The sequence below is a fragment of the Burkholderia sp. MS455 genome (assembly GCF_016899445.1).
In the GTDB taxonomy this organism is placed as follows: domain Bacteria; phylum Pseudomonadota; class Gammaproteobacteria; order Burkholderiales; family Burkholderiaceae; genus Burkholderia; species Burkholderia pyrrocinia_C.
Map to the genome: position 1 here is coordinate 792,688 of NZ_CP041778.1, position 226,732 is coordinate 1,019,419.

Genomic DNA, 226,732 nt, shown 5'->3' on the forward strand with positions numbered 1-226,732 from the left:
CCCATAAAGGAGCGTGTCGGATTCGAAGTTGCTGATAGGCCCGCCGATGGGGACGCCCTTGATTCGCGGATTCACCAGCGCTTGCTTTACCTGCCGCATTAGCTGCGCGGCCTCTTTGCGAGTCTTGGCCCAAACGCTGATTTGAACGCGGGCGTTCTCGATGTCCGGTAGCTCGTTGTCTAGACCCGTGAAGTCCTGCCCGCCGACCACTTGATATGTGATCCACGGAGCCGGAGTTTTTGCGGGGGCAACGTCGGGATAGACTTGACCGGAGGCGAGAGCGGCGAGCGCCTTGTAGACGATCGACTCAACCATCGTTCGCGTTCTCTGTGCAAACGAGGTCCGTGTACTCGCGAGATGCCACGTTAGGCAGGACGGAGGCGATATTGAAGATGACGCCCTGAGCGATGGCGCGGTCGCCGTTTGTCACGTCGTCTCGATAGCGAATGCGGATACTGGCGGAGCCAATGTCTACCGATGTGCCGCCCGTGATGCGCTCTTTCCCGTTCAGTTGGAGGATTGCGCCCCATACAGACGCGTATTCCGTCCAGGCGTTAATCTCTTGCCCGGTATCAGGATCGCGACCGGACGTGCGACGCTGTAGGGACACCTTGTTACGGAGCGTCCCGGCGCGGACGCCGGTTACGATGCGCCGTGTTGGTCTGGTGGGGATGTTCCTCATGCCAAGGTCGGGTCGCGGTCGCGCATGAGGAGCGATTGGACTGCGGGGCCAATCGGATCGTTTGCCCCTTCGCGATCCTCGTAGAGGGCGGCGAGGACCAAGAGGACTGCGGTGCGCACGCGAGGCGGTACGGTGTCGGCTGTGTACGCTGCTGCCTCAACCGTTTTGAGGTAGCCCACGACGATATCGCTTGCCGCTGAGACGAGACCTGTAAGTTCCTCGTCGCTGTCAGTGTCGGTGATCCGCAGTTGTGCTTTTGCTTGCGCGAGTGTGATTAGGTCACTCATCGGCCGTAGCGGCTTCCTCCTCCTCTGGCGGTTGTTCTTCGGGATCGGCGGGTTTCTCGTTCCCCGGAGTTGCAGACCCGTCAGGCGGCTTGCGGCCGGCGAGAGCGGAGAGAGCGTAGTTCTGCTGCTGCATGTACGGCGTATCGCCGCCTTCCTTCGGTGCGAGACCCTGCCGCGCGCGTGCCTCGTTCGGAGCCATGATCCCGGCACCGACCGATTGCGCGTTGGCCGACAGCATTGCGGCTTCGTCCATTCGCATAAGACCGGACGTATCGAACTTGAATCCGACTGTATCGGGGACGCCGAATGCGTCGTCTAGCAGTAGCTCGATAGCCTCAAGATAGGCTTGCAGACAGTCGGAGTAGTACATTGCCTCGTAGATGGCGGAACTATTCGCTGTGCGTGAGCCGGTATCCAAGCCGATCTTATGGCCGGGTACGTGGAAGCACCGGGCGACGTCCTGTGCAGTCCATTGGAGGTGTTCGACGGTTTGCGCGTCGGAGCCGGTCATCGTCATGGGGTTGTACACAAGGCCGTCACCGGCAACCAGCGTGCCGCCTGCGCCCATACCGCTATACTCGTCCATCTGCTTCTTAAGCCGCTGGGCGGTCGGTTCCGAGATTGCGCCCGGAGCGGACAGCACGCCGGAAGGACGAGCCGCATTCGAGAAGAACGCGGCGGAGTTGTTCGTGATGCTGCTAGCAAGAACGGCCGACCCGGCGCACGCCGCAATCGGCGTCATACCTACGAGCGGATGCCACGACGTGATACCCCGATCATGGATGATGTCGCGCGCAGGAACCACGAAGGTCTCCAACGGAGTGACCATAAGCGGGGACATCGTGACCTGATAGAAAATCGAACCATCAGGCGCAACGAGAGGAACAACGTACTTGGGGTTTAGCACGTCCATTGAGACGATGCCGCCCATGTTGTTCCGGTTGAGAAGAACGTAGGTATTGCCGTGCGTCAGCTTGCTTGCGAGCCACGACTTAACGAACTGCTGTCGCGTTTGATAGTGGTTCGGCTTGCGTAGTACAGTCGTGAAGCGCGGCGCGCTGGATTCTAGCCATACGCCGTCCGTCAACTTTACGTACTTGATACGCAACTTCGAAACGTCCGACGAGATGAGGTCCACGCAGGCGAACACGGCTGAGCTAGCCAGCATCCCGTCGCGAGTGCTTAGAGCTTGGTTCTTTTGCCATGCGCCAGGATACGGCTCGCGGATGTACCCATTAGAACCGGGCGCACCGATTGCCGATGCACCAACAGACGCGGCGGGACGCTTCTTGAACTTGAGCGCCTTGGTTACGTCCCAGCCGAACACTCTCATTCAGCGTCCTTGGACTTGGGGCGGCCGGGTTTAGGTGCGAGCTTCACCCAACCGAGCGCAATCAGAAAATCTGCCTCCGGTTTCGGGAGTGATCGCTTTTCGCCTTCTTTGATGGAAGGGTGCAACGGCGCATCCCGGAGGGCCTGCACCGTGACGAATTGGGCCATAGCCCTCCGAGTTGGTAAGCGTTGAACAGGAGGCCCCGAAGACGGCGGGGCATGTTGGATTACGGCGTGACGGTCGAGCCGTAGGTAGCGCCCGTGATGACGTTTGCCGCGAGGTTGCGGCGCTTCTGCCAGTTGATGAATTGGCCGATGCGGACGGCGACCATGTTGTTCTGGAACATCGAGACCGGGGCCGTCGTGGCGTTTTCCGGATCGCTGTCCATGATGATCGACGCCTCACGCGTGATGTCGATCTGCGGGCCTGCATCTTCCGAGAGGTACACCTCGTCCGGAATCAGGAACACGATTTGATCGCCGGGGCAGTTGTTCGACGTGATGACCGGATAGTTTTCCAGCGTGCCGCCGTCCTTGCTGATGTCCGGGAAGTACTTCGCGCCCAGGGCGTTACGCATCGCGCCGATTGCTTGTGCACGTGCCGGCGACATGACCAGAAGCGCGCGCGAGAGGTCGAGGTTCGCTGCGATTGCCGGGGCGGTGAGGGTCTGGATGTCCGCGATAAGGTGCAGCGCCTCGTTGCCGCTCGCCTTCACGCCGGTTACACCGTTGAGCATGCCGGCCGGCGAGACGTTCGCGACGGCTGCGCCGTTACCGATGAACGTACGGTCCAGACCTTGCGCGGTTGCCTTGAGGAGGTCCGCTTGCACCAGCGCTTCGGCGGCCGGATTCGAAAAGCGGATAAGTTCATCGGAGAACGCGGCAATCGCGTAGACCTTGGCCCACGTCAGAAAGATCGCGTTGAACTTTGCCGACGTGACCGGGACCGGCTTGGCTTCGCCCACCCAGCCGACCGTCGTACCGCCGTTCTGTCCAGCGATACGGACATTAAACGGAACCTTGCGGAGATTCAGCCGACCGAGGATCGTTTGCGGATACAGAAGTTCGATGAAGTCGCCCGCGTACGTTTCCGGATAAATCAGGTTGCCGGCCCATTCAGCTACCTGCGTCGAGCCTGCGGATACCGCCGCCTTGACGATGCCGTTAACCACGGCGTCATCCTTGTAATGCTCCTCTGCGAGCATCTTTGCAACTGCGAGGTTGCCATTAGCCTTTGCGAGAACCATCGCCGTACGCGTGAATGCCGAACCCTTCGGCGCGTTGGTCTCGACCGACACCGCAGACTTTGCAGTGACCTTGATTTCGTTCTCTTGCTTCGGAACGGCGACCGCACGCGCGGCGAGCGACTTCTCCGTTTCCTTGAGCGCGTCCAGTTGCTTCTGGTCGGCCTTGAGAGCTTCGTTGATGCCGTCGATTTCTGCGAACTGTTCCGCAGTGAGTGCGACGCCTTCCGTTGCCGACTTAACGACCGTGGTGTCGCGCTTCTCGACCGCTGCCGCCATCTTCTCTTGAAGTGCTTTGATTTGTTGTGCCAGAGTCATACGTAATCCTTAGTAAATGGGGTAATAGAAGGGCTTGAGCGCGGCCCGTGGCGCGGTTTCGATTGCTTGGGTTGTTGCCGCGCTCGTCGGCGGGTCTGCTTGATTGCCTTTGGCGTTACCCTCTGGCGTGATCGGAGCGGTGTCCGGAATTTCTGAAAGGCTCTTGAACGCGGTAATGAGCGCTTCGGGATTGCACGGAATGGCAGTGAGCGATAGCTCGGAGATATCCGCCTTCTTGTAGTGCATGCCCCCGTCGTCCTTGTAGGCGTATTCGGTCGGGCGGAAGCGAATAGAGACGCCCTTGATAAGGCCGCTCTTGACGCTGTGCCATGCCTCATCAGTACGGCGCTTTACCTCACCTTCCTCGTCTACCTTGGGAATCTGCGCGCGGAACGGGAGACCCTTTGCGGTCGGCGTGCCGAATTGAACGGTTCCTACCGGCTGATCAATCTTGTGATTGAGGAGGAGGGGTGTTTCTTTCTGGAACGTGAGGCCCAGAGGCTCTACCACGTCGTTTACTCTGTCCGCTGTCGGCGTTGAGGCAATCCCTTCAAACACACGGGAGTCCTCATTAACTGACTTGATTACGACAGCGGAGAACAGCTTGTTGTCTATTCAGACCTCACAAAACGAAGAATTGATAGGTGCGCTCCGGCTCAACGTCACTTGCTGCGAGAACCGTTGCCCCGAATGCCATACCCATAGCGACGAGGCCGTCGATACGGCCGGTTGCCTTCTGCTTGTCCAACTTCCGGTTTCCCGACGGGTCTCTGTTGACGATTGCGTTGGCTGCACACATCGTGAGAACCGGCGATAAGCCGTGCGCAATGCGACCGTTGACGAGTTCCACCTCAAGCGCGTCGAGCGCCGGAGAAAAGTCCTTGAAACCTTGCCCGTGTGGGACAAGGGGCAACCGGCCGCCTTCCTTAGCGGATGTGTCCGCGTCTATGCCGATGTCGGAGAACTCCTTTTTGAGGAGGTCAATACGCCATCGGTCGTAGGCGATGGAATGCAGGTTCAAGCCGGCGCAGATGTCCGCAATGTCTTGGGCGACGTACTCGTAATCGACGGAGCGGCCGGGCGTGGTGCGAATGAATCCCTCACGCGCCCATACGTCGTACGGTGCGCGGTCTCGCTTGGCTCGGTCCTTGATGCCCTCGGCAGGCGTCCAGAAATACGCGTGCGTCTGCCATATGCCGTCCATGCGGCCGATTAGGACGAGGGAGGTAAGGTCAGTGCGCGCCGAAAGGTCCAAGCCGCCGAATACCTGCGTGTCGGGTTCGAATTCCAACGGCTGCATGCCACACGACTTCCACACATCCCGAGAGATGAACGGGGCGACCGTGGACACGCGCTGGTTGAGAATCAGGTTGCGGAACGTGTTTTCCACGGACGGCATGCGGACGGCCTGCTTTGCCTGTTCCTCTACGTCCTTCTCAGAACGGAACACGCCGAGCGCTGGATTCGCTGCCGCCCATGCCGCGCGGTCCATCAGTTCCGCGTCTTGGTCCGCCGCATAGAGCCGACATACGATGTGCGGGTCGTTGCTCTTTAGCGCGTCATCGATCCAGACCGAGAGCAAATCCGCATCGTTCGCGGCTTGCGTGCTGATCGCGACTAGGAGCGGTTCCGCGTGTGCACCTTGGGAGGTCGTTACCGCGTCGATAAAGTCGTCTTGCGGGCCGCGTATCTGGCCGATCTCATCCAGGATTGCGAGAACTGGGGATAGGCCGTGTGTCGTTTTGGCTTCTGCGGACAGCGCCTTGTATTCGACGTTGAGCGGTAGGCCGACGAGCTTCTTAGCGGACGGGTTGATGCGGACGAGAGGTGCAATCTCCGGCGAAAGCTGGACCATCTTGGCCGCGAGGTTGAACACAAGGGCGGCTTGGTCACGGGACATTGCCCCGGAGACAATTTGACTGTTGAGTTTTGCCTCTGGCCCAATCAGGTGCGCGAGGAGGATACAGGCGATAACCGCGCTCTTGCCGTTCTTCCGGGCAATGCTCAGGTAGGCGCGGCGTGTGCCGTGCGGGTTATCGTAGATCGAGAGAATGAACTCTCGCTGGAACTCCTCAAATCGGATCGGCTGGCCGACGAGTGCGCCCTCCGGAACACGGAGGTAACGCTCGCAGAACGCAATTACGCGCTCGCCGCGTGTCTGGGGGATTGTCTGTTTGAGTGGGCCAGGGCTTACAGGGTCTCGAATCCTCAATGCGTCAGACCGGGGATTAGCCCGTCGTCTGCTTGAGATGCGTTGTGGATGGCTCCGCGTGCTGCTTGCTCTGCGCCGAGCTTCTTTCCGGCGTCTTGGCTGCGGCCTACTGTAGCCTCTGCATGGACGTGCAGGGCGCGGGAAAGGGCGACTGCGCGGCGGGTAAGTGTCTCCAGCAGGTTGTGCTTCGGGTTCACTACCGGTGTACCGCGCGCGTTCTCCAGAACGTCCCCCTCGTCCTCAAGTTCGAGACTGAGGCGGGAGATATCGGCTTGGGTGCGGGCCAGATTTGCCGCAAGGGCTAAGTCGGCGTTGTTCCAGGTCGTAGCCGCTCGGGCTTGCACGATTGCATCCCAGTAAGGCCAATCGCCTTCACGCAAGTGGATGTGGTCCGGGGGCTTGGTTGGGCCGGATGCTACGGCCTGGGTAGCAGCTACAGCGGTTGCAGTGCTATCGGAGCGAGTTCTCAATTTGTTGTGGATGGTGCCTGTAGAATTGCCAGAAGTACTGGGAGACGACAATGAAAATTGCGCGGCCACTGCAAGACCTAGAAGATGCGCGGGCACATCTGGACGATATGCGCGGAGCAAAAACGTTCGCTGCGTTTAAGAGGGCATGGGGCGGTGTTTTATCGGACCTTTCCCGTGCATGGCATTGCACGCAGAGTTGTGTGAAGCCGTACCCAACAGTCAAAGAACATCCAACGTTCTGTGATGCCTTCAAGAAGATTGGAGATGGCGGCGATCCGTTGCTTGAGTACCTGCGCATGGCGCGAAATGCGCGAGAACATGCGGTAGTGGAAATCACGCGGGACGAGCCGGGCCACCTTGCGATCAATCCGCCTAAAGGGGCACAGGGGCTGTATATCCGGCACATGGAGCTAAAGGCAGGCCGAATGGTGTTGGACGCACCGAGAGGGGCAGAGGTGGTATTTCGCGCCGGTCGAGTAATACCCGCAACGTTCACAGCGTTCGGAAAAGAGTATTTCCCGCCTCTGTATCATCTAGGCAAGCCTGTAGACGGGTTTGACGCGATTGCGTTAGCGGAAGCCGGGATAGCCTACTACGATACTGTGATCCGTCAGATTGGGGATTTGCTGGCTGCAGTAGAGGCTGCCTAATATTGGGCTGCGCGTGTACGCGTGCGCGCACAACGGAGAAATCCAGCCCGCACCCGGATATCTGGCGCAATGCTCGCATCTCTGCTGAGAATACGGACCGGATTAGAGCGACTCCGCGTTATCGGCGGAAATTTTTGCAGTTAGCGATATTTCGACACTGACCCGCCGGTGTCGGCGGAAAAGGCTTCCGCAAATCGCCATACCCCCGCCTCCAATGAGAATTACTCTCATCTATCGAGGGTGCTTAAAAATTAGGCAATCTACAGCCCATCTGTTGCTTTGGCTCTTAGGAAAATAAGAGTTTATACGCTATAAGAATCACTGTAGTTATCACTGAGGTAACCACTGTAGCTACACTGAGTAGCCACTGAGGAATCTAGCTGTTCCAATGATGGAAGCTATCCGTAGGCAACCCGTCTACTGAGCTACCGGACTTCAAGACATAACGTCTATCTGTAGCTGTTTTCTTCTTATGGCAGTCTATGCAGAGCAATTGCATATTCGCATCATCATTAGTTCCACCATCTTCTAGAGAGACGATGTGGTCTACTTCTCCAATGCGTACAGCTATACCGCATTCTGGATTCTGACAAGTGTACTTATCTCTAAGTCTAATGCGTCTGCGTTGCTTAACGCCTGCTTCGCCTCTGAGGCGAGAATTATTTGTGATCTTCTGGATAGCTCAATCTCCTCGCTCGCTTCGCTCGCTCGGATAGAACTGCCGTGCGTATTCTATGGATGAACAGGGTTCGCCTTGCACGTACCTGGGGCATCATCGGGCATGCCTACCCATCGGGTGAGGTTCGTCCTCTCCTAAGCTGTGGGGTATTTTATATCGTGAAATGCGGCGTGTAACTCATTGATTCTACTGTGGGTTGCTCAGGTCATGAATTTGCCCGTCGCATCGGCCTTGTTCATGCACAGGCTACCCAAGGCCCATAGCCCGTTAATCGTTGCAATAATTAGGAAGAACTTTGAATAGAACCCTGTTGTAGCGTCAAGAAGAAACGCGACAATAAATAATCCGAGCTTCACTGCGCCTTTAACGTTAAATCCAGCGTAGAAGTCATGGAAGCCAAGTGAGCCAAATAGCAGGCCAAGAATGATATATGTTCCGCGAGATTTGGCTACGGAAACAACTGGAGGCGGAGCGCTCGCACTTTCAGTGTAATTGTTCGAGGCTGCAATAGGATAGCCGCAGGACGGGCATGCACGTGCTTGATCTGATACGGAGGTCTTACACTCCGGGCAATTGATTAGCGCCATGTTAATTCCCCGTTAGTTATGTCAAGGGACGGTACATGGCGCACACCGCATTGTCAAATCGTCCGGCTGTACCAGACAGGCACACCGGCAATCTCTACGCCGGAACCTTCCTCGAGCGACGTCTCAAACGACGGGTAGCGAGGATTGTCCGGCATGACCCGTATGACGTTGTTCGGAAGCACCTGGACGCGCCGGACGACTATCACTTCATTGATGTATAGCGCATACAGACCATCCTTGACGGGACCAAGAGGGTTCAGGTTTACGAGGATGTTGTCGGCCCGATTGAACGTACCCTCCATCACGTCGTCATCCACGCGCAGCACGATCAACTCATCTGGGTTCGCCTGGAGGTACTTCTCCACCCAGTAGCGACGAAATGCCATTGTCACTTGCTCGTTGGTCCCGTTGCGGGGATAGCGCGGGATGTACACGAACTCGTCAGACTCTTTACCGTCGACTTGACCTGCACCACTTTCGGTAGGGGCACCCGGATGAAGTACGTCCTCGCCAAGCAGCCAGCCAATAGGCTTACCGGTTTCATCACGGAACTTGCGCAGCGTCTCAAGGCCCGGAATCTTCTGGCCGCTCACCATGTTGTAAAGCGTCTGTCGCGGAAAGCCGCGTGATTTGCCCCATCCGTACAGGTCGTCCGTGCCGATCGCCTGCCGGAGTCGAGCAAAGAACACTTCGAACTCGGCTACGGAATCTACCGAATTTGGAGCATTCTCCTTAACTTGGTTGGACTCTGCTGATTCGTTGTACATGGTCTGACCCTTGCAAGCTGTTGATTCTACTAAATTATAGTCAAAATCTACTGACAAATAGCTGACGATGCAAAATTACAAGTAGATTGCATGTACAGAAGTCGGTAAAGTTCGTTCCGTGGTCAGCGATGACCTACCGAAATTGGAATAAATTTTAGCAGATTTAGTTGCGTCTGTACAATTTTAGGTAGATTTGTAAGTGCCTGTTTACGACAGGTGCGGCGACACGGTTACGGCCTACCAGCCCGGCGCGTAAGTCCTCTACGGAGGCGAGAACGGGATAAAGAGTCGGAGTCGCGGAGGGAATCCAAGGCACAGCGGTACGCCACGGAACAATGCGACGCCGGGATACAGACAACACACCCGGCACGAACTTCGGTTCGTAGAGCAGGTTCCGGCGAGCCTGTTCCATCAACCGAACAAAACGAGAGCGTATGACCGAACACATTCCGAAGTACGTAGGCCGGGATAACCACACGACGGCGGAGACCAGCCGCGAACCTTACGAGGAGAACCGTAACGAGGGCCGGCCGCATCAGGCGAACCGGTTGAGCAGTATCGAAGAACTGCGTAAAGCAGGGGCAGCATGGAGGAAGAAACTCCTCAACTGATCTACGCAGAGCAGCACACGGAGAGGCCCGCGAGTAGTTAGCGCGGGCTTTTCATTTGCAGACGCACGACTTTCACGAATCAACTTAGGACTACAAGATGACGCAAATCCGCAAACCGCTGGACATGAACCGCACGCACACCGTTGGCCGCTTCCTCAACGAAAATCCGGAAGCAAAGAAGGTGGTTGTTGGCAACCGCCGCAACACGCAGCGGGCGTTCTTCCACATCGGCCCGGACAATCGTATGCCGTTCAACGGCGGTGTTCGTCGCGGTTCGACGCTGGGTCGCGGTGCAGGTTTCGATATCTCCTGCAAGGCACGCGCCGCATGAACCAACGCGCCGCACTCAAGGAAGCACACGTAGCAGGCGCTACGGTCTCGTTTCACGAAGCTTCGGAAACGATCCAGATTGACGGACATCGTTGGGACCGCTGGGCCGCACTGCGGAACTGCCGCGAACCCAAGCCGTTCGTCTCGTATCGAACAAAGTCGTTGCGCGGCACCGTCGCGGGGCGCATTCAAGCGGGCTACTCCGTGGTACATGCGGGGCACTGATGGACGACCTTAAGTTTTTCGGAAGCCTGATTCTAGGCATTGCCGCGATTATGGTCTGCATCGCGGCAGGCATTCAATACAACGCGTATAGCGCGTGCAAGACATACCGGAGCCTTTCCGGCTTGCCTACATCATTCGATTGGTCTACAGGCTGCTTGGTCAAGACGAACGATGGGCGTTGGATTCAGTTGGAAGCGATCACCAGTAACTCAGCCGACGTGACGGTACGAGGACAGTAAGGCACGCGTTTCATTTCACTGTACAGGTTAGGACTACTTTTAACTCAGGGAACGATCCGAATATGAGCAAGCAATTTACGGCAGGTCAGACGGTGGAATGTGTCAGCACGGCAACCTACGGCGGTGTTGTTCAGGGCGAGAAATACACCATTGAAAGCGCGGACGGTGGATGGGTTGTGTTGAAGGAGGTGAAGCATCCGAACACAGTCGGCGGGCGGTTCCTGTCGAGTCGCTTCAAGCCTGTTCAGGAGAAGAAAATCAACGTTGGGGATACGGTCCGCATCAAGGACACCCACCTACTGCGGGACTTCTATGTCCGGAAGGGGATGAATCCCGACTGCCTCGTTGTCGAGCGCTTTGATTACAAGGGAGACCCGATCATGCAAGGCGAAACGGAGACCGAAAACTACGGGTTCCGCATGTTCCACTTCGAGCTGGTCGAGAAGGCCGTCGCAATCAAAGCGGGTGACAAGCTTCGTATTGTCTATGACGGCTTCCATCCGGCCGAGAATTGGGGCAAAGGCGTTGTGGTCGAGTTTGTCGAATCGCTCGGTGGTTCGCCGGCGGCGTATCGCGTAAAGACTCACGACGGCATCGTCGGCATTATCGACGCAGACCGCCTCGAAACGAACGCAGCAGAGCAGCAACAACCCGAACCCGCTCCCGAATTCCGCATCCGTAAGCACGGGACCGCACTCCGTGAAGTTCGCGGCATTCCGTTCGCTTCGCAAGAGGCAGCAGAGCAAGCAGTCTCGCGCTACACGCCGGGTAGCGTCTACGAGATTGTCGAGGTCAAGGTGGTTCGCACCGTGAAGGTGGAGCAAGAAGTGCGCGTGATCGACTACAAGGAGGCCGCGTGATGTTTAAGGTTGGCGACAAAGTACGAAACGTAAGCGAGACCCGCGAGACGTGGAGCGGCGGGGACGGTCCCATCATCGGCGCAACCTACACGGTTGATCGTGTGTCCGGATGCGGCAGCTACATCGGTTTTGCGGAGTTTCGAAGCCGATACCCGAGTCATGCGCGCATGACCACTCGTTACGAGTTGATCGAGCAGGGGGAGAAACCTGGTTTCGACCTCCTCGCCGCGATGACCGGAAAGCCGCTCAAGTTCCGCTCCGGCTGCGATGTCAAGTTCATCGCGTATTCGCCGGAAGCAAAGCCGCATTGCCAACTCGTTCTGTTGAACCCGTCCACGGGGAATGTCGTGACGCGGTACGCGAACGGGAAGGCGAGCGATGAGCCGCACAACGATCCGGGCGATATCCTCGTAAAGGAGGCTGCGTGAAGTCGGCCGAAATTGACGGCGTGGAGTATGTGGCCGAGCCTGAGACGAGCGGGTGCGATGGCTGCGTGGGCGATCGTGACGGGGGCTTGTGTATGGAGCTTCCCTTGGGTTGCGCGGATGAACGCGTAATCTGGGTCCGCAAGGATTGAAATTCGTTTTCTACGCCGTGTGCTTTGCGGCGTTCATGGGCGGGGCAATTACCGGATGTGCGTATGACCTGAGCCGTACTTGGTCGGCGTGCATCGTGACGACTCCCGGTAAGGCTACCTGTCGCTAACCTCAAACTAATAAGGACTACATGGCAAAGACCATTGCGGAACGTATCGCGGAATACCGCAGCAAGGCCGCAGACTACACGGCGAAAGCCGATGCACTGGAAGCACAAGAGAAGGCCGCCGCTCGTCTCGAATCGCTCAAGCAAGGCGACGTGATCAACTTCAACTACGGTCGCGGCGAGTCGCGCGGCGTCTATCACGGTGAAGTGCGCTCCGTGTTCGATACGGACAAGGGGAAGGGAATCAAGGTCATCAAGGGCAGCGGCGCGGATGAGGAAATCGTAACGATCCGTCCGGGCGATATCGTCGGCATCGGTGAGGAAGTTCGGGAGACTCCCGCGCCGGAAGCTGAGGTGAAGCAGGGCACGGGCGAACACGCACCGGTTGATCCGCTGGCAGGTATCGAGTGAACGTCCGCGTACACAAACGAGACTTCACGACAGAGGACTTTACGGGCGTGGAGCGCGTCGCCGAAAGCTGGCGAAGTGACGTTGTATTAGAGGATGCCGCTTACGTCGAGATAGCCCGATTCGACAAAGATGAAATCACCTCAGTAGAAATTCGCGCTTAAGGAGACCACATGCACAAACTTACGGCCGCCCTGTTGGCGGCATTCGAAGCAACTAAGGGCGTCAGCGTCCGAATCGCCACCCGCATCCATGCGGCCCTGATCGCAATTCACGTCGCGAACCTCCGCAAGTTGATCGAACGAGCGGATAAGCGAGTATGGCAATACGAGGACCTCACCCGCTACCACAAGGCGGCGGGCATCGAGGCGGAATCGCGGGCGGACGAAGCGGCACGGGCGGCGGATGCTGTGAAGCGAACGGCGCTCATCGAGGCAATTTCGCACGGAGCAACGCTTTGAAGCTGTTGCCGTGCATTTTCCTCATTCTCCTCGCGTTGAAGCTGGCGGGGATTGGTGTCGTCGCTGCGTGGTCGTGGTGGTGGGTCACGATGCCGCTTTGGATCGGATTCGCGGTTCTCGCTATCGCGATTGTGGCCGGACTCTTCGTCTTGGGCGCCGGAGGCACGTTGAACGCAATTCGGGACGGGCTGAAGAAGAAATAACGTAGGAGGTTGCGTGCTGGAATCGAAAGAATGGTTGCAGCACGCCCAATCCCTTCCCGAGGGAGGCAGTAGAAAGATTCCGCACGATTGCGGCCCCGGCGATTGCCTGCACATCAACCATAAGCGGGACGGCTGGGCCGCCTACTGTCATAGGTGTGCATACAAGGGCTGGGTTCCACGTCCGGCCGAAAGCCTCACGGAAAGGCTTGCCCGCCTGCGTCGAATACAGGCCGCAGAGGAGGCCGTAGCCGCTAGTCCAGCCTTGCCCCTTCCCGCAGAAAAGAACCCGTCAGCGTGGCCGCTAGAGGCCCGTGTGTGGCTCTACAAAGCGGGCATTGCGAACCAGGAAATTGAAGCGCTCGGCTTCTACTGGAATCCACGCATGCAGCGTGTCGTTTTGCCAGTCCGCGACGAGCTGGGTGAGGTCATGTACTGGCAGGCCCGGACGCTCGATAAGACGAATCCCCGAAAGTACCTCAACCCGCACGTTGATAAACGGCGACTCGTCGCACGGTACGGCGACGGGCCGTTGATCGTGCTTACGGAGGATTTGCTTTCCGCGTACAAGGTCGCGACGCGCGGCGGCGTAGTGGGATGGTGTCTGCTGGGGACGAAGATATCCGACTGGATTGCAGCGGAGTTGATCCGTTCGGGTAAGCCGGTCGCGGTATGGCTGGACCCGGATAAGGCAGGGCAGACGAACGCGGCAAAGATTATCAAGCAGCTACGAGCATACGGCATTGCCGCGCGCAACGTAGTTTCGAGTAAAGACCCCAAGCTGTTACAACGGGAGGAAATCGCATGTCTAATAGCGCGGCGCGCTACCAAGTAGTTCCCGAATCCCAGTCCGGACATTGTTGCTTTGTGGCTACCGTTGTCGATACGGCAAAGCCTCTTGATTGGCCCAAAGGAGAGTTCGAGATTGTTTGTGAATGCTTCACAACAGGGCAGGCAGAGAGCATCGCCCAAGCATTGAATGGTATCGCTAACGCTTGAGCATCGAGGTAACACTCCTCCAGCTTCTCAAGTACCGCGAGCGTTACGAGAGGCTGGCGAAAGCAGTACCAACAGCAGCACTGGAAGCAAAGTCTGTCGTCATCCTTGGCGATTACCGGAAGTTCTTCACCGAGTTTCCCGAGCAGCAGCGGATCGAGCTTGAACCGTTCATGTTGTGGTTCGGGACGTTCGCGCACCCGACGCTCACACCGGAGCAACTTGGGCTGTACCGTGCGTTGCTGGGGCGTGTCCTCAACGAGGACTGCGATCCGTCGCTAGAGGCGGGAATCATGGAGCGCTTAGTAGCGGCGGAGACCGCGAACCGCGTTACGTCGCTGATCGAGAAATACAACAACGGCGATGAGCTTGACCTCTATGTGTCGCTCCGTGACGAGATAGAGCGGTTCGAGCAGAACACGAATCGCAAGGTGCGTGTTCCGTGGGTGTCCGATGACATCGATTCGATCCTACTGGATGACAAGGACGATAGAGGGCTGCACTGGCGGCTTGACTGTCTCAATACGGTGATGCGTCCGCTTCGCCCTGGCGACTTCGTAATTCTCGCTGGCCGACCCGATAAGGGTAAGACGACATTCGTGTCGTCAGAGATTACTTACATGGCAAGCCAGTTCGATGACTACTACGGCCCGAATCACGGGCGTTGCGTGCTGTGGCTGAACAACGAGGGACCAGGAAAGCGCATCGTCCAACGTGTCTATCAGAGCGCTTTGAATGCGACGGTCGGCGATCTCATCCGTATGTCGAATAACGGCACGCTCAAGGACAAATACGCGGAGGCGGTGGGAGGGACGGACGTTATTCGTGTCATGGATGTTCACGACTTCTGGAGCTACGAAGTCGAGGACATTTTCCGTCGTTGCCGTCCCGGTTTGATCGTCGGGGACATGCTCGATAACGTCAAGTTTGGAGGGCAGGTATTGAACGGCGGGCAGCGAACGGACCAGCTACTTGAGGCCCAGTACCAGTGGGGGCGGCTGATGGGAGTGAAGTACGACGCGCCATTTATCGCCACGTCTCAAATTTCAGCAGACGGTGATGGCTTGCAGTTTCCGACGCTTCCCATGCTCAAGGACAGCAAGACTGGCAAGCAGGGCGCAGGTGACGCAATTATCACGCTCGGCGCGTCGAACGATCCTTTCTACGCATCGTCGCGCTGGATCGGCATGACGAAAAACAAACTGCGCCGACAAGGCGCTCCCCAATCACCCCAAGCAGAAGTCATGTTCGACGGCGAACGTGGCCGCCTGCTTATGCCTGTGGAGACTGCATGAAGGAAACGAAAATCTACGTGACGATTCAGCATGACGACCATAACGACTACGCGGAGGAGCAAGAAATCATCCGTATCGGGGTAGACAACATCGCGCAGTCGCTAGGCGGCGAAGTGATCGACCTGGAGATTAAGTGAAGTACGGGGTCGTCAAAACGCAGAAGAACGACCACGACGTAAAAGGCGGGCCTGTTCATTGGCTGCGGCGAGGTACGTTTGTACGCGTCACTTCGGAGGGGAAATTCGGTGCGCACTCGGAAACAATGTATCCGGTGTTCGCTGTGCCTGTTACTTCCGACTCCGAGAAACGATACGCGGTTCGATGGCAGTACCTAAACCGCACGGACTTCTATGAGCTTCCGCACTGGCTTGGCCCGTTCCTCGAATGGTTCGCGCCGAAGTTCCAGCGCGTTCGGGAATGGCTCTGTCTCGCTTAGTCGAACTCATCGGCTGTATCTGCCTAGTGATTCAACTGCCTTGGATGGTGGGAGGCACTGGGTTCCTCGTCTGGGAAATGATCCAACAACTAACGGAGTTCGATGACGATTCCAACCGGGTTTAAGCCGAATCTGGCTGCGGCCCTGACGAAGCCGGAACTTATCAAGTTCCCGGTATGGGCCTCGCCCAAGATTGACGGTATCCGCTGCGTGTTCTTCGGCGGTGTGGCATACAGCCGCTCACTCAAGCCGATCCCGAATCCGGTAGTGCAGGAGTATGCGGCAGCATACGCGGACTTTCTGGAGGGACTGGACGGTGAGCTTGTTGTAGGCAATCCGAATGACCCTAACGTGATGCAGCAGACCACTAGCGGCGTCATGAGCAAGAGCGCGGAACCGGACTTTACGTTTTGGGTGTTCGACTGGGTGCCGGTAAACGCGTCGAACGTAGACGGCGGCCCTTGTGAGTACTGGTCGCGCAGCGACGTAGTAGAGGCGCGGCTTATGAAGTGTGCAGTAGCCGGCGCTACGCGTATCCGTGCTGTTCCGCAACACCTCTGCGTTAGCCATGAGGACTTGAACAAATTGGAGGCGCGATTCCTCGCAGACGGCTACGAAGGAATGATGATCCGCGCCCATGACAGTACGTACAAGTGCGGACGCAGCACGGAGCGCGAGGGTGGTCTCGTCAAGGTTAAGCGGTTCGTAGACGGCGAGGCAGTAATCGTCGGCTTCGAGGAGGAAATGCACAATGCAAACGAGGCGACACGCAACGCGGCAGGCCGAACGGAGCGCAGCACGGCACAAGCCGGTTTGGTCGGTAAGGGCACTTTGGGCGCGCTACGCGTCGCTATGCCGGTGGATTCACGCGTCCCCGACTCCCCATCCGTCGTGTTCAGTATTGGGACAGGCTTCACCGCTGCACAGCGGCGGGATTACTGGCAAGACCGGGAGAGTCTTATTGGTCGGCTAGTTAAGTTCAAACACTTCGACCACGGCACGGTAGACGCCCCACGTCATCCCGTTTTCATCGGCTTCCGCCATCCGGAGGACATGGGTTGACACCCGCAATCCTCACGGTGAGCGGGCGCTACTTCGACTTTCTGTCGCCTGATCCGGACAGCATCGTAATTGAGGACATCGCTACGGCGCTGTCACGTATCTGCCGATTCACCGGACATACGAAGCAGTTCTACAGCGTCGCACAGCATAGCGTGCTTGTGTCCTATCTCGTTCCCCAAGAGTTCGCCTTGCAAGGGCTACTGCATGACGCGTCGGAGGCGTACTTGGGCGATGTGTCGAGTCCGCTTAAGCAGCTTCTTCCGGACTACAAGGCGATTGAGCAGCGGGTAGAGCGCGCGATTCTGGAGCGTTTCGGATTGCCGTTTCCGCTGCATCCGTCAATCAAAGAGGCGGACTTGCGCGTGTTGGTCACTGAGCGTCGCGACTTCATGCCGGAGCCTATCGACTGCTACCGCGTGACAGATTCGGTTGCATGGTCGTGGACCAAAGGTATTGCGGCGACGGGTGCGGTACCGCTTCCAACATTCAATCGAGCAATCGTCAAGACTGGTGTACGCGGGTCGGGCGGCATGATCAGGCGGCTAGCGCTTGAGGAGCCGGTGTGCTTTCCATCACCGGGGTGCCGTCCTTGAAGGGAATGCCCTTCAGAAGCGGTTCGATCCTGTCGACGCCGCGGATCTTCCTCCAGGTCTGCTCGGCCGCTTCGATCAGCTTGAACGCCATCGCGAGGAAGGTCGAGCGCGACAGACAGTTGCGCGTGCGGCTCGTGCGGTGGCGCACCGTCGCGAACGTCGATTCAATCGGATTCGTGGTCCGCACGTGCTGCCAGTGTTCGGCCGGGAAGTCGTAGAACGCGAGCAGTGCGTCGCGGTCTTTCGTGAGCTTCTCGACGGCCTTTGGGTACTTGGCCGCGTACGTGTCGACGAACTGGTTGAACGCGGCGATTGCGTCGGCTCTTGTCGCGGCATTCCAGATCTCGGCGAGCGCAACCTTGGCCTTGCCGTGCTGCGATTTGGGCATGACGTTGAGTATGTTGCCGATCTTGTGAAACCAGCAGCGCTGGTGCCGTGTCTGCGGGAACACCTCTTCAAGCGCCGCCCACAGCCCCATCGCGCCATCGCCGACGGCAAGCAGCGGCGGCGCCTGCAGACCTCGTTTCTTCAGATCGAGCAGCAGCTCTTTCCAGGATTCCTTCGATTCGCGATAGCCGTCGTTGAGCGCCACGCGCTCCTTGCTGCCGTCCGGTTTCACGCCGATGATCACCAGCAGGCACTGCCCGTCCGAATCCTCTGCGCGGGCTTGCGTATGGATGCCGTCGGCCCACCAGTAGACCCAGCGCGAGGTGGACAGGTCGCGCTTGTTCCACTTCTCGTACTCTTCTGACCAGGCGGCCTTCAGGCGGCTCACGACGCTCGCTGACAGCCCTTTAGCCTGTTCGCCGAGCAGCTCGGACAGTGCGTCGCCCATGTCGCCGGTTGAGACTCCTCGCAGGTACAGCCACGGCAGCGACGATGACACGCGCGGCGACTTGCGCACATAGGGCGGCACGATCGTCGAATTGAACTTGATGCCGGAGCCCGAACGATCGCGGACCTTCGGCACCTGAACGGGCACCGGACCGACTGCCGTGACGATCTCGCGCTCTGGCAGGTACCCGTTGCGCACGACAGCGCGCCGGCCATCGATCGTCTTCACATTCGAATACTGTTCGAGCATTGCCGCCAGTTCCGCCTCGATTGCCTGCTGGATGATCCGCCGCGCCCCTTGCTGGATCAGATCGTCCAGGCCGGGCGTACCCTTGATGTCTGCTTCTGTTGTTTGACTGCCGCTCGTATCCTGCGTAAGTTTCGCCATGGTGGTGGAGTTCGATTGAGGAAGTGTTACCGTGAGAAGCAACATTCTCCTTCAATCGCCACCGCCTTCTCCTGCCTCAACCCTACGCCGCATACACCACTTTCAACGATAGCTCCATTCAATCCGGCCGTAGCGCGGACAGTATTCCTCGCCCGCTACGAAGAACTAACCAAGGAGGGCTGACATAACGTATTGCGTGTGGGACACGGAGACCACGATTAAAGCCTACATGAAGCGTAAGGCGTCTCCGTTTCACCCTGAAAATTTCGTTGTGGTCTCCGGCTGGAAGCGCAAGGGCGGGGACACCACGGCAGATTACTTCGGGCGGGGAAAGCGCCCGTTCGACTGGTTCACGAAACTCCTCAAGGACACGACGCTACTTGTCGGTCAAAACATCAAGTTCGACTTGCTGCATGCGTTGCGCGAGCCGCAGAACTTGGATGCGTGGATGGAGTTCGTAGCGCGCGGCGGGAACGTCTGGGACTGCCAGCTTGCCGAGTACCTGCTACGCGGCATGGAGCCGACCTCGCACATGCTGTCTATGGACGAGATGGTCGTGTCCTACGGCGGTAACGTCAAGATCGATGAGGTTAAAGCGCTCTGGGAGGCTGGCGTAGATACGCCGGACATCGATAAGGATTTGCTCCTTCGATACCTCTGCGGCGATGAGTCGGGCTTGGGCGATATCGGCAACACGGAAAAGATTTTCCTTGGGCAGCTTGCCAAGGCTCGCAAGACCGGACAAGTTAAGTCGATCCTCCTCAACATGGGGAGCCTGTTGTGTACCGTCGAGATGGAACGCAACGGGATGTACGTAGACAAGGCGCTTGGCCTACGGCTCGCGGCAGAGCTTGAGGAGCGCTTGGCCGCAATCACTGCGGAACTGCGTGCATACCTTCCGGACGATTGCCCTTTTGCATTCAACTGGAGCAACCGTTATCACCTCTCGCCGCTGATCTTCGGCGGTACGGTCAAGTACCAGAAACGCACGGAGACGCTGGACGATGCGGGGAACCTCCAGTATTTCCAGAAGGACGTGGAGTATCTGTATCTAAAGCACAAGTCCCGCGTAGTAGACGGGAAGTCCGAACCGGAAATGATGCCTGTTTCCGACTGGTACGCGTTGGATCATCCGCCCGAACCCATCCGCTTTGCGAGTGGGAAGAACGCCGGGGAGATTAGAACAAAAAAGGTCAAGGTTCCGGACCTGGATCGCGGGCCGAAAACGGCTATACGGGACTTCTTCTACAAGTTCCCAGGGTACACGTCGCCGGATGAGATTTGGGCTAGCAGTACGCCGGGGCTGTACAGCGTGTCGAGCGACGTTATCGAAGCACTGGGGAACCGGGATATCCCTTTCCTCAAGACGCTTGCGAACGTAGCGAAGCTGGGTAAAGACCTTTGCACGTACTACGTGACCACTGACGAAAAGACGGGCGAGCAGAAGGGGATGCTTACTCTCGTCGGCGGTGACAGCATCATCCACCACAAGATCAATCACACCAACACGGTTACGGGGCGGTTCTCCTCGTCTGACCCGAACTTGCAGAACGTGTCCGGCGCAGGAAAGTCGCAAGTTAAGAGTGTGTTTGTATCGCGTTGGCGTGAGGACGGGCAAGTAGTTCAATCCGACTTCACATCGTTGGAAATTTTCATTCAAGCGATCCTCACCGGCTGCAAACAGCTTATCGAGGATTTGCGTGCAGGACTGGACATGCACTGTGTCCGTGTCGCACAGAAGGAAGGCATCGAGTACGAGGACGCGGTACTTAAATGCAAGGGTGATTCATCCCGAGGTATTGCTCCGCTTCCTGAATGGGAGAAGAAGCGAAAGGGGGCTAAGGAATTCAGTTTCCAGCGTGCCTACGGCGCGGGCGCTGCGGGTATCTCGTCGTCTACTGGCCTGCCGCTTGAGGATGTGCAAGCGCTTATCAAGGCGGAGGAGGAGCGCTATCCGGAACTGTCTGCGTACAACGCGGCTAAGACGGAACGTATCAAGCAATCGCGCCGGCCGACCAACAACATCCAGCCGCATCCGGACGTAAAGGGCTTGATGTGCCAGCTTGGCAAGGGCTACAGCGTTACGCCGGACAACAAGGTGTACAGCTACCGCGAGACCCCGGCGCCGGCATGGCTGATCCGTCAAGGTGGGATGCCGCAGTCATTCAGCCCGACTGAGATTGCGAACTACGAGATGCAGGGCGAGGGCGGTGAGTGGGCCAAGGCCGCAATGTGGCTTGCGATCCGTGCGTTCTATGCGCGGAAGAACTTCGACGGCCACGCGCTCCTCGTCAACCAAGTTCACGACGCGCTCTATAAGGACGCGCACAAGTCCGTCTTGTTCGAATCGAGTGCGCTCCTTCATGCCTGCATGCTCGCCGCGTCCGACTTCATCGAGTGGTATTTCGGCTGGACTATCCCGGTCCCCGTTCCGAGTGTCACGGTGCACGGCGACAACATGATGGAGGAGAACGCCTTTGCAGGCGACTTCGAAGAACGCGCGGAGCAATTCCGCGTTGAACTCCGACAGCAGTACATGGGCGGCTACACGCCGTCCTTTATTCACTAACTAGAAAGGACTCTATACATTTGACTTACGACCTCAAAGCGAAAATTGCACAAGCGAAGAAAACCGGCCCGAACATGAACGAGGCACAGGCAGGCGGCGAGTACACGCCTCCGGCTGCGGGTATTGCCCGTGCACGTTTGGTCGGCTATTTCGAGCTTGGCACGCATGAGGAAGAATTCGAAGGCAAGAAGCGCGACCGCGAAAAGGTCGATCTTGTCTTTGAACTGAGCGGCCCGAATCACGAACCGATCAAGGCCGCAGACGGGACGCTGATCCCGATTCGCATCACGGCTCAAGAGACCCTGAGCTTTAGCGAGAAAGCGCATTTCTTCAAGCTGTTTGCGTCGATGAACGCAGCGCACGGCGGCACGGCTACGCACATGGCTGAACTGCTGGGTAAGCCGTTCATCGTGGAGATTTTCCACCGCAAGAGCAAGGACGGGAAGCGCACGTATGCAAATCTGCGCGGGCCGAACGGCTACAACGTCAAGGGCACGACTGTGCAAGACCCGCTGTCGGGTAAGCCGGTCCTGGTCGAAGTCGCAGCAGCGCTCACGGACGTAAAGGCGTTCATCTGGGACGTTGCCGACTTGGAAATGTGGAACTCGATCCACATCGAGGGCAAGTATCCGGAGCGCAAGGACGAAAAGACGGGAGAGGTGGTCAGCCCGGAGCGCTCGAAGAACGTGATCCAAGAAAAGATCATGTCCGCGAAGAACTGGAAGGCGCACCCGCTTGCGGCGGTAGTTGCCGCTGGCGGCCAAGAGCCGGACCTCCCGGATGCGGAAACTCCGGAGCGCGACACGCCGGAGAACGAAGCAGCAGCCGACCCGCTGGCCGCTATCGGTTGAGCCTCCACGCGTATCCCGACCGTGGCACTGGGCGCACCACCCGCATGTTAATGCGGGTGGTGTGCCAGCTTGCAAACGGTAAGCGTGTGTTTGTCGTATGCGGACATCGCGCAGAGCGCGACTACATGTGTCACATCCTCAAAGGGCATGGGTTGCAGGGCGACCGTGTACGGTTCGTCACATTCTGGGAAATCCGGCGCCTGTGCGGACTCCGAGAGAATGCCGCAGTGTTCGTAGACCACCATGCACGAGAGGTCGCGACCATCGAACAGTGGCACGAGTTCTGTGCTGTGGTTCGACCCAGCGTAGTGTATGAATGAGGCTCTACGCGCAAAGATAGCGCGTGCGGCGGCGGAATGTCCTCAATCCGGGGCGGGGATGTTCCCGCCCGTCGAGCTGGGGCGTGTCCTCCACCTGGACGGCGACTATCTAGCCTACTTTGCGGCAGGCGGTGAGGACACACAGCCGGGGATGGCTCGGCGCAACGCGTTCGATCGCATCGAGACAACGCGCCTCCGCACCGGATCGGAATCAGTCGTTGTCCACCTATCCGCGAGCGGCTGCACGAAAGCGCACCGGTTTCTCATCGCGACCGTGAAGCCGTATCAAGGGCAACGCCACAAGCGCAAGCCGCGCAATTGGCAATTCCTCCGGGAAGTCCTTGAGCATTACGAGGGGCCGAACTTCCGCCCGAAAGTCTGGGTAACGCGGGAGGCTGATGACGGAATGGCCCATTGCTCACGCATTGCGGACATTGCTATATCGACGCGAGACAAGGACATGCGAATGCTTCCGGGTCTGCACATCAATTGGATGACCTGGGAGCTAACGAAGGTTCCGCGCGGCGAGTTCGACGTGATCGGCACGGATGGATTGCAGTACGGCCTTAAGTGGTTCTACCTGCAAATGCTCCAGGGCGACACAGCCGACAACATTCCAGGCTTGCCCTTGCTGTTCGGCCAGCAGTGCGGCGAAGCCCGAGCCATTAAGTACCTCGCTGGGGTATCGAGCAAAGAGGACGCCTACGACCGCGTACAGACCGCCTACGCCGACCATTACGGTTCGACATGGGCTGATGCCCTCGTAGAGCAAGCGGGCCTGCTATGGCTGCGTACGGACGCCCAAGCGAGTATCGCGAACGTCGCGGAAGCATTTCCCGACTGCCCCCACATCGAGCGTGCTTTGGAGCGCCTGGAAGCGCGCGTAACACAGGAGTTGAATGACCTTCAGAAAATTGTCCAAGGGTGACTTGGCAGACTACCGCGAGAAGTTGCGGAAAGAACAGGGCAACCGATGCCCGATCACTGGTTGGCATCTTACCGACGACATCGTAGCCGACCACTGCCACAAATCCGGGATGATGCGGGCGGCGCTTCCTCGTTGGGTTAATGCGGTGCTGGGCCGTGTAGAGAACTGGGCGGGCCGCGTTGGCGGCGGCGTTCCGGTTCCGACGTTCCTCCGCAAGTGTGCCGACTACATCGAGCATTACCAGCTTTTCCCGTCGTTCGTGTTCCATCCGTTGCACAAGACGCCGGAGGAGAAGAAGGAAGCCGCAAAGAAGAAAGCAGCGAAGCGGCGCGCGGCGAAGACGGCGGAGGCCCGCAAGTGAGAAAGAAGCCCCGCATCCTGTCATTGGACATTGAAACGTCCCCGATCCTTGGTTACGTGTGGTCCCTGTGGAAACAGAACGTCGGGCTGAACCAGATTCACAGCGAATGGTGCATCTTGTCTTTTTGCGCGAAGTGGCTGGACGATCCGCGAGTGATCTACCACGACACCAGCCGGCAGCGGAACAAGGAGGACGACCGGCGAATTGTCCGCAAGCTGTGGAAACTGCTGGATCAAGCCGATATTGTCGTCGCACAGAACGGCGTGCGATTCGACGTACGCAAGATCAACGCACGGTTCATCTTACTCGGCATGCAGCCTCCGTCGCCGTTCCGCGTTGTCGATACGATGCTGGAGGCCCGGAAGCATTTCGGGTTCACGTCAAATAAGCTGGAATGGCTCACAGCGAAGCTGTGCAAGACACATAAAAAGCAGAAGCACACACAGTTCCCTGGCTTCGAACTTTGGCGCGAATACCTTGCAGGCAACCCAGCAGCCGCCGCCGAAATGCGGGCCTACAACACGGATGACGTGTTGAGTCTTGAGGAGTTGTACCTCGTCCTCCGGCCGTGGATTACAGGACATCCGAACGTAGGCAACTACGACAGCACAGTAGGACGACGGGCCGAAGTGTGATCGGTGCGGGAGTACGAAACGTCCGTCGGAAGGGTCTCCGCTATACCCAAAGTCGGACAGTATCCGCGCTATCACTGCCAAGCATGCGGCGCGTGGAGCCGTGGCCGGCTCACGGTCAATTCGAAGCAGCACAAGGCAAACCTATTGGTTAGCTGATGACCTCACACGTTCCAACGTTCTACCACTGCGGGCGTATTGCAGCGTCGGAGGGATTCGACGTTGGGACGTTCCTTTTTGATCGCGGCACGCTCGCCCGTAGCGAGTGGCTGCGTGGATTCTATGCCTACACCGATGAAGCCCTTACTTATTCACGCAGTCAGAGGAAGCGGCAGAGTTCACGCAAGCCGCGATGAAGAAACGCCCGGAGTGATTGGGGTAGACGGAAATTGACAGACGAGGCCGCCGACTTGGCGGCTTTTCTTTTGGTGATGCAAGAGCGCGGCGCGATTGACCGGGAGCGATTCGGGAAGCGTCTCGCGAAGAAGCTGAGAAAGATGAGGAGGAAGTATCTCAATCGTTGATGGTTTGGCATGGGAGCGGGAGAACCCGCCTGACATTACCCCGAAGAATCCCAACCCTAAGGATTCCATCGGTAGTAGCAAGGTTCCTATGCACCTCTGGCCGGAGACAGCGACTGTGGAGCTAATGTCGGAAGTGGTGTACGGCGGTGTGGAGCGGAATCGGCGGGAGGCGGTGGCGATTGCAGGAGAATGTTGCTTTCCAAGGTAACGAACCCAGCAACCAATCCACCACCATGGCGAAACGTAATCGGGAAGCGAACGACAGTCAAGCAACGGAAACAGAATTCAAGGGGCCCGTCGGCCTGGACGAGTTGATCCAGCAAGGCGCGCGGCAGATTATCCAGCAAGCGATCGAGGCGGAATTGAAGGCATTGCTCGAGCAATATTCGAACGTGAAGACGCTGGACGGCCGGCGGGCGATCGTGCGCAACGGGTACCTGCCAGAGCGCGAGATCGTCACGGCAGTCGGTCCGGTGCACGTTCAGGTGCCGAAGGTCCGCGATCGTTCGGGCTCCGGCATCAAGTTCAATTCGACGATCGTGCCGCCCTATGTGCGCAAGTCGCCGCGCGTGTCATCGTCGCTGCCGTGGCTGTACCTGCGAGGAGTCTCAACCGGCGACATGGGCGACGCACTGTCCGAGCTGCTCGGCGAACAGGCTAAAGGGCTGTCAGCGAGCGTCGTGAGCCGCCTGAAGGCCGCCTGGTCAGAAGAGTACGAGAAGTGGAACAAGCGCGACCTGTCCACCTCGCGCTGGGTCTACTGGTGGGCCGACGGCATCCATACGCAAGCCCGCGCAGAGGATTCGGACGGGCAGTGCCTGCTGGTGATCATCGGCGTGAAACCGGACGGCAGCAAGGAGCGCGTGGCGCTCAACGACGGCTATCGCGAATCGAAGGAATCCTGGAAAGAGCTGCTGCTCGATCTGAAGAAACGAGGTCTGCAGGCGCCGCCGCTGCTTGCCGTCGGCGATGGCGCGATGGGGCTGTGGGCGGCGCTTGAAGAGGTGTTCCCGCAGACACGGCACCAGCGCTGCTGGTTTCACAAGATCGGCAACATACTCAACGTCATGCCCAAATCGCAGCACGGCAAGGCCAAGGTTGCGCTCGCCGAGATCTGGAATGCCGCGACAAGAGCCGACGCAATCGCCGCGTTCAACCAGTTCGTCGACACGTACGCGGCCAAGTACCCAAAGGCCGTCGAGAAGCTCACGAAAGACCGCGACGCACTGCTCGCGTTCTACGACTTCCCGGCCGAACACTGGCAGCACGTGCGGACCACGAATCCGATTGAATCGACGTTCGCGACGGTGCGCCACCGCACGAGCCGCACGCGCAACTGTCTGTCGCGCTCGACCTTCCTCGCGATGGCGTTCAAGCTGATCGAAGCGGCCGAGCAGACCTGGAGGAAGATCCGCGGCGTCGACAGGATCGAACCGCTTCTGAAGGGCATTCCCTTCAAGGACGGCACCCCGGTGATGGAAAGCACACCGGCTCCTCAAGCGCTAGCCGCCTGATCATGCCGCCCGACCCGCGTACACCAGTCTTGACGATTGCTCGATTGAATGTTGGAAGCGGTACCGCACCCGTCGCCGCAATACCTTTGGTCCACGACCATGCAACCGAATCTGTCACGCGGTAGCAGTCGATAGGCTCCGGCATGAAGTCGCGACGCTCAGTGACCAACACGCGCAAGTCCGCCTCTTTGATTGACGGATGCAGCGGAAACGGCAATCCGAAACGCTCCAGAATCGCGCGCTCTACCCGCTGCTCAATCGCCTTGTAGTCCGGAAGAAGCTGCTTAAGCGGACTCGACACATCGCCCAAGTACGCCTCCGACGCGTCATGCAGTAGCCCTTGCAAGGCGAACTCTTGGGGAACGAGATAGGACACAAGCACGCTATGCTGTGCGACGCTGTAGAACTGCTTCGTATGTCCGGTGAATCGGCAGATACGTGACAGCGCCGTAGCGATGTCCTCAATTACGATGCTGTCCGGATCAGGCGACAGAAAGTCGAAGTAGCGCCCGCTCACCGTGAGGATTGCGGGTGTCAACCCATGTCCTCCGGATGGCGGAAGCCGATGAAAACGGGATGACGTGGGGCGTCTACCGTGCCGTGGTCGAAGTGTTTGAACTTAACTAGCCGACCAATAAGACTCTCCCGGTCTTGCCAGTAATCCCGCCGCTGTGCAGCGGTGAAGCCTGTCCCAATACTGAACACGACGGATGGGGAGTCGGGGACGCGTGAATCCACCGGCATAGCGACGCGTAGCGCGCCCAAAGTGCCCTTACCGACCAAACCGGCTTGTGCCGTGCTGCGCTCCGTTCGGCCTGCCGCGTTGCGTGTCGCCTCGTTTGCATTGTGCATTTCCTCCTCGAAGCCGACGATTACTGCCTCGCCGTCTACGAACCGCTTAACCTTGACGAGACCACCCTCGCGCTCCGTGCTGCGTCCGCACTTGTACGTACTGTCATGGGCGCGGATCATCATTCCTTCGTAGCCGTCTGCGAGGAATCGCGCCTCCAATTTGTTCAAGTCCTCATGGCTAACGCAGAGGTGTTGCGGAACAGCACGGATACGCGTAGCGCCGGCTACTGCACACTTCATAAGCCGCGCCTCTACTACGTCGCTGCGCGACCAGTACTCACAAGGGCCGCCGTCTACGTTCGACGCGTTTACCGGCACCCAGTCGAACACCCAAAACGTAAAGTCCGGTTCCGCGCTCTTGCTCATGACGCCGCTAGTGGTCTGCTGCATCACGTTAGGGTCATTCGGATTGCCTACAACAAGCTCACCGTCCAGTCCCTCCAGAAAGTCCGCGTATGCTGCCGCATACTCCTGCACTACCGGATTCGGGATCGGCTTGAGTGAGCGGCTGTATGCCACACCGCCGAAGAACACGCAGCGGATACCGTCAATCTTGGGCGAGGCCCATACCGGGAACTTGATAAGTTCCGGCTTCGTCAGGGCCGCAGCCAGATTCGGCTTAAACCCGGTTGGAATCGTCATCGAACTCCGTTAGTTGTTGGATCATTTCCCAGACGAGGAACCCAGTGCCTCCCACCATCCAAGGCAGTTGAATCACTAGGCAGATACAGCCGATGAGTTCGACTAAGCGAGACAGAGCCATTCCCGAACGCGCTGGAACTTCGGCGCGAACCATTCGAGGAACGGGCCAAGCCAGTGCGGAAGCTCATAGAAGTCCGTGCGGTTTAGGTACTGCCATCGAACCGCGTATCGTTTCTCGGAGTCGGAAGTAACAGGCACAGCGAACACCGGATACATTGTTTCCGAGTGCGCACCGAATTTCCCCTCCGAAGTGACGCGTACAAACGTACCTCGCCGCAGCCAATGAACAGGCCCGCCTTTTACGTCGTGGTCGTTCTTCTGCGTTTTGACGACCCCGTACTTCACTTAATCTCCAGGTCGATCACTTCGCCGCCTAGCGACTGCGCGATGTTGTCTACCCCGATACGGATGATTTCTTGCTCCTCCGCGTAGTCGTTATGGTCGTCATGCTGAATCGTCACGTAGATTTTCGTTTCCTTCATGCAGTCTCCACAGGCATAAGCAGGCGGCCACGTTCGCCGTCGAACATGACTTCTGCTTGGGGTGATTGGGGAGCGCCTTGTCGGCGCAGTTTGTTTTTCGTCATGCCGATCCAGCGCGACGATGCGTAGAAAGGATCGTTCGACGCGCCGAGCGTGATAATTGCGTCACCTGCGCCCTGCTTGCCAGTCTTGCTGTCCTTGAGCATGGGAAGCGTCGGAAACTGCAAGCCATCACCGTCTGCTGAAATTTGAGACGTGGCGATAAATGGCGCGTCGTACTTCACTCCCATCAGCCGCCCCCACTGGTACTGGGCCTCAAGTAGCTGGTCCGTTCGCTGCCCGCCGTTCAATACCTGCCCTCCAAACTTGACGTTATCGAGCATGTCCCCGACGATCAAACCGGGACGGCAACGACGGAAAATGTCCTCGACTTCGTAGCTCCAGAAGTCGTGAACATCCATGACACGAATAACGTCCGTCCCTCCCACCGCCTCCGCGTATTTGTCCTTGAGCGTGCCGTTATTCGACATACGGATGAGATCGCCGACCGTCGCATTCAAAGCGCTCTGATAGACACGTTGGACGATGCGCTTTCCTGGTCCCTCGTTGTTCAGCCACAGCACGCAACGCCCGTGATTCGGGCCGTAGTAGTCATCGAACTGGCTTGCCATGTAAGTAATCTCTGACGACACGAATGTCGTCTTACCCTTATCGGGTCGGCCAGCGAGAATTACGAAGTCGCCAGGGCGAAGCGGACGCATCACCGTATTGAGACAGTCAAGCCGCCAGTGCAGCCCTCTATCGTCCTTGTCATCCAGTAGGATCGAATCGATGTCATCGGACACCCACGGAACACGCACCTTGCGATTCGTGTTCTGCTCGAACCGCTCTATCTCGTCACGGAGCGACACATAGAGGTCAAGCTCATCGCCGTTGTTGTATTTCTCGATCAGCGACGTAACGCGGTTCGCGGTCTCCGCCGCTACTAAGCGCTCCATGATTCCCGCCTCTAGCGACGGATCGCAGTCCTCGTTGAGGACACGCCCCAGCAACGCACGGTACAGCCCAAGTTGCTCCGGTGTGAGCGTCGGGTGCGCGAACGTCCCGAACCACAACATGAACGGTTCAAGCTCGATCCGCTGCTGCTCGGGAAACTCGGTGAAGAACTTCCGGTAATCGCCAAGGATGACGACAGACTTTGCTTCCAGTGCTGCTGTTGGTACTGCTTTCGCCAGCCTCTCGTAACGCTCGCGGTACTTGAGAAGCTGGAGGAGTGTTACCTCGATGCTCAAGCGTTAGCGATACCATTCAATGCTTGGGCGATGCTCTCTGCCTGCCCTGTTGTGAAGCATTCACAAACAATCTCGAACTCTCCTTTGGGCCAATCAAGAGGCTTTGCCGTATCGACAACGGTAGCCACAAAGCAACAATGTCCGGACTGGGATTCGGGAACTACTTGGTAGCGCGCCGCGCTATTAGACATGCGATTTCCTCCCGTTGTAACAGCTTGGGGTCTTTACTCGAAACTACGTTGCGCGCGGCAATGCCGTATGCTCGTAGCTGCTTGATAATCTTTGCCGCGTTCGTCTGCCCTGCCTTATCCGGGTCCAGCCATACCGCGACCGGCTTACCCGAACGGATCAACTCCGCTGCAATCCAGTCGGATATCTTCGTCCCCAGCAGACACCATCCCACTACGCCGCCGCGCGTCGCGACCTTGTACGCGGAAAGCAAATCCTCCGTAAGCACGATCAACGGCCCGTCGCCGTACCGTGCGACGAGTCGCCGTTTATCAACGTGCGGGTTGAGGTACTTTCGGGGATTCGTCTTATCGAGCGTCCGGGCCTGCCAGTACATGACCTCACCCAGCTCGTCGCGGACTGGCAAAACGACACGCTGCATGCGTGGATTCCAGTAGAAGCCGAGCGCTTCAATTTCCTGGTTCGCAATGCCCGCTTTGTAGAGCCACACACGGGCCTCTAGCGGCCACGCTGACGGGTTCTTTTCTGCGGGAAGGGGCAAGGCTGGACTAGCGGCTACGGCCTCCTCTGCGGCCTGTATTCGACGCAGGCGGGCAAGCCTTTCCGTGAGGCTTTCGGCCGGACGTGGAACCCAGCCCTTGTATGCACACCTATGACAGTAGGCGGCCCAGCCGTCCCGCTTATGGTTGATGTGCAGGCAATCGCCGGGGCCGCAATCGTGCGGAATCTTTCTACTGCCTCCCTCGGGAAGGGATTGGGCGTGCTGCAACCATTCTTTCGATTCCAGCACGCAACCTCCTACGTTATTTCTTCTTCAGCCCGTCCCGAATTGCGTTCAACGTGCCTCCGGCGCCCAAGACGAAGAGTCCGGCCACAATCGCGATAGCGAGAACCGCGAATCCGATCCAAAGCGGCATCGTGACCCACCACCACGACCACGCAGCGACGACACCAATCCCCGCCAGCTTCAACGCGAGGAGAATGAGGAAAATGCACGGCAACAGCTTCAAAGCGTTGCTCCGTGCGAAATTGCCTCGATGAGCGCCGTTCGCTTCACAGCATCCGCCGCCCGTGCCGCTTCGTCCGCCCGCGATTCCGCCTCGATGCCCGCCGCCTTGTGGTAGCGGGTGAGGTCCTCGTATTGCCATACTCGCTTATCCGCTCGTTCGATCAACTTGCGGAGGTTCGCGACGTGAATTGCGATCAGGGCCGCATGGATGCGGGTGGCGATTCGGACGCTGACGCCCTTAGTTGCTTCGAATGCCGCCAACAGGGCGGCCGTAAGTTTGTGCATGTGGTCTCCTTAAGCGCGAATTTCTACTGAGGTGATTTCATCTTTGTCGAATCGGGCTATCTCGACGTAAGCGGCATCCTCTAATACAACGTCACTTCGCCAGCTTTCGGCGACGCGCTCCACGCCCGTAAAGTCCTCTGTCGTGAAGTCTCGTTTGTGTACGCGGACGTTCACTCGATACCTGCCAGCGGATCAACCGGTGCGTGTTCGCCCGTGCCCTGCTTCACCTCAGCTTCCGGCGCGGGAGTCTCCCGAACTTCCTCACCGATGCCGACGATATCGCCCGGACGGATCGTTACGATTTCCTCATCCGCGCCGCTGCCCTTGATGACCTTGATTCCCTTCCCCTTGTCCGTATCGAACACGGAGCGCACTTCACCGTGATAGACGCCGCGCGACTCGCCGCGACCGTAGTTGAAGTTGATCACGTCGCCTTGCTTGAGCGATTCGAGACGAGCGGCGGCCTTCTCTTGTGCTTCCAGTGCATCGGCTTTCGCCGTGTAGTCTGCGGCCTTGCTGCGGTATTCCGCGATACGTTCCGCAATGGTCTTTGCCATGTAGTCCTTATTAGTTTGAGGTTAGCGACAGGTAGCCTTACCGGGAGTCGTCACGATGCACGCCGACCAAGTACGGCTCAGGTCATACGCACATCCGGTAATTGCCCCGCCCATGAACGCCGCAAAGCACACGGCGTAGAAAACGAATTTCAATCCTTGCGGACCCAGATTACGCGTTCATCCGCGCAACCCAAGGGAAGCTCCATACACAAGCCCCCGTCACGATCGCCCACGCAGCCATCGCACCCGCTCGTCTCAGGCTCGGCCACATACTCCACGCCGTCAATTTCGGCCGACTTCACGCAGCCTCCTTTACGAGGATATCGCCCGGATCGTTGTGCGGCTCATCGCTCGCCTTCCCGTTCGCGTACCGCGTCACGACATTCCCCGTGGACGGGTTCAACAGAACGAGTTGGCAATGCGGCTTTGCTTCCGGCGAATACGCGATGAACTTGACATCGCAGCCGGAGCGGAACTTGAGCGGCTTTCCGGTCATCGCGGCGAGGAGGTCGAAACCAGGTTTCTCCCCCTGCTCGATCAACTCGTAACGAGTGGTCATGCGCGCATGACTCGGGTATCGGCTTCGAAACTCCGCAAAACCGATGTAGCTGCCGCATCCGGACACACGATCAACCGTGTAGGTTGCGCCGATGATGGGACCGTCCCCGCCGCTCCACGTCTCGCGGGTCTCGCTTACGTTTCGTACTTTGTCGCCAACCTTAAACATCACGCGGCCTCCTTGTAGTCGATCACGCGCACTTCTTGCTCCACCTTCACGGTGCGAACCACCTTGACCTCGACAATCTCGTAGACGCTACCCGGCGTGTAGCGCGAGACTGCTTGCTCTGCTGCCTCTTGCGAAGCGAACGGAATGCCGCGAACTTCACGGAGTGCGGTCCCGTGCTTACGGATGCGGAATTCGGGAGCGGGTTCGGGTTGTTGCTGCTCTGCTGCGTTCGTTTCGAGGCGGTCTGCGTCGATAATGCCGACGATGCCGTCGTGAGTCTTTACGCGATACGCCGCCGGCGAACCACCGAGCGATTCGACAAACTCGACCACAACGCCTTTGCCCCAATTCTCGGCCGGATGGAAGCCGTCATAGACAATACGAAGCTTGTCACCCGCTTTGATTGCGACGGCCTTCTCGACCAGCTCGAAGTGGAACATGCGGAACCCGTAGTTTTCGGTCTCCGTTTCGCCTTGCATGATCGGGTCTCCCTTGTAATCAAAGCGCTCGACAACGAGGCAGTCGGGATTCATCCCCTTCCGGACATAGAAGTCCCGCAGTAGGTGGGTGTCCTTGATGCGGACCGTATCCCCAACGTTGATTTTCTTCTCCTGAACAGGCTTGAAGCGACTCGACAGGAACCGCCCGCCGACTGTGTTCGGATGCTTCACCTCCTTCAACACAACCCATCCACCGTCCGCGCTTTCAATGGTGTATTTCTCGCCCTGAACAACACCGCCGTAGGTTGCCGTGCTGACACATTCCACCGTCTGACCTGCCGTAAATTGCTTGCTCATATTCGGATCGTTCCCTGAGTTAAAAGTAGTCCTAACCTGTACAGTGAAATGAAACGCGTGCCTTACTGTCCTCGTACCGTCACGTCGGCTGAGTTACTGGTGATCGCTTCCAACTGAATCCAACGCCCATCGTTCGTCTTGACCAAGCAGCCTGTAGACCAATCGAATGATGTAGGCAAGCCGGAAAGGCTCCGGTATGTCTTGCACGCGCTATACGCGTTGTATTGAATGCCTGCCGCGATGCAGACCATAATCGCGGCAATGCCTAGAATCAGGCTTCCGAAAAACTTAAGGTCGTCCATCAGTGCCCCGCATGTACCACGGAGTAGCCCGCTTGAATGCGCCCCGCGACGGTGCCGCGCAACGACTTTGTTCGATACGAGACGAACGGCTTGGGTTCGCGGCAGTTCCGCAGTGCGGCCCAGCGGTCCCAACGATGTCCGTCAATCTGGATCGTTTCCGAAGCTTCGTGAAACGAGACCGTAGCGCCTGCTACGTGTGCTTCCTTGAGTGCGGCGCGTTGGTTCATGCGGCGCGTGCCTTGCAGGAGATATCGAAACCTGCACCGCGACCCAGCGTCGAACCGCGACGAACACCGCCGTTGAACGGCATACGATTGTCCGGGCCGATGTGGAAGAACGCCCGCTGCGTGTTGCGGCGGTTGCCAACAACCACCTTCTTTGCTTCCGGATTTTCGTTGAGGAAGCGGCCAACGGTGTGCGTGCGGTTCATGTCCAGCGGTTTGCGGATTTGCGTCATCTTGTAGTCCTAAGTTGATTCGTGAAAGTCGTGCGTCTGCAAATGAAAAGCCCGCGCTAACTACTCGCGGGCCTCTCCGTGTGCTGCTCTGCGTAGATCAGTTGAGGAGTTTCTTCCTCCATGCTGCCCCTGCTTTACGCAGTTCTTCGATACTGCTCAACCGGTTCGCCTGATGCGGCCGGCCCTCGTTACGGTTCTCCTCGTAAGGTTCGCGGCTGGTCTCCGCCGTCGTGTGGTTATCCCGGCCTACGTACTTCGGAATGTGTTCGGTCATACGCTCTCGTTTTGTTCGGTTGATGGAACAGGCTCGCCGGAACCTGCTCTACGAACCGAAGTTCGTGCCGGGTGTGTTGTCTGTATCCCGGCGTCGCATTGTTCCGTGGCGTACCGCTGTGCCTTGGATTCCCTCCGCGACTCCGACTCTTTATCCCGTTCTCGCCTCCGTAGAGGACTTACGCGCCGGGCTGGTAGGCCGTAACCGTGTCGCCGCACCTGTCGTAAACAGGCACTTACAAATCTACCTAAAATTGTACAGACGCAACTAAATCTGCTAAAATTTATTCCAATTTCGGTAGGTCATCGCTGACCACGGAACGAACTTTACCGACTTCTGTACATGCAATCTACTTGTAATTTTGCATCGTCAGCTATTTGTCAGTAGATTTTGACTATAATTTAGTAGAATCAACAGCTTGCAAGGGTCAGACCATGTACAACGAATCAGCAGAGTCCAACCAAGTTAAGGAGAATGCTCCAAATTCGGTAGATTCCGTAGCCGAGTTCGAAGTGTTCTTTGCTCGACTCCGGCAGGCGATCGGCACGGACGACCTGTACGGATGGGGCAAATCACGCGGCTTTCCGCGACAGACGCTTTACAACATGGTGAGCGGCCAGAAGATTCCGGGCCTTGAGACGCTGCGCAAGTTCCGTGATGAAACCGGTAAGCCTATTGGCTGGCTGCTTGGCGAGGACGTACTTCATCCGGGTGCCCCTACCGAAAGTGGTGCAGGTCAAGTCGACGGTAAAGAGTCTGACGAGTTCGTGTACATCCCGCGCTATCCCCCGCAACGGGACCAACGAGCAAGTGACAATGGCATTTCGTCGCTACTGGGTGGAGAAGTACCTCCAGGCGAACCCAGATGAGTTGATCGTGCTGCGCGTGGATGACGACGTGATGGAGGGTACGTTCAATCGGGCCGACAACATCCTCGTAAACCTGAACCCTCTTGGTCCCGTCAAGGATGGTCTGTATGCGCTATACATCAATGAAGTGATAGTCGTCCGGCGCGTCCAGGTGCTTCCGAACAACGTCATACGGGTCATGCCGGACAATCCTCGCTACCCGTCGTTTGAGACGTCGCTCGAGGAAGGTTCCGGCGTAGAGATTGCCGGTGTGCCTGTCTGGTACAGCCGGACGATTTGACAATGCGGTGTGCGCCATGTACCGTCCCTTGACATAACTAAGGGGAATTAACATGGCGCTAATCAATTGCCCGGAGTGTAAGACCTCCGTATCAGATCAAGCACGTGCATGCCCGTCCTGCGGCTTATCCTATTGCAGCCTCGAACAATTACACTGAAAGTGCGAGCGCTCCGCCTCAGTTGTTTCCGTAGCCAAATCTCGCGGAACATATATCATTCTTGGCCTGCTATTTGGCTCACTTGGCTTCCATGACTTCTACGCTGGATTTAACGTTAAAGGCGCAGTGAAGCTCGGATTATTTATTGTCGCGTTTCTTCTTGACGCTACAACAGGGTTCTATTCAAAGTTCTTCCTAATATTGCAACGATTAACGGGCTATGGGCCTTGGGTAGCCTGTGCATGAACAAGGCCGATGCGACGGGCAAATTCATGACCTGAGCAACCCACAGTAGAATCAATGAGTTACACGCCGCATTTCACGATATAAAATACCCCACAGCTTAGGAGAGGACGAACCTCACCCGATGGGTAGGCATGCCCGATGATGCCCAGGTACGTGCAAGGCGAACCCTGTTCATCCATAGAATACGCACGGCAGTTCTATCCGAGCGAGCGAGCGAGCGAGGAGATGAGCTATCCAGAAGATCACAAATAATTCTCGCCTCAGAGGCGAAGCAGGCGTTAAGCAACGCAGACGCATTAGACTTAGAGATAAGTACACTTGTCAGAATCCAGAATGCGGTATAGCTGTACGCATTGGAGAAGTAGACCACATCGTCTCTCTAGAAGATGGTGGAAATGATGATGCGAATATGCAATTTGCATATTCGCATCATCATTAGTTCCACCATCTTCTAGAGAGACGATGTGGTCTACTTCTCCAATGCGTACAGCTATACCGCATTCTGGATTCTGACAAGTGTACTTATCTCTAAGTCTAATGCGTCTGCGTTGCTTAACGCCTGCTTCGCCTCTGAGGCGAGAATTATTTGTGATCTTCTGGATAGCTCAATCTCCTCGCTCGCTTCGCTCGCTCGGATAGAACTGCCGTGCGTATTCTATGGATGAACAGGGTTCGCCTTGCACGTACCTGGGGCATCATCGGGCATGCCTACCCATCGGGTGAGGTTCGTCCTCTCCTAAGCTGTGGGGTATTTTATATCGTGAAATGCGGCGTGTAACTCATTGATTCTACTGTGGGTTGCTCAGGTCATGAATTTGCCCGTCGCATCGGCCTTGTTCATGCACAGGCTACCCAAGGCCCATAGCCCGTTAATCGTTGCAATAATTAGGAAGAACTTTGAATAGAACCCTGTTGTAGCGTCAAGAAGAAACGCGACAATAAATAATCCGAGCTTCACTGCGCCTTTAACGTTAAATCCAGCGTAGAAGTCATGGAAGCCAAGTGAGCCAAATAGCAGGCCAAGAATGATATATGTTCCGCGAGATTTGGCTACGGAAACAACTGGAGGCGGAGCGCTCGCACTTTCAGTGTAATTGTTCGAGGCTGCAATAGGATAGCCGCAGGACGGGCATGCACGTGCTTGATCTGATACGGAGGTCTTACACTCCGGGCAATTGATTAGCGCCATGTTAATTCCCCGTTAGTTATGTCAAGGGACGGTACATGGCGCACACCGCATTGTCAAATCGTCCGGCTGTACCAGACAGGCACACCGGCAATCTCTACGCCGGAACCTTCCTCGAGCGACGTCTCAAACGACGGGTAGCGAGGATTGTCCGGCATGACCCGTATGACGTTGTTCGGAAGCACCTGGACGCGCCGGACGACTATCACTTCATTGATGTATAGCGCATACAGACCATCCTTGACGGGACCAAGAGGGTTCAGGTTTACGAGGATGTTGTCGGCCCGATTGAACGTACCCTCCATCACGTCGTCATCCACGCGCAGCACGATCAACTCATCTGGGTTCGCCTGGAGGTACTTCTCCACCCAGTAGCGACGAAATGCCATTGTCACTTGCTCGTTGGTCCCGTTGCGGGGATAGCGCGGGATGTACACGAACTCGTCAGACTCTTTACCGTCGACTTGACCTGCACCACTTTCGGTAGGGGCACCCGGATGAAGTACGTCCTCGCCAAGCAGCCAGCCAATAGGCTTACCGGTTTCATCACGGAACTTGCGCAGCGTCTCAAGGCCCGGAATCTTCTGGCCGCTCACCATGTTGTAAAGCGTCTGTCGCGGAAAGCCGCGTGATTTGCCCCATCCGTACAGGTCGTCCGTGCCGATCGCCTGCCGGAGTCGAGCAAAGAACACTTCGAACTCGGCTACGGAATCTACCGAATTTGGAGCATTCTCCTTAACTTGGTTGGACTCTGCTGATTCGTTGTACATGGTCTGACCCTTGCAAGCTGTTGATTCTACTAAATTATAGTCAAAATCTACTGACAAATAGCTGACGATGCAAAATTACAAGTAGATTGCATGTACAGAAGTCGGTAAAGTTCGTTCCGTGGTCAGCGATGACCTACCGAAATTGGAATAAATTTTAGCAGATTTAGTTGCGTCTGTACAATTTTAGGTAGATTTGTAAGTGCCTGTTTACGACAGGTGCGGCGACACGGTTACGGCCTACCAGCCCGGCGCGTAAGTCCTCTACGGAGGCGAGAACGGGATAAAGAGTCGGAGTCGCGGAGGGAATCCAAGGCACAGCGGTACGCCACGGAACAATGCGACGCCGGGATACAGACAACACACCCGGCACGAACTTCGGTTCGTAGAGCAGGTTCCGGCGAGCCTGTTCCATCAACCGAACAAAACGAGAGCGTATGACCGAACACATTCCGAAGTACGTAGGCCGGGATAACCACACGACGGCGGAGACCAGCCGCGAACCTTACGAGGAGAACCGTAACGAGGGCCGGCCGCATCAGGCGAACCGGTTGAGCAGTATCGAAGAACTGCGTAAAGCAGGGGCAGCATGGAGGAAGAAACTCCTCAACTGATCTACGCAGAGCAGCACACGGAGAGGCCCGCGAGTAGTTAGCGCGGGCTTTTCATTTGCAGACGCACGACTTTCACGAATCAACTTAGGACTACAAGATGACGCAAATCCGCAAACCGCTGGACATGAACCGCACGCACACCGTTGGCCGCTTCCTCAACGAAAATCCGGAAGCAAAGAAGGTGGTTGTTGGCAACCGCCGCAACACGCAGCGGGCGTTCTTCCACATCGGCCCGGACAATCGTATGCCGTTCAACGGCGGTGTTCGTCGCGGTTCGACGCTGGGTCGCGGTGCAGGTTTCGATATCTCCTGCAAGGCACGCGCCGCATGAACCAACGCGCCGCACTCAAGGAAGCACACGTAGCAGGCGCTACGGTCTCGTTTCACGAAGCTTCGGAAACGATCCAGATTGACGGACATCGTTGGGACCGCTGGGCCGCACTGCGGAACTGCCGCGAACCCAAGCCGTTCGTCTCGTATCGAACAAAGTCGTTGCGCGGCACCGTCGCGGGGCGCATTCAAGCGGGCTACTCCGTGGTACATGCGGGGCACTGATGGACGACCTTAAGTTTTTCGGAAGCCTGATTCTAGGCATTGCCGCGATTATGGTCTGCATCGCGGCAGGCATTCAATACAACGCGTATAGCGCGTGCAAGACATACCGGAGCCTTTCCGGCTTGCCTACATCATTCGATTGGTCTACAGGCTGCTTGGTCAAGACGAACGATGGGCGTTGGATTCAGTTGGAAGCGATCACCAGTAACTCAGCCGACGTGACGGTACGAGGACAGTAAGGCACGCGTTTCATTTCACTGTACAGGTTAGGACTACTTTTAACTCAGGGAACGATCCGAATATGAGCAAGCAATTTACGGCAGGTCAGACGGTGGAATGTGTCAGCACGGCAACCTACGGCGGTGTTGTTCAGGGCGAGAAATACACCATTGAAAGCGCGGACGGTGGATGGGTTGTGTTGAAGGAGGTGAAGCATCCGAACACAGTCGGCGGGCGGTTCCTGTCGAGTCGCTTCAAGCCTGTTCAGGAGAAGAAAATCAACGTTGGGGATACGGTCCGCATCAAGGACACCCACCTACTGCGGGACTTCTATGTCCGGAAGGGGATGAATCCCGACTGCCTCGTTGTCGAGCGCTTTGATTACAAGGGAGACCCGATCATGCAAGGCGAAACGGAGACCGAAAACTACGGGTTCCGCATGTTCCACTTCGAGCTGGTCGAGAAGGCCGTCGCAATCAAAGCGGGTGACAAGCTTCGTATTGTCTATGACGGCTTCCATCCGGCCGAGAATTGGGGCAAAGGCGTTGTGGTCGAGTTTGTCGAATCGCTCGGTGGTTCGCCGGCGGCGTATCGCGTAAAGACTCACGACGGCATCGTCGGCATTATCGACGCAGACCGCCTCGAAACGAACGCAGCAGAGCAGCAACAACCCGAACCCGCTCCCGAATTCCGCATCCGTAAGCACGGGACCGCACTCCGTGAAGTTCGCGGCATTCCGTTCGCTTCGCAAGAGGCAGCAGAGCAAGCAGTCTCGCGCTACACGCCGGGTAGCGTCTACGAGATTGTCGAGGTCAAGGTGGTTCGCACCGTGAAGGTGGAGCAAGAAGTGCGCGTGATCGACTACAAGGAGGCCGCGTGATGTTTAAGGTTGGCGACAAAGTACGAAACGTAAGCGAGACCCGCGAGACGTGGAGCGGCGGGGACGGTCCCATCATCGGCGCAACCTACACGGTTGATCGTGTGTCCGGATGCGGCAGCTACATCGGTTTTGCGGAGTTTCGAAGCCGATACCCGAGTCATGCGCGCATGACCACTCGTTACGAGTTGATCGAGCAGGGGGAGAAACCTGGTTTCGACCTCCTCGCCGCGATGACCGGAAAGCCGCTCAAGTTCCGCTCCGGCTGCGATGTCAAGTTCATCGCGTATTCGCCGGAAGCAAAGCCGCATTGCCAACTCGTTCTGTTGAACCCGTCCACGGGGAATGTCGTGACGCGGTACGCGAACGGGAAGGCGAGCGATGAGCCGCACAACGATCCGGGCGATATCCTCGTAAAGGAGGCTGCGTGAAGTCGGCCGAAATTGACGGCGTGGAGTATGTGGCCGAGCCTGAGACGAGCGGGTGCGATGGCTGCGTGGGCGATCGTGACGGGGGCTTGTGTATGGAGCTTCCCTTGGGTTGCGCGGATGAACGCGTAATCTGGGTCCGCAAGGATTGAAATTCGTTTTCTACGCCGTGTGCTTTGCGGCGTTCATGGGCGGGGCAATTACCGGATGTGCGTATGACCTGAGCCGTACTTGGTCGGCGTGCATCGTGACGACTCCCGGTAAGGCTACCTGTCGCTAACCTCAAACTAATAAGGACTACATGGCAAAGACCATTGCGGAACGTATCGCGGAATACCGCAGCAAGGCCGCAGACTACACGGCGAAAGCCGATGCACTGGAAGCACAAGAGAAGGCCGCCGCTCGTCTCGAATCGCTCAAGCAAGGCGACGTGATCAACTTCAACTACGGTCGCGGCGAGTCGCGCGGCGTCTATCACGGTGAAGTGCGCTCCGTGTTCGATACGGACAAGGGGAAGGGAATCAAGGTCATCAAGGGCAGCGGCGCGGATGAGGAAATCGTAACGATCCGTCCGGGCGATATCGTCGGCATCGGTGAGGAAGTTCGGGAGACTCCCGCGCCGGAAGCTGAGGTGAAGCAGGGCACGGGCGAACACGCACCGGTTGATCCGCTGGCAGGTATCGAGTGAACGTCCGCGTACACAAACGAGACTTCACGACAGAGGACTTTACGGGCGTGGAGCGCGTCGCCGAAAGCTGGCGAAGTGACGTTGTATTAGAGGATGCCGCTTACGTCGAGATAGCCCGATTCGACAAAGATGAAATCACCTCAGTAGAAATTCGCGCTTAAGGAGACCACATGCACAAACTTACGGCCGCCCTGTTGGCGGCATTCGAAGCAACTAAGGGCGTCAGCGTCCGAATCGCCACCCGCATCCATGCGGCCCTGATCGCAATTCACGTCGCGAACCTCCGCAAGTTGATCGAACGAGCGGATAAGCGAGTATGGCAATACGAGGACCTCACCCGCTACCACAAGGCGGCGGGCATCGAGGCGGAATCGCGGGCGGACGAAGCGGCACGGGCGGCGGATGCTGTGAAGCGAACGGCGCTCATCGAGGCAATTTCGCACGGAGCAACGCTTTGAAGCTGTTGCCGTGCATTTTCCTCATTCTCCTCGCGTTGAAGCTGGCGGGGATTGGTGTCGTCGCTGCGTGGTCGTGGTGGTGGGTCACGATGCCGCTTTGGATCGGATTCGCGGTTCTCGCTATCGCGATTGTGGCCGGACTCTTCGTCTTGGGCGCCGGAGGCACGTTGAACGCAATTCGGGACGGGCTGAAGAAGAAATAACGTAGGAGGTTGCGTGCTGGAATCGAAAGAATGGTTGCAGCACGCCCAATCCCTTCCCGAGGGAGGCAGTAGAAAGATTCCGCACGATTGCGGCCCCGGCGATTGCCTGCACATCAACCATAAGCGGGACGGCTGGGCCGCCTACTGTCATAGGTGTGCATACAAGGGCTGGGTTCCACGTCCGGCCGAAAGCCTCACGGAAAGGCTTGCCCGCCTGCGTCGAATACAGGCCGCAGAGGAGGCCGTAGCCGCTAGTCCAGCCTTGCCCCTTCCCGCAGAAAAGAACCCGTCAGCGTGGCCGCTAGAGGCCCGTGTGTGGCTCTACAAAGCGGGCATTGCGAACCAGGAAATTGAAGCGCTCGGCTTCTACTGGAATCCACGCATGCAGCGTGTCGTTTTGCCAGTCCGCGACGAGCTGGGTGAGGTCATGTACTGGCAGGCCCGGACGCTCGATAAGACGAATCCCCGAAAGTACCTCAACCCGCACGTTGATAAACGGCGACTCGTCGCACGGTACGGCGACGGGCCGTTGATCGTGCTTACGGAGGATTTGCTTTCCGCGTACAAGGTCGCGACGCGCGGCGGCGTAGTGGGATGGTGTCTGCTGGGGACGAAGATATCCGACTGGATTGCAGCGGAGTTGATCCGTTCGGGTAAGCCGGTCGCGGTATGGCTGGACCCGGATAAGGCAGGGCAGACGAACGCGGCAAAGATTATCAAGCAGCTACGAGCATACGGCATTGCCGCGCGCAACGTAGTTTCGAGTAAAGACCCCAAGCTGTTACAACGGGAGGAAATCGCATGTCTAATAGCGCGGCGCGCTACCAAGTAGTTCCCGAATCCCAGTCCGGACATTGTTGCTTTGTGGCTACCGTTGTCGATACGGCAAAGCCTCTTGATTGGCCCAAAGGAGAGTTCGAGATTGTTTGTGAATGCTTCACAACAGGGCAGGCAGAGAGCATCGCCCAAGCATTGAATGGTATCGCTAACGCTTGAGCATCGAGGTAACACTCCTCCAGCTTCTCAAGTACCGCGAGCGTTACGAGAGGCTGGCGAAAGCAGTACCAACAGCAGCACTGGAAGCAAAGTCTGTCGTCATCCTTGGCGATTACCGGAAGTTCTTCACCGAGTTTCCCGAGCAGCAGCGGATCGAGCTTGAACCGTTCATGTTGTGGTTCGGGACGTTCGCGCACCCGACGCTCACACCGGAGCAACTTGGGCTGTACCGTGCGTTGCTGGGGCGTGTCCTCAACGAGGACTGCGATCCGTCGCTAGAGGCGGGAATCATGGAGCGCTTAGTAGCGGCGGAGACCGCGAACCGCGTTACGTCGCTGATCGAGAAATACAACAACGGCGATGAGCTTGACCTCTATGTGTCGCTCCGTGACGAGATAGAGCGGTTCGAGCAGAACACGAATCGCAAGGTGCGTGTTCCGTGGGTGTCCGATGACATCGATTCGATCCTACTGGATGACAAGGACGATAGAGGGCTGCACTGGCGGCTTGACTGTCTCAATACGGTGATGCGTCCGCTTCGCCCTGGCGACTTCGTAATTCTCGCTGGCCGACCCGATAAGGGTAAGACGACATTCGTGTCGTCAGAGATTACTTACATGGCAAGCCAGTTCGATGACTACTACGGCCCGAATCACGGGCGTTGCGTGCTGTGGCTGAACAACGAGGGACCAGGAAAGCGCATCGTCCAACGTGTCTATCAGAGCGCTTTGAATGCGACGGTCGGCGATCTCATCCGTATGTCGAATAACGGCACGCTCAAGGACAAATACGCGGAGGCGGTGGGAGGGACGGACGTTATTCGTGTCATGGATGTTCACGACTTCTGGAGCTACGAAGTCGAGGACATTTTCCGTCGTTGCCGTCCCGGTTTGATCGTCGGGGACATGCTCGATAACGTCAAGTTTGGAGGGCAGGTATTGAACGGCGGGCAGCGAACGGACCAGCTACTTGAGGCCCAGTACCAGTGGGGGCGGCTGATGGGAGTGAAGTACGACGCGCCATTTATCGCCACGTCTCAAATTTCAGCAGACGGTGATGGCTTGCAGTTTCCGACGCTTCCCATGCTCAAGGACAGCAAGACTGGCAAGCAGGGCGCAGGTGACGCAATTATCACGCTCGGCGCGTCGAACGATCCTTTCTACGCATCGTCGCGCTGGATCGGCATGACGAAAAACAAACTGCGCCGACAAGGCGCTCCCCAATCACCCCAAGCAGAAGTCATGTTCGACGGCGAACGTGGCCGCCTGCTTATGCCTGTGGAGACTGCATGAAGGAAACGAAAATCTACGTGACGATTCAGCATGACGACCATAACGACTACGCGGAGGAGCAAGAAATCATCCGTATCGGGGTAGACAACATCGCGCAGTCGCTAGGCGGCGAAGTGATCGACCTGGAGATTAAGTGAAGTACGGGGTCGTCAAAACGCAGAAGAACGACCACGACGTAAAAGGCGGGCCTGTTCATTGGCTGCGGCGAGGTACGTTTGTACGCGTCACTTCGGAGGGGAAATTCGGTGCGCACTCGGAAACAATGTATCCGGTGTTCGCTGTGCCTGTTACTTCCGACTCCGAGAAACGATACGCGGTTCGATGGCAGTACCTAAACCGCACGGACTTCTATGAGCTTCCGCACTGGCTTGGCCCGTTCCTCGAATGGTTCGCGCCGAAGTTCCAGCGCGTTCGGGAATGGCTCTGTCTCGCTTAGTCGAACTCATCGGCTGTATCTGCCTAGTGATTCAACTGCCTTGGATGGTGGGAGGCACTGGGTTCCTCGTCTGGGAAATGATCCAACAACTAACGGAGTTCGATGACGATTCCAACCGGGTTTAAGCCGAATCTGGCTGCGGCCCTGACGAAGCCGGAACTTATCAAGTTCCCGGTATGGGCCTCGCCCAAGATTGACGGTATCCGCTGCGTGTTCTTCGGCGGTGTGGCATACAGCCGCTCACTCAAGCCGATCCCGAATCCGGTAGTGCAGGAGTATGCGGCAGCATACGCGGACTTTCTGGAGGGACTGGACGGTGAGCTTGTTGTAGGCAATCCGAATGACCCTAACGTGATGCAGCAGACCACTAGCGGCGTCATGAGCAAGAGCGCGGAACCGGACTTTACGTTTTGGGTGTTCGACTGGGTGCCGGTAAACGCGTCGAACGTAGACGGCGGCCCTTGTGAGTACTGGTCGCGCAGCGACGTAGTAGAGGCGCGGCTTATGAAGTGTGCAGTAGCCGGCGCTACGCGTATCCGTGCTGTTCCGCAACACCTCTGCGTTAGCCATGAGGACTTGAACAAATTGGAGGCGCGATTCCTCGCAGACGGCTACGAAGGAATGATGATCCGCGCCCATGACAGTACGTACAAGTGCGGACGCAGCACGGAGCGCGAGGGTGGTCTCGTCAAGGTTAAGCGGTTCGTAGACGGCGAGGCAGTAATCGTCGGCTTCGAGGAGGAAATGCACAATGCAAACGAGGCGACACGCAACGCGGCAGGCCGAACGGAGCGCAGCACGGCACAAGCCGGTTTGGTCGGTAAGGGCACTTTGGGCGCGCTACGCGTCGCTATGCCGGTGGATTCACGCGTCCCCGACTCCCCATCCGTCGTGTTCAGTATTGGGACAGGCTTCACCGCTGCACAGCGGCGGGATTACTGGCAAGACCGGGAGAGTCTTATTGGTCGGCTAGTTAAGTTCAAACACTTCGACCACGGCACGGTAGACGCCCCACGTCATCCCGTTTTCATCGGCTTCCGCCATCCGGAGGACATGGGTTGACACCCGCAATCCTCACGGTGAGCGGGCGCTACTTCGACTTTCTGTCGCCTGATCCGGACAGCATCGTAATTGAGGACATCGCTACGGCGCTGTCACGTATCTGCCGATTCACCGGACATACGAAGCAGTTCTACAGCGTCGCACAGCATAGCGTGCTTGTGTCCTATCTCGTTCCCCAAGAGTTCGCCTTGCAAGGGCTACTGCATGACGCGTCGGAGGCGTACTTGGGCGATGTGTCGAGTCCGCTTAAGCAGCTTCTTCCGGACTACAAGGCGATTGAGCAGCGGGTAGAGCGCGCGATTCTGGAGCGTTTCGGATTGCCGTTTCCGCTGCATCCGTCAATCAAAGAGGCGGACTTGCGCGTGTTGGTCACTGAGCGTCGCGACTTCATGCCGGAGCCTATCGACTGCTACCGCGTGACAGATTCGGTTGCATGGTCGTGGACCAAAGGTATTGCGGCGACGGGTGCGGTACCGCTTCCAACATTCAATCGAGCAATCGTCAAGACTGGTGTACGCGGGTCGGGCGGCATGATCAGGCGGCTAGCGCTTGAGGAGCCGGTGTGCTTTCCATCACCGGGGTGCCGTCCTTGAAGGGAATGCCCTTCAGAAGCGGTTCGATCCTGTCGACGCCGCGGATCTTCCTCCAGGTCTGCTCGGCCGCTTCGATCAGCTTGAACGCCATCGCGAGGAAGGTCGAGCGCGACAGACAGTTGCGCGTGCGGCTCGTGCGGTGGCGCACCGTCGCGAACGTCGATTCAATCGGATTCGTGGTCCGCACGTGCTGCCAGTGTTCGGCCGGGAAGTCGTAGAACGCGAGCAGTGCGTCGCGGTCTTTCGTGAGCTTCTCGACGGCCTTTGGGTACTTGGCCGCGTACGTGTCGACGAACTGGTTGAACGCGGCGATTGCGTCGGCTCTTGTCGCGGCATTCCAGATCTCGGCGAGCGCAACCTTGGCCTTGCCGTGCTGCGATTTGGGCATGACGTTGAGTATGTTGCCGATCTTGTGAAACCAGCAGCGCTGGTGCCGTGTCTGCGGGAACACCTCTTCAAGCGCCGCCCACAGCCCCATCGCGCCATCGCCGACGGCAAGCAGCGGCGGCGCCTGCAGACCTCGTTTCTTCAGATCGAGCAGCAGCTCTTTCCAGGATTCCTTCGATTCGCGATAGCCGTCGTTGAGCGCCACGCGCTCCTTGCTGCCGTCCGGTTTCACGCCGATGATCACCAGCAGGCACTGCCCGTCCGAATCCTCTGCGCGGGCTTGCGTATGGATGCCGTCGGCCCACCAGTAGACCCAGCGCGAGGTGGACAGGTCGCGCTTGTTCCACTTCTCGTACTCTTCTGACCAGGCGGCCTTCAGGCGGCTCACGACGCTCGCTGACAGCCCTTTAGCCTGTTCGCCGAGCAGCTCGGACAGTGCGTCGCCCATGTCGCCGGTTGAGACTCCTCGCAGGTACAGCCACGGCAGCGACGATGACACGCGCGGCGACTTGCGCACATAGGGCGGCACGATCGTCGAATTGAACTTGATGCCGGAGCCCGAACGATCGCGGACCTTCGGCACCTGAACGGGCACCGGACCGACTGCCGTGACGATCTCGCGCTCTGGCAGGTACCCGTTGCGCACGACAGCGCGCCGGCCATCGATCGTCTTCACATTCGAATACTGTTCGAGCATTGCCGCCAGTTCCGCCTCGATTGCCTGCTGGATGATCCGCCGCGCCCCTTGCTGGATCAGATCGTCCAGGCCGGGCGTACCCTTGATGTCTGCTTCTGTTGTTTGACTGCCGCTCGTATCCTGCGTAAGTTTCGCCATGGTGGTGGAGTTCGATTGAGGAAGTGTTACCGTGAGAAGCAACATTCTCCTTCAATCGCCACCGCCTTCTCCTGCCTCAACCCTACGCCGCATACACCACTTTCAACGATAGCTCCATTCAATCCGGCCGTAGCGCGGACAGTATTCCTCGCCCGCTACGAAGAACTAACCAAGGAGGGCTGACATAACGTATTGCGTGTGGGACACGGAGACCACGATTAAAGCCTACATGAAGCGTAAGGCGTCTCCGTTTCACCCTGAAAATTTCGTTGTGGTCTCCGGCTGGAAGCGCAAGGGCGGGGACACCACGGCAGATTACTTCGGGCGGGGAAAGCGCCCGTTCGACTGGTTCACGAAACTCCTCAAGGACACGACGCTACTTGTCGGTCAAAACATCAAGTTCGACTTGCTGCATGCGTTGCGCGAGCCGCAGAACTTGGATGCGTGGATGGAGTTCGTAGCGCGCGGCGGGAACGTCTGGGACTGCCAGCTTGCCGAGTACCTGCTACGCGGCATGGAGCCGACCTCGCACATGCTGTCTATGGACGAGATGGTCGTGTCCTACGGCGGTAACGTCAAGATCGATGAGGTTAAAGCGCTCTGGGAGGCTGGCGTAGATACGCCGGACATCGATAAGGATTTGCTCCTTCGATACCTCTGCGGCGATGAGTCGGGCTTGGGCGATATCGGCAACACGGAAAAGATTTTCCTTGGGCAGCTTGCCAAGGCTCGCAAGACCGGACAAGTTAAGTCGATCCTCCTCAACATGGGGAGCCTGTTGTGTACCGTCGAGATGGAACGCAACGGGATGTACGTAGACAAGGCGCTTGGCCTACGGCTCGCGGCAGAGCTTGAGGAGCGCTTGGCCGCAATCACTGCGGAACTGCGTGCATACCTTCCGGACGATTGCCCTTTTGCATTCAACTGGAGCAACCGTTATCACCTCTCGCCGCTGATCTTCGGCGGTACGGTCAAGTACCAGAAACGCACGGAGACGCTGGACGATGCGGGGAACCTCCAGTATTTCCAGAAGGACGTGGAGTATCTGTATCTAAAGCACAAGTCCCGCGTAGTAGACGGGAAGTCCGAACCGGAAATGATGCCTGTTTCCGACTGGTACGCGTTGGATCATCCGCCCGAACCCATCCGCTTTGCGAGTGGGAAGAACGCCGGGGAGATTAGAACAAAAAAGGTCAAGGTTCCGGACCTGGATCGCGGGCCGAAAACGGCTATACGGGACTTCTTCTACAAGTTCCCAGGGTACACGTCGCCGGATGAGATTTGGGCTAGCAGTACGCCGGGGCTGTACAGCGTGTCGAGCGACGTTATCGAAGCACTGGGGAACCGGGATATCCCTTTCCTCAAGACGCTTGCGAACGTAGCGAAGCTGGGTAAAGACCTTTGCACGTACTACGTGACCACTGACGAAAAGACGGGCGAGCAGAAGGGGATGCTTACTCTCGTCGGCGGTGACAGCATCATCCACCACAAGATCAATCACACCAACACGGTTACGGGGCGGTTCTCCTCGTCTGACCCGAACTTGCAGAACGTGTCCGGCGCAGGAAAGTCGCAAGTTAAGAGTGTGTTTGTATCGCGTTGGCGTGAGGACGGGCAAGTAGTTCAATCCGACTTCACATCGTTGGAAATTTTCATTCAAGCGATCCTCACCGGCTGCAAACAGCTTATCGAGGATTTGCGTGCAGGACTGGACATGCACTGTGTCCGTGTCGCACAGAAGGAAGGCATCGAGTACGAGGACGCGGTACTTAAATGCAAGGGTGATTCATCCCGAGGTATTGCTCCGCTTCCTGAATGGGAGAAGAAGCGAAAGGGGGCTAAGGAATTCAGTTTCCAGCGTGCCTACGGCGCGGGCGCTGCGGGTATCTCGTCGTCTACTGGCCTGCCGCTTGAGGATGTGCAAGCGCTTATCAAGGCGGAGGAGGAGCGCTATCCGGAACTGTCTGCGTACAACGCGGCTAAGACGGAACGTATCAAGCAATCGCGCCGGCCGACCAACAACATCCAGCCGCATCCGGACGTAAAGGGCTTGATGTGCCAGCTTGGCAAGGGCTACAGCGTTACGCCGGACAACAAGGTGTACAGCTACCGCGAGACCCCGGCGCCGGCATGGCTGATCCGTCAAGGTGGGATGCCGCAGTCATTCAGCCCGACTGAGATTGCGAACTACGAGATGCAGGGCGAGGGCGGTGAGTGGGCCAAGGCCGCAATGTGGCTTGCGATCCGTGCGTTCTATGCGCGGAAGAACTTCGACGGCCACGCGCTCCTCGTCAACCAAGTTCACGACGCGCTCTATAAGGACGCGCACAAGTCCGTCTTGTTCGAATCGAGTGCGCTCCTTCATGCCTGCATGCTCGCCGCGTCCGACTTCATCGAGTGGTATTTCGGCTGGACTATCCCGGTCCCCGTTCCGAGTGTCACGGTGCACGGCGACAACATGATGGAGGAGAACGCCTTTGCAGGCGACTTCGAAGAACGCGCGGAGCAATTCCGCGTTGAACTCCGACAGCAGTACATGGGCGGCTACACGCCGTCCTTTATTCACTAACTAGAAAGGACTCTATACATTTGACTTACGACCTCAAAGCGAAAATTGCACAAGCGAAGAAAACCGGCCCGAACATGAACGAGGCACAGGCAGGCGGCGAGTACACGCCTCCGGCTGCGGGTATTGCCCGTGCACGTTTGGTCGGCTATTTCGAGCTTGGCACGCATGAGGAAGAATTCGAAGGCAAGAAGCGCGACCGCGAAAAGGTCGATCTTGTCTTTGAACTGAGCGGCCCGAATCACGAACCGATCAAGGCCGCAGACGGGACGCTGATCCCGATTCGCATCACGGCTCAAGAGACCCTGAGCTTTAGCGAGAAAGCGCATTTCTTCAAGCTGTTTGCGTCGATGAACGCAGCGCACGGCGGCACGGCTACGCACATGGCTGAACTGCTGGGTAAGCCGTTCATCGTGGAGATTTTCCACCGCAAGAGCAAGGACGGGAAGCGCACGTATGCAAATCTGCGCGGGCCGAACGGCTACAACGTCAAGGGCACGACTGTGCAAGACCCGCTGTCGGGTAAGCCGGTCCTGGTCGAAGTCGCAGCAGCGCTCACGGACGTAAAGGCGTTCATCTGGGACGTTGCCGACTTGGAAATGTGGAACTCGATCCACATCGAGGGCAAGTATCCGGAGCGCAAGGACGAAAAGACGGGAGAGGTGGTCAGCCCGGAGCGCTCGAAGAACGTGATCCAAGAAAAGATCATGTCCGCGAAGAACTGGAAGGCGCACCCGCTTGCGGCGGTAGTTGCCGCTGGCGGCCAAGAGCCGGACCTCCCGGATGCGGAAACTCCGGAGCGCGACACGCCGGAGAACGAAGCAGCAGCCGACCCGCTGGCCGCTATCGGTTGAGCCTCCACGCGTATCCCGACCGTGGCACTGGGCGCACCACCCGCATGTTAATGCGGGTGGTGTGCCAGCTTGCAAACGGTAAGCGTGTGTTTGTCGTATGCGGACATCGCGCAGAGCGCGACTACATGTGTCACATCCTCAAAGGGCATGGGTTGCAGGGCGACCGTGTACGGTTCGTCACATTCTGGGAAATCCGGCGCCTGTGCGGACTCCGAGAGAATGCCGCAGTGTTCGTAGACCACCATGCACGAGAGGTCGCGACCATCGAACAGTGGCACGAGTTCTGTGCTGTGGTTCGACCCAGCGTAGTGTATGAATGAGGCTCTACGCGCAAAGATAGCGCGTGCGGCGGCGGAATGTCCTCAATCCGGGGCGGGGATGTTCCCGCCCGTCGAGCTGGGGCGTGTCCTCCACCTGGACGGCGACTATCTAGCCTACTTTGCGGCAGGCGGTGAGGACACACAGCCGGGGATGGCTCGGCGCAACGCGTTCGATCGCATCGAGACAACGCGCCTCCGCACCGGATCGGAATCAGTCGTTGTCCACCTATCCGCGAGCGGCTGCACGAAAGCGCACCGGTTTCTCATCGCGACCGTGAAGCCGTATCAAGGGCAACGCCACAAGCGCAAGCCGCGCAATTGGCAATTCCTCCGGGAAGTCCTTGAGCATTACGAGGGGCCGAACTTCCGCCCGAAAGTCTGGGTAACGCGGGAGGCTGATGACGGAATGGCCCATTGCTCACGCATTGCGGACATTGCTATATCGACGCGAGACAAGGACATGCGAATGCTTCCGGGTCTGCACATCAATTGGATGACCTGGGAGCTAACGAAGGTTCCGCGCGGCGAGTTCGACGTGATCGGCACGGATGGATTGCAGTACGGCCTTAAGTGGTTCTACCTGCAAATGCTCCAGGGCGACACAGCCGACAACATTCCAGGCTTGCCCTTGCTGTTCGGCCAGCAGTGCGGCGAAGCCCGAGCCATTAAGTACCTCGCTGGGGTATCGAGCAAAGAGGACGCCTACGACCGCGTACAGACCGCCTACGCCGACCATTACGGTTCGACATGGGCTGATGCCCTCGTAGAGCAAGCGGGCCTGCTATGGCTGCGTACGGACGCCCAAGCGAGTATCGCGAACGTCGCGGAAGCATTTCCCGACTGCCCCCACATCGAGCGTGCTTTGGAGCGCCTGGAAGCGCGCGTAACACAGGAGTTGAATGACCTTCAGAAAATTGTCCAAGGGTGACTTGGCAGACTACCGCGAGAAGTTGCGGAAAGAACAGGGCAACCGATGCCCGATCACTGGTTGGCATCTTACCGACGACATCGTAGCCGACCACTGCCACAAATCCGGGATGATGCGGGCGGCGCTTCCTCGTTGGGTTAATGCGGTGCTGGGCCGTGTAGAGAACTGGGCGGGCCGCGTTGGCGGCGGCGTTCCGGTTCCGACGTTCCTCCGCAAGTGTGCCGACTACATCGAGCATTACCAGCTTTTCCCGTCGTTCGTGTTCCATCCGTTGCACAAGACGCCGGAGGAGAAGAAGGAAGCCGCAAAGAAGAAAGCAGCGAAGCGGCGCGCGGCGAAGACGGCGGAGGCCCGCAAGTGAGAAAGAAGCCCCGCATCCTGTCATTGGACATTGAAACGTCCCCGATCCTTGGTTACGTGTGGTCCCTGTGGAAACAGAACGTCGGGCTGAACCAGATTCACAGCGAATGGTGCATCTTGTCTTTTTGCGCGAAGTGGCTGGACGATCCGCGAGTGATCTACCACGACACCAGCCGGCAGCGGAACAAGGAGGACGACCGGCGAATTGTCCGCAAGCTGTGGAAACTGCTGGATCAAGCCGATATTGTCGTCGCACAGAACGGCGTGCGATTCGACGTACGCAAGATCAACGCACGGTTCATCTTACTCGGCATGCAGCCTCCGTCGCCGTTCCGCGTTGTCGATACGATGCTGGAGGCCCGGAAGCATTTCGGGTTCACGTCAAATAAGCTGGAATGGCTCACAGCGAAGCTGTGCAAGACACATAAAAAGCAGAAGCACACACAGTTCCCTGGCTTCGAACTTTGGCGCGAATACCTTGCAGGCAACCCAGCAGCCGCCGCCGAAATGCGGGCCTACAACACGGATGACGTGTTGAGTCTTGAGGAGTTGTACCTCGTCCTCCGGCCGTGGATTACAGGACATCCGAACGTAGGCAACTACGACAGCACAGTAGGCGACGGGCCGAAGTGTGATCGGTGCGGGAGTACGAACGTCCGTCGGAAGGGTCTCCGCTATACCCAAGTCGGACAGTATCCGCGCTATCACTGCCAAGCATGCGGCGCGTGGAGCCGTGGCCGGCTCACGGTCAATTCGAAGCAGCACAAGGCAAACCTATTGGTTAGCTGATGACCTCACACGTTCCAACGTTCTACCACTGCGGGCGTATTGCAGCGTCGGAGGGATTCGACGTTGGGGACGTTCCTTTTGATCGCGGCACGCTCGCCCGTAGCGAGTGGCTGCGTGGATTCTATGCCTACACCGATGAAGCCCTTACTTATTCACGCAGCAGAGGAAGCGGCAGAGTTCACGCAAGCCGCGATGAAGAACGCCCGGAGTGATTGGGGTAGACGGAAATTGACAGACGAGGCCGCCGACTTGGCGGCTTTTCTTTTGGTGATGCAAGAGCGCGGCGCGATTGACCGGGAGCGATTCGGGAAGCGTCTCGCGAAGAAGCTGAGAAAGATGAGGAGGAAGTATCTCAATCGTTGATGGTTTGGCATGGGAGCGGGAGAACCCGCCTGACATTACCCCGAAGAATCCCAACCCTAAGGATTCCATCGGTAGTAGCAAGGTTCCTATGCACCTCTGGCCGGAGACAGCGACTGTGGAGCTAATGTCGGAAGTGGTGTACGGCGGTGTGGAGCGGAATCGGCGGGAGGCGGTGGCGATTGCAGGAGAATGTTGCTTTCCAAGGTAACGAACCCAGCAACCAATCCACCACCATGGCGAAACGTAATCGGGAAGCGAACGACAGTCAAGCAACGGAAACAGAATTCAAGGGGCCCGTCGGCCTGGACGAGTTGATCCAGCAAGGCGCGCGGCAGATTATCCAGCAAGCGATCGAGGCGGAATTGAAGGCATTGCTCGAGCAATATTCGAACGTGAAGACGCTGGACGGCCGGCGGGCGATCGTGCGCAACGGCTATCTGCCTGAGCGAGACGTTGTCACGGCAATCGGACCGGTAACGGTCCAGGTGCCGAAGGTCCGCGATCGCTCGGGCTCGGGGGTAAAGTTCAACTCGGAGATCGTGCCGCCCTACGTGCGCAAGTCGCCGCGTGTGTCGTCGGCGCTGCCGTGGCTGTATCTGCGCGGCGTCTCGACCGGCGACATGAGCGAAGCGCTCAGCGTATTGCTCGGCGACCAGGCGAAAGGCCTGTCGGCAAATACCGTCATTCGTCTCAAAGCGATCTGGGCGGACGAATTCGCGCAATGGAACAATCGGGACTTGTCGGCGGCCCGCTGGGTCTACTGGTGGGCCGACGGCATTCATACTGGGGCGCGCAGCGAGGATTCCGACGGGCAATGTCTGCTGGTGATCATCGGCGTGAAGCCAGACGGCAGCAAGGAACGCGTCGCGCTCGCCGACGGCTACCGCGAGTCGAAGGATTCGTGGGTCGAGCTACTGCTCGATCTGAAGGCTCGCGGTCTACAAGCCGGCCCACTGCTAGCCGTCGGCGACGGCGCGATGGGCTTGTGGGCGGCACTCGAGGAAGTGTTCCCGCAGACGCGGCACCAGCGCTGCTGGTTTCACAAGATCGGCAACGTGCTCAACGCGTTGCCGAAGTCGCAGCAGGGCAAGGCCAAGGCCGCGCTCGCGGAGATCTGGAACGCCGCGACGCGCGCCGATGCGATCGTCGCCTACGATCAGTTCGTCGCGACCTATACGGCCAAATATCCGAAAGCTGTCGAGAAGGTCACGAAGGATCGCGACGAGCTGCTCGCGTTTTACGACTTCCCGGCCGAGCACTGGCAGCATGTGCGCACGACGAATCCGATCGAGTCGACCTTCGCGACGGTCCGCCACCGCACGACCCGCACGCGAAACTGTCTGTCGCGCGCGACCTTCCTCGGCATGGCCTTCAAGCTCATCGAAGCAGCAGAGGAATCATGGCGCCGCATTCGCGGTGTCGACAAAATCGAACAGATCTTGAACGGCGTGCCCTTCAAGGACGGAACACCGGTGACCGAGAGCACACCGGCTCCTGCTCAACCGCTTGCCGCTTGATCATGCTGCTCGACTGTCGTACACCACATTTGACATTAGCTCGCGACTGTGTTAGGTGCGCTGGGTCTGCTTGACGGCGCATTGAAGTACGGGCGCGGCAATTACCGAGCGTCCGAAGTTAGAGCATCGATCTACTACGACGCACTTAAGCGGCACGTTAATGGTTGGTTCTCAGGTCGCCCGTGCGATCCGGATTCCGGTCTACCTGACCTCGCGCATGCACTGGCATGCCTCGCGATCATTGTGGACGCGGAGGCGGCCGGGACGCTCGTTGATGACCGGGACTACAACAGCGGTTATGCGCGGCTCGTCGTAGAGATGACTCCACACGTCAAGCGCCTCCAGGCGCTCCACGCCGACAAAACACCGCGCCACTACACGATTGCGGATGCAGCGTAAGCCCGTCTACTACAAGGACACGCGGGTAGCGCCTAACAGTGACCTATATGCAGCGTTGCAGGAGGCGAAGAACCCGAACGCATCCGCATCGGATCGCAAGGAGGCAGCAGCACGCGCCGAACGTATCTACCAAGACTGCGAGCGCGAGTATCAACGAACGTATAAGGGGAAGGTTTGAGCAAGTACACACGCAATGAACTGCGCTGCATGGCGCGGACGGTGCTGAATGCGAAAGAGAAGGGCGACCGGCGAGCCGACTTGCTGCTTACCGAACTCGCAAACCGTGGTTACAGTCCCGCGAACTCTTTGACCGTTTTTCAGGCTCTGGCGGCTTGAGCGTTCAAGCCTGCATCAACCAAGCGGCCTACAACGCGTTTTACGATCTGGCCGCGTGTGCCCTTGAAACGCACAACCCTGAACGTGCTGCACAGCGAGTCATTGAGGCGCGGGACTATCTCCCACAGGCTGATGTGAATCGGCTTGTGCGGGAGCTTGAAGCGGACTATTACGAGTTCACCTGATTGCGGGTACTCGTAGCCTGTGAATACAGCGGGCGAGTGCGGGAAGCATTCAAGGCTCGCGGGCATTACGCCTTAAGTTGCGATCTTCTGCCGACCGAGACCCCCCCGGAAATCACTACCAAGGTGATGTACGGGATGTTCTCTCTTGCGGATGGGACTTACTGATTGCACATCCGCCGTGCACGTTTCTAACTGTGGCGGGTGTGCGCTGGTTGTATCACCCAGAAGACAAGCATTTGCCGACGGGCGAACGGCGGCCCCATCCGAATTATCCGAATAGACGGCAGGACCAGACGGAAGCTTTGGCGTTTGTCCGACTTCTGATGGATGCCCCGGTTGACAGGATTGCGATTGAGAACCCTGTGAGCGTGATTAGCAGCCACATCAGGAAGCCGGATCAAGTGATCCAGCCGTGGCAATTCGGCCATGGAGAAACCAAGGCGACGTGTCTGTGGTTGAAGAATTTGCCGGTACTGGTCCCGACCAACATTGTCGAGGGTAGGGAGGCGCGTGTGCATTTGATGCCGCCTAGTCCTGATCGTTGGAAAGAGAGAAGCCGGACCTATGAAGGTATTGCAGATGCAATGGCTGCCCAGTGGGGGTAGGTGGTTGCGCTACAAGGACAACGTCAAGGTTACAGGCGACTATCGGGGCATCCTAAGAGAACGAGTGATAGTTGTCCGGATTGCTCAAAATCATGCAGTTGGGCGCAAATCGCCGCGAACAATGTGACGAGGGAACGAATGGGGTGTAGGCACGCAAAGCCTTGTGCAGCAAGACTCGCAAACGTTCACACGGCACCGCTGTTCGTTTTATTCCTTGGGTTCCCGCGACACACCAATAAAAAAATTTCGCCAGCGCTGGCGGGGTTTCGGGCGGTGTCACGGTGAAATTGAACAACTTTCTTGTTGGACGCCGCTTTGAGGCGCGTTACGATTATGTTCAGCAAGGTAATTTGGCCTTGCTAAACAAACGGGGCGAGCTACCGTCGGCCTTGGAACCTGTGTAGCCCGCCCCGCCACTTCAAAGGACCTCTTATGAGACCCGATCCGGCAACGCTGTACGTTGTTCTCGCTGTGACTTATGCGTTGATGGCACTGATTCACAGCCATCCGTAGAGCGCTTTTGTATCCTACATATGTGTTTGTAGGATAACCGCAGTCTAGCACTGTGGTCTAAGGCGTCAATAAAATCTCGCGGTTCTTTCGGGTGCTGAACCCGAGGGTAGCGCTTTGCCTCCGCCTGAAGTTGGGCGGAGGCTTTGTCACGCCTATAAGGAGTTGATGCACTCGATTGCTGAGTACCAGAGCCTTCGCGAAAAGGCCGTAGCAGTATCCCTCACTGAGATTCCCGAGGTTCGCCCGTATGCGCGTCGTCATGCCGAGCGACTACAAGAGCAAGGGCACGCCGGGGAAGTAATCAAACAGCTTTGCCGAGAAGCGCAAAGTAGCCGTCGCACGACGGATGACGCGGGGCTGACGAACCGGGAAGCGCTCTACGCGGGCCTGAATGCCTTCCGTTCCGCGCTGGAGACCGCCAAGCAGACCAAGCGGAAGGTCTCCAAGATCGAACACAAGGGCGGCAAGTACAACCCCCTCAACGCCGTCGATGTGGCCGTCCAGGCGGACGCAACATGGGGCGCGATTTGCGGCATGCTGGGCCGAATGGCAGACCCCGATAGACCACTCAGTGCGCAGACTCTAGCGGGAGCCTTGGCGGGCCGCCTCCGCAATCTGACGGGCGGTGCGCCGGAATATGGCGAACTTGGGTACGAGCGGGCTGCGTTGCTTCTCCTGGATCATTTCTGTGCGGCTACTGGTTGGCTGGAGGAGCGCACCGGCGAAACAAAGATGATGAGCCGCACGCGCAAGCCGAACACGTTCCACCTCACAGCGCGATTCATGGACGAGGTGGCAGGCGATGGCCTCGCGGTGGACTTCGCGGAGCGTCGGCCGATGCTTGTCCCGCCTGTGCCGTGGACGACGTTTGCGACGCATGGTGGATACCTTCACGACCAGATTCCCGCAGTTCGCGGTACGCGCCGCCCGATTGAGTCGGAGGTGATCGTGTCCGCGTTGAACGCATTGCAGGCTACGCGATTCCGGGTGAATCGTCGTGTGCTTGAGGTTGCTGCGACATTCAAGACGAATGCGGAGGACATGCGCGGGGCTGTCATACATGGCCGCTACATCGAGGCGCGGCACGACATTCCGGAATCACTCCGCCGCGCCAAGACAATCCGTAGTGCGCTCACGCTGGCCGCCATGCAGGAGCTAGCCGACGAGGAGGCGTTTTACTTCCCGTGGAATCTCGATTGGCGCGGCCGTATGTATCCCGCAACGAGCATCATTAGCCCGCAAGGTGCGGACCTGTGTAAGGGCTGTTTGGAGTTCGCGGACGGTACGCCCCTTGGCCGCGATGGTGGGAAGTGGCTCGCAATCCACCTGTGCAATCTCGCGGGAGAGGACAAGGTAACGGTAGGCGGGAAGAAGGTCCACAGGACGCCAGAGGAACGTGAGAAATGGACCCGCGACAACACACAGGCGATTCTCTCGTATGCAGGGAACCCGCGAGTCAACACCGGTTGGCATCGCGCGGATAAGCCATGGCAATTCCTCGCGGCGTGCTTCGAGTGGGCGGGATATCAGGAGGAGGGTGACGCGTTTCGCAGTCGCCTTGCGGGCGCGCTTGACGGAAGCTGTAGCGGGGTGCAAATGCTCGCGGGGATGACTCGCGATGTGTCTGCCGGCGCAATGGTGAATCTCGTTCCCGCTCCGCGCGGTGACGACTACTACGGTCGGATGGCGGACGCCTTATCTAAGCGCCTGTGCGGCCTTGTGGATCATGCTGACGCCGCAACGATGGCGCGGCTGCAATTCTGGGCTGAGAAGCCGATCGATCGAGACCTGTTGAAAGCCCCCAGTATGACGAAGGTGTACAGCGCGGGAACGTACACGTTCGGGGAGCAAGTGCAGAACAAGACGGGCGCGCCCGATGCGGAATCGATGTGGTTGGCCGCGCAAATCAACGCATGCTTTTCCGATGTTGCGCCGGGGATGCTCAATGCGATGGCCTACCTTCAATCGGTTTCCGACGTGATGACAGCGGCGGCCCTTCCGTTGGTATGGCGTACGCCTGCGGGACTGCGGGTCGAGCAAGCGCGGCTTGTGCGCAAATCAGTGCGCCTGGAGACACAAATCAGCGGCCCGGAATCGCGCCGTTCGCGCACGTTTTCCGTGGACACGGACGACCTTAGTAAGAACGATCAACGCGCAGGCGTAGCACCCAACTTCGTGCATGGCGTCGATGCCTCGCACATGGCGTTCGTTGTGAATGATCTGTACGGGAAAGGCGTCCGCAATTTCTGGATGATTCACGACTCATTCGGCGCACCGTTCGCCCAATGCGGAGAAGTGTTCCGAAGCACGCGCGCGCAGTTCATCGAGCTTATGTCCCCTGACTTGCTCCGGCGCTGGACAGAGGATGTCACGGCGGCCCTCACAGACGAACAGCGCGAGACGCTTCCGGAGCTTCCGGGTTACGGGGCGCTTAATCTTAACGTGGTCCGAGAATCAATTTACGCGTGGTTCTAGCTTTCATTATGAAAGGCCGTGTAAACTTCTCGCCGGGGCTAACAAACACAAATCAAACAAAGACAATGATTAAACGACTCACTGCTGTAGCTGTTCTTTCCGCATTTCTGGCCGCGTGTGGCGGGGGCGACGACAATGCATCCGCACCGGCAAACACTGGACCTGCAATCAAGCTGACGTACTCTGGATCGCCTCTCGTCGTGTCCGCCAACAAGGCGCGGGCGATGGCTGCTGCGGATACGTCCGCATCGTCTCCTGTAGTGCCGGAGTCGCAAGACACGATTAACCGCCTGCAAGACGCGTTCAAGGCGCGTGGGGCAGACATCGGCGTGTATCCCGGCATCGTCAACGGTTCGAAGTTGCACGATATCGTTGCGAGCGTGAACAATGGGATAGGTCCGACCTCTACCGAACTCGCAGCCGCGAACGTCAACATTTCGACATGGACCCTGGTGAATTTCCAATACGACGACATGGCGGGCTACGTGGACACGCCGGAAAAGCATGCCGCCGCAGAGCAGTTCTACAAGGACATTCGTGTATTCGCTGCGCGTGAGTACATCAAAGGCAATGTGGTGTATTTCGCCCGCCCGATCCTGTCGTGTTTGCCGGACAAGCTGGACGCACAGGGGAACGTCCTCCAGACATCCGCCGCGTCGTTGTGGTCCGCATTGGGGAGCGGCGGCGATAACGTCGGGCATGCAATCGGCGGTATCCGTCCTACGCCGGACCAGATGGGGAGCGACTGCCAAACGCCCGACACGACGGCCCAAGCCTCCTACGTCGATAGCATTGTCGATCCGCTTGTGACCGACTACAAGAATGCTCTGGACACCATCAACAAGTGCAAGCACAACCCCGAGGCGATTCCGGAGAATGAACGCGCGGGGCAGTGCTGGGGCATTACACCCGACAAGAAGTAACTAAACCTCGCGTGATTCGGAGGCTACCTTGACGCTCGCGTTTAGGAGTCTCCGAAGCGCGATGACCTCCAAGACCATCCGCCGCACGTCGGCACCGTCAACCCGCTCAGGGTGCTTCCACCAGCCGCGCAACGTACCTGTGTCCGGAGATACGAACTCCGGTAACGGGTCTGTTCCTACGGGGGCCGACGCGTAGGAGAGCGCTTGCTCGGTAGATTTCGGCTGCAAATGCCTATCCCTCCGCGTCTCATCTAGACGCCGTGTCCCTTCCTTCCCGAACGCGTGCCAGCGTTCAGCCTCCCCATCTGTCATCCAGAATTTGCAGTCGATCACGCCGTAGTACGAGTCAACGTACTCCCAACGGTACTCCCATAGCGGTTCCACGATTCACCTCGAAATACTGTACATACATCCAGTATATTCCGCGATACTATGGTCTGGTCAAGTCCTGGAAACGGGGCGCGATGTAGGCCGAGTGACTGAGGAGGTGGATATGCCGCGACCAATGACAGCCGTGCAAAGGGCGTTCATCGAGATGTGCATTGCGACTGCCAAGTACGAGATCGTCAATCTCATGTCGATCAGCGTCCTATCCTACGACGCCCGTTGCTACAACGACTTGAACAAGGATGTCGTCATGGGGAAATACGGCTTCTGTGAGGATCAGGTCGAGATAGGCCGAAGCTTGTTTCCCGACGCACCGGGCCAGCCCGAAGGCTCCGGATTTGACGAGATTTACCATGACGTTGTGTGTACCGCGCTGGACGAGTGGCTGCGGGGGCCGGTCATCCCGATGGAACAGATTGCATTTCCTCCGGACCCTGATTTCGACGAGGCGGACTCTGGCATCTCGAACGAGTAGAGGACGTGGACAGTGTGTACGAACTACAAGGCACCGGGCGAAGACCCCGGTATCAGCGAGCTTAAGATTGGCATTGGCGACCTGTACCGCCGCGACCCTTGGGACTTGGACGTGTACCCGGACTACGCCGCGCCGATTGCCTGCGCCACCAGAGACGGTATTGAAGTCGTCAAGAGCGTGTTTGGCTTCTGGCCGAAGTTTTTGCAGCCGGATCGCTTGGACGACGCGGGGAAGAAGAAAAAGAAGTTCGACACGGTAAACGCCCGCTCCGAGACGGTTGGGGAATCCCGCTTATATGCGCGGGCGTGGCGGGAGGGACAGCGCTGTTTGATTCCGGCCCAGTGGATTTACGAGCCGTGCTACGAGACCGGCAAGAACGTGTGGCAGCGGATCGGCCTTGCAGGCTGGCAGCCGTATTGTGTCGCGGGTATCTGGAAGCGGTACGAGGACCAGGACGGGCGGTCCCTGATTGGCATGTCCATGTTGACCGTCAATGCGGACGGGCATCCCCTCATGTCCCGCATGCACAAGCCGAACGACGAGAAGCGCTCAGTTGTGATCCTGCGGCCGAACGACTATGACGAGTGGCTACACACGAGGAACATAGAGGCGGCTCGCTCAATGCTACAGTTGTATCCAGCAGATGAGATGGACGCAGCGCCGAAAGGCGAAAAGTGATTGCAGGGTGATCCAAAAGGGGCTAGTATTATGGACATGGGCGACGCACTCGCGTAACCCGACAACCCCTAGAGGACGACTGAATTGGATAAGACCGTGGACATTCTCAAAGTTGAGGCAGAGATTGCCAAACTAATGACGGAATCAGCAAAGCTGACCGCTGAGGCTACTAAGTTGAACGCGGAAACCGTCAAGATGAATGCGGAAGCAGCCAAGCTGCAACGCGAGACGCGGTGGTACCCGGTGATCTGGGCTACGGCCTTCGTCGGAACGGCCCTCGCTCTCGCTAGAATCCTGCCTCACTAACCGACCGGCCCGCGCAAGCGGGCCTTTCTCTATGCGCTATTCCCCACCATCCGCCGCTGACCTCAGAAAACTCAAAGACTCGCTAGACAAGACAAGTGAGGAAATGGCCGAACTGTTCGCGCTTGCTGGCGGGCAACAGTGGCGTAAGTATACGGGCGGAGAGTCCCCGCGAGTGATGGGCGAGGATCGTTTGTTCTACGCGGCAGCCCGCCTTGCGCTTACTGATGAAGAACTACAACGCGTGTACGACAAGATGCGCGCCATCGGCGCGACCTTGGACTAGCCAAGACACGCGCGCATCGCTGCTTCGCGCCGCTTAACGAGTCCGGGGAGTTGCTTCTTTGAGCGATCCCTCGTCGCACACATCCCCGTAACATTCCCTTTGCCTTTCTCGACTGTCGCGCAGGTCCATCGCGGCAGTTCGTGGCATGCCCCCGCACGATCCCCAGCGTTGACTTTCTTGAGGAGCGTACTAGCCGCAAGGTTGGCTGCTCCTGCATTGAATGCGAAGTCCGTATAGGCGATCCGTTCCCCTTCCGACAGAGGCACCTTAACAAGCCTCTGTACGGCTCTATCAGCCTCGCTGATGTCCTTCCCCAGCAAATAGCTACACACGTCGTCCGAGTACGCCTGACCGAGCCTGAGCGGCTTTCCGTCCGGGCCAGTGCGTGCGTGACCATCGCACACTGTCGGAATGCCTACCGGGTCAAGGTAGACTTTGTTCGAATGCCCTTCGAACTGGGCGGTAAAAAGCGCGGCGGCCACAGCGGCGGCACCTGCTACACGGGCAACGACGGCCCTGTTGATTTGTGGCATAGGATTCCTTAGTAAAAAGACAAAAGAAAAACCCGCGCTAACTGCTCGCGGGCCGGAGTGCTTAGGCTGCTACCGCTATTTCGTGATCGGTGGCAGCGTCACGCCGTGAACCTCATACTTCTCCATCGCCTCCACAAGTGGCCGCAGCGGGTAGAACTCGCCGCCGTAGTTGCTAGACGCATCGCCGTCGCTGTGGCCTTGCAGCGCGTCTGCAATCTCCTTCGTGATCCCGTGGTCCCGGCACACATCCTTAAATGTGTGGCGGAAGCTGTGGAACACCATTTTCGGGTCGCTCGGGCTGCAATACTTGCGCAGGTACTCCCGAATCCACCACAGCGACCACACGCCAGATTCCACGCCAAACTTGTCCGCCTTCATCTCGTAGAACACGCGCGGCTTGTCTCTGCGGGAGGCTACGAACTCAATGAATCCCCGCGTTACCATTTCGCGGTGCAGGGGAATTCTGCGAACTGACCCAGCAGTCTTTACGCCTTGTTGACGTTCTTCGTTGTGAGTCAGCCTTAAGACCCAGCAAGATCGCCGCTTCCCATCACCGCCAATGTACGTTTCCTCGTAGACATCTTCGGGGTGAAGTTGGCTGAGTTCTTCGACGCGCGCGCCCGTGTACAGCCCTAGAAGGGGTAGCCAGTACGTAGCAGGGGACGCGCCAACCCCTGACCATGCGGGACGTTCTCCCACATATGCAGGCCCGGAGAAAATCCGGTTCAGCGTTGGAACGTCGAAGGACGGGCGGGCCGACTTACGCGCGCGGCGTATCTTTACGTCTACGCGGACCCCTGCACACGGGTTATCCTCTCGCCACGCGCGGCTAACTGCTACAGAGAACATGGAGCCAAGTTGCGTGATGCACGTTTGCACAACGTTCGTAGAAAAGCCTGCGTCGGTGAGTTTGTCTTTAAACTGGACGATGTGCGCTTTAGTGACTAACGCTGCATCCAGATTACCGACGTACTTGGTAAATCGACCAATCACGCGCAGGTGTGATGCGATAGTTTTGGGGGCTGGGGAGCGCGCTTTCTCCCACTCCGCAAACAGCGCGTCCATGTCGTGACCGGCTTCGCGGGGCTGGGTAGCTGCAACAGCCACGGCGGAGGATGCCCGAGCCTTGCCGATAGCGTTCGACGCTTGGTGTGTAGCGCGGTCGGCTTCTGCTTCGTACTTGGCAAGTTCGGAGTTGCTCAACAGGTGGGTATGTGCGCAGTGTTCGACCACACGCGCGGAGCGGTACATAACCATCCGCTCAAACATGGCTTCCTCATGTTCGAAAAACCACGCGTCGCGGTCCTCCTCTTCCTGTGCCTCAAGCTGTTCTATCGGTAGCCCATCCCAGTATTTCGGGTATGTCCTGTTCTCGATTGCGCGGCGATGGTCAGCAAACATGACTGCGTACGCAAGGTCATGCACGTTGCACAGTTCTGTTGCCTTTGCTCTGCTATCCACGCCTAACGCAAACTTGATTACCTTTTTCCCCATATGTTCGACAAGATCGAGGGGAACCCGACGACGGTAGTAATATCGCGTCCCAACCTTGTGCAAATGTGCGCTCATACGCAACCCCGTGTGTACCGTGCATGTGTACTAGTTATCCCCGCCAGAGCCTTATGTGGCGGGGCTCCATTGTACAACGGGCGTTTTAATTGTGTCCCAAGAAACTTTTGACATCGCCGTGATCGGCGCGGGCGCCGCCGGGATGATGAGCGCCGCGGTCGCCGGGCAGCTCGGCCGCCGCGTCGTGCTGATCGATCACGCACCGCGGCTCGCCGAGAAAATCCGCATCTCGGGCGGCGGCCGCTGCAACTTCACGAACCTGTACGCAGGCCCCGACAACTACCTGTCGGCGAATCCGCATTTCGCGCGTTCGGCGCTGGCGCGCTATACGCCGCGCGACTTCCTCGGGCTGCTCAGGCGCCATCATGTGACCTGGCACGAAAAGCACAAGGGCCAGCTCTTTTGCGACCACGGCAGCGACACGATCATCGACGTGCTGAAGCACGAATGCGACGCAGGCGGCATCGCGTGGCGCCGGCCCGTCATCGTCGACGCGGTGCGCCACGCGCCGGCCGACGGCTTCACGCTCGACACGCAGCAGGCCGGGCCGATCGGTGCGCGCGCACTGATTGTCGCGACGGGCGGCCTGTCGATCCCGAAGATCGGCGCGACCGACTTCGGCTACCGGCTCGCGAAGCAGTTCGGCCACAAGCTCATCGATACGCGGCCCGCGCTCGTGCCGCTCACGTTCGCGCAGCACGACTGGGAGCCGTTCGCGGCGCTCTCCGGCGTGTCGCTCGAAGTGCGCGTATCGACCGGCGACAAGAAGCGCGGCGGCGAATTCGTCGAGGACCTGCTGCTGACCCATCGCGGCCTGTCGGGGCCCGGCATCCTGCAGATCTCGAGCTATTGGCAACCCGGCGACCCGATTCGCGTCGACCTGCTGCCGCAGCGCGACACGGTGGCCGACCTGCTCGACGCGAAGCGCACGTCGAAGCGCCAGATCGGTTCGCTGCTGGCGGACTGGGTGCCGTCGCGCCTCGCGCACGCATGGCTCGACACGCATCGCGTCGCGGCCGACGCACGGCTTGCGGACCTGCCCGACAAGACGCTGCGCCAGATCGGCGACGCGCTCGCCGGCTGGACGCTGACGCCGAACGGCACCGAAGGCTACAAGAAGGCCGAGGTGACGAAGGGCGGGATCGATACGCGGGAGCTGTCGTCGGCGACGATGATGAGCGCGCGCGTGCCGGGGCTGTTCTTCGTCGGCGAGGCCGTGGACGTGACGGGCTGGCTCGGCGGCTACAACTTCCAGTGGGCGTGGGCGTCCGGCACGGCGGCCGGGCAGGCCGCGGCGGAGTATGCGCGCGGCGCCTGACGGGCCGGGCAAGCCCCGTTTTAGCGGGACCAGGCCCCGTGCCTTTGAACAATCGCTCTGCTATACTCGGTAGTCTTTCCCTGCAAACCTTTATTCGTGTCGGATCATGACGATCATTCGCGTTAAAGAGAACGAGCCGTTCGAAGTTGCAATGCGTCGCTTCAAGCGCACGATCGAGAAGAACGGTCTGTTGACCGAACTTCGTGCGCGCGAGTTTTACGAGAAGCCGACCGCGGAGCGCAAGCGCAAGAAGGCTGCTGCGGTGAAGCGTCATTACAAGCGTATCCGCAGCCAGACGCTGCCGAAGAAGCTGTACTGAACGATTGGGCGCCGCGCGGTTCGCTGAGCGGCGCACCGGCGACTCCGTGCGATCGGGTGATCGCGCAGCCGATCAGGCGGCGAGTCGCCGATGCCGGATTCGAGCAACCCGCTTGAGACACTGTCCCAAGCGGGTTTTTGTGTTGACGCCCGTTCGCGGGCGTCGGATTCACGTTTCCATCCCGGGTGAAAGATGAGTTTGAAAGAGCAGATCAGCGAAGACATGAAGGCCGCGATGCGCGCGAAGGAAAGCGAGCGCCTGGCGACGATTCGCCTGCTGATGGCCGCGATCAAGCAGCGCGAGGTCGATGATCGGGTCACGCTCGACGACGCGGGCATCACGGCCGTGATCGACAAGATGATCAAGCAGCGCAAGGATTCGATCAGCCAGTTCCAGGCCGCCGGCCGCGACGACCTCGTCGCGAAGGAGCAGGCCGAGTTGACCGTGCTGGGCGGCTACATGCCCGCGCAACTGTCGGATGCCGAAGTGGCGGCCGAAGTCCAGGCGGCGGTCGCGCAAACCGGCGCAGCCGGCCCGCAGGACATGGGCAAGGTGATGGGCGTGCTGAAGGGCAAGCTCGCCGGCCGTGCCGACATGACGGCCGTTTCCGCGCAGGTCAAGGCCGCGCTCACGAAGTAAAACCCGTTCCCGGCGCGCGCGGCGTTGCGTGCGCCGGGCGTCTCGTATGGTCTTTTTTCGCTCGATCCCACGGTGATTCCGCATTCGTTCCTGCAGGACTTGCTGAACCGCGTCGATATCGTCGACGTGGTGGGGCGGTACGTGCAGCTCAAGAAGGGCGGCGCCAACTTCATGGGGCTGTGCCCGTTCCATAACGAGAAGAGCCCGTCGTTTACCGTCAGCCCGACCAAGCAGTTCTATCACTGCTTCGGCTGCGGCGCGCACGGTACGGCGATCGGCTTTCTGATGGAGCATGCGGGGCTCACGTTCCCGGAAGCCGTGCAGGAGCTCGCGCAGTCCGTCGGGCTGACCGTGCCGCACGAGCCGTCGATGCGCGGCGGCGGAGGAGGCGGAGGAGGCGGGGGCGGCGATTATCCGGCGCCGGTGTCGAAATCCGTCGCGACCGCGCTGTCCGATGCGATGACTGCCGCGTGCGATTACTACCGCAAGCAGTTGCGCGGCGCGACCGTCGCGATCCAGTACCTGAAGAACCGGGGCCTGACCGGCGAGATCGCCGCGCGCTTCGGTCTCGGTTATGCGCCGGACGGCTGGCAGAACCTCGAAACCGCGTTCCCCGACTATCGCGACGAGTCGCTCGTCGAGTCGGGGCTCGTGATCGTCAGCGAGAAAACCGATGCGCAGGGCGTCGCGCGCCGCTACGACCGGTTCCGTGAGCGGATCATGTTCCCGATCCGCAACGTGAAGGGGCAGGTCATCGGCTTCGGCGGCCGCGTGCTCGGCAGCGGCGAGCCGAAATACCTGAACTCGCCCGAAACGCCGCTGTTCAACAAGGGCAGCGAGCTGTACGGGCTGTTCGAGGCGCGGCTCGCGATTCGCGAGCGCAAGTACGTGCTGGTCGTCGAAGGCTACATGGACGTCGTCGCGCTCGCGCAACTGGGTTTTCCGAACGCGGTCGCGACGCTCGGCACCGCGTGCACGCCGATTCACGTGCAGAAGTTGCTGCGTCAGACCGACACGGTCATTTTCAGTTTCGACGGCGACTCGGCCGGGCGGCGTGCGGCCCGGCGCGCGCTCGAGGCGTGCCTGCCGCATGCGGCGGACAACCGCACGATCCGGTTCCTTTTTCTGCCGGCCGAGCATGATCCGGACAGCTATGTGCGCGAGTTCGGCGCGGATGCGTTTTCCGAACAGGTCGAGCGCGCGATGCCGCTGTCGCAATTTCTGCTCAACGAAGCAATTGCCGGCAAGGCGCTCGATCAGCCGGAAGGCCGCGCGAAGGCGCTGTTCGACGCGAAGCCGCTGCTGCAGGCACTGCCCGCGAACGCGTTGCGCGCGCAGATCATGCACATGTTCGCGGACCGCCTCGATATCCCGTTCGAAGAGGTCGCGGGTTTGTCCGACGTCGACGCGCGGATCGCAGCGCCGCCGCGCCAGGCGCCCGCGCGCAGCGAGCGGCGCCGCGTGACGGACAGCGAAAAGCGTGCGTTGCGCACGCTGGTGATGCATCCGCGTATCGCATCGCAGCTCGACGACGAACAGATTGCGACCCTGCGCGCGTTGCCGCGCATCGGCGAGCTGTTCGCCGAAGTCGTCGATCATGCGCGTGCGCTGGGCGACGGCGCGGAGTTCCGGCTGCTGTCGGATGTCCTGAGGACGTCCTCGAACGGGGCGACTTACGAGGAAATCTTCCGCGAAATTCTGGACTATGATGAAAACGTCCGCGATTTGCTGTTACAGAATCCGGAAGACGAGACGGTGCCTGAGCGGCAGCGCGAACAGGAACGGATCGCGGGGGAGGAGTTGCAGGCGGCGGTGCTCAAGATGCGCTATGACGCCTGCTGCGACCGGCTCGATCGGCTGGCGCGGCAATCCACCTTCACACCCGAGGAATTGGCCGAATTGACGGAATTGAACCAGCAGCGAACCGACATGAAGCGTCGGCTCGGGCTGTAGGCGGCCGGGGCGCTTAGAGAGGGTTCCCCAGCGTGCTATAATATAAGGTTTCCAGCGGTTTGTTTTCCAAGCAGAGGCGAGAATCGCGATGGCAAAGACGACAGGCGGAAAGAAAGCAACAGGCAAGGGCTCGACGGAGCCGACCAAGAAGGTCACAGCGGCCAAGTCTGCTTCTTCCACCAGGACAACGTCTTCAGCATCGTCAGCCCCTGCGGGAAAGAAAACCGCGGCCGGCACCGCTCAGGCTGCGCCGGCACCGGCAGCCAGAACACGGGCTGCCGCCAGACCCGACTCCGGGCCGGCCAAGCCGGCAGCGAAGCGGGCAAGTGCGAAAAGCGCAAGGGACACGACTGCCGCCGCGGACGAAACGGCAGTACGTACTACTCATGCACCCACGGTTCAACCGGCTGTCGTCCAGCAGCCGCGAGTCGATATAGCCGGTACGGCGAACTCCATGACCAAAAAGCTGAACGAAGTATCCGTCGATGACGACGCAAATCAGAGCGACGAGCAGCCCGCAGCCGCGGCTGCACCGGGCAAATCCAAGGTGCGCGATCGTCGTGCCAAGGAAAAGGCGCTGCTGAAGGAAGCGTTCGCGACGAGCACGCCGGGCACGGCCGAGGAGCTCGAAGAGCGCCGCGTGAAGCTGCGCGCGCTGATCAAGCTCGGCAAGGAGCGCGGCTTCCTTACGTACGCCGAAATCAACGATCACCTGCCGGACAACTTCACCGAGACCGAAGCCCTCGAAGGCATCATCGGCACGTTCAACGACATGGGCGTGGCGGTCTACGAGCAGGCGCCGGACGCGGAAACGCTGCTCCTGAACGACAACGCGCCGGCCGCGTCGTCGGACGATGAAGTCGAAGAGGAGGCGGAAGTCGCGCTGTCCACCGTCGATTCGGAATTCGGCCGCACGACCGATCCGGTCCGGATGTACATGCGCGAAATGGGCACGGTCGAGCTGCTCACGCGCGAAGGCGAAATCGAGATCGCGAAGCGGATCGAGGACGGCCTGCGCCACATGGTGATGGCGATTTCCGCGTGCCCGACGACGATCGCCGACATCCTCGCGATGGCCGAGCGCGTCGCGAACGAAGAGATCCGCGTCGACGAGCTCGTCGACGGCCTGCTCGATCCGAATGCTTCGGACTCCGCCGATACGGACGGCTTCTCCGCGAAGGAAGCGGAAGCCATCGAGAACGAGGACGAGGAAGCCGAAGAGGAAGAGGAAGAAGAGGAAGAGGAGGAGGATGACGGTGCCGCACAGGCATCGGCCAACGCCGCCCAGCTCGAAGCCCTCAAGCGTGCCTCGCTCGAGAAGTTCTCGCAGATCAGCGAGTGGTTCGACAAGATGCGCCGCGCGTTCGAGAAGGAAGGCTACAAGTCGAAGGCCTACCTGAAGGCGCAGGAAACGATCCAGACCGAACTGATGACGATCCGCTTCACCGCGCGTACCGTCGAACGCCTGTGCGACACGCTGCGTGCTCAGGTGGACGAAGTGCGTCAGGTCGAGCGCCAGATCTTGCACATCGTCGTCGACAAGTGCGGCATGCCGCGTTCGGAATTCATCGCGCGCTTCCCGGGCAACGAAACCGACCTCGACTGGGCCGAGAAGATCATGGCCGAAGGCCATTCGTACAGCGCGGTACTGTCGCGTAACGTTCCGGCGATCCGCGAACAGCAGCAGCGCCTGCTCGACCTGCAGGCGCGCGTCGTGCTGCCGCTGAAGGACCTGAAGGAAACCAACCGCCAGATGGCGGCCGGCGAACTGAAGGCACGCCAGGCGAAGCGCGAAATGACCGAGGCCAACCTGCGTCTCGTGATCTCGATCGCGAAGAAGTACACGAACCGCGGCCTGCAGTTCCTCGACCTGATCCAGGAAGGCAACATCGGCCTGATGAAGGCGGTGGACAAGTTCGAATACCGCCGCGGCTACAAGTTCTCGACCTATGCGACGTGGTGGATCCGTCAGGCCATCACGCGTTCGATCGCGGACCAGGCGCGCACGATCCGTATTCCGGTTCACATGATCGAGACGATCAACAAGATGAACCGCATCTCGCGGCAGATCCTGCAGGAAACCGGTCTCGAGCCGGATCCGGCAACGCTCGCCGAGAAGATGGAAATGCCGGAAGACAAGATCCGCAAGATCATGAAGATCGCGAAGGAGCCGATCTCGATGGAAACGCCGATCGGTGACGACGACGATTCCCATCTCGGCGACTTCATCGAGGACACCAACACGGTCGCGCCGGCGGATGCCGCGCTGCATGCAAGCATGCGGGACGTCGTGAAGGACGTGCTCGATTCGCTGACGCCGCGCGAGGCGAAGGTGCTGCGGATGCGCTTCGGCATCGAGATGAGCACGGACCACACGCTCGAGGAAGTCGGCAAGCAGTTCGACGTCACGCGCGAGCGGATCCGTCAGATCGAGGCCAAGGCGCTGCGCAAGCTGCGTCACCCGAGCCGTTCCGACAAGCTGAAGTCGTTCCTCGAAGGGAACTGATTTCCAGCGTTTCTCCTGCGAACGCCGCCGGCATCTGCGTGATGCCGGTGGCGTTCGTCTCCTTTGTTGTTACAATGCCGGCCCGGCTTCCTTGCCGGGGCTGCGTGTAGCACGCGTCGTATCTCATCAGGGCTTGTAGCTCAGCGGTTAGAGCAGTCGACTCATAATCGATTGGTCGCGGGTTCGAACCCCGCCGGGCCCACCAGATTCGCTTCCACGGTGTTCCATGGATTGCCGCAAACCCGCGATAGCCGCAAGGCTTCGCGGGTTTTTTATTGGTTCAACGCGAAATTCCGGGGAAGGCGACGCGGCTCTTTAGGAAGAAGTACTCATCGTCGCGGTAGTCGAACTCGGTCGCATCGGCGTCGGCGGATGCCGGCCTCACGAGAAACACGCGCATCCCGGCCTTGAACACGTGATGCGAGGGCAGACGCTGATTGACCAGTTCGATGAATTGCGTGGCTGAGATCACGGGCATGAAAGCAGACATGGATCTTCTCCGGTACGAACTGATAAAGCGTTCAGAACGGACAAGCGTGAGCGTCTCAGGGTTTCACGCAGTCAGAGGCCGCGGCATCAAAGCGTACCGCGGGCCGTGGACGATTCGGCATTCAACCAGTAGCCGTGCTTGCCGTAGAACTGATGCAGCACAATCTCGTCGCTTCGATAGACGGGCTGCGAATCGTCGTATTCGGGGCACTGGCGAATCGAGTCGCGGTTGAGCGCGGTTGATACCGTTTCCCTGGCCCAGTCCACCCGGTCGAGCCAGTGCGTCGCGATCAGGACTGCCTTGTTGGTCAACCACCAGTTCCGCGTACTGATTGCGAGATAGCGGATCACCCAGGCTTCATCGTCATAGATGAAGTCGGACACGCGGCCGATGCGTCCGGCCGTGGTTTCGAGCCGATAATCCTTGACCCGGCCGGTGCCGCGCAGATGCGTATCCGTCGGTGTGTCTGCGGGCGCGTCGGCCCCCGCGTCGGCCGGCGTTGCGCGAGTGGGCAGCGGACTTCCAGCCTCGAAATCTTGCGACAGGGCGGCAGAATGGAACGCAGGGTATGCGCCCATGCCCCACAGGTTCGGGCCACCCCAGTAGGGCGGGTAATGGTAGTACCGCAGGTATTCGACCTCGTGTTGACGGGATAGCGGCTTGCGTGTGTCCAGATTCGGGCTGTCTCCTACTTGATGGCGCGTCAGGTCGACATGCAGCGTGCTGGATCGGGAGTCGGTGTGCTTGACGGAGTAGGGCGAGATGAGCACCCGCCTCTCCTGCAGCCAGTCGCCCGTCTTGACGACGAGGTAGCGGATGCACCAGTTGTCGTCGTCGAAGTAGGCTTGAATGACGTGTCCGATGTCGCCGTCCTTCGCGCGGACCGCGCTTCCGTGCAATTCCTTGATGCTTCGTAGCATGATGTTCTCGTCAGATCGATGCGCGGCATGTCGATGATCCGGCTGAACCGCGTGCCGTGCGGTGGCGTCCAGTCGCTCGCCCGTGGATGCCGAGCGATTCGTACCGATCCCGTTCATGCTCGTGGTGCCACAGTCTGATATTTCGTCGTGACGGATTCCGGCATGCTTTCACGATACTGGCAACGGACTGCCGACGCGGTACGAAAGCGTACAAAGCGTGTGCCGGATCGGACATGGGGCTGTCGGATCGACGCGGATCAGGCGGCTATTCGCGCCGCATGTCTGTGCGGTGCCGGACGCTTGGTCTTCATCCGATTACGCGCCGTCCGGGGCGTCGTCCGCACAGGCTTCGGCAACTTGAGCATCGCGCTGCCTGCGGGCGTGGCGCTACCGCGAACACTGCGTCGGCGGCATGTCGCGCATCTTCGGAACACCACCACCGGGAAAACATGGGAGTGTGCCGTCCCGATGGCAATCGAAGTATGCTGTGGCGCGGCACGGTCCGCGCGCGATGCCTGTCGGGCGCCCGGGCAGCCGTCGAGCCCCGAGATCCATCCGGCGGCCGGAATAAACATGCTTCGCCCGGGAGTGGCGACGGTAATCATGATCATGCTGCGTTCGTGGGGTGCGATTCTTTCGTTGCTGGCGCTCGTCGCGTGCGCCAGCCTGCCGCCGCAGGCCGACCGCGCGCCGACGCATGCGTTCGCCGACACGGAAAACACGCGGCTGGGCGTTGCGTTCCGCCAGCAGGCCGGTATGCATCCGGGGCAGGACGCGTTTCATCTGCTGACGGATCCGGTCGATGCGCTGGATGCGCGCGTGCTGCTTGCGGACCGCGCGGACCGGTCGCTGGACCTTCAGTACTACATCTGGCACGACGACCTGACCGGGCACGAACTGGCCGACGCGATCATTCGCGCGGCCGATCGCGGCGTGCGCGTCCGCGCGCTGCTCGACGATCTCGGCACGAACGCGGACGACCGCAAGCTGCTCGAGATCAGCTCGCACCCGAACATCGAGATCCGGCTGTTCAACCCGGTTGCCACGCGTACGTTCAAGAAGATCGGCACGGTGTTCGAGTTCTCGCGCGTCAACCGGCGCATGCACAACAAGGCGATGATCGCGGACAACCAGGCGGCGATCGTCGGCGGCCGCAATATCGGAGACGAATACTTCGGCGCATCGTCGATGCTGGAGTTCGGCGATCTCGATGTCGTCGTCCATGGTCCGGTCGTGAAGGACATCTCGACGGAATTCGATACGTTCTGGAATTCCCCGTATGCGTATCCGATCGACGCGCTGGTCGGGCACGACGCGGTGCCGGGCGGGCTGGACCGCGAGCGCGAACGGTTGCGCGACTACCTGAGGGCGATGGAGGACAATCCTTACGTGCTCGAAGCGAGGCAACGGCTCGACCGGATCGTTCATGGGCAGGGCACGGAACTGTCGTGGGGGCGCGCGACGGTGCTGTACGACGATCCGTCGAAGATCGCGCATTCGCCGAAGGACAGCGACGGGCATCTGATGCCGCAGCTGCGCGCGCTCGCATTGCAGCCCGAACATGACCTGCTGATCGTGTCGCCGTATTTCGTGCCGGGCGAGGCCGTCGTCGATCGGCTGCGCGCGCTCTCGGCGCGCGGCGTGCGCGTGACGGTGCTGACCAATTCGCTCGCGTCGACCGACGTGGCGGCCGTGCATGCCGGCTACCGTCGCTACCGAAGCGATCTCGTGGCGGCCGGCGTGCGGCTTTACGAGCGGAGGCCGTCGGGCGACAAGAGCATTTCGAAGCAGGTCATCATCGGGTCGTCGCGTGCGTCGCTGCATGCGAAGACCTATGTGTTCGACCACAAGAGCATTTTCATCGGGTCGATGAATCTCGATCCGCGCTCGCTGAACCTCAATACGGAGATCGGCGTTTACTGCGAGAGTCCGGCGATTGCGTCGCAGGTCGCAAACGACCTGGAATCTCGACTCGACCGGATCGCGTGGCGCGTCGAGCCGAGGACCGATCCGGCGGGGAAGGGGCAGCTCAAGTGGGTTCAGACCGATTCGGACGGGACGGTCGTCGAACTCGGTCAAGAACCGGAAGTGTCGGCCGCGCGTCGGATGGAAGTCTGGTTTCTCGGGCTGTTTCCGATCGAGTCGCAACTGTGAGCGACGATGCGGCGTGCTGCGCTCAGCACAGCGAGCGGTTGAGTTTTTCGATGACGTCCGCGAACTGCCTCGTCGCTGTTTCGATCGTCGCGTCGCTTAGCCCGGAATATCCGAGCACGAAGCCGTTGTACCGGCGGCCGTCGCCGACACCGTAGCTGCTCAGCGGCTGAAGCAGCAAGCCATGCGCGTCCGCCGCGCGCGCGACTTCGGTATCGTGCAGCGGCAGCGAGAGATCCGCCGACAGATGCATGCCGCCCGGGCTTTCCCGAACGCGCAACGAAGTGCCTAGATGGCGGGCGAGTGCTGCTTCGAGGCTGCTGCGCCGCGCGGCATACAGCGCCCGCATGCGGCGCAGGTGCCGCGCAAAGAGGCCGGTGTCGATGAATTCGGCCATCGCCAGTTGATCGGCCGAATGGCCGCGATGGACGAGTTCGCGCAGCGTCCTGGCGAAGCGGTCGACCAGCACGGGCGGCACCACCATGAAGCCGAGCCGGAGCGCGGGAAACATCGTCTTGCTGAATGTGCCGAGATAGCAGACGGGCGCGTCGGCATCGAGGCCCTGGATCGCCGGGAGCGGCTGGCCGCCATGGCGGAACTCGCTGTCGTAGTCGTCCTCGATGATCCACGCGCCGCATGCGCGCGCATGCTCGACGAGCGCCGCGCGTCGCCGCGGGCTCATCAGCGCGCCGAGCGGGTATTGGTGCGACGGCGTCGTATAGATCAGTCGGGGCGGGTGGGCGCGCCACTGTTCGTCGGTCGGCGCCATGCCTTCGTGGTCGACCTCGATCGGCACGATATTCAGGCCGGTCGAGCGGAATGCCGTCCTGGCGCCGTTATAGCAAGGGTTTTCGAGCCAGCCGAATTCGCCGGGATCGGCCAGCATGCGCGCGCACAACTCGAGGCTGCCCTGCGTGCCGTCGGTGATGAATACCTGGCCAGCTTCGCAGCGCACGCCTCGCGAAACCTGGATGTAGGCGGCTACGGCGCGCCGCAATTCGGGCAGCCCTTCGACCGGGCCATACGCGAGCTGGGCGGGCTTGACGGCTTTCCATGCGCGCTCGATGCAACGGCGCCACTGGGCGACCGGGAATTCGTCGAGCGAAGGAAGGCCGGGGACGAACGGCAGCATGCATTCGGGCTCGGGATGGGCGTTCTCCAGGCCGTACACGCGCTCGGCCAGGCGAACCGGGGCCGGGCTGTCGTCATTCCCGGCGCTCGAACGGCCGCATCCGTCCCACAGCGTGATCGTGCCGTTGCGCGTGGCCGCCACGAAGCCTTCTTCGGCAAGGCGCTCGTACGCATAGACCGCGGAGTTGCGCGCGATTCCCAGCTCCGTCGCGAGCACGCGCGTCGATGCGAGCCGCGTGCCGGGCGGAATGTGCCCGTCCAGCAGCATGTCGCGCAGGCTCCGGTACAGGGCTTCCTGCTGGCTGTGTCTTGTCGTGCCGTCCTGTCTGGAAAGCGACGAGATGAGCAGCGCGAGATCCATAGGCTGGTTCCAGAATTTTTCCTTGGGCTGGTTCTTTTTAAGAATCAATGCACATCGTATTGTTCGCATTCTCGCGGCGCAGCCCCGTGCCGGGCGATTCGCAGCGGATTGCCGGTACGTCGGACGATCGTTGCAACGGCGTATTTTGATCGATTCGGCGCGCGACTGTCGATAAGTCGATCGACCCGTCGTTCGGGCGTGGATGCTGCACGATTCCGATTCGATTCATTTCGCAGTGCATAGATGTTTTCGATCGAATTCCGCGTGTTGCCGAAACGCGGACCGCTCGATGCGCGCCAGGTGGCGCACGAACAGGAAAACCAGACATGAAAGACCATACCCTCATCTCTCCCGCATCCCGTACCACCATACGCCGCCTGCCCGAACTGGCGAATCACGATCGCACGATGCTCCACCGCATCGTGGACGATGCGTACGTCTGTCACATTGCATTCGGCGACGGACACGACACGCACTGCATCCCGACCGCGCACTGGAGAAGGGGCGATGACCTCTATATTCATGGATCCAACGGGAGCCGGATGATCAAGGCGTTGTCTGCGGGCACGCAGGCGTCCGTGGCGATTACGCTGCTGGATGGGCTCGTGCTGGCCAAGTCTGCCTTCAGTCATTCGATGAATTATCGATCGGCGGTGATCTACGGGCAGTTCGGCATGGTGGAGGGTATGGCGGGAAAACTCGCGGCGCTGGATGCCTTCATGGACAAGATCGCCGCGGGCCGCAAGCATGAAGCGCGACCGGGCAATTCGAAGGAACTCAACGCAACCAGCGTGCTGCGGATTTCCCTTGCGGAAGCGGCCGTGAAGGTCAGCGATTCGCTGCCGTCCGACAAGGAGGAAGATCTCGCGCTCGCCGTGTGGGCGGGAATTCTGCCGCTGAAGACGACGCGCGGTACGCCGGTTCATGCCGACGGGAGCGGCAGCGTGCCCGTGCCGGACTACGTCCGGAACTGGGCCGATTGAGTATCGCGGCAAGATCGGGATGTTTCGCAGAAAACCCGCGAGGCTTCGCGGGTTTTTTACGCAGTTGCATGCGCTTCCGGGTGCGCGAAACGGCGCGCACCCGGAACGGCGTCGGTCATCGATCCATCAGCGCGCGAAATCCGACGTGCTCTGGATGAACGCGTTCAGCTTCGAGATGTTCACGCTGCCGAAGCCCGTCGTCGCGTCCCAGCCGGCCTTCGCCTTGTAGCCGTAGGTGCCGCTGCCGTTGTTGCCGGACGTGACGTCGTGCAGCAGCGCTGCGTTGGTCGGGAAGTACTTGTAGATGCTCGACGCGGGGAACCCGAGCGCATTGTTGTTCGCCGACTGCAGCCGCGCCCAGATGCCCGTGAAGATCGGCGCGGCGAGGCTCGTGCCGCCTTCGTTGTTCAGGTAACCCGAGCCCCACAGCGTGTCGGACGTCTGGCCGTTCACCACCAGAATCGCGCCAGTGCGCAGGTCGGCGTCGAAGCCGACGTCCGGCAGCGCGCGCTTGGTCGACCCGGTGAGGCTCGACGATTGCCACGACGGCGCGGCCTCGTACTTGCTGTATCCGCCGCCCGTCGACCACACGGTGCCCGGCTGCCAGCTCGGATCGTTCCAGACGATCTCGCTGTTATACGCATTGGTCGACGTGTTGGTGAACAGCGTCGTGCCGCCCACGGCGATCACATATGGCGACGTCGCCGGTTCGCTCACCGTGTAGGTCGAGCGCGACGGCGTGCCGCTCGCGCATTCGTACGCGCCATGGTCGCCCGCGGATACGGAGAAGGTTTGCCCTTGAGCGACCGCCTGCTTGAAGATGGTGTCGTCGGTCGCCTGCGAGCCGGTGCTGTTTGCGGACGATTCGCACACGCCGAGCGACACGTTGATCACCTTCGCGACGTTGTCCGTCACCACCTTGTTGTACGCGGCCGTGATCGCGGTGAGCGTCATCGACGGCGCCGCGTAGAACACGACCTGCTTCACGCTGCCGCCGGCGGAGCCGACGATCGACTGGCTGTCGAGGTTCCACTCGACGGTGCCGGACGTATCGGTGTACGAACTGCCGGCCGGGCCGGTCTGCACGATGCTGCTGCTGATCGTGCCCAGGCCGTTGTTCGCGGCGAACGTATTGAGGTCGCTCACCGTTTGCGACAGGTCGCCTTCGGAGATGATGCCGACCGTGGTTTGCGAGGCCGTCGGCGTGCCGTCGCCGCCGTAGAGCGACGAGAATTCGGTCGGGTTGTGCGGCACCGCCGACGCGCCGGCCGGGATCGTCAGGTTGCTGGTGTTGCCTTGCGGCTTGCTGCCCGCGCCGGTATGCATCAGCTCGACGTTCTGCAGGCCGAGCACCGCGCCCACGATGCCGCCGATCGCGTTCGGCACTTGTGCGGCGTCGGTATTCGCATAGACGCTGCGGCCGTTGCGCGTGAAGCGCTTGAGCGTCGTGCGGAACGCCGACTTGATGGTCGCCGCGGTGCCGGATGCGGACACCAGCAGCCGGTTCGGTGCGACCACGATGTTCACGAAACCTTCCTTGCGCAGGTGCGCGACGACGGACGCGACCTGCTGGTCGGTCGGCGCATATTGCGCGGCGAACTGCGCGGGCGTGAGGAACTGCCGGTAGTGCGGCGAGCCGGGCGTATGCAGGTCGCGCAGGTACTTGTCGAGTTGCGCCTCGTTGCGCAGGTTCAGCCCGAGCACGATGTCCACCGATTCGCCGGGCGCCATGTCGATGGCCGCGGCTGCTGCTGCGGCCGTGCTCGCGGCAGGCGCGCCGGCCACGCCGGCTTCGCTCTGCTGCACGAGCGGCAGGAACCCTTTGGTGCGCGTTTCCGTCCAGCCGGCTGCCGGCGCGGCGTGGGCGGTCACCATGCCGAACGAAGCGGCCGCGGCGGCGCATGCGAGCTTGACGATGCGAATGTGCTTTTGTTTCTTGTCTGCAACCTGATTCATTTGAATTACCCCTCCGGTTGAACATCGAACGGCACGAACAACAACGGTCGACGGCGATGCGGGTCGTGCATCGCCGCATTCTGTCGCGCTCGCACGGTTGGCGCGGACGCGACAGGGCCTTTCGCCCGATCCGGAAAGGTGGTTTCTCTCCGGGGGCGAAATACGGAAAACGCGGTAGCGGAAGGGCTGCACCGCGATGCGGGGCAGCCGCGCGGACATGGCGCGGGCGGGATTGCTAGAGCAACAGCTTCGGTATCCTGCTCATTTCATTCGATCCTTCGGCCCGCTGCCGGATGGCAGTCGTCCAATGAGATGCATCGGGATATTGCATTGCATGCGCCGGTGCGCGAACGACACGGCCGGCGGCGAGCACTTCGGTGCGGCGGAAGCGAAAAAAACGTAGAGCGGAATCGATTGCGTGGTGAACAATTCGTCCAATTGCTTGAATCGGACGGTATCAAGAACGAAAGCGGAGTGTCAAACTTTTTTTGATTATATGAAACAAAATTAAATCGAATAACGTGCAATGTTTTTGAAAAGATCGGCAGTATTTTGTAATTTTCGAGGTCGCCTTCGCAGGTAATGCCGGAGGCGATTCGCCAATCATTTCCGATTCGTTCTGTAATGGGCCGAGCGTTATCGAGGAAGTGCTCGACATCGTCGCCGGCACGGTCACTGCGCGCCCACGCTGATTTCGTAGTAGTGCGTATGGCGACGCTATCGTGCATGTATCGCTCAGGCGATGCTGCAGACGATCGAACGCGCGATGCCTTCATGTGCTTGACGAACTGCATTTCAAGCATCGATACCGGTCGGCATGGTTACCGGTCATCGCGCGAGACGGCCGCCCGCCGAAGCAGCCGCGCGACAACGATCAACCAGCCGTCAACCCGCGTCCGCCTGCCATCCGAGCCCGAGGCTCTTCTGCAGCGACACGTAATCCTTGATCAGTTCGGCTTGCCCGGCAATCACGTTCTGCTGCGCGGACAGCGCTTCGCGTTGCGTGTCGAGCAGGTCGATCATCGACGCGACGCCCGCGCGATAGCGTTCGTCCATCAGCGATCGGGAATGCACGGCCGACGTTTGCACCTTGGTGAGCGCAACGACGTGTTCGCGCTGGTGCCCATAGCGCTGCAGTGCGGTGTTCGCATCCTGCAACGCGCCGAGCACTGCCTTCTGGTAATTCGCTTCCGCTTCGTCGCGCGACGCTTCGGCCGCGCGCACCGCGCCGCGTGTGCGTCCGAAGTCGAGAATGTTCCATTGCAGGTACGGCGCACCGACCCACGTGAAGTTCTGCTTGCGCAACAGATGGCCGGGGTCCGTCGCACTGAAGCCGAGATCGCCGAGCAGCGTCACCTTCGGGAAATAGTCGGCGACATGCTCGCCGATCTGCGCATGGCTCGACGCGAGCCGACGCTCGGCCGCGCGAATGTCGGGGCGCTGCTTCAGCAGTGCGGCCGGATCGCCGATTGCGACGCTGCCGGGCAGCGTCGGCAGCGGGGTGTCCGGTGTCGACAGCGCGGCGTCGAGCGCGCCCGGCGCGCGGCCCGTCAGGATCGCGAGCCGGTCGAGCGATTCCGTTACCTGCGCGTCGAGCGGGATCAGCGATGCACGCGTGTTCTCGACCAGCGTCGTCAGGCGTTCGATGTCCACATCGGCCGCGACGCCGCGCGCGCGGCGCTGCTGCGTGAGTTCGAGCATCTGCTGCTGCAGTTCGGCCGTGCGCTGCGACAGCGTGAGACGCTGCTGCCGGTCGCGCAGGTCGACGTAGGCGGTCGCGACTTCGGCGGCGATCGACACCTGGGTGTCAGAGAGGTCGGCGTCGACGGCCTCTGCCTGCGCGGATGCGGCTTCGACCGCACGGCGCGTGCCGCCGAACAGGTCGATTTCCCAGGTCGCGTCGAAGCCGGACGAATAGAGCTGCAACGGCCCGGAGCCGCCAAGCGACGGCGATGCGCCGCTTGACTGGTTCGAGCCGTTCGACGGCAGCAGCGAGCCGAGCGCGCTGACGTCCGGTTCGCGCATGCGGATGGCAGCAACGGTGGCCGACGATTTCGGCAATTGGGCCGCGCGCTGTTGCGAGAGCTGCGCACGCGCTGCGCGCAAGCGCGCCTGCGCGGCGTGCAGATCGGGGTTGTACACGAGCGCGGCGGTGATCAGGTCGTCGAGCTGGCGATCGTTCAGCGCGTGCCACCACGCGCTCGGTGCGGGTGCTGAGGTGTCGACGCCGGATGCCGGCGCGCGCACGAAGGTCGGCGCATCCGGCGCGGCGGGCGCGCCGCGGTAGTCGGGGCCGACCGTGCAGCCGGCGAGCAGGCACGCGGCCGCGCACAGCGTGAGTGCAGGGCGGCGGGGCGGGGAGAAGGATTTCATCGCGTAAGACGGTTCAATGGCCGGACGACATCGGCTGCGGGCCGCGTGGCGTTCTCAGCAGCAGCGCGAGCGGCACGCACGCGAGCAGCGCGAGGCCCAGCAGATAAAAGGTTTCGGAATAGGTCATCACGACCGCCTGGATCTGGATCTGCTGCGCAAGCTGTCCGAGCGCACGCATGTTCGAATACGCGAGATCGCCGGTATGAGCGAACCAGTTGGCCGCGTAGGCCGACAACCGGTCCTGCCCGATCAGCGAGTTCGCGCTCACCGATTCGCGGAGCGCGGCCGTATGGAAGGTCGTGCGCCGGTCGATCACGGTGCCGATGATCGCGAGCCCGATCGAGCCGCCGAGATTGCGCGCCATGTTGTAGAGCCCGGCCGCGTCGCCCGAGTCCTCGCGCGCGACGGCCGCCATCGACGCCTGGTTGAGCGGCATCATCGCGAGCATCTGCGCGACGCCGCGGATCAGCTGCGACCATACGAAGTCGTGGCCGACGCTCTGCGCGGTCAGGCCGATGTCGAGCATGCAGCTCAGGCAGAACAGCAGCAGCCCCGAGATCACGAGAACGCGGAAGTCGACCTTGCCGAGCAGGCGCGGCAGGATCGGCATCACGAGAAAGGCCGGCAGCCCCGACAGCAGCATGATCGCGCCGGCCTGCTCCGCGTTGTAGCCGGCGACGATCGCGAGGAACTGCGGCAGCAGGTAGGACACGCCGTACAGTCCGGCGCCGACCGCGGACACGATCACGATCACGCTCGCGTAGCGCGGGTTGCGCATCAGCGACAGCCGCATGATCGGCCGCTTCGCGAAGCGCTGCGACAGCGCGATCAGGATCATTCCGGCGAGCGACACGGCGCTCAGCGTGACGATCATCTGCGATTCGAACCAGCGTTCGCGCTGGCCCTCCTCGAGCACGACGGTGAGCGAGCTCAGCCCGATCGCGAGGCCGGCGATCCCGAGCCAGTCCGCGTTGAAGAACGTAGTCCATTGCGGGCGGTCCGACGGCAGCCCGAACCACAGCAGCGCCATCAGCAGCAGGCACACGGGCAGGTTCAGGAAGAAGCACCAGCTCCAGTTCACGTTCTCCGCGAGCCAGCCGCCGAGCACGGGGCCGAACAGCGGCCCGAGCAGCACGATCAGGCCGAACAACGTCATCCCGACCGGTAGCTGCGACAGCGGCAGCCGCGTGCGGATGATGGTCTGCGCGGTCGGGATCAGCGCGCCGCCGGTGAAGCCCTGGCCGATCCGGCCCGCGATCATCATCGGCAGCGAATGCGACCAGCCGCACATCATCGAGAACGCGATGAAGAGCGCGGAGTTCGTCAGCAGGAAATTGCGCAGCCCGAACACGCGCGTGAGCCACGCGGCAAGCGGGATCATCACGATTTCCGACATCAGGTAGCCGGTCGAGATCCACGTGCCTTCGGTGCCGGTCGCGCCGATTTCGCCCTGGATCTGCGGCAGCGCGGAGTTCGTGATCGAGATGTCGAGCGTCGCCATCAGTGCGCCGAGCGCGCCGGCCGCGACCGCGATCCAGTCGGTCACGCTCGCGCGGCCTTCGTGCGGCGGCGCGGGTGTCGTCGCGGGCATGTCAGCCATGGCGCTTCTCGTCGCGGGCCGAGCGCGTATCGACGTCGACCGTCACCGACAGTCCCGGCAGCAGCATGCGCTGCGCGCGGGCATCCGCGGCGAGGCGGATGCGCACCGGCACGCGCTGGACGATCTTCGTGAAGTTGCCGGTCGCGTTCTCGGGCGGCAGCAGCGCGAACTGCGCGCCGGTGCCGGGCGCGAAGCTGTCGACGACGCCGGACAGCGCGCCGTCCGGCAGCGCGTCGACGTGCAGTGCGACGGGCTGGCCGATGCGCATCCGGCCGATCTGCGTTTCCTTGAAGTTCGCGACGAGATAGATCGCGTCGACCGGCACGACGGTCAGCAGGCGCGTGCCGGGTTGCACATATTGACCGACGCGCACCGTGCGATCGCCGACGCGGCCGTCGAGCGTGCTGCGCACGACCGTGTTGTCGAGGTCGAGCTGCGCCTGCGCGGCGCTGGCCTGCGCGGCCTCGAGCTGCGCGCGTGCCTGCTGGAGTTGCGCGGTGAACGACGCGATCTGCGTGCGTGCGGCTGCGATCGACGCATTGTTCGCGGCGAGCGTCGCGGCTGCCTGGTCGCGCGTGCTCTTCAGGTCGGCGACGCGTTCGTGCGTTTCGGCACCGGTCGCCGCGAGCGGCGCATAGCGCGCGTATTCGTCGCTTGCGTGACGTGCATTGATCTGCGACACCTTCGCCTGCGCATCGGCCTGGTCGAGATTCGCGTGCTGCTGGTTGATGTCGGCTTCGGCGCGCGCGATATCGGCGCGGCGCGCGTCGACGGTCGCGAGCGATTGCGCGAGCGCAACCTGGTACTGGCGGACGTCGAGCCGCACGAGTGGATCGCCGACCTTCACGGCCTGGTTGTCGCGGACGTAGACGTCGGTGACGTAACCGGCGACCTTCGGCGCGGCAGTCATGCTGTCCGCCTGCAAATAAGCGTCGTTGGTGCTTTCGATGAAGCGGCCGACCGTCCACCAGCGGCCGAGCCAGACGGCGGCGCCGAAGGCAGCGAGCACGGCGACGACGAGCAGGATGCGTCGCTTCGATCCGCTGGTTCCGTTGCGCGGCGTTGTTCCGGTTTCCTGACGATTTACTTTCTGTGGCGGATCTTGCAACGTCGACATGCGGGCATCCAATTTATTCCATGTGGAAGAATTATTCCAGTTGCTAAAATTGTGTCAAGTAGAATGTCGGTCGATCGAGTGACGAGGAAGGCATGAACGAAGCGAAGAAGCTGCGCCGCACGTCGGCGGGCGGCTACGCGCGCGGCGACGAGACGCGCCAGCGGATCATCGAGGCGGCGATCGAGCTGTTCGGCGAACGCGGGTTCGCGGGAGCGTCGACGCGCGAGATCGCCGCGATGGCCGGCGTGAACGCGCCGGCGCTCCAGTACTACTTCGAGAACAAGGAAGGCGTTTACCGCGCGTGCGTGGAGACGATCGCCGAGCACGGCTGGGAGGTGTTCGCGCCGGCGGTCGGCCATGCGTGGGCGATGCTCGATGCGAACGCTGACGTCGACGTGCTGATCGACGCGTTCGTCGCGCTGCTGCGCGCGCTGTCGGACCGGATGTTCACGGCGCCGAAGACGATGAACCAGCGGATGTTCTTCGCACGCGAGCAGGGTGGCCAGGAGCCGGCGAGTGCGAGCGAAATCCTGATGAAGCGCATGCGCAAGCCGCTCAACGACGTGAGCGCCGAACTGATCGGCCGCATCTCGGGGCGGCCGGCCGACGATCCCGTCACGCGGTTGCGCGCGCTGAGCCTGTTCGGGCAGATCACGGTATTCCACATCGCGCAGCGTTCGGCGCTTCAACTGCTCGAATGGGAAGCGTTCGACGGCGAGCGTGCGGTGCTGCTGATCGAGACGATCGCCGACCAGACGCGCGTGCTGCTCGAACAATGGCATGCGCAGCGCGACGCGTGTGCCGCTGCTGAAGCCGGTGCGAAGCGCGGGCAGCGTGCTGCGGCGAAACGCACGGCGAAGCCGGGTGCGTCGACGCCCGCGGCGGCAAGCACGCGCGCGTGAAGAAGCCCGCCGCGCGTTGAGCGCGGCGCGCCGTTAGCCGTTGCCGGTCAGCTCGGCTTGCGCTCCGGTTCGCCGGCCGACGGCGGCCGGGCCGCCGTTGCGGCGGCATTGCCGTTGCGGGTGTTGCTGCCGCTTTCGCCTTCGTCCTCGCTTTCGCCGTTGCCTTCCCGCCGCGATCCATCCGCGTACGCGACGAGGCTGCGTTGCGGATTGGCGATCCGGATGCCGCGTTCGCGGAACGTCTCCGCGATCCGCCGGTTGAATTCACGCTGCACGCTCCAGCGCGTCGAGTCCGTGCACTGCATCTGCCCCGCGAGCGCAACGGCCGCGCCGTCGACCTGGTCGATGCCCCAGTAGCTGAAGTCGGACAGGATGCCGTCGTGGTACTGCGGATCGTCGCGCAATGCGGTGCCGATCTCCTTGAGCGTCGCGATCGCGCGATCGATGTCCTCGCCGTACGCGATGCTGACCTTGACGGCCGCGTTGCCGAGCCCGCGATTCGTATTGTTGACGGTCGTCACCGAGCTGAACGGAATCGTGTACAGCGATCCGTCGCCTGCACGCAGCCGCACGGTGCGGATCGACAGGTATTCGACCGTGCCCGACACGCCGGCGAGCGTGACCCAGTCGCCGACCTGCATCGCGTTTTCCATCAGCAGGAAGATCCCGGTGATGAAATCCTGCACGAGCTTCTGCGAGCCGAAGCCGAGCGCGACGCCGAAGATGCTGGCGCCGGCCAGCAGCGGACCGACGTTTACGCCGAGTTCGCTGAGCCCCGTCAGCACGACGACCAGCGCGATCATCACGAACAGCAGCGAGCGCAGCATCGGCAGCAGCGTGCGCAACCGCGCCGCGCGCACGAGATTGCCTTCGCGGGTCCAGCGCTGCAGGCGGCGCTCGATCGCGATGTTCGCGGCTTCCCATACGACGAGCGCGACGATGGCCGCGATCGCGATCGTCACCAGCGCCGACGCGAGCCGGTGGCCGATCGTGCCGGTCTCGAACGCGCTGAAGATCGGCACGCCCCAGATCTGCAGCAACAGCACGACGGTCACGATGCCGAGCGCGCCCGATACGATCCGGCGCAGCAGCGGGTAGTAGCGGTACGCATGCAGATGGACGAGCGTGCGGTCTTCGTCGCGGCGCTGGAACAGCCGCGCGAGCGCGCCGAACACGACGATCGACACGATCCGCATGCCGATCATCGCGGCGATCGAACGGCCGCCGAGCGTGATCAGCACGCGGTAGCCGTTGTGGACGTCGAGCGCCCACACGAACCACAGCGCCATCACGATGAATACCGACACGGGCGCCCAGGCGTCCGCGAGCGCGTTGCCGATTACCGCAAAGGTCGGCCGGTCCGCGCCGGCTGCGCGGATCCGCACGGCGACCGGCCGGCGGCACTGCAGGATCAGCGCCGCGATCATCACGTGCCCGACGAGCGCGACCGCTTTCAGCAGCGCGACGTGACCGGCCTCGCTGAGGCCGATGTTCGCGGCGATCTCGACCGCGGCCGTGCACACGCCGACCACGATCACGATCCGCGCGATCGAGCGTTGCGCGAAGTCGGCCCATGCATCGCTGATGTGCAGCAGCCGCAATTGCCGCGCATCGGGCTGGAAGAACAGCCGGCTGACGATCGTGACGAGCCGGCCGATCACGTAGATGTCGATCAGCGATTCGAGCGCGGATTCGATCGGCGTGCCGGCGTCGCCGGTCATCGACATCGTCAGGCTCGCGACGCCGACGAACACGAGCAGCGGCACCGCGCGCAGCGCGAGGCTGACGAGCGCGCGCGGCATCCGGTGCAGCAGCGTGGTATGGCGCTGCGCGTCGCCGCGGCCTTGCGATGATGTGGGTGCGGTGTCGGGAGCGTGGGCGGCGTCGGGTGGAGCAGATGATTCCGGCGGCGGCGCGTTGTCGTCGTCGGACGTGACGGCATCGGGCGCGGTGCTGCGCGACGAGTCGGCTCGCCGTGCGGCCAGCGCGGCCAGCGCGCGCCGCAGCAGCCGCTTCGCGAACCATTCGAACAGGAACGCGGGCACGAGCACGGCGACGATGAGCCAGATCGCGTGCGCGAGATCGGCGCGCTCGTCGGCGCGCACCAGCTTGTCATGCCACCAGCTTCCGACCGAACCGACATCGAGCAGCGAGCGCAGCGATTCCTTCAGCGCGCTGCCGATTTCGGTGGTCCAGCGCGCCCCCTGGCGGACGAGCATCGACGCGAGCCCGTTCGACGTGAGCGCGGCAGGCGCGGAGGCAGCCGACGCGCCGCTGGCCGCAGCCGCTTCGCTTGCCGTGACCGCGGGCGCGCTCAATGCGCCGACGGCCGCGATCGCACGCAGCGTCGTTTCGACCTGAGCGCGATCGCGCGGGTTTTCGAGCACGTCGAGTGCCTGCCGGGCCTGTTGCGGCGTCAGCGCGGGCGCGGTGCCGGAAGCGGCCGATGCGGCGGCCGGTGCGGGAGCGGCCGCATGCGCGGCCGAGACGGCGGCGGCGAGTAGCCAGCCGAGGAGGAAATGTCGCATGGGTAGGCATGCGGGCGCGCATCGGCGCGCGGCCCGCGGAGCTGAACGATGGACGGAAGTTAACATGATCGCGATCGGAACCGAATAGTTCCATCGACGAATATTTGAATCGCGCATACGCGAGGCGGCGCGGGCGTTTGCGGCTTGTTCGTGCCGGTAGACAGTCCGATATGCGGACACGTCTTTTTTATCGAATCGTAAGCGTCCTGTAACGCGTGCTTGTTGGTGCCCCGGCGTGCAGATGTGAACCGGGAACGGTTTTTGAACGCGAATGGCGCGTCGTTACGCGAGCGTTCGCCCGATCGTGAACAAACGACGATCATCGCGACACGCATGTCGTATGTGATGGCTTCGCATTCCTGACGAATCACGCCGGCCCGTCGTGGAAAACCGGCAGCACATGCTCGGCGAGTTCTTCGATGACCTCGCGCACGGGCCGGTCCGCTCCCGGATTCAGCGTGACGTGATGCGTGCCCGCCGCGCGCATGTCCCGCAGGACGTCGACCAATACGCGGCGCCCGGTGGTATAACCGAGCGACAACGCGGTAGCCGGCGCATCGGGATGCGCGGCGAGGTCGAGCCGCATCGACACGCCGAACGCGCGAAAGGCCGGCGATGCGAGCCGGTCGACCGCCGCGCGCCACATCGAATAACGGGCGCGCTGCGTGTCCGGATCGCGGTGGTACGTCATCCAGCCGATCGAGTGCCGCGCGATCCAGTCGACGCTTTGTCCGCCCGAGCCGACCGCGAGCATCGGCACCGCGTCGTCGCCGCGCGGCAGCAGCGTGAATTCAGGCGCGTCGGGCGGCGCTTCGTCGGGCAGCACGCGCGACGGCAGACCGAGCGCGGCCGCGACGACGTCCCAGTGTGCGCGATAGCGGTCGCGCCGCGTTTCCGCATCGACGCCGAACGCCGCGTATTCAGGCGGCCGGTCGCCGGAGCCGAGCCCGAGAATGAAGCGTCCGCCCGACAGCGTCGCGACCGACAGCGCGCCTTTCGCGATATGCAGCGGATGACGCAGCGGCAGCACGATCGCGCCGCTGGCGAGCGCGATCCGGCGCGTGCGCGACGCCAGTGCACCGAGCAGCACCCACGGGTCGAGGTGGCCGACCGGGTCGGGATAGTCGGCGCTGTTCAGCGGCACGTCGCGAATCCACAGCGCGCGAAAGCCGAGCGTATCGGCAAGCGCCGCGAGTTCGAGCTGTTCGTTGAAGTCGGCGACGATATTGCCGCTGCGAAGCAGCGGCAGCGTGAGGCCGATCGACAATTGCCCGGCCGAAAAGACGCGGCGTGCGACGTCGGCGCGGGCGAGGGCGTGCGTGGTCATGTCGAATCCCTGGAGGCGGTGCAAGGCGAACGCGCGGCGTTCCGTGTCCGAATGCTAGCGTGTTTGCGCCAGGCAGGAGCGGGGCGGCCCGGGCCGAGCACGGCGCTACGCGATCCGCAGCGTCATGCCGCGCGGCGCGAGGCCCAGGCGTGACGCCACGCGTTGCGATGCGCGGTTGTCGCTGTCGGTGCTGTAGAACAGCGTGCGGTAGTCGATATCCAGCCAGTCTTTTGCGTCAGGCATGCGTCGAGGATGGGTTTCCGGTCAGGCGGTGGAGAGCCGTCCGAAGGGCGCGCGTCCTGTCATGCGTGCACCGCCACTGTCGGGCGATTGTAAGGCGACTGCTGGCGGCGCGCAGGAACAACGCCGCGATGCCAGCCCGGGGCCGGTGTGGCAAGCCGGCAGGCAAGGCCGCCCGTCGTCGATCCGGAGGGCGTTTCAGTTTCGAAACGTTCGCGTTCCTCGCCGGTGCACGATCCCCGTCGAAGGCCTCGCATCGGCCCGCGCGGCCTTGCGGCATGAAGCATGGTGCGCTCCTTGCATATCTGTGCGTGCCGTGAGCGCGATCGCAGACGCAGTCGGCCCGGCGATCGCTTCAGTGGGTCGGACGTATCGAATACGGGGACAAGAGAATGAAAAGAGACCGAACCGCAACGTGTCATGTTGCAAATATGAATCGCCGACCTGCCAGGGTATTCGCTTCGCCGTTGATCGCGGCGACGTGAGCGCGCGGCTTTCCGTTCCATCCGGGCAATCGGGTTCGTTCCGAACGACGGCGTGCATGCGTGACGCACGAGGCCGACCGGTGCCGGTCGGCCGTCGGGGATGAACCGCGAATGCATGCGGATGGCCCCGGCCTGGATCCAGGATCGTCATTTCGCGGCGCAACGCGAGTCGTCGTGCGGCGGATGCGTTCGCACGCCGCGCATTGCATCGGCGTGACGGGCCCGGAGAACCGGATTGCACGGGAAAGCCGGTGGCGCAACGATGCGTGCGGCATCGCGGAACACGCGTAGTCCAGGGGAAGCGTTCGCCATTCTCGGCGCGGCGGACGCCACAATATTGTGCTGTCAGTTGATCCACTACCCCGATGGATCAATTGTTGAAGCGCCCATCGCCGAGCGGCTGATGGGCGTCTTTTTTTGTGCGCGGGTTTGTCGTGCGGGCCGCCGGCCGGATCGCGCGACGTTCTGTATCATGTGCTGGCGCGCGGGCCGCTCGTGCGGTTGCACGGCTGGCCGGCGCGCCCGCTCACGCGTTGCCAACATGAACGATCAAGCCTTGCACGACCCCTCATCCGCTTGTGTCGAGCCGACTGCGCTCGACGCGCTGCACACGTTTGTCGAGCGTCATCCGCGCCTGCTCGTGCTGACCGGCGCGGGCATCAGCACCGATTCCGGCATTCCCGGCTATCGCGACCGCAATGGCCAATGGATGCGCTCGCCGCCGATCCAGCTCCACGAATTCCTCGGCTCCGACGCGGCGCGGCGACGCTACTGGGCGCGCAGCATGATCGGCTGGCCCGTCGTCGGCCGTGCGCAGCCGAACCGGTCGCACGACGCGCTGGCGCGGCTCGGCCGCGCAGGCCGGATCGAGCGCCTCGTCACGCAGAATGTCGACGGCCTGCATCAGCGTGCGGGCAGCGACGACGTGATCGAGCTGCACGGCGGGATCAACGGCGTGACGTGCCTCGAATGCGGCGCGCATCATGCGCGCGCGACGATCCAGAACGTGCTCGAAGCCGACAATCCCGACCTGCTGGGCGCGCAGGCCGAGCCGGCCGCCGACGGCGACGCGCACCTCGAATGGGCCGCGCTCGACACGTTCCGCATCCCGGCGTGTCCCGCGTGCGGCGGCCTGCTGAAGCCGGCGGTCGTGTTCTTCGGCGAGAACGTGCCGCGCGAGCGCGTGACGCTGGCCGCGCAGGCGCTCGATGCGGCCGATGCCTTGCTCGTCGTCGGGTCGTCGCTGATGGTGTATTCCGGGTACCGCTTCTGCGTATGGGCGCAGGCACAGCACAAGCCGGTGGCCGCGCTCAATCTCGGCCATACGCGCGCCGATCCGATGCTGACGCTGAAGGTCGAGGCGCAGTGCGCACCGGCGCTCGACGCACTCACCGCGCGGCTGGGCTTCGCGCGCAACGCACCGGAGCACGCATCGTGAGCGGCCCGACATCTACGCCCGATCCGTCCGCGCGGCTGTCGGCGCCGGCGGCCGAACGCAATCGCGGGCCGATCCTCGACGTGTTGCGCCGCGTGCTGCCGGCGGCCGGCAGCGTGCTCGAAATCGCGAGCGGCACGGGGCAGCACGTCGTCCATTTCGCACAGGTACTGCCGGGCCTGCGCTGGCAGCCGAGCGATCCCGACGCGCAGGCGCGGCGCTCGATCGCCGCGTGGATCGCGCATGCGGGCCTCGCGAACGTTGCCGGGCCGCTGGCGTTCGACGTGCGCGATGTGTCGTGGCCGGTCGACGCGCTCGACGCGATCGTCTGCATCAACATGATTCACATCTCGCCGTGGGCCTGTACCGACGCGCTGTTCGCGGGCGCGTCGCGCCTGCTGCGGCCGGGCGGCGTGCTGTTCCTGTACGGCCCGTATCGTCGCGAGGGCCGGCATACGGCGCCGTCGAACGAAGCGTTCGACCTGCAGTTGCGCAGCCGCGACCCGTCGTGGGGCGTGCGCGATCTCGAAACCGTCGTCGCGCTCGGCCTCGATCGCGGGCTCGACTGCATCGAGGTCGTCGAGATGCCGGCGAACAACCTGAGCGTCGTGTTCCGGCGGCTTCCGCACGCGGAACAATGACACGCAAGCGCGCATCGCCGCCGGGTTTCCACTATCCTTTCGCCTGTGCGCGCGGCCCGGGTCGGGTCGCGCCCTGTTTTTTCCGGAGAATTGACTAATGGGCAAACAAGCAATCGGTGTGATCGGGCTCGCGGTGATGGGCCGCAATCTCGCACTCAATATCGAGAGCCGCGGTTACGCGGTGTCGGTGTACAACCGCAGCCGCGAGAAAACCGACGAACTGATCGCCGAATTCCCCGGCCGCAACCTGGTGCCGACCCATACGCTCGAGGAGTTCGTCGCGTCGCTCGAAACGCCGCGCCGGATCCTGATGATGGTGAAGGCGGGTGAGGCGACCGATGCGACGATCGCGTCGCTCAAGCCGCTGCTCGAGAAGGGTGACGTGCTGATCGACGGCGGCAATACGCACTTCACCGACACGATTCGCCGCAACCAGGAACTCGCGCAATCGGGCCTGCATTTCATCGGCACCGGCGTGTCGGGCGGCGAAGAGGGCGCGCTGCGCGGCCCGTCGATCATGCCCGGCGGCCAGCGCGACGCGTACGACCTCGTCGAGCCGATCCTCAAGCAGATCGCCGCGAAGGCGCCGTCGGACGGCGAGCCGTGCGTCGCGTACATGGGCCCGGATGGTGCAGGCCACTACGTGAAGATGGTCCACAACGGCATCGAATACGGCGACATGCAATTGATCGCCGAAAGCTACTCGGTGCTGAAGAACGTCGCGGGCCTGACCAACGACGAGCTCGGCGCGGTGTACACCGAATGGAACCAGGGCGAGCTCGACAGCTACCTGATCGAGATCACGTCGAAGATCTTCGGCAAGAAGGACGAAGAGACCGGCAAGCACCTCGTCGACGTGATCCTCGATCGCGCCGCGCAGAAGGGCACCGGCAAGTGGACGAGCCAGAACGCGCTGGATCTCGGCGTGCCGCTGCCGCTCATCACGGAATCGGTGTTCGCGCGCGTGCTGTCGTCGCTGAAGACCGAGCGCGTCGCGGCCAGCAAGATCCTGTCGGGCCCGGCTGCCGCGCCGTTCGACGGCGATCGCGCCGCGTTCGTCGAAGCGGTGCGCCGTGCGCTGTACCTGAGCAAGGTGATCTCGTACGCGCAGGGCTTCGCGCAGCTGCGCACGGCGTCCGAAGAGTACGGCTGGAACCTTGACCTCGGGACGATCGCGAAGATCTTCCGCGCGGGCTGTATCATCCGCGCGCGCTTCCTGCAGAAGATCACGGATGCTTACGCGAAGGATCCGGCGCTCGCGAACCTGTTGCTCGATCCGTACTTCCAGGACATCGCCGCGAACTACCAGGCATCGCTGCGCGACGTCGTGGTCGCCGCGGTGAAGGCCGGCGTGCCGGTGCCGGCGTTCGCGTCGGCGGTCGCGTACTTCGACAGCTACCGTTCCGAGCGACTGCCGGCGAACCTCGTGCAGGCGCAGCGCGACTTCTTCGGCGCGCACACGTTCGAGCGCACCGACAAGCCGGGCAGCTTCCACGCGAACTGGTCGTAACCGGCCCGCGGACGCATTGTTGCGAAAATCTATTCTTTGAATAGGGTTTTTCTATCCCGGATGCCGACATTGTTGGCTCCGGGGAAACAGTGTTTTCGCTCTTTCATGGTTTTCCCTAGGGGACGTCGGGACTAAACTTTGTTCCATCGCTGCAGACATGGTGTGTGCGGCGGAGCAAAAAAATCCCGGAGGTAATCATGAAATCGCTGATCGCAACGTTCGCTGCAGCTGCTGTCCTCGCCGTTCCCGCCGTCTCGTTCGCCCAACAGAACGCGCCCGTTACCCGTGCGCAGGTGAAGGCCGAACTGGTCCAACTGCAACAGGCCGGCTATAAGCTGGGCAGCGACCGCACGGACTACCCGGCAGGCATCCAGGCAGCTGAAGCTCGTGTGAACCCGCAACAGAACGTCGCCGCCGCCGACACGACCGGCTATGGCGCGCAACCGGCCGCCGCGCAGGAATCCGGCGCTCCGGCCGCAGCAAAGACCGGCTGGCAAGTCAAGCGTATCGCTGACGGCGCACCGGTCTACAAGGGTCGTTAATGGCTCGGCCGCCCCGGCGGCCGGACCTGACCCCATGTAGTACAAACAGCCCGTCGTTCCGCAAAGCGGAACGACGGGCTGTTTTCATTGGTGGCGCGTGCCGCGCCGACGGTCAATGCAGCGGGCGTGTGCCGCGCCCGATCTCCCGAAATAGCGCTTCGGCCGGCTCCAGCACCTGCAGCCACGTTTCGTCGTAGCCGCTCAGCGTGTCGAGCGCATCGCGCAGCCGCTCGATCGCGAGGACCGGCAGCTCGACGCTGTGGCGCGTGGCGCCCGTCAGGTGCGCGACGCTCGCCAGCTGGACGAGCGCATCGGCCGCCTCGGCGACGTCGGTCGCGAACAGCAGGTGCCGGTTGAGCAATTCGACCAGGCCGCTGGAACCGGCGAAATCGTCCGCATTGAGCTGCACGGAAAGAAACGTCGCATTGTTCATTGTCATGCTCCTCGTTGTCGTTGGATTACGCTGCGCATCACCGAGTATAGGCGGCGATCGAAGGGGAGAATGTGACGGAGCCGAGACGGCAGACGGCTGCGACGCGGGCGGAAGGCCGGCGGCTGGGCCGCCGGACGGCCCGCGCGGTGCGGTTCGCGGGCCGCCGGCCCGCATCGGCGAGGCCGCAAGATTGTTGCCGGAACCTGCGCCTGTCGCGGTCCTGACCGCGACAAATGGTATCTTTGCCGGTCGGAGCGACGCGAAAAAGGGGCCGGTGAGCCCGTTCGCGCCGACGTTCCGCTGTGGAAACTGACGGCCGCGAGAGCGGTCGGATACTGGTTGGTCCGGCCGTCCGGCCGGACATCGTGCGTCGCGCGCCGGAGGGCGGTGGGCGGCGCAACGACGCAAATCCGGGAGGACCCTTGAGAAAAACTATTCCCATCCACGATTCGCTGGCGCACTGGCTGCCGCAGGCAGCGCTCGTCGCCGCGGCCGTCGCGCTGTCGGGCTGTACGCTGACGCCGTGGACCGACAACTGGCAGCCGGCGCGTTCGTCGGCGCCGACGTCGGCCGCGACGCCCGGCGTGATCGCAGGCTATTACCGCGTGAACCCGGGCGACACGCTCGCGGGCATCGCGAACGCCTACGGGCAGCGCGTGCAGGACGTGGCGAGCTGGAACCACATGGCGCCTACCGACGCGGTGTCGCCCGGCCAGGTGCTGCGCGTCGCGCCGCCTGCCGCGACGTCATTCGGGCAGCCGCCCGCGGCGGCCGCGCAGCCGGGCTCGCTCGCATGGCCGGCCACGGGTGTCGTCACGGCGCCGTTTGCGACCGGCAAGACGCGCGGCGTCGTGATCGCCGCGTCCGGGCCCGACCGTTCGGTGCGGGCCGCGGCGAACGGGCGGGTGGTCTATGCCGGGTCCGGCGTCAAGGCGTACGGCCCGCTCGTGATCCTGAAGCACGACAACGGGCTCATCACGGCCTACGGTCACAACGGCAAGCTGCTCGTCAACGAAGGCGACGCGGTGCGCCAGGGCCAGCCGGTCGCCGAGATGGGCACCGACGCGAGCGGCCGTTCGACGTTCGAGTTCGAAGTTCGCCAGAACGGCAAGGTCGTCGATCCGATGAACTTCCTGCCGCGCAACGGCGGCTGACGAGCCGCATCGCCGCGTGTGCGCCGGGCGGCGCACACGCTCCCGCCTTCTTTCACCTTCATCCTTCCTTCAGCGTCGCGGTGTCGGACTGTCTCGCGTGATTGCCGAGCCAGCGGATGCCCAATGCGAGCGCCGCTGCGCCGAGCGCGATCAGCGAGCACTGGATCGCGACCGGCAGGTAGCCGTGCGGCCGCGGATCGACGAACGGGTAGGGATACCAGTTCTCCAGCGCGCCGCGCACGAGCGTATAGCCGAGATAGACGACCGGAAAACCGAGCCATGCGAACGCGCTGCGCCGCGCGATCGGCGAGCGCGGCTCCACGTACAGCCAGTCGCACAGCATGACGAGCGGCACGATCCGGTGCAGCACCCAGTTGTTGAACGCCGGCGTGACATGACGCAGCGCATCGAGCCGCGCGAGCAGCAGTTCGTAGACGATCGCGGTGATCAGCACGTACAAAACCGCCGCGCCGCGCATCGATTCGTAGCGGGCCGAGCCGGGGCGCGCGATCCGCCAGAGCCCGGCGGTCAGTATCGCCGACGCATAGAGGCTGCTCAGTTGCGTGAAGTAGCTGAGGAAGTTGCCGAGATGGACCGCGGGCATGCCCCAGTAGCCGGCGATGCTGTGCAACGTCGTGGACACCGCGAGCAACGCGGCAATCAGCCGGTAGGCCGCAACGAAGAACGCCTTGCTCATGATGCGCGCGCAACGTCGACACCAAAGCTTCATCGTGCCACAGCCGTTCCCGCGCGCGATGCGGATTTTCCATATGGCAGCCGCGCGCGGCGCGTGTTGACGATTCGTCGGATATTTGACCGCGCCGCGGGAAATCGGACGCCCGTGCGGCTACAATCGTGGCAGCTCTGCCGGGCGCGGAGCCCGTTGCGGCATGCGCCCCTCCCCGCATACAACACGAGACGACGCATGAAAAACATCCTCGCGAAACAGACGCGCTACAGCTCGCCCGCGATCTTCTTCCACTGGGCCATCTTCCTGCTGGTGGCGCTGGCGTACCTGGCCATCGAGATCCGCGGGCCGAAAGGCAGCGACAGCCGGGTGTTCTGGATGAACGTGCACCTCACCGCAGGCACGTTCGTGCTCGTGCTGTCGGTGCTGCGTGTGCTGTGGCGGGTCGTCAGCCGCGTGCCGGAAGCCATTCCGCAGGCCGCGCTGCTGCGCTGGCTCTCGAAGCTCGCGCATTTTGCGCTCTACGTGTTCATCGTCGCGCAGCCGCTGCTCGGCATCATGATGATCAACCTGGGCGGCAAGCCGGTGTCGCTCGACTGGCTCGGCGTGTCGTTCACGCTGTTCGGCCCCGACAAGGCGTTGCGGCCGACGATCAAGGAAGCGCACGAACTGATCGGCAACGCGTTCTACTTCGTGATCGGCCTGCATGCGCTGGCCACGTTGTACCACCATTTCATCCGGCGCGATAACGTGCTGCGGCGCATGGTGCCCTGAGCGCCGCGCTCCGGACGCGCGCGGCAGGCGGGGGCGCATGGTTGTGTTGACAACCATGCGCCCCCGCTTCGTTTACCGTCGTCCGCGGCTGGCCATCGAGGCGAACATTCTGTAACATCTCGGCTGTTTTTACATTCCGCTTACTCGCCGCCGCGCATGCTGCACCGACATCGTCACCTGACCGCCTGGCTTGGCGTGCTCGCGATCTGGTTCGCGATCGCGGCGCCGCTGGTGTCGCAGTGGCGCATCGCGCAGGCGGCCGCGCCCGACGCAATCGTCTGCAGTGCAGAGCATGGCGCGCATCGGTCGCCCGATGCGGGTCGCATGCACGATCATGCGCTGCATCTCGATGCGTGCGGCTATTGCGGATTCTTCGCGCACAGCCCTGCGATCGGCGCGCCTGCCGCCGCGTCGTTCGCTTCCGTTTCCGTCGTTTCCGTTTCCGCCGCCGCGCCGCCAGCCGTCGCGGCGCGCACCGATCGCTATCCGCGCGCGTATCCACGCGCACCGCCCGAGCGCGCCTGACGCGCTGTCTTCCGTTCTTTCCACCGCCGATATCCGTGCGGCCCGTCGAGGTCGCGTGGAGGGCGTCACTCGGGCTTTCGATCATGACCATTTTCCAGTTGCGTGCGCCGCGGGCGTCACGCAATGCCTGTGCGCGGCGCGTGCCGCGCATGTTGAAACTCACCGTTCCCGTGCTCGCCGTCGGCGCGCTGGCCGCGACCGCCGCCGCGGCCGAAACGGCGCGCGCGGCCGGCGCGCCTGCGGACGATTCGGCAGCGCTGCTGCCGCCCGTCGAGGTCGTCGCGTCGCCGCAGACGACGCCGCTCGTCGTCGTCACGGATCCGAAGGCGCCGCGCCAGCCGCTGCCCGCCAGCGACGGCGCGGATTACCTGAAGACGATCCCCGGCTTCACGTCGATCCGCAGCGGCGGTACGAACGGCGACCCCGTGCTGCGCGGGATGTTCGGTTCGCGGCTGAATATCCTGGCGAACGGGATGCCGACGCTCGGCGCCTGCCCGAACCGGATGGATGCGCCGACGTCGTACATCGCGCCGGAAAGCTATGACAAGGTCACCGTCGTGAAGGGGCCGCAGACCGTGCTGTACGGTCCCGGCGCGTCGGCCGGCACCGTGCTGTTCGAGCGTGTGACGCCGCGTTTCGACAAGCCGGGCATGCGTTTCGAGGGCAGCCTCGTCGGCGGGTCGTTCGGCCGCAACGACCAGAACATCGACCTGACGGCCGGCACGCCGGACGTCTATGGCCGCGTGACCGCGAACCACGCGCATTCGCAGGACTACAAGGACGGCAACGGCAACACGGTGCCGTCGCAGTGGGACAAGTGGAACGCCGATGCGGCGCTCGGCTGGACGCCCGACGACCATACGCGGGTCGAACTGACGGCCGGCACGGGCGACGGCTACGCGAAGTATGCGGGCCGCGGGATGGACGGCGCGCATTTCCGCCGCGAGACGTTCGGCCTGTCGTTCGACAAGCGGCATCTCGGCGACGTGCTCGACCGGATCGAGGCACGCGTGTACTACAACGAAGCCGACCACGTGATGGACAACTACACGTTGCGGCAGCCCGATCCGACCAGCAGCATGCCGATGCGGATGGCGTCGGAGGTGCGGCGCCGCACGGTCGGCGCGCGCGCTGCCGCGACGTTCCGTTTCGGCGACGACTTCAAGCTCGTGACGGGCGTCGACGCGCAATCGAACCGGCTCGATTCGCGCTCGGCGATGGGGCGGCAGAACTACGGCGATCAGCCGTGGGATGCGCAGGCGACGATGTGGAACGCGGGTGCGTTCGGCGAGCTGACGTGGTACGCGAGCGACGTGTCGCGCGTGATCGGCGGCGCGCGCGTCGACTACGCGAGCGCACGCGACAAGCGCGCGACGACGAGCGGGATGATGGCGAGCAAACCCAACCCGACCTTCGACGACGATCGCGCGCGCGTGCTGCCGAGCGGCTTCGTGCGCTACGAGCGCGATCTCGCATCGCTGCCCGTCACGTGGTACGCGGGGATCGGTCATGCGGAGCGCTATCCCGACTACTGGGAGCTGTTCTCCGCGAAGCGCGGGCCGGCCGGTTCGGTCAACGCATTCTCGGCGGTGCAGCCGGAGAAGACCACGCAGCTCGACATCGGCGCGCAATACAAGAGCGACCGGTTCGATGCGTGGGTGTCGGCCTACGCAGGCTACGTGCAGGACTTCATCCTGTTCAACTACGCGGCCGGCATGATGGGCCCGACCACGCGGGCGATCAACGTCAACGCGCAGATCATGGGCGGCGAAGCAGGCGTGTCGTGGCGGCCGGTTGCGCCGCTGCGCGTCGAGACGTCGCTCGCGTATGCGTGGGGGCGCAACGTGGCGAGCGGCGATCCGCTGCCGCAGATGCCGCCGCTCGAGGCGCGCATCGGGCTCGAATACACGCGTGGCGCGTGGTCGGCCGGCGGCCTGTGGCGGATCGTTGCGCCGCAGCATCGTTATGCGCTGAACGAGGGCAACGTGGTCGGCAAGGACTTCGGCCCGAGCGCCGGATTCGGCGTGCTGTCGCTGCATACGCAATACAACGTCAGCAAGACCGTGCAGGTCTCGGTCGGCGTCGACAACGTGCTGAACAAGGCCTACACCGAGCATCTGAACCTCGCCGGCAATGCCGGCTTCGGCTATCCGGCGAACGCGCCGGTGATGGAGCCGGGCCGTACCGCATGGGTACGCGTAAGCGCAAAGCTGTAGCGCATTGCGCGTGTGCGTTGCAGCATGCGCGCGCATGAACGCGGCCCCGCCCGAACAGGTGGGGCGCGTCAACCGATTAGAGAACCGTGTCTAGTCGGGGCGCAAACGTTGGCCAGTCGTGCTTCACTCCGGCATTCGACGATCACGGCGCACGCGAGGGCGCCGCGTGCGTCGATCCGATCTCATTCGTACCGGCAGCACAATAATCAGGAGAACATGCATGGCCAGATCGATGCGTTCCAGGGTGGTGGCAGGGGCAGTGGCATGCGCGATGAGCGTCGCGCCGTTCGCGGGGACGACCGCGGTGATGACGCTCGCGACGACGCACGCGACGATGGCGGCGACCGCGCCCGCCGACGACTACGCGACGACGCGTTATCCGATCATCCTCGTGCACGGGCTCACGGGCACCGACAAGTACGCGGGCGTGCTCGAGTACTGGTACGGCATCCAGGAAGACCTGCAGCAGCATGGCGCGACCGTCTACGTCGCGAACCTGTCGGGCTTCCAGAGCGACGACGGGCCGAACGGGCGCGGCGAACAGTTGCTCGCTTACGTGAAGACGGTGCTCGCCGCGACGGGCGCGACCAAGGTCAATCTCGTCGGTCACAGCCAGGGCGGGCTCACGTCGCGTTATGTCGCGGCCGTCGCGCCCGATCTCGTCGCGTCGGTGACGACGATCGGCACGCCGCATCGCGGCTCCGAGTTCGCCGACTTCGTGCAGAGCGTGCTCGCATACGATCCGACCGGGCTTTCGTCATCGGTGATCGCCGCGTTCGTCAATGTGTTCGGAATCCTGACGAGCAGCAGCCACAACACGAACCAGGACGCGCTCGGGTCGCTGAAGACGCTGACGACCGCACAGGCCGCCACGTACAACCAGAACTATCCGAGCGCGGGCCTTGGCGCACCGGGCAGTTGCCAGACCGGGGCGCCGACGGAAACCGTCGGCGGTAACACGCATCTGCTGTATTCGTGGGCCGGCACGGCGATCCAGCCAACGCTCTCCGTGTTCGGTGTCACGGGCGCGACGGACACGAGCACCGTTCCACTCGTCGACCCGGCGAACGCGCTCGACTTGTCGACGCTCGCGCTGTTCGGCACGGGCACGGTGATGATCAACCGCGGCTCGGGCCAGAACGACGGGCTCGTGTCGAAATGCAGCGCGCTGTACGGCCAGGTGCTGAGCACGAGCTACAAGTGGAACCATATCGACGAGATCAACCAGTTGCTCGGCGTGCGGGGCGCGTATGCGGAAGATCCGGTCGCGGTGATCCGCACGCATGCGAACCGGCTGAAGCTGGCGGGCGTGTAATCGATGACGGCACGCGAAGGGCGCGCGCCGCTGGCGCGGCGCGCCGCGGTCTACGGTGTCGTGGGGCTGGCGGCGATCGCCGGCGTCGCGATGTGGAGCGGGGCGGGATGGCATCGCGGTACGGGTAGCGCCGGCGAGTCGCCCGATGCGGCGGCGGTGGGCGGCGTGGCTGCGGCACCGCCGCAGGCCGCCGTGCCGGCGCGCGCGGGCCTGCCGTCGTCGCTGGCCGGTTCCAGTGCGCCGCGGCTGCTGCTCGATGCGGGCGGCCATCTCGCGAAGGTGCGCGCGGTGCGCGATTTCTTCGACTACTGTCTGACCGCGCAGAGCGACCTCAGCGCAGCCGCGCTCGATGCGTTCGTCGCGCGCGAGATTGCCGCGCAGCTCGACGGCACGGCGGCGCAAGCCGACGCGCTCGACGTGTGGCGCCGGTATCGCGCGTATCTCGACGCGCTCGCGAAACTGCGCGATGCCGGCGCGGTCGACAAGTCCGACCTGGGCGCGCTGCAGCTCGCGCTCGACCAGCGCGCGTCGATCGCGTATCGCACGCTCGGCGACTGGAGCCAGCCGTTCTTCGGCACGGAGCAGTGGCGGCAGCGCTACGATCTCGCACGGCTGAAGATCGCGCAGGATCGCACGCTAACCGATGCACAGAAGGCCGAGCGGCTCGCGGCGCTCGAGCAGCAGATGCCGGCCGACGAACGCATGGCGCAGCAGCGGGTCGACCGGCAGCGGGCCGCGATCGACGAGATCGCGCAGTTGCAGAAGAGCGGGGCGACGCCCGATGCGATGCGCGCGCAACTGACGCAGACGCTAGGGCCCGAGGCCGCCGCGCGGGTCGCGCAGATGCAGCAGGACGACGCATCGTGGCAGAGCCGCTACGCGGACTATGCGGCGCAGCGTGCGCAGATCGAGTCGGCCGGCCTGTCGCCGCCGGATCGCGACGCGCAGATCGCCGCACTGCGGCAGCGCGTGTTCACGAAGCCCGGCGAAGCCGTGCGCGCGGCGTCGCTCGATCGCGGCGCGGGCAGCGCGCAGTAACGCTGGCGCCGTCGCATGTGACCGCCCCTATGCCGCGCGCGTGATGTGCCGCGGCAGATGCTGCTCGATGGTATCCGCGAGCGTGTCGAACGCGGGCCCGATGCTGTCGTGCGGGACGCACGCATAGCCGAGCAGCAGGCCGCGCCGAGCGGTGTCGAGGTTGCTGTAGTAGCTGGTGAGCGGGCGCACGATTACGCCCGCGTCGAACGCGCTCTGCGTGACCGCGCGATCGTCGCACGCGTCGGGCAGGCCGAGCACCAGGTGCAGGCCGGCCTCGTCGCCCATCACGGGCAGCGCGTCGCCGAAGCGCGCGCGGATCGCGTCGATCATCAGTTGCCGGCGCTCGCCGTACAGCGTGCGCATGCGCCTGACGTGCGAAGTCAGGTGACCGTCCATGATGAATTCGGCGAGCACGGCCTGCTGCATCAGCTGGCCCTCGCGGTACAGCTCCGACAGCCCGGTGCGGAAGGTGTCGACCAGATGCTCGGGCACGACCATGTAGCCCATCCGCAGGCCCGGGAACAGCATCTTGCCGAGGCTGCCGACGTAGATCACGCGGCCGCCGTCGTCGAGCCCCTGCAGCGACGCGAGCGGGCGGCTGCCGTAGCGGAATTCGCTGTCGTAGTCGTCCTCGATGATCCAGCAGCGGTGCTGGCGCGCGTATTCGAGCAGCATCCGGCGCCGCGCGAGGCTCATCACCATCCCGAGCGGGTACTGATGCGACGGCGTGACGAGCACGAGCCGCGGCGGATGCTGCATGTCGCCGGCACGCGGCGCGAGCCCTTCCTGGTCGACCGGCACCGGCGCGAGCGTGAGGCCGGCCGCCTGCAATACGCTGCGCACGCCCCAGTAGCACGGTTCCTCGACCCACGCGCGATCGCCGATGTCGGACAGCAGCCGCACCGCGAGATCGATCGACTGATGAATGCCGGTCGTGATGATCACCTGGTCCGGCGAGCATTTGACCGAACGCGCGACGCGCAGGTAATCGGCGAGCGCGCGCCGTAACGGCCGGTAGCCGCCGCCCGGTGCATAGGTCAGCAGTTCGGGGTTCGCCTCCTTCCACAGCCGCGCCTGCAGGCGGCTCCACGTGCGGCTCGGAAACTCCGACACGTCCGGTACGCCCGGCATGAACGCGCCCCACTGGCGCCGCGACACGCCCGCGTGCTCGATCAGTTGCCGGCCGCGCATCGACAGGCTGCCCTGCGCGTCCGGCGGCGGCAGCGTACCGGCCTCGGGCGGTGCGGCGCCCGGCGCGCGAATCGCGGCGGCGTCCGGCCGCGTGTCGGCCACATAGGTGCCGCTGCCGGTCGTCGTCAGCACATAGCCTTCGGCCGTCAGCTGGTCGTACACGTGCAGCACGGTATTGCGCGCGATCGACAGGTCCGCCGCGAGCGTCCGGGAGCTGGGCAGTTTTGTTCCTGGCCCCAATTCCCCGGTCAGGATGGCCTGCTGCATCTGTTGCAGCAACTGCCGGTACATCGGCTCGGACGAGCCGCGGTCGAGGCGGGCGGAGAGCCAGTCGGCAAGGATCACGGTATCCAAAGTGGTCCTACTTGGAATATTGAAATGGTTCCCTAGTATAGAACCGTGCGCACCGTATAGTGGATCGCGTCTCGCAAGAAAACGCCGGGCCGCCCCAAGTTTTCTTGACCCCCTCGGGGGGCCTGCCGCGAAGCGGCAGGTTAGGGGGCATTCATAAACGATTGTCGCGACGCAAGGGGACAGCATGATGAAGTCCGATGATGTGATCGTCAGCTTTCGCGGCGTGCGGAAGACCTATGACGGTGAAACGCTGGTCGTCAAATCGCTCGACCTCGATATCCACCGAGGGGAATTCCTGACGCTGCTCGGGCCGTCGGGCTCGGGCAAGACGACCTGCCTGATGATGCTCGCCGGTTTCGAGTTTCCGACCGGCGGCGAGATCCGCCTCGACGGCGAACTCCTGAACAACGTGCCGCCGCACAAGCGCAACATCGGCATGGTGTTCCAGAACTACGCGCTGTTCCCGCACCTGACGGTCGAGCAGAACGTCGCGTATCCGCTGACCGTGCGCAAGCTGCCGGCCGCCGAGCGCACGGAGCGTGTCGCGCATGCGCTGAAGATGGTGCAGATGGAGCGCTTCGCGAAACGCTACCCGGCGCAGCTGTCGGGCGGCCAGCAGCAGCGTATCGCGCTGGCGCGTGCGCTCGTGTTCGAGCCGAAGCTCGTGCTGATGGACGAGCCGCTCGGCGCGCTCGACAAGCAGCTGCGCGAACACATGCAGTACGAACTGAAGGCGCTGCACGAGAAGCTCGGCGTGACCTTCGTGTACGTGACGCACGACCAGGGCGAGGCGCTGACGATGTCCGATCGTGTGGCCGTGTTCGACAAGGGCATCGTGCAGCAGCTCGACACCGTCGACCGCCTGTACGAATCGCCGTGCAACGAATTCGTCGCGAACTTCATCGGCGACAGCAACCGGCTGCGCGGCACCATTGCGAGCGTCGACGGCGAATTCTGCGAGTTCCGGCTCGACGACGGCACGAAGCTCGTCGGCCGCCATATCGGCGAAGCCGCCGAGGGCGCGTCGGCCGTCGCGTGCATCCGCCCCGAACGCATGAGCCTCGCCGCGCACGGCGCGAACGGGCACGCGAGCGGCGCAGCCGCGAACCGGCTGATCGGCGAGGCGCGCAGCCTCATCTATTTCGGCGATCACGTGCGCATGCGCTGCGCGCTGCCGGGCCAGGACGAATGCTTCGTGAAGGTGCCGCTCGGCACCGGCGCGATCGATGCGTTCTCTCCCGGCGCGCCGGTCTCGCTTGCATTCGCGCCCGAGCACCTGCGCGTGTTCGCATGAACAGGGTTTCCCCGATTTACCGCAGCACGTCGTCAACAACAACTGCCCACTTCCACCACGAGAGGAGAGGAACCATCATGAAACGAGCAAGCTTCACGGCGCGCCGCACCGCGCTGGCACTGGCGCTCGCCGTAGTCGGCGCATCGGCAACGGCCGCCGAACTCACGGTCGTCAACTTCGGCGGCGCGAACGGCGACGCGCAGAAGGTCGCGTTCAACCAGCCGTTCGAGAAGGCAACCGGCAACAAGGTCACCGCCGTCGAATACAACGGCGAGCAGGCGAAGGTGAAGGCGATGGTCGAGGCGAAGCACGTCAACTGGGACGTGGTCGAAGTCGAATCGGGCGACCTGAACCGCGGTTGCGACGAAGGGCTGTACGAGAAGCTCGACTGGTCGAAGATCGCCAAGAAGTCCGACCTGATTCCGGAATCGCCGCAAGCGTGCGGCGTCGGCTTCTTCGTGTGGTCGACGGCGCTGTCGTACAACGCGGACAAGCTGAAGTCGGCACCGACCGGCTGGGCCGATTTCTGGAACGTGAAAAAATTCCCCGGCAAGCGCGGAATGCGCAAGGGCGCGCGCTATAACCTCGAATTCGCGCTGATGGCCGACGGCGTCGCGACGAAGGACGTGTACAAGGTGCTCGGCACGAAGGCCGGCCAGGACCGCGCGTTCAAGAAGCTCGACGAGCTGAAGCCGTATATCCAGTGGTGGGAAGCGGGCGCGCAGCCGCCGCAGTTCCTCGTCGCCGGCGACGTCGTGATGTCGACCGCGTACAACGGCCGCATCGATGCCGCGCAGAAGGAAGGCAAGAACCTGAAGGTTGTGTGGAACGGCAGCATCTACGACCTCGACTACTGGGCGATTCCGAAGGGCTCGCCGAACAAGGCGCTGGCCGAGCAGTACATCGCGTATTCGCTGACGCCGAAGCCGCAGCAGGCGTATGCGCAGCACATCGCGTACGGCCCCGCGAACATCGCCGCGATCAAGTCGCTCGACGCGAAGACGCTCGCGAACCTGCCGAACTCGCCGGCCAACGGCAAGAACGCGGTGCTGGAAGATATCGGCTTCTGGACCGATCACAGCGACGAGCTCGAGCAGCGCTTCGCCGCATGGGCGACGAAGTAACCGTTCAGGCATCCTGATGCAACCAGCCGCGCGGCGCGTCGATCGCGTCGCGCGGCATTCCGCCGGAGCGTGCCCGGCCGGAGAGACCCGTTGAATACGATGACGATCGCGCCTACCTCGTCGGGCGCCGCGCTCAAGCGCGAGCTGAAGGCGGCCGAGGCCCGCAAGCGCACGATGGCGCTGCTGCTGGTCGCGCCGCTCGCGATTTTCCTGCTGCTGATCTTCGTCGTACCGATCGGCACGCTGCTCACGCGCGCGGTGCAGAACCCCGAGATCGCGACCGCGCTGCCGAACACGGTCACCGCGCTGTCGGGCTGGGACCGCAAGGCGCCGCCGGCCGACGCCGCGTATGTCGCGCTCGCGGCCGACATGACGAAGGTGGCCGACAGCGAGGCGATGGGCGCGCTCGCGCGGCGCCTGAACACCGAGATTCCCGGTTATCGCTCGCTCGTCGCGAAGACGGCGCGCGCGATGCCGCTGAAGGGCGACAATGAATCGACGCTCACGCCTGCGCAGACGCGCACGAAACTCGTCGAACTCGATTCGCGCTGGGGCGACACGGCGTACTGGCAGGCCATCGCGAAGAACGGCAGCACGGTTTCGCCGTTCTACCTGCTCGCCGCGCTCGACCACAAACAGGACGGCTTCGGCCACATCGTGCAGGCCGATCCCGACCAGTCGATCTATCTCGCGATCTTCGGCCGCACGTTCGTGATCGGCGTCGCGGTCACGCTGTTCGCGCTGCTGCTCGGCTACCCGCTCGCATACTGGATCTCGACGCTGTCGGAGCGGCGTGCGAACCTCGTGATGATTCTCGTGCTGATTCCGTTCTGGACGTCGGTGCTCGTGCGCGTCGCCGCGTGGATCGTGCTGCTGCAGAGCGAAGGGCTCATCAACACGGCGCTGATCGGCAGCGGGCTGATCTCGCATCCGCTGACGCTGCTGTTCAACCGCGTCGGCGTGTATATCTCGATGACGCACATCCTGCTGCCGTTCATGATCCTGCCGCTGTACAGCGTGATGAAGTCGATCCCGCCGACCTACCAGCGCGCGGCCGTATCGCTCGGCAGCCATCCGTTCGCCGCATTCTGGCGCGTGTACGTGCCGCAGACCTATCCGGGCGTCGGCGCGGGCGCGCTGCTGGTGTTCATCCTCGCGATCGGCTACTACATCACGCCTGCGCTGCTCGGCGGGCCGAACGACCAGATGGTCAGCTACTACGTCGCGTACTTCACGAACGTGACGATCAACTGGGGCATGGCGTGCGCACTTGGCGGGCTGCTGCTCGCGGCGACGCTCGTGCTGTACGCGATCTACGGCCGCTTCACCCGCTCGAACGTGAGCCTCGGCTAAGCGCGCAACAACGGAACGGAAAGGGATTCGACCATGAAACTGCTCGCCAGGCCGCTGTTCGCGCCGCACATGTCGTTCGTCGAGCGCGCGTGGTACGTCGCATTGCGCGTGCTCGTCGTGCTGACGCTGCTGTACCTGATCCTGCCGGTGCTCGCGATCGTGCCGCTGTCGTTTTCGTCGAGCACGTTCCTCGTCTATCCGATCCCGGGCTTCTCGATGCGCTGGTACGAGAACCTGATCGCGTCGGACGAGTGGCGGATGGCCGCGAAGAACAGCTTCATCGTCGCGCCGTCGGCGACCGTCGTCGCGACCGTGCTCGGCACGCTCGCCGCGATCGGTCTCACGAAGGCCGACTTCCGCGGCAAGGCGCTGCTGATGGCCGTGCTGCTGTCGCCGATGATCGTGCCGGTCGTCGTGGTCGGCGTCGGCATGTACCTGTTCTTCGCGCCGCTCGGGCTCGCGAATACCTATACGGGGCTGATCGCCGCGCACGCGGCGCTCGGCGTGCCGTTCGTCGTGACGACGGTCGCCGCGACGCTGCAGGGGTTCAACCACAATCTCGTGCGCGCGAGCCTGTCGCTCGGCGCGAATCCGGTGTCGACGTTTTTCCGCGTGACGCTGCCGGTGATCGCGCCGGGCGTGATGTCGGGTGCGCTGTTCGCGTTCGCGACGTCGTTCGATGAAGTGGTCGTCACGCTGTTCCTCGCGGGCGCGGACCAGACGACGCTGCCGCGCCAGATGTTCACGGGTATCCGCGAGAACATCAGCCCGACGATCGCCGCGCTCGCGACGATCCTGATCATCTTCTCGACGAGCCTGCTGCTCGCGCTCGAATGGTTGCGCGGACGCAATGCGCGGCGCGCGGTGACCTGATCCGATTTGGCGCGACGGCGGCGCACGCACGCCGCGCATCGGCGCATCGGTTTCCGATGCGCGGTGCCGCCGGCACGACGAGGACGGGCACGCGCCCGGAAGGCCAGCCGGCGCGCCGGATCGTCGATCGTTGTGCGCTCAACGATGCCGCGCGTCAAGCACGGCAACGCGCAAGCTTTCGTTTCGCTGACTGACGAGGCGGCCGCCTGCACGTTCGATGCGGCTCTGCAACAATACGGATCGCGGCTGCGCGCGCGCCGGTCTTGCCGTCCGGAACGCACGCCGCCGCGCCGCTCAATCCGCGACGCCGCGCGTCGCCCGTCAGCCGAGCCTCATCTTGTCCGAATTCGCATCCTCCGCCGGCGCCCGGGAGCCGGCCGTCAACTGGCGCGCGATGTCCGCCGTGCTGCTGGCCGTCGCGCTCGCGACGCTCGACACCGCGATCGCGAACACCGCGCTGCCGGCGATCGCCGCCGACCTGCATGCATCGCCGGCCGCGTCCGTGTGGATCATCAATGCGTACCAGCTCGCGATGGTCGCGACGCTGCTGCCGTTCGCGTCGCTCGGCGACATCGTCGGCCACAAGCGCGTGTATATCGCCGGGCTCGCGGTATTCACGCTCGCATCGCTCGGCTGTTCGCTCGCATCGACGCTACCGATGCTGACGGCCGCGCGGATCGTGCAGGGCTTCGGCGCAAGCGCGATCATGAGCGTCAACGTCGCGCTGATCCGCGGCCTGTTTCCCGCGCACCGGCTCGGGCGCGGCGTCGGCTTCAACGCGCTCGTCGTCGGCGTGTCGTTCGCGGTGGGGCCGACGATCGCGTCGCTGATCCTGTCGGTCGCCGCATGGCCGTGGCTGTTCGCGGTGAACGTGCCGCTCGGCGTGTTCGCGCTCGCAGTGGCGATTCCGTCGCTGCCGCAGACGGCGCGCGGCAAGCATGCGTTCGATCCGGTTGCCGCACTGTTCAACGTGATCACGTTCGCGTCGCTGATCTTCGCGCTCGGCGAATTCGCGCAGCGCGGGCCGCTTTCCGTGGTGTTCGCGGCGGCGGCGGTTGCGCTCGCGTTCGGCTGGCTGCTGATCCGCCGCCAGGCAGGGCACCCGGCGCCGATGCTGCCGGTCGACCTGTTTCGCCGACCCGTGTTCACGCTGTCCGCGCTGACCGCCGTGTGCGCGTTCGCCGCGCAGGGGCTCGCGTTCGTGTCGCTGCCGTTCTATTTCGAAACCGTCCTGCATCGCGACGCGGTCGAGACGGGGTTCCTGATGACGCCGTGGTCGGCGATCGTCGCGCTTGCCGCGCCGATCGCGGGCCGCTTGTCGGATCGATACCCGCCCGGCCTGCTCGGTGCGATCGGGCTCGCGCTGCTGAGCGCGGGCATGGTGTCGCTCGCCGCACTGCCGGCGGCGCCGAACGTATTCGACATCGGCTGGCGGATGATGCTGTGCGGCGCGGGCTTCGGCTTCTTCCAGTCGCCGAACCTGAAGGCGCTGATGTCGAGCGCGCCGCCCGAGCGCAGCGGCGGCGCGAGCGGAATCATCGCGACCGCGCGGCTGATCGGGCAGGCGACGGGGGCGGCGCTCGTCGCGCTGTCGTTCGGGATCGCGGGGCGTCACGGGCCGACGCTCGCGCTGATGCTCGGCGCGGGTTTCGCAGGTGCTGCGAGCGTCGCGAGCGGATTGCGGCTGTTTGCACCGTCGCATCGGAGCGGTGTGCCGGCCGCGCCGGAGCCTGTGAACGAGCGTGCGACGGAGTAGGGTGATGCGCGAATTCCGCGCGACCTGAAGGCGACAAGGCCGGCGCGCGGCAAATCACTGCCGCACGCCGGCCTTCACATATCGCTCAGAACCCGCCCGACTTGATCAGCTGGTTGAGGTTCGCGATGTTCAGGCTGCCGAAGCCGGTCGTCAGATCCCAGCCGGTGCCGGCGGTGTAGCCATACCCCTGATAGCCGTTGTTACCCGACACGACGTCATAGCGCACGAGCGACCGGTTCGACGGAATCGCGCGATACAGGTTGCCGGCCGGGAAACCGAGGCCCGTGCCGTTCGCCGCGAGCAGGCGCGCCCAGAAGCCCGTGAAGATCGGCGCGGCGAGACTCGTGCCGCCGATCTGCTGCAACTGGCCGTAGTTGTAGATGTACGCGCCGGTGCTTTGCGCGGCGTCGAACGACACATCCGGCAACTGACGGCTGCTGCCCGACTGCCACGACGGCGCGGGCAGGATCGTGCTGACGCCGCCGCCCGTCGCCCACAGCTTGCCGTTGCCGTCGAGCCCTTCGTTCCACACCGTTTCGTTCGAGAATGCGCCCGCCGACGTCGTGTAGAGCGTCGTGCCGCCGATCGCGAGCACGTGCGGCGACGAAGCCGGCCACGACACCGTGTAGTTCGAGCCGTCCGGATAGCCGCGGTTGTTGCACTCGTACACGCCTTCGTCGCCCGACGACACCGAGAACGTCTGGCCTTGCGCCGCGGCCGTCGTGAAGATCTGCTCTTCGGCGTCGAGCGTGCCGTCCGCGTTCGCGTCGGTTTCGCACCAGCCGAGCGACACGTTGATCACTTTCGCGGTGTTGTCCGACACTGCGCGGTTGAACGCCTGCGTGAGCCCCGTGTTGCCGGCGGCGTTGAGGTCCGCCATGTAGAACACGAGCTTGCCGACCTGGCCGCCGGCCGAGCCGACGATCGACTGGCTGTCGAGATCCCATTCGCCCTGGCCGTCCTGGTCGTCGCTGTAGCTGCCGCTCGTGCCGTTGGTCTTGACGGTCTGCGTCGAGACCGTGCCGTAACCGTTGCTCGACGTGAACTGCTTCAGGTCCTGCAGCGTCTGCGACACGCCGCCGATCGTGATGATGCCGACGGTCACGCCGGCCGCGGTCGGCACGCCGGTCGCGTTGTAGAGGCCCGGGAATTCCTTCGGATAGTGGCCGGTTGCCGTGCCGGCCGCGAGTGCCTGCGGCTTCGCCACGTTGCCGATGCGCAGCATCGGCCGTGCGCGCGCGACGTTCTGCAGCCCGAGCACCGAGCCGACGACGTCGCCGAGCGCGCTCGGTACCTGTGCGGTCGATGCATTCGCGAAGCCCGAGCGGCCCGCGTATTCGAAGTGCACGAGCGACGTGTTGAACGCGGTCTTCACCGTGCCGGCCGTGCCGCGCGCGGACACCAGCAGCCGGTTCGGCGCGACCTCGATGTTCACGAAGCCGCTCTTGCGCAGATAGTCGACGACCGACTTAACCTGCGCGTCGGTTGGCGCGTAGCTGGCGAGGAACTGCTCGTGCGTCAGGTACTGGCGGTAATGCGCGCTGCCGGGCCGGTTCACGTCGCGCGCCAGTTGCTTGAGCTGCGCGGCGTTGCGCAGCTTCAGGCTGACGACGACGTCCGTCGTCTCGCCGGCCGCGAGTTCGAGCGACGGCGCCGCGCTGCGCGCCATCAACTGCGGGCCGGTCAGAAAGGCCTTCGTGTGGGTATCGACCCAGTCCGTCGTCGCATGCGCCGCGCCGGCGGCGAGTACGAGCGGCCACGCGCATGCAAGGCGGCGGGGCGACGGAAGGGGCAGGGCAAACCGGGCGTTCCTTTTCATCGGGAGTCCTTTTTAGGAGAGACGACGTTGCTGGAGCTCACGGCCCTTGTGGGGCCGCGAGCGGTGACGAGCGTAGGGCGTCGGTGCCGTTCAGGTAGCTGCCAGTTTCCATAGCTGTCAGTTCTGACATCGGCGTGCGGAATCGCGCGTAGAGCACGGTGAACGCGACGAGCGGCGGGCGCCGACGAGGGAACCGGTTCGCGACACGACGGCACGACGATGCGCGGCGTTCGCGCGCACGAGTCGTTCGCCGCAGCGCCGGAACGTGCGCGACGACGTCGCGGACCGGCATGCGCATGCGTGCTTCGCGACCGCGTGTGGGCGCATGCCGAGTCGCACTATGTGGTCAAACGATGCGATGCGGGCCGAGCCGCTTCGCGCATGCACAAAAACAGGGCCGGCCGATCCCGAACGTTTCCCGAACTGTGGAACAGCATGTGGCCCAGTCTTGCAGGCGGCTTTCGGATGCGAGGCCGCCGTCGTGAATTAGAGCGAACATTCGAATTCGGACGGGCGAGGCAGGCGTGGTCCGGTGGCACGCGAAGTCTTCGGCAAGCCTGCTTCCCGCGCGATTGCGCCCGACGCGAAGCGCGTCGCATGCGTCAGCTGCGCGCCTCGGCATCCACGAAATTCCTCCTTGACTCTCGCCGTTCAGCAGATATCCTTCAACCCATAACCAACGGGTTATGAATCAGGACATGCAGAACGCTCACGACATGCTTTTCCGTACGCTTGCCGATCCGACGCGCCGCGCGCTGTTCGAGCGGCTGTGCGAGGAGGGCGAGCTGACGGTTGCCGCGCTGACGGCCCATGCGGGCGTCTCGCAGCCGGCCGTGTCGAAGCATCTCGGCGTACTGAAGCAGGCCGGGCTCGTGAATGACCGTCACGAAGGCCGGCAGACGCACTACAGCGCACAGCCGCAAGCGCTGGCCCCGCTGATCGACTGGACGAGCCAGATGGCAGGCTTCTGGCAGAGCCGGTTCGATGCCCTCGAAGATCTGCTCAAGAGGATGGATCAATGAACCAAGCCACTACCGAAACGCGCTCCGTCGTCGTCGAACGGGAGCTGTCCCATCCGCCGGAGAAGATCTGGCGCGCGCTCACGCAACCGCACCTGATCGAGGCGTGGCTGATGCAGAGCGACTTCGAGCCCGTCGCGGGCCGCGCCTTCAGCTTTCGCGCGGACTGGGGCTCGGTCGACTGCACGGTGCTGACGATCGAGCCGCAGCGCGCGCTGTCCTACACGTGGGCCGCTTACGGCCTCGAAAGCGTCGTCACGTGGACGCTCACGCCGACGCCGGCCGGCACGCACCTGCGCATGGAACAGGTCGGCTTCCGCGCGGATCAGGAGCAGGCGTACCGCGGCGCGCAGCACGGCTGGGTGCGGTTCTTCGAGTCGCTGGAACAGGTGCTGGCGCGCCCCGACGAAGGCACGGAGGCTCGCGCATGACTACAACGAACCTTCAACCGTCGGAGCGCATCGACGCGCTGATCGCCGGCATCGCCGACTGGCGCGGCCCGCTCTTCGCCGACCTCCGCCAGACGATCCTCGCGGCCGACGACGGCATCGTCGAGGAATGGAAATGGATGGGCAGCCCCGTGTGGTCGTGCGACGGGATGATCGCGGTCGCGAATGCGCACAAGGGCAAGGTGAAGCTGACGTTCATGCACGGCGCGCATCTGCCCGATCCTGGCGGGCTGTTCAATGATGGCCTCGAAGGCAATGCGCGGCGCGCGATCGATTTCTTCGAAGGCGACCGGATCGACAAGCGGGCGCTGAAGACCCTCGTGCGCGCGGCGATCGAATACAACCGCACGCATCTGAAGAAGAACGCGCGAGGAGCGGGCGCGAAGGCGCGCGGCGACAAGGCGGCGTGACGCGCCGGACGACCGGCAACATCGCGTAACGCGCGATGAACCAAAAAAAGCCCGACACGAGGTCGGGCATCCAAATCGGCCACAACCGCCGCGAGCGGCTGCGGCACCTGCAAAAGCAGGGCGCTTACGCTGCGAGCAGCGAGCGCAGCACGAACGGCAGGATACCGCCGTGCTTGTAGTAGTCGACTTCGATCGGCGTATCGATGCGCAGCAGCACCTGCACGCGCTGCGTTTCGCCGTTCTTGCGGTTGATCACGAGCGTAACGTCCTGCTGCGGCTTGAAGTCGTCGCCGAGGCCTTCGATGTCGTACGTCTCGTCGCCGGTGATGCCGAGCGACTGGACGCTGTCCGAGCCCTTGAACTGCAGCGGCAGCACGCCCATGCCGACCAGGTTCGAGCGGTGGATCCGCTCGAAGCTGCGTGCGATCACGGCCTTCACGCCGAGCAGTTGCGTGCCCTTCGCGGCCCAGTCGCGCGACGAGCCCGTGCCGTACTCTTCGCCCGCGAACACGACGGTCGGCGTATCGGCGGCGATGTACTGCATCGCTGCATCATAGATCGACTGCTGTTCGCCGCTCGGCTGGTGGATCGTCAGGCCGCCTTCGACGCGCGTGCCGTCCGCCTTCACCGGGATCATCAGGTTCTTGATCCGGACGTTCGCGAACGTGCCGCGCATCATCACGTCGTGGTTGCCGCGGCGCGAGCCGTAGCTGTTGAAGTCGGCCTTCTGCACGCCGTTTTCCTTCAGCCACTTGCCTGCCGGCGAGTCTTCCTTGATCGAGCCTGCCGGGCTGATGTGGTCGGTCGTGACCGAGTCGCCGAAGATGCCCAGTGCGCGCGCGCCCTTGACCGACGGGATCGAAGCGGCCGGTTCCATCGAGAAGTCGTTGCCGAAGAACGGCGGCTCGGCGATGTACGTCGACTTCGGCCAGTCGTAGACCTGGCCCGATTCGCCCTCGATCTTGCTCCAGAGGTCGCCCTTCTTGGTCAGCTTCGAGTAGTTGTCCTCGAACTTCTTCGGATCGAGCGCGAACTTGAGCAGCGCGTTGATTTCGTCGCTCGTCGGCCAGATGTCGCCGAGGTAGATGTCGCGGCCGCCCTTGCCCTTGCCGACCGGCTCGGTCATCAGGTCGCGCGTGATGTTGCCGGCGATCGCGTACGCGACGACGAGCGGCGGCGACGCGAGGAAGTTCGCGCGGATGTTCGGATGGATACGCGCTTCGAAGTTACGGTTGCCCGACAGCACGGCTGCCGCGACGATGTCGTTCTTCGTGATCGCTTCGTTCAGTTCCGGCGTCAGGTCGCCCGCGTTGCCGATACAGGTCGTGCAGCCGTAGGCGGCGACTTCGAAGCCGAGCTTCGACAGGTAGGGCAGCAGGCCCGTCTTCGTCAGGTACTCGGTGACGATGCGCGATCCCGGCGCGAGCGACGTCTTGATGTGCGGCGCGACGGTCAGGCCGGCTTCGACGGCCTTCTTCGCGAGCAGGCCGGCGGCCAGCAGCACGCTCGGGTTCGACGTGTTCGTGCACGACGTGATCGCGGCGATCAGCACGTCGCCGTTCTTCACGTCGACGCCGTTGCTCGTCGTGTACTGCGTGTTCAGGTCGTCCGCCTTCTTCGCGAAGCCGTTCTCCGCGACCGGCTTCGAGAACAGGTCGGTGAACGTCGACTTGACGTTGCCGATCTCGATGCGGTCCTGCGGGCGCTTCGGGCCGGCCAGCGACGGTGCGACCGTCGCGAGGTCGAGCGTGACCGTCTTCGTGTAGTCGATGTCGCCGGCCTTCGGGATGCCGAACAGCTTCTGCGCCTTGAAGTAGTTTTCGAACGCGGCGATTTCCGCCTTCGTGCGGCCCGTGCCTTCGAAGTAGTCGATCGTCTTTTCGTCGACCGGGAAGAAGCCCATCGTCGCACCGTATTCCGGCGCCATGTTGCCGATCGTTGCGCGGTCCGGCAGCGACAGCGACTTCGTGCCTTCGCCGAAGAATTCGACGAACTTGCCGACGACCTTCTCCTTGCGCAGCATTTCGGTGATCGTCAGCACGAGGTCGGTGGCCGTCACGCCTTCGCGCAGCTTGCCCTTCAGCTCGACGCCGACGACGTCCGGCGTCAGGAAGTACACCGGCTGGCCGAGCATGCCGGCTTCGGCTTCGATGCCGCCCACGCCCCAGCCGACCACGCCGATGCCATTGATCATCGTCGTGTGGCTGTCCGTGCCGACGAGGGTATCCGGGTAGTACACGGTGTCGCCGCCGTCCGCCTTCTTGTGGACGCCGCGCGCGAGATATTCGAGGTTCACCTGGTGGACGATGCCGACGCCCGGCGGCACGACCTTGAACGTGTCGAAGGCCTGCATGCCCCACTTCATGAACTGGTAGCGCTCGTTGTTGCGCTGGAATTCCAGTTTCATGTTCAGGTCGAGCGCGTCCTTCTGGCGGAAGTAGTCGATCTGGACCGAGTGGTCGACGACGAGATCGACCGGGACCAGCGGCTCGATCTTCTTCGGGTTCTTGCCGGTGCGCTCGGCGACGCCGCGCATGGCCGCGATGTCGGCGAGCAGCGGCACGCCCGTGAAGTCCTGCAGCACGACGCGCGACACCACGAACGGAATCTCGTCGACGCGCTTCGCGGTCGGCTTCCAGTTCGCGAGCTGCTCGATGTGCTCTTCGGTGATTTTCTTGCCGTCGTAGTTACGCAGCACGGACTCGAGCACGATACGGATCGACACCGGCAGGCGCTCGATCTTCGTCTTCAGCTCCTTGCCGAGTTGCGGCAGCGAGTAGAACTTGCCTTTGCCGGAACCGCTGTCGAATTCCTTGAGGGTCTTGTGGAGATTGTGGGCCATGGTGATTTTCCTGGGTTTAAGGCTAGGAAACAACGTGTCCTGTAGATGACGGCTATATCACATACAAGTCGACGTACTCATCGACCGGCATCGCTTCGAGCTTTGCCTGGTCCAGCGACACGTCGAGAATCGCTTGTTGCTGCTTTGCCGGGAAGCGGCGGGCGAGGTTGGTCCGGAACTTCTCGACCAGCAGCGGGATGCCGTCCGCGCGGCGTCGCTTGTGGCCGAGCGGGTATTCGACCGCCACCTCGGCAAGCTTCGATCCGTCCGTGAATTCGATCGTCAGCGCATTCGCGATCGATCGCTTGTCCGGATCGTGGTAATCCTTCGTGAACTGCGGATCCTCGACGCACACGGTTTTCGCGCGCAGCGCGTCGATGCGCGGGTCCGCCGCGGCCGCATCCTCGTAGTCGGCCGCGGTCAGCCGGCCGAACAGCAGCGGCACGGCGACCATGTACTGGATGCAGTGGTCGCGGTCGGCCGGATTGGCGAGCGGGCCCTGCTTGTCGATGATGCGGATCGCGGCCGCATGCGTGCGGATCGTGATCCGGCCGATGTCGTCGATCGTGCGGCCTGCCGCCGCGAGCTGCGCGTGCAGCTGCAGCGCGGCCTCGGCGGCCGTCTGCGCATGGAATTCGGCGGGGAACGCGATCTTGAACAGCACGTTTTCCATCACGTACGTGCCGTACGGGCGCTGGAAGCGAAACGGCTGCCCGTCGAACAGCACGTCGTAGAAGCCCCAGGTCTTTGCGGTGAGCGCCGACGGGTAGCCCATTTCGCCGGTTTTCGCGATCAGCGCGAGGCGCACCGCGCGGGACGTGGCATCGCCGGCCGCCCACGACTTGCGCGAACCCGTGTTCGGTGCGTGGCGGTAGGTACGCAGCGCGTGGCCGTCGACGAACGCGTTGGATACCGCGTTGATCAGCTCGTCGCGCGTGAGCCCGAGCAGCCGGCCGACGACGGCCGTCGACGCGACCTTCACGAGCAGCACGTGGTCGAGCCCGACCGCATTGAACGAATTCTCGAGTGCCAGGCAGCCCTGGATCTCGTGGGCCTGGATCATCGCGACCAGCACGTCGCGCATGAGCAGAGGCTTTCGGCCGGCCGCGACGGCCGTGCGGGAGAGCCAGTCGGCCGTCGCCAGGATCCCGCCGAGATTGTCGGACGGATGACCCCATTCGGCGGCGAGCCAGGTGTCGTTGAAGTCCAGCCAGCGGATCATCGCGCCGATGTCGAACGCGGCCTGGACGGGATCGAGCTGGAAGGACGTGCCGGGCACCTTCGCGCCGTTCGGCACGATCGTGCCGGGCACGACGGGGCCGAGCAGCTTGGTGCAGGCAGGGTAGGACAGCGCCTCGAGTCCGCATCCGAGCGTGTCGATCAGGCAATGACGCGCCGTCTCCAGCGCTAGCGCGCTGTCGATGCCGGTGTCCAGCACGTAGTCGACGATATCGACGAGTACCGTATCCGGAGCAGGGCGGACGTTGGAGACCGGGGCGGACATCGAGGGGCCGAGGAGGAACGCGCTTAGTTCGTTGCCGGCTTCAGCTCGTTCGACTGCGTCGGTGCCGGCGTGCCTTGCGCCATTTCCGGCGTCACGCACTCGTCCGCGAGGCGCTCGCCGCCGTTCGCGTCGGAGAACAGCATCGCCTTGGACGGGATCACGACCAGCTTGAAGCCTGCTGCCGGATCGTAGAACGTGTCGGCGCCCGTCGTCGTGGCTTGACGCGGCAGCTTGTAGTTCTTCTTCGCCCAGTGAACCGTGACGACCTGGTCGCGCTTCATGTCGCCGGCGAGGTCGAACGACAGGCCATCCTTACAGGCCCACTTGACCGCGCCGTCCGGTACCGGATCGACCTTGGCAGCGGCGCGCGCCTGCGCCTTCTTGCTGCGCGGGATGATGCGCTTGGCCGGCGCCGGGCGCTTGGCCGCGGCCTTCTTCGCGGTCGTGGTGGCCGTACCCTGGGCAAACGCGCTCGGAGCCGAGACCAGCATCGTGGCGGACAAGGCGCCGATGGCGGTAGCGATCAGGAGTTTCTTCATGGAGTCAGAACCTTTCGATAATCAGTTGACAAGGGCCGGCAATCGAAGCTGCCGGCCGGTTTGAAACTGCACGCGCCCCGAAAGCGCGCAGCGGCCGCTATTTTCACCTATTTGGCCGCGCATATTTCAGGTTTTCGGGCTCCGTTACGTTTTTTGTCGTTTCGCAAACCTCTGTCCGGTTCGCGCCTCGGCGAATGCATGAAATTCGTGTATCGGCCGGCGGCGCGCGCTCACTGCGCGTCGCCCGCGGCGGCCGGGCCGAACAGCGGCGCGGCCTCGGCCGGTACGGGCTGGCCGGTGGCCCGCGCGCGGCGCAGCACCGACCAGTAATAGCGATAGCTCGCGCGATCGTGCAGCGTATCACCGTGGCGCGTCGGGCCCCAGTCGGCGGCCTGCGCGGCGAGCAGGATCTCGGCGGCCAGCACGACCTCGTCGGTGCGCGGCGCGAATGCGTCGACGATCGGGCGGATCTGCGCGGGGTGGATGCTCCACATCCGCGTGAACGCGAATTCGTCGCGCGCGCGGCGCGCATCGGCGGCGACGACGCTCATGTCGCGCACCTCGGTCGTCACGTTGTGCGACGGCGTCTTGCCGTGCGCGTGGCAGGCCGCGGCGATTTCCAGCTTCGCGCGGCGCACGAGCGGGTGTTCGAACTGGCCGGGCGAGCGCATCGCGGCATCGGGAATCGCGCCGTGGTGCGCGGAGACGAAATCCATCAGCCCGAAGCTCAGCGTGCCGACCATCGGCAGCGCGGCGAGGGCGGCCGCCTGTGCGAGCGCGCCGTGCGTCTCGACCAGCACGTCGACCGGGATCGGCTGCGCGATGCCGAGCTCGCGGCGCGCGCCTTCGATGAACGCGGCCATTTCGGCCGCGTCGGCGGCGTTCGCGATCTTCGGCAGCGTGATGTAGGCGGGTGCGCGGGCGGCGCGCAGCACGATGCGGACATCGTCGCGCCAGTGCGGGTGGGAAAAGTCGTGGATCCGTACGCCGACGCGCCCGAAGCGGTTCTCGGCGCTGCCGAGCAGCTCGGCGACGAGTTCCGCGTGTGCGGCTTCCTGGCCGACGGCCGCGCCGTCCTCGCAGTCGAGCGTGATGTCGAATACGGGGCCCGTTTCGGCCTGCAGCGCGAGCGACTTGCGCATCAGCTTCTCGCTGCCCGCGTAGTGATCGCAGCATGGCAGGATCGCGGGCGGGGACGCCCCGTCGTACAGCACTTGTGCAGGAGTGAGCGCGGCCATCTCTTCTACGTCAGGGAAGCGGGTCAACGTGGAGAAAATCGGATTCGGGCGCGTTCTGGGCCGATGCGCGGGGCGCACGAGGCGGCAAAACGTGCCCGGATCGGATCGGGCGGCAGGGCCGGCGGCTTGCCGGCCCTGCGGTGACGAGCGCCCGGAGGCTGCCCGTCACGGTACTGAAATTAGTTCTTCAGCAGGTGGGCGACGCCATCGCGCTCTTCGAGCAGCTCGGCCAGCGTGCCGTCCATCTTCTCGCGCGAGAACGCGTCGATTTCCAGGCCTTCGACGCGCTTGTACTCGCCGTTTTCGCAAACGACCGGCACGCCGTAGATGATGTCTTCGGGGATGCCGTACGAGCCGTCCGACGGGATGCCCATCGTGACCCACTTGCCGTTCGTGCCGAGCACCCAGTCACGGACGTGGTCGATCGCCGCGTTGGCTGCCGATGCGGCCGACGACAGGCCGCGCGCTTCGATGATCGCCGCGCCGCGCTTGCCGACGGTCGGGATGAACGTGTCGCGGTTCCACACGTCGTCGTTGATCAGCTTCAGCATCGATTCGCCTTCGGCGGTCGCGAAGCGGAAGTCCGGGTACATCGTCGGCGAGTGGTTGCCCCACACGGCGAGCTTCTCGATCGATGCGACCGGCTTGCCCGACTTGGCGGCGAGCTGCGACAGCGCGCGGTTGTGGTCGAGGCGCAGCATGGCCGTGAAGTTCTTCTTCGGCAGGTCCGGTGCCGACTTCATCGCGATGTACGCGTTCGTGTTCGCCGGGTTGCCGACGACCAGCACCTTCACGTCGCGGCTCGCGACTTCGTTCAGCGCGGCGCCCTGAACCGTGAAGATCTCGGCGTTCGCCGACAGCAGGTCCTTGCGCTCCATGCCCTTCGAGCGCGGACGCGCACCGACCAGCAGCGCGACGTCGGCGTCCTTGAATGCAACCTTCGGATCGTCGGTGATCACGACGCCCGCGAGCAGCGGGAACGCGCAATCGTCGAGTTCCATCACGACGCCTTTGACGGCGGCTTGGGCTTGCGGGAGGTCGAGCAGTTGCAGGATGACCGGCTGGTCCTTGCCGAGCAGGTCGCCGTTCGCGATGCGGAACAGCAGGGAGTAAGCGATTTGACCTGCGGCGCCGGTGACGGCAACGCGCTTTGCGGGCTTAGCCATTGAAAATCTCCAGGACGGGTGAAGCGTTGGACGCTAGCGAAAACGCCATTCTATGCGCGTTGTGCGTAACGTTGCATTGAAGCAGGGCGGAGGACTCGCGATGGCAGACGCGGTGAACCTGGAGACGGCCGTGGCACGTAGCCTGGGACGCGCTTTTGCACCCGCGAACCCTTGCTCGACCGGGAGTGTAGGAGCCGTCACGCGCAAAGTCAAACGGTATCATATGTCTTATATAAGACAGATGTTTTGCCGAAATTGAGTGGACGAAAAAGTGCGGTTTGTGATGAAATGCGCGCCATGACATCGAACCAGGCGAATACCGCGAATCAGACCGGCGCAGGCGGCCCAGGGCAGCCGGGCGCGGGCGATTCCGCGCCTTCGCCCGCGGTATCCGCGTCGCCGACGTTCAGCCCTTTATACCAGCAGATCAAGTCATTGATCACGCAAAGTCTCGAAACCGGCGAATGGAAGCCGGGCGAGATCATTCCGAGCGAAGTGGAGCTCGCCGCCCGTTACAAGGTCAGCCAGGGCACCGTTCGCAAGGCGATCGACGAACTGGCCGCCGAAAACCTCGTGGTCCGGCGGCAGGGCAAGGGTACTTTTGTTGCAACGCACAACGAGGATCGCGCGCAATTCCGCTTCCTGCGTCTGCTTGCCGACGACGGTGCCGAGCACCCGCACGTGAGCCGTCTGCTCGAATGCCGGCGCCTGCGTGCGCCGGCCGAGATCGCGCGGCAGCTCGACCTGAAGCCGGCCGATCCCGTCGTGCAGGTGCGCCGCCTGCTGGAGTTCGACGGCGAGGTGACGGTGCTCGACGAGATCTGGCTGCCGGGCGCGATGTTTCGCGGGCTCACGTTCGAGCGGCTGAGCGAGTACAAGGGGCCGCTCTACGCGATGTTCGAGACGGAGTTCGGCACGCGGATGATCCGCGCGACGGAGAAGATCCGCGCGGTCGCGGCGGATCCGGCGGTGGCCGACCTGCTGCATGTGCCCGCGGGTTTTCCGTTGCTGTCGGTCGAGCGCGTGTCCTATACGTACGGGGATCGGCCGGTGGAAGTGCGGCGCGGCTGGTATGTCACAACCGGGTACTACTATCAGAATGACTTGAGCTGACGACGGTTCGGCTCAAGCCGAGTGCATTCGCGATTCCCACGCTCGCGAAGCACGTTTCGGGCCGCCTTTGTTCTCGTTCGCGCAACTATCCAGAGCAGACTTTCGCTGCAGCGCGATATAAAAAGGCGCTAAAATCGCGGATTAGTGTGACAACATAGTAGGGGTCTAGCATGACTGACGCAGTAAGAAAACCGAGGCCGGAATACCGGAACATCGGATTCGGCGATATCACGATGAAATATCGCATGCCGCTGGCAGCGACTTTGTCGATCCTCCATCGAGTCAGCGGTGCGCTGCTGTTCTTGTTCCTGCCGTTCCTGCTGTTCCTCTTCGACCAGAGCCTGACGTCCGAGCTCAGCTTCGAAGTCTTCAAGGCCTTCCTCTCCAACATCGTCGTCAAGCTGATCGTCCTCGCGTTGTCCTGGGCCTTCTTCCACCATTTCTGCGCCGGCATTCGCCACCTGCTGATGGACGTCAACCACGACGCCGTCACGAAGGAAAGCGGCAAGCGGACGGCAGTCGTCGTCTTTGTCGTCTCGATCGCGCTGACGATCGCCATGGCACTCAAACTGTTCGGAGCATTCTAAGAAAATGGCAGCCAATAACCGAATCGGCTCGAAGCGCCTCGTCGTCGGCGCGCACTACGGCCTGCGCGACTGGCTCGCGCAGCGTATCACCGCCACGATCATGGCGGTCTACACGGTCATCCTGCTCGTCCTGTTCTTCGGCGCGCACGATTTCTCGTACGAAGGCTGGGCGTCGATCTTCTCCGCGCAATGGATGAAGCTCGCGACCTTCGTGATGCTGCTTTCCCTCTTCTACCACGCATGGGTCGGCGTGCGCGACATCTGGATGGATTACGTGAAGCCCGTCGGTGTGCGCCTGCTGCTGCAATCGCTGACCATCGTCTGGCTGCTCGCATGTGCGGGCTACGCCGCGCAGATTCTCTGGAGAGTGTAAAGAATGGCTGCAATCAAAACTTCCCTCCCGCGTCGCAAGTTCGACGTAGTGATCGTCGGCGCGGGCGGCTCCGGCTTGCGCGCGGCGCTGCAACTGTCGCGCGCGGGCCTGTCGGTCGGCGTGCTGTCGAAGGTGTTCCCGACGCGTTCGCACACGGTGGCCGCGCAGGGCGGCATCGGCGCATCGCTCGGCAACATGAGCGAAGACAACTGGCACTTCCACTTCTACGACACGATCAAGGGCTCCGACTGGCTCGGCGACCAGGACGCGATCGAATTCATGTGCCGTGAAGCGCCGAACGTCGTGTACGAACTCGAGCACTTCGGCATGCCGTTCGACCGCAACGCGGACGGCACGATCTATCAGCGCCCGTTCGGCGGCCACACCGCGAACTACGGCGAGAAGCCGGTCCAGCGCGCATGCGCGGCCGCCGACCGTACCGGTCACGCGCTGCTGCACACGCTGTACCAGCAGAACGTCGAGGCGAAGACGCAGTTCTTCGTCGAATGGATGGCGCTCGACCTGATCCGGGACGCGGACGGCGACGTGCTCGGCGTGACGGCCCTCGAGATGGAGACGGGCGACGTCTACATCATGGAAGGCAAGACGACGCTGTTCGCGACGGGCGGCGCAGGCCGGATCTTCGCGGCATCGACCAACGCGTTCATCAACACCGGCGACGGCCTCGGCATGGCCGCGCGTTCGGGCATCGCGCTGCAGGACATGGAGTTCTGGCAGTTCCACCCGACCGGCGTGGCCGGCGCGGGCGTGCTGATCACCGAAGGCGTGCGCGGCGAAGGCGGCATCCTGCGCAACGCGAACGGCGAGCGCTTCATGGAGCGCTATGCGCCGACGCTGAAGGATCTGGCGCCGCGTGACTTCGTGTCGCGCTCGATGGACCAGGAAATCAAGGAAGGCCGCGGCGTGGGTCCGAACAAGGATCACGTGCTGCTCGACCTGTCGCACATCGGCGCCGAGACGATCATGAAGCGTCTGCCGTCGATCCGCGAAATCGCGCTGAAGTTCGCGAACGTCGATGCGATCAAGGAACCGATCCCGGTCGTCCCGACGATCCACTATCAGATGGGCGGCATCCCGACCAACATCCACGGTCAGGTCGTCGGCACGTCGCGCGATCACAAGGAACCGGTCAACGGCTTCTACGCAGTGGGCGAGTGCTCGTGCGTGTCCGTGCACGGCGCGAACCGCCTCGGCACGAACTCGCTGCTGGACCTCGTGGTGTTCGGCCGTGCGGCCGGCAACCACATCGTCGAGCACGTGAAGAACCAGAAGGAACACAAGCCGCTGCCGGCCGATGCAGGCGAATTCTCGCTGGCGCGCCTGAACAAGCTCGACAAGTCGACGTCGGGCGAATACACGCAGGACGTCGCGAACGACATCCGCGCGACGATGCAGAAGCATGCAGGCGTGTTCCGCACGTCGGCGTTGCTGAAGGAAGGCGTCGACCAGATGGCCGGCCTGGCGGCGCGCGTGGAAAGCATCCACCTGAAGGACAAGTCGAAGGTATTCAACACCGCGCGCGTCGAAGCGCTCGAGCTGGAGAACCTGATCGAAGTCGCCCGCGCGACGATGGTGTCGGCGGAAGCGCGCAAGGAAAGCCGTGGCGCGCACGCCCACAGCGACTACGAACACCGCGACGACGAGAACTGGCTGCGCCACACGCTGTGGTACAGCGAAGGCGATCGCCTCGACTACAAGCCGGTTCAAATGAAGCCGCTGACGGTCGAATCCGTGCCGCCGAAGCCGCGCACGTTCTAAGCCGAGTCAAAGGAATCCGAAATGGCAAAACGCATTTTTGAAGTCTACCGCTACGATCCGGACAAGGACGCAGCGCCGCGCATGCAGACGTACGAGCTCGAGATCCAGCACGAGCGCATGCTGCTCGACGCACTGGTCAAGCTGAAGGCCGTCGACGAGACGCTGTCGTTCCGCCGTTCGTGCCGCGAAGGCGTGTGCGGTTCGGACGCGATGAACATCAACGGCAAGAACGGTCTCGCGTGCCTGACGAACCTGAACGACCTGCCGCAGAAGATCGTGCTGCGTCCGCTGCCGGGCCTGCCCGTCGTGCGCGACCTGATCGTCGACATGACGCACTTCTTCAACCAGTATCACTCGATCAAGCCGTACCTGATCAACGACGCGCCGCCGCCGGAGAAGGAACGCCTCCAGTCGCCGGAAGAGCGCGACGAGCTCGACGGCGTGTACGAGTGCATTCTGTGCGCGAGCTGCTCGACGTCGTGCCCGAGCTTCTGGTGGAACCCGGACAAGTTCGTCGGCCCGGCCGGCCTGCTGCAGGCTTACCGCTTCATCGCGGACAGCCGCGACACGGCCACCGGAGAGCGTCTCGACAACCTGGAAGACCCGTACCGTCTGTTCCGTTGCCACACGATCATGAACTGCGTCGACGTTTGCCCGAAGGGCCTGAACCCGACGAAGGCGATCGGCAAGATCAAGGAACTGATGGTTCGCCGCGCGGTTTAAGGCCGGAGCAATGAGCGACGATTCGCATCAATCCGACCCGCACCGTCGCGCGCGCCTTCGCTGGCGCGCGCGGCGGGGTCTGCTGGAAAACGACATCATCTTCGAGCGTTTCTTCGGCAGATACGAGCATGACCTCACCGATGCAGACGTAGGCGCGTTGTCGCGCCTGCTCGATCTGAGCGACAACGACCTGATGGACTTGCTCCTCGCGCGCAAGGAACCAGAGGGCGACCTAGACAGCCCGGATATTCACCGGCTGTTGGAGATGCTGCGCAACGTGTAACGCGTTACGCCCGTTATCGAATCCCGTTTCTTTATTTCGATTGAGGATGTGCCATGACTCCGTCTGATGTTAAAGCCACGCTATCGTTCAGCGACAACTCGCCGAGCGTCGAACTGCCGATCTACAAGGGCACGATGGGCCCGGACGTAATCGACATCCGCAAGCTGTACGGCCAGACCGGCAAGTTCACGTACGACCCGGGCTTCATGTCGACGGCAGCTTGTAATTCGGCGATCACGTACATCGACGGCGACAAGGGCGAACTGCTGTACCGCGGCTACCCGATCGACAACCTCGCGCAAAACGCGGACTTCCTCGAAAGCTGCTACCTGCTGCTGAAGGGCGAACTGCCGAACGCAGCGCAGAAGAAGGAATTCGTCGACACCGTCACGAAGCACACGATGGTGCACGAGCAGATGCACTTCTTCTTCCGTGGCTTCCGCCGCGACGCGCACCCGATGGCGATCCTGGTCGCCGCGGTCGGCGCGCTGTCCGCGTTCTACCACGACTCGCTCGACATCAACGACCCGCGTCACCGTGAAGTGTCGGCGATCCGCATGATCGCGAAGCTGCCGACGCTCGTCGCGATGGCGTACAAGTACAGCATCGGCCAGCCGTTCGTGTATCCGAAGAACTCGCTGTCGTACAGCGCGAACTTCATGCACATGATGTTCTCGAACCCGTGCGAAGAGTACAAGGTCAACGACGTGCTCGTCCGCGCACTCGACCGCATCCTGATCCTGCACGCCGACCACGAGCAGAACGCATCGACGTCGACGGTCCGCCTGGCCGGTTCGTCGGGCGCGAACCCGTTCGCATGTATCGCGGCCGGTATCGCCTGTCTGTGGGGCCCGGCGCACGGCGGCGCGAACGAAGCCGCGCTGAACATGCTCGAGCAGATCGGTTCGCCGGACAACATCCCCGAATTCATCAAGCAGGTGAAGGACAAGAATTCGGGCGTGAAGCTGATGGGCTTCGGCCACCGCGTGTACAAGAACTACGACCCGCGCGCGAAGCTGATGCGCGAGACGTGCTACGAAGTGCTGAACGAACTGGGCCTGCACGACGACCCGCTGTTCAAGCTCGCGATGCAGCTCGAGAAGATCGCGCTGGAAGACGAATACTTCGTGTCGCGCAAGCTGTACCCGAACGTCGACTTCTACTCGGGCATCGTCCAGCGCGCGCTGGGCATCCCGACGTCGATGTTCACGTGTATCTTCGCGATGGCACGTACGGTCGGCTGGATCGCGCAGTGGAACGAAATGATTGCGGATCCGGAGCAGAAGATCGGCCGTCCGCGCCAGCTGTTCATCGGCGATACGCCGCGCGAAGCGAAGCCGATCAACGCACGTTAAGTCGTGTGCGGCGCGACGGCCGGCAGGCCGCTCGCGTCGGGCAATCGCAACGCCACGACACCCCGACGGGTCAGCCCGTCGGGGTGTTTTCATTTGCGCGCCGGATCGGCGCGGCGCTCCAGCGACGGCGGCCGCGTATCGAGCGCCGGCGCGTCTTCGTCGGGCGCGTGGCCGTGCTGCAGGAAGAACTGCCGGTACGCGCCAGGCGTCATCCCGCGCGCGGCGAGGAACTGGCGGTTGAAGTTCGCGGCATTCGGAATGCCGCAGCGCGCGGCGACCGTCGCGATCGGCCAGTCGGTGCCGACGAGATGGCGGCATGCGTGCGCGAGCCGCAGCCGCTGCACGTAGCGACCGACGCTTTCGCCGAGATGCCGGACAAACAGGCGCTGCAGCGTGCGCTCGGACATGTGCGCGGCAGCCGCGAGTGCGTCGATACGCAGCGGTTCGTGGAAGTGCCGGTCGATCGCGTCGAGCACGCGATCGAGGCGCTCGGCTTCGGGCGCGGCCGCATCGGCGCGCGGTGTCGTGCCGTCGGGCCCGCCGTACGCATGCGCGGTGGCGAGCGGCTCGCCGCCGGCTTCCGCGAGATCGGCGAGCGTGTCGAGCGCGGCCGCGAGTCTTACGCGCGGAGCAGGATCGAGCAGCTGCGGCAGCCGGGCGCGCATCGCGCAGGCCGTGTCGGTGTCGAAGCGCAGGCCCGGCGCCGCGCGCCGCAACAGCGAGCGCAGTGGTGCGTATTCGGGGCAGCAGTCGGCAAGCCGCCGCACCCAGTCGCCGTCGAACCAGACGACGAGCGCGACTTCGGGCGCATCGCGATCGATGCGCGCGTTCGACGACCAGGTGTGCGGCAGGTTGGGCGGCACGAGCACCAGATCGTCGTCCGTGTAGCGCGCGACGTGATCGCCGATGAAGCGCTGGCCGCGGCTGTTGAGCGTCAGCGTCAGCTCGTATTCGGGATGGCGGTGCCATTCGAACGGAATGCGCGCGAGCTGGCGGTGGTATACGCGGATCGAACAGCCGGGAGCGAACGTCACGTGCTCGTACTGCGGTTTCATCGCGGCCTCCGGGTGGCGCGGGCTGCGCGCCGTGGCATGATCGTGAGCGATCGTCACCACGGAGCGATGCCATGTTTTCACATGTTTGCGTGGGCGTCGGCGATACGACGCGCGCCTACGATTTCTATGCGCCGCTGTTCGCGGAACTCGGGTTGCGCCTGAAGTTCCGCGAGCCGGACGGCTGGTCGGGCTGGATGCCGGCCGACGCCGACCGGCCGCTGTTTTTCTTCGGCCATCCGCTCGACGGCCGCGCACCCGAGCCGGGCAATGGCCACACGATCGCGTTCGACGCGCCGACGCGCGCGCACGTCGATCGCTGCCACGCGCTCGCGCTGCGGCGCGGCGGCACCTGCGAAGGGCCGCCGGGCCTGCGGCCGCATTACCACCGCGACTACTACGGCGCATATTTCCGCGACCCGGACGGCAACAAGCTCTGCGTGGTCTGCCATCGTCCCGAGTAATGCACGGTTGTCAGGATTGTATCGATAGTTGGCCGGATAGCGGTGATGGCGGTCGTACGCCGGCCGTACGCTGGCAGGACATCACGACACGCTTCAGCGAGGAGACACGATGCAACTGACGATTGACGATCTGCCCGCCGCGATCCGCGCGGCGAAACAGGCGCTGCGCGCCGACCTGCCCGGTTACGCGGCCACGTTCCGCGAGCTGGAAGGCGACATCGCGCGGCAGGTCGACGCGATCCGCCGCGCGCATGCGCATGGCCGCGACGTGATTCCGGTGGTGCCGTTCGCGGATATCGCGAGCGGCACCGTCGATCCGCACGCGATTGCCGCGATCCGCACGCATGGCGCGGTCGTGATTCGCGGCGTGTTCGACGCACGGCAGGCGCGCGACTGGAACGACGAGATCGGCGCGTATCTGGATTCGAACCGCTTCACCGACCGGCTGAATGCGCGTGCGGAGGATCGCTATTTCGGCAACCTCGCGTCGGGCAAGCCGCAGATCTACGGCGTCTACTGGTCGAAGCCGCAGGTGGTCGCGCGCCAGTCGCCGGCGCTCACGCAGGCGCGCGTGTTCCTGAACCGCCTGTGGCGGCATGCGGACGGCGCGCGCACGCATTTCGATCCCGACCAGGTACCCGCCTATGCGGACCGGATTCGCCGCCGGCCGCCGGGTTCGACGTCGCTCGGGCTGTCGCCGCATGTCGACGGCGGTTCCGTCGAACGCTGGCTCGGCGCGAACTTCCGCCAGGTCTATCGCCACGTGCTGGCCGGCCGCTGGCGCGATTACGACCCGTTCGATGCCGCATTCCGTCCCGATGTCGAGGAGATTCCGTCGCCGGCCGTGTGTTCGATGTTCCGCACGTTCCAGGGCTGGACCGCGTTGACGCCGCAGGGGCCCGGCGACGGCACGCTGCAACTGATCCCGGTCGCGAATGCGATGGCCTATGTCGTGCTGCGCGCGTTGCAGGACGATGTCGCCGACGACGACCTGTGCGGCGCGCGTCCCGGCCGCGCGCTGTCGATCCGGCCCGAATGGCACGCGCTGCTGCTCGACGGGCTGGTGCCGATCCCGCACATGGAGCCGGGCGACGCGGTGTTCTGGCACGGCGACGTCGTGCATGCGGTCGAGGATGCGCACCGCGGCAGCGGCGACAGCAACGTGATGTACATCGCGGCCGCGCCCGGCTGCGCGAAGAACGACGCGTACCTGCGGCGCCAGTTGCCCGCGTTCGTGCGCGGCGAGAGCCCGCCCGATTTCCCGGCCGATCATTTCGAGGTCGAATTCGACGGGCGCGGCGGGGAGGGCGATCTCACGACGCTCGGTCGCTCGCAGATGGGGTTCGTGCCCGGCGTGTAACGGGCGCGCCCGCCGTATGCGAAAGCGGCCGTTCGCGACACGGCGAACGGCCGTCTGCCGAATCCGCTGCGTGCCGTGCGCAATTCGACGTAATCGGCTGTCGATGCAGCCGAAATCGACGCGAATTGCGCAATTTGGCTTCCGATAATGGTCCGGACACAACGCCGCTACCCCGTGCGCCGCACGGGTGTGGCGATGACCAAGGAGGAGTCGATGCAATTCACGCAAGCGATCGTTCGCCGTCCCGCGCCGTCCTGTGGCGCGGGCCTGACCACCGCCGAACTCGGCGCACCCGACTACGACAAGACGCTCACGCAGTTCCACGCGTATTGCGACGCGCTGCGCACGCTTGGCGCCGAGCTGATCGAGCTGCCGCCGCTGGACGCATTCCCCGATTCGCATTTCGTCGAAGACGTCGCCGTCGTGACGCCGGAGTTCGCGGTGATCACGCGCCCCGGCGCGCCTGCTCGGCGCGGCGAGACGGCGCACATCGAAGCGGCGCTCGCCGCGCATCGCGACCTGCTGCCGATGCAGGACGGCCGTCTCGACGGCGGCGACGTGATGCTGGTGGGCAAGCGCTTCTACATCGGCATGACCGGCCGCACCGACGCCGAAGGCATTGCCGCGTTCGAATCGCTCGTGTCGCGCTACGGTTATTCGGTCGTCGCGGTGCCGGTCGGCGCCGGCCTGCATCTGAAATCGGTCGTCAACGCGCTCGGCGACGACACGCTGCTCGTGACCGAAGCGCTGGCCGCGCACCCGGCGTTCGCCGACTACCGCAGGATCGCGATCTCGGCCGCCGACGAATACGCGGGCAACACGCTGCGCGTGAACGGTACGCTGATCACGCCGGCCGGCTATCCGCGCGTGCACGACGCGATCGCGTCGCTCGGGCTGCCGCTGCACGTGATCGACACGAGCGAGTTCCGCAAGATGGACGGCGGCCTGACCTGCCTGTCGCTGCGGTTCTAGCCGATTGGCGCGCGGCCGCTTCGGCCGGATAATGTGGCCCCCGCGCGGACAAGGAGATGTATCGCGCACCAGCCACGACCCGAACGGAGCGAACGCGGATGACCGACAAGAAGATGCAGCTCGACAAGATCGATCTCCGGATCCTCGACATCCTGCGCACCGACGGGCGGATTTCCTACCGGAAGCTGTCGGAGCTCGTGAACCTCACGCCGCGGCCCTGCCAGGCGCGCGTGGAGCGGCTCGAGGCGCTCGGCGTGATCGAAGGCTACCGCGCGGTGATCAACGCGCCGCGCGCGACCAAGCCGATCGTCGTGATCGCGCAGATCGTGCTGGCCGATCACGGGCGTTCGCAGGCGCCGTTCGAGGATGAAATGCGGGCCAATCCGGCCGTGCTCGATTGCTGGCTCGTCAGCGGCACATTCGATTTTCTCGTGCGGCTCGCATGCGAGGATCTCGACGAGTACCGGCGGATCGCGAACGCGTGGCTGGAAAGCCCGCGGTACCGGATCGAGAAGATCGTGACGACGGCCGAACTGCAGGCGATCAAGCGCAGCGTCGTGTGACGCGCCGGGAAGGTCCGGTTTCGATGCGAAAGACCAGGCCAATCGATTTGTATTCCGAATCAAATCGGTCGACCCGAATCCAATCAGGGTGAACACTATGGATGCTTTGCAAGCGGCAGCGCAGACGGCCGCGCCGTCCGGGACGACGCTGAAGCGCCGTCTGCAGGGCCGCCACATCGCGATGATCGCGATCGGCGGCTCGATCGGCACGGGGCTGTTCGTCGCGTCGGGCGCGTCGGTCGCGCAGGCGGGGCCGGGCGGTGCGATCGCCGCGTATCTCGCGATCGGGATCATGGTCTACTTCGTCGTCACGGGGCTCGGCGAGATGGCGGCGCTGATGCCCGTGTCGGGCTCGTTCGCGATCTACGGCGAGAAGTACGTCGACGAAGGCTTCGGCGTCGCGCTCGGCTGGACCTACTGGTACAGCTGGGCCGTGACGATCGCGATCGAGCTGGTCGCCGCGCAGATCGTGATGCGCTACTGGTTTCCGGCCGTACCGGGCGTGTGGTGGGGCGCGGCCTTCCTCGTGCTGATCTTCCTGCTGAATACGCTGTCGGTGCGCGGCTTCGGCGAATCGGAATACTGGTTCTCGCTGATCAAGGTCGTCACCGTGATCGCGTTCATCGTGGCGGGGCTGTTGATCGCGGCCGGCGTGCTCGGCAGCGGGCATACCGGCAGCGGGCATACCGGCACCGGGTATCCGGTCGGCTGGCGCAACTTCACGACGGGCGACGCGCCGTTCGTCGGCGGCGTGCACGCGATGATGAGCGTCGCGCTGATCGCGGGCTTCTCGTTTCTCGGCACCGAACTGGTCGGGATCACGGCCGGCGAATCGGAAAACCCGCGCAAGACGATCCCGCGCGCGGTGAAGCAGATCTTCTGGCGGATCATGCTGTTCTACGTGCTCGCGATCTTCGTGATCGGCCTGCTCGTGCCGTACACGGATCCGAACCTGCTGAAGAGCGACGTGACCGACATCGGCGTGAGCCCGTTCACGCTGGTGTTCAGCCATGCGGGCTTCCCGCTCGCTGCCGGCGCGATGAATCTCGTGATCCTGACGGCCGTGCTGTCGGCCGGCAATTCCGGCACCTACGCGGCGACGCGGATGCTGTACAACCTCGCATCGGAAGGGCGGGCGCCGGCGATGTTCGCGACGCTGTCGCCGGGCGGCGTGCCGCGCAACGCGCTGTACGCGACGATGGCCGTCGGCGGGCTGTGTTTCCTCACGTCGCTGACCAACAACCAGCGCATCTATCTGTGGCTGCTGAATACGGTGGGCATCACGGGTTTCATCGCGTGGCTCGGTATCGCGGTCTGCCATTACCGGTTCCGCAAGGGCTTCCTGAAGCAGGGCTACCGGCTCGATCAGTTGCCGTATCGCGCGAAATGGTTTCCGTTCGGGCCGCTGTTCGCGATCGCGATCTGCATCGTGATCTCGCTCGGGCAGGATTACCAGGCGTTCTTCGCGGCCCGCATCGACTGGATGGAAGTGTTGTCGATCTATGTGTGGATTCCGCTGTTCGTCGCGATCTGGTTCGCGTATCGCCGTGCACGCAAGAGCCGGCTCGTGCGCTATGAGGAGATGGACATCGGGCCGTGGCTGACGCGCTCGGTCGAGGCCGTCGACGCGGCGGCGGACCCGCGCGAGCGAGCGCGCGACGCGTAGTGAGCGACGTGCGGCCAGCCGTACGCCGGGATACCATCGCGGTTCGCGCGGCGTGTCGCTCAGGGCCTGCGGCACGCCGCGCATTTCCCGATCGATTTCGCGTCCAGCACACAACATGACAACACAGCCGAACCGCGTTTCTTCCCAGTCACTTGCTTCCGGCGCCAGCGTGCGCGAGATAGCCGATGCGGTGCGCACGGCCGGACGGCGTGCCGCCGATGTCGCCGGCGACGCGCTCGCGCGTCTCGCGGCGATCGCGCCGCTCAATGCGATGGTGCACGTCGATGCCGATCTCGCGTGCCGCACGGCCGAGCGTGTCGATGCGCGCGTTGCGCAAGGCGACGCGCTGCCGCTTGCCGGTGTGCCGTTCGTGATCAAGGACAACCTCGATACCGTCGCGATGCCGACGCTCGGCGCGAGCCCGGCGGTGAGCGGCTATCGTGCGGCGGAAGACGCGCTCACGGTGCGGCGCCTGCTCGACGCCGGCGCGGTGCCGCTGGGCAAGGCGAACATGCACGAACTCGCATTCGGCATCACGAGCGGCAACCGGCATTTCGGCGCGGTCGGCAATCCGCATGATTCGCGGCGCATCGCCGGCGGGTCGAGCGGCGGCACGGCGGCGGCCGTCGCGGCCGGCATTCCGTTCGGTCTCGGTACCGACACAGGCGGCTCGGTGCGGATTCCGGCGGCATTCTGCGGCGTGTACGGGCTGCGGCCGTCCGCGCAGCGCTATTCGCCGCACGGCGTGCTGTCGCTGTCGCCCACGCGCGATACGGTCGGACCGATCGGCCAGGGCATCGACGACCTGCTGCTGCTCGACGCCGTGCTGACGCGCGACGACAGCACGGCCGTCGCGCCGGAATGGCGCCGCCTGCGCATCGGCGTGCCCGGTGCGCCTTACTTCGACGCGCTCGACCCGGGCGTCGCGGCCTGCATCGAGCATGCGCTCGCGTCGTTCGCGGCGGCCGGTGCGACGCTCGTGCCGCTGCCGGCGATGCCGCTGCACGAGGCGAGCGACGCATGCGGCTTTCCGATCGCGGCGTTCGAGGCGAACCGGTACTGGCGCCGTTTCGCGGCGGAACGGCTCGGCATCCCGTTCGAGATGTTCGTCGAGCGGATCGCGAGCGACGACGTGCGCGACATCTTCCGGTCGTTCGTGTCCGCGCCGATCGATGCCGTCGCCTATGCGGAAGCGATCGCGTGCCGTCGGCATCTCGTGCACTGGTACGACGACGCATTCGGCATGCCGGTCGACTGCATCGCGATGCCGACGGTGCCGGGCGAGCCGCCGTCGCTCGACGACGTGGCCGCGATGACGGCCGGGCAGGGCGCGGCGCTGTTCGCGCGCGTCGTGCGCCAGACGTCGCCGGCGACGCTCGCCGGCGTGCCGTCCGTGTCGATCCCGGCCGGGCGTTCCGCGCAAACGGGCCTGCCGGTCGGACTGATGCTCGAAGGGCCGTGGGGCGGCGATCGCCGCCTGCTGGCGATCGCGCGCCGGATCGACGAGCGGCTGCGGGAGGACGCGACGGCCGCCTGAGCCGCCGCGTTCAGGCCAGATAGGCCTTCATGAAGTCGACCCACGCGCGCACCTTCTGCGGCACGTGCGGGGTCGACGGGTACAGCGCGTAGACGGCCTGCGGCGGAAACCGGTAGTCGGGGAGCGCGTCGACCAGTGCACCGCTCGCGAGGTCGTCGCGCACGAGCCATTCGGGCAGCAGCGCGACGCCGCTGCCTTGTCGCGCGAGCACGCGCAGCACCGACGCGTTGTCGACGACCACGCGCGGCTTGGCGCCCGGTTGAAAGGCGTGCGGGTTGCCGTCGCGATCCGCGAGCGTCCAGGTGGCGATCCGCTCGAGCCGCGTGTGGCCGAGTTGCGGCAGGCGCGCCAGTACGTCGGGCGAATCGATGCGCGACAGGCCGGCAGCGGCGAGCAGCGACGGGGCGATCACGGGCCGCACTTCATAGGTCGCAAGGCACGCGCCACGGTACGGCAGGTCCTGGAACTGTTCGAGGCGCCCGAGCCGGATCGCGACGTCGACGCGCTCGCGCACCAGATCGACCTGCGACGCATGCGTCTCGAGCCGCACGCGCAGCGCGGGATGGCGCTGCATGAATTCGTGCAGCGCCGGCGCGACGACCATCGTCCCGTACTCGACGGTCGACGTCACGCGCAGCACGCCGTGCATCCCGCCATGCTCGCTGCGTGCATCGTCGATCGCGCTCTCGGCTTCCTCCAGCACGCGCAGGCAGCGCGCATAAAAGCGCTCGCCCGCGTCGGTCAGCTCGACGCGCCGCGTCGTGCGCGTGAGCAGCGTGACGCCGAGCTCGGTTTCCAGCTGCTTGATGTTGAAGCTGACCGCGGCCCGGGCCTGATTCAACTGGGCGGCGGCGGCCGTAAACGACCCCGATTCCACGACGGCGCGGAAGACGGCGAAACGATCGAGACTCACCATGGCATGTCGACTGCTCTGCGGAAAACCGACATGTTGCCCTGATTGTCAAAATTTTTCGACCAGTCTTGCCGGCCGGGCGGTCTTATCGACGCGTGCCGCGAACCTTACACTGCGGCGTTTCGTTCGTCTCCCGCCGTCATGACCGATCGCTCGAAAATTGCCGCTGTCTACCTGCTCGGGTTCGCGATCGATCTCGCCAACATGTTCGTCATCAACGCCGCGTATCCGACGATCCAGCGCGAGCTGCACGCATCGGTCGCCCAACTGGCGTGGATCGGCAACATGTACGTGCTCGGGCTGACCGTCGTGATCCCGCTCGGCACGTGGCTCGCGCGGCGTTTCGGCGAGCGCCGGCTGCTGATCGCGTCGCTGCTGCTGTTCGCGCTCGGCAGCCTCGGGGTCGGGCTGTCGGCGTCGATCGGCGCGCTGCTGGCGTGGCGGCTGATCCAGGGGCTCGGCGGCGGGCTGCTGATTCCGGTCGGGCAGACGATGGCTTATCGTGCGTATCCGCCCGATGCGCGCGCGCACCTGACGTCGATCGTGATGATGGTTGCGCTGCTCGTGCCGGCGCTGTCGCCGGCGCTCGGCGGCGTGATCGTCGATCGCGCGTCGTGGCGCGCGATCTTCTTCGGCATGCTGCCGCTGGCCGCGGCCACCAGCGTGCTCGCGGTCGCGTGGCTGCCGCCCGACGACGCGAGCGAACGCCCGGCGGCGCTCGATGTGCGCGGCCTCGCGTTGAGCGCCGTGGCGCTCGTCGCGCTGCTGCTCGGCCTGACGTTCGCGGGGCAACCGGGGGCGGCACGCCAAGCGATCGCGCCGCTTGCGATCGCGCTCGTCGCCGGCGGCGCATACGTCGCGCATGCGCGACGCGCGGCCGCGCCGCTGCTCGACCTGCGCCTGGTCGCGCAGCCGCAGCTGCGGATCGGCCTGATCGTCTATCTGTGCGTGCCGGGCGTGTTCACCGGTGTGAACCTGGTCGCGGCGCTGTATCTGCAGAACACGCTGGGGCTCAGCGCGACGCATACGGGCGCGCTGATGGTGCCGTGGGCGATCGCGTCGTTCGTCGCGATCGCGACGACGCGCCGCTGTTTCCCGAAGTGGGGCGCGAGGCCGCTGTTCATGTGCGGGATCGTGATCGACGGGATCGGCATCGCGCTGCTCGCGACTCCGCTCGCCGGTTTCGAGGCCGGGCGCGTGCTGGCTTTCGTCGCGATGGGGCTCGGCGCCAGCATGTGCACGAGCACGTCTCAAAGCGCGGCGTTCCTCGACGTGCCTGCCGCGCGGATGGGCGACGCGAGCGCGCTCTGGAACATCAACCGGCAGTTGAGCTTCTGCCTCGGCGTCGCGGTGCTGGGCAGCGCGCTGAATTTCCTGCTGTCGATGCACGGCGACGACGCGCGGCTGCCGTACCAGCAGTGCTTCGGCCTGGCCGCGTTGCTGACGCTGCTGCCGCTGCCGTTCGTCGCGCGCCTCGCGGGGCGCCGCGCGCCTGCCGGGCAGCCGGTTTCCCAACGTTCGTGAGTGTCGAGATGAATTCGTCAAACCCGTTTTTCCAGGAAGTCGTCGACGCGCATGTCGACATCGAGCAATGGCTGTCCGGCCGCGCCGCCCGCGAGGGCCTCGCGCCGCTGCTCGCGCGTTTTTCGCGGCGTTTCTCGATGATTTCGCTGCAGGGGCATGCGCTGGACTTCGCGGATATCGACGTCCTGTTCTCGCGCGGCTTCGGCGCGCGTCCCGGCCTGCGGATCGCGATCGACGAACTGCACGACGTGAGCGCCTGGCAGGGCGGCGCGGTGATCGCCTATCGCGAGACGCAAGTCGACGGAGAGGGGCGGCGCAGCGTCCGCCGTTCGACCGTCGTGTTCGAGCGTGACGCGAGCGGGCGCATCGGCTGGCTGCGCCTGCACGAGACACCCGTGACGGGCTGACCGTCACCCGCCACGCCTGCCGCCGGGTGCCCGGCGGCAGGCAGCACGCTGCCCGAGCGGCCCCCAAGACTGGAAACCTGAGAGATGACCATAAAAGCAATCGAATCCGCGCGCCGCGAGAGCGCGCGGCGGCAGCGCGTCCGCGGCCGGAGGTGTGCATGACGGCGCAACCGTTCACCGATGCGGTGGCGGCGCTAGTGCGCGAGACCGAGGTGCACAAGGATCTCTACCTGTCGCCGCGGATCTTCGAGCTGGAGATGCGTCACCTGTTCGCGAACACGTGGGTCTATGTCGGCCACGTCAGCCAGATTCCGGATACCGGCGACTACGATCGGCGCCGAGCCGGTCGTGATGGTGCGCCACGTCGACGGATCGGTGCGCGTGCTGCACAACCGCTGTTCGCACAAGGGCACGCAGCTCGTGACCGATGCATGCGGCAACACGGGCAGGTTCTTCCGTTGTCCGTACCACGCATGGTCGTACCGGACCGACGGCAGCCTCTATGCGATTCCGCTGCGGCGCGGCTACGAGAACACCGGCTTCGAATCGTGCGAGGCGAGCAAGGGCATGCAGGCGGTCGGCGCGACCCATGACCATCGCGGCTTCGTGTTCTGCCGCCTGAATCCGTCGGGTGTCGATTTCCACGACTATTTCGGCGATGCGCTGTCGTCGCTCGACAACCTGGTCGACCGCTCGCCGGAAGGGCGTGTCGAGGTCGCGGGCGGCGTGTTTCGGTACGTGCACGCGTGCAACTGGAAGATGCTGGTCGAGAACCAGACCGACACCTGCCATCCGATGGTCGCGCACGAGTCGTCGGCCGGCACGGCCGTGCGCGTATGGGAGCGCGACGGCGCGGAAGGTGCGAAGCCGATGGCGGTCGAGCTGCTGGAGCCGTTCATCCAGCCGCATGCGTTCTTCGAGCAGATGGGGCTGCGCGTGTGGCCCAACGGGCACGGTCACACCGGCACGGCCGATTCGATCCATGCGCGCTATACGCCGATCCCCGGGTATCACGAGAAGATGGTGGCGGCCTACGGCGAAGCGCGTGCGGCGCGTATTCTCGGCGAGGTCCGTCACAACACGGTGCTGTTTCCGAACGCGATGGTGAAGGGGCCGATCCAGATCCTGCGCGTGTTCAAGCCGCTTGCGGCCGACCGCACGCTGGTGGAGTCATGGTCGTTCCGTCTCGTCGGCGCGCCCGATTCGCTGTTCGAGCGCACGCTTGCGTACAACCGGCTGATCAACGCGCCGACGTCGATCGTCGCGCACGACGATCTCGAAATGTACGAACGCGCGCAACGCGGCCTCGCGACGCAGTCGCGCGACTGGGTGCACGTGGGGCGGTTGTTCGATCCGCGGGAGTTCGCGCAGCCGACGTCGGAAACGAACGGTACCAGCGAGCAGCAGATCCGCAACCAGTTCCGCGCGTGGCTGCGCTACATCGCGCCCGCATCGACGAAGGAGGCGGCCGATGCGCACCTTTGCACACGATGAACTCGCCGCGTTCGTGTACCACGAGGCGCGCCTGCTCGACGAGCGGTGCTACGACGACTGGCTCGCGCTCTACGCGGACGACGCGCGCTACTGGATGCCGCTGTCGCCGGACCAGCCCGACACGGGGCTGCACGGCGCGCTGATGGACGAGGACCGGCTGCTGCTGCGCATCCGCATCGAACGCCTGGCCGGCCGCCGCACGTTTTCGCAGCAGCCGGCGAGCCACGGCCACCATCTGCTCCAGCAGCCGCATGTCGAGCGTGCCGACCGCACGCGCGGCGTGTACGTACTGCGCACGCCGTTCCATTACGTCGAAGTGCGGCGCGACGAGCAGACCCTGTTCGCCGGCTGGTACACGCATGAACTCGCGGTGCGCGACGACGCGTTGCGCATCCGCGTGAAGCGCGTCGACCTCGTCAACGCCGACGCACCGCTCGGCAGCATTCACCTGCCCGTATGAGCGCGGGCTCGCGCATCCGGCTTCCACCTTTGATCCCGACTCCATGAACGCCCCTGAACGCCTGCCGCACACGCTACCGTACATCGACACGCTGTACGACTATGGCGCTTTCCTGTCCCGTACCGGCGGCCGTCTCGGCACGCTGCCGGCCGAAGGCGCGCACGATGCGAGGATCGCGATCGTCGGCGCGGGCGTCGCAGGTCTCGTCGCGGCGTGCGAACTGCTGCGCGCGGGTGCCCGGCAGGTCGTCGTGTTCGAGGCGAACCGGGCGCGCGTCGGCGGCCGCCTGCTGACCCAGTCGATCAATCCCGATCATCCGCATCTGCTTGCCGAAATGGGTGCGATGCGCTTTCCGCCGTCGCAGGCCGCGCTCTATCACTACCTCGACCGGTTCGGTGTCGACAGCGCATCGGCGTTTCCCGACCCGGGCATCGTCGATACCGAGATCCACTACCAGGGCCACGCGTACCGCTGGCCGGCCGGCGATGCGCCGCCCGCACTATTCGAGCGCGTCGACCGCGGCTGGCGCGCGTTCATCCGCGACGGCGTGCGGCTCGACGACGGCACGCTGCTGCCCGCGCCGGCCGAACTGACGGCACTGCTGCGCGCGCATCGCTACGACGACGCGCGGCGCGGCTGGCAGCAGTACATCGACCGGTTTGGCGACGAGTCGTTCTATTCGGCGATCGTGAAGATCTTCACGGGCGCAACGCCGCCCGGCGGCGTGCGCTGGCGCAAGGGCGAGGACCTGCGCCTGTTCGGCACGCTCGGCATCGGATCGGGCGGCTTCCAGCCGGTCTATCGCGCGTCGTTCCTCGAAATCCTGCGGATCGTCGTCAACGAGCTCGAGGTCGACCAGCGGCTGATCCCGGCCGGCATCTTCGCGCTCGCGCAGGGGCTGCTGGACGACGGCGCCGACGGTGCGCACGTGCGCGACTGCATCGTTTACGCGGCCGTGCGCGGCGTGACGACGCAGCCCGACGGCACGTTTGCGCTCGCGCTCGACGACGGATCGACGCGCGTGTTCGACCGCGTGATCGTCGCGACGACGACGCGCGCGATGCAGGTCGGCATGGGCATGACGGGCATCGCGAACCTGTTCGCGCCGGACGTCGTCCGTGCGATCAACGAGACGCACATGGTCAGTTCGTCTAAGCTCTTCGTGCTGACCCGAGACAAGTTCTGGCTCAAGCACGGGCTGCCGCACAACATCCAGACCGATACGCTCGCGCGTGGCATCTACTGCCTCGACTACGCGCCCGACGATCCCGACGCGCATGGCGTCGTGCTGATCAGCTACACGTGGGAGGACGATTCGCACAAGATCCTGTCGCTCACCGACAAGATCGAGCGGTTCAAGCGGCTCGTTGCCGAGATCGGCGTCGTGTCACCGGCGTTCGCCGCGCACCTGCGCCCGCTCGACGACGACTACGCGCGCAACGTCACGAGCCACGACTGGCTGTCGGACCGCTACGCGCTGGGCGCGTTCAAGCTGAACTATCCGGGCGAGGACATCCACTCGCAGGCGCTGTTCTACCAGTTCCAGACGGCGGCCGAGCCGTCGACCGATCGCGGGATCTATCTGGCCGGCTGCTGCTGTTCGTTCACGGGCGGCTGGATCGAGGGCGCGGTGCAGACCGCGATCAACGCGGCGAGCGCGGTGATCCGCAGCCTCGGCGGCACGCTCGCCGACGGCAATCCGCTCGATGCGATGCGCAGCCGCTATCGGTACGGCGACTGATGCGGCACGCCGCTATTGGTCCAGCTCCGGATAGTGCCGGAAGATCCCCATGTCGTTGAACGGGATGCGGCGCTCCGAGTCGAGATAACGCGCGACGGGCGGATGTTGCGCGACGCGGTCGTGCAGGCCGACGAGCCCCGCGACTTTCCGCTCCGCGCGTTTCATCGCCTTCGGGAACGCATAGCGCAAGCCCTCGATGAGCTGGAACATCGAAAGGTCCGCATAACTGAGCGCGCTGCCCGCGATATGGCCGCTCTTGTGCGGATTCTGTTCGAGCACGCGATCGAAATAGCCGAGGAATTTAGGCAGCCGATTCTCGAGGAAATCGGCCGCGCGCTCGGCCGCTTCCGCTTTCTGGTCCTCGTAGTACAGGCCGCTTGCGATCGGATGGTGCGTGTCGTGGATCTCGGTGACGAAATCGGCGACGGTCAGCTGGATCTGGTGCACCCATAGTCGGCCGGCTTCGTCGTCAGGCGCGAGCCCGAGCCGCACCCCGAGGAACAGCAGGATATTTGCGGTCTGCCCGACGACCACGTCGCCGGCCTTCAGGAACGGCGGCGCGAACGGCACGCATTCCGCGTTCGCGCTGTCCATCATGCGCATCATCGCCGGCACGCCCATGCCGCGCCCCGATTCGCGCGCGACGTCGACATAGTCGGCTTCGGCCGCCTCGAGCGCGAGCCGTACGTATTCGCCGCGGCCCTGGATCTCGGGCCAGTAATAGAGTTCGTATCGCATGCTGTTCTCCTGTCCAGTTGAACCGGATGCTTGAGCTATCGTGATGACCGAGCGGCCGTGCGCGGTCCGCCGCGAATAGACAGTCTAGGCAATCGCAAGAAAAGTGCTGTGCGCATCGCGTCATGCGCCGCGTTCGCCGCCTTCGGGGCCGTAGAAGAACACCCAGGTCGAGAAGTCGCCGGAGAAACCGACGAAGCGATGCTCCGCGTGAGCGGGGACGAACAGCACGTCGCCGGCCGAGACGTCGGATTCGCGCCCGTCGACGATGAAGCGCGACGTGCCGGTGGCGATCACGTAAACCTCGTCGCGCGCATGCGGCTTCTGCTTGTCCTCGATGTGCGGCCGGTACAGCTCGACGTCGAGCGTGCCGTGCCGAAACAGCGTCGTGAACAGCGTGCCTTCTTCGTCGAGGCGAGCTAGCGATTCGTTCAGGCCGAGCTTCATCGTGGTGGGCTCCGGATCCGATCGTGGGAACGTGCGTTGTGCCATCGTAACGCGAAATCCGGAGATGGCCGTGCAGTACGCGACGATGCACGCGAATCGCATCCTCGCCACCGGTGAAACGGTGGCCGTGGTCGCTCGCCACGGATGAAACGCATTCGTCCATCGATGAAACGGCATGACGATCGCCTGCATTCGATCGACAGGTTCACCGCAATTTAATAAACGCCCGCTACGATCCTGCATCGTTGATCGACTGGGTGCAGCGATCCGATCCGCGCGTCGATCCTGTCGCCCGTCTCCCAACCGCGTGACATACCCGGTTGTCACTTTCCCTGAACCCGCTATTGCAACGCCGCGACCTGCTGCCGGCGTTGTTTGCATCGCTTCGTATCTCTCATGAATCTGAATCCGTCGGCTTCTTCACGCAGAAAATTTCTTGCTGCCGCCCCCGCCGTTGCGGCAGCACCGCTGCTGAGCGCATGCGGCGGCGACGACGTCACATCGGCGCCCGTCACCGACAGCGCACTTGCCGCGCAGATGTCCGCGAAGCTGAACGCGCAGCTCGGCGATGCGGCGACGGTCAATGCGATCGTGCCGGCGCTGACCGATGTCGGCTTCACCTGGGGCCTGCCGACGGTGCCGGCCGCGCAGGTCGGCGCGATCGTCGCATACAGCTTCGGCAACCGTCCGAACGCGGCGAGCGGCAACACGTCGAGCACGGGCGGCAACCAGTCCGCGCTGCCCGATCCGGGGCCGGTCAACGAAGCGCTCGCGGACGCCGTGTACCGCATCCGCCAGTTGAAGCCCGTCAAGGTCTACGCGCAGTGGGAAATCGCGCGCTTTCTCGTGTCGAAATACGGAATGGGCGCCGACGTGCTGTCGTCGATCGAACCGGTGATCGCGAGCGACGGCTCGATCGTGTACCTGAGCACGGCAGGCGTCGCCGCCGTGGCCGTGTCGCGCGCGGGCGGCGCGGCCGCGATGGGCACCGTCGCGGTGGTCGGCCATCGCGATCACGCGAAGCGCTGCATCCAGACCTCGCAGCAGGCGGGCATGAAGGCGGCTGCAGTCGCAGAGGTGCCGCTGCCGACGGTGTACGACCCGCAATCGGGCCAGCCGTGGACGCGCAACCGCAGCCTGTATCTCGTGCACGACATGTATGCGCAAATGCTCGGCCGCGCGATGGCCGCCACGACGCAGGCCTTCCCGAAAGGCTGACGATTCCCGCTTTCCACACGATCCCGATGACCATGAAGACCCGCCGCCATTTCCTGGCTTCCACTTCCGCACTCGCCGCATCGTGCGCGGCCGCCGCGCCCGTGTTCGCAAGCGACGCACCGGCGTCCGATGCCGAACTGCAGCGCCAGATGCTCGGCAAGCTGACGAACGAACTGAACGATCGCGCGACCGCCGCCGACGAGACGGGTTACCTGTTCGACACGTTTTTCTCGTGGGCGCCACCCACCGTCGCGGCGGCCGGCATCAATACGATCGTCGCGTTCAGCTTTGGCAGTCGCGCCGCGGCATCCGGTGCCGTGCCGGTGCCGGGCCCGGTGAACGAGGCGATTGCCGACGCCGTGTTCGCGCTCCGGCAGAAGGTCGCCGTGCCGGTCTGCGCGCAGCAGGAAGTCGCGAGCGTGCTCGCGTCGAAATACGGGCTGACAGCGGGCGTGACGACGATCGCGACGCCGGCCCTGAGCGCCGGCAGCCCGATACCGACGCCCGACGGCGTCGCCGCCGCGATCGTCAAACAGGCCGGCTCGGCCGCGGCGCTCGGCAAGGTCGCGATCGTCACGCACGCGGATCAGGCGTCGATCGCCGTGCGCGTGTCGAATGCGGCGGGGATGCAGGCGGCGGTGCCGGCCGGGCTGGTGCTGCCGGTCGCCTACGACACGTCCGCGCAGCAGCCGGCGATGCGCCGCCGCGATCTCTACCTGATGAGCAACGCCGGCATGCAGCTGGCGATGCTGCGGCTCGACCTGATCAAGCGCGAATATCCGAACGGCTGAGGCCGCCGGTTCCGGCCCGTCGCGCCGGGTCCGGGCGACGCGATCCGCGATCGAGGTCATCCGGACCCGGCGTGCCCCATTTGCCGGGTAATGCCGATACAGGTATTGGCACTACCAGCCAAACCACTGTTTTTAATGGGTTTTTTCGCGCCCGGCCTGCGCCGCGACGCGTTCTGCGTGGCATAATCGACCGCATCCGCAAGGCTTGTAGTCACAACGACCCCGCATACCCATGGCACAGACTCTCTACGACAAACTGTGGAATACCCACGTCGTCCACACCGAGGATGACGGCACGGCATTGCTGTACATCGACCGTCAGCTGCTGCATGAAGTCACGAGCCCGCAGGCGTTCGAAGGGCTGAAGATCGCGCAGCGTCCGGTGTGGCGCATCAGCGCGAACCTGGCCGTGTCGGATCACAACGTGCCGACGACGGACCGCAGCCACGGCATCGCCGATCCCGTCTCGAAGCTGCAGGTCGACACGCTCGACGCGAACTGCGATGCGTTCGGCATCACGCAGTTCAAGATGAACGACATGCGCCAGGGCATCGTCCACATCATCGGGCCGGAGCAGGGCGCGACGCTGCCGGGCATGACGATCGTGTGCGGCGATTCGCATACGTCGACGCACGGCGCGTTCGGCGCGCTCGCGCACGGCATCGGCACGTCGGAAGTCGAGCACGTGCTGGCGACGCAGACGCTGCTGCAGAAGAAGAGCAAGAACATGCTCGTGAAGGTCGAGGGCGCACTGCCGCGCGGCTGTACCGCGAAGGACATCGTGCTCGCGATCATCGGCAAGATCGGTACGGCCGGCGGCACGGGCTACGCGATCGAATTCGGCGGCTCGACCATTCGCGCGCTGACGATGGAAGGCCGCATGACGGTCTGCAACATGGCGATCGAGGCCGGCGCGCGCGCGGGCATGGTCGCCGTCGACGATACGACGATCGATTACTTGAAGGGCCGTCCGTTCGTGCCGACCGGCGCGGAATGGGATCAGGCCGTCGAATACTGGCGCCAGTTCAAGTCGGACGAAGGCGCGCAGTTCGACCGCGTCGTCGAGTTGAACGCGGCCGAGATCGTCCCCCAGGTCACGTGGGGCACGTCGCCGGAAATGGTCACGTCGATCGACGGCCGCGTGCCCGATCCCGAGCGCGAGAAGGATCCGGTCAAGCGCGACGCGATGGAGCGCGCGCTGGCCTACATGGCGCTCGAGCCGAACACGCCGATCGAATCGATCAAGGTCGACAAGATTTTCATCGGCTCGTGCACGAACGCGCGGATCGAGGACATCCGTGCGGCCGCGTATGTCGTGAAGAAGCTGAACCGTCGCATCGCGTCGAACGTGCGGCTCGCGATGGTCGTGCCGGGCTCGGGCCTCGTGAAGGCGCAGGCCGAACGCGAAGGGCTCGACAAGGTGTTCACCGACGCCGGTTTCGAATGGCGCGAGCCGGGCTGCTCGATGTGCCTCGCGATGAACGCCGACCGGCTCGATCCGGGCGAGCGCTGCGCGTCGACGTCGAACCGCAACTTCGAAGGCCGGCAGGGCGCGGGCGGTCGCACGCACCTCGTGAGCCCCGCGATGGCCGCGGCCGCGGCCATCGAAGGCCACTTCGTCGACATTCGCAAGCTGGGGTGACGCGTGACGGCATCGAAGATCATTGCGCGGCTGGTTGCCGCGCTGGCGCTGGCGGGGTTGGGCTTCGGCCTCGCGGGCTGCAATACCGTCCAGGGCTTCGGGCAGGACGTCAACGCCGCCGGCAACGCGCTGAAGCGCGCCGCGGAGTGACGACTCCCGCCGAGAATTTGTCGATGTGCGCCGGCTGAAGGCCGGCCCTCCAACCGGATAGACGGATCATGGAAAAATTCACAGTACATACCGGCGTCGTGGCGCCGCTCGATCGCGAGAACGTCGACACCGACGCGATCATCCCGAAGCAGTTCCTGAAGTCGATCAAGCGCACGGGCTTCGGTCCGAACGCGTTCGACGAATGGCGCTACCTCGATCACGGCGAGCCGGGCCAGGACAACTCGAAGCGTCCGCTGAATCCCGACTTCGTGCTGAATCAGCCGCGCTACCAGGGCGCATCGGTGCTGGTCGCGCGCAAGAACTTCGGCTGCGGCAGCTCGCGCGAGCACGCGCCGTGGGCGCTGCAGCAGTACGGCTTCCGCGCGATCATCGCGCCGAGCTTCGCGGACATCTTCTTCAACAACTGCTACAAGAACGGTCTGCTGCCGATCGTGCTGACCGAGCAGCAGGTCGATCACGTGTTCAACGACACGTACGCGTTCAACGGCTACCAGCTGACGATCGACCTCGACGCGCAGGTCGTGCGCACGGGCGACGGCCGCGAGTATCCGTTCGAGATCGCCGCGTTCCGCAAGTACTGCCTGCTGAACGGCTTCGACGACATCGGCCTCACGCTGCGCCATGCGGACAAGATTCGCCAGTTCGAAGCCGAGCGGCTCGTGAAGCAGCCGTGGCTCAACACCAAGCTGGTCGGCTGATATATCGCCTTCGAGGCGGGCGCGCTATCCGCGCGTTCGCCGGCCTGCTCCATAACCTACCCAGTCAGGAATAACGCATGAAGATTGCAGTGCTGCCCGGCGACGGCATCGGTCCGGAAATCGTCAGCGAAGCGGTGAAGGTGCTGAACGCACTCGACGAGAAGTTCGAACTCGAACAGGCGCCGGTCGGCGGCGCGGGCTACGAGGCAAGCGGCCATCCGCTGCCCGACGCGACGCTGAAGCTCGCGAAGGAAGCCGACGCGATCCTGTTCGGCGCGGTCGGCGACTGGAAGTACGATTCGCTCGAGCGCGCGCTGCGCCCCGAGCAGGCGATCCTCGGGCTGCGCAAGCATCTCGAGCTGTTCGCGAACTTCCGCCCGGCGATCTGCTATCCGCAGCTCGTCGACGCTTCGCCGCTGAAGCCCGAGCTCGTCGCGGGCCTCGACATCCTGATCGTGCGCGAACTGAACGGCGACATCTACTTCGGCCAGCCGCGCGGCGTGCGCGCCGCACCGGACGGCCCGTTTGCCGGCGAGCGCGAAGGCTTCGACACGATGCGCTACTCGGAACCGGAAGTGCGTCGCATCGCGCACGTCGCGTTCCAGGCGGCACGCAAGCGCGCGAAGAAGCTGCTGTCGGTCGACAAGTCGAACGTGCTCGAAACGTCGCAGTTCTGGCGCGACATCATGATCGACGTGTCGAAGGAATACGCGGACGTCGAGCTGTCGCACATGTACGTCGACAACGCGGCGATGCAGCTCGCGAAGGCGCCGAAGCAGTTCGACGTGATCGTCACGGGCAACATGTTCGGCGACATCCTGTCGGATGAAGCGTCGATGCTGACGGGCTCGATCGGCATGCTGCCGTCGGCGTCGCTCGACAAGAACAACAAGGGTCTGTACGAACCGTCGCACGGTTCGGCACCGGACATCGCGGGCAAGGGCATCGCGAACCCGCTCGCGACGATCCTGTCGGCCGCGATGCTGCTGCGCTACTCGCTGAATCGCGCGGAGCAGGCCGATCGCATCGAGCGCGCGGTGAAAACGGTGCTCGAACAGGGCTACCGCACGGGCGACATTGCGACGCCGGGCTGCCAGCAGGTCGGTACGGCGGCAATGGGCGACGCGGTGGTCGCGGCGCTGTAAGCAGGCAGTAAAGGGTGCGAACGCGGCCGGTAAAAACGGCGCGTTCGCACCGGGTTGGCCGTTGTGCGGCCGAATAGGTTTGTGTAGACTCGAACGATGGCGCTGATTTCCCTGATCTCCCCGGTCCTGAAACTCCACGGCAACACTGCCCGTGCGGGTGCGCGCGCCATCGTCATCACGAAAACCATTACCACGAAAACGATCATTAAACGCTGATCGTCCGTCGTGCCCGCCTGTTTCCCCGCGCGGTCACGCCGGGGACGGAAATGGCGGGGAAGCTCCATTCAAAGGGTTAGTCATGAACGTAGGTCTCGTAGGTTGGCGCGGCATGGTCGGCAGCGTCCTGATGCAGCGCATGCAGGAAGAGGGCGATTTCGACCTGATCGAACCGGTGTTTTTCAGCACCAGCAACACGGGCGGCAAGGCGCCGTCGTTCGCGAAAAACGAGACTACGCTCAAGGACGCGACCAACGTCGACGAGCTGAAGAAGTGCGACGTGATCATCACGTGCCAGGGCGGCGACTACACGAACGACGTGTTCCCGAAGCTGCGCGCGGCCGGCTGGAACGGCTACTGGATCGATGCGGCATCGTCGCTGCGGATGAACGACGACGCCGTCATCATCCTCGATCCGGTCAACCTCGACGTGATCAAGGACGCGCTCGTCAAGGGCACGAAGAACTTCGTCGGCGGCAACTGCACGGTCAGCCTGATGCTGATGGCGCTCGGCGGCCTGTTCCGCGAGAACCTCGTCGACTGGATGACGGCGATGACCTACCAGGCCGCATCGGGCGCGGGCGCGCAGAACATGCGCGAGCTGCTGTCGCAGATGGGCACGCTGAACGGCGCGGTGCAGGAACAGCTCGCCGATCCGGCTTCCGCGATTCTCGACATCGACCGCCGCGTGCTGGCCGCGATGAACAGCGACGCGATGCCGACCAGCAACTTCGGCGTGCCGCTCGCCGGCTCGCTGATCCCGTGGATCGACAAGGATCTCGGCAACGGGATGTCGAAGGAAGAGTGGAAGGGCGGCGCGGAAACCAACAAGATTCTCGGCAAGCCGGCGATGGGCGAGCCGGGTTCGATCCCGGTCGACGGCCTGTGCGTGCGGATCGGCGCAATGCGCTGCCACTCGCAGGCGCTGACGATCAAGCTGAACAAGGATGTGCCGCTCGACGAGATCAACGGCATCCTCGCCTCGGCGAACGACTGGGTGAAGGTCGTGCCGAACGAGCGTGAAGCGTCGATGCGCGACCTGTCGCCGGCAAAGATCACCGGCACGCTGACGGTGCCGGTCGGCCGCCTGCGCAAGCTCGCGATGGGCGGCGAATACCTGTCGGCATTCACGGTCGGCGATCAGCTGCTGTGGGGCGCGGCCGAGCCGCTGCGCCGCATGCTGCGCATCCTGCTCGACAAGTAAGCCCGCTTGCCGGTCCGGCCTGCGGGCCGGGCTGCACAAGATGACGCGCCGCGTCGGCCTTGATGATGTCAAGGCTGGCGCGGCGCGTTTTTCATGCGTGGATCAGCGCAGGTTCAGCAGCGTCTGGTCGACCGTCTGCTGGGTCTTGATCGTCTGCGCGTTGGCCTGGTAGTTGCGCTGCGCGGTGATCAGGTTCACGAGCTCGGTCGTCAGGTTGACGTTCGAGTTTTCCAGCGCGCTGCCCTGCAGCGTGCCGTGGTTCGTGCTGCCCGGCGCGGAGATCTGCGGCACGCCCGACGCGGCGGTCTCCGCATACTGGTTGCCGCCGATGTTCACGAGCCCGTTCGGGTTGTTGAAGTTCGCGAGCGCGATCAGGCCGAGCACCGCGCTCTGGCCGTTCGAGTAGTTGCCGGTCAGCTTGCCGTCGGTGCCGATCGAGAACGTCGTCAGCGTGCCGCTCGCGAAGCCGTCCTGCGCGAGATTGTTTACGCCGTTCTTCCCGCCGTACTGCGTCGTGCCGCTCAGGTCGAGCGTCAGGTTCTGCGGGTTGGCGCCGCCCGTCGTGTTGGGGATCGAGAACGCGAACTGACCGAGGCTCGGCGTCGGCTGGCCGGTGGCGGCCGATGTCGTCGAGCTGATCCGGCCCGATGCATCGAACGTGACGGTGCCGAGATTCGTCGGCGTCTGGCCCTGTACGCCCGCATAGGCCTGCCAGGTGCCGGCCGCGCTTTTCGCGAAATACATCGTGACCTGCTGCGAGCCGCCGAGCGTGTCGTAGACCTGGATCGACGAATTGTAGTTGTACGTCGTGTTGTCGCTCGCGTTGAACGGCGTCTTGGCCGGCACCTTGTCCTGCGAGTTCAGGTTGAACTGGCCGGCGATCTTGCTCGTCGCCTGCGGCGCGATGTTGTTGGTCGGCGCCTGCAGCGGCACGGTCTGCGCGGTGTTGATCACGCCGTCCGCACCTGCCGCATAACCCATCAGGTTGCGGCCTTGCGAGTCGACGATGGCGCCGCTCTTGTCGCGGTGAAACGTGCCGTCGCGCGAGTACGTCGTCGCGCCGTTGCTCGACATCTGGAAGAAGCCGTTGCCGTTGATCGCGATGTCCAGCGACGAGTGGGTCGAATTGATCGTGCCCTGGCCGAATTGCTGCTGCACCGACGCGAGCCTCGTGCCGATGCCGATCTGCGTATTGACCGACGTCGCGACCGAATTCGCGTACATGTCGGAGAAGTTCGCGCGGCCCTGCTTGAAGCCGGTCGTGTTTGCGTTCGCGATGTTGTTGCCGATCACGTCGAGATTGCTCGACGCGCCGGCCAACCCGCTCAAACCCTGCTGATAGCCCATGTTCGATCCCCGTAACGAGCTGGTGAGTGAATGCAGTCTTGCAACTGCGCGATGACCCTCTGGCGTCTCACGGCGTCAACCCGGCCGATCGCAGTCCCGCCTTTCCGGCATGTGCGAACGCAATGGCCGGATTGCGCCGATTCCTGTTTGAAGTCGATCGTAGCGACAGCGATTATTTGATCTGTGTAATTTTGTGTAATGTGATTGAATTACTGTCGAAATGATCGCTTTTGTATGGGTAATTGGCCGTGCTGTCAGGTCTGAAAGCCTTGCGGGGCGGGGATTTGGCGGGATGAATTTTCAATTAGACGATAAGAGGTGAGAATTGACTTCTTATCGTTCAATTGAAATTGATTTGAATGAGGTCGGCGGGGCGGCGGGAGTATTTGAAAATGGCGGCTGTTAATCAATTAACGGCAGGTGACGCGAATTGTTGAGCGAATGCGCTCGATTACCCCGGCCGTGGTTCGGCGCCGGAACCGGCCGGCGGAAACGTGGAAGCGCCGAACCGCTTGCGCGGCCGTTCCTGCATCGCATCGTTTGGCGCGAGGAAGCGCGGCGGCGCGGCGTAAAGCCTTGCCATTCGTTCCGGACGAGATGTTGCCGCAAGGATTTTGATCCATTGATGCCTATCCTTTCGGTCGATCCGGCGCGCCGGCTGCAGTGCGCGACCCGTGCGGCAGCCCGACGCGATCGCTGCGTGCGCCGCGACGTGCGAGCGCGGCCGGTTGCACCCGCAGCCGATGAATTCGGCCCGAACGCGAGCACGTGAAGTAAACTACGCGGTTACGACGCACAGACCAGCCGAAAGCGTCGCGTTCCGCGCGACGCTTTTGCATTTCTGCGGCAACTTTATTGACGCTTCCAACCGCGAATCCGAGCCGCGCCCGCGCGCGGAGATAGAGCCTACGATGTCCCGAATTTCCTTGTTTCCGCGTCAGTCCCGTCTGTCGCGCGCCGTGCGTGGCGCGCTGGCGATTCTGGCGCTCGGCGCAGCCGCGTCGGCCTGGGCGACCAGCACAGGCGAACTGCCGGCGTCTGCTGCCGGCGCCGCCGCGCCGCTTACCGTGACGGTCCAGCCGGGCCAGTCGTTGAACGACATCGCGAAAGCGGCGACGCAATCGCATGATCCGGGCGTGCTCGCGCGCGCCGGCCGCGCGCTGTTCGACGCCAATCCGCAGGCGTTCATGAAGCGCGACGCGAGCCGCCTGAAAGTCGGCGCGACGCTGACCGTGCCCGCGCTCGACGCAACGGGCGCGGCGCTTGCGCCAGCCAGTGCGCTTGGCGCATCCGGTGCGGCGGCTGCCTCCGCGCCCGTCGCTGCGTCGGGCGGTGCGGCGCTCGCGCAGCCCGGTGCGTCCGCGCCGCATCCGGGGTCGGCCGTGCAATCCGCGCCGGTGGCGCCGGCCGTGCATGCGGCACCGGTGAGCGGTGCTAGCGTCGCGACGGCAGCGGGGGCGTCTGCTTCGGCAGGCGCTTCGGCTGCACACGGCGCGTCGGCTGTCGAAAACACGCAGCCGGCGGCGCCTGCTGCCGGCGCCAGCGGCCCGCATGTGTGGAGCGGCGCGATCCAGTCGGCGCCGTCGTCCGCGAGCGAGCCCGCTGCCCAGCCTGCGCCGGGCAGCCAGGTTTCGGGCGCGAACGAACCGGCCGGTGCGGCACCCGCCACGGGTGCATCGCAGCCGCGGCCGTCGAGCCTGCAGCAACTGCTGGCATTGAAGAATCGCGTGCTGATGGAGTTGCAGAAGCACGGCATCGGCAAGCCGGCCGCGACGAACAACGTCGCGCCGGCACCTGCCGCACCGCGTCCGGCCGCGAACGATGCGGGCGCACCGTCTGCCGCATCGCCGGCAGCCGAAGCGGCGTCCGGCGTGGCCGGCAGCGCTGCGCAGCCGGCATCGGCGCCCGCGCAGCCGGTCGCACCCGTGACGGCGCCTGCGCGCGCTGCGGATCAGATCGACTGGCGTCCGGTCGCAGCGGCCGGCGCGGCCGTGATCGTCCTCGCGGCGGGGTTCGCGTGGCGCAAGCGCCGGAAGGGCCGGCACACGGACGATGTGGGCACGACGGCTGCAGCTGCTGCCGAAGCAGAAGCAGCGCCGTCCATTGAACGCGAACTGCCGATCCGGCCAGAGATGCCGGTCGCCCGCGACGCGGCCGCCGACATGAACCTCGCCGCGGCGACTGCCGCAGCGGCGGAGACGGTCGAGCCGCCTGAGGCGGATGCATCGCCGACGCTCGAAGTAACGAAGCCGCATGACGACCAGCCTGAATTGCCGCCTGCGCCTGCCCACGCCGCAGTACCGCCGGAGAACGACGTGGCTTCGGCTCCGGCCACGGCCCCGCACGATGCAGAACCGGTAGAACAGGCGGCCGCCGACAAGCCCGCCGAAACGCCCGCCGAAACACCCGCCGAGCTTTCGGCGACCGAAACGCAGCACGCGGCGCTGATGCAGAACGCGATCAGTGCGCTCGGCAGCCTCGACATGCCGCTGCCGCCGCGCACGCAGGACGATCCGTCGCTGGCGGCGGGCGAGCCGGCTGCACGGGCAGGGCAGTCCGACGCCGACAAAATCGCAACTAACGGTCAATCCGCGTCGCGCCCGCCAATTGGCTCGAACGATCCGGCCCCGGAACATCCGGCCGACCAGGACGACGAGTTCGAATGGGATCCGGACGCGACGACACCGGCTGCCCACGTGGGCAGCCCGTCCTCTACGTCGTTGCTGCCACCGCTCGGCGGCGCGCAGTTCGGCGCGCTGAAGCTCGATTTCGACCTCGACCTGCCGTCCGCGCCGGGCGCCGCGCTGCCCGCGCTCACGCCGGACGAACTCGCGCGTATCGCGCGCAACAAACTCGACCTGGCGGCCGAGTACGTCGAACTGGGCGACCTGACCGGCGCGCGGACGCTGCTGCAGGAAGTGGTCGACGCGAACGACGCGGCGACGCGCGACGATGCGCGCGCGCTGCTCGTGAAACTCGCGGACGAGGCGTGATGCGGATCGCGCTGGGCATTCAGTACGACGGCGCGGCATTCTGCGGCTGGCAGGCGCAGCCGCACGGCAAGACCGTGCAGAACGCACTCGAGCATGCGCTGGCCGAGTTCGCGCGGGTGCCGCTGCATACGACGGTGGCCGGGCGGACCGACACCGGCGTGCACGGGCTCGGGCAGGTCGTGCACTTCGACACGGATCTCGACCGCGAGGCATTCTCGTGGGTGCGCGGCACCAACGCGTTCCTGCCGTCGACCGTATCGGTGCAATGGGCGAAGCCGATGCCGGAGACGTTCCACGCGCGATTCTCGGCGTTCGAGCGCACCTATTACTACGTGCTGTACGTGCACCCCGTGCGCTCGCCGATGCTGGCCGGGCGCGCGGGCTGGATCCATACGCCGCTCGACGACGACGCGATGCGCGCCGCCGCCGCGCACCTGATCGGCGAGCACGATTTCTCGTCGTTCCGGTCGTCGGAATGCCAGTCGAAGACGCCGGTCAAACACCTGTACCGGATCGACGTGCGGCGCGCGGGCCATTTCATCCATTTCCGCTTCCGCGCCAACGCGTTCCTGCACCACATGGTGCGCAACCTGATGGGCTGCCTCGTCGCGGTCGGCCGCGGCCGCTATCCGGCCGACTGGGTCGCCGACGTGCTGGCAGGGCGCGACCGCAACCTCGCGGCGCCCACGTTCATGGCCGACGGGCTGTATCTCGCCCACGTCGGCTACCCGGCGGAATTCGCCGTCCCGCCCGCGCAGCTCGGCAGCGTGCCGTGGAGCAGCGTCTGGGCCGATCTGGACCCGCAATCATGACGGATCACGCCGTGTCTCCCTCGACTTCCTCCGCGGCCGGCCTGCCGCCGCGCACGCGCATCAAGCTGTGCGGGCTGTCGCGTCCCGAGGACGTGCTGCACGCGGCGGCGCTCGGCGCCGATGCGATCGGCCTCGTGTTCTACCCGAAGAGCCCGCGCGCGGTGACGATCGCGCAGGCGGCCGAGCTCGCGCGCCTCGCGCCGCCGTTCGTGTCGGTGGTCGGGCTGTTCGTGAATGCGACCGCAGCCGAGATCGAAGCCGTCGTGCGCGACGTGCCGCTCACGCTGCTGCAGTTCCATGGCGACGAGACGCCGGAGCAATGCGACGCGCTCGGCCGCGCGGCACACCTGCCGTGGTTGCGCGCGGTGCGCGTCGGCCCCTCGACGCAGCCGTCCGATTTGGTAGAATCGGCTCTTCATTATTCGAAAGCGCGCGGCCTCCTGTTCGACACCCTGGTGCCGGACTACGGCGGTAGCGGCAAGGTCTTCGATTGGTCTCTTATTCCCGCAGAGCTCGCGCATCGGGCCGTTTTGAGTGGTGGCTTGAGCGCGCAAAACGTCGGTGATGCGATCCGCCAGTTGCGCCCGTTTGCTGTCGATGTCTCGAGTGGCATCGAAGTGGAGGGCGCGAAGGGCGTGAAGGATCACGCCCGGATGGCGGCGTTCGTACGCGCGGTGCGCGCAGCGGACGCCGGGTGATGCAAGCCGGTGCGGCCCCGAAAGCGGGCGCATCGACCGATCGAGAGAGACACCATGTACAACCTTCCTGATGCTCGCGGCCACTTCGGCCCGTATGGCGGCACGTTCGTCGCCGAGACGCTGATTCACGCGCTGGACGAACTGCGCGCGGCGTATGAAAAATTCCAGCACGATCCCGACTTCGTCGCCGAATTCGAGCGCGAGCTGAAGCATTTCGTCGGCCGTCCGTCGCCGATCTACCACGCGCAGCGCTGGAGCGAGACGCTCGGCGGCGCGCAGATCTACCTGAAGCGCGAGGACCTGAACCATACGGGCGCGCACAAGATCAACAACGTGATCGGCCAGGCGCTGCTCGCGAAGCGCATGGGCAAGAAGCGCGTGATCGCCGAGACGGGCGCCGGCCAGCACGGCGTCGCGACTGCGACGATCTGCGCGCGCTTCGGGATGGAGTGCGTCGTCTACATGGGTTCCGAGGACGTGCGCCGGCAGGCCGCCAACGTCTACCGGATGAAGCTGCTCGGTGCGACGGTCGTGCCGGTCGAGTCGGGTTCGCGCACGCTGAAGGACGCGCTGAACGAAGCGATGCGCGACTGGGTCACGAACATCGAGAGCACGTTCTACATCATCGGCACGGTCGCGGGCCCGCACCCGTACCCGATGATGGTGCGCGACTTCCAGCGCGTGATCGGCGACGAGTGCAAGGTGCAGATGCCCGAGCTCGCGGGTCGGCAGCCGGACGCGGTGATCGCCTGCGTCGGCGGCGGCTCGAACGCGATGGGCATCTTCTATCCGTATATCGACGATGCGTCGGTGCAGCTGATCGGCGTCGAAGCGGCCGGCGACGGGCTCGACACCGGCCATCACGCGGCATCGCTGATCGCCGGCAGCCCGGGCGTGCTGCACGGCAACCGCACGTACCTGCTGCAGGACGACAACGGCCAGATCATCGAGACGCACTCGGTGTCGGCGGGCCTCGATTATCCGGGTGTCGGCCCCGAGCACGCATGGTTGAAGGACAGCGGCCGCGCGCAGTACGTCGGGATCACCGACGAGGAAGCGCTGAAGGCGTTCCACGACTGCTGCCGGATCGAGGGGATCATTCCCGCGCTCGAGTCGAGCCACGCGATCGCGTATGGCGTGAAGCTCGCGCCGACGTTGCCGAAGGACAAGATCCTGCTCGTCAACCTGTCGGGCCGCGGCGACAAGGACATGCACACGGTCGCCGAGCGATCGGGCATCGAGCTCTGACCCCGACCGATGCGTGACCTGATCGAAGAGCCGGGCGGCGGTGCCGCGAGCGAGGCGGAGGCGGTTCAGCCTGCCGTCGTCGTGCCGCGCGCGCTGCCGTCCGGTATCGAACTGCATAACCGCGATTTCCTGACCGATGCCGCGAACCTGCCGGATGCGTCGATCGACCTGATCGTCGCCGATCCGCCGTACGGGCTCGGCAAGGACTACGGCAACGACTCGGACAAGCGTTCGGGCGACGTGTTTCTCGCGTGGACGCGCGAGTGGCTCGAGCTCGCGATTCCGAAGCTCAAACCGAGCGGGTCGATGTACATCTTCTGCACATGGCAGTACGCGCCGGAAATCTTCAGTTTCCTGAAGACGAAGCTCACGATGGTCAACGAGATCATCTGGGACCGGCGCGTGCCGAGCATGGGCGGCACGACGCGCCGTTTCACGTCGGTGCACGACAATATCGGCTTTTTCGCGGTTTCCAAGGCGTATTACTTCGATCTCGATCCGGTCCGCATCCCGTACGACGCCGACACGAAGAAGGCCCGCTCGCGCAAGCTGTTCGAAGGCAGCAAGTGGCTGGAGGTGGGCTACAACCCGAAGGACGTCTGGTCGGTTTCGCGCCTGCACCGGCAGCACGCGGAGCGCGTCGATCATCCGACCCAGAAGCCGCTGGAAATCGTCGAGCGGATGGTGCTCGCGAGCTGCCCGCCGGGCGGCCGCGTGCTCGATCCGTTCATGGGCAGCGGCACGACCGCGGTGGCCTGCGCACGGCAGGGGCGCGACTTCGTCGGCTACGAGATCAACGAAAGTTATTGTGCGATCGCGCACGAGCGCGTGAGCGCGCTCGCCGCACCGGCATGCGCGTGAATCGCGCCGCCGCATCGCCGAACGAATCCTAGGAAAATTGCCATGTCCCGTATTCAGCAGACCTTTGCCGCGCTCGCCGAACAAGGCCGAAAGGGCCTGATCCCGTTCATCACGGCCGGCGACCCAGATCCCGCGAAGACCGTCGAATTCATGCACGCGCTCGCCGAAGGCGGCGCGGACGTGATCGAACTCGGCGTGCCGTTCTCGGACCCGATGGCCGACGGCCCCGTGATCCAGCGCTCGTCGGAACGCGCGCTCGCGCGCGGCGTCACGCTGAAGAGCGTGCTCGCCGACGTGAAGCGCTTCCGCGAAACCGATGCGAAAACCCCCGTCGTGCTGATGGGCTATGCGAACCCGATCGAGCGGATGGGCGTCGACGCGTTCGCGGCCGAAGCGCAGGCGGCCGGCGTCGACGGCGTGCTCGTCGTCGACTATCCGCCGGAAGAGGCGGGCGTATTCGCCGAAAAGATGCGCGCCGCGCAGATCGATCCGATCTTCCTGCTCGCGCCTACGTCGACCGACGAACGCATCGCCGACGTCGGCAAGATCGCGAGCGGCTACGTGTATTACGTGTCGCTCAAGGGCGTGACCGGCGCGGGAAATCTGGATGTTTCGAGCATTGCGGGTAAAATCCCGGCCATCAAGTCGCGCGTGCCGGTTCCGGTGGGCGTCGGCTTCGGCATCCGCGACGCCGAAACGGCGCGCGCGGTGGCCGAGGTGTCGGACGCCGTCGTGATCGGCAGCCGCCTCGTGCAGCTGCTCGAAAGCGCTGCGCCGGAAGGCGCCGCCGCCGCGCTGAAGGTGTTCATCGCCGAGCTGCGTGCCGCGCTGGACGGCGCGGGCAAGGCGGCGCGATAAACACAACACAGGGAGCGGGCGGGCCATGCGGCCCGGCCTGCCACGGAACAGGAAACCATACGATGAGCTGGCTCGACAAACTGTTGCCGCCGAAGATCAAGCAGACCGACCCGAAAAGCCGCAAGGGCATTCCGGAAGGCCTGTGGGTCAAGTGCCCGTCCTGCGAGGCCGTGCTGTACCGCAACGACGTGGACGCGAACCTGCACGTGTGCCCGAAGTGCGATCACCACATGCGCATCGGTGCGCGCGAGCGCCTCGACGGGCTGCTCGATCCGGAAGGCCGCTACGAGATCGGCCAGGAAATCGTGCCGGTCGACTCGCTGAAGTTCAAGGACAGCCGCAAGTACCCCGATCGTCTGAAGGAAGCGATGGACGAGACGGGCGAGACCGACGCAATGGTCGTGATGGGCGGTGCGATCCACACGCTGCCCGTCGTTGCGGCCTGCTTCGAGTTCTCGTTCATGGGCGGCTCGATGGGCTCGGTCGTCGGCGAGCGCTTCGCGCGCGGCGCGCAGAACGCGCTGGAACAGCACGTGCCGTTCATCTGCTTCACGGCGTCGGGTGGCGCACGGATGCAGGAAAGCCTGCTGTCGCTGATGCAGATGGCGAAAACCACCGCGATGCTGACCAAGCTGGCCGAAGCGAAGCTGCCGTTCATCTCGGTGCTGACCGATCCGACGATGGGCGGCGTGTCGGCGAGCTTCGCGTTCCTCGGCGACGTCGTGATTGCCGAGCCGAAGGCGCTGATCGGCTTTGCCGGCCCGCGCGTGATCGAGCAGACGGTCCGCGAGAAGCTGCCGGAAGGCTTCCAGCGCGCCGAATTCCTGCTGAAGACGGGCGCGATCGACATGATCGTCGACCGCCGCAAGATGCGCGACGAGATCGCGCAGCTGCTCGCGCTGCTGCAGCGACAGCCGGCCGACGCGCTGGCCTGACCGGCGCGAGGTGGTGAACCCTGCGCGTCGCCTGGCTTCAGCGTCAGGCGGCGCGCTTCGTTTTTTTGCGTAGTGGCGATACCGATCCAGATTTGATCCGATGAGCACTTTTCCCACTCTCGACGCGTGGCTTTCGCACCTCGAACGCGCGCACCCGGTCGGCATCGACATGGGCCTGACCCGCATCGGGCAGGTCAAGGCGGCGCTGCAGCTCGAATTCGCGTGCCCCGTCATCACCGTCGGCGGCACGAACGGCAAGGGCTCGACCTGCGCGTTCCTCGAGACGATCCTGCTGCGCGCGGGCTACAAGATCGGCTGCCACACGTCGCCGCACCTGCTCGAATTCAACGAGCGCGCGCGCGTGAACGGGCAGAACGTCACCGACGACGAACTGCTGCCGCACTTCGAGGCCGTCGAAGCCGCACGCACGTCGCTGCCGGAACCGGTGTCGCTCACGTACTTCGAATTCACGACGCTCGCGATCCTGCATCTGTTCGCATCGCGTGGGCTCGACGCGGTAATCCTCGAAGTCGGCCTCGGCGGCCGGCTCGATGCGGTCAACATCATCGATGCCGATTGCGCGATCGTCACGAGCATCGACATCGACCACACCGAATACCTCGGCGACACGCGCGAGAAGATCGCGTTCGAGAAGGCCGGGATCTTCCGCGCGGGCAAGCCGGCGATCTGCGGCGATCCGGCCGCGCCGCAGACGCTTGTCGACCACGCCGAAGCGATCGGCGCCGACCTGTGGCTCGTCGGCCGCGATTTCCGCTACGAGGCGCAGGCGGGCGCGGAGCGCCAGCAGTGGAGCTACCTCGGCCGCGAGAAGCGCTATCCGGCGCTCGCGTATCCGGCGCTGCGCGGCGCGAATCAACTGATCAATGCATCGGCCGCGCTCGCCGCGCTCGAGGCGCTGCGCCCGGTGCTGCCGGTATCCGCGCAGGACATCCGGCTCGGGCTCGCGAACGTCGAGCTGCCGGGGCGCTTCCAGGTGCTGCCCGGCAAGCCGGCGATCGTGCTCGACGTCGCGCACAACCCGCACGCGGCGGCTGTGCTCGAGCAGAATCTCGGCAACATGGGCTTTTTCCCGTACACGTACGCGGTGTTCGGCGCGATGCACGACAAGGACATCGACGGCGTGCTGAAGCACCTGAAAGGCGAGATCGACCACTGGTGCGTGACCGACCTGCCGCTGCCGCGCGCGGCCTCCTCGGAGCAGCTCGAAGCCGCGCTGCGCAAGGCTGGCGTGGAGGAGGGGCCCGATTCGAGCGTGACGCGTTACGCGTCGCCCGCCGAAGCGTTTCGCGATGCGCTAAAAAGAGCATCCGAGAATGATAGAATCGTGGTTTTCGGCAGTTTCCATACGGTTGCCGGCGTGCTGGCCTACCGTAAATCGCAGCAACACTGACTGACGGGCAGTTTCGGACTCAGCCATTCATGGGAATTTTCTCGTTCGGCAAAAAAGACGACGACGCGCCCACGCGGCGCGGCGGTCGCACCGGGACCTCCCGGAACGTGCGCACGGAGCGCACTGAACGCGTCGAGCGGCGCCCGCGCCGCACCGAGCGTCCGGAGTCGGACGCGCTGCTCCTCGATCCGACCCTTCCAGAAAAGCAACGCGCGCGCCGTCGCCTCGTCGGCGCGATCGCGCTCGTCGTGGCCGCCGTGATCGTGCTGCCGATGGTGCTCGATTCGCACCCGAAGCCGGTGACGGACGACATCGCGATCGACATCCCGAACCGGCCCGCGCACCAGGCGGTCGCGCCGCGTGACGACGACGCGTCCGACGTGCAGGCAGGCGTCGCGCACGACGAGCCGCCGGCATCCGATGCCTCCGACACGGCCGTCGCGGCAGCGCCCGCCAAGCCGGCCGCGAAGCCCGATACGACGACCACGGCGAGCGTGACGCCGCCGAAGCCCGCGCCGAAGCCGGCCGCCCCCGCGGCGAAACCGGCGGCGCCGAAGCCGCCTCCGGCGACCGTCGCGAATGCCGACACCGCGAGCCCGGACAGCGGCGATGCGTCGTCGCCGTCATCGCCGGCCGGTGCGCGCTTTGCGGTGCAGCTCGGTTCGTTCAAGGATGACGCGACGGCCCGTTCGTGGGCCACCAAGTTGAAATCTGCGGGTGTGCCCGCATATGTCGAGCATCGCAAGCAGGCAGACGGTGGCACGGCTACACTGTTGCGTGCCGGCCCGTTCGCGGATCGAGCGGCGGCGTCCGCCGCGATCGCGAAGGTGCGCGAAGCTGGCCTGACGCAGTAACGCACGATGCTGACCGCTTTCGACTACGCTGTATTGGCGGTGATCGTGTTGTCGGCGCTGCGCGGTGCGTGGCGCGGCTTCGTGTCGGAGATTTTCGGGCTGATCGGCTGGATCGCGGCGATCGTGATCGCCGGTCGCTACGTGGGGCTGGTCGTGCCGTACATTCCGGCGAACTGGCCGGGCGGCGCGCTGACGCAGTGGGTGATCGCCTTCGCGTTGGTCGTGATCGGCGTGGTACTGGTCGCCGGCGTCGCGAACGCGCTGCTGTCGCGGATCGCGCAGGCGAGCGGCCTGGGCGGCGTCGACCGCTCGCTGGGCATGATGTTCGGGCTCGTCCGCGGCTGTGTGCTGGTGGTGCTGCTGGTCGCGGCGGCCGGGCTGACCGAACTGCCCAAACAGGATTTCTGGCGCAATGCGCTATTGCGTCCTTTCGCCGAACAGGGCGTGCACGAGCTGAAGCAGCTCCTGCCCGACGGCATGGCCCAGTACGTACGCGTGTGACGACGCGGCCGGGCAGGACGTAACCGATTTTGTCATTCTGAAGGACATGCCATGTGCGGCATCGTAGGCGTTATCTCCCAATCTCCGGTCAACCAGCTGATCTATGACAGCTTGCTGCTGCTGCAGCATCGCGGTCAGGACGCAGCGGGCATCGCGACGGCGGACGGCAGCAATTTCCACATGTACAAGGCGAACGGCATGGTGCGCGACGTGTTCCGCACGCGCAACATGCGCAGCCTGCCCGGCACCTACGGCATCGGCCAGGTGCGCTACCCGACGGCCGGTTCGGCGTCGAGCGAGGCCGAGGCGCAGCCGTTCTACGTGAACGCGCCGTTCGGGATCATCCTCGCGCACAACGGCAACCTGACGAACTGGCAGCAACTGAAGGACGAGATGTTCCGGATCGACCGCCGGCACATCAACACCAATTCCGACAGCGAAGTGCTGCTCAACGTGTTCGCGCACGAACTGCAACTGTCGACCACGGGCCTCGAGCTCGATCCGGCCTCGGTGTTCAAGGCGGTCTCGGGCGTCCATCGCCGCCTGCAGGGCTCGTATGCGATCGTGTCGCTGATCGCCGGCTACGGCCTGCTCGCGTTCCGCGATCCGTTCGGCATCCGCCCGCTCTGCATCGGCAAGCTCGAAACCGAGCACGGCACCGAGTGGATGGTCGCGTCGGAGTCGGTCGCGGTCGAAGGCATCGGTTTCGAATTCGTGCGCGACGTGCAGCCGGGCGAGGCGATCTTCATCGACCCGGCCGGCAACTTCCACAGCCAGCAATGCGCGGAGCAGCCGACGCTGAATCCGTGCATGTTCGAATACGTGTACCTCGCGCGTCCGGATTCGTGCCTCGACGGTGTGCCCGTCTACAACGTGCGCCTGCGCATGGGCGACTATCTCGCGGAGAAGATCAAGCGCGAGCTGCCGAACGTGCCGATCGACGTCGTGATGCCGATTCCCGATTCGTCGCGCCCGGCCGCGATGCAGGTCGCCGCGAAGCTTGGCGTCGAATATCGTGAAGGCTTTTTCAAGAACCGCTACGTCGGCCGTACGTTCATCATGCCGGGGCAGGCCGTGCGCAAGAAGTCGGTGCGCCAGAAGCTCAACGCGATGAGCATCGAGTTCAAGGACAAGCACGTGCTGATCGTCGACGATTCGATCGTGCGCGGCACGACCTCGCATGAGATCGTGCAGATGGCGCGCGATGCGGGCGCGAAGTCGGTGATCTTCGCGTCAGCGGCGCCGCCCGTGAAGTTCCCGAACGTGTACGGCATCGACATGCCGACGCGCGGCGAGCTCGTCGCGCACGGCCGTACCGACGACGAAGTCGCGAAGATCATCGGCGCCGACCACCTGATCTACCAGGACGTCGACGACCTGCGCCGCGCGGTGCGCGACATCAACCCGAAGCTAGAAGGCTTCGAGGCGTCGTGCTTCGACGGCAACTACATCACCGGCGACGTGACGCCCGAGTATCTCGACGCGATCGAGCGCGCGCGCCTCACGCCGGCGTCGCAGGCCGATCGCGACACGGCCGGCGACACCGGGCGCTCGCAGATGAACCTGCAGCTGTCGGTCGAGTGACACCGGCGTACGCTTTTGCCGAAGCGTGATAGGATGTGGCCTTGCGTCGATTTGATATCAGCTTGCGGACGCGGGGCGACTTCCCAAAACAGCTAAAGCGAAGGCCGGCGGCAGTCGTCGGCCCGAGTCGATCGCTGTCGTACCGCCCGAAGCCCGCTGATGCCGATGCATAGCGGGCTTTTTGTTTTGGCCTGGTTTTGACTTGGCCGGCGCGACACGCGCGGCCATCGAATACGGAAAACGGAACATGGACGACTCCCTCAACTTCGACACGCTTGCCGTGCGCGCGGGCACGCTGCGCAGCGACTTCAACGAGCACTCGGAAGCGCTGTTCCTCACGTCGAGCTTCTGCTTCCAGAGCGCGGCCGACGCGGCCGAGCGCTTCGCGAATTCGGAAGACTACTTCACCTATTCGCGCTTCACGAACCCGACCGTCACCATGTTCCAGGAGCGTCTCGCGGCGCTCGAGGGCGGCGAGGCGTGCATCGCCACCGCGTCGGGGATGGCCGCGATCATGTCGGTCGTGATGTCCGCGCTGCAGGCGGGCGATCACCTCGTCAGCTCGCGCAGCCTGTTCGGCTCGACGCTCGGGATGTTCTCGCAGATCTTCAGCAAGTTCGGGATCACGACGACCTTCGTCGATCCGACCGACCTGAACGCATGGCGGGAAGCCGTGCGGCCCGAAACGAAGATGTTCTTCCTCGAGACGCCGTCGAACCCGCTGACCGAACTCGCCGACATCGAGGCGATCGGCAAGATCGCGAAGCAGGCCAACGCGCTGTTCGTCGTCGACAACTGTTTCTGCAGCCCGGTGCTGCAGCAGCCGCTGAAGCTTGGCGCGGACGTCGTGATGCACTCGGCGACGAAATTCCTCGACGGGCAGGGCCGCGTGCTCGGCGGCGCGCTGGTCGGCTCGAAGGAATTCATCATGGGCAAGGTGTTCCCGTTCGTGCGCAGCGCGGGCCCGACGCTGTCGGCCTTCAACGCGTGGGTGCTGCTGAAGGGGATGGAGACGCTGTCGCTGCGTGTCGAGAAGCAATCGGCGAACGCGCTGGAAATCGCGCGCTGGCTCGATTCGCATCCGGCGGTGGCACGCGTGTTTCATCCGGGCCTCGAGTCGCACCCGCAGTACGAACTCGCGAAGCGCCAGCAGAAGGCGGGCGGCGCGATCCTGTCGTTCGAGCTGAAGGGCGACACGCCCGAGCAGCAGCGCACGAACGCATGGCGCGTGATCGACAACACGAAGCTGATCTCGATCACCGGCAACCTCGGCGATACGCGCACGACGATCACGCATCCGGCGACCACGACGCACGGCCGCATCACGCCGGAAGCGCGCGCGGCGGCGGGGATCACCGAAGGTTTGATCCGCTTGTCGGTCGGCCTCGAGAACGCGGGCGACCTGCGTAACGATCTCGCGCGCGGCCTGGAGGGCTGAGCGACGCGGTGCTTTCGCCGCATCGACGCATCAACGACGACGGGCCGCCTGCAAAACAGGCGGCCCGTTGTTTTTCCCGCATGAAGGCATTGCGTCCGGCGCATCGCGCTCGCGCATGCGCCGCGTGATTCAGCCGGCGTGCCCGTGCGGCGCGGCACGCATCGCATCCACCATCCACCGCAGCGTTTCGTCGAGCGGCGTGACGGGCAGCTCGCCCACCGCGCGCCGCAGCTTGTCGCGCGACCCGCTCAGGCTTTTCACCTCGTTGTGCCGCACGAAACGCGGATCGACCGTCACGTCGATCACGTAACCGGCGATGCGCGACAGCATCGCCAGCACTTCCTTCAGCGAATACGCGCGTTCCGAGCAGACGTTGAACGTCTCGCCGGCCGGCGCCGCTTCGAGCAGCTTCAGATAGGCGGCCGTCACGTCGCGCACGTCGGAGAAATCGCGGCTCACGTCGAGATTGCCGAGCGAGATGCGCGGTTCGTTGCGCGCGTAGTGCGCGGCGAGCTTTGGCAGCAGATACGCTTCGCCCTGGCCGACGCCCGTGTAGTTGAACGGCCGCGCGATCACGATCGGCAGCCGGTCGGCCCACAGCTTCGCCGCGTATTCCATCGCGAGCTTGCTGACCGCGTAGTCGTTCGCTGGGGCGGGCGCGACGGTCTCGTCGAGCACGCCGGCCGTCGAATTGCCGTAGATGTTCGCGCTGCTCGCGAGCAGCACGGCCGACGGGCGGCGGTCGAGGCCCGCGAGCGCGGCCAGCAGGTTGCGTGTGCCGACGATATTGACCGCGTAGGTCTGCGACGGCTCGTCCTGCGCGACATGCGCGCGCGCGGCGAGATGCACGACCGCATCGGGCCGTGCATCGGCGGCCGCCGCACGCATCGCGTCCGCGTCGAGCAGGTCGACGGGCAGCAGCGTGCAGTGCGCGAAGGCCGGATCGTCGGGCCGCGGCGCGCCGGGCGCGACCGTGCCCCAGACGTCATAGCCGGCCGCCTGCAGGCGTTCGAGCATGTAGCGGCCCGTGAAGCCCGTCAGGCCGGTGACGAACGCGCGGCGCGACGGGCGTCCGGCTTCAGAACGTGTCATGGTGCTGGTTCCGCATCAAATCCGCTTCGACCATCATCTGGCAAAGTTGTTCGAGCGTCGTCTTCGGTACCCAGCCGAGCTTGGCTTTGGCCTTGTCCGCACAGCCGATCAGCAGGTCGACCTCGGCGGGGCGGTAGAACTTCGGGTTCACTTCGACGAGCACGTTGCCGTTCGATGCGTCGAGGCCGCGTTCCTGCTCGCCCTTGCCGGTCCATTCGATCTGGTAGCCGGCAGCCGCGAATGCCATCTGCACGAAGTCGCGCACGGTCTCGGTACGATTGGTCGCGAGCACATAGGTGTCGGGCTCGTCGGCCTGCAGCATGCGCCACATCCCTTCGACGTATTCGAGCGCGAAGCCCCAGTCGCGCTTCGCGTCGAGGTTGCCGAGCTCGAGGCGGGTCGCCTTGCCGAGCTTGATCTTCGCGACGGTGTCGGTGATCTTGCGCGTGACGAACTCGCGGCCGCGCAGCGGTGATTCGTGGTTGAACAGGATGCCGCTGCTGCCGAACAGGCCGTACGACTCGCGGTAGTTCACGGTCATCCAGTGCGCGTACAGCTTCGCGACGCCATACGGGCTGCGCGGATAGAACGCGGTAGTTTCGGTCTGCGGAATCGCCTGCACCTTGCCGAACATCTCGGACGTCGACGCCTGGTAGAAGCGCGTCTTCGGGCTCACGACGCGGATCGCCTCGAGCAGGTTCAACGGGCCGAGGCCCGTCACCTCCGCGGTCGTCGTCGGCTGGTCGAACGACACGCCGACGAAGCTCTGCGCGGCCAGGTTGTACAGCTCGTCGGGCTGCGTGCGTTCGAGCAGGCGCAGGCTCGAGCCGGCATCGGTCAGGTCGTGTTCTACGAGCGTGAGGTTCGGGTGCGTGTCGACGCCGAGCTCGGCGATGCGCCAGAAATTCACCGAACTGGTGCGGCGATAGGTGCCCGTGACCTCGTAGCCCTTGTCGAGCAGCAGTTTGGTCAGGTAGGCGCCGTCTTGCCCCGAGATTCCGGTAATGATGGCCTTTTTACGAGTTTGGCTCATGGCGTTGTCCTGGTAGAAGCGAAAGAGAAAATCAGGCGGTCGTGCTTGCGGCAGCCGGCATCGTGCGGCGTGCGGGGCCGCGCGTCAGGCGCCGTTCGAAGCCGTACCAGCTCAGGGTCGCGTAGGCGAGCGTGATCGCGAGCGCGAGCGCGGCCGTGACGAAGCGGTTCAGGTGCAGCGGCCAGAGCGCGTACAGCACGCTCAGGTGGATCAGGTACACGGTGTAGCTGACGGTGCCCACGTAGACGAGCATCGGGTTCGTCAGCACGCGTTGCACGATGCCGCGGCCGCGCAGCGCGATCACGACGATCGACGTGCACAGCAGCAGCGAGATGCTGTAGAGCGCCGCATTGGACAGCGGCGTGTTCGCGGCGCGAAAGCGCGGGAACGACAGGTGCAGCCAGCCGAGGATCGCGAGCGACACGAGCGCGCCGACGATCGCGAGCGGGTAGAACGGCTCCAGCGCGCGCCGGTCGCGGCGCAGCACGATCGCGAGCAGCGCGCCCGCGGCGAGCAGGTCCATCCGGAACGGCGTCAGGTAGTAGATCGGCCAGAACGAGTCGAACCATGGCGTCGCGATCGCGCGCAGCACCGGAGCAGCGACGATCAGCGCGGCGGCGACCCACAGCAGCGCGCGCTCCGAGCACCACAGCACGACGAACGGCCAGAAGATATAGAACTGCTCCTCGACCGCGAGCGACCACAGCACGTTCAGGCTGTCGTGGCCGATGCTGCCGAGCGACAGCCCGATATTGGTCGAGAAGAACGCGAACCACGGCCAGTGCGGCAGCCAGCTCGCGCCGAACAGGAGCGTCGACACCGCCAGCAGCAGCACGTACGGCGGCAGGATGCGGCGCACGCGGCGCGCGTAGAAGTGGCTGAAGTACGACTGCCCGCGCGCCTTGCGTTCGAGCAGGATGCCGGTGATCAGCAGGCCGCTCAGCACGAAGAACAGGTCGACACCCATCCAGAGCGGCGCCTTCAGCGCGTGCTGCAGGAACACGGCGCCGACCGCGATCGCGCGCAGCCCGTCGAGCTGCACGATGCGGCCGTGTTGCGGCGGGGCCAGGTCGGCGGGTCGCGAAATGCCTGTCATCGCGCCGCTCCTTCGCGACGCGCGGCGGGGGCCGCGGCGCGTCGCACATCCGATGCGTGAACGTAATGCATGCCTTTAAATGAAATATCGAATCGAAAACGATTCTAGGGAAAAGAAATCGGCAAAAAAACGCACGCCATTTATCTGACGACAAACATCCAAATGCCGATTATTCCGGTCGTGAGATGAAAGGTTGATGCCCAGGCAGCCGCGACGGGCGGTGCGGAGCGGCATTTTCTACAGCGCGACGCGTGAAAAGCGGTCGTTATTGCCGTTTCCGGACGCCATTTTCCGCCTGTTCCGGTTCGATATTTCAGGCGGAAACATCCCCAAATATTTCCAAATTTCTTGTGATTATTTTTGCTTGTAACCTGCATCGCGACGTTTGAAACCCATTTAGCGACAGGGTGCGCCGGCGGCAGTTCGGGGCGGCGCCGGTCGCTGTTGCATCGAGTCTGGAGAAGCGCATTGCGACGTCTGATTCTGGTAGGCATGACGGTATGCGCGACGCTGCTGACGAGCGCCGCACCGGCCGAAACGGTGTTGCCCGCGACGACGTCGTGGATCGGCAACACGTTCGGCTATGGCGACGGCAGCTGGACGCAGATCGACATCCGCGCGATCGCGGTGACGCCTGAAGGCAAGGTGTATACGAATGCGCCGTGGGACGAAAGCGGCGCCGAGGCGAGCGTCTACCAGGACGGGAAGATGCTCGGCTTCGCCGGCGGCACGCACGGCTGGGGCAATCTCGGCGGCAATGCGATCGCCGTGAACAGCAAGTACGCGTATGTCGCGATCGGCGTCGGCAACGAACGCGGCCACCTGCAGTCGCCCGGCATCTGGCCGGACAAGGGCAAGCAGTGGTTCGGCATCTCGCGGCGCACGATCGGCGACATGAAACAGCCCGCGCCGTTTCGCGCGGCACCGCAGGTCGCGCCGGGCGGACGCGCCGATGCCGGCCGCGCGCGCATGGCCGCGAGCTTCATGATGATGAACGAGGTGCCGGCTCCCGCGCGCTCGGAAGTGGGCGAGGTGAAGGCGGAAGTGGGCGGCCTCGCGGCCGACGACAAGATGCTGTTCGCGACGAATCCGTCGCACGACGTGGTGGACGTGTACGACGCGGAGACGATGCAGCAGAAGGGCACGTGGAGCGCGCATGAACCGGGCCGCATCGCGCTCGCGGGCGACGGCACGCTGTGGCTGCTCACGGATACGCTCAGCGGCCCCGCGCACCTCGTGCACGTGCGCGCGGACGGCCGCAAGCTCGACGACGCGCCCGCGCTGCCGGAAGGCACCGACGCGGTGGACGTGGCGGTCGACGCGAAAGGGCGCGTGCTCGTCGCGGACAACGGGCCGCGCCAGCAGATCCTGATCTTCTCGAAAGGCGGCAGGGGTTATGCGCAGTCCGGCACGCTCGGCGAGCGCGGCGGCATCTTCGCCGGCCCGGTGCCGGGGCGGCCGGGGCCGCAGCGCTTCAACGGGCTGACGGGCGTCGGCGTCGACCGCGCGGGCAACGTGTATGTGTCGATGAACGGCATCGGGCCGCGCCACGACACGATCGGCGCCGGGCTCGGCGCGGTGCTCGAAAGCTACACGCCGGACGGCAAGCCGCGCTGGCAGGTGCAGGGGCTGCTGTTCGTCGATGGCGCGTGGCTCGACCCGGCGCGGCCGAACAGCGTGTACACGGGCAACAAGCGCTTCGAGCTCGACCTGTCGAAGCCGCCGGGCCAGGACTGGAAATACGTCGGCTTCCTGTCGAACCGCTTCAAGTATCCGGACGACCCCGTGTTCCACACGGACCAGTGGCCGGGCATGCCGATCGCGCGTCGCGTCGACGGCCGCACGTTCCTTTACCTGACCGACATGTACGCCGATCACCTGAAGATCTACCGCTTCGATGCGAAGCGCGACGGCGAGGTGGCGATTCCGTCGGGCCTGATCGCGGGCCGCGCGCGGCCGGTCGACAAGGTGCCGAACAAGCCGCCCGGCGGCGACTGGCTGTGGCGCGATGCGAACGGCAACGGCCGGCTCGACGCCGACGAGTTCGAGATCAACACGACCGGCAAGGCGAAGGCGGGCGGCTGGGGCTGGTGGGTCGACACGAAGGGCGACATCTGGCGCACGAGCGACGTGCGCGGCATCCACCGCTTCCAGTACGGCGGTGTCGACAAGGCCGGCAACCCGGTCTACTCGTACGACAAGGTCACGACCTACCCGATGCCGCAGCCATTCACGCAGTTGCGCCGCTCGATCTACGACGCGCAAGCCGACACGCTGTACGTGACCGGCTACACGGCCGACGCGCCGCCGCAGCCGGGCATCAACAAGGAAGTCGGCCGCGTGCTGGTGCGTTTCGACAAGTGGTCGACCGGCTCGCCCGTCGTGCGCTATACGGTCGCGCTGCCGTGGCAGCTCGACGCGAAGCCGATCCTGGACCTGATCGGGATCACGGTCGAGGGCCGCTACATCTTCACCGTGGAGCCGGTCGGCAAGATCCACGTGTACGACAAGGACACCGGCAAGGAAGTGGGCGTGATGAGCCCGGGCACCGAGGTCGGCAAGGCATCCGGCTGGGTCGACGTGCCGTTCGGCATCAGTGCGTTCCGGCGCGAGAACGGCGAATACCTCGTGTTCGTCGAGGAAGACGCGCGCGGCAAGGTGCTGATGTATCGCTGGAAACCGTGACGGGCGGCGCGCCGTCGTCATCGACGTCGACGTCAACGTCACACAAGGCACAAGCATGGACAAAGGCATACTCAAGAACGTTTCGATCAATTTCATCGGGCTGATCCTGCCGACCTTCGTGTCGCTGGTGACGGTGCCCGCGTATATCCACGCGCTCGGCGTCGAACGCTATGGCGTCGTCAGCCTCGTGTGGACGCTGATCGGCTATTTCGGGATCCTCGATCTCGGGATGAGCATGGCCGCGCAGAACCACATCTCGAAGGCGCTCGCGAGCGGCAACGACGACGAAAGCGCACGCGTGTTTTGGAGCGCGTTCTGGCTTAATCTCGGCACCGGCGTCGTGGGCGGGCTGCTGATCTATTTCGGCGCGTTCGTTTACACCGCGTATTTCACGAAGGTGTCGGCCGCGATGCAGCACGAGGTGTATCTCGCGCTGCCGTGGCTCGCGCTCGCGATTCCGCTCGCGAACGTGTCGTGGGTGTTCGCCGGCGCGATCAACGGCGCCGAACGCTTCGGCGTGTTCAACACGAACCAGACGATCGGCACGTTCCTGTTCCAGTTGCTGCCGCTCGGCGCCGCATGGTGGATCGCGCCGAACCTGCAGACCGTGCTCGCCGCGGCAGTCGTCGCGCGCCTGATCGCGGCGGCGATGCTCGGCCACGCCAGCATCAAGGTGCTCGGGATCCGGCGCATCGATCCGCCGCAGTGGGGCACCGCGAAGGGGCTGTTCAACTTCGGCGGCTGGATGCTGATCGCGAGCACGACGAGCATGATCGCGGACACGCTCGATCGCGTGATGCTCGGCGCCGGCATGGGCGCGAAGTTCGTCACCTACTACACGGTGCCGCAGAACCTCGTCACGCGCCTGAACATGCTGCCGAACGCGCTCGTGCGCACGCTGTTCCCGCGCCTGTCGGCGGTCGGCCGCGATCACGCGGACACGCTCGCGCGCCAGTCGCTCGAATTCCTGAACGGCGTGTTCACGCCGGTCGGCATCGTCGCGATCTTCGCGCTCGCGCCGTTCCTCACGCTGTGGGTCGGCGCCGATCTCGCCGCGCATTCGGCGCCGGTCGGCCGCGTGCTGGTGATCAGCGTGTGGCTCGTCGGTCAGGCGAGCGTGACGCGGATCCTGATCCAGTCGCAGGTCAACCCGGCCCGCGCGGCGTTCGCCGGGCTCGTCGAGATGCCGTTCTTCGTCGGCGGCCTGTGGTTCGGCATTCATCACTTCGGGCTGATCGGCGCGGCGGTGGTCGTCGCGGCACGCGCGTTCGTCGACTACGGCGTGCTGCTGTACCTGTCGGCGATCCGGATGCGCGCGATCGTGCTCGACATGCTGGCGCACCTGGCCTTCCTGCTCGCGAGCCTGTTTCTCGCGCAGGCGTGGCCGGGGCTCGGCGAATCGATCGGCATGTGCGCGATCGTGCTGGTGCTGAACGTCGCGTGGTCGCTCACGATGACGCCGGGGCTGCGCGCGCTCGTGCGCGACCTGTTTGTCCGTCTCAATGCGAGGAAAACCGTATGAATCGCGATCTGGCGGAACACGCCGTTTTGAATCTCGCCACCGCCGATGCGGCCGTGGCCGAAGCGGGCGACGCCGCCGCGCTGCGCCGGTCCATGCCGGCCGAGCGGGCCAGCGCGCGCCAGCCGGCGCGCGCGCTGCGCGTGGCGATCGTCCACGACTGGCTCGTCACCTATGCGGGCGCCGAGCGCGTGCTCGAACAGATCGTCGCGTGCTTTCCCGACGCGGACCTGTTCAGCCTCGTCGATTTCCTCGACGACCGCGCGTTCGTGCGCGGCAAGCCGGTGACGACGTCGTTCATCCAGAAACTGCCGTTCGCGCGCACCAAGTACCGCAGCTACCTGCCGCTGATGCCGCTCGCGATCGAGCAGCTCGACGTGTCCGAGTACGACCTCGTGATCTCGAGCAGCCATGCGGTCGCGAAGGGCGTGCTGACGGGGCCGGACCAGGTGCACATCAGCTACGTGCATTCGCCGATCCGCTATGCGTGGGACCTGCAGCACCAGTACCTGGAGCAGTCGAACCTCACGCATGGGCCGAAATCGCTGCTCGCGCGGATGATTCTTCACTACATCCGCAACTGGGACACGCGCACCGCCAACGCGGTGGACGGCTTCGTCGCGAACTCCGCGTTCATCGCGCGGCGCATCAAGAAGGTCTACCACCGCGACGCGGCGGTGATCTTCCCGCCGGTCGACGTCGACGGTTTCTCGCTGAACGCCGTCAAGGACGATTTCTACCTGACCGCGTCGCGGATGGTGCCGTACAAGAAGATCGACCTGATCGTCGAGGCGTTCTCGAAGACGCCCGAGCGCAAGCTGGTCGTGATCGGCGACGGCCCCGAGATGCAGAAGATCCGCGCAAAGGCCGGCCCGAACGTCGAGATCATGGGCTACCAGCCGTTCGCGGTGCTGCATGACCGGATGCGGCGCGCGAAGGCGTTCGTGTTCGCGGCCGAGGAGGATTTCGGGATCTCGGTCGTCGAGGCGCAGGCCTGCGGCACGCCGGTGATCGCGTACGGCAAGGGCGGAGCGCTCGAAACCGTGCTCGACCCGCAATCGGGCGCTAATCCGACCGGGCTGTTCTTCGACGAGCAGACGCCGCACGCGATCGTCGCGGCCGTCGACGATTTCGAGCGCGCGCCGCAGCGCTTCACGCCGAACGCATGCCGCGCCAACGCGGAGCGGTTTTCCGCCGATACGTTCCGGCGGCGCTTTCTCGACTATGTGGAAACCGCGCTGCCCGGCTCGACCGCGCAGCGCGGCACGGCCGTCGCGCCGATGCCGGCCGCGCGCGGCCCGGCGACGCTCGTGCTCGACCAGAGCGGCGTGCTTGGCGGTGCCGAGCTGTCGCTGCTCGAGATCATGAAGCACATGCGCGCGAACGCCGACGTGCTGCTGTTCGACGACGGCCCGTTCCGCGCGGCGCTCGACGAGATCGGCGCGCGCGTCGACGTGGTCGCCCAGGGCGCGCTCGCGGGCGTGCGCAAGCAGGGCGGCGTGTCGGCCGGCGCATTGAAGCAGCTCGTGCGGCTCGTGCGCGACGTCGCGCGGCGCGCGCGCCGCGCCGAGGTGATCTACGCGAACACGCAGCGCGCGATGGTGGTCGCTGCGCTCGCCGGGCGGCTCGCGCGCAAGCCGGTGGTCTGGCATCTGCGCGATATCGTCAGCACCGACCATTTCGGCAGCAAGCAGCTGCTGGCGATCAAGTACTGCGCGCGGCTCGGCGTCACGCGCGTGATCGCGAACTCCGACGCGTCCGCGCAGGCGTTCCGCACGCTGACGGGCTTCACGCCGCAGCACGTCGACGTCGTGTTCAACGGTATTTCGGCCGAGCCGTTCGATGCGCTGGAAGGCGTCAGCCAGGCTGCGCTGCGCGCGCGCCTCGGGTTGCCGCAGGATGCGTGGCTCGTCGGCTCGTTCAGCCGTCTCGCGCGCTGGAAGGGGCAGCACGTGCTGCTGGAGGCCGCCGCGCGGCATCCCGACATGCATGTGGTGCTGGTCGGCGCGCCGCTGTTCGGCGAGGACGAATACGCGGCGCAACTGCACGAATACGTCGCGCGGCACGGGATGGACACGCGCGTGCATTTCCTCGGGTTCCAGCGCGACGTGGCTGCGTGCATGACGGCGGTCGACGTCGTCGCGCACACGTCGATCACGCCGGAGCCGTTCGGGCGCGTGATCGTCGAAGGGATGCTTGCGCGCCGGCCGGTCGTCGCGGCCCGCGCGGGCGGCGTCGTCGAGATCATCGAGGACGGCGACAACGGGCTGCTCTGCGAGCCGGGCGATGCGACCGCGCTGGCCAACGCACTGGACACGCTGAAGCGCGACGGCGCGCTGCGCGAACGGCTCGTCGCGAGCGGGCGTGCGACGGCGGTGCGCCGGTTCGGCACCGAGACCTACGTGGAGCGGGTCGAGAAGATCCTCGCGGATACGGCGAAGGCCGCGAAGGCGAAGAAGCGGACGTAGCAGACGGCGCCAGTCGGCGGGAAACGAGCCCTCATGCGGTGTTGTGCTGCGTGGGGGCTTCGTTTTTCAGGGGGGGCGTGTTGGGTAGGGCTGGTGAGGGGGGCGTGCCGGGCGCGGGATCGGCCGGTTGCCGGTTCGATCGGGATCATGCGGGAGACGGGGCGGCAAGGCAGCGCCGAGAAAAATTCGATAGGGCGCCCCAGGACGGTGGCATTGCAGCCGGACAGGCGGCCGTCAGGCGCCGGCATACAGGGTTGGTTGCATACCCGCCCGACCTGCCATGCAGCCTCGCTTCGGCCATGAAAAACCCCCCGTGCAGCGAGATGCCGCACGGGGGCTCCGGAACCGGTCCGGCCGAATCAGACGGCCCGCTCGGGCGCCTGCGCGACGACGCGGGCGGCGCGTGTCGGCTTGAAACTGGCCGACCACGTCATCGCCGGCCGTTCGAACATCCGGTAGAACAGGTACGCGACCGGAATCGCGGTGGCCATGAACGCGATCGACGGCCAGATCGACAGTTGCAGTTCGGAGTGGAACAGCACCGAGCCGAGGCAGACGAACAGCGGCAGGTGGATCAGGTACAGCGAATAGCTGAAGTCGCCGAACCAGCCGAGCACGCGCAGCGGCGGCGTCGGGCGCGGCGGGCGCGCGAGCGCGCGGTACAGGAAGCACGCGAAGCCGGCCGACCACAGCTGGAACGCGCCGTACTGGCCGAAATGGAACGCGCCGCAGCCGGCGGCCAGCAGCACGGCGGCCGCGACGTACCACGCGCGCGACGGCACGGCGGCCGCGCCGCGCGCCTGCTGAGCCCGCACGTCGGCGATCCACGCGCCGATCGTCCAGGACAGCCAGTACGACGTGAAGAACTGCAGGTCGTGCCGTTCGAGCAGCCACGCCGATGCGACGTTGACGAGCGCGACCGCGGCCACGACGGCCGGCATGCCGATGCGTCGGCGCAGCGCGAACAGCAGCGGGTAGATCGCGTAGAACTGCACTTCGAGCGACAGCGTCCACAGCGCGCCGTTCGATCCGTACGTGTAGCCGGCGACACCCTGCAGCGAGAACAGGTTCACGAGGAATGCGGTGATGCCGATATCGCGGATCTTGTGGCTGACGGGCTCGATCTGCAGGCTGACCAGGTCGAGTGCGAGCGTGAACAGCAGCGCGGCGAGCAGCACCGGGTAGATGCGCGCGAACCGGCGTGCCCAGAAGTTGGGCGCGTCGAGCCGGTACGCGGGATCGGCCGCGAGCTTGAGCGCCGCGTTGCGGTGGATGCAGTAGCCGCTGATCACGAAGAAGATCGGCACGCCGGCGGAGCCCCACGCGAACGGGAAGGTCAGGTAGCCGACGATCACGCTCGGGTCGAGTGCGCGACCGTAAGCATGATGGAAGGTCTGCATCCCGACCCAGACGACCTGGCGGCAGTGGAAATAGGCGACAAGCAGCGCCGCGAAGCCGCGCATCGCGTCGATGACGTGTTCCTTGTGATCGGCGACGGGCGGCGCGGTCAGAGACGATCCGCTGAAAGCTTGCATGCGATTCGATTCCTTGCGACGGATGGTGTGGAAGACGGACGAACGGGAAGTCTCATCGTAATGCGCAAGAATTCGATCAATGAATAAAAAAATCTCGCCCGGAAATAACGGAATTCCGCATGATGGTTTTATCGGGGTTCTGAAAGCGGTTCCGCGGGCGCGTCAATTATTTACCGATTTTTTTCTGATAGTTTGAAGCTCCAGTTGATTGATGCAAGGAGCGGCAAGATGGACATGCATTGGATCGCGAGCGCTGCAGTACTGCTGGTCATGGCCGTGCTGTCGGCGTACCGCGAAGCGCTGAAGAACGAGCCGATTCGCCCGGGCCTCGAACGGGGCGGCGTGCCCTATATCGAGGAATTCGAATCGTAAGAATTTGTATCTGGAAAATCGGTAATTTGTTTCTGCTTCGGCACTCGGCCCGGCAATATCGACCGGATTGAAAGGATTATATTTTTTTCGGAAACATTGGGCGATCAGTCCATATCGAAAATGAGCGGAGTGGAATTGGCAGTGCCGTCGATTCTCGATATGCCGTTCGGAACACAATCGCGCCGGGTCGCAGGTCGACGCGGCGCAGTCAACGCAATCAGGATGCGAACATGTTGAAAGTCACCAAGGCCGTGTTCCCCGTTGCCGGTCTCGGCACGCGGTTCCTCCCGGCAACGAAGGCGAGCCCGAAGGAAATGTTGCCCGTCGTCGACAAGCCGCTGATTCAGTACGCGGTCGAGGAAGCGATCAACGCCGGTATCACCGAGATGATCTTCGTCACCGGGCGCAGCAAGCGCGCGATCGAGGATCACTTCGACAAGTCGTACGAGATCGAGGCCGAACTCGAGGCGCGCGGCAAGGAAAAGCTGCTCGAACTCGTGCGCGGCATCAAGCCGAGCCACGTCAACTGCTTCTACGTGCGCCAGCCGGAAGCACTCGGCCTCGGCCATGCGGTGCTGTGCGCGGAGAAGCTCGTGCATGGCGAGCCGTTCGCGGTGATTCTCGCCGACGACCTGCTGCACGGCGAGCAGCCGGTGCTCAAGCAGCTCGTCGACGTGTTCGACCATTATCACAGCTCGGTGATCGGGGTCGAGACGATCCCGCGCGAGGACAGCCGCTCGTACGGCGTCGTCGAAGGCCGCGAATGGGAAGAGGACATCATCAAGCTGTCGGGCATCATCGAGAAGCCCGCGCCCGAGGATGCGCCGTCGAATCTCGGCGTGGTCGGTCGTTACGTATTCATGCCGACGATCTTCGATCACCTGCGCAAGCTCAAGCCGGGCGCGGGCGGCGAACTGCAGCTGACCGACGCGGTCCAGACGCTGCTCGCGAACGAGCAGGTGCTCGCGTACCGCTACTACGGCACGCGTTTCGACTGCGGCAGCAAGATCGGTTATCTCAAGGCAACCGTCGAGCTCGCGCTCCAGCATCCGGAAGTGAGCCGCGAATTCGAGGCGTACCTGCGTACCTGCTTGCCTGCGCTGGCTGCCGTCGCGTAGGCAGCCGCGCGCTCCGTTGTTTCAGGTGGTGGTTGTTCCGTTGGCCCCGGCCGCTCAGGCGCCGGGGCTTTTTTGCATTTGCCGGTGCGCGATCGTGGTGCGAGCGGCCGGTTTGTCGCGTGGTCGGGTTCGCGCGGAGCGTGGTGCCGTGTGTGGAGCGGGGCGCTCCGGCGCGGTCCGGCGTCACGCCTGAAACCGGTGCCGAAGCGCTTGCCGGGGCGAGCGGCGCGGCGTTGTTGTTGTCGTTGCGCGATGCATTGTCGACGTTCGCGCCGGCGCCGGTTCCGTCCGCGCCGGTTCGTGACGTAGCGGCGCAGCGCGTCAGCTTCCCGGCGCTACCTGCCTCGCGATCTTCCCGTGCATCTCCCGCCCGGTGTTTTCCGCTTCCGCGTGGCGCTCAACGTGCCGACGTGCTCGGCCGCGCGACGAAATGCCGGGCGAGCATCGCGGCGATCGGCTTCTTGAAGTCGAGCAGTCTTTTTTCGAGATAGCGCCAGGACAGGTGCGCGAGCAGCACGGCGAGCGCGAATTGCAGCATCTCGGGCAGCGCTTCGCGGACGATTTCCGGCATCGGCACGTGCGCGAAGAGCGCGGGCATCACGCCGAAGCGCGTCGGAATCAGGTTGTGGAACAGGTAGAAGCCGTAGCTGATCGTGCCGAGATAGACGAGCGGCGCCCAGTCGAGCAGCGTCACGACGGGATGCTCGGGTTCGCTGACGATCCACAGCATCAGCGCGCCGAGCGACGCTGACAGGCCGAGATCCGCGAGCCCCGCGAGCGCGTCGGGCAGCGCCGTGCACGCGGGCAGCGCGAGGAAAAACACGACGCCTGCCGCGCCGAGCCAGCCGGGCGGGATGCGGCGCACGGCGGCCGGTCCGTGATCGGCGAGCGCGATCGCGCCGACGCCGCCGAGCGCGATCAGCGCGAAATTCCACGGGGAAAACGCGTAGATCAGCACCGGCGACGCGTCGGACAGGTAGAGCGCGAGATGCGCGGCCGCGCACAGTGCGACGGCCGCGACGCCGAGTGCGACGTGTCGCGCGGCGGGCACCGCGAGCAGCGCGAGCGGTGCGATCAGATAGAACTGCTGTTCAACCGCGAGGCTCCAGAAGTGCGACGTGGAGCCCGGCCAGCCGTCCTTGACGACGCCGATCCAGTAATTCGACAGGAACGCCGCGTGCCACGCGAGCCCGAGGTTGACGCCGCGCTGGTAGAAGAGCGCGTGCGCGATCGCGAGCGCGGCGAGCAGCAGGTAGTACACGGGGAAGATCCGCAGCGCGCGCTTCGCGAGGAACAGCGCGAGCGCGTGGCGGCGCGTCATGGTGCCGCACTCGACCGCCCGGCGGTTGCGATGCAGTTCGCCGACGATCAGGAATCCGCTGATGAGGAAAAACGTCCACACGCCAAGCTTGCCGACGTCGACGGCAAGGACGTGGCCCTTGTGGGACAGGAAAACGAGAATGACGGCGATGGCTCGCAGGCCGTCGAGTCCTTTGACGTATCTGACTTCGCGCATGGAGGCATCCGGGCATTGAGCGAGGCCAGTATAGGTGCGCAAATATCGAACGTAATTCACGTTCGGGCGCATACGTGAAGGCGTTTTTTGATGCTCGAGCGTCGTTGAAGTCGGTCGCGCGCAACAAAACCTGCGGGAAACCCCGCGAAAACGCATAAAAGTACTGCACGAAGCGTCAAGGCGCTTGTAGAATCCGGCGTTGAAGCGTGCGCAGTGCACGCTTCATGTATCCAACGACCACACCTGGTAGGAGAAACATGGCGACTTCCGCAAAAAAGGTGGCCAAGAAGGCTGCCGCCGCACCGGCCAAGAAAGTGGCTGCTAAGAAAGTAGCGCCCGCGAAGAAAGTAGTGGCCAAGAAGGCCGCCGTCGCGAAGGCGCCCGCTGCTCCGACGCCGCTGAAGGACAAGTTCACGAAGGCATCGCTCGCAACGCACATCGCCGAGCGCGCAGCCGTGGAAGTGAAGGCGGTCAAGGCAGTGCTCGCCGCACTCGAGAACGTCGTGCTGGGCTCGGTCCACAAGAAGGGCGCAGGCGAGTTCACGCTGCCGGGTCTGCTGAAGATCACGGCACAAGTCGTGCCGGCGAAGAAGAAGCGCTTCGGCAAGGATCCGTTCACGGGCGAAGAGCGTTGGTTCCCGGCGAAGCCGGCCAGCGTGCGCGTGAAGGCTCGTGCGCTGAAGAAGCTGAAGGACGCGGCAGCGTAATGCCGCGCAACGGCTGCCGAATGCATGTCGGCAGCCGTTGCGATGTCCTGCGGTCCCCGTACGCGAAAGCGTGCGGGGATTTTTATTGCGCCGCGCAAATTGCGCGGCAGCGAAAACGCGAAGCGGCGGCGATGTGCGGTTCGATGCGTGGCGGATGGCGAATGGCGTGCCGTGCTTGCGCAATGCCGGACGGCAATCGTCATCCGCGCGTGCCGTCGTATCGCCGCAGCCCGTCGCTCTCGTCGCCTCGTAGCTCGTTACGTCGTTACCTCGTCGCTTCCCGCTACGCCTGTTGCGTGCGTATCGTGAGGCCCGCGCATCGTGACTGAATGCGTCCCGTCTGAAATCGCCGGGCAGGTCGCTACCGCGCGCGCCGCGATCGAGCGACATCTCGGTGCGACGCTGGATGCGATCCACCTGTTCGGCTCGGCGCTCGACGGCGGCTTGACGCCGCGCAGCGACATCGACCTGCTGGTGACGGTGGCCGTGCGGCCCGACGAAACGGCGCGGCGTGCGCTGATGTTCGACCTGCTCGCTGCGTCGGCGCCGCCCGGTCACGCAGGCGGCATGCGCCCGCTCGAGGTCACCGTCGTCGCGCACGGCGACGTGGTGCCGTGGCGTCATCCGGCGCGACGCGAACTGCAGTTCGGCGAGTGGCTGCGTCGCGATCTCGAAGCAGCCATCGTCGAACCGGCGCTCGCCGATCACGATCTGGCGATCCTGTTGACGAAGGCGCGGCAGCACAGTGTCGCGCTGGCCGGTCCGCCGGCGGCCGCGCTGTTCGAGCCGGTGCCCGCGCGCGACTTCGCCGCCGCGCTTCTCGCTACCGTTGCGCAGTGGAATGCCGAACCGGACTGGCGCGGCGACGAGTGCAACGTGGTGCTCGCGCTCGCGCGCATCTGGTACAGCGCGGAAACCGGCAGGATCGCACCCAAGGACGTCGCCGCGGCATGGGTGCTGGCGCGCCTGCCTGCCGCTTACCGGCCGGTTGTAGCGGCTGCGCGTGCCGCCTATCTCGGTGGCGAAGCGGGCGCGGCGATCCTGTCGGGTGAACCGCTCGCCGCGTTCATCGGCTACGCGCGGCGGACCGTCGAATCGATGCTGTCGGCGTAGCGGCGGACGCCACGGTGCGCGCGATCGGCTTGCGGGCCGGCACCTCGCGGATCATGAGCGCTTTCGCCGCCGCCGTACGCGAAAGCCGCCGATCCGGGCGCCCGCCGGCGACTCGCGACTCGCGCGCGCTTGACCGGCACGCCGTCACGCATCCGCGGCACGACGCGCTTCGTCAACCCGCCGTGCCCACATAGGCAGCCTTCAGCGCGGCATCGTCGAACTTTGTCATCTGCATCATTGCCGCGGCCACGCGTGCCGCCTTGACCGCGTCGCGATCGGCCATCATCGGGATGAGCGCTTCCGGAACGATCTGCCACGACACGCCGTAGCGGTCCCTGAGCCAGCCGCAGCCGTCGGCCGTGCCACCGTTGTCGAGCAAGGCGCTCCAGTAGCGGTCGAGTTCCGCCTGGTCGGCGCAACTGACCAGCAGCGAAATCGCGTGATTGAACGTCTCCGTGCGCTTGTGGCTCATCGCGATGAACGGCTGGCCGAACAGCTCGAACTCGACCATCCGCGTACCGTCGGTGCCGGACACCGACGTGACGCGCACGATGCGCGAATCCGGAAAGATGCCTGCATAGAAGGCCGCTGCTTCCTCAGCTTCCGTCGAGTACCAGAGAAAAGGCGTGATCTTCTGAATCGTCATGGCGAGTCTCCTGTCTGTAGTGGCCGGGCCGCAAACCGCGTGCCGCCATCGACACGACGGGCGACGGCCGCCGAATTCGACACGCGGGGGCGAATCCGTCGCGCCGGACGAGCGGCGCCGACAGTGCGGATGGTAGTCGCCTGGAGGAAAGACCGCGATCTGCCTGGACATCCGGAAGTAGTGATTGCAGCACTTTGCAGCCGCCAGGCGCCGTTGCCGGCCCGCCGACGTGCGTCGGCATCGGCTTCGTTCGCCGGCCCGCACAGGCGCTGAGGGCACGCGTGAGACGGACGAAAAAAAAGCCAGCCGCGGCCGAAACCGGGGCTGGCTTTCCAGTTCGGCGGCAAGGCGTCGGAGACGCCATGCACGCCGGATACATCGTTTTTAGAACTTGTGGCGAATGCCGAGTGCGACCATTTCGGCCGAGCTCTTGCCGGCGAAGCCGTACGAAGCGATCGACGCTTGCGCGCTTTGCTGCACGCCGTCGACGAGCTGCGTGCCGCTCGCGTGCTGGTATGCGCCAACCAGGTAGATGTCCGTGCGCTTCGACAGCGAGTAGTCCGCGCCGACGCCGACCTGATGGTACTTCGCGGACGTGTCGCCGCTTGCCTTCGTGTACGAGTAGCCGAGGCCCAGCAGCAGCGGCGGCGTGACCTGGTACGTCGCGAAGCCGCGGATCGTGTTGTACTTCTCGGTCGAGCCGAAGCCCGAGAACGCGTCCGGCTTGTACTGTGCGTTGCTGTAGCCGACGCCGAACGTCACCGGGCCGATCGCGTACTGACCTGCAACTTGCGCGATGGCGATCGACTTCGCCGTGGCGTAACCCGAGTTGATCGGGCCGTCGAAGATCGCGTCGGACGTCGTCGAGCCCCAGCCGCTGCGCAGGGCCGTGGCCGTCGGCGACGGGTTGTTCGCGTAGAAGTAGCCTGCGGCAACGCCGACCGGGCCGTTGTTGTAGGCGGCTGCGACCGACCAGGTCTGGCCCGCGCCCGTCTTGCCCGCCACACCGCCGAGGCCATACATGCCTTCGACCTGGAAGCCTGCGAAGACCGGCGACGTGTACTTGATCGCGTTGCTGACGCGCAGGCTGTTGTCGTTGTTGTCGACGTCGCCCGGCGTGGCCATCACGCTGCCGAAGTAGTTGTCGGCCGTGACTGCCTGGACCAGGTCGACCAGCGGGTCGTACTGGCGGCCGAGCGTCAGCGTACCGTACTGGCTGCTTTCCAGACCGACGAATGCCTGACGACCGAACATGCGACCGCCCTGGTTCAGCTTGCCGGTGCCCGGATCAAAGCCGTTTTCCAACTGGAAGATCGCCTTCAGGCCACCGCCGAGGTCTTCTGCGCCCTTCAGCCCGAAGCGGCTGCCTTGCAGGTTGCCCGACAGCATTTGCCACGAGTTGTTGGCTTGACCGTCATTGCCGTGTACCCATGCGATCGACGTATCGATCACGCCGTACAGCGTCACGCTCGACTGAGCGTGAGCGGCGCCGGCGGCGCCCAGCAGGGCGAGCGAGAGGGTCGAGAGAGCGAGTTTCTTCATCGTTGAGTTTCTCCACGCAAGTGATTCATCGTTATTTGTTGCGGATTGGAGAATAGCTCAGTGCCATCCACGCAAGAAAGCTTAAAAAATAAAGTGTCTCGAAAAGGTAACAGCATCAAAAAGTCTATATATATCAAGCACATCAACGACCGTTCCTGTTTTTGAAATAGTTGACAGTTGCTGCGGTGCGATTGTTTCAATGTCTGATGTACATTGCGGCGGACACCCCGTTTCGGCCGGTTGGAGCAGCGAAATGAGCACTTGCAAACGTTTGCCGTTGCAGCGACGAACGCGTCGACGTGCAAGGAACGCGTCAACGCCGTGCGAACGCGCGGCGGACAGCGTGGTTGACGGGTGTCTGACGGGTATGGGAGAGGCAATTTCGCGGCGCGCGCGATGGCTGTGCGCGGCCGCTTTGCGACGGAGGTTGATGAATCAGTCGCCGCGCATGCGATCGGTTTGGGTGGGTGTGGCCGCTGCGGAATTCGCGGCGGGCCGATGTGCGTTGCCGCGGGCCGCCGCGAATTCCGCGCCGAGCAGCAGCACGATTGCAGAGAAGTACAGCCACATCAGCAGGACCGCGAACGATCCGGCCGCGCCGAACGCACTTGCGGTGCCCGCATGCGCGAGGTACAGCGCGAACAGCTTCTTGCCGCCCGAGAACAGGATCGCGGACACCACTCCGCCGACCGCGGCGTCGCGCCACGCGACGCGTGCGTCGGGCAGGAACTTCATCAACGCGGCGAACGCCGCCGCGAGCACCGCGATGCCGACGAAAAACTGCACGAGGTTCGTGACGACGACATACGGCGAATTGCCCAGCAGCCAGGTGCCGACGAATGTGATCGCGGTGTCGAGCACGAGCGACACGATCAGCAGGAACGCGACGCCGAGCACGAGCCCGAACGAGATCAGCCGCACGCGCACGAGCCCGAGCATGCTCGACCAGCGGTTTTCGGTCGCCGGCCAGATCACGCTGAGCGCGGTGTTGAGCGACGCAAACGTGGCCGACGCGCCGATCGCGAGCGCGGCGAACGAGATCAGCGTCGCGAGGCCGCCGCGTTGGCCCGCGCGGTGCGCGTTCTGCACGATCGTCTGGATGCTGGCCGCCGCGTCGTCTCCGATCAACTGGTGCGCCTGCTCGAATACCTGGCCGCGTGCGGCGTCGTCGCCGTAGAACCAGCCGGCTACCGCGATCACCATCACGAGCATCGGCGCAAGCGAGAACGCGGAGAAAAACGCGATGCCCGCGGCCATCGCGGAGCAGCGGTCGGACGAGAAGCGTTTGAACGCGGTGAGGGCCCAGTTGGCCTGTTGCTGGGCAAGACGGGTTGCTTCGGAAGTGATCTGTCGTTTCATGACGGTTCGGTTGCGCGCGGAACGCGGATCATCGTTGGTAATCAGACAATTCAGTATTGATCCGAGGATTCGATCATAGTTGCTCGAACTGTCTATAATTCCTTTCAGTTTCCTCCACCCCACAATAACGCCGAGACCACCATGCTACAAATGTCCCGGCGCCAGTTCCTGAAGGTGACGGCCACGTCGCTTGCCGGATCGAGTCTTGCCCTGATGGGCTTTTCTCCATCCGAAGCGCTTGCCGAAGTCCGACAGTACAAGCTGGCGCGCACCGTCGAAACGCGCAACACCTGTCCTTACTGCTCAGTGGGTTGCGGCATCCTCATGTACAGCCTCGGAGACGGCGCGAAGAATGCGCAGCCGAGCATCATCCATATCGAGGGAGATCCCGACCATCCCGTCAATCGCGGCACGCTGTGCCCGAAGGGCGCGAGCCTGATCGACTTCATCCACAGCCCGAACCGCCTGACGCACCCCGAATACCGGGCGCCCGGCTCGGACAAGTGGGAACCCATCTCGTGGAACGACGCGCTCGACCGGATCGCGAAGCTGATGAAGGCCGACCGCGACGCGAACTTCGTCGAGACGACGGAAGACGGCGCGAAGGTCAACCGCTGGCTCACGACCGGCATGCTGGCCGCATCGGCGGGCAGCAACGAGGTCGGCTACCTGACGCACAAGACTATCCGTAGTCTGGGAATGCTCGCATTCGACAATCAGGCGCGTGTCTGACATGGCCCGACGGTGGCAGGTCTTGCCCCGACGTTTGGCCGTGGAGCGATGACGAACCATTGGGTCGACATCAAGAACGCGGACGTGATTCTCGTGATGGGCGGCAATGCAGCCGAGGCCCATCCGTGCGGTTTCAAGTGGGTAACGGAGGCGAAGGCGCACCGCAAGGCGCGGCTGATCGTCGTCGACCCGCGCTTTACGCGTACGGCCTCGGTGGCCGACTACTACGCGCCGATTCGCACCGGCACCGACATCGTCTTCCTGGGCGGCGTCATCAACTATCTGCTGACGAACGACAAGATCCAGCATGAGTATGTGAAGAACTACACGGACTTCACGTTCATCGTGCGCGAGGATTTCGCGTTCAACGACGGCATCTATTCCGGCTATGACGCGGAGAAGCACGCGTACCCGGACAAATCGAGCTGGGACTACGAGCGCGGCGACGACGGTTTCGTGAAGGTCGACCCGACGCTGCAGCATCCGCGCTGCGTGTACAACATGCTGAAGCAGCACTACGCGCGCTATACGGCGGACATGGTCCAGCAGACCTGCGGCACGCCGAAGGAGAAGTTCCTGAAGGTCTGCGAGATGCTCGCGACGACGGCCGTGCCCGGCCGCGCCGGCACGATCCTGTACGCGCTCGGCTGGACCCACCATTCGATCGGCGCGCAGATGATCCGCACCGGCGCGATGGTGCAGCTGCTGCTCGGCAACATCGGCATCGCCGGCGGCGGGATGAACGCGCTGCGCGGCCACTCGAACATCCAGGGATTGACCGACCTCGGGCTGATGTCGAACCTGCTGCCGGGCTACATGACGCTGCCGATGCAGGCCGAGCAGGATTTCGACGGCTACATCAACAAGCGCGTGCAGCAGCCGCTGCGGCCGAACCAGTTGAGCTACTGGAAGAACTACAAGGCGTTCCACGTCAGCTTCATGAAGTCGTGGTGGGGCGATGCGGCGACCGCAGAGAACAACTGGGGCTACGACTACCTGCCGAAGCTGGACAAGCAGTACGACCTGCTGCAGGTGATCGAGCTGATGAGTGCCGGCAAGATGAACGGCTACATCTGCCAGGGCTTCAACCCGCTCGCGGCGGCGCCGTCGAAGGTGAAGACGGCCGCGGGGCTCGCGAAGCTGAAGTGGCTCGTGATCATGGATCCGCTTGCGACCGAGACGTCCGAGTTCTGGAAGCATCACGGCGACTACAACGACGTCGATGCGTCGAAGATCCAGACCGAGGTGTTCCGTCTGCCGACCACGTGCTTTGCGGAGGAAAACGGCTCGCTCGTGAGTTCGAGCCGCGTGCTGCAATGGCACTGGAAGGGCGCGGAGCCGCCGGGCGACGCGAAGAGCGATCTCGAGATCATGTCGGGGCTGTTCCTGCGCATGCGCAAGATGTACCAGACGGATGGCGGCAAGTATCCGGACCCGATCGTGAACCTGACCTGGCCGTACGCGAACCCGGAAAGCCCGACGCCCGAAGAGCTCGCGATGGAGTTCAACGGAAAGGCGCTCGCCGATCTGCCCGACCCGAAGGATCCGGCCAAGACGCTCGTGAAGAAGGGCGAGCAGCTCGCCGGGTTCGCGCAACTGAAGGACGACGGCACGACCGCGAGCGGCTGCTGGATCTTCTGCGGCGCCTGGACGCAGGCCGGCAACCAGATGGGGCGGCGCGACAACTCGGATCCGACCGGCATCGGCCAGACGCTGAACTGGGCGTGGGCGTGGCCGGCGAACCGGCGGATCCTGTACAACCGCGCATCGTGCGACGTGAACGGCAAGCCGTTCGATCCGACCCGCAAGCTGATCGGCTGGAACGGCAAGGCGTGGGCGGGCCCCGACGTACCTGACTTCAAGGCGGACGAACCGCCCGAGAACGGGATGGGGCCGTTCATCATGAATCCGGAGGGCGTCGCGCGCTTCTTCGCGCGCGCGGGGATGAACGAAGGTCCGTTCCCCGAGCACTACGAGCCGTTCGAGACGCCGCTCGCCGCGAACCCGCTGCACCCGAACAACCCGCAGGCGCTGAACAACCCGGCCGCCCGCGTGTTCCCGGACGACCGCGCGTCGTTCGGCAAGGTGTCGGAGTTCCCGCACGTCGCGACGACTTACCGGCTGACCGAGCATTTCCACTACTGGACCAAGCATGCGCGGCTGAACTCGATCATCCAGCCCGAGCAATTCGTCGAGATCGGCGAAGACCTCGCGAAGGAGGTCGGCGTCGCGCATGGCGAACGCGTGAAGGTGTCGTCCAAGCGCGGCTACATCATCGCGGTCGCACTCGTCACGAAGCGGATCAAGCCGCTGACGGTCGACGGCAAGAAGGTCCAGACGGTCGGCGTCCCGTTGCACTGGGGCTTCAAAGGTCTGACGAAGCCCGGCTATCTCGCCAATACCCTGACTCCGTCCGTGGGTGACGGCAACTCGTACACACCGGAATTCAAGTCGTTCCTGGTGAAGGTCGAAAAGGCGTAAGGGGAAAGAGATGGCATTGCAATCGCTGGATATCAAGCGCGTCTCGGCCACCACGACGCCACCGCCCACGGTGCGCGAACCGGTGACCGGGAGCGTCGCGAAGCTGATCGACGTATCGAAGTGCATCGGCTGCAAGGCATGCCAGACGGCGTGCATGGAGTGGAACGACCTGCGCGACGAAGTCGGCACCAACGTCGGCGTGTACGACAACCCGGCCGACCTGACCGAGCACTCGTGGACGGTCATGCGGTTCTCCGAATACGAGAACCCGGCAGGCGACCTCGAATGGCTGATCCGCAAGGACGGCTGCATGCACTGCGAGGATCCGGGCTGCCTGAAGGCGTGTCCTTCGCCGGGCGCGATCGTGCAGTACAACAACGGGATCGTCGATTTCCACGAGGAGAACTGCATCGGTTGCGGCTATTGCGTGACCGGCTGCCCGTTCAACGTTCCGCGGATCTCGAAGAAGGATCATCGCGCGTACAAGTGCACGCTCTGTTCCGACCGCGTCGCGGTCGGCCAGGAACCGGCCTGCGTGAAGACCTGCCCGACTGGCGCGATCGTGTTCGGCACCAAGGAGGACATGAAGCAGCACGCGGCCGAGCGCATCGAGGACCTGAAGGAGCGCGGCTTCGAGCATGCGGGGCTGTACGATCCGCAGGGCGTCGGCGGCACGCACGTGATGTACGTGCTGCACCACGCCGATAAGCCGTCGCTGTACCACGGGCTGCCCGACAACCCGTCGATCAGCCCGATGGTGAAGCTGTGGAAGGGCATCGCGAAGCCGCTCGCGGTCGCCGGCATCGCGCTGACGGCGCTTGCCGGGTTCTTCCACTATGTCCGGGTCGGTCCGAACGAGGTGAGCGACGACGAGGAATCGGCCGCGCGCGACGAGGCGCGACGCATCAAGGAGGACGCGAAATGAAGCACGACGACCCCAACCTGATCGTCCGCTACTCGGCGAACGAGCGTACGAACCACTGGATCACCGCGATCACGTTCGTGCTGCTCGCGTTGTCCGGGCTCGCGCTGTTCCATCCGTCGATGTTCTGGCTGACCGCGCTGTTCGGCGGCGGCCAGTGGACGCGGATCCTGCATCCGTTCGTCGGCCTCGTGATGTTCGTGTCGTTCGCGATCCTGGTGGTGCGCTTCTGGCACCACAACGCGCTCGACGCGGACGACCGGCAGTGGCTGAAGCAGATCGGCGACGTGCTGACCAACCAGGAAGACAAGCTGCCGCCCGTCGGGCGCTATAACGCCGGGCAGAAGCTGCTATTCTTTACGTTGGTGGCATGCCTGCTGTTGCTCCTGCTGTCGGGGATCGTGATCTGGCGGCGCTACTTCTCGTTCTACTTCCCGATCGGGGTGATCCGCGCGGCCGCTGTCGTGCATGCCGTGGCGGCCTTCGTGCTGATCGCGAGCATCATCGTGCACATTTACGCGGCGTTGTGGGTGAAGGGCTCGATCGGCGCGATGGTGCGTGGCACCGTCACGCTGGGCTGGGCCCGCAAGCATCACCCGAAGTGGTTCCGTGAAAGCGTGAAATAACGCACCGGAGCGGGCGGCTCGCCGATCGCGGCGGGCCGCTCCGTCAGCCGTCGGAACCGCCCGAAGCGCCGATCCGTCGGCGCTTGTTTATTTGGAATACATTTCTGTGACACAACGCATTCTCGAACCGACCGAGATCTCGGCACTCGATCATTCGGCCATTCCGCGCTTTCGCCTGCCGGAGCGCGCCACCGCGTTTTCGGCGCGCGCCGCGCGGCTGCGCAAGCTTGCCGACTTGAACCCGATCAGCGGCTACCTGCGGCTGATGGCCACCGTCGCCGAGGCGCAGCACGCGACATTGCAGACGCTGGAGCTGCCGCTGCCGTCGAAGGAAGCGATCGCGCGTGCGCAGCAGCATTCGATGCCGCTAGTGCCGGCGCTCGACGGCGAGCGCGATCCGCGCTGGCGCGCCGTGCTGTACGAACTGCTCGATCGCGTCGAAGGCGCCGGGCTCGTCAATCCGTCGCTCGCGAAGCTGCTCGACCGGCTGCGCCTGACGGCGCCCGCCGAACTCGACGCGCAGGCCGACGCGATCCTCGCGCTGCGCTTCGCCGAGGTCGACCCGGCCACCGCGCCGTTCCTGATGGCCGCGCTGCAGGTCGTGTGGACCGATCTCGCCAGCCGCGTGACGCCGGCCGACGTTCCGTATCTCGACCAACCGGGGCTGTGCCCGGTGTGCGGCTCGCATCCGGTCGCGAGCGTCGTGCGGGTGGGTGGCCAGTTCCAGGGCTACCGTTTCCTGCAATGCGGGCTGTGCACGACCGAGTGGCACATGGTGCGCACCAAGTGCTCGCACTGCGATTCGACGAAGGGCATCGCATACCACGGGATCGAGGGCGGCAGCGAAGCCGTCAAGGCCGAATCGTGCGACGAGTGCAAGACCTATCGCAAGATCGGCTACCAGGAGAAGGACTACGAGTTCGAGCCGCTGGCGGACGATCTCGCGAGTCTCACGCTCGACCTGCTGATGAACGAGGCCGGATACCAGCGCAGTTCGCCGAACCCGCTGCTGTGGCCGGATGTGTCGCGGGAAGCGGATTGACGGCACGGGGCCGGGGCGGTGCGCGAGCGCCGGCCTCGGCCGACTGCGAAGCTGAGACTGGAGCCACTACTACGTGACCGAACCGGGTGTGAATGAATTGAATGCGGTGCTGGCGCGCGTGCCGTCGGTCGAGCGCGTGCTGTCGTCGGCACCGCTGCAACCGCTGCTTGCCGACCATGGCCGCACGCGCGTGCTGAATGCCGTGCGCGCCGAACTCGAACGCTGGCGTACCGCCGCCCAGCACGATCCGATGGCGGCCGAGCCGCTCGACGAGCCGCGCATCGCTGCGGCCGTCGCGCGCACGCTGGCCGCGCAGAGCGCCGGCGCCGTGCGCGCGGTGTTCAACCTGACCGGCACCGTGCTGCATACGAATCTCGGGCGCGCGCTGTTGCCCGACGAAGCGGTGCGCGCGGTGATCGACGTGCTTACGCGGCCCGTCAACCTCGAATTCGATCTCGCCACGGGCCGTCGCGGCGATCGCGACGACCTGATCGACGATCTGTTGTGCGAACTGACGGGCGCGGAAGCGGCGACCGTCGTCAACAACAATGCGGCGGCCGTGCTGCTGACGCTGTCGGCGCTCGCGGCGAAGCGCGAAGTCGTCGTCTCTCGCGGCGAGCTGGTCGAGATCGGTGGCGCCTTCCGGATTCCCGACATCATGAGTCGCGCCGGCGCCAGGTTGCGCGAGGTCGGCACGACCAACCGTACCCATCTGCGCGACTACGCGGACGCGATCGGCCCGCGCACCGCGCTGCTGATGAAGGTGCACTGCAGCAACTATGCGATCAGCGGCTTCACGAAGGAGGCGACGCTCGCCGAACTCGCGCCGCTCGCGCGCGAGCACGGGCTGCCGGTCGCCGTCGATCTCGGCAGCGGCACGCTCGCCGACCTGTCGTTATGGGGGCTGCCGCACGAGACGACCGTGCAGGAAACCATCGCCGCCGGCGCAAACGTTGTCACCTTCAGCGGCGACAAGCTGCTCGGCGGGCCGCAGGCCGGCCTGATCGTCGGCGATCGCGCACTGGTCGCGAAGATCAAGAAACATCCGCTCAAGCGCGCGCTGCGCGTCGGCAAGCTGACGCTCGCGGCGCTCGAGCCCGTGCTGCGGCTCTACCAGGCGCCCGAATTCCTGCGCGACCGGCTCACGACTTTGCGCCTGCTGACGCGTTCTCAGCGCGAGATCGCCGAGGCCGCCGAGCGCGTGCGCCCGGCGCTGCAGGCGGCGCTCGGCAACGGTTTCGACGTGACGGTCGAACCGATGTTCAGCCAGATCGGCAGCGGCGCGCTGCCGGTCGACCAGCTACCGAGCGCCGGGCTCGTCGTGCGCACGCCGGACGGCAAGCGCGGCGGCCGCGCGCTTGCGCAGCTCGAGAAGCGGCTGCGCGAATGGCCGCGCCCGGTGATCGGCCGCATCGCCGACAACGCGCTGCGGCTCGACCTGCGCTGCCTCGAAGCCGCCGACGAAGCGGCATTCGTCGCGCAATGCGTGCCGCCCGCGGAGCCCGCTGCATGATCGTCGGTACCGCGGGGCACATCGATCACGGCAAGACGACGCTTGTACGCGCGCTGACGGGCGTCGATACCGACCGGCTGAAGGAAGAGAAGGCGCGCGGCATCTCGATCGAACTCGGCTACGCGTATACGCCGCTCGAGAACGGCGATGTGCTCGGCCTGATCGACGTGCCGGGCCACGAGAAGCTGATCCATACGATGGCGGCCGGCGCGTGCGGGATCGACTTCGCGCTGCTCGTGATCGCCGCCGACGACGGCGTGATGCCGCAGACGCGCGAGCATCTCGCGATCCTGCAGCTGCTGGGCGTCACGCATGGCGCGGTCGCGCTGACGAAGTGCGATCGTGTCGACGCCGCGCGCGTCGCCCAGGCGCGCGACGAGATCGCCGCATGGCTGCACGACTCGACGCTGGCCGGCGCGCCGATCTTCGAAACCCGTGCGACAGCCGTGGACGATCCGGGCGTCGCCGCGTTGAAGCGTCACCTGGCCGACGCGGCGATCGCATGGCGCGCGCGCCGCGACGATGGCTTGTTCCGGCTCGCGGTCGATCGCGTGTTTACGCTCGCGGGGCAGGGGACCGTCGTGACGGGTACCGCGTTCGCGGGCCGCGTCGCGACTGGCGACACGCTCGCGATCGTGCGCACGGGCGGCGCGGCGCGCGTGCGCAGCATCCATGCGCAGAACCGGCCGGTCCAGGCCGGCCGCGCGGGCGAGCGTTGCGCACTGAACCTGGCCGGCGTCGACAAGGCCGACGTCGAGCGCGGCGATACCGTCGCCGATGCGCGGCTCGCCGCGACGTCGCCGCGCGTGGACGTCGAGCTGACGCTGCTCGCGGACGCGGGGCTGACGTTGACGCACTGGGCGCCGCTGCACGTGCATCTCGGCACGCTGCATCGAGTCGCGCATGTCGCGCTGCTCGACGGCGACACGCTCGCGGCCGGCCAGCGGATGCGCGTGCAACTGGTATTCGACGAACCGGTGTTCGTGCTGCCGGGCGACCGGTTCATCGTCCGCAATCCGCAGGCGACGCGCACCGTCGGCGGCGGTCGCGTGCTCGATCCGTTCGGGCCGGCGCGCAAGCGCCGCACGCCCGCGCGTCGCGCGTGGCTCGATGCGCTTGCCGAGTGGCTCGACGCGGAGCGCCTCGATGCGCTGCTCGCGCAGGCGCCGCTCGGCATCCCGCGCACGATGCTCACGCATCTCACCGGTTTCGCGCCGGACGCGCTCGCGTTGCCGGACGACGCGCTGGCGATCGGGCAACGCGATGCCGCGTCGAACGACGGCGCGGTGATTTCGCATGCGCACTGGCGCACGCTGCAGACGCGGGCGATCGAGACGCTGCGCGCGTATCACGAGCGCATGCCCGACGAACAGGGGCTCGACGCCGCGCGCCTGCGGCGGATGGCGGCACCGCTTGCCGGCGATGCGTTGTGGCGCGCGCTCGTCGATGCGCTGGTGTCCGGCGGCGAAGTCGCGCGAAGCGGGCCGTGGCTGCATCTGCCGTCGCATTCGGTGAGCCTCGATTCGCGCGAGGAGGCGCTGGCGCGGCAACTGCTGCCGCTGATTCATGCGGGACGCTTCGATCCGCCGTGGGTGCGCGACCTGGCCCGCGACACGGGCGCGGCCGAGGACGCGGTGCGCACGCTGCTGCGCAAGCTCGCGCGGCGCGGCGACGTGCACCAGGTCGTGCGCGACCTGTTCTATCACGCGGATGTCGTACGCGAGCTGACGGAACTGGTCGCGCACCTCGCGCCTTCGCGTGGCGGCGGGCTCGATGCCGCGACGTTTCGCGACGCGACGGGGCTGGGCCGCAAGCGCGCGATCCAGATTCTCGAGTTCTTCGATCGGGTTGGGTATACTCGCTTCCACCGCGATCTTCACTTCCTGCGGCCTGACAGCGGTTGGGTAGGTATTCAGGCGTAGGCGCCCGTTGTTCTCTTCTGGTTGTTTTCCCCGAGGAAGGCATTCGTATCCGGTGGTACGGCTGGACTTCAAATCCAGTTGGGGGTGTCAGACACTCCCGGGTAGGTTCGACTCCTGCTGCCTTCCGCCATCCCGTTTTCCTGCGAATCGGCGTGCTTGACGGCGCGCACTTGCGCCGCGGGCCGGCACTGCACAGCGGCCGTAACCGAGCAAACTTGATCGGGAAAAGCACTGAAAGTTTGCGAATTATTTCCCGGCTATAGTGGAACCACTGGAGGTAGGCGCGGCGCCTTTTGCCGATACCGGCCAGGTAATGACTGTAGACGGGTGCTGCATGAAAAATAAAATCGAAAAGACCGCCGGACCGATCTGGGGTGTGGCTGCAGGATTGCTTCTTGCCGCCGCAGGACTGAGTCTCGGCATCTTCCCGACGTCCCTGCACAGCTCGGGAACCGCAAACGACTTCATGGCGTCCGGTGCCGCGATGCTGGGCATCTTCCTCGTCGTTTATTCCACGCACGAGTTACGAAGAAAGCGCGCGCATTGAGCGGTCGCGCGGCCGCTGTGATTCGCGAAAAACGACTCGGGCCGGCGACGGCTCGGGAATGCGCTTGTCCTCTATGCGCACGAGCCGCACGGGATTCGTGCGGGCTACGACTTGCGGATTTCGTGGTTATAGACGAGTTCGACGATTCGCTTCGTCGGGATGCTCGCGCGTAGGTCGTCGACGCCGTCGACGGGAAACCACCTGCATTTCTCGATCTCGTTGTTCGCTTGCGGCGTCTGGTTCGGGCCGACTTCGGTGAAGAACACGTGATGTGCCTTCGCGAGTCCGGTGAACTGCATCGAGTAAACGAGATGCTGGCCGGTTATGCCGGTTTCTTCGCATAACTCGCGATGCGCGGCTTCGAGCGGCGTTTCCCCACGCTTGATCGTGCCGCCCGGAAGGGCCCAGCGCGACGACGCGCGCGCGACGAGCAAGACTTGGCCGTCGCGGTAGCAGACGATCGTCGCCCGTTCTTTAACGGGTACTTCGGTCGGTTGGGGAGAACTCATGGGCTCGGGTGCATGGACACTGGCGAGATTCTAGCCAGCGTTGATCACGGTGCCAAGGCGGCATCTGCCGGAACCGCTCGATCATACGGAAACCGGTTATGTCCAGAGTGACTTGTGCGAGCACCGGGAACCGACGGGTTGAATCCGAGATGCAAAACAAACCCGAGCGATCGGCACCGAAATTGCACCGATAAGTCGAAGCTGCTCGCAGCGAGCGAATAACCCGTGAATCGGCTGGAAATGGAGCGCTTACAGGAGGATTCGCCCGGGTATAGGGGCGCATACTTGAGCCCCCAATAACCAGACCGGACACGGCGATGACTACCCTAAGCATGCAAACGATCGTTTTCGGCAAGACCATTCAGGTAGCCCTGATGACCGACACCGCGACGGCCAGTATTTTCGTGATGGACAACGATGACGGTTCTCATCAGCCGCAGATCATGAAGGTCCGCCAGTACCTTGATGCGGGTATGACGGATGAGGACGTCGTCCGTCATGTATTGAATATCGTTGTGGCCTCGATCGAGCGGCGTGGCCAGCTATGGGCGCACTGAACTTCTTCTGAACGGTCGTCTGCACAGGTCGTGCACTGCCGTGGTTTGCTCGGAAGGGATTCGGTCAGGATGGCGAAACGCACTCGATGCAGGTGTCATGCCTGCGATCGGATCGGAGGCAATCCGCGATTGCATCCGCCGTCAGGGACAAGCGCACGCCAGCGGCGATCTGGCCGGCTTCGAGGCGCGTGACGATGCGGTTGCATACGCGACAAAGCGGGTGGAAGGATGGCCGGCCGGTCCAGGTTGAAGGCAAAGCTTGCCTGGGGCGAGTCCACGGAGTTCGCTCGCTTCGACCGGGCTTTGTGCGACATCGCCCGTCTTCGGGCCCGGTGTCGATGCAGCTTGCGGCGTCAGGATCGTGCCCGACGCATTCGTTCCAGCTTTTGCAAGCGGCAACGATACGGAAGGGCGACACAAAGGCGATGAAGATCAGGACGACGGCGCAGCTTCGGTTCGAGTTTCGGATCTGGAGGCGCGCTACCGCCTGGGGTGTTTCATCTCCTCGGCTTCCATTGCCGCGTTTCGTTCCTCACTCGCGGAAACAGGTTCCATGGCCTCGTCGATCGAGGCCAATGCATACTCGCAGGCCAGCTTCGTTTCCTCGACGTCGGCGTCGGGCTCCTCGTCGTCATTGACGGGAGGATCGAGCATGTCCTTGAGCATCGTCGCCAGTTCCGGGGTGTCCCATGGTTCGCCCCGTTGTTCTTTCTTCCTGATGTAGTGCCGGATTTCCGCATCCTGTTCGGGTGTCAGTGGAAGGTGCCGGAAGGTGCTGTTTGGGTTGGCGTCAGTCATGATGTTGCTCCGAAGTCCGGCATGAGCCCGGTTTGGCTGCTTCCCGGGATGCATGCCGGAAAAACGATATGGATGACGAACCGACTCGCGAGTGAGGCCGGGTCAAGGCGACTCGCGCGACGACCGCCGCCGCGGATACTGCGTTCGCCGAGCTGTTCTGCAGCCTGCAATCCGGTATTCAAGATGTGTTGGGTCCCGAATTGATGTGCAACCGAATTCTCGGACGTGCGTGGCAAATTCTTATTTGCGGAAGTTCGGATCCCGGATTCGATCGAGGCGAGCGGAAAGCTCGGTGATCTGGTATTCAAGTACCTTATTGCGCTCAAATCGTGTCCGGAGTGTGTCGAGCTTGACTCGCCAATACGCCGGATCGCTCACTGGCGATCGGTTGGTGAAGGCGTCGTGTGTTTGCTCGAGCAGTCCGATCGCTCCCCTGATATGAGCCAGTTCGCGCTCCACATCGCAGTACCAGCTCATGTTTTTTCGACTCCCGGTTATGGTTCACTTCTTGGCTTGCTGCACGGCGAGCGCGTTTGATTTCACTCGAAAAGCCGCCGTGCGGGCCAGTTTCGAGCGATGTTGTCGTCAGTGCCCGCACGTAAAATCTCGACCACTGTGACGAAGCCGGCGTCGTCATCATGCGGGCGGCCGTTCTGCGCCGGCACATGGGGACAAATGAGCGGGCAAAATTCGAACCCACGATAAAGACGCACGCTCATGACGAGCTTCTGAACGTTCGGTCGCGACGAATCGCGGGGACGAACGCGTCCGGCCAGTATCGCCAGTGTGGCGCGACGGGGTGGGGCGAAAGGCGTAACGCTGCGTGCGAACGTGAGCGCGATGCAGCAAGAGGGGAGATGGAGGGCGAGCAGTCGAACGGCTCAAGAATGCCCGGATGAGTTCATCATACGCGCGTCGCCCTTCGGGTGGCCATCTTATTTCGGGCGACGCGGATTGCCTCTGGTGCGAGGCCGCGGCTGTCTGGCGCGGTCGGGTTGAACCGGCGTGCGGGCCGGCCGACGCGGTGCCTGAAACACCGCGCGGTTGCCGCGCATTCCGTCCTTACTTCTTTTCCGGCAGGAACCAGTTCATCACGAGCGCGCAGATGCCGCCCGTTGCGACGCCCGATTCCAGCACGTTCTTCAGCGCGTGCGGCAGGCTGTTCAGAATGTCCGGCACCTGCGACACGCCGAGGCCGAGCGCCAGCGACACCGCGATGATCAACAGCGCGCGGCGGTCGAGCTGGACGCCCGCGAGAATGTTGATGCCCGATGCGGCCACCGCGCCGAACATCACCATCGCCGCGCCGCCGAGCACGGGCTCCGGCACGGCCTGCAGCACGCCGGCGACGACCGGGAACAGGCCGAGCACCACCAGCATGCCCGCGATCCAGATGCCGACATGGCGGCTCGCGACGCCGGTGATCTGGATCACGCCGTTGTTCTGCGCGAACACGGAGCTCGGGAACGTATTGAACACGCCGGCCAGCAGCGAGTTCGCGCCGTTGACGAGCACGCCGCCCTTGATTCGTTGCATCCACACCGGCCCCTCGACCGGCTCGTTCGAGATCTTGCTGGTGGCCGTGACGTCGCCGATCGCTTCGAGCGACGTGACGAGGTAGATGATCAGCATCGGCACGAACAGCGACCACGAGAAGCCGATGCCGAAGTGCAGCGGCGTCGGGACCTGGAACAGCGCGGCCTGCTGCATGCCGGTGAAGTCGAGGCGGCCGAGGAACGCAGCCGCGAGGTAGCCGATCGCGAGCGCGATGACGAGCGCGGTGCTGCGCACCCAGACGATCGGCACGCGGTTCAGCAGGATGATCGTGCCGAGCACGAGGCCGGACAGCGTAAGGTTCTCCGCGCTCGCGAACGTGCCCTTTGCCATCGCGCCAAAGCCGCCGCCCATGCTGACGAGGCCGACCTTGATCAGCGTGAGGCCGATCAGCAGCACGACGATGCCGGTGACGAGCGGCGTGATCAGGCGCTTCACGAACGGCAGGATGCGCGACACGCTCATCTCGACGAACGAACCGGCAATCACGACGCCGAAGATCGCGGCCATCACGGTCTCGACCGGCGTGCCCTGCTTGACCATCAGGCTGCCGCCCGCGATCAGCGGGCCGACGAAGTTGAAGCTGGTGCCCTGGACGATCAGCAGGCCGGCGCCCAGCGGGCCGAAGCGCTTGCACTGGACGAAGGTGGCGATGCCGGAAATCACCAGCGACATCGATACGATCAGGGTCGTATCGCGGCTGGGCACGCCGAGCGCCTGGCAGATCAGCAGGCCGGGCGTGACGATCGGCACGATGATCGCCAGCAGGTGCTGCAGCGCGGCGACGAAGGCGACCATCGGCGCCGGCCGGTCGTTCGGGCCGTAGACGAGGTCGCGGGCCGATTCTGCGGCGTCTGCGCCGTGGGAGGCGGGTTGGGCGTGGGAGGCGGGTTGCATGGCGAGCGGGCCGGACAGGGTGGAAAGTGCGGCATTTTAGCCGAAGGGCCCGCCGGCGCCGCCGGGGCGCGCTGCAATGGCGGGGATTCGACGGCGCGGGGAAACGGCGACGGATCGGCGCCCGGGCGCCCGGGCGGCCGTGACCGTGGCAGCCGTCGGTCAGCGGGCCTGCCGCGACACGATTGCAGCTGACGTCATGGTCGCCGTTGTCGTCGCGCTGAACCCGGGCAGTTCCGGAATCCGCTGCTCCATGAACTGGAGGAACGTGCGGGTCCTGAGCGGCAGATACCGGCGCGACGCATACACGAGGTGCAGCGCATGCGGCGGAATCATGTCCCACTTCGGCAGCAGCCGGACGAGCCGCCCGGTGTCGATCAGGTCCTGAACGAGCCACGCCGGCGCGCTGCCCACTGCGTTCCCGGCCAGGAAGCATTCCCGCAGCGCGATCGAGCTGTTCACGCGATACCGCCCGTGTACCGGAACGGCGATTTTCTCGTCGCCCCGCACAAATTCCAGTTCGCTGCCGATGATGTCCGCGCGCGCGTATCCGACATACTCATGCTTCGCCAGGTCTTCCGGCCGGCGGATCCTCGGCGCCTGCGACACATACGCCGGCGCGGCCACCAGCAGACGCGGCGACGACGCGATGTTGCGCGCGATTACATCCGGCGGCAGCACGTGGCCGAGGCGAATGGCGACGTCGACGCCTTCCTCGACCAGATCGATCACGCGATCGGTCAAATGAAGCTCGACGTCGATTTCAGGCCACGCTGCGAGGAATTCGAGCATGAGCGCGTTCAGCCTCAGCTCGCCCAGCCCCAGCGGCGCGTTGACGACCAGCTTGCCGACCGGCCGCAGCGCTTGCCCGCGCACCTCGGCCACCGCGCTTTCGTATTCGTCGAGCACGCGCTTGCAGCGGTCGTAGAACCGCCGGCCTTCGTCGGTCGGCGCGAGGCTCGTCGTCGAGCGTTCGAGCAGGCGAACGCCCAGTTCCCGTTCGAACGCGGCGACGATCTTGCTGATCGTCGGCTGGCCGGTACCTTCCTCGCGAGCGACCGCCGAAAAATTGCCCAGCTCGATGGCGCGGACGAACACGCGCATGGATCGCAGCGAATCCATCTTATTCCTTTATGGAATGAACCCTATTCAAGTCTCCCACGTTCCGGCGTAATAGAGAATGACCTAACGTTCGCGAACCTTCAATCCCTGATGAGGAATCGACATGAACGAGGCACTGCAATCTTCGACACTGGACGGCGCGCACGTCGTGATATTCGGCGCGAGCTCCGGAATCGGCCTCGCGGCCGCAGCGGCCGCGAAGGCGAGGGGCGCCGCTGTCACGCTGGTCGGCCGGACCCGCGCGAAGCTCGAGGCCGCCGCGCTGGCGATCGGCGGCGCGCGCGTCGCGGTGGCCGATATCGCTGACAGGCACGCGGTGCAGGCCATATTCGATGCGATGACGCGCGTCGATCACCTCGTCGTCACGGCCGGCCGGTTCATCGCCGGCAAGCTGGGCGAGACCGATCCCGATCATCTGCTCGCCTCGATACAGGAGCGCATTGCCGGGCCGGTCTATGCGATCCGGGCCGCGTTGCCGCTGATGCCCGCGACCGGCTCGATCGTGCTGACCGGCGGGCAACTGTCGGATCGTCCGTCCGCGCAAGGTACGTCCGTGATTGCCGCCGCCGTGCGTGGCGTCGAAGCGCTGGCGCAGTCGCTCGCGCTGGAACTGAAGCCGATTCGCGTCAACGTCGTCGCGCCCGGTTTCGTCGAGACGCCGCTTTACGACGCGTTCGGCCCGGAAGCGCGCGATGCGATCCTCGCGGGAGCCGCATCGGCGCTGCCGGGCGGCCGCGTCGGTCGCGCCGACGAAATCGGGGAGGCGATCGCATTCCTGCTGGGCAACGGCTTCATGAATGCCGAAATCCTGCACATCGACGGCGGCGGCCGGCTGGTCTGACCCGTGCGCGTCGCGCGGGCCGGCTTCGGGTACATGCGCGGCGTCAGCCGGCCGTGCGTGTTTTCGTGCTGCGCGTCGGTATGCGTGGCGCGCGGGAATCCGGATACGCGCGCTGGCAGACCGCAATCACCGCGTCGCGCAGGCGGCGATGGACGGGATCGCCGTGATTGCGCGGATGCCATAGCGCGGCGACGAGGATCGCGGGCAGGCGGACCGGGATCTCGAAGCTGCGTAGCCCGAGGGCTTCCGTGAGCCCCGGTGTGAACGCGTTGCCGAGGCTCGAGCGCGGCACCAGCGCGATCAGGTCGGTGCTGGCCGCAACACGCATTGCATCGGGGTAGCCGGGGACGACGACGTGCACGGTCTGGCCCGGGCCGGACCGGCCGGTCGGATCGTCGGTCGGCCCGCTGAAATCGCCGAGCTGCGATGCGATCACGTGACGGCAGGCAGCATAGCGCGCGGGCGTGATCCTGGCCGACGCGAACAGCGGATGTCCGGCGCGCGCCACCGCGACGTGCCAGTCGTGACCGAGCATGCGTGTGTGCAGCTCGGGCGCGTCGTCGCCGCGCTTGCCGATTTCCAGATCGACGGTGCCGTCGCGCAGCGCTTGCGGATCGCGGTCGGGCTTGGGCACGAAGCGGATGCGCACGTGCGGCGCGACTTCGCCGATCGCGGCGACCACCGGGCCGGACAGCATTTCCATGAACGACGCTGACGCGCGAATGGTGAACGTGGATGCGAGCGTCGCCATGTCCACGTCGGCCGTCGCCGGCCGCAGCACGGCGCGCGCGTCGCTCGCAATCGCATGCACGCGGTCGCGCAATGCGGCCGCGTGCGGCGTCGGCACGAGCTTGCGCCCGGCGCGCACGAGCAACGGGTCGCCGGTGGAGAGCCGCAGCCGTGTGAGCGTGCGGCTCATGGCGGACGTGCTCAGGCCAAGCCGGCGCGCCGCGCCCGTCACGCTGCTTTCCGACAGCAGCGCGTCGAGCGCCGTAACGAGATTCAGGTCGATGTCTTCCATGCGGACAGGATACGCCACTGCGTGGTCTGGCATGGCGTTCGATGCAACTATCGATTGCATTTGGTGCGTCTGGTGCATGGTCCGGTGCGCGCCTATAGTAGGCGCATCGTGAAACCCGGCAAAGGCGGCAACCATGCAATCGACCATATCGAACCCGAACGCACCCTCGATCCTGCTCGTCGCGGCTTCGCGCGGCCTCGGGTTTGCGATGGCGGAGCAATTCCTGAACAAGGGCTGGAATGTAACGGGCACCGTGCGTGAAGGATCGGGACGCACGAAGCTGCACGACCTGGCGGACCGCTTCGACGGCCGGCTCGGGATCGATACGCTCGACATCTGCGAGCCGGCGCAACTGGCGGCGCTGCGCGAGCGCCTGTCGGGCAGGCGCTTCGACGTGCTGTTCGTGAATGCGGGGACGACCAACGACCCGAACGAAACGATCGGCGAAGTGACGACCGACGAATTCGTGCGCGTGATGATTACGAATGCGCTTGCACCGATGCGAGTGATCGAGGCGTTGCAGGATCTCGTGACCGCCGACGGATTGATCGGCGCGATGTCGTCGGGGCAGGGCAGCGTCGCGAACAACGTCAACGGGATGCGCGAAGTCTATCGCGGTAGCAAGGCCGCGCTGAACCAGTTCATGCGCAGCTTCGCGGCGCGCCAGGCCGACACGCCGCGCGCGCTGGCGCTGATGGCGCCCGGCTGGGTCCGTACGGAGCTGGGCGGGCCCGATGCACGCCTGACCATCGACGAGAGCGTGCCGAGCCTCGTCGACGTGCTGATCGCGAAGCGGGGGCGCCCCGGGCTCGAATACCTCGACTATCTGGGGCGGACGGTGCCGTGGTAGTCGCCGGCGTGTCGGTGGGCGGATGGTTACGAACCGACGCTTCGTGAATATGCAGCGAGATTCGACATGTTTTTCGCAGTTCGGTCGCGGTACTGCGAAGGTATTGCCGATTCAATACAATGCAGCGACGAGTCAGTGACACGGCGTCGCGCCATCGCGTTTGAATCGATCCGGTTCGCAGCGGATTGCGTGCGCCCCCGTCGTGACCGGCGCTTATCGAACACGGGAGCACCGCATGAACGAACCTTACCTGCAGGTCATTGCGCATTTCTTCGCGAAGCCGGGCAACGGCGACCGCGTGATCGAGCTGCTCGCGGAGCTCGCGCCCGCGACGCGCGCCGAGCCGAAGAATCTCGACTATGCGTATTTCCGGTCGCCGGAGGATCCCGACCACATCGTGATCCTCGAGCGCTACCGCGACGCGGACGGCCTCGACGTGCATCGGGAAACGCCGCATTTCCAGCGGATCGGCGTCGGAGCGATCATTCCGTTGCTCGATCGCCGCGAAGTGTCCCGCTACATGGTGCAGCCGGACACCGGCGCGGCGACGCCTCCGGGAGTCACCTGATGAACCCATTTCAATTCCGAACCGTTCAGACGCAGATCGTCGAATTCGGCGCCGCGCGCCGGCTCGGCGCGTTGTTGCGCGAACGCTTTCCGGCGCTCGTGCGGTTGTGCGTCGTCACCGACGCGTTCCTGCATCGCAGCGGGGTGCTCGCACCCGCGCTGGAGAGTCTCGCCGCGCATGGCTGGCAGGTCACCGTGATCGACGACGTGATCGCCGATCCGCCCGAGCACGTGGTGCTCGAAGCGACCGAGCGGGCCGTCGAGGCCGATGCCGAGATCGTGCTCGGCCTGGGCGGCGGATCGTCGATGGACGTCGCGAAGCTGATCGCGGTGCTCGCGCCGGGGCAGCAGGCGCTGGCCGACATGTACGGCGTCGACAAGGTCGCGAGCACGCGGCTGCCGCTCGTGCAGATGCCGACGACGGCCGGCACCGGCTCCGAAGTGACGGCCGTGTCGATCGTCACGGTCGGCGAGGCGCGCAAGATGGGCGTCGTGTCGCCGCACCTGTTCGCGGACGTCGCGATCCTCGATGCCGAGCTGACGCTCGGCCTGCCGCGTGCGGCGACGGCCGCGACGGGCATCGACGCGATGGTGCATGCGATCGAAGCCTATACGTCCGCGCGGCTGAAGAATCCGGTGTCCGACATGCTGGCCGTGCACGCGCTGACGCTGCTGTCGCGCAACCTGCTCGCGGCCTGCGACGACGGCCGCAACCGGCACGCGCGCGAGTCGATGCTGGTCGGCGCGATGTTCGCCGGGCAGGCATTCGCGAATGCGCCGGTCGCGGCCGTGCATGCGCTGGCCTATCCGGTCGGCGGGATCTTCCACGTGCCGCACGGGCTGTCGAATGCGCTCGTGCTGCCGCACGTGCTGCGCTTCAACGCGCCGGCTGCCGCGCCGCTGTATGCGGAACTCGCGGCGATCGTCGCGCCGTCGGCGACGGGCAGCGACGAAGCGAGAACGCATACGCTGATCGCGGAGATCGACCGGCTGATCGTCGCGACGGGCATCCCGCGCACGCTGCGCGAAGTCGGCATCGGCGAGGGCGACCTGCCGAGGATGGCGTCGGACGCGATGCTGCAGGCGCGCCTGCTCGTGAACAATCCGCGCGAGGTGACCGAGGCCGACGCGCTGGCGATCTATCGGCAGGCGTGGTGACGCGGCAGGCGGGCTGCGCGGTCAGGCCAGCGACGCGCGCGGGTGGTCGGCCACCACGTACGCCGATGCCTGCTTCGTGCCGTCCGGTTTCGTCTGCAGGTAGACGCCCTGAATCTCCGGCTCGAACCCCGGCAGCGCATTGATCCCGGCTTCGAGCGCGCGGAAGTAGTCGAGCGCCGGGCCGCCCCACGCTTCGCCGGGCACCACGCAGAAGATGCCGGGCGGATAGGGCAGCGCACCTTCGGTCGCGATCCGGCCTTCGATGCGATCGAGCGTGACGAGCTCGACGTTGTTGCGGATCAGCTCGGCATTCGCGGCCTGCGGCAGCATCGCCTGCTTCGGGAACTGCGCGCGCCGGAACATCTGCTTCTGCAGATGCTTCATGTCGTGGCTGCGGTAGAAATCGTGCATGCGCTGGCACAACTGCCGCAGGCGCATGCTGCCGTACAGCTCCGGATACGCTTCGCACAACGACGGGATCGCTTCGCGCAGCGGCGTGTCCTGGTCGAGATGGCGTTCGAACTGCGCGAGGTGCGCGACCAGATGCTGCAGCTTGCCGAAGCTTTCCGATGGCGTGAGCAGGAACAGGATCGTGTACAGGTCGGCCTTCTCGGGCACGACGCCGTGCTCGCGCAGGTAGCGCGCGAGGATCGGCGCCGGCGCGCCGAACGGCGCGTACTCGTGCGTGTCGCGATCGATGCCGGGCGTCGTCAGCAGCAGCTTGCACGGATCGACGAAGTACTGGTCGTTCGCATAGCCTTCGAAGCCGTGCCACGTGTCGGCCGGATGGAAGCGGAAGAAGCGCAGGTCGTCGACGATCTGCTCGGTCGGGTAGTCGGCCCACGGGCGGCCGTCGACCTGCTGCGGAACGAACGGGCGGATCTGGCGGCAGGTCTTCAGCAGCAGCTTGCGTGCATCGACGCCGTGCGCGACGCAGTCGCGCCACAGTCGCTTGCCGGCCGGGCCCGCATGCATCTGCGCGTTGACGTCGAGTGCCGCGAACATCGGGTAGAACGGGCTCGTCGACGCATGGATCATGTACGCGTTGTTGAAGCGCCGATGATCGCAGAAACGCTTCTGGCCTTCGATGTGGCTGTCCTTCTTGTGGATCTGCGACGTCTGCGAGAAGCCGGCCTGCTGCTTGTGCACCGATTGCGTGACGAAGATGCCGGGATCGTCGGGGCCGAGCGTCAGCATCAGCGGCGAGCAGTCCTGCATCATCGGGATGAACTGCTCGTAGCCGACCCACGCCGAGTCGAACAGGATGTAGTCGCACAGATGCCCGATCCGGTCGACGATTTCCCGCGCGTTGTAGATCGTGCCGTCGTAGGTGCCGAGCTGGATCACCGCGAGCCGGAACGGGCGCGGCAGGTCGGCGCGCTCGGGTGCGACGTCGCGGATCGCGTCGCGAATGCGCGCTTCGCCGAGCGCCGCGCTGTCGACGCCGCCGATGAGGCCCCAAGCGTTGCGCGCGGTTTCGAGGTAGACGGGCCGCGCGCCGGACACCACGAGCGCGCCGAGGTGCACCGACTTGTGGTTGTTGCGATCGAACAGCACGAGATCGTCGGGCGCGAGCAGCGCGCTCGTGACGACCTTGTTCGACGTCGACGTGCCGTTCAGCACGAACCAGGTCTTGTCGGCGTTGTAGATTCGCGCGGCATTGCGCTGCGCTTCCAGCGCGGGGCCTTCGTGGATCAGCAGATCGCCGAGCCGGACGTCCGCGTTGCAGAGGTCGGCGCGAAACAGCGTCTCGCCGAAGAAGTCGACGAACATCCGGCCGAGCGGATGATTCGAGAAGAACTGGCCGCCCTGGTGGCCAGGGCAGTCGAACTCGACGTAGCCGCGCTGCACGTATTCGCGCATGACCTTGAAGAACGGCGGCAGCAGGTTCTCGCTGTAGATATCGGAGGCGGCTGAAATCTGCCGGCCGTAATAGTGGCGGCTGCCGCGCCCGAGCTGGATCACGCCGCTCGCGCTCGGCAGGACCGACGGCGGCACTTCCTGGTCGGGCTCGACCGCGACGAAGAACGGGATCGCGAAGCCGGTTCTTTCGACCGTTTTCAGGATTTTTTGCGCCGCATCGATTCCGACGACGATTGCCGCGATATTCGTGAAATCGGTCTGAAATACGTCGACCTGTTCGTGCGTGGTGAGAAAGGCGCCAATCAGCGCCGGCTCGACTGCGATTTTCAACAGGCTCACGCGAACTCTCCGGTAAATGTGCGGAAACGGGAGCCGAATTCGTGCCGATACGTAATTCGACACGCGCTGCAGCCGATTGAAACGCTTCCGCGAATGCTGAATGCCGATGCGCGCCGAGGAAGCAGCTTTGCGCAGCGAGGCACGGCTGCCGCCGGTCAGTGCGCGACGCAGCCGATCGTAGCAACAAAATCCGGCGAATTCAATCGACCGGAAACGGCAATTTCATTGAAAGATGAGAAGGATCAAACAAGCGGGAATTGGCGTGCTGCAGCGCACATAAAAATGATCAAATTATGAAATCCGATTTGAAAGGGATCGACGGTTTCGCCGAATCGTCGGCTTTTCATCGAAAGGCATCCATGGCATAGTCGGCATCCGAATCGGATGGCGAATCAAACCGGAATGACGAGCGTCTCATGTCGCCAACCGTGGCCTGCTGTCCGCGTGCTCGTGAGACGAACAACACCAACGAAGCATCGGAACAGCGAGGGCAACATCATGAATACATCCGCCGGCGGCATTCGTCGTCTCGGCATGCGTGCGCTGCTGGTCGACGACGAAATCACGCAGGAAACGGCGACCGGACGCGCGGTCCGCACACTGAGCGCGGAACTCGCGCAACGCGACATCGACGTGCTCACGGCGACATCCGCCGACGATGCGATCATGCTGATCCGTTCCGATCCGTCGATCCAGTGCGTGCTGCTCGACTGGGATCTCGGCGTGGACGGCCACGGGCCGTCCGAGGCGGTGGTCGAAGCGATCCGGCATCGCAACGCCAACGTGCCGATCTTCCTGCTGGCCGACCGCAGCGTCGCGTCGTCGGTGCCGTCCGCGGTCATGGGCCAGGTCGACGATTTCGTGTGGCTGCTCGAGGATACGGCCGATTTCATCGGCGGGCGCATCCACGCGGCGATCGAACGCTATCGCTCGACCGTGCTGCCGCCGATGTTCGGCGCGCTCGCGAAGTTCTCTCGCGTCTACGAATACTCGTGGCATACGCCCGGCCACACGGGCGGCACGGGCTTCCTGAAGTCGCCGGTCGGCCGCGCGTTCTTCGAATACTTCGGCGAATCGCTGTTCCGCTCCGACCTGTCGATCTCGGTCGGCGAACTCGGCTCGCTGCTCGACCACTCGGGCCCGATCGGCGAAAGCGAGCGCTACGCGGCACGCGTGTTCGGCGCGCATCGCACGTATCACGTGACGAACGGTTCGTCGACGTCGAACCGCATTATCCTGATGGCGAGCGTGAGCCGCGACCAGATCGCGCTGTGCGACCGCAACTGCCACAAGTCGGCCGAGCATGCGATGACGATGTCGGGCGCGATTCCGACTTACCTGGTACCGACGCGCAACCGCTACGGGATCATCGGGCCGATCGCGTCCGAGCGTCTCACGCAGGCGGCGATCCGCGAGGCGATCGCATCGAACCCGCTCGCGGCCGGGCTCGCCGATCGCCAGCCGAAGCACGCGATCGTCACGAACTCGACTTACGACGGCCTCTGCTACAACGTCACGCGCGTCGAAGAACTGCTCGGCGCGAGCGTCGACCGCCTGCACTTCGACGAAGCGTGGTACGGCTACGCGCGCTTCAATCCGATCTACCGCGACCGCCATGCGATGCACGGCGATCCGCGCGACCATCGTGCGGACCGGCCCACGGTGTTCGCGACGCAGTCGACGCACAAGCTGCTGACCGCGCTGTCGCAAGCGTCGTACATCCACGTGCGCGACGGTCGCAGCCCGATTCCACATGGTCAGTTTAACGAAACGTTCATGATGCACGCGTCGACGTCGCCGAACTACGCGATCATCGCGTCGAACGACGTCGCGGCCGCGATGATGGACGGCCCCGGCGGCGAAGCGCTGACGCACGAGTCGATCGAGGAGGCCGTCGCATTCCGGCAGATGATCGCGCGGATGAACAACGAGTTCGACGCGAAGGGCGACTGGTTCTTCGAATGCTGGCAGCCCGACACCGTGCTCGAGGCACGCACGGGCCGCACGCTGCCGTTCCACGAAGCGCCGCCCGAGCTGCTCGCGAGCGATCCGTCGTGCTGGGTGCTGCGCCCCGGCGCGCAATGGCACGGCTTCGGCAATATCGAGGACGGCTACTGCATGCTCGATCCGATCAAGGTGTCGATCGTCACGCCGGGCGTCGCGCCGGCCGGCGGCCTGATGCCGGTCGGCATTCCGGCGAGCGTCGTCACCGCCTATCTCGATGCGCGCGGGATCGTCGTCGAGAAGACGACCGACTTCACGATCCTGTTCCTGTTCTCGATCGGCATCACGAAGGGCAAGTGGGGCTCGCTCGTCAGCGCGCTGTGCGACTTCAAGCGCGACTACGACGCGAACCTGCCGCTCGACATGGCGATTCCGTCGCTCGCGAAGGAACACGGCGCGCGCTATGCGGGCATGGGGCTGAAGGACCTGGCCGACACGATGTTCGCGGCGATGGAGCAGCTCGGCACGACGCGGCTGATGTCGGAGGCGTTTTCGATCCTGCCGAAGCCGGAGATGAGCCCGGTGCGCGCGTACGAGCATCTCGTGCAGGGCCGCGTCGAGCAGGTCGCGCTCGACGAGCTGGCCGGGCGCACGGTCGCCACCGGCGTCGTGCCGTATCCGCCGGGCATTCCGCTGCTGATGCCGGGCGAGAACGCGGGGCCGGCCGGCGGCCCGGTGCTCGGTTACCTGAAGGCGCTCGAAGCGTACGACCGTCGCTTTCCGGGCTTCGCGCACGATACGCACGGCGTGGAAGTCGAGGACGGCACGTACCGCGTGTACTGCCTGACGGCCTGAACGAGAGGCCGGACGCACGAGCGACCGGCCGCGCGGCGGCATCACATCGAAGGATCGAGATCATGGAAAACGCAGCACGCATGTCCGCCGCGGCCCCGGCGGCCGCGGCGAAGAACCGGATGAACGTCTGGCAGCTCACCATCCTCACGGCGGTCAACATGATGGGCTCCGGCATCATCCTGCTGCCGTCGAAGCTCGCGCAGGTCGGCACGATCTCGCTGCTGTCGTGGATCGTCACGGCCGGCGGCTCGCTCGCGCTGGCCTATGCGTTCGCGCGCTGCGGGATGTTGAGCCGCAAGCCGGGCGGGATGGGCGGCTACGCGGAATACGCGTTCGGCAAGGCCGGCAACTACATGGCGAACTACACGTACGGGCTGTCGCTCGTGATCGCCAACGTCGCGATCGGCGTCACGGCGGTCGGCTACGGCACCGTGCTGTTCGGCGCGACGCTGTCGCCGCTGCAGACGGGCCTGTGGACGATCTTCCTGCTCGTGTTCACGACGGTCGCGAACTTCGGCGGCTCGCGCATCACCGGCCGGATCGGTGCGGTGACCGTGTGGGGCGTGATCATTCCGGTCGTCATCGTGTCGCTGATCGGCTGGTTCTGGTTCAGCGGCGCGACCTGGGGCGCTGCGTGGAATCCGCACGACATGCCGTTCGGGCCGGCCGTCGGCAGTTCGATCGCGGTGACGCTGTGGGCGTTCCTCGGGCTCGAATCGGCGTGCGCGAACTCGGACGCGGTCGAGAACCCGGAGCGCAACGTGCCGATCGCCGTGCTCGGCGGCACGATCGCATCGGCGATCTTCTACATCGTGTCGACCAACGTGATCGCGGGGATCGTGCCGAATGCGATCCTCGCGAAGTCGAACGCGCCGTTCGGCATCGCGTTCGCGACGATGTTCACGCCGACGGTCGGCACGATCGTCACCGCGCTGATGGTGATCGCGTGCATCGGCTCGCTGCTCGGCTGGCAGTTCACGGTCGCGCAGGTGTTCAAGAGCTCGGCGGACGTCGGCTACTTCCTGCCGGTGTTCGCGCGTGCGACGCGCACCGGCACGCCGATCGTCGGCATGGTGATCCTGCTCGTCGCGCAGGTCGCGCTGGCGCTGATGACGATCAGCCCTGAGCTGAGCAGCCAGTTCCAGAAGATCGTCGATCTCGCGGTCGTCACGAACCTCGTGCCGTACGTGATGTCGATGGCCGCGCTGATCACGATCCAGAAGGTCGCGAACGTGCCGCCGGCCAAGGCGCTGGTGACGAACGTGATCGCGATGGTCGCGACCGCGTATAGCTTCTATGCGCTGTTCAGCTCGGGCGAGCAGGCGCTGATGCTCGGCGGCCTGTGCGTGTTCCTGGGCTGGACGCTGTTCGGCTTCGTCAGCGCGCGCTTCTACCAGATGGAAGTCGACGCGCACGTGAAGGAGCCGGGGAAGTCGTTGCAGGCGTGAGGGCCGGCGCAATCCGTATCGCCGGAGGTCGGTTGCCGAAGCCGCGTGTGCTCATCGACGCGATGAGCGAAAATCGGCTTTCGCGCGACCGACAGGAGACGGCGACATGACGCAACAGGATGAAGCGGTGCGCACGCGATGCGTCGCATGGCAGATCGTGCAGACGTGGCAGGCGGCCGAATGGTGCCGGCTCGCGGAGACGCGAACGGGAATCGATCTGTCGGGTTCGGTATCGGGCGCGATCGACGGCACGCCGTTTCGCATCGACTATGCGATCGCATGCGGTGCCGACTGGCTCACGCGCTCGGCGCGCGTGACACGCTGGCTCGGCACGTCGCCGCCGCAACGGCTGGACCTCGGATGCGACGGCGGGCGCTGGACGATCGACGGCGTCGACGTGCCGCTGCTCGCGGGCGCGACCGACATCGACCTCGGTTTCAGCCCGTCGACCAATACGCTGCCGATCCGGCGGTTGGCGCTGGCCGTCGGCGACGCCGCGACGATCCATACCGCATGGCTGCGCTTTCCGGATTTCGCCATCGTGCGCGGCGAGCAGCGTTATACGCATACGGCGCCACACGTGTATCGCTACGAGAGCGGCACCTATGCGGCCGATATCGCGAGCGACGAAGCCGGCCTCGTCATCGACTACGACGAATGGCGGCGCATCGGCGCAGCGCTTGCCCCATAACGAGTCGCGTCGCGTCGTGTCGTGCTTCGGCAGCGCATCAGCGCGCGTTGGCGACCGTCAGCTTGCCCGGAATCAGCTTCAGCGTGCTGAACGTGTCGGCGATGTTCTGCTGATACGCGACCGTCGCGTCGGTGACGGGCTGCACGCCGTAGCCGGCGCGCTTGAGCGCGACTTCGAGCGTCGGCGCGTCGAGGCCGACGAGCGGTGACAGTTGCGCGGCGACGTCGGGCGTGTGGTCGCGCGCCCAGCGATCGACCGCGTCGACTTCGTCGAGCAGCGCGCGCAGCACCTGCGGGTGAGCGGCCGCGTACTTGCGCGCGGCGAGGTAGTACTGCGTGTTGCGCACGAGCCCTTCGCCGTTCGCGATCACGCGCGCGCCGAGCTGCCGTTCGGCGGCCGCCAGATACGGATCCCAGATCACCCACGCATCGACGCTGCGCTGCACGAACGCGGCGCGCGCGTCGGCGGGCGTCAGGTAGATCGGCTGGATGTCCGCATACGCGAGGCCCGCGTGCTCGAGCGCCTTCACGAGCAGGTAGTGGACGTTCGAGCCCTTGTTGAACGCGACCTTCTTGCCGCGCAACTGCGCGACGCTGCGGATCGGCGAATCGGGCAGCACGACGATCGCTTCGCCCTGCGGCGCGGGCGGCTCGTTGCCGATATAGACGAAATCGACGCCGGCCGCCTGCGCGAAGATCGGCGGCGTTTCGCCGACCGTGCCGACGTCGATCGCGCCGGCGTTCAGCCCTTCGAGCAGTTGCGGGCCGGCCGGGAATTCGAGCCATTGCACCGCGACGCCCTGGCTCGCGAGGCGCTTCTCGAGCGTGCCGCGGGCCTTCAGCACGACGAAGTTGCCGTATTTCTGGAACCCGATGCGCAGCCGCGTGCCGTTGTCCTGGGCCCGTGCGGGCAGGGTCGCGAGCGGCCCGAGCGCGAGTCCGGCAAGCCCGGCGGCCGCGCCGTGCAACCATTGGCGGCGGCGCGGGTTCGCCGGGGTCGTTTCAACGTCTGTGTGCGGTGTGTCGCTCATCGGGGTGTCCTGCGTGCGGGTTCACGGGGCGCGCGCAAAGGCGGCGCGGCCGGCGCAGGACGGGGTCGGATGCGGGCGCTGCTCGCAACGGGCCGGCCCGCGCCGGATTCAGGACGATACGGCCGCGCGGGCCGGCGGCCAACCAATGAATGCGCATATGCAAATCAGCCGCCCTCAGGCTGCGTCGGCGGCGCTTTCCTCGATCGAATCGACGCGGTCCGGATAGAACGCGAGGTGCCCGCGAATCGCTTCGACGGCCGGATACGGATGCTCGTAGGTCCACACCGCGTTGGTCGCGCGTGCGCCGCCGGCCGGGATCGAGTAGTACGCGCAGTCGCCCTTGTACGGGCAGTATGTCGCGTGGTCGGTGCGTCGCAGCAGCGACATGTCGGCGTCTTCGCGCGGGATGTAGAGCACGGCCGGATAGCTGGCCTCGCGCAGCGCCAGCGCGCGGCGCGTATCGGCGACGACCTTGCCGGCCACCGAGACCACCACGCGCCACGGATGCGGCTCGATCGCGATCGGATGATCGGGGCCCGGCGACTTCACGGGACGAGAGGGCGTATCGGAGCTGATCGACATCGTGGGTCCTCCAGGAACTGGCGGCGTGGCGTCGCCGGGCGGATCCCGGCGCGCCTCTGCCGGCGTTTGCCAGCCGATACGATGCGCCAATTCCGGAGAATCTGCAGGGGGCCGGAAGGCGGTGGCGAGGCAAGGCTGCCGGGCGATGTCCCGGCGCTGGCGCGGACATATTCATGCACTGGCAGCGGGATGCACCCGCGGCGATAAGCAACGCCGAATTAATTGGTAAGCGATCGGCGGGAGGCGCGCGAAGATCGGCCGTCGTCATTCGCATGACTCATTCCTTCTTTCCACCACCATGAAGCATTCTTTCGTTTCGTCAGCCGCGCGCCGCGCACGTCGCGCACCGCATGCCGTTGTCGCACTCCGTTGCATGGCCGCGTCGCTGCTGCTCGCCGGCGCGGCCACGCAGGCGCTCGCCGCGCCGGCCGGCAAGACGCTCGTATACTGCAGCGAAGGCAGCCCGGCCGGCTTCGATCCGGGCCAGCACACGACGAGCACCGATTTCGACGCGAGCACGTACACGATCTATAACGGGCTCGTGCAGTTCAGGCGCGGCACGCTCGATCTCGAACCGTCGCTCGCGACGAGCTGGGACGTGTCGCCCGATCAGCGCGCGATCACGTTCCACCTGCGGCATGGCGTGAAATTCCAGACGACTGCATGGTTCAAGCCGACGCGGCCGTTCCAGGCCGACGACGTCGTGTTTACGTTCCGCCGGATGCTCGATCCCGACGATCCATTCCGCAAGGCCTACCCGGTCAGCTTCCCGTACTTCAGCGATCTCGGCTTCGACCGCAACGTCGAGCGCATCGAGAAGGTCGACGACTACACGGTGCGCTTCGAGCTGAAGACGCCCGACGTCGTGTTCGTGCGCAACCTCGCGATGGCGTTCGCGTCGGTGCTGTCGGCCGAATATGCGTCGCAGCTCGCGGCGCGCCATCGCGAGGCCGACATCAACCAGTTCCCGGTCGGCACCGGGCCGTTCCTGCTGCGCACGTATCAGAAGGATGCGCTGATCCGCTACGAAGCGAACCCCGACTACTGGAAGCCGGGCGACGTGAAGCTCGCGCGGCTCGTGTTCGCGATCACGCCCGATCCGGCCGCGCGCCTGCAAAAGCTGGTGGCCGGCGAATGCCAGGTATCGGCGTTCCCGCGGCCGGCCGATCTCGACACGGTGCGGCGCGACCCGAAGCTGGAGCTGTTCTCGGGAACGGGCTTCAACGTCGGTTTCGTCGCGTACAACACGCAGCATGCGCCGCTCGATCGCGTCGACGTGCGGCGCGCGCTCGACATCGCGATCGACAAGACGGCGATCGTGAAGACCGTCTTCAACGGCGACGCGAAGATCGCGACGAACCCGATGCCGCCCGCACAATGGTCGTACAACCCGCGTCTGAAGGATGCGCCGCGCGATCCGGCCGCCGCGAAGGCGCTGCTCGCGCAGGCCGGTTTCCCGAACGGCTTCGACCTGACGCTGTGGGCGATGCCGGTGCAGCGCCCGTACAACCCGAATGCGCAGCTGATGGCGCAACTGATCCAGCAGGACTGGGCGAAGATCGGCGTGCGCGCGAAGATCGTCAGCTACGAATGGGGCGAATACAACCGCCGCGCGAAGCACGACGGGCAGCACGACGCGATCCTGTACGGCTGGTCGGGCGACAACGGCGACCCCGACAACTGGCTCGGCACGTTGCTCGGCTGCGACGCGGTGCACGGCAGCAACCTCGCGAAGTGGTGCAATCAGGATTTCGAAAAGCTGGTGAGCGCGGCGCGCTCGAATGCGGACGTCGCGAAGCGCACGGCGCTGTACGAACAGGCGCAGGTGGTGTTCAAGGACCAGGTGCCGTTCACGCCGATCGCGACGTCGATCGTGTCGCTGCCGGTGTCGAAACGTGTGCACGGGCTGACGTTCTCGCCGCTCGGCGGGCACCGCTTCGACGGCGTGTGGCTGGATTGACGGAGATCGATGGTCGAAGGGCCGGCGCGCTTGCGCGCGCCGGTGTCGGTTGCGATCAGTTGAGCGCGACGGCCGCCGCCGTTTCGACCGGCGAGCCTTCGAGTGCGACCGATGGCCGGCCGTCGGGGCCGACCGGAACGTCGCCGGTGAGCGTCGTACGATAGAGCTGGCGGTCGAAGTCGAGATCGAAGATGTCGACCGGCGCGAGGTGCGCGGTCGCGCGGTTGTCCCAGAACGCGATGCTGCGCGGTTCCCATTTGAAGCGGATCGTGAATTCCGGCCGCGTCACATGTTCCCACAGCAGTTCGAGCAGCGCCTGGCTCTCGCGCGGCGTCAGCCCGACGATCGATTTCAGGAAGCTCGGGCTCACGTACAGCGCACGTTCGCCGGTCTCCGGATGCACGCGCACGAGCGGATGTTCGGTCACGAGCGGGCGGCGTTCGATCGCGTCGTCGAACGCGCCGGTGGCGCGCGCACCGGCCGGCGGCGTGAAGCGGTGGATGCCGCGCAAGCCGTCGACGAAACCGCGCAGCGGCTCGGACAGCGTTTCATACGCGCGTACGAGATTGGTCCAGTGCGTGTCGCCGCCGTACGGCGGGATCGTCACGCCGCGCAGGATCGACGCCCACGGCGGGTTCACGGCGGCCGTCACGTCGGTGTGCCAGCCCGTCCACGGCCGGCGCACCGGTTCGCCTTCGAAGCGCGTCGCCTTGCGGTGCTTCGCGATCGAATAGACGGCCGGGTGACCATCGACGTACCCGAACACCGGATGGCCGACCGTCGGCTCGCCGAACTGCGCGGAGAACACGACGTGCTGGTCGTGCGTGAGGAATTGTTCGCGGAAGAAAATGACGCGCCATTTCAGCAGCGCGGTGCGGATGGCCGCGATCTGCGGTGTGGTCAACGGTTGCGTGAGGTCGACGCCGCGTATTTCCGCGCCGATATGGGCGGACAGCGGGATCACGTCGACCGGCTGGGCGGCGGGTTCGGGTAGGGCGCTCATGCGACGCTCCTGGCGGAATTGAACGGGGCGGATGACCGACATCGTTGCGGGTGCAAGCGTCGGTCCGGCGGCGGGAGGTTCATGGTGGTGTGTTCGGTGGCGAATGGCGGGGAACGCGCGGCGGCGCGCACGGAACGGCGCCGCCGCGGTACGCGGACGTTATTGCAGCGTCGCGCCCGGCCCCTTCAGCACGACGCTCCGGCGGCCGTCGATGCCGACCGGCACGTCGCCGTGAACGGTTGCTCGGCGCACGACGCGGCGCGCAGCGCCGTAGTCGTTGATCGCGTAGTGCTGCGTCGCGCGGTTGTCCCAGATCGCGACGTCGCCTTCCTGCCAGTTCCAGCGCACGGTGTTCTCGAGGCGCGTCACGTGCTCGTGGAAGACCTGCAGCAGGTGCGCGGAGTCCTGCGCCGACAGCCCCTTGAGCCGCTGCACGAAGTGCCCTAGCACGAGCGTGCGTTCGCCGGTTTCCGGATGCACGCGCACGACCGGATGCTCGGTTTCGTAGACGGTCGACGTGAACACTTCGCGGTAGCGCTTCAGTTGCGTGTCGTCGGCATGCACGTGCGTCGACGCGTAGTCGTATGCGTTCGTATGGATCGCCCACAGCGTGTCGGCGAGCGCGCGCAGCGGGTCGGGAAGATGCGCGTACGCGGCAGCCGTGTTGGCCCATACCGTATCGCCGCCGAACGGCGGAATCACGACCGCGCGCAGGATCGAGATCTTCGGGTATGCGTCGACGAACGTGACGTCGGTGTGCCACGAATTCGCCCGGGCGCCGTGCGCGGAATCGAGTTCGAGCAGATGCGCGCTGCCGTCGACGGACGGCACGGTCGGGTGCGCGACCGTGTCGCCGAAGCGGCGCGCGAACGCTTCCTGCGCGGTGTCGTCGAGATGGTGCTGGCCACGGAAGAACAGCACCTTGTGGCGCAGCAGCGCGGCCTGGATCGCGTCGAACGTCGCGTCGTCGAGCGTGGCCGACAGCCGGACGCCGGCGATCTCGGCGCCGATCCGGCCGGCAACCTGGCGAAGCTGGAGCGGGGCGGCGGCCGTGCGCGGCGCGGCGTGCGAAGCATGCGAAGACGGGTGGGCGGCGTGCTGGACTTCGGACATCGGGAGTCTCCTGGAGTCGGGTCGGTCGAGTCTCCATTCAAGCAGGGAGCGCGCGGAACCGGAACCGATGAATCGTCACAACCTTAGCGTGCGTGCTGCGATGATCGATATGTGTCGTCATGCTGAGCAATGCGGTCGCGACACGTCTCTACCACGCAAGCCGGAATTCACCGATCCGGTGCGCGTGCGGCGTGTCGATGCGCTTGCCGCCCGCGCCGTCGTCGCGCGGCGGGTCGCTATCGTCGAAATCGGCGAGCACCGTATCGCGCAACCGCACGAATTCCGGCGAATCGCGCCGGCGCGGCCGCGGCAGCGCGACATCGACGATGCGTTCGATGCGGCCCGGGCGCGGCGCCATCGTGACGACGCGGTCGCCGAGATAGACGGCTTCGTCGACGTCGTGCGTGACGAGCATCATCGTGATGCGCTCCTGTTCCCAGATGCGCAGCAATTCGTTCTGCATCCGCGCGCGCGTCTGCGCGTCGAGCGCGCCGAACGGCTCGTCGAGCAGCAGCACGCGCGGTCGGTTCACGAGGCCGCGCGCGATCGCGACGCGCTGCGCCATCCCGCCCGACAACTGGTTCGGAAACGCGTGCTCGAAGCCGTTCAGCCCGACGAGCGCGATGTGGTCGGCTACCGCTCGCCGCTTCGCGGCCGCGTCGAGCGGCGCGTTGCGCAGCGCGGCGCCGATGTTCTGCTCGACGGTGAGCCATGGGAACAGCCGGTGATCCTGGAACACGATCCCGCGCTGCAGCGACGTGTCGCGCACGCGTTCGTCGCCGGCGCGGATCTCGCCCGAGTAGTCGGTATCGAGCCCCGCGACCAGCCGCAGCAGCGTGGACTTGCCGCAGCCGCTCGCGCCGACGATCGTGACGAATTCGCCGGCGCGCACGTGCAGCGACACGTCGTCGAGCACGGCGAGCGCCGCGCCGCGTTGTGCGTAGTGCTTGCTTACATGGAGGATGTCGAGCGAGTCGGAGGCGAGGGTCGTCATGGCGGAGCGAAGAAGGATGCGACAGGGGAGGAGCGTCAGATCAGCGCGGCAGGTCGCCGCGCCGGGCCAGCACCTTGCGTTCGATCGCACGCGCGATCGCGTTCAGCGCCCAGCCGGTCACGCCGACCACGATGATCCCGAACAGCACGAGATCCATCCGGAACTGCTCGCTGCCGTCGATCAGCGTGTTGCCGATCCCGCTGCCGGCAACGAGCAGGTATTCGGCGCCGAGCGTCGCGAGCCACGAATAGATCAGGCCGAGATACAGCCCGGTGAAGATCGACGGCAGTGCGGCCGGCAGGATCACGTAGCGGACGAGCTGGAGCCGCGAATAGCGCAGCGCGCGGGCGACGTCGACATACGCGCGCGGCACCGCGTGAATGCCGTCGCACGTATGCGCGGCGACGGGCAGCAGCGCGGCGAGCGACAGGAACACGACCTTGGCGACGTCGCCGAGGCCGAACCACACGGAGATCAGCGGAATCCACGCGAACAGCGAGATCTGCTTGAACGTGTCGAAGCTCGGGCCGACGATGCGCGCGGCGATGCGCGACAGCCCGAGCGCGGTGCCGAGCAGCAGCCCGCCCGTCGCACCGATCGCGAAACCGCAGGCTTCGCGCGCGAGCGACGCGGACAGTGCGCGGCCGAGCGCGCCGCTCGTGACCTGCGACCACGCGGTGTGCAGGACGTCGGCCGGGCCGACGAGCAGCCCGCTTTTCACGACGTGCGCGGAAGCGATCGCCCACCAGAGCGCGAACGCGACGAGCGGCAGCACGAAGCCGCGCCAGTCGGGCGCATGCAGGCGGCGGGCGGCTGTGACGGGCGACGGCGTGGCAGCCGGCGCGAGCGTCGACGTGGCGGAGTGCGGCATCGGGTGGTTTCCTTCGGTTGGTGCGGGCAGGCCGGTTCAGCCGCGGAACGCGGACGGCAAGCCGCGGCGCAGGCGCGCTTCGAGTGCATCGAGCAGCCGGTTGATCAGCAGGCCGACCGCGCCGACCACGACCACGGCCGCCATCACGAGATCGAGCTGGAACAGTTGCCGGCCGTACACGATCAGGTAGCCGAGCCCTTCGGAGGACGCGACGAGCTCGACGACGACGAGCGCGAGCCACGACTTCGTGAACGCGAGCCGCACGCCGGTCGCGAGCGTCGGGATCGCGGCCGGCAGCACGACGTGGACGATGCGTTGCCGGCGCGTGTAGCCGAACCCGCGCGCGACTTCGTCGAGTGCAGGCGGCGTCTGGCGAAACCCCTGCAGCGTGCTCATCGTGACGGGGACGAGCGCCGCATGCGCGATCAGCAGGTACTTGAGCGGTTCGCCGACGCCGACGAGCAGCAGCAGGAACGGCAGCCAGCCGAGCACCGGAATCTGTACGAGCGCGTTGAAGCTCGGCAGCACATAGGCTTCCAGCGTGCGCGACAGGCCGAGCGCGACGCCGATCGCGAAACCGAGCAGCGAGCCGGCCGCGAAGCCGACCAGCACGCGCTGCAGGCTGACCAGCGTGTGGCGCGCGAGATCGCCGCTCGTCGCGAGATCGGCGAGCGCGTCGTACACGCGTTCGGGCGGCGGCAGGATCTGCGGTGCGATCCAGCCGCGCGCGCTGCCGACGCTCCACAGCGCGAACAGCAGCGCGGGCAGTACCCACGGCGCGAGCTGCCACGCGAGCCGCTTCACGCCCGCCGCACGGCGCGGCGGCGCGGCGAGTGCATGCGGCTCGGACGACGGAATCGGGATCGCGGTGTCGCTCATCGGGGCGGGTCCGGGTCAGGAAAGGGGCTTGCCGGCCGCGTCGTAGCGCGGCCAGTAGTTTTCGAGCTTCAGCGTGCGCAGCGCGTTGTCGAGATACTTCGGCTCGAACCAGCCGTCGACGTCGACCGGCTGGCGGATCAGCTTCAGCTTCAGTGCATCCTGCGCGACGGCCTTGTAGCGCGCGACGAGGAACGGATCGATCAGCGGCGACAGGCGATCCTTCAGGCGCTGGTTCGCATAGTCCGCCTGCCACGACGAATACGGGACGCCGCTCTTCGCCCACAGCTTGAACAGCGCATCGCGGTTCGCCTCGTCGGACGACCATTGCGCGCCCTTGACCAGCGCGTTGACGACGCGCTGCACGATGTCCGGATGCGCGCGTTCGAAATCGTCCAGCACGAGCAGGTGGGTCTGGCGCGTGTACTGCGGGCCATCGTTCTGCGATTCGTAGATGATCTTCGCGAGCCCCGCGTCGCGCAGCTTGTATAGCTGGTAGTCGCCCACCGACGCGTCGATGCCTTTCGACGCGAGCGCGGCGAGCGAGCTCGCGGCGTCGAGGTTGATCACACGCAGGTCGCGTTCGCCGAGGCTGTTTTTCGCGAGCGCGTTGTCGGCGACGAGCTGCAGGTTCGTGCCGCGGAAGATCGACACGCGGCGGTCCTTCAGGTCGGTGATCGAACGGATGCCGGAGTCGGGCGGGACTGCGATCTTCACGCCCGAGCGCACGCTCGCGGCAAGCAGCAGGTGCGTCTTGATCCCGTTCGAGCGTGCGAGCACGGCCGGCAGGTCGCCCTGGTACGCGAAGTCGAGTGCCTTGTTGGCGATCGCCTCGTTGACGGCCGGCCCCGCGCCCTTGAAGAACAGCCACTGCACGTTGATGCCGTCGGCCGCGAATTCCTTTTCGACCAGTTGCTGCAATTGCGCGGTGGCGGCGCTCGAGCCGCCGAAGGTCGGCGGATCGCCGGCGCCCTGCTGGGCGACGCCGATGCGGATGGTGGCGGGCTTGTCGGCGTGCGCGGCGGCGGCCGCCAGCGTCATCAGCGTGGCCGCCAGCAGCGATCGCAGCAGGCGCAGCGGAAACGGGAATCGATCGGTCATGGTGCGTCGGGTAGCGTGAAAATGAAATCGGACAGGGAGGCGTCGAGCCATTCTGGTGGACGCTTCCGGCGCGGGACAAACAACGATTTGAACTATGCTTATCGCCGCCTGGCGGGTTGCGGGGCCGGGCGTGCCGTTTCCGCGAACGAAAAGCGGATTCGCATGTATCGCGGAATCGTTCAGGATTCCGATCATGTTGATTGGCGTCGCCTGATGATCAGGCAAGCGCCGGTTGGAAAATTCCTGAAATGGCTAAATCGCGGATTTGCGGATTCGCCGGCCGATCGGCATGCGAATCAGGGCGGTGAAATCGGCATCAGTCGGTTAAAAAAACCGATCCGGACCAGTCATATTTGCCGAATTGGCCGGGCGGAGCGTGAACGGATTTCCGGCCGGCATATGCGAACCACCGCGCGTGAAACGGTGCGCACGGCCCATTCGGCATCCCGAAAAATCGAATGGAAACGGGTTATTCCGCCAGACGGGAAATGATGCATCGCGGCAGTTAACATGCTTACATCGACGTCTGAACCAATCTGAACCATACGGAATGCCGCGACAAAGAATTTCGATAGACCCCCTGCATGAATTTCATCATTGCAGGGTGCTATCCATAAATACATTCCGACGCCAAATTATTTGAAATCGTCTCAAAAATTGTCTATACCCTAGACGAATCAGTGCGGTCGGCGTCGTGCCGGCGAGGCTGCACAACAGATGTGCGAATGAAACGATCGATGCCGTCGTTGCATGCCGCGCGTCGCAGTGATCGAGTGGACTTCGGGGAATGCGAACGGCCTCATGCGTGGGCCGGCCGCATGAGTCGCGAATGGGCGAACGCCATATGCAGCCGCCGGACCCATGCAGCGTCTTTACGTTCAACGGTCGATCATCGACCCCGTCACACGGAGGTTGCCATGCTGCAATACGTCAAGTCCCTGCTGCGTGATGAACGTGGCGTCAGCTCGCTCGAATATGCGGTGCTGGCAGGCATCGTCGTGGTCGCGCTGGCAGCGGTCGGCGTGATCCTCAGCAGCACTTCCGGCGGCTTGCCGAGCGTGTTCACGGCGCTGATCACGAAGGTGACGGGCCTGATCTGATCCCCTGAACCCGCGCGCCGCCGACGAATACACGGATCCGCAGCGGTAAAACGTATCCAGCCGGGGGTGCGCCGATGGACGGCTCTCCCATGCTCACTCTCGTGCAGTCGGTGGCCACGGTCGTGCTGGCGTCGCTCGCGGCGCAGGACCTGCGCGACCGGCGCTTGTCCAATCGCGCGGTGCTGGCGTTCGCGATGCTGTATTTCGTCGCGGCGGCGCTCGTGCGCGAAGGGTTCGCGCCGCTGGCCGGCCACCTCGCGACCGCCGCCGCGATGCTGCTGCTGTTCGGCGGCTTGCGCCACGCGGGCTGGATCGGCGGCGGCGACGTCAAGCTGGCGGCGGCGGTATTCCTGTGGGCCGGCCCGGCGCTGGCGTTCCCCGTGTTGACGATCGTCGGCGCGGGTGGCGCGTTATGCGGTCTCGCCGCGCTCGCGGCCGTCGCCTGGCAGCGGCGCGCCACGCCTGCCCGCGCGGTCGCCGCGCGCGGCGTGCCGTACGGGCTCGCGCTCGCGCTCGGCGGTGCGCTGGCCGTCTGGGCGCCGTTTCCGCACGCGGTTTCGCTTACCTAGCCGGGGGACGCGCGCCGCCATGCCCAAACCTCTGAGAATGGCCGTGCTGATCATCGCTGCCGGCATCGGCGCATTCATCCTGCGCGAACTGTACGTTGCCGCGTCGACGCCGTCGGCACCCGGCGCACCGGATCAGGCGCGCGTGCGTGTCGCGGCCGCCGATCTGCCGGAAGGACTGCTGCTGCGCGACAACGATCTCGCATGGAAGCGCATGCCGCGCGCACAGGTGCCGCCGGGCGCATTCGTCGAGTCGCAGCCGGGCGCCGACCTGAAGGGCGCGCTGCTGCGCAACCGCGTCGGCGCCGGCACGCCGATTCGCACGGACAACGTGATTCCGGCCGACGCGCCGGATTTTCTCGCGGCCGCGCTGCAGCCCGGCATGCGCGCGATCTCGGTGCCGGTCGACGACGTGTCGGGCAACGCGGGGCTGATCCAGCCGGGCGACTTTGTCGACGTGGTGCTCACGCAGCAGATCGGCGGCTCGGCGACGTCGCCCGGCACCTTCGAAGCGGAGACGGTCGTGCGGCGCGCGCGCGTGCTTGCGGTCGGCTCGGAATTCCAGCGGGCGAAGACGCCCGCGAGTGCGCCGGACGCGACGGCGCGAGCGCGTACGGTCACGCTCGAGGTCGCGCCGCGCACCGCGCAGGTCGTGCTGGTCGCGACGCGCCTCGGCTCGCTGTCGCTCGCGCTGCGCAGCTTCGCGACCAGCGACCGGCGGCAAGCGGCGGGCGGCGACGAGCAGGAGCCGGATACGCAGCCGGTGTGGGCGGGCGACGTGTCGCGTGCGGCCCGCGAGGCCGCGCGCGCGCCGTCCGCCGGGCCGGCGGCCGGCGGCGCACGGCCGACGGGACAGAACAACACGGTCGTGATCTATCGCGGTTCCTCGATCGACGACGGGTCGCGCGGCGGCGGCACCGGCACGCCGGGCCTGCCGCCGCTGCCGTCCGGCCTGCAGGGAATGCCGGCGCTGCCGGGCGGCGGCAATGTCGCGGCGGCGGACGGGACGGCGCAGCCGCCGCGGGCGGCGGTGCCGCAATGACGGATCGACGGAGCGGGCCGGCCGCGCGGCGGCCGGCATTTGACGGGATGACGGGAACACGCATGGTGCGCATCGTTCGTTGGATCGCTCTCTGGTGCCTGGCCGGCCTCGTCGCGCCCGGCGTCGCGTTCGCGCAGGGCGTGCGCGCGCCGGACGCCGGCGCGCCGCTGTCGATCGCGACCGGCAAGGGCGAGCTGTTGTCGCTGCCCGAGCCGGCGGTCGCGATGTTCGTTGCCGATCCGACCGTCGCCGACATTCAGGTGCCGTCGCCGCGCACCGTGTTCGTGTTCGGCAAGAAGGCCGGCACGACCACGCTGATCGCGCTCGGCGCGAACCATCGGCCGATCCTGCGCAGGACGGTGATCGTGCAGGTCGACACGGCGTCGCTGCAGACGGTGCTCGACAGCCGCTTTCCGCAGCTGAAGCTGTCGGTGTCCGGCGCGCCGGGCTCGCTGATGGTGTCGGGCAAGGTGCCGGGCGCGGCCGACGCGGACGCCGTGATGCAGTCGCTCGCGCCGTACCTGCACGACAAGGAAAAGATCGTCAACCGGCTGACGCTGTCGCGCCCGATCCAGGTGAACCTGCGCGTGCGGGTGACCGAGGTGAGCCGCAACGTCACGCAGCAGCTCGGCATCAACTGGAGCTCGCTCGGCGCCGCCGGCAACTTCGTCGGCGGGCTGTTCAACGGGCGCACGCTGTTCGACCCGACGAACGGCCTGTTCAACCTGTCGCCGACCGGCGCATTCTCGGTGCTCGGCGGCTTCCGCGCGGGGCGCTGGTCGATCGACGTCGTGCTCGACGCGCTCGATCAGGAAGGGCTGATCACGATGCTCGCGGAGCCGAATCTGACCGCGATGTCGGGCGAGACGGCGAGCTTCCTCGCGGGCGGCGAGATTCCGATCCCGGTTGCGCAGAGCGGCAACACGGGTGTGATCACGGTCGAGTACAAGCCGTTCGGCGTATCGCTCGACTTCACGCCGACCGTGCTCTCCGACAACCGCATCAGCCTGAAGGTGCGGCCGGAAGTGAGCGAGGTCGACGCGAGCAACAGCGTGACGACGGGCAGCATCAGGGTGCCGGCGCTCACCGTGCGACGCGTCGAGACGACGGTCGAGCTGTCGAGCGGGCAGAGCTTCGCGATCGGCGGGCTGCTGCAGAGCCAGACGGCCGACACCGTGTCGCAGATCCCGGGGCTCGGCCGGCTGCCGATCATCGGCCGGCTGTTTTCGTCGAAGAATTTCCAGGACAACAAGACCGAGGTGGTCGTGATCGTCACGCCGTACATCGTGCAGCCGACCGGGCCCGGCCAGCTCGAGCAGGCGATCGACACCGTCGCGCGGCCGAGCAGCGATCTGGAGTTCGCGGTGCAGCGCAACCTCGGGCTCGACCTGCTGTCGGGCGACACGCCGCGCCTCGTCGGCGCCGCGGGCTTCGTGTACTGAACCGGAGGAGCGCCCATGCGAGCTCGAACCACCGTCTCCGCACTGCTGCCGCTGGCGCTGGCGGGCTGCATGTCGGCGCCGCCGCCGCTGAACCTGCCCGACGCGCGATCGATCGGCTTCGACGGCGTGCAGGCGGTGGCGCCCGACTGCGCGAAGCTGATGCAGCCGTCGCATCTCGTCGATGCGGGCTTCGGGCGGCCGGGCGTGCCGTTCGGCTGCGCGACCTACACGAACCTCGCGGCCATGCTCGCGCGACCGCAGGATCTCGTCGCGCCCGTGCCGTACGGCGGCGCCGACGCGGAAGTCGCGGCCGGTGCGGTGCGCCGCTACGTCGAGGATCGCGTGAAGCAGCCGACGCCCGGCAGGACGCAGACGACGACCGGCTCGCCCGGCCATTGAACCGATTCCCGAGGCCATCGCGATGTCGCCCATGAACGTCCTCGATCGCCAGAACGCCAAGCGCGCCGCGTCAGCCGGAGCGACGGATCTCGTCGCGGTCGTGTCCGATCCGGGCAGCGAGGACGTGATCCGGCGCGTCGCGCACGATTTGTCGATCACGCGTGCACACCTGCAGACGGGCACCTGCGACGACGCGATCCGGCTGCTGCAGCAGCACGAGCGTTCGCCGCGCCAGCTGGTCATCGACGTGTCGGATTCGGTGCTGCCGGTGTCGGACCTGATGCGGCTCGCCGACGTGTGCGATCCGTCGGTGCGGGTCGTCGCGATCGGCACGCAGAACGACGTCGGGCTGTTTCGCAACCTGCTCGGCATCGGCGT

General features: G+C 64.2%; 225 protein-coding genes, 2 tRNA genes and 1 pseudogene (2 of these 228 running past the window's edge). 148 read left to right on the forward strand and 80 right to left on the reverse strand.

Annotated elements, in window-relative coordinates:
• The 9 genes from FPJ27_RS08085 to FPJ27_RS08125 all read right to left on the reverse strand — a co-directional run.
• Positions 1-315 carry the 5' portion of a DUF3168 domain-containing protein gene (locus FPJ27_RS08085; RefSeq protein ID WP_204422561.1) on the reverse strand. Its footprint begins 42 nt before the window's first position, so the window shows 315 of its 357 coding nt (coding positions 1-315); the start codon lies at positions 313-315; its stop codon lies beyond the left edge, outside the window.
• Entirely contained in the window at positions 308-682 is a 375-nt protein-coding gene (locus FPJ27_RS08090; protein ID WP_204422562.1) for a phage head closure protein, read from the reverse strand. Before FPJ27_RS08090 ends, FPJ27_RS08085 begins: the two co-directional genes overlap by 8 nt.
• The gene (locus FPJ27_RS08095) at positions 679-969 is read right to left on the reverse strand and encodes a head-tail connector protein (protein ID WP_204422563.1); all 291 of its coding nucleotides are present in this window, start codon (positions 967-969) and stop codon (positions 679-681) included. The genes FPJ27_RS08090 and FPJ27_RS08095 overlap by 4 nt, the downstream gene beginning before the upstream one ends.
• Positions 962-2,302 carry a phage portal protein gene (locus FPJ27_RS08100; protein WP_204422564.1) on the reverse strand — a complete coding sequence of 447 codons (1,341 nt, stop codon included), beginning with the start codon at positions 2,300-2,302 and terminating at the stop codon, positions 962-964. Before FPJ27_RS08100 ends, FPJ27_RS08095 begins: the two co-directional genes overlap by 8 nt.
• Positions 2,299-2,469, reverse strand: coding sequence for a hypothetical protein (locus FPJ27_RS08105; protein WP_155633547.1), 171 nt, complete (start codon positions 2,467-2,469; stop codon positions 2,299-2,301). Before FPJ27_RS08105 ends, FPJ27_RS08100 begins: the two co-directional genes overlap by 4 nt.
• 59 nt (positions 2,470-2,528) lie before the next feature.
• Positions 2,529-3,863, reverse strand: a complete 1,335-nt coding sequence (locus FPJ27_RS08110) for a phage major capsid protein (RefSeq protein ID WP_156529985.1) — start codon at positions 3,861-3,863, stop codon at positions 2,529-2,531.
• A 9-nt stretch (positions 3,864-3,872) separates the two neighbouring features.
• A complete protein-coding gene (locus FPJ27_RS08115) occupies positions 3,873-4,421 on the reverse strand; it encodes an HK97 family phage prohead protease (protein ID WP_239483259.1) in 549 nt (182 codons plus the stop codon).
• Between the two features lie 64 nt (positions 4,422-4,485).
• Positions 4,486-6,075 (reverse strand): terminase TerL endonuclease subunit, encoded by a 1,590-nt coding sequence (locus FPJ27_RS08120; protein ID WP_204422565.1) that lies wholly within the window; start codon positions 6,073-6,075, stop codon positions 4,486-4,488.
• A complete protein-coding gene (locus FPJ27_RS08125; RefSeq protein WP_175960146.1) occupies positions 6,072-6,455 on the reverse strand; it encodes a TerS protein in 384 nt (127 codons plus the stop codon). The genes FPJ27_RS08120 and FPJ27_RS08125 overlap by 4 nt, the downstream gene beginning before the upstream one ends.
• Positions 6,456-6,595: 140 nt before the next feature.
• On the opposite strand from FPJ27_RS08125, the gene FPJ27_RS08130 reads away from it, so the two are divergent.
• Entirely contained in the window at positions 6,596-7,195 is a 600-nt protein-coding gene (locus FPJ27_RS08130) for a hypothetical protein (protein WP_175960147.1), read from the forward strand.
• 376 nt (positions 7,196-7,571) lie between these two features.
• Here FPJ27_RS08130 and FPJ27_RS36900 read toward each other — a convergent pair whose 3' ends face one another.
• The 3 genes from FPJ27_RS36900 to FPJ27_RS08145 all read right to left on the reverse strand — a co-directional run bounded on the left by FPJ27_RS36900 (position 7,572) and on the right by FPJ27_RS08145 (position 9,228).
• A complete protein-coding gene (locus FPJ27_RS36900; RefSeq protein WP_343300722.1) occupies positions 7,572-7,874 on the reverse strand; it encodes an HNH endonuclease signature motif containing protein in 303 nt (100 codons plus the stop codon).
• 200 nt (positions 7,875-8,074) lie between these two features.
• Positions 8,075-8,461 (reverse strand): TM2 domain-containing protein, encoded by a 387-nt coding sequence (locus FPJ27_RS08140; protein ID WP_204422566.1) that lies wholly within the window; start codon positions 8,459-8,461, stop codon positions 8,075-8,077.
• A gap of 53 nt (positions 8,462-8,514) precedes the next feature.
• Positions 8,515-9,228 (reverse strand): S24 family peptidase, encoded by a 714-nt coding sequence (locus tag FPJ27_RS08145; protein WP_239483260.1) that lies wholly within the window; start codon positions 9,226-9,228, stop codon positions 8,515-8,517.
• Between the two features lie 434 nt (positions 9,229-9,662).
• On the opposite strand from FPJ27_RS08145, the gene FPJ27_RS08150 reads away from it, so the two are divergent.
• From FPJ27_RS08150 to FPJ27_RS08210, 13 genes are all read left to right on the forward strand, one after another.
• Positions 9,663-9,839, forward strand: a complete 177-nt coding sequence (locus tag FPJ27_RS08150) for a hypothetical protein (protein ID WP_175960149.1) — start codon at positions 9,663-9,665, stop codon at positions 9,837-9,839.
• A gap of 97 nt (positions 9,840-9,936) precedes the next feature.
• Positions 9,937-10,170: a hypothetical protein gene (locus FPJ27_RS08155; protein ID WP_175960150.1), complete on the forward strand. Its 234-nt coding sequence runs from the start codon at positions 9,937-9,939 to the stop codon at positions 10,168-10,170.
• Positions 10,167-10,394: a hypothetical protein gene (locus FPJ27_RS08160; protein WP_204422567.1), complete on the forward strand. Its 228-nt coding sequence runs from the start codon at positions 10,167-10,169 to the stop codon at positions 10,392-10,394. The genes FPJ27_RS08155 and FPJ27_RS08160 overlap by 4 nt, the downstream gene beginning before the upstream one ends.
• Before the next feature lie 301 nt (positions 10,395-10,695).
• Positions 10,696-11,493, forward strand: a complete 798-nt coding sequence (locus FPJ27_RS36345) for a hypothetical protein (RefSeq protein ID WP_239483261.1) — start codon at positions 10,696-10,698, stop codon at positions 11,491-11,493.
• Positions 11,493-11,921 carry a hypothetical protein gene (locus FPJ27_RS36350; protein WP_239483262.1) on the forward strand — a complete coding sequence of 143 codons (429 nt, stop codon included), beginning with the start codon at positions 11,493-11,495 and terminating at the stop codon, positions 11,919-11,921. The genes FPJ27_RS36345 and FPJ27_RS36350 overlap by 1 nt, the downstream gene beginning before the upstream one ends.
• 298 nt (positions 11,922-12,219) lie before the next feature.
• On the forward strand, positions 12,220-12,606 hold the full coding sequence (locus FPJ27_RS08175; protein WP_204422568.1) for a hypothetical protein: 387 nt from the start codon (positions 12,220-12,222) through the stop codon (positions 12,604-12,606).
• Between the two features lie 170 nt (positions 12,607-12,776).
• Positions 12,777-13,064, forward strand: coding sequence for a hypothetical protein (locus FPJ27_RS08180; RefSeq protein WP_204422569.1), 288 nt, complete (start codon positions 12,777-12,779; stop codon positions 13,062-13,064).
• Positions 13,061-13,267, forward strand: coding sequence for a transmembrane Fragile-X-F family protein (locus tag FPJ27_RS08185; RefSeq protein WP_175960154.1), 207 nt, complete (start codon positions 13,061-13,063; stop codon positions 13,265-13,267). The genes FPJ27_RS08180 and FPJ27_RS08185 overlap by 4 nt, the downstream gene beginning before the upstream one ends.
• Positions 13,268-13,280: 13 nt before the next feature.
• Positions 13,281-14,099, forward strand: coding sequence for a hypothetical protein (locus FPJ27_RS36355; RefSeq protein ID WP_239483263.1), 819 nt, complete (start codon positions 13,281-13,283; stop codon positions 14,097-14,099).
• A 160-nt stretch (positions 14,100-14,259) separates the two neighbouring features.
• Positions 14,260-15,555: an AAA family ATPase gene (locus FPJ27_RS08195; RefSeq protein WP_204422570.1), complete on the forward strand. Its 1,296-nt coding sequence runs from the start codon at positions 14,260-14,262 to the stop codon at positions 15,553-15,555.
• The gene (locus tag FPJ27_RS08200) at positions 15,552-15,692 is read left to right on the forward strand and encodes a hypothetical protein (protein WP_204422571.1); all 141 of its coding nucleotides are present in this window, start codon (positions 15,552-15,554) and stop codon (positions 15,690-15,692) included. The genes FPJ27_RS08195 and FPJ27_RS08200 overlap by 4 nt, the downstream gene beginning before the upstream one ends.
• Before the next feature lie 401 nt (positions 15,693-16,093).
• Complete coding sequence (locus FPJ27_RS08205) at positions 16,094-17,053, forward strand: ATP-dependent DNA ligase (protein ID WP_204422572.1); 960 nt, start codon at positions 16,094-16,096, stop codon at positions 17,051-17,053.
• Positions 17,050-17,646: a metal-dependent phosphohydrolase gene (locus FPJ27_RS08210; RefSeq protein WP_239483264.1), complete on the forward strand. Its 597-nt coding sequence runs from the start codon at positions 17,050-17,052 to the stop codon at positions 17,644-17,646. The genes FPJ27_RS08205 and FPJ27_RS08210 overlap by 4 nt, the downstream gene beginning before the upstream one ends.
• On the opposite strand, the gene FPJ27_RS08215 is transcribed toward FPJ27_RS08210, so the two are convergent.
• The gene (locus FPJ27_RS08215) at positions 17,588-18,913 is read right to left on the reverse strand and encodes an IS256 family transposase (protein WP_239483157.1); all 1,326 of its coding nucleotides are present in this window, start codon (positions 18,911-18,913) and stop codon (positions 17,588-17,590) included. The two genes, FPJ27_RS08210 and FPJ27_RS08215, sit on opposite strands and share 59 nt — an antisense overlap.
• A 184-nt stretch (positions 18,914-19,097) precedes the next feature.
• Between FPJ27_RS08215 and FPJ27_RS08220 the strand changes: the two genes are divergently transcribed.
• The 6 genes from FPJ27_RS08220 (at position 19,098) to FPJ27_RS08245 (ending at position 26,567) form a co-directional block, all read left to right on the forward strand.
• Positions 19,098-21,437: a DNA polymerase gene (locus FPJ27_RS08220; RefSeq protein WP_204422573.1), complete on the forward strand. Its 2,340-nt coding sequence runs from the start codon at positions 19,098-19,100 to the stop codon at positions 21,435-21,437.
• A gap of 20 nt (positions 21,438-21,457) precedes the next feature.
• On the forward strand, positions 21,458-22,288 hold the full coding sequence (locus tag FPJ27_RS08225) for a hypothetical protein (protein WP_204422574.1): 831 nt from the start codon (positions 21,458-21,460) through the stop codon (positions 22,286-22,288).
• 378 nt (positions 22,289-22,666) lie between these two features.
• Entirely contained in the window at positions 22,667-23,536 is an 870-nt protein-coding gene (locus FPJ27_RS08230; RefSeq protein WP_239483265.1) for a phosphodiesterase, read from the forward strand.
• Positions 23,508-23,897: an endonuclease domain-containing protein gene (locus tag FPJ27_RS08235; RefSeq protein WP_204422575.1), complete on the forward strand. Its 390-nt coding sequence runs from the start codon at positions 23,508-23,510 to the stop codon at positions 23,895-23,897. Before FPJ27_RS08230 ends, FPJ27_RS08235 begins: the two co-directional genes overlap by 29 nt.
• Complete coding sequence (locus FPJ27_RS08240; RefSeq protein ID WP_239483266.1) at positions 23,894-24,532, forward strand: ribonuclease H-like domain-containing protein; 639 nt, start codon at positions 23,894-23,896, stop codon at positions 24,530-24,532. Before FPJ27_RS08235 ends, FPJ27_RS08240 begins: the two co-directional genes overlap by 4 nt.
• A gap of 754 nt (positions 24,533-25,286) precedes the next feature.
• Entirely contained in the window at positions 25,287-26,567 is a 1,281-nt protein-coding gene (locus FPJ27_RS08245; RefSeq protein ID WP_204422576.1) for an IS256 family transposase, read from the forward strand.
• Here FPJ27_RS08245 and FPJ27_RS08250 read toward each other — a convergent pair.
• The 13 genes from FPJ27_RS08250 to FPJ27_RS08310 form a co-directional block, all read right to left on the reverse strand.
• Positions 26,509-27,105, reverse strand: coding sequence for a metal-dependent phosphohydrolase (locus FPJ27_RS08250; protein ID WP_239483264.1), 597 nt, complete (start codon positions 27,103-27,105; stop codon positions 26,509-26,511). The genes FPJ27_RS08245 and FPJ27_RS08250 overlap by 59 nt on opposite strands.
• Positions 27,102-28,061, reverse strand: coding sequence for an ATP-dependent DNA ligase (locus FPJ27_RS08255; protein WP_204422572.1), 960 nt, complete (start codon positions 28,059-28,061; stop codon positions 27,102-27,104). Before FPJ27_RS08255 ends, FPJ27_RS08250 begins: the two co-directional genes overlap by 4 nt.
• A gap of 401 nt (positions 28,062-28,462) precedes the next feature.
• The gene (locus FPJ27_RS08260) at positions 28,463-28,603 is read right to left on the reverse strand and encodes a hypothetical protein (RefSeq protein WP_204422571.1); all 141 of its coding nucleotides are present in this window, start codon (positions 28,601-28,603) and stop codon (positions 28,463-28,465) included.
• Positions 28,600-29,895 carry an AAA family ATPase gene (locus FPJ27_RS08265; protein ID WP_204422570.1) on the reverse strand — a complete coding sequence of 432 codons (1,296 nt, stop codon included), beginning with the start codon at positions 29,893-29,895 and terminating at the stop codon, positions 28,600-28,602. Before FPJ27_RS08265 ends, FPJ27_RS08260 begins: the two co-directional genes overlap by 4 nt.
• Before the next feature lie 160 nt (positions 29,896-30,055).
• Positions 30,056-30,874, reverse strand: a complete 819-nt coding sequence (locus tag FPJ27_RS36360) for a hypothetical protein (protein WP_239483263.1) — start codon at positions 30,872-30,874, stop codon at positions 30,056-30,058.
• A 13-nt stretch (positions 30,875-30,887) separates the two neighbouring features.
• On the reverse strand, positions 30,888-31,094 hold the full coding sequence (locus tag FPJ27_RS08275; protein WP_175960154.1) for a transmembrane Fragile-X-F family protein: 207 nt from the start codon (positions 31,092-31,094) through the stop codon (positions 30,888-30,890).
• On the reverse strand, positions 31,091-31,378 hold the full coding sequence (locus FPJ27_RS08280; protein ID WP_204422569.1) for a hypothetical protein: 288 nt from the start codon (positions 31,376-31,378) through the stop codon (positions 31,091-31,093). The genes FPJ27_RS08275 and FPJ27_RS08280 overlap by 4 nt, the downstream gene beginning before the upstream one ends.
• A gap of 170 nt (positions 31,379-31,548) precedes the next feature.
• Positions 31,549-31,935, reverse strand: a complete 387-nt coding sequence (locus FPJ27_RS08285) for a hypothetical protein (protein ID WP_204422568.1) — start codon at positions 31,933-31,935, stop codon at positions 31,549-31,551.
• Between the two features lie 298 nt (positions 31,936-32,233).
• A complete protein-coding gene (locus FPJ27_RS36365) occupies positions 32,234-32,662 on the reverse strand; it encodes a hypothetical protein (RefSeq protein ID WP_239483262.1) in 429 nt (142 codons plus the stop codon).
• Positions 32,662-33,459, reverse strand: a complete 798-nt coding sequence (locus FPJ27_RS36370) for a hypothetical protein (RefSeq protein WP_239483261.1) — start codon at positions 33,457-33,459, stop codon at positions 32,662-32,664. Before FPJ27_RS36370 ends, FPJ27_RS36365 begins: the two co-directional genes overlap by 1 nt.
• 301 nt (positions 33,460-33,760) lie before the next feature.
• Positions 33,761-33,988: a hypothetical protein gene (locus FPJ27_RS08300; RefSeq protein ID WP_204422567.1), complete on the reverse strand. Its 228-nt coding sequence runs from the start codon at positions 33,986-33,988 to the stop codon at positions 33,761-33,763.
• Positions 33,985-34,218, reverse strand: a complete 234-nt coding sequence (locus tag FPJ27_RS08305) for a hypothetical protein (protein ID WP_175960150.1) — start codon at positions 34,216-34,218, stop codon at positions 33,985-33,987. Before FPJ27_RS08305 ends, FPJ27_RS08300 begins: the two co-directional genes overlap by 4 nt.
• A gap of 97 nt (positions 34,219-34,315) precedes the next feature.
• Positions 34,316-34,492 carry a hypothetical protein gene (locus tag FPJ27_RS08310; protein ID WP_175960149.1) on the reverse strand — a complete coding sequence of 59 codons (177 nt, stop codon included), beginning with the start codon at positions 34,490-34,492 and terminating at the stop codon, positions 34,316-34,318.
• Positions 34,493-34,926: 434 nt separating this feature from the next.
• On the opposite strand from FPJ27_RS08310, the gene FPJ27_RS36375 reads away from it, so the two are divergent.
• The 3 genes from FPJ27_RS36375 to FPJ27_RS36905 all read left to right on the forward strand — a co-directional run bounded on the left by FPJ27_RS36375 (position 34,927) and on the right by FPJ27_RS36905 (position 36,044).
• The gene (locus FPJ27_RS36375) at positions 34,927-35,361 is read left to right on the forward strand and encodes a hypothetical protein (protein WP_239483267.1); all 435 of its coding nucleotides are present in this window, start codon (positions 34,927-34,929) and stop codon (positions 35,359-35,361) included.
• Positions 35,330-35,641 (forward strand): S24 family peptidase, encoded by a 312-nt coding sequence (locus FPJ27_RS36380; protein WP_239483268.1) that lies wholly within the window; start codon positions 35,330-35,332, stop codon positions 35,639-35,641. The genes FPJ27_RS36375 and FPJ27_RS36380 overlap by 32 nt, the downstream gene beginning before the upstream one ends.
• A gap of 223 nt (positions 35,642-35,864) precedes the next feature.
• Positions 35,865-36,044, forward strand: coding sequence for a hypothetical protein (locus FPJ27_RS36905; RefSeq protein WP_343300724.1), 180 nt, complete (start codon positions 35,865-35,867; stop codon positions 36,042-36,044).
• Positions 36,045-36,346: 302 nt separating this feature from the next.
• On the opposite strand, the gene FPJ27_RS36910 is transcribed toward FPJ27_RS36905, so the two are convergent.
• The 3 genes from FPJ27_RS36910 to FPJ27_RS08335 all read right to left on the reverse strand — a co-directional run bounded on the left by FPJ27_RS36910 (position 36,347) and on the right by FPJ27_RS08335 (position 38,000).
• The gene (locus FPJ27_RS36910) at positions 36,347-36,646 is read right to left on the reverse strand and encodes an HNH endonuclease signature motif containing protein (protein WP_343300726.1); all 300 of its coding nucleotides are present in this window, start codon (positions 36,644-36,646) and stop codon (positions 36,347-36,349) included.
• A 200-nt stretch (positions 36,647-36,846) separates the two neighbouring features.
• Entirely contained in the window at positions 36,847-37,233 is a 387-nt protein-coding gene (locus FPJ27_RS08330) for a TM2 domain-containing protein (RefSeq protein ID WP_204422566.1), read from the reverse strand.
• Between the two features lie 53 nt (positions 37,234-37,286).
• Positions 37,287-38,000 carry a S24 family peptidase gene (locus FPJ27_RS08335; protein ID WP_239483260.1) on the reverse strand — a complete coding sequence of 238 codons (714 nt, stop codon included), beginning with the start codon at positions 37,998-38,000 and terminating at the stop codon, positions 37,287-37,289.
• A gap of 434 nt (positions 38,001-38,434) precedes the next feature.
• Here FPJ27_RS08335 and FPJ27_RS08340 point away from each other — a divergent pair, with 434 nt between their 5' ends.
• The 13 genes from FPJ27_RS08340 to FPJ27_RS08400 all read left to right on the forward strand — a co-directional run bounded on the left by FPJ27_RS08340 (position 38,435) and on the right by FPJ27_RS08400 (position 46,418).
• Positions 38,435-38,611 (forward strand): hypothetical protein, encoded by a 177-nt coding sequence (locus FPJ27_RS08340; protein WP_175960149.1) that lies wholly within the window; start codon positions 38,435-38,437, stop codon positions 38,609-38,611.
• Between the two features lie 97 nt (positions 38,612-38,708).
• Entirely contained in the window at positions 38,709-38,942 is a 234-nt protein-coding gene (locus tag FPJ27_RS08345) for a hypothetical protein (RefSeq protein WP_175960150.1), read from the forward strand.
• Complete coding sequence (locus FPJ27_RS08350) at positions 38,939-39,166, forward strand: hypothetical protein (protein WP_204422567.1); 228 nt, start codon at positions 38,939-38,941, stop codon at positions 39,164-39,166. Before FPJ27_RS08345 ends, FPJ27_RS08350 begins: the two co-directional genes overlap by 4 nt.
• Positions 39,167-39,467: 301 nt before the next feature.
• Entirely contained in the window at positions 39,468-40,265 is a 798-nt protein-coding gene (locus FPJ27_RS36390) for a hypothetical protein (RefSeq protein WP_239483261.1), read from the forward strand.
• Positions 40,265-40,693 carry a hypothetical protein gene (locus FPJ27_RS36395; RefSeq protein ID WP_239483262.1) on the forward strand — a complete coding sequence of 143 codons (429 nt, stop codon included), beginning with the start codon at positions 40,265-40,267 and terminating at the stop codon, positions 40,691-40,693. The genes FPJ27_RS36390 and FPJ27_RS36395 overlap by 1 nt, the downstream gene beginning before the upstream one ends.
• A gap of 298 nt (positions 40,694-40,991) precedes the next feature.
• Positions 40,992-41,378 (forward strand): hypothetical protein, encoded by a 387-nt coding sequence (locus FPJ27_RS08365; RefSeq protein WP_204422568.1) that lies wholly within the window; start codon positions 40,992-40,994, stop codon positions 41,376-41,378.
• 170 nt (positions 41,379-41,548) lie between these two features.
• Positions 41,549-41,836 carry a hypothetical protein gene (locus FPJ27_RS08370; RefSeq protein WP_204422569.1) on the forward strand — a complete coding sequence of 96 codons (288 nt, stop codon included), beginning with the start codon at positions 41,549-41,551 and terminating at the stop codon, positions 41,834-41,836.
• Entirely contained in the window at positions 41,833-42,039 is a 207-nt protein-coding gene (locus tag FPJ27_RS08375) for a transmembrane Fragile-X-F family protein (protein WP_175960154.1), read from the forward strand. The genes FPJ27_RS08370 and FPJ27_RS08375 overlap by 4 nt, the downstream gene beginning before the upstream one ends.
• A 13-nt stretch (positions 42,040-42,052) precedes the next feature.
• On the forward strand, positions 42,053-42,871 hold the full coding sequence (locus FPJ27_RS36400; RefSeq protein WP_239483263.1) for a hypothetical protein: 819 nt from the start codon (positions 42,053-42,055) through the stop codon (positions 42,869-42,871).
• A gap of 160 nt (positions 42,872-43,031) precedes the next feature.
• A complete protein-coding gene (locus FPJ27_RS08385) occupies positions 43,032-44,327 on the forward strand; it encodes an AAA family ATPase (protein ID WP_204422570.1) in 1,296 nt (431 codons plus the stop codon).
• Positions 44,324-44,464 (forward strand): hypothetical protein, encoded by a 141-nt coding sequence (locus FPJ27_RS08390; RefSeq protein WP_204422571.1) that lies wholly within the window; start codon positions 44,324-44,326, stop codon positions 44,462-44,464. Before FPJ27_RS08385 ends, FPJ27_RS08390 begins: the two co-directional genes overlap by 4 nt.
• A gap of 401 nt (positions 44,465-44,865) precedes the next feature.
• Entirely contained in the window at positions 44,866-45,825 is a 960-nt protein-coding gene (locus FPJ27_RS08395) for an ATP-dependent DNA ligase (RefSeq protein ID WP_204422572.1), read from the forward strand.
• Positions 45,822-46,418 carry a metal-dependent phosphohydrolase gene (locus tag FPJ27_RS08400; RefSeq protein ID WP_239483264.1) on the forward strand — a complete coding sequence of 199 codons (597 nt, stop codon included), beginning with the start codon at positions 45,822-45,824 and terminating at the stop codon, positions 46,416-46,418. The genes FPJ27_RS08395 and FPJ27_RS08400 overlap by 4 nt, the downstream gene beginning before the upstream one ends.
• Here FPJ27_RS08400 and FPJ27_RS08405 read toward each other — a convergent pair.
• On the reverse strand, positions 46,360-47,685 hold the full coding sequence (locus FPJ27_RS08405; protein WP_239483157.1) for an IS256 family transposase: 1,326 nt from the start codon (positions 47,683-47,685) through the stop codon (positions 46,360-46,362). The genes FPJ27_RS08400 and FPJ27_RS08405 overlap by 59 nt on opposite strands.
• 184 nt (positions 47,686-47,869) lie before the next feature.
• Between FPJ27_RS08405 and FPJ27_RS08410 the strand changes: the two genes are divergently transcribed.
• From FPJ27_RS08410 to FPJ27_RS08475, 14 genes are all read left to right on the forward strand, one after another.
• Positions 47,870-50,209, forward strand: a complete 2,340-nt coding sequence (locus FPJ27_RS08410; RefSeq protein WP_204422573.1) for a DNA polymerase — start codon at positions 47,870-47,872, stop codon at positions 50,207-50,209.
• A gap of 20 nt (positions 50,210-50,229) precedes the next feature.
• The gene (locus tag FPJ27_RS08415; protein WP_204422574.1) at positions 50,230-51,060 is read left to right on the forward strand and encodes a hypothetical protein; all 831 of its coding nucleotides are present in this window, start codon (positions 50,230-50,232) and stop codon (positions 51,058-51,060) included.
• Positions 51,061-51,438: 378 nt separating this feature from the next.
• Positions 51,439-52,308: a phosphodiesterase gene (locus FPJ27_RS08420; protein WP_239483265.1), complete on the forward strand. Its 870-nt coding sequence runs from the start codon at positions 51,439-51,441 to the stop codon at positions 52,306-52,308.
• On the forward strand, positions 52,280-52,669 hold the full coding sequence (locus tag FPJ27_RS08425) for an endonuclease domain-containing protein (RefSeq protein ID WP_204422575.1): 390 nt from the start codon (positions 52,280-52,282) through the stop codon (positions 52,667-52,669). Before FPJ27_RS08420 ends, FPJ27_RS08425 begins: the two co-directional genes overlap by 29 nt.
• On the forward strand, positions 52,666-53,457 hold the full coding sequence (locus FPJ27_RS08430; protein ID WP_204422578.1) for a ribonuclease H-like domain-containing protein: 792 nt from the start codon (positions 52,666-52,668) through the stop codon (positions 53,455-53,457). The genes FPJ27_RS08425 and FPJ27_RS08430 overlap by 4 nt, the downstream gene beginning before the upstream one ends.
• 135 nt (positions 53,458-53,592) lie before the next feature.
• Positions 53,593-53,820: a hypothetical protein gene (locus FPJ27_RS08435; RefSeq protein WP_204422579.1), complete on the forward strand. Its 228-nt coding sequence runs from the start codon at positions 53,593-53,595 to the stop codon at positions 53,818-53,820.
• A 233-nt stretch (positions 53,821-54,053) separates the two neighbouring features.
• A complete protein-coding gene (locus FPJ27_RS08440) occupies positions 54,054-55,337 on the forward strand; it encodes an IS256 family transposase (protein WP_204420906.1) in 1,284 nt (427 codons plus the stop codon).
• Positions 55,338-56,068: 731 nt separating this feature from the next.
• The gene (locus tag FPJ27_RS08445; RefSeq protein WP_204422580.1) at positions 56,069-56,257 is read left to right on the forward strand and encodes a hypothetical protein; all 189 of its coding nucleotides are present in this window, start codon (positions 56,069-56,071) and stop codon (positions 56,255-56,257) included.
• 1,283 nt (positions 56,258-57,540) lie between these two features.
• The gene (locus FPJ27_RS08450; protein WP_204422581.1) at positions 57,541-59,850 is read left to right on the forward strand and encodes a DNA-directed RNA polymerase; all 2,310 of its coding nucleotides are present in this window, start codon (positions 57,541-57,543) and stop codon (positions 59,848-59,850) included.
• A 65-nt stretch (positions 59,851-59,915) separates the two neighbouring features.
• Entirely contained in the window at positions 59,916-60,773 is an 858-nt protein-coding gene (locus FPJ27_RS08455) for a hypothetical protein (protein ID WP_204422582.1), read from the forward strand.
• Positions 60,774-61,278: 505 nt separating this feature from the next.
• Positions 61,279-61,635 carry a hypothetical protein gene (locus tag FPJ27_RS08460; RefSeq protein ID WP_204422583.1) on the forward strand — a complete coding sequence of 119 codons (357 nt, stop codon included), beginning with the start codon at positions 61,279-61,281 and terminating at the stop codon, positions 61,633-61,635.
• Positions 61,636-61,647: 12 nt separating this feature from the next.
• Positions 61,648-62,313 carry an SOS response-associated peptidase family protein gene (locus FPJ27_RS08465; protein ID WP_204422584.1) on the forward strand — a complete coding sequence of 222 codons (666 nt, stop codon included), beginning with the start codon at positions 61,648-61,650 and terminating at the stop codon, positions 62,311-62,313.
• A gap of 96 nt (positions 62,314-62,409) precedes the next feature.
• On the forward strand, positions 62,410-62,619 hold the full coding sequence (locus FPJ27_RS08470; protein WP_175036791.1) for a hypothetical protein: 210 nt from the start codon (positions 62,410-62,412) through the stop codon (positions 62,617-62,619).
• A gap of 103 nt (positions 62,620-62,722) precedes the next feature.
• Positions 62,723-62,902: a hypothetical protein gene (locus FPJ27_RS08475; RefSeq protein WP_343300470.1), complete on the forward strand. Its 180-nt coding sequence runs from the start codon at positions 62,723-62,725 to the stop codon at positions 62,900-62,902.
• Here FPJ27_RS08475 and FPJ27_RS08480 read toward each other — a convergent pair.
• The gene (locus tag FPJ27_RS08480) at positions 62,899-63,435 is read right to left on the reverse strand and encodes a lysozyme (protein ID WP_204422586.1); all 537 of its coding nucleotides are present in this window, start codon (positions 63,433-63,435) and stop codon (positions 62,899-62,901) included. The two genes, FPJ27_RS08475 and FPJ27_RS08480, sit on opposite strands and share 4 nt — an antisense overlap.
• Before the next feature lie 75 nt (positions 63,436-63,510).
• A complete protein-coding gene (locus tag FPJ27_RS08485) occupies positions 63,511-65,004 on the reverse strand; it encodes a site-specific integrase (protein WP_204422587.1) in 1,494 nt (497 codons plus the stop codon).
• A 142-nt stretch (positions 65,005-65,146) separates the two neighbouring features.
• Here FPJ27_RS08485 and FPJ27_RS08490 point away from each other — a divergent pair, with 142 nt between their 5' ends.
• The 6 genes from FPJ27_RS08490 to FPJ27_RS08515 all read left to right on the forward strand — a co-directional run bounded on the left by FPJ27_RS08490 (position 65,147) and on the right by FPJ27_RS08515 (position 71,944).
• On the forward strand, positions 65,147-66,322 hold the full coding sequence (locus FPJ27_RS08490; protein ID WP_204423113.1) for an NAD(P)/FAD-dependent oxidoreductase: 1,176 nt from the start codon (positions 65,147-65,149) through the stop codon (positions 66,320-66,322).
• A gap of 106 nt (positions 66,323-66,428) precedes the next feature.
• Positions 66,429-66,641: a 30S ribosomal protein S21 gene (gene rpsU / locus FPJ27_RS08495; protein WP_006479415.1), complete on the forward strand. Its 213-nt coding sequence runs from the start codon at positions 66,429-66,431 to the stop codon at positions 66,639-66,641.
• Positions 66,642-66,833: 192 nt separating this feature from the next.
• Complete coding sequence (locus FPJ27_RS08500; RefSeq protein ID WP_006479409.1) at positions 66,834-67,280, forward strand: GatB/YqeY domain-containing protein; 447 nt, start codon at positions 66,834-66,836, stop codon at positions 67,278-67,280.
• Between the two features lie 72 nt (positions 67,281-67,352).
• Positions 67,353-69,233 (forward strand): DNA primase, encoded by a 1,881-nt coding sequence (gene dnaG / locus FPJ27_RS08505; protein ID WP_204422588.1) that lies wholly within the window; start codon positions 67,353-67,355, stop codon positions 69,231-69,233.
• Between the two features lie 88 nt (positions 69,234-69,321).
• The gene (rpoD, locus tag FPJ27_RS08510) at positions 69,322-71,739 is read left to right on the forward strand and encodes an RNA polymerase sigma factor RpoD (protein ID WP_072439428.1); all 2,418 of its coding nucleotides are present in this window, start codon (positions 69,322-69,324) and stop codon (positions 71,737-71,739) included.
• A 129-nt stretch (positions 71,740-71,868) separates the two neighbouring features.
• Positions 71,869-71,944 (forward strand) — tRNA-Ile (locus tag FPJ27_RS08515).
• A 75-nt stretch (positions 71,945-72,019) separates the two neighbouring features.
• Here FPJ27_RS08515 and FPJ27_RS08520 read toward each other — a convergent pair.
• Together FPJ27_RS08520 and FPJ27_RS08525 are read right to left on the reverse strand one after the other, a co-directional pair.
• Positions 72,020-72,229, reverse strand: coding sequence for a hypothetical protein (locus FPJ27_RS08520; RefSeq protein WP_204422589.1), 210 nt, complete (start codon positions 72,227-72,229; stop codon positions 72,020-72,022).
• A gap of 86 nt (positions 72,230-72,315) precedes the next feature.
• The gene (locus FPJ27_RS08525) at positions 72,316-73,149 is read right to left on the reverse strand and encodes a PRC-barrel domain-containing protein (RefSeq protein WP_204423115.1); all 834 of its coding nucleotides are present in this window, start codon (positions 73,147-73,149) and stop codon (positions 72,316-72,318) included.
• Between the two features lie 603 nt (positions 73,150-73,752).
• Between FPJ27_RS08525 and FPJ27_RS08530 the strand changes: the two genes are divergently transcribed.
• A complete protein-coding gene (locus FPJ27_RS08530) occupies positions 73,753-75,303 on the forward strand; it encodes a phospholipase D family protein (protein WP_204422590.1) in 1,551 nt (516 codons plus the stop codon).
• Between the two features lie 22 nt (positions 75,304-75,325).
• On the opposite strand, the gene FPJ27_RS08535 is transcribed toward FPJ27_RS08530, so the two are convergent.
• A complete protein-coding gene (locus FPJ27_RS08535; protein WP_204423117.1) occupies positions 75,326-76,792 on the reverse strand; it encodes a PLP-dependent aminotransferase family protein in 1,467 nt (488 codons plus the stop codon).
• A gap of 326 nt (positions 76,793-77,118) precedes the next feature.
• Here FPJ27_RS08535 and FPJ27_RS08540 point away from each other — a divergent pair, with 326 nt between their 5' ends.
• A complete protein-coding gene (locus FPJ27_RS08540; RefSeq protein ID WP_204422591.1) occupies positions 77,119-77,775 on the forward strand; it encodes a pyridoxamine 5'-phosphate oxidase family protein in 657 nt (218 codons plus the stop codon).
• A gap of 126 nt (positions 77,776-77,901) precedes the next feature.
• On the opposite strand, the gene FPJ27_RS08545 is transcribed toward FPJ27_RS08540, so the two are convergent.
• The 4 genes from FPJ27_RS08545 to FPJ27_RS08560 all read right to left on the reverse strand — a co-directional run bounded on the left by FPJ27_RS08545 (position 77,902) and on the right by FPJ27_RS08560 (position 84,821).
• On the reverse strand, positions 77,902-79,731 hold the full coding sequence (locus FPJ27_RS08545; protein WP_204422592.1) for a S53 family peptidase: 1,830 nt from the start codon (positions 79,729-79,731) through the stop codon (positions 77,902-77,904).
• An 885-nt stretch (positions 79,732-80,616) separates the two neighbouring features.
• Complete coding sequence (locus tag FPJ27_RS08550; protein WP_204422593.1) at positions 80,617-82,104, reverse strand: efflux transporter outer membrane subunit; 1,488 nt, start codon at positions 82,102-82,104, stop codon at positions 80,617-80,619.
• A gap of 13 nt (positions 82,105-82,117) precedes the next feature.
• Positions 82,118-83,704, reverse strand: coding sequence for an MDR family MFS transporter (locus FPJ27_RS08555; protein ID WP_204422594.1), 1,587 nt, complete (start codon positions 83,702-83,704; stop codon positions 82,118-82,120).
• Positions 83,697-84,821: an HlyD family secretion protein gene (locus FPJ27_RS08560; protein ID WP_204422595.1), complete on the reverse strand. Its 1,125-nt coding sequence runs from the start codon at positions 84,819-84,821 to the stop codon at positions 83,697-83,699. The genes FPJ27_RS08555 and FPJ27_RS08560 overlap by 8 nt, the downstream gene beginning before the upstream one ends.
• Positions 84,822-84,913: 92 nt before the next feature.
• Here FPJ27_RS08560 and FPJ27_RS08565 point away from each other — a divergent pair, with 92 nt between their 5' ends.
• Complete coding sequence (locus tag FPJ27_RS08565) at positions 84,914-85,723, forward strand: CerR family C-terminal domain-containing protein (protein ID WP_204422596.1); 810 nt, start codon at positions 84,914-84,916, stop codon at positions 85,721-85,723.
• A 47-nt stretch (positions 85,724-85,770) separates the two neighbouring features.
• On the opposite strand, the gene FPJ27_RS08570 is transcribed toward FPJ27_RS08565, so the two are convergent.
• From FPJ27_RS08570 to FPJ27_RS08580, 3 genes are all read right to left on the reverse strand, one after another.
• Entirely contained in the window at positions 85,771-88,251 is a 2,481-nt protein-coding gene (locus tag FPJ27_RS08570) for a mechanosensitive ion channel domain-containing protein (protein WP_204422597.1), read from the reverse strand.
• A gap of 367 nt (positions 88,252-88,618) precedes the next feature.
• Positions 88,619-89,578 (reverse strand): LLM class oxidoreductase, encoded by a 960-nt coding sequence (locus tag FPJ27_RS08575; RefSeq protein ID WP_204422598.1) that lies wholly within the window; start codon positions 89,576-89,578, stop codon positions 88,619-88,621.
• 105 nt (positions 89,579-89,683) lie between these two features.
• Entirely contained in the window at positions 89,684-89,821 is a 138-nt protein-coding gene (locus FPJ27_RS08580; protein ID WP_239483269.1) for a GNAT family N-acetyltransferase, read from the reverse strand.
• A gap of 1,023 nt (positions 89,822-90,844) precedes the next feature.
• Here FPJ27_RS08580 and FPJ27_RS08585 point away from each other — a divergent pair.
• The 4 genes from FPJ27_RS08585 to FPJ27_RS08600 all read left to right on the forward strand — a co-directional run bounded on the left by FPJ27_RS08585 (position 90,845) and on the right by FPJ27_RS08600 (position 94,431).
• Complete coding sequence (locus FPJ27_RS08585; protein ID WP_072439456.1) at positions 90,845-91,741, forward strand: NAD-dependent protein deacetylase; 897 nt, start codon at positions 90,845-90,847, stop codon at positions 91,739-91,741.
• Positions 91,738-92,379 (forward strand): DUF938 domain-containing protein, encoded by a 642-nt coding sequence (locus tag FPJ27_RS08590; protein ID WP_204422599.1) that lies wholly within the window; start codon positions 91,738-91,740, stop codon positions 92,377-92,379. The genes FPJ27_RS08585 and FPJ27_RS08590 overlap by 4 nt, the downstream gene beginning before the upstream one ends.
• Before the next feature lie 97 nt (positions 92,380-92,476).
• Positions 92,477-93,889 carry an NADP-dependent phosphogluconate dehydrogenase gene (gene gndA / locus FPJ27_RS08595; protein WP_072439460.1) on the forward strand — a complete coding sequence of 471 codons (1,413 nt, stop codon included), beginning with the start codon at positions 92,477-92,479 and terminating at the stop codon, positions 93,887-93,889.
• Between the two features lie 197 nt (positions 93,890-94,086).
• Positions 94,087-94,431: a DUF4148 domain-containing protein gene (locus FPJ27_RS08600; protein ID WP_034180037.1), complete on the forward strand. Its 345-nt coding sequence runs from the start codon at positions 94,087-94,089 to the stop codon at positions 94,429-94,431.
• Between the two features lie 112 nt (positions 94,432-94,543).
• On the opposite strand, the gene FPJ27_RS08605 is transcribed toward FPJ27_RS08600, so the two are convergent.
• Positions 94,544-94,864 (reverse strand): hypothetical protein, encoded by a 321-nt coding sequence (locus FPJ27_RS08605; RefSeq protein ID WP_072439461.1) that lies wholly within the window; start codon positions 94,862-94,864, stop codon positions 94,544-94,546.
• A 422-nt stretch (positions 94,865-95,286) separates the two neighbouring features.
• On the opposite strand from FPJ27_RS08605, the gene FPJ27_RS08610 reads away from it, so the two are divergent.
• Positions 95,287-96,018: a peptidoglycan DD-metalloendopeptidase family protein gene (locus FPJ27_RS08610; RefSeq protein WP_072439462.1), complete on the forward strand. Its 732-nt coding sequence runs from the start codon at positions 95,287-95,289 to the stop codon at positions 96,016-96,018.
• Between the two features lie 58 nt (positions 96,019-96,076).
• On the opposite strand, the gene FPJ27_RS08615 is transcribed toward FPJ27_RS08610, so the two are convergent.
• A complete protein-coding gene (locus FPJ27_RS08615; RefSeq protein WP_072439463.1) occupies positions 96,077-96,715 on the reverse strand; it encodes a Pr6Pr family membrane protein in 639 nt (212 codons plus the stop codon).
• A gap of 228 nt (positions 96,716-96,943) precedes the next feature.
• Between FPJ27_RS08615 and FPJ27_RS08620 the strand changes: the two genes are divergently transcribed.
• The 5 genes from FPJ27_RS08620 (at position 96,944) to FPJ27_RS08640 (ending at position 102,574) form a co-directional block, all read left to right on the forward strand.
• On the forward strand, positions 96,944-97,480 hold the full coding sequence (locus FPJ27_RS08620; RefSeq protein ID WP_072439465.1) for a cytochrome b: 537 nt from the start codon (positions 96,944-96,946) through the stop codon (positions 97,478-97,480).
• Between the two features lie 156 nt (positions 97,481-97,636).
• Positions 97,637-98,005, forward strand: coding sequence for a DUF2946 domain-containing protein (locus tag FPJ27_RS08625; RefSeq protein WP_204422600.1), 369 nt, complete (start codon positions 97,637-97,639; stop codon positions 98,003-98,005).
• An 83-nt stretch (positions 98,006-98,088) separates the two neighbouring features.
• Positions 98,089-100,221 carry a TonB-dependent copper receptor gene (locus FPJ27_RS08630; protein WP_204422601.1) on the forward strand — a complete coding sequence of 711 codons (2,133 nt, stop codon included), beginning with the start codon at positions 98,089-98,091 and terminating at the stop codon, positions 100,219-100,221.
• Between the two features lie 220 nt (positions 100,222-100,441).
• On the forward strand, positions 100,442-101,536 hold the full coding sequence (locus FPJ27_RS08635) for a triacylglycerol lipase (RefSeq protein ID WP_204422602.1): 1,095 nt from the start codon (positions 100,442-100,444) through the stop codon (positions 101,534-101,536).
• 3 nt (positions 101,537-101,539) lie between these two features.
• Positions 101,540-102,574 carry a lipase secretion chaperone gene (locus tag FPJ27_RS08640; protein WP_204422603.1) on the forward strand — a complete coding sequence of 345 codons (1,035 nt, stop codon included), beginning with the start codon at positions 101,540-101,542 and terminating at the stop codon, positions 102,572-102,574.
• Positions 102,575-102,601: 27 nt separating this feature from the next.
• Here the strand turns inward: FPJ27_RS08640 and FPJ27_RS08645 are convergent, their stop codons facing one another.
• Positions 102,602-104,119: a PLP-dependent aminotransferase family protein gene (locus FPJ27_RS08645; RefSeq protein WP_072439475.1), complete on the reverse strand. Its 1,518-nt coding sequence runs from the start codon at positions 104,117-104,119 to the stop codon at positions 102,602-102,604.
• Between the two features lie 187 nt (positions 104,120-104,306).
• Between FPJ27_RS08645 and FPJ27_RS08650 the strand changes: the two genes are divergently transcribed.
• The 5 genes from FPJ27_RS08650 to FPJ27_RS08670 all read left to right on the forward strand — a co-directional run bounded on the left by FPJ27_RS08650 (position 104,307) and on the right by FPJ27_RS08670 (position 110,519).
• Positions 104,307-105,413: an ABC transporter ATP-binding protein gene (locus FPJ27_RS08650; protein WP_204423119.1), complete on the forward strand. Its 1,107-nt coding sequence runs from the start codon at positions 104,307-104,309 to the stop codon at positions 105,411-105,413.
• 77 nt (positions 105,414-105,490) lie between these two features.
• Positions 105,491-106,537 carry an ABC transporter substrate-binding protein gene (locus FPJ27_RS08655; RefSeq protein WP_072439477.1) on the forward strand — a complete coding sequence of 349 codons (1,047 nt, stop codon included), beginning with the start codon at positions 105,491-105,493 and terminating at the stop codon, positions 106,535-106,537.
• Between the two features lie 99 nt (positions 106,538-106,636).
• Complete coding sequence (locus tag FPJ27_RS08660) at positions 106,637-107,890, forward strand: ABC transporter permease (RefSeq protein ID WP_204423122.1); 1,254 nt, start codon at positions 106,637-106,639, stop codon at positions 107,888-107,890.
• Positions 107,891-107,923: 33 nt separating this feature from the next.
• Positions 107,924-108,763 (forward strand): ABC transporter permease, encoded by an 840-nt coding sequence (locus FPJ27_RS08665; RefSeq protein ID WP_034180026.1) that lies wholly within the window; start codon positions 107,924-107,926, stop codon positions 108,761-108,763.
• 337 nt (positions 108,764-109,100) lie between these two features.
• Entirely contained in the window at positions 109,101-110,519 is a 1,419-nt protein-coding gene (locus FPJ27_RS08670) for an MFS transporter (protein WP_204422604.1), read from the forward strand.
• An 85-nt stretch (positions 110,520-110,604) separates the two neighbouring features.
• Here the strand turns inward: FPJ27_RS08670 and FPJ27_RS08675 are convergent, their stop codons facing one another.
• Positions 110,605-112,338, reverse strand: coding sequence for a S53 family peptidase (locus FPJ27_RS08675; protein WP_072439481.1), 1,734 nt, complete (start codon positions 112,336-112,338; stop codon positions 110,605-110,607).
• 698 nt (positions 112,339-113,036) lie between these two features.
• On the opposite strand from FPJ27_RS08675, the gene FPJ27_RS08680 reads away from it, so the two are divergent.
• From FPJ27_RS08680 to FPJ27_RS08690, 3 genes are read left to right on the forward strand one after another with little or no spacing between them, the layout of a single operon-like run.
• Positions 113,037-113,360 (forward strand): metalloregulator ArsR/SmtB family transcription factor, encoded by a 324-nt coding sequence (locus FPJ27_RS08680; protein ID WP_034185784.1) that lies wholly within the window; start codon positions 113,037-113,039, stop codon positions 113,358-113,360.
• Positions 113,357-113,788 carry an SRPBCC domain-containing protein gene (locus FPJ27_RS08685; RefSeq protein ID WP_204422605.1) on the forward strand — a complete coding sequence of 144 codons (432 nt, stop codon included), beginning with the start codon at positions 113,357-113,359 and terminating at the stop codon, positions 113,786-113,788. Before FPJ27_RS08680 ends, FPJ27_RS08685 begins: the two co-directional genes overlap by 4 nt.
• Positions 113,785-114,216 carry a DUF1801 domain-containing protein gene (locus FPJ27_RS08690; protein WP_204422606.1) on the forward strand — a complete coding sequence of 144 codons (432 nt, stop codon included), beginning with the start codon at positions 113,785-113,787 and terminating at the stop codon, positions 114,214-114,216. The genes FPJ27_RS08685 and FPJ27_RS08690 overlap by 4 nt, the downstream gene beginning before the upstream one ends.
• 124 nt (positions 114,217-114,340) lie before the next feature.
• On the opposite strand, the gene acnA is transcribed toward FPJ27_RS08690, so the two are convergent.
• The 5 genes from acnA to FPJ27_RS08715 form a co-directional block, all read right to left on the reverse strand.
• The gene (gene acnA, locus FPJ27_RS08695) at positions 114,341-117,058 is read right to left on the reverse strand and encodes an aconitate hydratase AcnA (RefSeq protein ID WP_072444154.1); all 2,718 of its coding nucleotides are present in this window, start codon (positions 117,056-117,058) and stop codon (positions 114,341-114,343) included.
• A gap of 52 nt (positions 117,059-117,110) precedes the next feature.
• Complete coding sequence (locus FPJ27_RS08700; protein WP_204422607.1) at positions 117,111-118,562, reverse strand: bifunctional 2-methylcitrate dehydratase/aconitate hydratase; 1,452 nt, start codon at positions 118,560-118,562, stop codon at positions 117,111-117,113.
• A gap of 23 nt (positions 118,563-118,585) precedes the next feature.
• Positions 118,586-119,101 (reverse strand): hypothetical protein, encoded by a 516-nt coding sequence (locus tag FPJ27_RS08705; protein WP_034180019.1) that lies wholly within the window; start codon positions 119,099-119,101, stop codon positions 118,586-118,588.
• A 230-nt stretch (positions 119,102-119,331) separates the two neighbouring features.
• A complete protein-coding gene (locus FPJ27_RS08710) occupies positions 119,332-120,339 on the reverse strand; it encodes an aldolase/citrate lyase family protein (protein WP_204422608.1) in 1,008 nt (335 codons plus the stop codon).
• Between the two features lie 179 nt (positions 120,340-120,518).
• Positions 120,519-121,505: a malate dehydrogenase gene (locus FPJ27_RS08715; RefSeq protein ID WP_034180017.1), complete on the reverse strand. Its 987-nt coding sequence runs from the start codon at positions 121,503-121,505 to the stop codon at positions 120,519-120,521.
• Between the two features lie 288 nt (positions 121,506-121,793).
• Between FPJ27_RS08715 and FPJ27_RS08720 the strand changes: the two genes are divergently transcribed.
• From FPJ27_RS08720 to gltA, 7 genes are all read left to right on the forward strand, one after another.
• Entirely contained in the window at positions 121,794-122,618 is an 825-nt protein-coding gene (locus FPJ27_RS08720; protein ID WP_204423125.1) for a GntR family transcriptional regulator, read from the forward strand.
• 170 nt (positions 122,619-122,788) lie between these two features.
• Positions 122,789-123,205 (forward strand): succinate dehydrogenase, cytochrome b556 subunit, encoded by a 417-nt coding sequence (gene sdhC / locus FPJ27_RS08725; RefSeq protein WP_034180016.1) that lies wholly within the window; start codon positions 122,789-122,791, stop codon positions 123,203-123,205.
• A 4-nt stretch (positions 123,206-123,209) separates the two neighbouring features.
• Entirely contained in the window at positions 123,210-123,578 is a 369-nt protein-coding gene (gene sdhD / locus FPJ27_RS08730; RefSeq protein ID WP_034180015.1) for a succinate dehydrogenase, hydrophobic membrane anchor protein, read from the forward strand.
• Positions 123,579-123,581: 3 nt separating this feature from the next.
• Positions 123,582-125,357, forward strand: a complete 1,776-nt coding sequence (gene sdhA, locus FPJ27_RS08735) for a succinate dehydrogenase flavoprotein subunit (RefSeq protein ID WP_034180014.1) — start codon at positions 123,582-123,584, stop codon at positions 125,355-125,357.
• A gap of 21 nt (positions 125,358-125,378) precedes the next feature.
• On the forward strand, positions 125,379-126,080 hold the full coding sequence (locus FPJ27_RS08740; protein WP_011658352.1) for a succinate dehydrogenase iron-sulfur subunit: 702 nt from the start codon (positions 125,379-125,381) through the stop codon (positions 126,078-126,080).
• Between the two features lie 10 nt (positions 126,081-126,090).
• Positions 126,091-126,363: a succinate dehydrogenase assembly factor 2 gene (locus tag FPJ27_RS08745; RefSeq protein WP_031400668.1), complete on the forward strand. Its 273-nt coding sequence runs from the start codon at positions 126,091-126,093 to the stop codon at positions 126,361-126,363.
• A gap of 53 nt (positions 126,364-126,416) precedes the next feature.
• Positions 126,417-127,718, forward strand: a complete 1,302-nt coding sequence (gene gltA, locus FPJ27_RS08750) for a citrate synthase (protein ID WP_014899964.1) — start codon at positions 126,417-126,419, stop codon at positions 127,716-127,718.
• 89 nt (positions 127,719-127,807) lie between these two features.
• On the opposite strand, the gene FPJ27_RS08755 is transcribed toward gltA, so the two are convergent.
• Positions 127,808-128,773, reverse strand: coding sequence for an AraC family transcriptional regulator (locus tag FPJ27_RS08755; protein WP_204422609.1), 966 nt, complete (start codon positions 128,771-128,773; stop codon positions 127,808-127,810).
• 71 nt (positions 128,774-128,844) lie between these two features.
• Between FPJ27_RS08755 and FPJ27_RS08760 the strand changes: the two genes are divergently transcribed.
• From FPJ27_RS08760 to iaaH, 6 genes are all read left to right on the forward strand, one after another.
• Positions 128,845-129,234 (forward strand): VOC family protein, encoded by a 390-nt coding sequence (locus tag FPJ27_RS08760; protein WP_072444143.1) that lies wholly within the window; start codon positions 128,845-128,847, stop codon positions 129,232-129,234.
• A 109-nt stretch (positions 129,235-129,343) separates the two neighbouring features.
• Positions 129,344-130,594, forward strand: coding sequence for a DUF1479 domain-containing protein (locus FPJ27_RS08765; protein WP_204422610.1), 1,251 nt, complete (start codon positions 129,344-129,346; stop codon positions 130,592-130,594).
• A 213-nt stretch (positions 130,595-130,807) separates the two neighbouring features.
• Positions 130,808-131,566: an arginine deiminase family protein gene (locus FPJ27_RS08770; RefSeq protein WP_204422611.1), complete on the forward strand. Its 759-nt coding sequence runs from the start codon at positions 130,808-130,810 to the stop codon at positions 131,564-131,566.
• A 98-nt stretch (positions 131,567-131,664) separates the two neighbouring features.
• Positions 131,665-132,129 (forward strand): Lrp/AsnC family transcriptional regulator, encoded by a 465-nt coding sequence (locus FPJ27_RS08775; RefSeq protein WP_034180011.1) that lies wholly within the window; start codon positions 131,665-131,667, stop codon positions 132,127-132,129.
• A gap of 97 nt (positions 132,130-132,226) precedes the next feature.
• Entirely contained in the window at positions 132,227-133,795 is a 1,569-nt protein-coding gene (locus FPJ27_RS08780) for an amino acid permease (RefSeq protein ID WP_204422612.1), read from the forward strand.
• A gap of 115 nt (positions 133,796-133,910) precedes the next feature.
• Positions 133,911-135,332: an indoleacetamide hydrolase gene (iaaH, locus tag FPJ27_RS08785; RefSeq protein ID WP_204422613.1), complete on the forward strand. Its 1,422-nt coding sequence runs from the start codon at positions 133,911-133,913 to the stop codon at positions 135,330-135,332.
• Positions 135,333-135,342: 10 nt separating this feature from the next.
• On the opposite strand, the gene FPJ27_RS08790 is transcribed toward iaaH, so the two are convergent.
• Positions 135,343-136,248, reverse strand: a complete 906-nt coding sequence (locus FPJ27_RS08790) for a LysR family transcriptional regulator (RefSeq protein ID WP_152855590.1) — start codon at positions 136,246-136,248, stop codon at positions 135,343-135,345.
• A gap of 138 nt (positions 136,249-136,386) precedes the next feature.
• Between FPJ27_RS08790 and FPJ27_RS08795 the strand changes: the two genes are divergently transcribed.
• The 5 genes and pseudogenes from FPJ27_RS08795 (at position 136,387) to FPJ27_RS08815 (ending at position 141,871) form a co-directional block, all read left to right on the forward strand.
• Entirely contained in the window at positions 136,387-137,769 is a 1,383-nt protein-coding gene (locus FPJ27_RS08795; protein WP_204422614.1) for an MFS transporter, read from the forward strand.
• 8 nt (positions 137,770-137,777) lie between these two features.
• Positions 137,778-138,176 carry a DUF4440 domain-containing protein gene (locus FPJ27_RS08800; RefSeq protein WP_072444132.1) on the forward strand — a complete coding sequence of 133 codons (399 nt, stop codon included), beginning with the start codon at positions 137,778-137,780 and terminating at the stop codon, positions 138,174-138,176.
• 158 nt (positions 138,177-138,334) lie between these two features.
• Positions 138,335-139,670, forward strand: a pseudogene (locus tag FPJ27_RS08805) (aromatic ring-hydroxylating dioxygenase subunit alpha).
• Positions 139,648-140,130, forward strand: a complete 483-nt coding sequence (locus FPJ27_RS08810; protein WP_204422615.1) for an aromatic-ring-hydroxylating dioxygenase subunit beta — start codon at positions 139,648-139,650, stop codon at positions 140,128-140,130. Before FPJ27_RS08805 ends, FPJ27_RS08810 begins: the two are co-directional and overlap by 23 nt.
• 43 nt (positions 140,131-140,173) lie before the next feature.
• Complete coding sequence (locus FPJ27_RS08815; RefSeq protein WP_204422616.1) at positions 140,174-141,871, forward strand: NAD(P)/FAD-dependent oxidoreductase; 1,698 nt, start codon at positions 140,174-140,176, stop codon at positions 141,869-141,871.
• Between the two features lie 12 nt (positions 141,872-141,883).
• On the opposite strand, the gene FPJ27_RS08820 is transcribed toward FPJ27_RS08815, so the two are convergent.
• Positions 141,884-142,609 carry a glutathione S-transferase gene (locus tag FPJ27_RS08820; RefSeq protein WP_204422617.1) on the reverse strand — a complete coding sequence of 242 codons (726 nt, stop codon included), beginning with the start codon at positions 142,607-142,609 and terminating at the stop codon, positions 141,884-141,886.
• Between the two features lie 120 nt (positions 142,610-142,729).
• Entirely contained in the window at positions 142,730-143,053 is a 324-nt protein-coding gene (locus FPJ27_RS08825) for a cupin domain-containing protein (RefSeq protein ID WP_072444123.1), read from the reverse strand.
• A gap of 396 nt (positions 143,054-143,449) precedes the next feature.
• Here FPJ27_RS08825 and FPJ27_RS08830 point away from each other — a divergent pair, with 396 nt between their 5' ends.
• The 8 genes from FPJ27_RS08830 (at position 143,450) to asd (ending at position 150,138) form a co-directional block, all read left to right on the forward strand.
• A complete protein-coding gene (locus FPJ27_RS08830) occupies positions 143,450-144,271 on the forward strand; it encodes a hypothetical protein (RefSeq protein ID WP_204422618.1) in 822 nt (273 codons plus the stop codon).
• A 32-nt stretch (positions 144,272-144,303) separates the two neighbouring features.
• Positions 144,304-145,062 (forward strand): Tat pathway signal protein, encoded by a 759-nt coding sequence (locus tag FPJ27_RS08835; RefSeq protein ID WP_204423127.1) that lies wholly within the window; start codon positions 144,304-144,306, stop codon positions 145,060-145,062.
• Positions 145,063-145,294: 232 nt separating this feature from the next.
• Positions 145,295-146,704, forward strand: coding sequence for a 3-isopropylmalate dehydratase large subunit (gene leuC / locus FPJ27_RS08840; RefSeq protein ID WP_072444117.1), 1,410 nt, complete (start codon positions 145,295-145,297; stop codon positions 146,702-146,704).
• 3 nt (positions 146,705-146,707) lie between these two features.
• Positions 146,708-146,854: an entericidin A/B family lipoprotein gene (locus FPJ27_RS08845; RefSeq protein WP_034179997.1), complete on the forward strand. Its 147-nt coding sequence runs from the start codon at positions 146,708-146,710 to the stop codon at positions 146,852-146,854.
• 68 nt (positions 146,855-146,922) lie between these two features.
• The gene (leuD, locus tag FPJ27_RS08850; protein WP_034179996.1) at positions 146,923-147,573 is read left to right on the forward strand and encodes a 3-isopropylmalate dehydratase small subunit; all 651 of its coding nucleotides are present in this window, start codon (positions 146,923-146,925) and stop codon (positions 147,571-147,573) included.
• A gap of 77 nt (positions 147,574-147,650) precedes the next feature.
• Positions 147,651-148,718, forward strand: a complete 1,068-nt coding sequence (leuB, locus tag FPJ27_RS08855; protein WP_204422619.1) for a 3-isopropylmalate dehydrogenase — start codon at positions 147,651-147,653, stop codon at positions 148,716-148,718.
• 96 nt (positions 148,719-148,814) lie between these two features.
• Positions 148,815-148,934 carry a hypothetical protein gene (locus FPJ27_RS36405; protein WP_006756675.1) on the forward strand — a complete coding sequence of 40 codons (120 nt, stop codon included), beginning with the start codon at positions 148,815-148,817 and terminating at the stop codon, positions 148,932-148,934.
• Between the two features lie 82 nt (positions 148,935-149,016).
• The gene (asd, locus tag FPJ27_RS08865) at positions 149,017-150,138 is read left to right on the forward strand and encodes an aspartate-semialdehyde dehydrogenase (RefSeq protein WP_034179994.1); all 1,122 of its coding nucleotides are present in this window, start codon (positions 149,017-149,019) and stop codon (positions 150,136-150,138) included.
• Positions 150,139-150,240: 102 nt separating this feature from the next.
• On the opposite strand, the gene flgE is transcribed toward asd, so the two are convergent.
• Complete coding sequence (gene flgE / locus FPJ27_RS08870; protein ID WP_204422620.1) at positions 150,241-151,485, reverse strand: flagellar hook protein FlgE; 1,245 nt, start codon at positions 151,483-151,485, stop codon at positions 150,241-150,243.
• Between the two features lie 26 nt (positions 151,486-151,511).
• Here flgE and FPJ27_RS08875 point away from each other — a divergent pair, with 26 nt between their 5' ends.
• The 13 genes from FPJ27_RS08875 to FPJ27_RS08935 all read left to right on the forward strand — a co-directional run bounded on the left by FPJ27_RS08875 (position 151,512) and on the right by FPJ27_RS08935 (position 165,678).
• Positions 151,512-151,709, forward strand: a complete 198-nt coding sequence (locus FPJ27_RS08875) for a hypothetical protein (protein WP_204422621.1) — start codon at positions 151,512-151,514, stop codon at positions 151,707-151,709.
• 687 nt (positions 151,710-152,396) lie between these two features.
• Positions 152,397-154,478, forward strand: a complete 2,082-nt coding sequence (locus FPJ27_RS08880) for a FimV/HubP family polar landmark protein (protein WP_204422622.1) — start codon at positions 152,397-152,399, stop codon at positions 154,476-154,478.
• Positions 154,478-155,290 carry a tRNA pseudouridine(38-40) synthase TruA gene (gene truA / locus FPJ27_RS08885; RefSeq protein ID WP_204422623.1) on the forward strand — a complete coding sequence of 271 codons (813 nt, stop codon included), beginning with the start codon at positions 154,478-154,480 and terminating at the stop codon, positions 155,288-155,290. The genes FPJ27_RS08880 and truA overlap by 1 nt, the downstream gene beginning before the upstream one ends.
• Positions 155,287-155,988: a phosphoribosylanthranilate isomerase gene (locus tag FPJ27_RS08890; RefSeq protein WP_204422624.1), complete on the forward strand. Its 702-nt coding sequence runs from the start codon at positions 155,287-155,289 to the stop codon at positions 155,986-155,988. Before truA ends, FPJ27_RS08890 begins: the two co-directional genes overlap by 4 nt.
• Before the next feature lie 54 nt (positions 155,989-156,042).
• Entirely contained in the window at positions 156,043-157,236 is a 1,194-nt protein-coding gene (gene trpB, locus FPJ27_RS08895; RefSeq protein ID WP_034179990.1) for a tryptophan synthase subunit beta, read from the forward strand.
• Positions 157,237-157,245: 9 nt separating this feature from the next.
• Positions 157,246-158,097, forward strand: a complete 852-nt coding sequence (locus FPJ27_RS08900) for a site-specific DNA-methyltransferase (RefSeq protein WP_204422625.1) — start codon at positions 157,246-157,248, stop codon at positions 158,095-158,097.
• Positions 158,098-158,139: 42 nt separating this feature from the next.
• Positions 158,140-158,955, forward strand: coding sequence for a tryptophan synthase subunit alpha (gene trpA, locus FPJ27_RS08905; protein ID WP_204422626.1), 816 nt, complete (start codon positions 158,140-158,142; stop codon positions 158,953-158,955).
• A 62-nt stretch (positions 158,956-159,017) separates the two neighbouring features.
• On the forward strand, positions 159,018-159,890 hold the full coding sequence (gene accD / locus FPJ27_RS08910) for an acetyl-CoA carboxylase, carboxyltransferase subunit beta (RefSeq protein WP_009691548.1): 873 nt from the start codon (positions 159,018-159,020) through the stop codon (positions 159,888-159,890).
• 100 nt (positions 159,891-159,990) lie between these two features.
• A complete protein-coding gene (gene folC / locus FPJ27_RS08915; protein ID WP_204422627.1) occupies positions 159,991-161,301 on the forward strand; it encodes a bifunctional tetrahydrofolate synthase/dihydrofolate synthase in 1,311 nt (436 codons plus the stop codon).
• A 29-nt stretch (positions 161,302-161,330) separates the two neighbouring features.
• Positions 161,331-162,155: an SPOR domain-containing protein gene (locus FPJ27_RS08920; RefSeq protein WP_204422628.1), complete on the forward strand. Its 825-nt coding sequence runs from the start codon at positions 161,331-161,333 to the stop codon at positions 162,153-162,155.
• Positions 162,156-162,161: 6 nt separating this feature from the next.
• Positions 162,162-162,656: a CvpA family protein gene (locus FPJ27_RS08925; protein ID WP_006491262.1), complete on the forward strand. Its 495-nt coding sequence runs from the start codon at positions 162,162-162,164 to the stop codon at positions 162,654-162,656.
• A 51-nt stretch (positions 162,657-162,707) separates the two neighbouring features.
• Entirely contained in the window at positions 162,708-164,240 is a 1,533-nt protein-coding gene (gene purF / locus FPJ27_RS08930) for an amidophosphoribosyltransferase (protein ID WP_072444097.1), read from the forward strand.
• Between the two features lie 247 nt (positions 164,241-164,487).
• Positions 164,488-165,678 (forward strand): O-succinylhomoserine sulfhydrylase, encoded by a 1,191-nt coding sequence (locus FPJ27_RS08935; protein WP_204422629.1) that lies wholly within the window; start codon positions 164,488-164,490, stop codon positions 165,676-165,678.
• Positions 165,679-165,807: 129 nt separating this feature from the next.
• Here the strand turns inward: FPJ27_RS08935 and FPJ27_RS08940 are convergent, their stop codons facing one another.
• The 3 genes from FPJ27_RS08940 to FPJ27_RS08950 are packed head-to-tail and all read right to left on the reverse strand — an operon-like array spanning position 165,808 to position 168,899.
• A complete protein-coding gene (locus tag FPJ27_RS08940; protein WP_204422630.1) occupies positions 165,808-166,770 on the reverse strand; it encodes an NAD-dependent epimerase/dehydratase family protein in 963 nt (320 codons plus the stop codon).
• The gene (gmd, locus tag FPJ27_RS08945) at positions 166,757-167,803 is read right to left on the reverse strand and encodes a GDP-mannose 4,6-dehydratase (protein WP_204422631.1); all 1,047 of its coding nucleotides are present in this window, start codon (positions 167,801-167,803) and stop codon (positions 166,757-166,759) included. The genes FPJ27_RS08940 and gmd overlap by 14 nt, the downstream gene beginning before the upstream one ends.
• A 31-nt stretch (positions 167,804-167,834) precedes the next feature.
• Positions 167,835-168,899 carry an acyltransferase gene (locus FPJ27_RS08950; protein ID WP_072444090.1) on the reverse strand — a complete coding sequence of 355 codons (1,065 nt, stop codon included), beginning with the start codon at positions 168,897-168,899 and terminating at the stop codon, positions 167,835-167,837.
• A 492-nt stretch (positions 168,900-169,391) separates the two neighbouring features.
• Here FPJ27_RS08950 and FPJ27_RS08955 point away from each other — a divergent pair, with 492 nt between their 5' ends.
• The 3 genes from FPJ27_RS08955 to FPJ27_RS08965 are packed head-to-tail and all read left to right on the forward strand — an operon-like array spanning position 169,392 to position 175,571.
• Positions 169,392-171,584, forward strand: a complete 2,193-nt coding sequence (locus FPJ27_RS08955) for a hypothetical protein (RefSeq protein ID WP_204423129.1) — start codon at positions 169,392-169,394, stop codon at positions 171,582-171,584.
• Positions 171,585-171,639: 55 nt separating this feature from the next.
• Positions 171,640-173,106, forward strand: coding sequence for a flippase (locus FPJ27_RS08960; RefSeq protein WP_204422632.1), 1,467 nt, complete (start codon positions 171,640-171,642; stop codon positions 173,104-173,106).
• Entirely contained in the window at positions 173,103-175,571 is a 2,469-nt protein-coding gene (locus FPJ27_RS08965; RefSeq protein WP_204422633.1) for a glycosyltransferase family 4 protein, read from the forward strand. The genes FPJ27_RS08960 and FPJ27_RS08965 overlap by 4 nt, the downstream gene beginning before the upstream one ends.
• A gap of 359 nt (positions 175,572-175,930) precedes the next feature.
• Here the strand turns inward: FPJ27_RS08965 and FPJ27_RS08970 are convergent, their stop codons facing one another.
• Entirely contained in the window at positions 175,931-177,106 is a 1,176-nt protein-coding gene (locus FPJ27_RS08970) for an acyltransferase (protein ID WP_072444083.1), read from the reverse strand.
• A gap of 228 nt (positions 177,107-177,334) precedes the next feature.
• Here FPJ27_RS08970 and FPJ27_RS08975 point away from each other — a divergent pair, with 228 nt between their 5' ends.
• Entirely contained in the window at positions 177,335-177,478 is a 144-nt protein-coding gene (locus tag FPJ27_RS08975) for a hypothetical protein (RefSeq protein ID WP_006479318.1), read from the forward strand.
• Between the two features lie 230 nt (positions 177,479-177,708).
• Positions 177,709-178,596, forward strand: a complete 888-nt coding sequence (gene galU, locus FPJ27_RS08980; protein WP_034179975.1) for a UTP--glucose-1-phosphate uridylyltransferase GalU — start codon at positions 177,709-177,711, stop codon at positions 178,594-178,596.
• Between the two features lie 397 nt (positions 178,597-178,993).
• On the opposite strand, the gene FPJ27_RS08985 is transcribed toward galU, so the two are convergent.
• Entirely contained in the window at positions 178,994-180,112 is a 1,119-nt protein-coding gene (locus FPJ27_RS08985) for an acyltransferase (RefSeq protein WP_204422634.1), read from the reverse strand.
• Between the two features lie 257 nt (positions 180,113-180,369).
• Here FPJ27_RS08985 and FPJ27_RS08990 point away from each other — a divergent pair, with 257 nt between their 5' ends.
• Together FPJ27_RS08990 and FPJ27_RS08995 are read left to right on the forward strand one after the other, a co-directional pair.
• Positions 180,370-180,819: an HU family DNA-binding protein gene (locus FPJ27_RS08990; protein ID WP_069747789.1), complete on the forward strand. Its 450-nt coding sequence runs from the start codon at positions 180,370-180,372 to the stop codon at positions 180,817-180,819.
• A 321-nt stretch (positions 180,820-181,140) separates the two neighbouring features.
• Positions 181,141-181,932: an AadA family aminoglycoside 3''-O-nucleotidyltransferase gene (locus tag FPJ27_RS08995; protein ID WP_204422635.1), complete on the forward strand. Its 792-nt coding sequence runs from the start codon at positions 181,141-181,143 to the stop codon at positions 181,930-181,932.
• A gap of 172 nt (positions 181,933-182,104) precedes the next feature.
• Here the strand turns inward: FPJ27_RS08995 and FPJ27_RS09000 are convergent, their stop codons facing one another.
• The 3 genes from FPJ27_RS09000 to FPJ27_RS09010 form a co-directional block, all read right to left on the reverse strand.
• Positions 182,105-182,578: a VOC family protein gene (locus FPJ27_RS09000; protein WP_204422636.1), complete on the reverse strand. Its 474-nt coding sequence runs from the start codon at positions 182,576-182,578 to the stop codon at positions 182,105-182,107.
• Between the two features lie 384 nt (positions 182,579-182,962).
• Complete coding sequence (locus FPJ27_RS09005) at positions 182,963-184,120, reverse strand: porin (protein WP_072444074.1); 1,158 nt, start codon at positions 184,118-184,120, stop codon at positions 182,963-182,965.
• A gap of 435 nt (positions 184,121-184,555) precedes the next feature.
• Positions 184,556-185,479, reverse strand: a complete 924-nt coding sequence (locus FPJ27_RS09010) for a YihY/virulence factor BrkB family protein (RefSeq protein WP_204422637.1) — start codon at positions 185,477-185,479, stop codon at positions 184,556-184,558.
• A gap of 141 nt (positions 185,480-185,620) precedes the next feature.
• Here FPJ27_RS09010 and fdnG point away from each other — a divergent pair, with 141 nt between their 5' ends.
• The 8 genes from fdnG to FPJ27_RS09050 all read left to right on the forward strand — a co-directional run bounded on the left by fdnG (position 185,621) and on the right by FPJ27_RS09050 (position 195,264).
• Positions 185,621-188,692, forward strand: a complete 3,072-nt coding sequence (fdnG, locus tag FPJ27_RS09015; protein WP_083596252.1) for a formate dehydrogenase-N subunit alpha — start codon at positions 185,621-185,623, stop codon at positions 188,690-188,692.
• A gap of 10 nt (positions 188,693-188,702) precedes the next feature.
• Entirely contained in the window at positions 188,703-189,617 is a 915-nt protein-coding gene (gene fdxH, locus FPJ27_RS09020) for a formate dehydrogenase subunit beta (RefSeq protein ID WP_034179967.1), read from the forward strand.
• Positions 189,614-190,240, forward strand: coding sequence for a formate dehydrogenase subunit gamma (locus FPJ27_RS09025; RefSeq protein WP_059599523.1), 627 nt, complete (start codon positions 189,614-189,616; stop codon positions 190,238-190,240). Before fdxH ends, FPJ27_RS09025 begins: the two co-directional genes overlap by 4 nt.
• A 106-nt stretch (positions 190,241-190,346) precedes the next feature.
• A complete protein-coding gene (fdhE, locus tag FPJ27_RS09030; RefSeq protein WP_204422638.1) occupies positions 190,347-191,282 on the forward strand; it encodes a formate dehydrogenase accessory protein FdhE in 936 nt (311 codons plus the stop codon).
• A gap of 73 nt (positions 191,283-191,355) precedes the next feature.
• Positions 191,356-192,795: an L-seryl-tRNA(Sec) selenium transferase gene (gene selA, locus FPJ27_RS09035; RefSeq protein ID WP_204422639.1), complete on the forward strand. Its 1,440-nt coding sequence runs from the start codon at positions 191,356-191,358 to the stop codon at positions 192,793-192,795.
• Positions 192,792-194,717, forward strand: coding sequence for a selenocysteine-specific translation elongation factor (selB, locus tag FPJ27_RS09040; protein WP_204422640.1), 1,926 nt, complete (start codon positions 192,792-192,794; stop codon positions 194,715-194,717). The genes selA and selB overlap by 4 nt, the downstream gene beginning before the upstream one ends.
• A gap of 34 nt (positions 194,718-194,751) precedes the next feature.
• Positions 194,752-194,847: transfer RNA gene (locus FPJ27_RS09045), tRNA-Sec, on the forward strand.
• A 204-nt stretch (positions 194,848-195,051) separates the two neighbouring features.
• Positions 195,052-195,264: a hypothetical protein gene (locus FPJ27_RS09050; RefSeq protein WP_034180109.1), complete on the forward strand. Its 213-nt coding sequence runs from the start codon at positions 195,052-195,054 to the stop codon at positions 195,262-195,264.
• A 104-nt stretch (positions 195,265-195,368) separates the two neighbouring features.
• On the opposite strand, the gene FPJ27_RS09055 is transcribed toward FPJ27_RS09050, so the two are convergent.
• Positions 195,369-195,773, reverse strand: a complete 405-nt coding sequence (locus tag FPJ27_RS09055; protein WP_072436451.1) for an NUDIX hydrolase — start codon at positions 195,771-195,773, stop codon at positions 195,369-195,371.
• Between the two features lie 317 nt (positions 195,774-196,090).
• Here FPJ27_RS09055 and FPJ27_RS09060 point away from each other — a divergent pair, with 317 nt between their 5' ends.
• Complete coding sequence (locus FPJ27_RS09060; RefSeq protein ID WP_204422641.1) at positions 196,091-196,330, forward strand: hypothetical protein; 240 nt, start codon at positions 196,091-196,093, stop codon at positions 196,328-196,330.
• Positions 196,331-196,810: 480 nt separating this feature from the next.
• Here the strand turns inward: FPJ27_RS09060 and FPJ27_RS09065 are convergent, their stop codons facing one another.
• The 5 genes from FPJ27_RS09065 to FPJ27_RS09085 form a co-directional block, all read right to left on the reverse strand.
• Complete coding sequence (locus FPJ27_RS09065; protein ID WP_072436892.1) at positions 196,811-197,128, reverse strand: hypothetical protein; 318 nt, start codon at positions 197,126-197,128, stop codon at positions 196,811-196,813.
• A 240-nt stretch (positions 197,129-197,368) separates the two neighbouring features.
• Positions 197,369-197,605, reverse strand: a complete 237-nt coding sequence (locus FPJ27_RS09070; RefSeq protein WP_034180107.1) for a hypothetical protein — start codon at positions 197,603-197,605, stop codon at positions 197,369-197,371.
• Positions 197,606-197,667: 62 nt separating this feature from the next.
• Positions 197,668-197,847 carry a hypothetical protein gene (locus FPJ27_RS09075; protein ID WP_204422642.1) on the reverse strand — a complete coding sequence of 60 codons (180 nt, stop codon included), beginning with the start codon at positions 197,845-197,847 and terminating at the stop codon, positions 197,668-197,670.
• 343 nt (positions 197,848-198,190) lie between these two features.
• The gene (locus tag FPJ27_RS09080) at positions 198,191-199,579 is read right to left on the reverse strand and encodes a nucleobase:cation symporter-2 family protein (protein WP_204422643.1); all 1,389 of its coding nucleotides are present in this window, start codon (positions 199,577-199,579) and stop codon (positions 198,191-198,193) included.
• A 159-nt stretch (positions 199,580-199,738) separates the two neighbouring features.
• Positions 199,739-200,698: a LysR family transcriptional regulator gene (locus FPJ27_RS09085; RefSeq protein ID WP_204422644.1), complete on the reverse strand. Its 960-nt coding sequence runs from the start codon at positions 200,696-200,698 to the stop codon at positions 199,739-199,741.
• 103 nt (positions 200,699-200,801) lie between these two features.
• Here FPJ27_RS09085 and FPJ27_RS09090 point away from each other — a divergent pair, with 103 nt between their 5' ends.
• Positions 200,802-201,539: an SDR family oxidoreductase gene (locus FPJ27_RS09090; protein ID WP_204422645.1), complete on the forward strand. Its 738-nt coding sequence runs from the start codon at positions 200,802-200,804 to the stop codon at positions 201,537-201,539.
• Positions 201,540-201,582: 43 nt separating this feature from the next.
• On the opposite strand, the gene FPJ27_RS09095 is transcribed toward FPJ27_RS09090, so the two are convergent.
• Positions 201,583-202,560, reverse strand: a complete 978-nt coding sequence (locus tag FPJ27_RS09095; protein WP_204423131.1) for a LysR substrate-binding domain-containing protein — start codon at positions 202,558-202,560, stop codon at positions 201,583-201,585.
• Positions 202,561-202,693: 133 nt separating this feature from the next.
• Here FPJ27_RS09095 and FPJ27_RS09100 point away from each other — a divergent pair, with 133 nt between their 5' ends.
• The 3 genes from FPJ27_RS09100 to FPJ27_RS09110 all read left to right on the forward strand — a co-directional run bounded on the left by FPJ27_RS09100 (position 202,694) and on the right by FPJ27_RS09110 (position 205,135).
• The gene (locus FPJ27_RS09100; protein WP_204422646.1) at positions 202,694-203,410 is read left to right on the forward strand and encodes an SDR family oxidoreductase; all 717 of its coding nucleotides are present in this window, start codon (positions 202,694-202,696) and stop codon (positions 203,408-203,410) included.
• A 235-nt stretch (positions 203,411-203,645) separates the two neighbouring features.
• Complete coding sequence (locus tag FPJ27_RS09105; RefSeq protein ID WP_204422647.1) at positions 203,646-203,978, forward strand: putative quinol monooxygenase; 333 nt, start codon at positions 203,646-203,648, stop codon at positions 203,976-203,978.
• Positions 203,978-205,135 carry an iron-containing alcohol dehydrogenase gene (locus FPJ27_RS09110; protein WP_204422648.1) on the forward strand — a complete coding sequence of 386 codons (1,158 nt, stop codon included), beginning with the start codon at positions 203,978-203,980 and terminating at the stop codon, positions 205,133-205,135. The genes FPJ27_RS09105 and FPJ27_RS09110 overlap by 1 nt, the downstream gene beginning before the upstream one ends.
• Before the next feature lie 21 nt (positions 205,136-205,156).
• On the opposite strand, the gene FPJ27_RS09115 is transcribed toward FPJ27_RS09110, so the two are convergent.
• On the reverse strand, positions 205,157-207,337 hold the full coding sequence (locus FPJ27_RS09115) for an ornithine decarboxylase (RefSeq protein WP_204422649.1): 2,181 nt from the start codon (positions 207,335-207,337) through the stop codon (positions 205,157-205,159).
• Positions 207,338-207,430: 93 nt separating this feature from the next.
• On the opposite strand from FPJ27_RS09115, the gene FPJ27_RS09120 reads away from it, so the two are divergent.
• The 4 genes from FPJ27_RS09120 to FPJ27_RS09135 all read left to right on the forward strand — a co-directional run bounded on the left by FPJ27_RS09120 (position 207,431) and on the right by FPJ27_RS09135 (position 212,275).
• Complete coding sequence (locus FPJ27_RS09120) at positions 207,431-207,634, forward strand: hypothetical protein (protein ID WP_204422650.1); 204 nt, start codon at positions 207,431-207,433, stop codon at positions 207,632-207,634.
• A gap of 201 nt (positions 207,635-207,835) precedes the next feature.
• The gene (locus FPJ27_RS09125) at positions 207,836-210,136 is read left to right on the forward strand and encodes an Orn/Lys/Arg decarboxylase N-terminal domain-containing protein (RefSeq protein ID WP_204422651.1); all 2,301 of its coding nucleotides are present in this window, start codon (positions 207,836-207,838) and stop codon (positions 210,134-210,136) included.
• 62 nt (positions 210,137-210,198) lie between these two features.
• A complete protein-coding gene (potE, locus tag FPJ27_RS09130; protein WP_204422652.1) occupies positions 210,199-211,584 on the forward strand; it encodes a putrescine-ornithine antiporter in 1,386 nt (461 codons plus the stop codon).
• Between the two features lie 106 nt (positions 211,585-211,690).
• A complete protein-coding gene (locus FPJ27_RS09135) occupies positions 211,691-212,275 on the forward strand; it encodes a putative glycolipid-binding domain-containing protein (protein ID WP_204422653.1) in 585 nt (194 codons plus the stop codon).
• Positions 212,276-212,312: 37 nt separating this feature from the next.
• On the opposite strand, the gene FPJ27_RS09140 is transcribed toward FPJ27_RS09135, so the two are convergent.
• Both FPJ27_RS09140 and FPJ27_RS09145 read right to left on the reverse strand, forming a co-directional pair.
• Positions 212,313-213,305 (reverse strand): sulfonate ABC transporter substrate-binding protein, encoded by a 993-nt coding sequence (locus tag FPJ27_RS09140; protein ID WP_204422654.1) that lies wholly within the window; start codon positions 213,303-213,305, stop codon positions 212,313-212,315.
• Between the two features lie 174 nt (positions 213,306-213,479).
• Positions 213,480-213,887, reverse strand: coding sequence for a DUF427 domain-containing protein (locus FPJ27_RS09145; RefSeq protein ID WP_204422655.1), 408 nt, complete (start codon positions 213,885-213,887; stop codon positions 213,480-213,482).
• Positions 213,888-214,185: 298 nt separating this feature from the next.
• On the opposite strand from FPJ27_RS09145, the gene FPJ27_RS09150 reads away from it, so the two are divergent.
• Positions 214,186-215,847 (forward strand): ABC transporter substrate-binding protein, encoded by a 1,662-nt coding sequence (locus FPJ27_RS09150; RefSeq protein ID WP_204422656.1) that lies wholly within the window; start codon positions 214,186-214,188, stop codon positions 215,845-215,847.
• Between the two features lie 55 nt (positions 215,848-215,902).
• Here the strand turns inward: FPJ27_RS09150 and FPJ27_RS09155 are convergent, their stop codons facing one another.
• From FPJ27_RS09155 to FPJ27_RS09180, 6 genes are all read right to left on the reverse strand, one after another.
• Positions 215,903-216,850: a TauD/TfdA family dioxygenase gene (locus FPJ27_RS09155; RefSeq protein WP_204422657.1), complete on the reverse strand. Its 948-nt coding sequence runs from the start codon at positions 216,848-216,850 to the stop codon at positions 215,903-215,905.
• Positions 216,851-217,009: 159 nt separating this feature from the next.
• Positions 217,010-217,963 carry a TauD/TfdA family dioxygenase gene (locus FPJ27_RS09160; protein ID WP_204422658.1) on the reverse strand — a complete coding sequence of 318 codons (954 nt, stop codon included), beginning with the start codon at positions 217,961-217,963 and terminating at the stop codon, positions 217,010-217,012.
• Positions 217,964-218,111: 148 nt separating this feature from the next.
• Entirely contained in the window at positions 218,112-218,957 is an 846-nt protein-coding gene (locus FPJ27_RS09165) for an ABC transporter ATP-binding protein (RefSeq protein ID WP_204422659.1), read from the reverse strand.
• Positions 218,958-218,997: 40 nt separating this feature from the next.
• The gene (locus tag FPJ27_RS09170) at positions 218,998-219,828 is read right to left on the reverse strand and encodes an ABC transporter permease (protein WP_204422660.1); all 831 of its coding nucleotides are present in this window, start codon (positions 219,826-219,828) and stop codon (positions 218,998-219,000) included.
• Positions 219,829-219,864: 36 nt separating this feature from the next.
• Positions 219,865-220,707: an ABC transporter permease gene (locus tag FPJ27_RS09175; protein ID WP_204422661.1), complete on the reverse strand. Its 843-nt coding sequence runs from the start codon at positions 220,705-220,707 to the stop codon at positions 219,865-219,867.
• A gap of 15 nt (positions 220,708-220,722) precedes the next feature.
• Positions 220,723-221,805, reverse strand: coding sequence for an ABC transporter substrate-binding protein (locus FPJ27_RS09180; RefSeq protein ID WP_204422662.1), 1,083 nt, complete (start codon positions 221,803-221,805; stop codon positions 220,723-220,725).
• A gap of 15 nt (positions 221,806-221,820) precedes the next feature.
• Here FPJ27_RS09180 and FPJ27_RS09185 point away from each other — a divergent pair, with 15 nt between their 5' ends.
• The 7 genes from FPJ27_RS09185 to FPJ27_RS09215 form a co-directional block, all read left to right on the forward strand.
• Positions 221,821-222,297 carry a hypothetical protein gene (locus tag FPJ27_RS09185; protein WP_204422663.1) on the forward strand — a complete coding sequence of 159 codons (477 nt, stop codon included), beginning with the start codon at positions 221,821-221,823 and terminating at the stop codon, positions 222,295-222,297.
• A gap of 425 nt (positions 222,298-222,722) precedes the next feature.
• Positions 222,723-222,905, forward strand: coding sequence for a Flp family type IVb pilin (locus FPJ27_RS09190; RefSeq protein ID WP_072436472.1), 183 nt, complete (start codon positions 222,723-222,725; stop codon positions 222,903-222,905).
• A gap of 89 nt (positions 222,906-222,994) precedes the next feature.
• A complete protein-coding gene (locus FPJ27_RS09195) occupies positions 222,995-223,474 on the forward strand; it encodes an A24 family peptidase (protein WP_204422664.1) in 480 nt (159 codons plus the stop codon).
• A gap of 19 nt (positions 223,475-223,493) precedes the next feature.
• A complete protein-coding gene (gene cpaB, locus FPJ27_RS09200) occupies positions 223,494-224,513 on the forward strand; it encodes a Flp pilus assembly protein CpaB (protein ID WP_204422665.1) in 1,020 nt (339 codons plus the stop codon).
• Between the two features lie 62 nt (positions 224,514-224,575).
• Positions 224,576-225,955: a type II and III secretion system protein family protein gene (locus FPJ27_RS09205; protein ID WP_204422666.1), complete on the forward strand. Its 1,380-nt coding sequence runs from the start codon at positions 224,576-224,578 to the stop codon at positions 225,953-225,955.
• A 15-nt stretch (positions 225,956-225,970) separates the two neighbouring features.
• Positions 225,971-226,354 carry a CpaD family pilus assembly lipoprotein gene (locus FPJ27_RS09210; RefSeq protein ID WP_072436476.1) on the forward strand — a complete coding sequence of 128 codons (384 nt, stop codon included), beginning with the start codon at positions 225,971-225,973 and terminating at the stop codon, positions 226,352-226,354.
• Between the two features lie 22 nt (positions 226,355-226,376).
• Positions 226,377-226,732, forward strand: the 5' end (the start) of a protein-coding gene (locus tag FPJ27_RS09215) for an AAA family ATPase (protein WP_204422667.1). The gene runs 868 nt beyond the window's last position; 356 of the gene's 1,224 nt are visible here — the first part of the coding sequence; its start codon is at positions 226,377-226,379; its stop codon lies beyond the right edge, outside the window.

Bases quoted from the DNA above. Each gene is read 5' to 3' on its own strand.
- FPJ27_RS08090 (WP_204422562.1), bottom strand. From the start codon at position 682: ATGAGGAACATCCCCACCAGACCAACACGGCGCATCGTAACCGGCGTC.
- FPJ27_RS08095 (WP_204422563.1), bottom strand. From the start codon at position 969: ATGAGTGACCTAATCACACTCGCGCAAGCAAAAGCACAACTGCGGATC.
- FPJ27_RS08100 (WP_204422564.1), bottom strand. From the start codon at position 2,302: ATGAGAGTGTTCGGCTGGGACGTAACCAAGGCGCTCAAGTTCAAGAAG.
- FPJ27_RS08105 (WP_155633547.1), bottom strand. From the start codon at position 2,469: ATGGCCCAATTCGTCACGGTGCAGGCCCTCCGGGATGCGCCGTTGCAC.
- FPJ27_RS08110 (WP_156529985.1), bottom strand. From the start codon at position 3,863: ATGACTCTGGCACAACAAATCAAAGCACTTCAAGAGAAGATGGCGGCA.
- FPJ27_RS08130 (WP_175960147.1), top strand. From the start codon at position 6,596: ATGAAAATTGCGCGGCCACTGCAAGACCTAGAAGATGCGCGGGCACAT.
- FPJ27_RS08140 (WP_204422566.1), bottom strand. From the start codon at position 8,461: ATGGCGCTAATCAATTGCCCGGAGTGTAAGACCTCCGTATCAGATCAA.
- FPJ27_RS08145 (WP_239483260.1), bottom strand. From the start codon at position 9,228: ATGTACAACGAATCAGCAGAGTCCAACCAAGTTAAGGAGAATGCTCCA.
- FPJ27_RS08150 (WP_175960149.1), top strand. From the start codon at position 9,663: ATGACCGAACACATTCCGAAGTACGTAGGCCGGGATAACCACACGACG.
- FPJ27_RS08155 (WP_175960150.1), top strand. From the start codon at position 9,937: ATGACGCAAATCCGCAAACCGCTGGACATGAACCGCACGCACACCGTT.
- FPJ27_RS08160 (WP_204422567.1), top strand. From the start codon at position 10,167: ATGAACCAACGCGCCGCACTCAAGGAAGCACACGTAGCAGGCGCTACG.
- FPJ27_RS36345 (WP_239483261.1), top strand. From the start codon at position 10,696: ATGAGCAAGCAATTTACGGCAGGTCAGACGGTGGAATGTGTCAGCACG.
- FPJ27_RS36350 (WP_239483262.1), top strand. From the start codon at position 11,493: ATGTTTAAGGTTGGCGACAAAGTACGAAACGTAAGCGAGACCCGCGAG.
- FPJ27_RS08175 (WP_204422568.1), top strand. From the start codon at position 12,220: ATGGCAAAGACCATTGCGGAACGTATCGCGGAATACCGCAGCAAGGCC.
- FPJ27_RS08180 (WP_204422569.1), top strand. From the start codon at position 12,777: ATGCACAAACTTACGGCCGCCCTGTTGGCGGCATTCGAAGCAACTAAG.
- FPJ27_RS08200 (WP_204422571.1), top strand. From the start codon at position 15,552: ATGAAGGAAACGAAAATCTACGTGACGATTCAGCATGACGACCATAAC.
- FPJ27_RS08205 (WP_204422572.1), top strand. From the start codon at position 16,094: ATGACGATTCCAACCGGGTTTAAGCCGAATCTGGCTGCGGCCCTGACG.
- FPJ27_RS08215 (WP_239483157.1), bottom strand. From the start codon at position 18,913: ATGTTGCTTCTCACGGTAACACTTCCTCAATCGAACTCCACCACCATG.
- FPJ27_RS08220 (WP_204422573.1), top strand. From the start codon at position 19,098: ATGAAGCGTAAGGCGTCTCCGTTTCACCCTGAAAATTTCGTTGTGGTC.
- FPJ27_RS08230 (WP_239483265.1), top strand. From the start codon at position 22,667: ATGTTCCCGCCCGTCGAGCTGGGGCGTGTCCTCCACCTGGACGGCGAC.
- FPJ27_RS08235 (WP_204422575.1), top strand. From the start codon at position 23,508: ATGACCTTCAGAAAATTGTCCAAGGGTGACTTGGCAGACTACCGCGAG.
- FPJ27_RS08245 (WP_204422576.1), top strand. From the start codon at position 25,287: ATGGCGAAACGTAATCGGGAAGCGAACGACAGTCAAGCAACGGAAACA.
- FPJ27_RS08255 (WP_204422572.1), bottom strand. From the start codon at position 28,061: ATGACGATTCCAACCGGGTTTAAGCCGAATCTGGCTGCGGCCCTGACG.
- FPJ27_RS08260 (WP_204422571.1), bottom strand. From the start codon at position 28,603: ATGAAGGAAACGAAAATCTACGTGACGATTCAGCATGACGACCATAAC.
- FPJ27_RS08280 (WP_204422569.1), bottom strand. From the start codon at position 31,378: ATGCACAAACTTACGGCCGCCCTGTTGGCGGCATTCGAAGCAACTAAG.
- FPJ27_RS08285 (WP_204422568.1), bottom strand. From the start codon at position 31,935: ATGGCAAAGACCATTGCGGAACGTATCGCGGAATACCGCAGCAAGGCC.
- FPJ27_RS36365 (WP_239483262.1), bottom strand. From the start codon at position 32,662: ATGTTTAAGGTTGGCGACAAAGTACGAAACGTAAGCGAGACCCGCGAG.
- FPJ27_RS36370 (WP_239483261.1), bottom strand. From the start codon at position 33,459: ATGAGCAAGCAATTTACGGCAGGTCAGACGGTGGAATGTGTCAGCACG.
- FPJ27_RS08300 (WP_204422567.1), bottom strand. From the start codon at position 33,988: ATGAACCAACGCGCCGCACTCAAGGAAGCACACGTAGCAGGCGCTACG.
- FPJ27_RS08305 (WP_175960150.1), bottom strand. From the start codon at position 34,218: ATGACGCAAATCCGCAAACCGCTGGACATGAACCGCACGCACACCGTT.
- FPJ27_RS08310 (WP_175960149.1), bottom strand. From the start codon at position 34,492: ATGACCGAACACATTCCGAAGTACGTAGGCCGGGATAACCACACGACG.
- FPJ27_RS36375 (WP_239483267.1), top strand. From the start codon at position 34,927: ATGTACAACGAATCAGCAGAGTCCAACCAAGTTAAGGAGAATGCTCCA.
- FPJ27_RS08330 (WP_204422566.1), bottom strand. From the start codon at position 37,233: ATGGCGCTAATCAATTGCCCGGAGTGTAAGACCTCCGTATCAGATCAA.
- FPJ27_RS08335 (WP_239483260.1), bottom strand. From the start codon at position 38,000: ATGTACAACGAATCAGCAGAGTCCAACCAAGTTAAGGAGAATGCTCCA.
- FPJ27_RS08340 (WP_175960149.1), top strand. From the start codon at position 38,435: ATGACCGAACACATTCCGAAGTACGTAGGCCGGGATAACCACACGACG.
- FPJ27_RS08345 (WP_175960150.1), top strand. From the start codon at position 38,709: ATGACGCAAATCCGCAAACCGCTGGACATGAACCGCACGCACACCGTT.
- FPJ27_RS08350 (WP_204422567.1), top strand. From the start codon at position 38,939: ATGAACCAACGCGCCGCACTCAAGGAAGCACACGTAGCAGGCGCTACG.
- FPJ27_RS36390 (WP_239483261.1), top strand. From the start codon at position 39,468: ATGAGCAAGCAATTTACGGCAGGTCAGACGGTGGAATGTGTCAGCACG.
- FPJ27_RS36395 (WP_239483262.1), top strand. From the start codon at position 40,265: ATGTTTAAGGTTGGCGACAAAGTACGAAACGTAAGCGAGACCCGCGAG.
- FPJ27_RS08365 (WP_204422568.1), top strand. From the start codon at position 40,992: ATGGCAAAGACCATTGCGGAACGTATCGCGGAATACCGCAGCAAGGCC.
- FPJ27_RS08370 (WP_204422569.1), top strand. From the start codon at position 41,549: ATGCACAAACTTACGGCCGCCCTGTTGGCGGCATTCGAAGCAACTAAG.
- FPJ27_RS08390 (WP_204422571.1), top strand. From the start codon at position 44,324: ATGAAGGAAACGAAAATCTACGTGACGATTCAGCATGACGACCATAAC.
- FPJ27_RS08395 (WP_204422572.1), top strand. From the start codon at position 44,866: ATGACGATTCCAACCGGGTTTAAGCCGAATCTGGCTGCGGCCCTGACG.
- FPJ27_RS08405 (WP_239483157.1), bottom strand. From the start codon at position 47,685: ATGTTGCTTCTCACGGTAACACTTCCTCAATCGAACTCCACCACCATG.
- FPJ27_RS08410 (WP_204422573.1), top strand. From the start codon at position 47,870: ATGAAGCGTAAGGCGTCTCCGTTTCACCCTGAAAATTTCGTTGTGGTC.
- FPJ27_RS08420 (WP_239483265.1), top strand. From the start codon at position 51,439: ATGTTCCCGCCCGTCGAGCTGGGGCGTGTCCTCCACCTGGACGGCGAC.
- FPJ27_RS08425 (WP_204422575.1), top strand. From the start codon at position 52,280: ATGACCTTCAGAAAATTGTCCAAGGGTGACTTGGCAGACTACCGCGAG.
- FPJ27_RS08435 (WP_204422579.1), top strand. From the start codon at position 53,593: ATGAAGCCCTTACTTATTCACGCAGCAGAGGAAGCGGCAGAGTTCACG.
- FPJ27_RS08440 (WP_204420906.1), top strand. From the start codon at position 54,054: ATGGCGAAACGTAATCGGGAAGCGAACGACAGTCAAGCAACGGAAACA.
- FPJ27_RS08450 (WP_204422581.1), top strand. From the start codon at position 57,541: ATGCACTCGATTGCTGAGTACCAGAGCCTTCGCGAAAAGGCCGTAGCA.
- FPJ27_RS08455 (WP_204422582.1), top strand. From the start codon at position 59,916: ATGATTAAACGACTCACTGCTGTAGCTGTTCTTTCCGCATTTCTGGCC.
- FPJ27_RS08460 (WP_204422583.1), top strand. From the start codon at position 61,279: ATGACAGCCGTGCAAAGGGCGTTCATCGAGATGTGCATTGCGACTGCC.
- FPJ27_RS08475 (WP_343300470.1), top strand. From the start codon at position 62,723: ATGGCCGAACTGTTCGCGCTTGCTGGCGGGCAACAGTGGCGTAAGTAT.
- FPJ27_RS08480 (WP_204422586.1), bottom strand. From the start codon at position 63,435: ATGCCACAAATCAACAGGGCCGTCGTTGCCCGTGTAGCAGGTGCCGCC.
- FPJ27_RS08485 (WP_204422587.1), bottom strand. From the start codon at position 65,004: ATGAGCGCACATTTGCACAAGGTTGGGACGCGATATTACTACCGTCGT.
- FPJ27_RS08490 (WP_204423113.1), top strand. From the start codon at position 65,147: ATGATGAGCGCCGCGGTCGCCGGGCAGCTCGGCCGCCGCGTCGTGCTG.
- rpsU (WP_006479415.1), top strand. From the start codon at position 66,429: ATGACGATCATTCGCGTTAAAGAGAACGAGCCGTTCGAAGTTGCAATG.
- FPJ27_RS08500 (WP_006479409.1), top strand. From the start codon at position 66,834: ATGAGTTTGAAAGAGCAGATCAGCGAAGACATGAAGGCCGCGATGCGC.
- rpoD (WP_072439428.1), top strand. From the start codon at position 69,322: ATGGCAAAGACGACAGGCGGAAAGAAAGCAACAGGCAAGGGCTCGACG.
- FPJ27_RS08520 (WP_204422589.1), bottom strand. From the start codon at position 72,229: ATGTCTGCTTTCATGCCCGTGATCTCAGCCACGCAATTCATCGAACTG.
- FPJ27_RS08525 (WP_204423115.1), bottom strand. From the start codon at position 73,149: ATGCTACGAAGCATCAAGGAATTGCACGGAAGCGCGGTCCGCGCGAAG.
- FPJ27_RS08530 (WP_204422590.1), top strand. From the start codon at position 73,753: ATGATCATGCTGCGTTCGTGGGGTGCGATTCTTTCGTTGCTGGCGCTC.
- FPJ27_RS08535 (WP_204423117.1), bottom strand. From the start codon at position 76,792: ATGGATCTCGCGCTGCTCATCTCGTCGCTTTCCAGACAGGACGGCACG.
- FPJ27_RS08540 (WP_204422591.1), top strand. From the start codon at position 77,119: ATGAAAGACCATACCCTCATCTCTCCCGCATCCCGTACCACCATACGC.
- FPJ27_RS08545 (WP_204422592.1), bottom strand. From the start codon at position 79,731: ATGAATCAGGTTGCAGACAAGAAACAAAAGCACATTCGCATCGTCAAG.
- FPJ27_RS08550 (WP_204422593.1), bottom strand. From the start codon at position 82,104: ATGAAATCCTTCTCCCCGCCCCGCCGCCCTGCACTCACGCTGTGCGCG.
- FPJ27_RS08555 (WP_204422594.1), bottom strand. From the start codon at position 83,704: ATGGCTGACATGCCCGCGACGACACCCGCGCCGCCGCACGAAGGCCGC.
- FPJ27_RS08560 (WP_204422595.1), bottom strand. From the start codon at position 84,821: ATGTCGACGTTGCAAGATCCGCCACAGAAAGTAAATCGTCAGGAAACC.
- FPJ27_RS08565 (WP_204422596.1), top strand. From the start codon at position 84,914: ATGAACGAAGCGAAGAAGCTGCGCCGCACGTCGGCGGGCGGCTACGCG.
- FPJ27_RS08570 (WP_204422597.1), bottom strand. From the start codon at position 88,251: ATGCGACATTTCCTCCTCGGCTGGCTACTCGCCGCCGCCGTCTCGGCC.
- FPJ27_RS08575 (WP_204422598.1), bottom strand. From the start codon at position 89,578: ATGACCACGCACGCCCTCGCCCGCGCCGACGTCGCACGCCGCGTCTTT.
- FPJ27_RS08580 (WP_239483269.1), bottom strand. From the start codon at position 89,821: ATGCCTGACGCAAAAGACTGGCTGGATATCGACTACCGCACGCTGTTC.
- FPJ27_RS08585 (WP_072439456.1), top strand. From the start codon at position 90,845: ATGAACGATCAAGCCTTGCACGACCCCTCATCCGCTTGTGTCGAGCCG.
- gndA (WP_072439460.1), top strand. From the start codon at position 92,477: ATGGGCAAACAAGCAATCGGTGTGATCGGGCTCGCGGTGATGGGCCGC.
- FPJ27_RS08600 (WP_034180037.1), top strand. From the start codon at position 94,087: ATGAAATCGCTGATCGCAACGTTCGCTGCAGCTGCTGTCCTCGCCGTT.
- FPJ27_RS08605 (WP_072439461.1), bottom strand. From the start codon at position 94,864: ATGAACAATGCGACGTTTCTTTCCGTGCAGCTCAATGCGGACGATTTC.
- FPJ27_RS08615 (WP_072439463.1), bottom strand. From the start codon at position 96,715: ATGAGCAAGGCGTTCTTCGTTGCGGCCTACCGGCTGATTGCCGCGTTG.
- FPJ27_RS08620 (WP_072439465.1), top strand. From the start codon at position 96,944: ATGAAAAACATCCTCGCGAAACAGACGCGCTACAGCTCGCCCGCGATC.
- FPJ27_RS08625 (WP_204422600.1), top strand. From the start codon at position 97,637: ATGCTGCACCGACATCGTCACCTGACCGCCTGGCTTGGCGTGCTCGCG.
- FPJ27_RS08630 (WP_204422601.1), top strand. From the start codon at position 98,089: ATGACCATTTTCCAGTTGCGTGCGCCGCGGGCGTCACGCAATGCCTGT.
- FPJ27_RS08635 (WP_204422602.1), top strand. From the start codon at position 100,442: ATGGCCAGATCGATGCGTTCCAGGGTGGTGGCAGGGGCAGTGGCATGC.
- FPJ27_RS08640 (WP_204422603.1), top strand. From the start codon at position 101,540: ATGACGGCACGCGAAGGGCGCGCGCCGCTGGCGCGGCGCGCCGCGGTC.
- FPJ27_RS08650 (WP_204423119.1), top strand. From the start codon at position 104,307: ATGAAGTCCGATGATGTGATCGTCAGCTTTCGCGGCGTGCGGAAGACC.
- FPJ27_RS08655 (WP_072439477.1), top strand. From the start codon at position 105,491: ATGAAACGAGCAAGCTTCACGGCGCGCCGCACCGCGCTGGCACTGGCG.
- FPJ27_RS08660 (WP_204423122.1), top strand. From the start codon at position 106,637: ATGACGATCGCGCCTACCTCGTCGGGCGCCGCGCTCAAGCGCGAGCTG.
- FPJ27_RS08665 (WP_034180026.1), top strand. From the start codon at position 107,924: ATGAAACTGCTCGCCAGGCCGCTGTTCGCGCCGCACATGTCGTTCGTC.
- FPJ27_RS08675 (WP_072439481.1), bottom strand. From the start codon at position 112,338: ATGAAAAGGAACGCCCGGTTTGCCCTGCCCCTTCCGTCGCCCCGCCGC.
- FPJ27_RS08680 (WP_034185784.1), top strand. From the start codon at position 113,037: ATGCAGAACGCTCACGACATGCTTTTCCGTACGCTTGCCGATCCGACG.
- FPJ27_RS08685 (WP_204422605.1), top strand. From the start codon at position 113,357: ATGAACCAAGCCACTACCGAAACGCGCTCCGTCGTCGTCGAACGGGAG.
- FPJ27_RS08690 (WP_204422606.1), top strand. From the start codon at position 113,785: ATGACTACAACGAACCTTCAACCGTCGGAGCGCATCGACGCGCTGATC.
- acnA (WP_072444154.1), bottom strand. From the start codon at position 117,058: ATGGCCCACAATCTCCACAAGACCCTCAAGGAATTCGACAGCGGTTCC.
- FPJ27_RS08700 (WP_204422607.1), bottom strand. From the start codon at position 118,562: ATGTCCGCCCCGGTCTCCAACGTCCGCCCTGCTCCGGATACGGTACTC.
- FPJ27_RS08705 (WP_034180019.1), bottom strand. From the start codon at position 119,101: ATGAAGAAACTCCTGATCGCTACCGCCATCGGCGCCTTGTCCGCCACG.
- FPJ27_RS08710 (WP_204422608.1), bottom strand. From the start codon at position 120,339: ATGGCCGCGCTCACTCCTGCACAAGTGCTGTACGACGGGGCGTCCCCG.
- FPJ27_RS08715 (WP_034180017.1), bottom strand. From the start codon at position 121,505: ATGGCTAAGCCCGCAAAGCGCGTTGCCGTCACCGGCGCCGCAGGTCAA.
- FPJ27_RS08720 (WP_204423125.1), top strand. From the start codon at position 121,794: ATGCGCGCCATGACATCGAACCAGGCGAATACCGCGAATCAGACCGGC.
- sdhC (WP_034180016.1), top strand. From the start codon at position 122,789: ATGACTGACGCAGTAAGAAAACCGAGGCCGGAATACCGGAACATCGGA.
- sdhD (WP_034180015.1), top strand. From the start codon at position 123,210: ATGGCAGCCAATAACCGAATCGGCTCGAAGCGCCTCGTCGTCGGCGCG.
- sdhA (WP_034180014.1), top strand. From the start codon at position 123,582: ATGGCTGCAATCAAAACTTCCCTCCCGCGTCGCAAGTTCGACGTAGTG.
- FPJ27_RS08740 (WP_011658352.1), top strand. From the start codon at position 125,379: ATGGCAAAACGCATTTTTGAAGTCTACCGCTACGATCCGGACAAGGAC.
- FPJ27_RS08745 (WP_031400668.1), top strand. From the start codon at position 126,091: ATGAGCGACGATTCGCATCAATCCGACCCGCACCGTCGCGCGCGCCTT.
- gltA (WP_014899964.1), top strand. From the start codon at position 126,417: ATGACTCCGTCTGATGTTAAAGCCACGCTATCGTTCAGCGACAACTCG.
- FPJ27_RS08755 (WP_204422609.1), bottom strand. From the start codon at position 128,773: ATGAAACCGCAGTACGAGCACGTGACGTTCGCTCCCGGCTGTTCGATC.
- FPJ27_RS08760 (WP_072444143.1), top strand. From the start codon at position 128,845: ATGTTTTCACATGTTTGCGTGGGCGTCGGCGATACGACGCGCGCCTAC.
- FPJ27_RS08765 (WP_204422610.1), top strand. From the start codon at position 129,344: ATGCAACTGACGATTGACGATCTGCCCGCCGCGATCCGCGCGGCGAAA.
- FPJ27_RS08770 (WP_204422611.1), top strand. From the start codon at position 130,808: ATGCAATTCACGCAAGCGATCGTTCGCCGTCCCGCGCCGTCCTGTGGC.
- FPJ27_RS08775 (WP_034180011.1), top strand. From the start codon at position 131,665: ATGACCGACAAGAAGATGCAGCTCGACAAGATCGATCTCCGGATCCTC.
- FPJ27_RS08780 (WP_204422612.1), top strand. From the start codon at position 132,227: ATGGATGCTTTGCAAGCGGCAGCGCAGACGGCCGCGCCGTCCGGGACG.
- iaaH (WP_204422613.1), top strand. From the start codon at position 133,911: ATGACAACACAGCCGAACCGCGTTTCTTCCCAGTCACTTGCTTCCGGC.
- FPJ27_RS08790 (WP_152855590.1), bottom strand. From the start codon at position 136,248: ATGGTGAGTCTCGATCGTTTCGCCGTCTTCCGCGCCGTCGTGGAATCG.
- FPJ27_RS08795 (WP_204422614.1), top strand. From the start codon at position 136,387: ATGACCGATCGCTCGAAAATTGCCGCTGTCTACCTGCTCGGGTTCGCG.
- FPJ27_RS08800 (WP_072444132.1), top strand. From the start codon at position 137,778: ATGAATTCGTCAAACCCGTTTTTCCAGGAAGTCGTCGACGCGCATGTC.
- FPJ27_RS08810 (WP_204422615.1), top strand. From the start codon at position 139,648: ATGCGCACCTTTGCACACGATGAACTCGCCGCGTTCGTGTACCACGAG.
- FPJ27_RS08815 (WP_204422616.1), top strand. From the start codon at position 140,174: ATGAACGCCCCTGAACGCCTGCCGCACACGCTACCGTACATCGACACG.
- FPJ27_RS08820 (WP_204422617.1), bottom strand. From the start codon at position 142,609: ATGCGATACGAACTCTATTACTGGCCCGAGATCCAGGGCCGCGGCGAA.
- FPJ27_RS08825 (WP_072444123.1), bottom strand. From the start codon at position 143,053: ATGAAGCTCGGCCTGAACGAATCGCTAGCTCGCCTCGACGAAGAAGGC.
- FPJ27_RS08830 (WP_204422618.1), top strand. From the start codon at position 143,450: ATGAATCTGAATCCGTCGGCTTCTTCACGCAGAAAATTTCTTGCTGCC.
- FPJ27_RS08835 (WP_204423127.1), top strand. From the start codon at position 144,304: ATGAAGACCCGCCGCCATTTCCTGGCTTCCACTTCCGCACTCGCCGCA.
- leuC (WP_072444117.1), top strand. From the start codon at position 145,295: ATGGCACAGACTCTCTACGACAAACTGTGGAATACCCACGTCGTCCAC.
- leuD (WP_034179996.1), top strand. From the start codon at position 146,923: ATGGAAAAATTCACAGTACATACCGGCGTCGTGGCGCCGCTCGATCGC.
- leuB (WP_204422619.1), top strand. From the start codon at position 147,651: ATGAAGATTGCAGTGCTGCCCGGCGACGGCATCGGTCCGGAAATCGTC.
- FPJ27_RS36405 (WP_006756675.1), top strand. From the start codon at position 148,815: ATGGCGCTGATTTCCCTGATCTCCCCGGTCCTGAAACTCCACGGCAAC.
- asd (WP_034179994.1), top strand. From the start codon at position 149,017: ATGAACGTAGGTCTCGTAGGTTGGCGCGGCATGGTCGGCAGCGTCCTG.
- flgE (WP_204422620.1), bottom strand. From the start codon at position 151,485: ATGGGCTATCAGCAGGGTTTGAGCGGGTTGGCCGGCGCGTCGAGCAAT.
- FPJ27_RS08880 (WP_204422622.1), top strand. From the start codon at position 152,397: ATGTCCCGAATTTCCTTGTTTCCGCGTCAGTCCCGTCTGTCGCGCGCC.
- truA (WP_204422623.1), top strand. From the start codon at position 154,478: ATGCGGATCGCGCTGGGCATTCAGTACGACGGCGCGGCATTCTGCGGC.
- FPJ27_RS08890 (WP_204422624.1), top strand. From the start codon at position 155,287: ATGACGGATCACGCCGTGTCTCCCTCGACTTCCTCCGCGGCCGGCCTG.
- trpB (WP_034179990.1), top strand. From the start codon at position 156,043: ATGTACAACCTTCCTGATGCTCGCGGCCACTTCGGCCCGTATGGCGGC.
- FPJ27_RS08900 (WP_204422625.1), top strand. From the start codon at position 157,246: ATGCGTGACCTGATCGAAGAGCCGGGCGGCGGTGCCGCGAGCGAGGCG.
- trpA (WP_204422626.1), top strand. From the start codon at position 158,140: ATGTCCCGTATTCAGCAGACCTTTGCCGCGCTCGCCGAACAAGGCCGA.
- accD (WP_009691548.1), top strand. From the start codon at position 159,018: ATGAGCTGGCTCGACAAACTGTTGCCGCCGAAGATCAAGCAGACCGAC.
- folC (WP_204422627.1), top strand. From the start codon at position 159,991: ATGAGCACTTTTCCCACTCTCGACGCGTGGCTTTCGCACCTCGAACGC.
- FPJ27_RS08920 (WP_204422628.1), top strand. From the start codon at position 161,331: ATGGGAATTTTCTCGTTCGGCAAAAAAGACGACGACGCGCCCACGCGG.
- FPJ27_RS08925 (WP_006491262.1), top strand. From the start codon at position 162,162: ATGCTGACCGCTTTCGACTACGCTGTATTGGCGGTGATCGTGTTGTCG.
- purF (WP_072444097.1), top strand. From the start codon at position 162,708: ATGTGCGGCATCGTAGGCGTTATCTCCCAATCTCCGGTCAACCAGCTG.
- FPJ27_RS08935 (WP_204422629.1), top strand. From the start codon at position 164,488: ATGGACGACTCCCTCAACTTCGACACGCTTGCCGTGCGCGCGGGCACG.
- FPJ27_RS08940 (WP_204422630.1), bottom strand. From the start codon at position 166,770: ATGACACGTTCTGAAGCCGGACGCCCGTCGCGCCGCGCGTTCGTCACC.
- gmd (WP_204422631.1), bottom strand. From the start codon at position 167,803: ATGAGCCAAACTCGTAAAAAGGCCATCATTACCGGAATCTCGGGGCAA.
- FPJ27_RS08950 (WP_072444090.1), bottom strand. From the start codon at position 168,899: ATGACAGGCATTTCGCGACCCGCCGACCTGGCCCCGCCGCAACACGGC.
- FPJ27_RS08955 (WP_204423129.1), top strand. From the start codon at position 169,392: ATGACGGTATGCGCGACGCTGCTGACGAGCGCCGCACCGGCCGAAACG.
- FPJ27_RS08960 (WP_204422632.1), top strand. From the start codon at position 171,640: ATGGACAAAGGCATACTCAAGAACGTTTCGATCAATTTCATCGGGCTG.
- FPJ27_RS08965 (WP_204422633.1), top strand. From the start codon at position 173,103: ATGAATCGCGATCTGGCGGAACACGCCGTTTTGAATCTCGCCACCGCC.
- FPJ27_RS08970 (WP_072444083.1), bottom strand. From the start codon at position 177,106: ATGCAAGCTTTCAGCGGATCGTCTCTGACCGCGCCGCCCGTCGCCGAT.
- FPJ27_RS08975 (WP_006479318.1), top strand. From the start codon at position 177,335: ATGGACATGCATTGGATCGCGAGCGCTGCAGTACTGCTGGTCATGGCC.
- galU (WP_034179975.1), top strand. From the start codon at position 177,709: ATGTTGAAAGTCACCAAGGCCGTGTTCCCCGTTGCCGGTCTCGGCACG.
- FPJ27_RS08985 (WP_204422634.1), bottom strand. From the start codon at position 180,112: ATGCGCGAAGTCAGATACGTCAAAGGACTCGACGGCCTGCGAGCCATC.
- FPJ27_RS08990 (WP_069747789.1), top strand. From the start codon at position 180,370: ATGGCGACTTCCGCAAAAAAGGTGGCCAAGAAGGCTGCCGCCGCACCG.
- FPJ27_RS09000 (WP_204422636.1), bottom strand. From the start codon at position 182,578: ATGACGATTCAGAAGATCACGCCTTTTCTCTGGTACTCGACGGAAGCT.
- FPJ27_RS09005 (WP_072444074.1), bottom strand. From the start codon at position 184,120: ATGAAGAAACTCGCTCTCTCGACCCTCTCGCTCGCCCTGCTGGGCGCC.
- FPJ27_RS09010 (WP_204422637.1), bottom strand. From the start codon at position 185,479: ATGAAACGACAGATCACTTCCGAAGCAACCCGTCTTGCCCAGCAACAG.
- fdxH (WP_034179967.1), top strand. From the start codon at position 188,703: ATGGCATTGCAATCGCTGGATATCAAGCGCGTCTCGGCCACCACGACG.
- FPJ27_RS09025 (WP_059599523.1), top strand. From the start codon at position 189,614: ATGAAGCACGACGACCCCAACCTGATCGTCCGCTACTCGGCGAACGAG.
- selB (WP_204422640.1), top strand. From the start codon at position 192,792: ATGATCGTCGGTACCGCGGGGCACATCGATCACGGCAAGACGACGCTT.
- FPJ27_RS09050 (WP_034180109.1), top strand. From the start codon at position 195,052: ATGAAAAATAAAATCGAAAAGACCGCCGGACCGATCTGGGGTGTGGCT.
- FPJ27_RS09055 (WP_072436451.1), bottom strand. From the start codon at position 195,773: ATGAGTTCTCCCCAACCGACCGAAGTACCCGTTAAAGAACGGGCGACG.
- FPJ27_RS09060 (WP_204422641.1), top strand. From the start codon at position 196,091: ATGACTACCCTAAGCATGCAAACGATCGTTTTCGGCAAGACCATTCAG.
- FPJ27_RS09065 (WP_072436892.1), bottom strand. From the start codon at position 197,128: ATGACTGACGCCAACCCAAACAGCACCTTCCGGCACCTTCCACTGACA.
- FPJ27_RS09070 (WP_034180107.1), bottom strand. From the start codon at position 197,605: ATGAGCTGGTACTGCGATGTGGAGCGCGAACTGGCTCATATCAGGGGA.
- FPJ27_RS09075 (WP_204422642.1), bottom strand. From the start codon at position 197,847: ATGAGCGTGCGTCTTTATCGTGGGTTCGAATTTTGCCCGCTCATTTGT.
- FPJ27_RS09080 (WP_204422643.1), bottom strand. From the start codon at position 199,579: ATGCAACCCGCCTCCCACGCCCAACCCGCCTCCCACGGCGCAGACGCC.
- FPJ27_RS09085 (WP_204422644.1), bottom strand. From the start codon at position 200,698: ATGGATTCGCTGCGATCCATGCGCGTGTTCGTCCGCGCCATCGAGCTG.
- FPJ27_RS09090 (WP_204422645.1), top strand. From the start codon at position 200,802: ATGAACGAGGCACTGCAATCTTCGACACTGGACGGCGCGCACGTCGTG.
- FPJ27_RS09095 (WP_204423131.1), bottom strand. From the start codon at position 202,560: ATGGAAGACATCGACCTGAATCTCGTTACGGCGCTCGACGCGCTGCTG.
- FPJ27_RS09100 (WP_204422646.1), top strand. From the start codon at position 202,694: ATGCAATCGACCATATCGAACCCGAACGCACCCTCGATCCTGCTCGTC.
- FPJ27_RS09105 (WP_204422647.1), top strand. From the start codon at position 203,646: ATGAACGAACCTTACCTGCAGGTCATTGCGCATTTCTTCGCGAAGCCG.
- FPJ27_RS09110 (WP_204422648.1), top strand. From the start codon at position 203,978: ATGAACCCATTTCAATTCCGAACCGTTCAGACGCAGATCGTCGAATTC.
- FPJ27_RS09120 (WP_204422650.1), top strand. From the start codon at position 207,431: ATGCTGAATGCCGATGCGCGCCGAGGAAGCAGCTTTGCGCAGCGAGGC.
- FPJ27_RS09125 (WP_204422651.1), top strand. From the start codon at position 207,836: ATGAATACATCCGCCGGCGGCATTCGTCGTCTCGGCATGCGTGCGCTG.
- potE (WP_204422652.1), top strand. From the start codon at position 210,199: ATGGAAAACGCAGCACGCATGTCCGCCGCGGCCCCGGCGGCCGCGGCG.
- FPJ27_RS09135 (WP_204422653.1), top strand. From the start codon at position 211,691: ATGACGCAACAGGATGAAGCGGTGCGCACGCGATGCGTCGCATGGCAG.
- FPJ27_RS09140 (WP_204422654.1), bottom strand. From the start codon at position 213,305: ATGAGCGACACACCGCACACAGACGTTGAAACGACCCCGGCGAACCCG.
- FPJ27_RS09145 (WP_204422655.1), bottom strand. From the start codon at position 213,887: ATGTCGATCAGCTCCGATACGCCCTCTCGTCCCGTGAAGTCGCCGGGC.
- FPJ27_RS09150 (WP_204422656.1), top strand. From the start codon at position 214,186: ATGAAGCATTCTTTCGTTTCGTCAGCCGCGCGCCGCGCACGTCGCGCA.
- FPJ27_RS09155 (WP_204422657.1), bottom strand. From the start codon at position 216,850: ATGAGCGCCCTACCCGAACCCGCCGCCCAGCCGGTCGACGTGATCCCG.
- FPJ27_RS09160 (WP_204422658.1), bottom strand. From the start codon at position 217,963: ATGTCCGAAGTCCAGCACGCCGCCCACCCGTCTTCGCATGCTTCGCAC.
- FPJ27_RS09165 (WP_204422659.1), bottom strand. From the start codon at position 218,957: ATGACGACCCTCGCCTCCGACTCGCTCGACATCCTCCATGTAAGCAAG.
- FPJ27_RS09170 (WP_204422660.1), bottom strand. From the start codon at position 219,828: ATGCCGCACTCCGCCACGTCGACGCTCGCGCCGGCTGCCACGCCGTCG.
- FPJ27_RS09175 (WP_204422661.1), bottom strand. From the start codon at position 220,707: ATGAGCGACACCGCGATCCCGATTCCGTCGTCCGAGCCGCATGCACTC.
- FPJ27_RS09180 (WP_204422662.1), bottom strand. From the start codon at position 221,805: ATGACCGATCGATTCCCGTTTCCGCTGCGCCTGCTGCGATCGCTGCTG.
- FPJ27_RS09190 (WP_072436472.1), top strand. From the start codon at position 222,723: ATGCTGCAATACGTCAAGTCCCTGCTGCGTGATGAACGTGGCGTCAGC.
- FPJ27_RS09195 (WP_204422664.1), top strand. From the start codon at position 222,995: ATGCTCACTCTCGTGCAGTCGGTGGCCACGGTCGTGCTGGCGTCGCTC.
- cpaB (WP_204422665.1), top strand. From the start codon at position 223,494: ATGCCCAAACCTCTGAGAATGGCCGTGCTGATCATCGCTGCCGGCATC.
- FPJ27_RS09205 (WP_204422666.1), top strand. From the start codon at position 224,576: ATGGTGCGCATCGTTCGTTGGATCGCTCTCTGGTGCCTGGCCGGCCTC.
- FPJ27_RS09210 (WP_072436476.1), top strand. From the start codon at position 225,971: ATGCGAGCTCGAACCACCGTCTCCGCACTGCTGCCGCTGGCGCTGGCG.